179 protein-coding genes, 1 tRNA gene and 1 pseudogene (1 of these 181 running past the window's edge) are annotated in these 222,568 nt (G+C 62.8%); 86 read left to right on the top strand and 95 right to left on the bottom strand.

Features of this window, described 5'->3' with window-relative positions:
* Positions 1-258 (top strand): transposase (locus tag H145_RS19670; protein WP_019946602.1); only part of this gene is annotated, 258 nt, incomplete at its 5' end.
* 50 nt (positions 259-308) lie between these two features.
* Here the strand turns inward: H145_RS19670 and H145_RS0102710 are convergent.
* From H145_RS0102710 to H145_RS0102650, 14 genes are all read right to left on the bottom strand, one after another.
* Positions 309-1,172 (bottom strand): glycosyltransferase, encoded by an 864-nt coding sequence (locus tag H145_RS0102710; RefSeq protein ID WP_071595107.1) that lies wholly within the window; start codon positions 1,170-1,172, stop codon positions 309-311.
* Positions 1,173-1,266: 94 nt separating this feature from the next.
* Entirely contained in the window at positions 1,267-2,436 is a 1,170-nt protein-coding gene (locus tag H145_RS0102705; protein ID WP_019946600.1) for an AIR synthase-related protein, read from the bottom strand.
* 93 nt (positions 2,437-2,529) lie between these two features.
* Complete coding sequence (locus tag H145_RS23890; RefSeq protein WP_157541020.1) at positions 2,530-2,883, bottom strand: hypothetical protein; 354 nt, start codon at positions 2,881-2,883, stop codon at positions 2,530-2,532.
* 78 nt (positions 2,884-2,961) lie between these two features.
* A complete protein-coding gene (gene purF, locus H145_RS0102700) occupies positions 2,962-4,473 on the bottom strand; it encodes an amidophosphoribosyltransferase (RefSeq protein WP_019946599.1) in 1,512 nt (503 codons plus the stop codon).
* 163 nt (positions 4,474-4,636) lie between these two features.
* Positions 4,637-5,254, bottom strand: a complete 618-nt coding sequence (gene purN, locus H145_RS0102695) for a phosphoribosylglycinamide formyltransferase (protein WP_205619290.1) — start codon at positions 5,252-5,254, stop codon at positions 4,637-4,639.
* Positions 5,238-6,521: a phosphoribosylamine--glycine ligase gene (gene purD, locus H145_RS0102690; RefSeq protein WP_019946597.1), complete on the bottom strand. Its 1,284-nt coding sequence runs from the start codon at positions 6,519-6,521 to the stop codon at positions 5,238-5,240. The genes purN and purD overlap by 17 nt, the downstream gene beginning before the upstream one ends.
* A 12-nt stretch (positions 6,522-6,533) precedes the next feature.
* Positions 6,534-7,469 carry a phosphoribosylaminoimidazolesuccinocarboxamide synthase gene (locus H145_RS0102685; protein ID WP_019946596.1) on the bottom strand — a complete coding sequence of 312 codons (936 nt, stop codon included), beginning with the start codon at positions 7,467-7,469 and terminating at the stop codon, positions 6,534-6,536.
* An 84-nt stretch (positions 7,470-7,553) separates the two neighbouring features.
* Positions 7,554-9,044 carry a phosphoribosylformylglycinamidine synthase subunit PurQ gene (locus tag H145_RS24575; protein WP_019946595.1) on the bottom strand — a complete coding sequence of 497 codons (1,491 nt, stop codon included), beginning with the start codon at positions 9,042-9,044 and terminating at the stop codon, positions 7,554-7,556.
* A gap of 8 nt (positions 9,045-9,052) precedes the next feature.
* On the bottom strand, positions 9,053-12,079 hold the full coding sequence (locus H145_RS0102675; protein ID WP_019946594.1) for a phosphoribosylformylglycinamidine synthase subunit PurL: 3,027 nt from the start codon (positions 12,077-12,079) through the stop codon (positions 9,053-9,055).
* 127 nt (positions 12,080-12,206) lie between these two features.
* Positions 12,207-12,824 carry an orotate phosphoribosyltransferase gene (gene pyrE / locus H145_RS0102670; protein WP_019946593.1) on the bottom strand — a complete coding sequence of 206 codons (618 nt, stop codon included), beginning with the start codon at positions 12,822-12,824 and terminating at the stop codon, positions 12,207-12,209.
* A gap of 8 nt (positions 12,825-12,832) precedes the next feature.
* The gene (locus H145_RS0102665) at positions 12,833-13,153 is read right to left on the bottom strand and encodes a hypothetical protein (RefSeq protein WP_019946592.1); all 321 of its coding nucleotides are present in this window, start codon (positions 13,151-13,153) and stop codon (positions 12,833-12,835) included.
* Positions 13,154-13,172: 19 nt separating this feature from the next.
* A complete protein-coding gene (pyrF, locus tag H145_RS0102660) occupies positions 13,173-13,934 on the bottom strand; it encodes an orotidine-5'-phosphate decarboxylase (RefSeq protein ID WP_019946591.1) in 762 nt (253 codons plus the stop codon).
* Between the two features lie 87 nt (positions 13,935-14,021).
* The gene (locus H145_RS0102655) at positions 14,022-14,912 is read right to left on the bottom strand and encodes a dihydroorotate dehydrogenase (protein ID WP_019946590.1); all 891 of its coding nucleotides are present in this window, start codon (positions 14,910-14,912) and stop codon (positions 14,022-14,024) included.
* 97 nt (positions 14,913-15,009) lie between these two features.
* A complete protein-coding gene (locus tag H145_RS0102650) occupies positions 15,010-15,207 on the bottom strand; it encodes a hypothetical protein (protein ID WP_019946589.1) in 198 nt (65 codons plus the stop codon).
* Between the two features lie 816 nt (positions 15,208-16,023).
* On the opposite strand from H145_RS0102650, the gene H145_RS0102645 reads away from it, so the two are divergent.
* Positions 16,024-16,596, top strand: a complete 573-nt coding sequence (locus H145_RS0102645) for a DUF4468 domain-containing protein (RefSeq protein WP_083937645.1) — start codon at positions 16,024-16,026, stop codon at positions 16,594-16,596.
* A 112-nt stretch (positions 16,597-16,708) separates the two neighbouring features.
* On the opposite strand, the gene H145_RS0102640 is transcribed toward H145_RS0102645, so the two are convergent.
* Positions 16,709-17,596, bottom strand: a complete 888-nt coding sequence (locus tag H145_RS0102640; RefSeq protein ID WP_019946586.1) for a DNA/RNA non-specific endonuclease — start codon at positions 17,594-17,596, stop codon at positions 16,709-16,711.
* Between the two features lie 244 nt (positions 17,597-17,840).
* A complete protein-coding gene (locus H145_RS22435; protein WP_019946585.1) occupies positions 17,841-19,499 on the bottom strand; it encodes a fibronectin type III domain-containing protein in 1,659 nt (552 codons plus the stop codon).
* Between the two features lie 869 nt (positions 19,500-20,368).
* Between H145_RS22435 and H145_RS0102630 the strand changes: the two genes are divergently transcribed.
* The 3 genes from H145_RS0102630 to H145_RS24860 all read left to right on the top strand — a co-directional run bounded on the left by H145_RS0102630 (position 20,369) and on the right by H145_RS24860 (position 24,628).
* Positions 20,369-21,739 (top strand): sigma-54-dependent transcriptional regulator, encoded by a 1,371-nt coding sequence (locus H145_RS0102630; RefSeq protein ID WP_026351216.1) that lies wholly within the window; start codon positions 20,369-20,371, stop codon positions 21,737-21,739.
* Between the two features lie 110 nt (positions 21,740-21,849).
* Positions 21,850-24,342: a PAS domain-containing hybrid sensor histidine kinase/response regulator gene (locus H145_RS22430; protein ID WP_019946583.1), complete on the top strand. Its 2,493-nt coding sequence runs from the start codon at positions 21,850-21,852 to the stop codon at positions 24,340-24,342.
* Between the two features lie 163 nt (positions 24,343-24,505).
* Positions 24,506-24,628 carry a hypothetical protein gene (locus H145_RS24860; RefSeq protein WP_262489203.1) on the top strand — a complete coding sequence of 41 codons (123 nt, stop codon included), beginning with the start codon at positions 24,506-24,508 and terminating at the stop codon, positions 24,626-24,628.
* Between the two features lie 94 nt (positions 24,629-24,722).
* On the opposite strand, the gene H145_RS19645 is transcribed toward H145_RS24860, so the two are convergent.
* Complete coding sequence (locus H145_RS19645; protein ID WP_083937644.1) at positions 24,723-25,088, bottom strand: T9SS type A sorting domain-containing protein; 366 nt, start codon at positions 25,086-25,088, stop codon at positions 24,723-24,725.
* A 179-nt stretch (positions 25,089-25,267) separates the two neighbouring features.
* Between H145_RS19645 and H145_RS0102610 the strand changes: the two genes are divergently transcribed.
* The 3 genes from H145_RS0102610 (at position 25,268) to H145_RS0102600 (ending at position 28,401) form a co-directional block, all read left to right on the top strand.
* Positions 25,268-26,383, top strand: a complete 1,116-nt coding sequence (locus H145_RS0102610; protein WP_019946580.1) for an NAD(P)/FAD-dependent oxidoreductase — start codon at positions 25,268-25,270, stop codon at positions 26,381-26,383.
* 64 nt (positions 26,384-26,447) lie between these two features.
* On the top strand, positions 26,448-27,629 hold the full coding sequence (locus H145_RS0102605; RefSeq protein WP_033425768.1) for a type III polyketide synthase: 1,182 nt from the start codon (positions 26,448-26,450) through the stop codon (positions 27,627-27,629).
* Between the two features lie 67 nt (positions 27,630-27,696).
* Entirely contained in the window at positions 27,697-28,401 is a 705-nt protein-coding gene (locus H145_RS0102600; RefSeq protein WP_019946578.1) for a methyltransferase domain-containing protein, read from the top strand.
* A 188-nt stretch (positions 28,402-28,589) separates the two neighbouring features.
* On the opposite strand, the gene H145_RS0102595 is transcribed toward H145_RS0102600, so the two are convergent.
* Together H145_RS0102595 and H145_RS0102590 are read right to left on the bottom strand one after the other, a co-directional pair.
* Positions 28,590-29,501, bottom strand: coding sequence for a histone deacetylase family protein (locus H145_RS0102595; RefSeq protein WP_019946577.1), 912 nt, complete (start codon positions 29,499-29,501; stop codon positions 28,590-28,592).
* Positions 29,502-29,597: 96 nt separating this feature from the next.
* Positions 29,598-29,672: transfer RNA gene (locus H145_RS0102590), tRNA-Val, on the bottom strand.
* A gap of 203 nt (positions 29,673-29,875) precedes the next feature.
* On the opposite strand from H145_RS0102590, the gene H145_RS19640 reads away from it, so the two are divergent.
* Both H145_RS19640 and H145_RS19635 read left to right on the top strand, forming a co-directional pair.
* Positions 29,876-30,598 carry a porin family protein gene (locus H145_RS19640; protein ID WP_019946576.1) on the top strand — a complete coding sequence of 241 codons (723 nt, stop codon included), beginning with the start codon at positions 29,876-29,878 and terminating at the stop codon, positions 30,596-30,598.
* A gap of 71 nt (positions 30,599-30,669) precedes the next feature.
* A complete protein-coding gene (locus H145_RS19635) occupies positions 30,670-31,161 on the top strand; it encodes a DUF6992 family protein (protein WP_019946575.1) in 492 nt (163 codons plus the stop codon).
* 149 nt (positions 31,162-31,310) lie between these two features.
* On the opposite strand, the gene H145_RS0102575 is transcribed toward H145_RS19635, so the two are convergent.
* The 5 genes from H145_RS0102575 to H145_RS0102555 all read right to left on the bottom strand — a co-directional run bounded on the left by H145_RS0102575 (position 31,311) and on the right by H145_RS0102555 (position 36,760).
* Positions 31,311-31,868 carry a type 1 glutamine amidotransferase domain-containing protein gene (locus H145_RS0102575; protein ID WP_019946574.1) on the bottom strand — a complete coding sequence of 186 codons (558 nt, stop codon included), beginning with the start codon at positions 31,866-31,868 and terminating at the stop codon, positions 31,311-31,313.
* Positions 31,869-31,991: 123 nt separating this feature from the next.
* Positions 31,992-32,513, bottom strand: a complete 522-nt coding sequence (locus H145_RS19630; RefSeq protein WP_019946573.1) for an acyl-CoA thioesterase — start codon at positions 32,511-32,513, stop codon at positions 31,992-31,994.
* Positions 32,514-32,567: 54 nt separating this feature from the next.
* Positions 32,568-33,005, bottom strand: coding sequence for a hypothetical protein (locus H145_RS0102565; RefSeq protein ID WP_019946572.1), 438 nt, complete (start codon positions 33,003-33,005; stop codon positions 32,568-32,570).
* A gap of 60 nt (positions 33,006-33,065) precedes the next feature.
* A complete protein-coding gene (locus H145_RS0102560; RefSeq protein ID WP_019946571.1) occupies positions 33,066-35,090 on the bottom strand; it encodes an FAD-dependent oxidoreductase in 2,025 nt (674 codons plus the stop codon).
* A gap of 221 nt (positions 35,091-35,311) precedes the next feature.
* Positions 35,312-36,760, bottom strand: a complete 1,449-nt coding sequence (locus H145_RS0102555) for an aldehyde dehydrogenase family protein (RefSeq protein WP_019946570.1) — start codon at positions 36,758-36,760, stop codon at positions 35,312-35,314.
* A 236-nt stretch (positions 36,761-36,996) separates the two neighbouring features.
* On the opposite strand from H145_RS0102555, the gene H145_RS0102550 reads away from it, so the two are divergent.
* Positions 36,997-37,581 carry a phospholipid scramblase-related protein gene (locus H145_RS0102550; protein WP_019946569.1) on the top strand — a complete coding sequence of 195 codons (585 nt, stop codon included), beginning with the start codon at positions 36,997-36,999 and terminating at the stop codon, positions 37,579-37,581.
* Between the two features lie 187 nt (positions 37,582-37,768).
* Here the strand turns inward: H145_RS0102550 and H145_RS0102545 are convergent, their stop codons facing one another.
* Entirely contained in the window at positions 37,769-39,004 is a 1,236-nt protein-coding gene (locus H145_RS0102545; protein ID WP_019946568.1) for a tetratricopeptide repeat protein, read from the bottom strand.
* A 501-nt stretch (positions 39,005-39,505) separates the two neighbouring features.
* Here H145_RS0102545 and H145_RS0102540 point away from each other — a divergent pair.
* Together H145_RS0102540 and H145_RS0102535 are read left to right on the top strand one after the other, a co-directional pair.
* On the top strand, positions 39,506-40,378 hold the full coding sequence (locus H145_RS0102540; protein WP_019946567.1) for an AraC family transcriptional regulator: 873 nt from the start codon (positions 39,506-39,508) through the stop codon (positions 40,376-40,378).
* A 193-nt stretch (positions 40,379-40,571) separates the two neighbouring features.
* Positions 40,572-41,663, top strand: coding sequence for a hypothetical protein (locus H145_RS0102535; RefSeq protein WP_019946566.1), 1,092 nt, complete (start codon positions 40,572-40,574; stop codon positions 41,661-41,663).
* Between the two features lie 153 nt (positions 41,664-41,816).
* Here the strand turns inward: H145_RS0102535 and H145_RS0102530 are convergent, their stop codons facing one another.
* Positions 41,817-42,449, bottom strand: a complete 633-nt coding sequence (locus tag H145_RS0102530) for a T-complex 10 C-terminal domain-containing protein (protein ID WP_019946565.1) — start codon at positions 42,447-42,449, stop codon at positions 41,817-41,819.
* A gap of 221 nt (positions 42,450-42,670) precedes the next feature.
* On the opposite strand from H145_RS0102530, the gene H145_RS0102525 reads away from it, so the two are divergent.
* The 6 genes from H145_RS0102525 to H145_RS0102500 all read left to right on the top strand — a co-directional run bounded on the left by H145_RS0102525 (position 42,671) and on the right by H145_RS0102500 (position 49,523).
* Positions 42,671-43,321, top strand: coding sequence for a head GIN domain-containing protein (locus H145_RS0102525; protein WP_019946564.1), 651 nt, complete (start codon positions 42,671-42,673; stop codon positions 43,319-43,321).
* 94 nt (positions 43,322-43,415) lie between these two features.
* Complete coding sequence (locus H145_RS0102520; RefSeq protein WP_019946563.1) at positions 43,416-44,030, top strand: pseudouridine synthase; 615 nt, start codon at positions 43,416-43,418, stop codon at positions 44,028-44,030.
* A 335-nt stretch (positions 44,031-44,365) separates the two neighbouring features.
* On the top strand, positions 44,366-44,827 hold the full coding sequence (locus H145_RS0102515; RefSeq protein WP_019946562.1) for a cold shock domain-containing protein: 462 nt from the start codon (positions 44,366-44,368) through the stop codon (positions 44,825-44,827).
* A 398-nt stretch (positions 44,828-45,225) separates the two neighbouring features.
* Complete coding sequence (locus H145_RS22425; RefSeq protein WP_205619289.1) at positions 45,226-47,487, top strand: GEVED domain-containing protein; 2,262 nt, start codon at positions 45,226-45,228, stop codon at positions 47,485-47,487.
* Positions 47,488-47,740: 253 nt separating this feature from the next.
* Complete coding sequence (locus H145_RS0102505) at positions 47,741-48,052, top strand: DUF3817 domain-containing protein (RefSeq protein ID WP_019946560.1); 312 nt, start codon at positions 47,741-47,743, stop codon at positions 48,050-48,052.
* 109 nt (positions 48,053-48,161) lie between these two features.
* Entirely contained in the window at positions 48,162-49,523 is a 1,362-nt protein-coding gene (locus tag H145_RS0102500) for a DUF389 domain-containing protein (RefSeq protein WP_019946559.1), read from the top strand.
* Positions 49,524-49,662: 139 nt separating this feature from the next.
* Here the strand turns inward: H145_RS0102500 and H145_RS0102495 are convergent, their stop codons facing one another.
* Positions 49,663-50,193 (bottom strand): hypothetical protein, encoded by a 531-nt coding sequence (locus tag H145_RS0102495; RefSeq protein ID WP_019946558.1) that lies wholly within the window; start codon positions 50,191-50,193, stop codon positions 49,663-49,665.
* Between the two features lie 207 nt (positions 50,194-50,400).
* Here H145_RS0102495 and H145_RS0102490 point away from each other — a divergent pair, with 207 nt between their 5' ends.
* Positions 50,401-51,159 carry an SDR family NAD(P)-dependent oxidoreductase gene (locus H145_RS0102490; RefSeq protein WP_019946557.1) on the top strand — a complete coding sequence of 253 codons (759 nt, stop codon included), beginning with the start codon at positions 50,401-50,403 and terminating at the stop codon, positions 51,157-51,159.
* A 107-nt stretch (positions 51,160-51,266) separates the two neighbouring features.
* On the opposite strand, the gene H145_RS19620 is transcribed toward H145_RS0102490, so the two are convergent.
* Positions 51,267-51,629, bottom strand: coding sequence for a hypothetical protein (locus tag H145_RS19620; protein WP_019946556.1), 363 nt, complete (start codon positions 51,627-51,629; stop codon positions 51,267-51,269).
* Positions 51,630-52,041: 412 nt separating this feature from the next.
* Between H145_RS19620 and H145_RS0102480 the strand changes: the two genes are divergently transcribed.
* Entirely contained in the window at positions 52,042-52,560 is a 519-nt protein-coding gene (locus H145_RS0102480) for a C40 family peptidase (protein ID WP_240471645.1), read from the top strand.
* Positions 52,561-52,757: 197 nt separating this feature from the next.
* Positions 52,758-53,111 (top strand): annotated as a pseudogene (locus H145_RS25110) (YkvA family protein); the annotation flags it as partial.
* A 515-nt stretch (positions 53,112-53,626) separates the two neighbouring features.
* On the opposite strand, the gene H145_RS0102470 reads toward H145_RS25110, so the two are convergent.
* The 6 genes from H145_RS0102470 to H145_RS0102445 all read right to left on the bottom strand — a co-directional run bounded on the left by H145_RS0102470 (position 53,627) and on the right by H145_RS0102445 (position 61,611).
* Positions 53,627-53,902, bottom strand: coding sequence for an acyl carrier protein (locus H145_RS0102470; RefSeq protein WP_019946553.1), 276 nt, complete (start codon positions 53,900-53,902; stop codon positions 53,627-53,629).
* A 157-nt stretch (positions 53,903-54,059) separates the two neighbouring features.
* On the bottom strand, positions 54,060-57,473 hold the full coding sequence (locus tag H145_RS0102465) for an efflux RND transporter permease subunit (RefSeq protein WP_019946552.1): 3,414 nt from the start codon (positions 57,471-57,473) through the stop codon (positions 54,060-54,062).
* 24 nt (positions 57,474-57,497) lie between these two features.
* Complete coding sequence (locus tag H145_RS0102460; RefSeq protein ID WP_019946551.1) at positions 57,498-57,884, bottom strand: four helix bundle protein; 387 nt, start codon at positions 57,882-57,884, stop codon at positions 57,498-57,500.
* 52 nt (positions 57,885-57,936) lie between these two features.
* Positions 57,937-59,088: an efflux RND transporter periplasmic adaptor subunit gene (locus tag H145_RS0102455; RefSeq protein ID WP_071595105.1), complete on the bottom strand. Its 1,152-nt coding sequence runs from the start codon at positions 59,086-59,088 to the stop codon at positions 57,937-57,939.
* A gap of 80 nt (positions 59,089-59,168) precedes the next feature.
* Positions 59,169-60,857, bottom strand: coding sequence for a TolC family protein (locus H145_RS22415; protein WP_019946549.1), 1,689 nt, complete (start codon positions 60,855-60,857; stop codon positions 59,169-59,171).
* 139 nt (positions 60,858-60,996) lie between these two features.
* A complete protein-coding gene (locus tag H145_RS0102445; protein ID WP_019946548.1) occupies positions 60,997-61,611 on the bottom strand; it encodes a TetR/AcrR family transcriptional regulator in 615 nt (204 codons plus the stop codon).
* 241 nt (positions 61,612-61,852) lie between these two features.
* Between H145_RS0102445 and ispF the strand changes: the two genes are divergently transcribed.
* The 5 genes from ispF to H145_RS19600 all read left to right on the top strand — a co-directional run bounded on the left by ispF (position 61,853) and on the right by H145_RS19600 (position 68,653).
* The gene (gene ispF, locus H145_RS0102440) at positions 61,853-62,332 is read left to right on the top strand and encodes a 2-C-methyl-D-erythritol 2,4-cyclodiphosphate synthase (protein ID WP_019946547.1); all 480 of its coding nucleotides are present in this window, start codon (positions 61,853-61,855) and stop codon (positions 62,330-62,332) included.
* Between the two features lie 119 nt (positions 62,333-62,451).
* Positions 62,452-64,128, top strand: a complete 1,677-nt coding sequence (locus tag H145_RS0102435) for a M28 family peptidase (RefSeq protein WP_019946546.1) — start codon at positions 62,452-62,454, stop codon at positions 64,126-64,128.
* A 98-nt stretch (positions 64,129-64,226) separates the two neighbouring features.
* Positions 64,227-65,876 carry a M28 family peptidase gene (locus H145_RS0102430; protein ID WP_026351213.1) on the top strand — a complete coding sequence of 550 codons (1,650 nt, stop codon included), beginning with the start codon at positions 64,227-64,229 and terminating at the stop codon, positions 65,874-65,876.
* 171 nt (positions 65,877-66,047) lie between these two features.
* Positions 66,048-67,454 (top strand): LutB/LldF family L-lactate oxidation iron-sulfur protein, encoded by a 1,407-nt coding sequence (locus H145_RS0102425; protein ID WP_019946544.1) that lies wholly within the window; start codon positions 66,048-66,050, stop codon positions 67,452-67,454.
* Positions 67,455-67,582: 128 nt separating this feature from the next.
* A complete protein-coding gene (locus H145_RS19600) occupies positions 67,583-68,653 on the top strand; it encodes a hypothetical protein (protein WP_019946543.1) in 1,071 nt (356 codons plus the stop codon).
* Between the two features lie 21 nt (positions 68,654-68,674).
* Here the strand turns inward: H145_RS19600 and sdaAA are convergent, their stop codons facing one another.
* Together sdaAA and msrB are read right to left on the bottom strand one after the other, a co-directional pair.
* Positions 68,675-69,580: an L-serine ammonia-lyase, iron-sulfur-dependent, subunit alpha gene (gene sdaAA / locus H145_RS0102415; protein ID WP_019946542.1), complete on the bottom strand. Its 906-nt coding sequence runs from the start codon at positions 69,578-69,580 to the stop codon at positions 68,675-68,677.
* A 240-nt stretch (positions 69,581-69,820) separates the two neighbouring features.
* On the bottom strand, positions 69,821-70,279 hold the full coding sequence (msrB, locus tag H145_RS0102410) for a peptide-methionine (R)-S-oxide reductase MsrB (RefSeq protein ID WP_019946541.1): 459 nt from the start codon (positions 70,277-70,279) through the stop codon (positions 69,821-69,823).
* Between the two features lie 145 nt (positions 70,280-70,424).
* Here msrB and H145_RS0102405 point away from each other — a divergent pair, with 145 nt between their 5' ends.
* The gene (locus H145_RS0102405; RefSeq protein WP_019946540.1) at positions 70,425-71,933 is read left to right on the top strand and encodes a bifunctional ADP-dependent NAD(P)H-hydrate dehydratase/NAD(P)H-hydrate epimerase; all 1,509 of its coding nucleotides are present in this window, start codon (positions 70,425-70,427) and stop codon (positions 71,931-71,933) included.
* A 167-nt stretch (positions 71,934-72,100) separates the two neighbouring features.
* On the opposite strand, the gene H145_RS19595 is transcribed toward H145_RS0102405, so the two are convergent.
* From H145_RS19595 to pafA, 3 genes are all read right to left on the bottom strand, one after another.
* Positions 72,101-73,000 carry a UbiA family prenyltransferase gene (locus H145_RS19595; protein WP_019946539.1) on the bottom strand — a complete coding sequence of 300 codons (900 nt, stop codon included), beginning with the start codon at positions 72,998-73,000 and terminating at the stop codon, positions 72,101-72,103.
* Positions 73,001-73,162: 162 nt separating this feature from the next.
* Positions 73,163-73,747 (bottom strand): inorganic diphosphatase, encoded by a 585-nt coding sequence (locus tag H145_RS0102395; protein WP_019946538.1) that lies wholly within the window; start codon positions 73,745-73,747, stop codon positions 73,163-73,165.
* 366 nt (positions 73,748-74,113) lie between these two features.
* On the bottom strand, positions 74,114-75,829 hold the full coding sequence (gene pafA, locus H145_RS0102390) for an alkaline phosphatase PafA (protein WP_019946537.1): 1,716 nt from the start codon (positions 75,827-75,829) through the stop codon (positions 74,114-74,116).
* Positions 75,830-76,118: 289 nt separating this feature from the next.
* Here pafA and H145_RS19590 point away from each other — a divergent pair, with 289 nt between their 5' ends.
* The gene (locus tag H145_RS19590; RefSeq protein ID WP_019946536.1) at positions 76,119-76,817 is read left to right on the top strand and encodes an HAD family hydrolase; all 699 of its coding nucleotides are present in this window, start codon (positions 76,119-76,121) and stop codon (positions 76,815-76,817) included.
* Between the two features lie 275 nt (positions 76,818-77,092).
* Here H145_RS19590 and H145_RS23880 read toward each other — a convergent pair whose 3' ends face one another.
* The 11 genes from H145_RS23880 to H145_RS19580 form a co-directional block, all read right to left on the bottom strand.
* Complete coding sequence (locus tag H145_RS23880; protein WP_019946535.1) at positions 77,093-77,713, bottom strand: hypothetical protein; 621 nt, start codon at positions 77,711-77,713, stop codon at positions 77,093-77,095.
* Between the two features lie 717 nt (positions 77,714-78,430).
* The gene (locus H145_RS0102370; RefSeq protein WP_019946533.1) at positions 78,431-78,832 is read right to left on the bottom strand and encodes a hypothetical protein; all 402 of its coding nucleotides are present in this window, start codon (positions 78,830-78,832) and stop codon (positions 78,431-78,433) included.
* Positions 78,833-78,895: 63 nt separating this feature from the next.
* A complete protein-coding gene (locus H145_RS19585) occupies positions 78,896-82,774 on the bottom strand; it encodes a type IIG restriction enzyme/methyltransferase (protein WP_019946532.1) in 3,879 nt (1,292 codons plus the stop codon).
* Between the two features lie 924 nt (positions 82,775-83,698).
* Positions 83,699-84,589 carry an ATP synthase F1 subunit gamma gene (atpG, locus tag H145_RS0102360; protein WP_019946531.1) on the bottom strand — a complete coding sequence of 297 codons (891 nt, stop codon included), beginning with the start codon at positions 84,587-84,589 and terminating at the stop codon, positions 83,699-83,701.
* 189 nt (positions 84,590-84,778) lie between these two features.
* The gene (gene atpA, locus H145_RS0102355) at positions 84,779-86,359 is read right to left on the bottom strand and encodes a F0F1 ATP synthase subunit alpha (protein ID WP_019946530.1); all 1,581 of its coding nucleotides are present in this window, start codon (positions 86,357-86,359) and stop codon (positions 84,779-84,781) included.
* Positions 86,360-86,365: 6 nt separating this feature from the next.
* Complete coding sequence (atpH, locus tag H145_RS0102350) at positions 86,366-86,926, bottom strand: ATP synthase F1 subunit delta (RefSeq protein ID WP_026351211.1); 561 nt, start codon at positions 86,924-86,926, stop codon at positions 86,366-86,368.
* A gap of 105 nt (positions 86,927-87,031) precedes the next feature.
* Positions 87,032-87,526: a F0F1 ATP synthase subunit B gene (locus H145_RS0102345; RefSeq protein ID WP_019946528.1), complete on the bottom strand. Its 495-nt coding sequence runs from the start codon at positions 87,524-87,526 to the stop codon at positions 87,032-87,034.
* Between the two features lie 148 nt (positions 87,527-87,674).
* Positions 87,675-87,935, bottom strand: a complete 261-nt coding sequence (gene atpE / locus H145_RS0102340; RefSeq protein ID WP_019946527.1) for an ATP synthase F0 subunit C — start codon at positions 87,933-87,935, stop codon at positions 87,675-87,677.
* Between the two features lie 59 nt (positions 87,936-87,994).
* The gene (atpB, locus tag H145_RS0102335; protein WP_019946526.1) at positions 87,995-89,047 is read right to left on the bottom strand and encodes a F0F1 ATP synthase subunit A; all 1,053 of its coding nucleotides are present in this window, start codon (positions 89,045-89,047) and stop codon (positions 87,995-87,997) included.
* Positions 89,048-89,080: 33 nt separating this feature from the next.
* On the bottom strand, positions 89,081-89,488 hold the full coding sequence (locus H145_RS0102330) for a hypothetical protein (protein WP_019946525.1): 408 nt from the start codon (positions 89,486-89,488) through the stop codon (positions 89,081-89,083).
* A gap of 67 nt (positions 89,489-89,555) precedes the next feature.
* A complete protein-coding gene (locus tag H145_RS19580; protein WP_019946524.1) occupies positions 89,556-89,798 on the bottom strand; it encodes an AtpZ/AtpI family protein in 243 nt (80 codons plus the stop codon).
* Positions 89,799-89,999: 201 nt separating this feature from the next.
* On the opposite strand from H145_RS19580, the gene porW reads away from it, so the two are divergent.
* The 3 genes from porW to uvrC all read left to right on the top strand — a co-directional run bounded on the left by porW (position 90,000) and on the right by uvrC (position 97,764).
* Positions 90,000-93,218, top strand: coding sequence for a type IX secretion system periplasmic lipoprotein PorW/SprE (gene porW / locus H145_RS19575; protein WP_157541008.1), 3,219 nt, complete (start codon positions 90,000-90,002; stop codon positions 93,216-93,218).
* Positions 93,219-93,358: 140 nt separating this feature from the next.
* Entirely contained in the window at positions 93,359-95,710 is a 2,352-nt protein-coding gene (locus H145_RS0102315) for a transglycosylase domain-containing protein (RefSeq protein WP_071595104.1), read from the top strand.
* 242 nt (positions 95,711-95,952) lie between these two features.
* On the top strand, positions 95,953-97,764 hold the full coding sequence (gene uvrC / locus H145_RS0102310) for an excinuclease ABC subunit UvrC (protein WP_019946521.1): 1,812 nt from the start codon (positions 95,953-95,955) through the stop codon (positions 97,762-97,764).
* A 143-nt stretch (positions 97,765-97,907) separates the two neighbouring features.
* Here the strand turns inward: uvrC and porN are convergent, their stop codons facing one another.
* The 10 genes from porN to lipB all read right to left on the bottom strand — a co-directional run bounded on the left by porN (position 97,908) and on the right by lipB (position 108,223).
* Positions 97,908-98,774, bottom strand: a complete 867-nt coding sequence (porN, locus tag H145_RS0102305) for a type IX secretion system ring subunit PorN/GldN (RefSeq protein WP_019946520.1) — start codon at positions 98,772-98,774, stop codon at positions 97,908-97,910.
* A gap of 53 nt (positions 98,775-98,827) precedes the next feature.
* On the bottom strand, positions 98,828-100,408 hold the full coding sequence (gene porM, locus H145_RS0102300; protein ID WP_026351209.1) for a type IX secretion system motor protein PorM/GldM: 1,581 nt from the start codon (positions 100,406-100,408) through the stop codon (positions 98,828-98,830).
* A 54-nt stretch (positions 100,409-100,462) separates the two neighbouring features.
* Positions 100,463-101,233, bottom strand: coding sequence for a type IX secretion system motor protein PorL/GldL (porL, locus tag H145_RS0102295; protein WP_019946518.1), 771 nt, complete (start codon positions 101,231-101,233; stop codon positions 100,463-100,465).
* Between the two features lie 109 nt (positions 101,234-101,342).
* Positions 101,343-102,353 (bottom strand): T9SS ring complex lipoprotein PorK/GldK, encoded by a 1,011-nt coding sequence (gene porK / locus H145_RS0102290; protein ID WP_019946517.1) that lies wholly within the window; start codon positions 102,351-102,353, stop codon positions 101,343-101,345.
* A gap of 236 nt (positions 102,354-102,589) precedes the next feature.
* Positions 102,590-103,585, bottom strand: coding sequence for a PorP/SprF family type IX secretion system membrane protein (locus H145_RS0102285; RefSeq protein ID WP_026351207.1), 996 nt, complete (start codon positions 103,583-103,585; stop codon positions 102,590-102,592).
* A gap of 152 nt (positions 103,586-103,737) precedes the next feature.
* The gene (locus H145_RS0102280; protein WP_019946515.1) at positions 103,738-104,550 is read right to left on the bottom strand and encodes a uroporphyrinogen-III synthase; all 813 of its coding nucleotides are present in this window, start codon (positions 104,548-104,550) and stop codon (positions 103,738-103,740) included.
* Positions 104,551-104,627: 77 nt separating this feature from the next.
* Positions 104,628-105,851 (bottom strand): DUF4271 domain-containing protein, encoded by a 1,224-nt coding sequence (locus tag H145_RS0102275; RefSeq protein WP_019946514.1) that lies wholly within the window; start codon positions 105,849-105,851, stop codon positions 104,628-104,630.
* A gap of 6 nt (positions 105,852-105,857) precedes the next feature.
* The gene (locus H145_RS0102270; RefSeq protein WP_033425765.1) at positions 105,858-106,925 is read right to left on the bottom strand and encodes an undecaprenyl-phosphate alpha-N-acetylglucosaminyl 1-phosphate transferase; all 1,068 of its coding nucleotides are present in this window, start codon (positions 106,923-106,925) and stop codon (positions 105,858-105,860) included.
* Between the two features lie 72 nt (positions 106,926-106,997).
* Positions 106,998-107,417, bottom strand: a complete 420-nt coding sequence (locus H145_RS0102265) for a hypothetical protein (protein WP_019946512.1) — start codon at positions 107,415-107,417, stop codon at positions 106,998-107,000.
* A complete protein-coding gene (lipB, locus tag H145_RS0102260; protein ID WP_019946511.1) occupies positions 107,414-108,223 on the bottom strand; it encodes a lipoyl(octanoyl) transferase LipB in 810 nt (269 codons plus the stop codon). Before lipB ends, H145_RS0102265 begins: the two co-directional genes overlap by 4 nt.
* A 243-nt stretch (positions 108,224-108,466) precedes the next feature.
* Between lipB and H145_RS0102255 the strand changes: the two genes are divergently transcribed.
* Entirely contained in the window at positions 108,467-108,826 is a 360-nt protein-coding gene (locus tag H145_RS0102255; protein ID WP_019946510.1) for a YraN family protein, read from the top strand.
* Between the two features lie 187 nt (positions 108,827-109,013).
* Here the strand turns inward: H145_RS0102255 and H145_RS19570 are convergent, their stop codons facing one another.
* The 3 genes from H145_RS19570 to H145_RS0102240 form a co-directional block, all read right to left on the bottom strand.
* On the bottom strand, positions 109,014-109,976 hold the full coding sequence (locus H145_RS19570) for a toxin-antitoxin system YwqK family antitoxin (protein ID WP_157541005.1): 963 nt from the start codon (positions 109,974-109,976) through the stop codon (positions 109,014-109,016).
* Between the two features lie 227 nt (positions 109,977-110,203).
* Positions 110,204-112,045: a molecular chaperone HtpG gene (gene htpG / locus H145_RS0102245; RefSeq protein ID WP_019946508.1), complete on the bottom strand. Its 1,842-nt coding sequence runs from the start codon at positions 112,043-112,045 to the stop codon at positions 110,204-110,206.
* Between the two features lie 114 nt (positions 112,046-112,159).
* Positions 112,160-112,609 (bottom strand): hypothetical protein, encoded by a 450-nt coding sequence (locus tag H145_RS0102240; protein ID WP_019946507.1) that lies wholly within the window; start codon positions 112,607-112,609, stop codon positions 112,160-112,162.
* A gap of 284 nt (positions 112,610-112,893) precedes the next feature.
* On the opposite strand from H145_RS0102240, the gene H145_RS0102230 reads away from it, so the two are divergent.
* From H145_RS0102230 to H145_RS0102215, 4 genes are all read left to right on the top strand, one after another.
* Complete coding sequence (locus H145_RS0102230) at positions 112,894-113,250, top strand: hypothetical protein (protein WP_157541002.1); 357 nt, start codon at positions 112,894-112,896, stop codon at positions 113,248-113,250.
* A 260-nt stretch (positions 113,251-113,510) separates the two neighbouring features.
* Positions 113,511-115,961, top strand: coding sequence for a TonB-dependent receptor (locus H145_RS0102225; RefSeq protein ID WP_019946505.1), 2,451 nt, complete (start codon positions 113,511-113,513; stop codon positions 115,959-115,961).
* Between the two features lie 100 nt (positions 115,962-116,061).
* Positions 116,062-116,511, top strand: coding sequence for a DUF6526 family protein (locus tag H145_RS0102220; protein WP_019946504.1), 450 nt, complete (start codon positions 116,062-116,064; stop codon positions 116,509-116,511).
* Positions 116,512-116,668: 157 nt separating this feature from the next.
* On the top strand, positions 116,669-116,968 hold the full coding sequence (locus H145_RS0102215) for a DUF4286 family protein (RefSeq protein ID WP_026351204.1): 300 nt from the start codon (positions 116,669-116,671) through the stop codon (positions 116,966-116,968).
* A 128-nt stretch (positions 116,969-117,096) separates the two neighbouring features.
* Here H145_RS0102215 and H145_RS19565 read toward each other — a convergent pair whose 3' ends face one another.
* The 3 genes from H145_RS19565 to H145_RS0102200 all read right to left on the bottom strand — a co-directional run bounded on the left by H145_RS19565 (position 117,097) and on the right by H145_RS0102200 (position 120,451).
* Entirely contained in the window at positions 117,097-117,603 is a 507-nt protein-coding gene (locus tag H145_RS19565; protein WP_019946502.1) for a GNAT family N-acetyltransferase, read from the bottom strand.
* 214 nt (positions 117,604-117,817) lie between these two features.
* The gene (locus tag H145_RS0102205; RefSeq protein ID WP_019946501.1) at positions 117,818-118,039 is read right to left on the bottom strand and encodes a hypothetical protein; all 222 of its coding nucleotides are present in this window, start codon (positions 118,037-118,039) and stop codon (positions 117,818-117,820) included.
* Positions 118,040-118,258: 219 nt separating this feature from the next.
* Positions 118,259-120,451: a prolyl oligopeptidase family serine peptidase gene (locus H145_RS0102200; protein ID WP_019946500.1), complete on the bottom strand. Its 2,193-nt coding sequence runs from the start codon at positions 120,449-120,451 to the stop codon at positions 118,259-118,261.
* 222 nt (positions 120,452-120,673) lie between these two features.
* Between H145_RS0102200 and H145_RS0102195 the strand changes: the two genes are divergently transcribed.
* A complete protein-coding gene (locus tag H145_RS0102195) occupies positions 120,674-123,130 on the top strand; it encodes a TonB-dependent receptor (protein WP_019946499.1) in 2,457 nt (818 codons plus the stop codon).
* Positions 123,131-123,339: 209 nt separating this feature from the next.
* Entirely contained in the window at positions 123,340-124,485 is a 1,146-nt protein-coding gene (locus tag H145_RS0102190; protein WP_019946498.1) for a PepSY-associated TM helix domain-containing protein, read from the top strand.
* Between the two features lie 92 nt (positions 124,486-124,577).
* Here H145_RS0102190 and H145_RS0102185 read toward each other — a convergent pair whose 3' ends face one another.
* The 9 genes from H145_RS0102185 to H145_RS0102145 all read right to left on the bottom strand — a co-directional run bounded on the left by H145_RS0102185 (position 124,578) and on the right by H145_RS0102145 (position 137,647).
* A complete protein-coding gene (locus tag H145_RS0102185; protein ID WP_019946497.1) occupies positions 124,578-125,255 on the bottom strand; it encodes a hypothetical protein in 678 nt (225 codons plus the stop codon).
* A gap of 144 nt (positions 125,256-125,399) precedes the next feature.
* On the bottom strand, positions 125,400-126,860 hold the full coding sequence (locus tag H145_RS0102180) for a hypothetical protein (protein ID WP_019946496.1): 1,461 nt from the start codon (positions 126,858-126,860) through the stop codon (positions 125,400-125,402).
* A gap of 183 nt (positions 126,861-127,043) precedes the next feature.
* A complete protein-coding gene (locus H145_RS0102175; RefSeq protein ID WP_026351202.1) occupies positions 127,044-128,552 on the bottom strand; it encodes a hypothetical protein in 1,509 nt (502 codons plus the stop codon).
* A 184-nt stretch (positions 128,553-128,736) separates the two neighbouring features.
* On the bottom strand, positions 128,737-129,126 hold the full coding sequence (locus H145_RS0102170; RefSeq protein WP_019946495.1) for an endonuclease domain-containing protein: 390 nt from the start codon (positions 129,124-129,126) through the stop codon (positions 128,737-128,739).
* Between the two features lie 192 nt (positions 129,127-129,318).
* The gene (locus tag H145_RS0102165) at positions 129,319-132,783 is read right to left on the bottom strand and encodes a hypothetical protein (protein ID WP_026351201.1); all 3,465 of its coding nucleotides are present in this window, start codon (positions 132,781-132,783) and stop codon (positions 129,319-129,321) included.
* A 259-nt stretch (positions 132,784-133,042) separates the two neighbouring features.
* The gene (locus H145_RS0102160) at positions 133,043-134,491 is read right to left on the bottom strand and encodes a hypothetical protein (RefSeq protein ID WP_019946493.1); all 1,449 of its coding nucleotides are present in this window, start codon (positions 134,489-134,491) and stop codon (positions 133,043-133,045) included.
* Positions 134,492-134,700: 209 nt separating this feature from the next.
* Positions 134,701-135,093, bottom strand: a complete 393-nt coding sequence (locus H145_RS0102155) for a hypothetical protein (RefSeq protein ID WP_019946492.1) — start codon at positions 135,091-135,093, stop codon at positions 134,701-134,703.
* Between the two features lie 135 nt (positions 135,094-135,228).
* The gene (locus H145_RS0102150) at positions 135,229-136,575 is read right to left on the bottom strand and encodes a hypothetical protein (protein WP_019946491.1); all 1,347 of its coding nucleotides are present in this window, start codon (positions 136,573-136,575) and stop codon (positions 135,229-135,231) included.
* Between the two features lie 70 nt (positions 136,576-136,645).
* On the bottom strand, positions 136,646-137,647 hold the full coding sequence (locus H145_RS0102145; protein ID WP_019946490.1) for a sugar phosphate nucleotidyltransferase: 1,002 nt from the start codon (positions 137,645-137,647) through the stop codon (positions 136,646-136,648).
* 204 nt (positions 137,648-137,851) lie between these two features.
* Between H145_RS0102145 and H145_RS0102140 the strand changes: the two genes are divergently transcribed.
* The 3 genes from H145_RS0102140 to H145_RS0102130 all read left to right on the top strand — a co-directional run bounded on the left by H145_RS0102140 (position 137,852) and on the right by H145_RS0102130 (position 139,879).
* Positions 137,852-138,430, top strand: coding sequence for a LemA family protein (locus H145_RS0102140; protein ID WP_019946489.1), 579 nt, complete (start codon positions 137,852-137,854; stop codon positions 138,428-138,430).
* Positions 138,431-138,602: 172 nt separating this feature from the next.
* Positions 138,603-139,058, top strand: coding sequence for a TPM domain-containing protein (locus H145_RS0102135; RefSeq protein ID WP_019946488.1), 456 nt, complete (start codon positions 138,603-138,605; stop codon positions 139,056-139,058).
* Positions 139,055-139,879, top strand: a complete 825-nt coding sequence (locus tag H145_RS0102130) for a TPM domain-containing protein (protein WP_019946487.1) — start codon at positions 139,055-139,057, stop codon at positions 139,877-139,879. The genes H145_RS0102135 and H145_RS0102130 overlap by 4 nt, the downstream gene beginning before the upstream one ends.
* 102 nt (positions 139,880-139,981) lie before the next feature.
* On the opposite strand, the gene H145_RS0102125 is transcribed toward H145_RS0102130, so the two are convergent.
* Positions 139,982-140,578, bottom strand: a complete 597-nt coding sequence (locus H145_RS0102125; protein WP_019946485.1) for a 3'-5' exonuclease — start codon at positions 140,576-140,578, stop codon at positions 139,982-139,984.
* Between the two features lie 170 nt (positions 140,579-140,748).
* Between H145_RS0102125 and H145_RS0102120 the strand changes: the two genes are divergently transcribed.
* The 5 genes from H145_RS0102120 to H145_RS19560 all read left to right on the top strand — a co-directional run bounded on the left by H145_RS0102120 (position 140,749) and on the right by H145_RS19560 (position 149,340).
* The gene (locus tag H145_RS0102120; RefSeq protein WP_157540999.1) at positions 140,749-141,513 is read left to right on the top strand and encodes a hypothetical protein; all 765 of its coding nucleotides are present in this window, start codon (positions 140,749-140,751) and stop codon (positions 141,511-141,513) included.
* 91 nt (positions 141,514-141,604) lie between these two features.
* Positions 141,605-144,391, top strand: a complete 2,787-nt coding sequence (locus H145_RS0102115; RefSeq protein WP_019946483.1) for a TonB-dependent receptor — start codon at positions 141,605-141,607, stop codon at positions 144,389-144,391.
* Positions 144,392-145,588 (top strand): DUF4249 domain-containing protein, encoded by a 1,197-nt coding sequence (locus tag H145_RS0102110; protein ID WP_026351199.1) that lies wholly within the window; start codon positions 144,392-144,394, stop codon positions 145,586-145,588.
* Between the two features lie 52 nt (positions 145,589-145,640).
* Positions 145,641-146,870: a DUF4249 domain-containing protein gene (locus tag H145_RS0102105; protein WP_240471643.1), complete on the top strand. Its 1,230-nt coding sequence runs from the start codon at positions 145,641-145,643 to the stop codon at positions 146,868-146,870.
* 19 nt (positions 146,871-146,889) lie between these two features.
* The gene (locus tag H145_RS19560; RefSeq protein WP_033425764.1) at positions 146,890-149,340 is read left to right on the top strand and encodes a hypothetical protein; all 2,451 of its coding nucleotides are present in this window, start codon (positions 146,890-146,892) and stop codon (positions 149,338-149,340) included.
* Between the two features lie 95 nt (positions 149,341-149,435).
* Here the strand turns inward: H145_RS19560 and H145_RS0102095 are convergent, their stop codons facing one another.
* Both H145_RS0102095 and H145_RS19555 read right to left on the bottom strand, forming a co-directional pair.
* Complete coding sequence (locus H145_RS0102095) at positions 149,436-150,026, bottom strand: ferritin-like domain-containing protein (protein ID WP_019946479.1); 591 nt, start codon at positions 150,024-150,026, stop codon at positions 149,436-149,438.
* Between the two features lie 73 nt (positions 150,027-150,099).
* Positions 150,100-150,741: a DUF1684 domain-containing protein gene (locus H145_RS19555; protein WP_019946478.1), complete on the bottom strand. Its 642-nt coding sequence runs from the start codon at positions 150,739-150,741 to the stop codon at positions 150,100-150,102.
* A gap of 125 nt (positions 150,742-150,866) precedes the next feature.
* Here H145_RS19555 and polA point away from each other — a divergent pair, with 125 nt between their 5' ends.
* Both polA and H145_RS0102080 read left to right on the top strand, forming a co-directional pair.
* Positions 150,867-153,782: a DNA polymerase I gene (polA, locus tag H145_RS0102085; protein ID WP_019946477.1), complete on the top strand. Its 2,916-nt coding sequence runs from the start codon at positions 150,867-150,869 to the stop codon at positions 153,780-153,782.
* 66 nt (positions 153,783-153,848) lie between these two features.
* Positions 153,849-154,274, top strand: coding sequence for a DoxX family protein (locus H145_RS0102080; RefSeq protein ID WP_019946476.1), 426 nt, complete (start codon positions 153,849-153,851; stop codon positions 154,272-154,274).
* Positions 154,275-154,357: 83 nt separating this feature from the next.
* On the opposite strand, the gene H145_RS0102075 is transcribed toward H145_RS0102080, so the two are convergent.
* Both H145_RS0102075 and H145_RS0102070 read right to left on the bottom strand, forming a co-directional pair.
* Entirely contained in the window at positions 154,358-154,825 is a 468-nt protein-coding gene (locus H145_RS0102075) for a hypothetical protein (protein ID WP_019946475.1), read from the bottom strand.
* Positions 154,826-155,018: 193 nt separating this feature from the next.
* Positions 155,019-155,615 (bottom strand): lipocalin-like domain-containing protein, encoded by a 597-nt coding sequence (locus H145_RS0102070; protein ID WP_083937642.1) that lies wholly within the window; start codon positions 155,613-155,615, stop codon positions 155,019-155,021.
* Between the two features lie 200 nt (positions 155,616-155,815).
* On the opposite strand from H145_RS0102070, the gene H145_RS0102065 reads away from it, so the two are divergent.
* Positions 155,816-156,835, top strand: a complete 1,020-nt coding sequence (locus tag H145_RS0102065; protein ID WP_019946473.1) for a YpdA family putative bacillithiol disulfide reductase — start codon at positions 155,816-155,818, stop codon at positions 156,833-156,835.
* A gap of 80 nt (positions 156,836-156,915) precedes the next feature.
* Here H145_RS0102065 and H145_RS0102060 read toward each other — a convergent pair whose 3' ends face one another.
* The 3 genes from H145_RS0102060 to H145_RS0102050 all read right to left on the bottom strand — a co-directional run bounded on the left by H145_RS0102060 (position 156,916) and on the right by H145_RS0102050 (position 160,625).
* A complete protein-coding gene (locus H145_RS0102060) occupies positions 156,916-158,361 on the bottom strand; it encodes an SGNH/GDSL hydrolase family protein (protein WP_019946472.1) in 1,446 nt (481 codons plus the stop codon).
* A 27-nt stretch (positions 158,362-158,388) separates the two neighbouring features.
* On the bottom strand, positions 158,389-159,642 hold the full coding sequence (locus tag H145_RS0102055; protein ID WP_019946471.1) for an OmpP1/FadL family transporter: 1,254 nt from the start codon (positions 159,640-159,642) through the stop codon (positions 158,389-158,391).
* Between the two features lie 164 nt (positions 159,643-159,806).
* Positions 159,807-160,625, bottom strand: coding sequence for a cyanophycinase (locus tag H145_RS0102050; protein ID WP_019946470.1), 819 nt, complete (start codon positions 160,623-160,625; stop codon positions 159,807-159,809).
* Positions 160,626-160,942: 317 nt separating this feature from the next.
* Here H145_RS0102050 and mgtE point away from each other — a divergent pair, with 317 nt between their 5' ends.
* The gene (gene mgtE, locus H145_RS0102045; protein ID WP_019946469.1) at positions 160,943-162,328 is read left to right on the top strand and encodes a magnesium transporter; all 1,386 of its coding nucleotides are present in this window, start codon (positions 160,943-160,945) and stop codon (positions 162,326-162,328) included.
* A gap of 160 nt (positions 162,329-162,488) precedes the next feature.
* On the top strand, positions 162,489-162,851 hold the full coding sequence (locus H145_RS0102040) for a hypothetical protein (RefSeq protein WP_019946468.1): 363 nt from the start codon (positions 162,489-162,491) through the stop codon (positions 162,849-162,851).
* 75 nt (positions 162,852-162,926) lie between these two features.
* Here the strand turns inward: H145_RS0102040 and H145_RS0102035 are convergent, their stop codons facing one another.
* The 3 genes from H145_RS0102035 to H145_RS0102025 all read right to left on the bottom strand — a co-directional run bounded on the left by H145_RS0102035 (position 162,927) and on the right by H145_RS0102025 (position 164,666).
* Entirely contained in the window at positions 162,927-163,562 is a 636-nt protein-coding gene (locus H145_RS0102035) for a DUF4919 domain-containing protein (RefSeq protein ID WP_169513149.1), read from the bottom strand.
* Between the two features lie 94 nt (positions 163,563-163,656).
* Entirely contained in the window at positions 163,657-164,064 is a 408-nt protein-coding gene (gene arfB / locus H145_RS0102030; RefSeq protein ID WP_019946466.1) for an alternative ribosome rescue aminoacyl-tRNA hydrolase ArfB, read from the bottom strand.
* A 179-nt stretch (positions 164,065-164,243) separates the two neighbouring features.
* The gene (locus H145_RS0102025; RefSeq protein ID WP_019946465.1) at positions 164,244-164,666 is read right to left on the bottom strand and encodes a hypothetical protein; all 423 of its coding nucleotides are present in this window, start codon (positions 164,664-164,666) and stop codon (positions 164,244-164,246) included.
* A 144-nt stretch (positions 164,667-164,810) separates the two neighbouring features.
* On the opposite strand from H145_RS0102025, the gene H145_RS0102020 reads away from it, so the two are divergent.
* Positions 164,811-166,850, top strand: coding sequence for a M13 family metallopeptidase (locus H145_RS0102020; RefSeq protein ID WP_019946464.1), 2,040 nt, complete (start codon positions 164,811-164,813; stop codon positions 166,848-166,850).
* A gap of 128 nt (positions 166,851-166,978) precedes the next feature.
* The gene (locus tag H145_RS19550) at positions 166,979-167,695 is read left to right on the top strand and encodes a head GIN domain-containing protein (RefSeq protein WP_019946463.1); all 717 of its coding nucleotides are present in this window, start codon (positions 166,979-166,981) and stop codon (positions 167,693-167,695) included.
* 168 nt (positions 167,696-167,863) lie between these two features.
* Here the strand turns inward: H145_RS19550 and H145_RS19545 are convergent, their stop codons facing one another.
* Complete coding sequence (locus H145_RS19545; protein WP_019946462.1) at positions 167,864-168,454, bottom strand: hypothetical protein; 591 nt, start codon at positions 168,452-168,454, stop codon at positions 167,864-167,866.
* A gap of 159 nt (positions 168,455-168,613) precedes the next feature.
* Here H145_RS19545 and H145_RS0102005 point away from each other — a divergent pair, with 159 nt between their 5' ends.
* Positions 168,614-169,561: a 3-oxoacyl-ACP synthase III family protein gene (locus H145_RS0102005; protein WP_019946461.1), complete on the top strand. Its 948-nt coding sequence runs from the start codon at positions 168,614-168,616 to the stop codon at positions 169,559-169,561.
* A 173-nt stretch (positions 169,562-169,734) separates the two neighbouring features.
* On the opposite strand, the gene H145_RS0102000 is transcribed toward H145_RS0102005, so the two are convergent.
* Positions 169,735-171,840, bottom strand: coding sequence for an IPT/TIG domain-containing protein (locus tag H145_RS0102000; RefSeq protein ID WP_019946460.1), 2,106 nt, complete (start codon positions 171,838-171,840; stop codon positions 169,735-169,737).
* A 200-nt stretch (positions 171,841-172,040) separates the two neighbouring features.
* Here H145_RS0102000 and H145_RS0101995 point away from each other — a divergent pair, with 200 nt between their 5' ends.
* Complete coding sequence (locus tag H145_RS0101995) at positions 172,041-172,760, top strand: hypothetical protein (protein ID WP_019946459.1); 720 nt, start codon at positions 172,041-172,043, stop codon at positions 172,758-172,760.
* A gap of 26 nt (positions 172,761-172,786) precedes the next feature.
* Here H145_RS0101995 and H145_RS0101990 read toward each other — a convergent pair whose 3' ends face one another.
* Entirely contained in the window at positions 172,787-173,701 is a 915-nt protein-coding gene (locus H145_RS0101990; RefSeq protein ID WP_019946458.1) for a DUF72 domain-containing protein, read from the bottom strand.
* A 527-nt stretch (positions 173,702-174,228) separates the two neighbouring features.
* Between H145_RS0101990 and H145_RS22410 the strand changes: the two genes are divergently transcribed.
* From H145_RS22410 to H145_RS0101955, 7 genes are all read left to right on the top strand, one after another.
* Positions 174,229-175,020, top strand: coding sequence for a septal ring lytic transglycosylase RlpA family protein (locus tag H145_RS22410; protein WP_169513148.1), 792 nt, complete (start codon positions 174,229-174,231; stop codon positions 175,018-175,020).
* Positions 175,021-175,508: 488 nt separating this feature from the next.
* Positions 175,509-176,591: an efflux RND transporter periplasmic adaptor subunit gene (locus H145_RS0101980; protein ID WP_019946456.1), complete on the top strand. Its 1,083-nt coding sequence runs from the start codon at positions 175,509-175,511 to the stop codon at positions 176,589-176,591.
* Between the two features lie 189 nt (positions 176,592-176,780).
* Positions 176,781-179,981, top strand: coding sequence for an efflux RND transporter permease subunit (locus H145_RS0101975; protein WP_019946455.1), 3,201 nt, complete (start codon positions 176,781-176,783; stop codon positions 179,979-179,981).
* Positions 179,974-181,410, top strand: a complete 1,437-nt coding sequence (locus H145_RS0101970; protein ID WP_019946454.1) for a TolC family protein — start codon at positions 179,974-179,976, stop codon at positions 181,408-181,410. The genes H145_RS0101975 and H145_RS0101970 overlap by 8 nt, the downstream gene beginning before the upstream one ends.
* A 421-nt stretch (positions 181,411-181,831) precedes the next feature.
* Positions 181,832-182,170, top strand: a complete 339-nt coding sequence (locus tag H145_RS23875; protein WP_157540992.1) for a hypothetical protein — start codon at positions 181,832-181,834, stop codon at positions 182,168-182,170.
* Positions 182,171-182,791: 621 nt separating this feature from the next.
* Positions 182,792-185,287, top strand: coding sequence for a penicillin acylase family protein (locus tag H145_RS0101960; RefSeq protein ID WP_019946452.1), 2,496 nt, complete (start codon positions 182,792-182,794; stop codon positions 185,285-185,287).
* A 21-nt stretch (positions 185,288-185,308) separates the two neighbouring features.
* A complete protein-coding gene (locus H145_RS0101955) occupies positions 185,309-185,656 on the top strand; it encodes a hypothetical protein (protein WP_019946451.1) in 348 nt (115 codons plus the stop codon).
* A 281-nt stretch (positions 185,657-185,937) separates the two neighbouring features.
* Here H145_RS0101955 and H145_RS0101950 read toward each other — a convergent pair whose 3' ends face one another.
* The gene (locus H145_RS0101950; protein WP_019946450.1) at positions 185,938-187,188 is read right to left on the bottom strand and encodes an alpha/beta hydrolase family protein; all 1,251 of its coding nucleotides are present in this window, start codon (positions 187,186-187,188) and stop codon (positions 185,938-185,940) included.
* A 340-nt stretch (positions 187,189-187,528) separates the two neighbouring features.
* Here H145_RS0101950 and H145_RS0101945 point away from each other — a divergent pair, with 340 nt between their 5' ends.
* The 3 genes from H145_RS0101945 to H145_RS0101935 all read left to right on the top strand — a co-directional run bounded on the left by H145_RS0101945 (position 187,529) and on the right by H145_RS0101935 (position 190,497).
* Complete coding sequence (locus H145_RS0101945) at positions 187,529-187,960, top strand: BlaI/MecI/CopY family transcriptional regulator (protein ID WP_019946449.1); 432 nt, start codon at positions 187,529-187,531, stop codon at positions 187,958-187,960.
* Positions 187,923-189,305 carry a M56 family metallopeptidase gene (locus H145_RS19535; protein ID WP_019946448.1) on the top strand — a complete coding sequence of 461 codons (1,383 nt, stop codon included), beginning with the start codon at positions 187,923-187,925 and terminating at the stop codon, positions 189,303-189,305. Before H145_RS0101945 ends, H145_RS19535 begins: the two co-directional genes overlap by 38 nt.
* Positions 189,306-189,459: 154 nt before the next feature.
* On the top strand, positions 189,460-190,497 hold the full coding sequence (locus H145_RS0101935) for a hypothetical protein (RefSeq protein ID WP_019946447.1): 1,038 nt from the start codon (positions 189,460-189,462) through the stop codon (positions 190,495-190,497).
* A gap of 77 nt (positions 190,498-190,574) precedes the next feature.
* Here the strand turns inward: H145_RS0101935 and H145_RS19530 are convergent, their stop codons facing one another.
* Complete coding sequence (locus tag H145_RS19530; protein WP_019946446.1) at positions 190,575-191,012, bottom strand: BLUF domain-containing protein; 438 nt, start codon at positions 191,010-191,012, stop codon at positions 190,575-190,577.
* Between the two features lie 130 nt (positions 191,013-191,142).
* Positions 191,143-192,711 (bottom strand): DHA2 family efflux MFS transporter permease subunit, encoded by a 1,569-nt coding sequence (locus H145_RS0101925; protein WP_019946445.1) that lies wholly within the window; start codon positions 192,709-192,711, stop codon positions 191,143-191,145.
* Positions 192,712-192,798: 87 nt separating this feature from the next.
* On the opposite strand from H145_RS0101925, the gene H145_RS0101920 reads away from it, so the two are divergent.
* The gene (locus H145_RS0101920; protein WP_026351196.1) at positions 192,799-193,182 is read left to right on the top strand and encodes a four helix bundle protein; all 384 of its coding nucleotides are present in this window, start codon (positions 192,799-192,801) and stop codon (positions 193,180-193,182) included.
* 130 nt (positions 193,183-193,312) lie between these two features.
* On the opposite strand, the gene H145_RS0101915 is transcribed toward H145_RS0101920, so the two are convergent.
* The 3 genes from H145_RS0101915 to H145_RS0101905 all read right to left on the bottom strand — a co-directional run bounded on the left by H145_RS0101915 (position 193,313) and on the right by H145_RS0101905 (position 196,441).
* Positions 193,313-194,410 carry an HlyD family secretion protein gene (locus tag H145_RS0101915; protein ID WP_019946443.1) on the bottom strand — a complete coding sequence of 366 codons (1,098 nt, stop codon included), beginning with the start codon at positions 194,408-194,410 and terminating at the stop codon, positions 193,313-193,315.
* A 99-nt stretch (positions 194,411-194,509) separates the two neighbouring features.
* Complete coding sequence (locus tag H145_RS0101910) at positions 194,510-194,926, bottom strand: universal stress protein (protein WP_019946442.1); 417 nt, start codon at positions 194,924-194,926, stop codon at positions 194,510-194,512.
* A gap of 186 nt (positions 194,927-195,112) precedes the next feature.
* The gene (locus H145_RS0101905) at positions 195,113-196,441 is read right to left on the bottom strand and encodes a TolC family protein (protein ID WP_019946441.1); all 1,329 of its coding nucleotides are present in this window, start codon (positions 196,439-196,441) and stop codon (positions 195,113-195,115) included.
* A gap of 219 nt (positions 196,442-196,660) precedes the next feature.
* On the opposite strand from H145_RS0101905, the gene H145_RS0101900 reads away from it, so the two are divergent.
* The 19 genes from H145_RS0101900 to H145_RS0101810 all read left to right on the top strand — a co-directional run.
* The gene (locus tag H145_RS0101900) at positions 196,661-198,763 is read left to right on the top strand and encodes a sigma 54-interacting transcriptional regulator (protein ID WP_019946440.1); all 2,103 of its coding nucleotides are present in this window, start codon (positions 196,661-196,663) and stop codon (positions 198,761-198,763) included.
* Positions 198,764-198,930: 167 nt separating this feature from the next.
* On the top strand, positions 198,931-200,295 hold the full coding sequence (locus tag H145_RS22405; protein WP_019946439.1) for an AAA family ATPase: 1,365 nt from the start codon (positions 198,931-198,933) through the stop codon (positions 200,293-200,295).
* Between the two features lie 84 nt (positions 200,296-200,379).
* Positions 200,380-201,411: a 5-methylcytosine restriction system specificity protein McrC gene (locus H145_RS22400; protein WP_019946438.1), complete on the top strand. Its 1,032-nt coding sequence runs from the start codon at positions 200,380-200,382 to the stop codon at positions 201,409-201,411.
* Positions 201,412-201,682: 271 nt separating this feature from the next.
* Positions 201,683-203,332, top strand: a complete 1,650-nt coding sequence (locus H145_RS0101885) for a TldD/PmbA family protein (RefSeq protein WP_026351194.1) — start codon at positions 201,683-201,685, stop codon at positions 203,330-203,332.
* A 204-nt stretch (positions 203,333-203,536) separates the two neighbouring features.
* On the top strand, positions 203,537-204,871 hold the full coding sequence (locus tag H145_RS0101880) for a TldD/PmbA family protein (protein ID WP_019946436.1): 1,335 nt from the start codon (positions 203,537-203,539) through the stop codon (positions 204,869-204,871).
* Between the two features lie 174 nt (positions 204,872-205,045).
* Complete coding sequence (locus H145_RS0101875; protein WP_026351193.1) at positions 205,046-206,695, top strand: TldD/PmbA family protein; 1,650 nt, start codon at positions 205,046-205,048, stop codon at positions 206,693-206,695.
* Positions 206,696-206,799: 104 nt separating this feature from the next.
* On the top strand, positions 206,800-208,125 hold the full coding sequence (locus tag H145_RS0101870) for a TldD/PmbA family protein (protein WP_019946434.1): 1,326 nt from the start codon (positions 206,800-206,802) through the stop codon (positions 208,123-208,125).
* Positions 208,126-208,431: 306 nt separating this feature from the next.
* On the top strand, positions 208,432-209,028 hold the full coding sequence (locus H145_RS0101865; RefSeq protein WP_019946433.1) for a CDP-alcohol phosphatidyltransferase family protein: 597 nt from the start codon (positions 208,432-208,434) through the stop codon (positions 209,026-209,028).
* 159 nt (positions 209,029-209,187) lie between these two features.
* Complete coding sequence (locus H145_RS0101860; protein WP_019946432.1) at positions 209,188-210,120, top strand: phosphatidate cytidylyltransferase; 933 nt, start codon at positions 209,188-209,190, stop codon at positions 210,118-210,120.
* A 163-nt stretch (positions 210,121-210,283) separates the two neighbouring features.
* Positions 210,284-211,021: a lysophospholipid acyltransferase family protein gene (locus tag H145_RS19515; protein ID WP_019946431.1), complete on the top strand. Its 738-nt coding sequence runs from the start codon at positions 210,284-210,286 to the stop codon at positions 211,019-211,021.
* 143 nt (positions 211,022-211,164) lie between these two features.
* Positions 211,165-212,991, top strand: coding sequence for a bifunctional alpha/beta hydrolase/class I SAM-dependent methyltransferase (locus tag H145_RS0101850; protein WP_019946430.1), 1,827 nt, complete (start codon positions 211,165-211,167; stop codon positions 212,989-212,991).
* A gap of 115 nt (positions 212,992-213,106) precedes the next feature.
* Entirely contained in the window at positions 213,107-214,447 is a 1,341-nt protein-coding gene (locus H145_RS19510; protein ID WP_019946429.1) for a phosphatase PAP2/dual specificity phosphatase family protein, read from the top strand.
* Positions 214,447-214,863 carry a hypothetical protein gene (locus tag H145_RS19505; protein ID WP_019946428.1) on the top strand — a complete coding sequence of 139 codons (417 nt, stop codon included), beginning with the start codon at positions 214,447-214,449 and terminating at the stop codon, positions 214,861-214,863. The genes H145_RS19510 and H145_RS19505 overlap by 1 nt, the downstream gene beginning before the upstream one ends.
* A gap of 92 nt (positions 214,864-214,955) precedes the next feature.
* Complete coding sequence (locus H145_RS0101835) at positions 214,956-215,582, top strand: DUF4159 domain-containing protein (RefSeq protein WP_019946427.1); 627 nt, start codon at positions 214,956-214,958, stop codon at positions 215,580-215,582.
* Between the two features lie 64 nt (positions 215,583-215,646).
* Positions 215,647-216,624 carry an AAA family ATPase gene (locus H145_RS0101830; RefSeq protein ID WP_019946426.1) on the top strand — a complete coding sequence of 326 codons (978 nt, stop codon included), beginning with the start codon at positions 215,647-215,649 and terminating at the stop codon, positions 216,622-216,624.
* A gap of 168 nt (positions 216,625-216,792) precedes the next feature.
* Positions 216,793-217,668 carry a DUF58 domain-containing protein gene (locus H145_RS0101825; RefSeq protein ID WP_019946425.1) on the top strand — a complete coding sequence of 292 codons (876 nt, stop codon included), beginning with the start codon at positions 216,793-216,795 and terminating at the stop codon, positions 217,666-217,668.
* A 251-nt stretch (positions 217,669-217,919) separates the two neighbouring features.
* Positions 217,920-219,503 (top strand): BatA domain-containing protein, encoded by a 1,584-nt coding sequence (locus H145_RS0101820; RefSeq protein ID WP_019946424.1) that lies wholly within the window; start codon positions 217,920-217,922, stop codon positions 219,501-219,503.
* Positions 219,500-221,818, top strand: a complete 2,319-nt coding sequence (locus H145_RS0101815; protein WP_157540988.1) for a hypothetical protein — start codon at positions 219,500-219,502, stop codon at positions 221,816-221,818. The genes H145_RS0101820 and H145_RS0101815 overlap by 4 nt, the downstream gene beginning before the upstream one ends.
* 168 nt (positions 221,819-221,986) lie before the next feature.
* Positions 221,987-222,568 carry the beginning of a hypothetical protein gene (locus H145_RS0101810; RefSeq protein WP_019946422.1) on the top strand. Its footprint extends 1,245 nt past the window's final position, so 582 of the gene's 1,827 nt are visible here — the first part of the coding sequence; its start codon is at positions 221,987-221,989; the stop codon falls past the right edge of the window.

The raw sequence follows: 222,568 nt of genomic DNA, 5'->3' as shown, positions 1-222,568 counted from the left end.
GCATCGGCCCATAAACTTAGTGGGGTAAAACAGTGGCTAGCCGGGCGGGGCGTGGAACTGCTGTTTCTGCCGCCCTACTCGCCCGACTTCACCCCCGTCGAGCAGGCTTGGAGCAAGCTCAAAACCAAGCTACGGGCGGCACAGGCCCGCACCCGCGAGGCGTTAATCGACGCGCTGCAAGAGGCCGTCAACTGGATTACCAGCGCTGATGCGCTCGGGTGGTTCAACCACTGCGGCTATCACGTCGCACAAGCGTAAAGATGGGCTAGATGTTCACGAAACCGCTATATGCGGCCTACCGCGTAAGGCTAGTAGCCGTTAAGCTTCAGAAATTGCTTTACCAGCAGCAAGGTTTTTCTATTACCTGGTGCTAATTGGAGGCAATTATTCAGCAACTCGCCGCCGCGCACAACCGGCATACCTACTTTTATATATTCGGCAATAAAATCCTGAAATACCTGTAGCGTTATGGTAGTTGCTTCGAGCACACAAACTTCAGCGCTGCCGAAGGGTAAATACGTCTGCCGTTTAGTATAATATTGATATGCCCCTTCATACCAATCCGCATTGTGCGAACCGGCCGAGAAGTGCTCAATGGCAATAGCGAAGGTGACGTAATTTTTGTATTTATTGAACACCCGGGTGCAAAAATCCGCGTCGTAAAAATGAAAGGCGGGGAAAGTAACAGGATCAAAGTTAAACTCGGCCCACACCGCCTTGCGGCAGCACATCCACAGCCCATCTACGGTTGCCACGGGAAACACTGTAGCCTTGCTGGGGCGTATATCAAAGCGGTTTTTCTTGCCCTTGATGGTATGCACGACGCTCATTCGTCGGTATTTTATCTCAGCAGGGGCGTACCAGCCCCCCGGCGCTTTGGCCATATAAGTACCACCAGCCACGCCCAGCACCCCTACCGTAGCATCAGCCAGAATAGCTACTACTGTTGCGCCCCAGTCGGCCGTATGGAAAAGAATATCTTCGTGCATAAAGCACAGATATTCGTAGCGGCTTTGTGCGGCCCCAATATTGTAAGCTTCGCAAATACCATACAGACCACCGCTGTTATCTACACCAATAATTTCGTGCGGAATACCAATCGTTTCTTTAACGCTTTTTGCTACTAGTTCCAACGCTTGCGCATCACGAGAGCAGACAATAATGGATAGCATACTGGAGCTTATAGTTACAAGGCTTACTCTGGCTCAGGTTTTTATAGGAAGCTTCTGTTCCATGTGTTGCTTTATAAAAGTACTATAACAACAGTTAGTAAGTATAGCGCAGTTCGCCCGCGCCCACGCGCAACGTCACGCCCGGCTCGGCCGTGATGCGGCCCGCTACCTGGGCCCGGTAGCCGCTGCCGCGCAGGCTGGCCACCACGGCGCCGGCCTGGTCTTCGTCGGTTACCAGCAACATGCCGTTGCCCATGTTCCAGTAGAGGTATGCTTCTTGGGGCGTGATGCCGGCCAGGTCGGCGAGCTGCTGCATGGCGGGCAGCGGCTCGAACAGGTTGTCGAGTTCGGCGCCAACGCCGTTTTTGAGCACCCGCTTGAAGTTATCGGCCAGGCCGCCGCCGGTGATGTGGGCGGCGGCGTGCAGCGGCAGGCCCGCATCGAGCACTGCTGCCACGCCCGGCGAGTAGATGAGCGAAGGCGCCAGCATCACCTCGCCCCAGGTCTTAGCGGTTAGCTGAGAGCTATTAGCGGTTAGCTTTTCGTGCTGGGTGAATTGCTGCTCAGCTTTGACTTTTTCGCTTTGGCTTTCTACTTCGCCGTAAGGCGCCTCGTGCCACTTTTCGCCGAAGGCTTTGGTGAGGGCGCGGCGGGCCAGCGAGTAGCCGTTGGAGCGGAACGAGGGCGAGTGCAATGCCACCACGGCCTGCCCGGCGCGCACGTTGGCCCCGCTCAGGGGGCGCTCCAGGCTGGGGTGCAGCACGCCCACGGCCGTTGAGCACCAGTTGAAGTTCATGCGGGCGCCGGGGTAGCCGCCGATGCGGTTGCCGAGCTCGGCAATTTCGCCGCCCGTTACGGCTATCTGGCTGAACTGGGCCGCGTCGTGCAGGCCGCGCATGAGCTCATCGACCACCGCGTAATCGAGCGTGTTCACGTCGATGATGTTGGAGAGGTTGGTGGGCACGAAACCGGCCACGATGAGGTCGTCGGCTACCATCGCAATCAGGTCGTAGCCCAGCGTGTCGTAGCGGTCGAGGCGCTCGGCCACTTCTATTTTAGTGCCGATGCCGTCGGAGCCGATGCCCAGCCGCTCGTTGCCGAAACGGATTTCGTTGGAGAACCCCCCGGCCAGGTCGCGGGCCGGCTCGCCGGGCTTGCCGGCGCGGGTGGCGAAGGTTTTCTGGGCCCACTCGTAGGCGTTGCGCGAGGCATTGTTGCCTTCTTCGATGGAGTAGCCGGCGGTGGCTTTGATGGATTCGTTCATGCGGTGGACCCCACCCCCCGGCCCCCTCCCCTCCGGGAGAGGGGGAGCCTGACGAAGGTGTAAATGGGCTGTAATGTGTGCTTGGGTGATTTCTTAAATTTCAACGAATGTTTGCAGGCCTTTTGCTGACTTTGCCGGCAGATAATAACGTTCGTCACCGGCAAACCCCAAGTCTATCATAAAGCCACTTGGTAGGTACTTCCTGATGTAAATTTTTGTACCGGGGAATAGCCTAACAGCATGGCGACTATTAACAGTATCAGCAGGTTGATGGTAAACTGATGTGCGGCTTTTCAACACCATGTATTTGGCGTTAACCGAATTGCTCAGAACTTCCGCCACTGACATAAGCAGCTTTATCTCGACCGGCTTACCAGGCACAGCCACTTCTTGCGCTTTCGCAATACAGGGGCTTAATCCGATAAGTATAAATGGTAGCAGCTTCATGTAGCTTACGAGTGATTTAAGCAGCAGGACTGAGGGTTAATCATTATCACCTCCTACCTCTAATTTCTCACTTCTTAATCAATGTTCAGTCGGGGCCGGGGCCTTGGCGCTTACGGAGGGCACGAGGCCGCCAGCGTCCTTTCTTCGGTCAATGCGGTGGCTTTCGCGCTCCTCCTGGATGTGGCCCAGGTATTTGGTGATGTCGCCGGTGGGGTAGTTGCCGGTGAAGCAGGCAAAGCAGCCGCCGCCGTGGCCCTTGTCCTCGGCAAACAGCTCCTGCAGGTCTTCTACTGACTGGTAAATCACCTTGTCGGCCTCGATGTAGCGGCAGATTTCCTCCTCGGTGTAGTTGGCCGCAATCAGCTCGGTGCTCATGGCCATATCGATGCCGTAGATGCAGGGCGCAACAATGGGCGGGGCGCTGCTGATAAAGTACACCTTCGAAGCGCCCGCCTCGCGCAGGATGCGCACGATGCGCCGCGAGGTGGTGCCGCGCACAATGCTGTCATCGACGACGGCCACCTTTTTGCCCTCCACGAACTCACGGATGGGGTTGAGCTTTTTGCGCACGATGTCCTCGCGGCCGGCCTGGGAGCTGACGATGAACGAGCGGCCCATGTGGTTGTTTTTCACCAGCGCCCGGCGGTAGGGCACACCAATGGCCTCGGCCAGCCCCGACGCCGCGAAGTAGCCCGACGAGGGCACATCAATCACCATATCGGGCTGGATACCCGACTCGATGACCTTGCGGGCGAGTATTTTGCCCAGCCGCACCCGCTCGCGGGCTACCAGCCGGCCATTAATGGTGGAGTCTTCGCGGGCGAAATAGATGTACTCGAACACGCAGAACGCCTTCGGCAGGCTGTAGGGGTTCTTGCGGTGCACTTCAAAGTTCTGGTCGATGAAGATGGCCTGCCCCGGCCCCACATTCTCCACGAACTCGAAGCCCAGGTAGTCGAAACAAGTGCTTTCGGATACGAAGGCGTACACCGGGCCAGCCTCGGTCTGGCGGCGGCCCAGCACCAGCGGCCGGATGCCCAGCGGGTCGGTGAAGGCCAGCATGCCGTGGCCGGCAATGATGGTAACGGTGGCGTAGGCGCCCTTCACCAGCTCCTGGGTGGTTTCGACAGCATCAAAAATATCGACTACCGACAGCGCATCGAGGTTTTTGAGGCGCAGCTCGGAGGCGAAGGTGTACATGATCAGCTCCAGGTCGTTGCTGGTTTTGGGCAGCACGTGGTACTTTTCGTGCAGGCGCTTGGCCGCCGAGCGGAAGTTGATGACGTTGCCATTGTGCACCATGGCCAGCCCAAACGGGTAGCTGGTGGTAAACGGCTGGGCCAGCTCGGCATCACTGGAACCCTGGGTGGTGTAGCGGGCGTGGCCGATGCCGATGTTGCCCTTGAGTTTCTTGAGCTGCTTGGGCCGGAACACGTCGGAAATCAGCCCGTTGCCCTTGCACAGGTGGAAGTTACCGTCGAAGGTGGCCATGCCGGCCGCGTCCTGCCCCCGGTGCTGGAGCGCCGTCAGGCCAAACACGATGTCGTGGGCAACATCCTCGGGGCCGTAAAAACCTACAATTCCGCACATGGCGCTGGGATTAGTATTGAGTAGTGGGTATTGAGTAGTGAGATGAAGAAAAGAACGTCATGCTGAGCTTGTCGAAGCATCTCTACCGCAATGCTAATCCTATCGACTACAACGAAGCGGTAGAGATGCTTCGACAAGCTCAGCATGACGTTCATCTATCCTGTCACTGTTCAACTTTTAATTCCTCGCGCAGCAGGGCCGCCAGGGTTTGGGGGTACAGCTGGTGCTCGGCCAGCAAACCGCGGCGCTCGACTTCGGCCAGGGTTTCGGCTCCGCGTAGGTCCACGGTTTGCTGGGCCAGAATGGGGCCGGTGTCCAGCCCCTCATCAACCAGATGCACCGTTATTTTGGTTTCAACCAGCTGATTATCAAAGGCCCATTCGTAGGCGTGCAGGCCCTGATGCTGGTGGGTATCGGCGGGGTGAATGTTGAGGATGCGGCCCGCGAAGGCGCGCACAAACGTGGGCGAGAGGATGCGCATGTAGCCGGCCAGCACCACATAATCGGGCCGGTATTGGCGCAGAATTTCCACCACCTCGGCGTCGAACTCGGCCCGCTTCCGGCCCTGGCTGCTGAGGCTGGCCGTGGGGCAGGCCAGCGCGGCGGCCGTGGCCAGGCCGGGCGCCTCGGGGTGGTTGCTGAACACCACCGCCACCTCGGCCAAATCGCGCAGAATGCCGGTCTGGGCGGCCGTTACCAGCGCCACCATGTTCGAGCCCCGGCCCGAAAGCAGGATGGCCAGCCGGGCCTTAGGGGCGCTATGGTTACCAGTTGGTTGCAAGGACGGGTTCCGGCCGTTGGCCGATATCAGGGCGGAGGTACATATCCTGGAACGTGACCCGGGCCGCTTCGCGGTACACGTACTGCACGGCGTCTTCCAGCGTGGCACCGTGGCCCACCAGCACCAGCACCCGGCCGCCGTTGGTCGTCAGCTCGCCCGCCGAATTACGCTTGGTGGCCCCATGAAACGCGAGGATGCCAGGGTGCAGCTCGGCAAGGCCCATGATGGGAAAACCAGTCGGAAAGCCACTGGCCGGATAGCCGCCCGAGGCCAGCACCACGCCCACGTAATGGCCGGGGCGCTGGCGCACGGTGGTCTGGGCCAGCGTGCCATCAAGAGCAGCTTCGATGAGTTCCAGCAGGCTGCTTTGCAGGGCGGGCAGCAGCACTTCGGCCTCGGGGTCGCCGAGGCGGGCGTTGTATTCGAGCAGCTTGGGGCCCTGGGGCGTGAGCATGATGCCGAAGTACAGGAAGCCCTTGAAATCAAACTGTTCGGCCTGAATACCTTCCAGCGTGGGGTCGATAATCTGGGTGCGGATGGCGGCCAGGATATTGTCGTCGGCGAAGGGCACCGGGCAGTAGGCGCCCATGCCGCCGGTGTTGGGGCCCTGGTCGCCAGCCAGCAGCTGCTTGTGGTCCTGGGAGGGGCTGAGCAGGCGGATGCGGTTGCCGTCAGTGATGCCGATGATGCTGATTTCGGGGCCGCTGAGCTTTTCTTCGAGCAGGAAGCTGAACCAGCCGCTGTGCTGGGCCTCCAGGTCATCCAGCGCCGCATGGGCTTCTTCTACGGAAGAGCACACGTACACGCCTTTGCCGGCCGCCAGCCCGTCGAACTTTACCACTACCTGCCCATGCAGCTCGGCCGCTTTGGCGCGGGCTTCGGCCAGCTTATCACTCCGGAACTGCCACGACTGGGCCGTGGCCACGCCGTGGCGGCGCATGAAGTTCTTGCTCCACACCTTCGAGCTTTCCAGCGTAGCGCCCGCCCGGCCTGGCCCAAACACCCGAATATCGGAGCCGGCGAAGTAGTCGGTGACGCCGGCCGCCAGCGGGGCTTCGGGGCCCACCACCACCAGCTTGGCGTCGTGTTCTTCGCAAAACTGCTTGATGGCCGGGAAGTCGAGGGCACTGATATCGGGGTGACTGTTGGGGATGCCGGCGTTGCCGGGCAGCACGTGCACGGTGGCGCCGTCCTGGGTGAGTTTCCAGGCCAGGGCATGCTCGCGGGCCCCGCCGCCGAGCAGGACTATGGGTTTAGGAGCTGTCAAATTCGTTTTCGCTTAAGATTCACTTTCATGCTTCATAATACCGGCCCGCACGAGGTTGCCCACGAGGCGGGTGCGCACGTCGCCGGTAGTTTCGTCGGCTATGGACAGCGGCGCGCCGGTTATCCGCTCGTAGATGTCGAGGTAGCGGCGGGTGGCTTCGGCGGCCACTTCGGGCGTAAGGGCGCGCGGGTACTGGCCGTCCTGCTTGTTGGCAATGAGCCACTGGCGCACGTACTCCTTGTCCATCTGCTCCACGGCTTCGGGGTTGCGGGCGTAGTCGTCGGCGCTCCAGAACCGCGACGAGTCGGGCGTGTGGATTTCGTCAATCAGAATCAGCTGCCCATCGAGCAAGCCGAACTCATACTTGGTATCCACCAGGATGATGCCCCGCTCGGCCATCCACTCGGAGGCGAAATTGAACAGCTCCAGGGCCTTTACCCGCATCTGCTCGTACAAGTCGGCCGACACCCACCCTTCGCTCACCAGGCTCTCGGGCGTAATCTCGCGGTCCGATTCCTCTTTGGTAGTAGGCGTGACGATGGGCTCCGGGAACTGCTGGTGCTTGGTCAGGCCGTCGGGCACCGTTACGCCCGAAAAGGTGCGCTGGCCCTGCTGGTAGCCGCGCAGCATCGAGCCGGTAATGTAGTTGCGCACAATCATCTCCACCCGAATCGGCTCGGCCTCGTGGGCCAGCGTCACGTTGGGGTCGAGCAGCTTGATGACGTGGTTGGGCACGATGTGCTTCGTTTTATCGAACCAGAACGCGGCCAGCCCGTTCAGCACCGCCCCCTTGTAGGCCACGGGCGTATCGAGCACCGAGTCGAAGGCCGACAGCCGGTCGGTTACCACCAGCAGCCGCTCGCCCGAGGGTGCCCGGTACGAGTCGCGCACTTTGCCGCGGTGCAACAGTTCCAGCTGGGGAGTGGCGAAGTGGTCGAGCGTGTTCATGTAATGGAGCGTTGATGGATTCGTTCGGTTGGTTGACTCACCCCCCGGCCCCCTCTCCAGGGGGAGAGGGGGTGTCAGACGACATTAGTTCTTTAAAGAATGCTGGAGGAGAGCTTCGCTGATTTTTTGCAACACAGTAGGCAGCTGGTGAAGCACCTGACCATTGGTAAAGCGAAGTACATGGTAGCCAATGCCTTCCAGCTCGTAGGTGCGACCAGTATCGTATTCAGCTTGCCCGGTTTCGTCATGCACCTCACCATCCACCTCTACAATCAGGTTGTGTTGGGTGCAGATGAAGTCTACAATGAATTTCCCGATGGCATGTTGCCGCCGAAATTTGGCGTCATTTAGCTGCCGGTTTCGCAACGCCTGCCACAAGACATCTTCGGCTGGAGTGGGCTCGCGCCGCATTTCTCCACTAAAGGATTTCAGTCGCTCAAACCACTGCTTTTTATCCGCAGTCAATCGTGGCCGGTTGCCCAACTCTTCAGCGCCAGGCTCCCCCTCTCCCCCTGGAGAGGGGGTCGGGGGGTGAGGCAACGAGGCCACATGCTCCACGATATTCCGGAACAGCTTCAGTCCGTCACCTTCCTCGCTCAGGTCCGGGTTAGCGCGTTTGCGGCGGGCCCAGTCGGGGTGGTTATATAAGGAGAGGAACGCTTCGGGGTGGGGCATCAGGCCGAACACGCGGCCGGTGGTATCGGTCAGGCCGGCGCAGTGCAGGTCGGCGCCGTTGGGGTTGTGCGGGTAGTTGGCCGTGGGCGCGCCGGCCTCGTCGAGGTAGCTGAGGCAGTTGAGGCCCCGGGCTTCGATGGCGGCGGCGGTTTCGGGGCTGCCGATGAGCAGGCGGCCCTCACCGTGGCGCACGGGCACTTCCAGCGTGTCGAGGCCGCGCAGGAAGGGCGTATTGCTTGCGGGGTTGACTTTGAGCCGCACCCAGCGGTCTTCGTAGCGGCCCGAGGCGTTGTGGGTCAGCGTGACTTCGGGCGTTACGGTGCCGGCCAAGTCGGGCAGCAGGCCCAGTTTCACCAGCACTTGGAAGCCGTTGCAGATGCCGAGCACGTGCTTGCCGCCGGCCACAAACTCCCGGATATCGTCGAGCAGCGTGCGGCCCTGGTCGTTTTTGCGGTAGCGCAGCTTGTTGGCCAGCACCACGCCCGAGCCTAAATCGTCGCCGAACGAGAAGCCGCCGGGGAAGTTGAGGATATCGTAATCGTGGATGCTGATGTGGCCGTGCAGCACCTGATTGAGGTGCACCACGGTAGCCTCGGCGCCCGCCAGCCGGTAAGCCGCCGCAAATTCCTCCTCGCAGTTGATACCGAAGCCGGTCAGAATGAGCGCCTGAACCTTGGCGTTGTCGGTTGTCAGTTGCGAGTTGTCAGGCTGTGCTTCCGGGCTGCTTTTCAGCGGCTCGTTGGACTCGTGGCCGCCGTCGACGCTTTTATAGCCGGGCAGCAGAATGTTGCCGTCGCCGTCCACCATTTCGTAGCCGGGGTCCTCGGGCCGGGGGCGCGGGGGCAGGTTCAGGTCGGGCAGATTTGGGTGCTGATCTGGCTGTTGCTGGTCGTTTTCCATGAGTACTGCTACGCGGTTTCGTGCTGGCCGAAGCCGATAATCCGGTTTACCGGGCCGTTGGTCCACTCGTGGCGCAGGGCGGCGCAGTCGGCTTCAATAACCGGCTGGCCCTGGTGGCGTACCGTCAGCTGGCCGTCGGCCGTTACGCGGCCCAGGCGGGTGGCGCGGGGGCCAAAGTGCTGCTCGAAAGCCACCACATCGGCCGGAGCCACCGTGGCCACGAAGCGCGAGTGCGACTCCGAAAACAGCTGCACCGGCACCGGCAGGCCTTCCGGCAGCTCCACTTCGGCCCCGAAGCCGTAACCAAACGTGGCCTCGGCCAGCGCTACGGCCAGCCCGCCATCCGATAAATCGTGGCAGCTCTGAATCAGGTTCTGGTCGTTGGCCTCTCCTATTAATATGTAGAGTGCTTTGGCTTGCTCAAACCGCACCTGGGGCACGTTGGCGCCCAGCTCGCCGAAGAGCTGGTAGAACTCCGAGCCGCCCAGCTCGTCGTAGGTTTCGCCCAGCAGGCACACCACATCGCCTTCCTGTTTGAAGTCGGAGGTGATGGTGCGGCGCACGTCCTCGATTTTGGCGGTCATCGAGTACAGAACGGTCGGCGGCACCGAAATCTTCACGCCGTCGGCCTTGAAGTCGTTCTTCATCGAGTCCTTGCCGCTGGTGAGCGGGATGCAGTAGGCCGCCGTGGCGTCGCGCAGGGCCTGGGCCATGCGCACGAGCTTGGCCAGCTTGAACTTGCCGTCGGGGTTGCTTGCGGGGTCGTACACCGAATCGGGCACGCAGAAGTTGTCGTTGACGGACCAGAAGTTGCCGTCGCCGTAGCGCAGGTTGGGCAGCTTCCCTCCCACCGCCACAATCTGGCGCACGGCCTCATCAAACGAGCCCGCCGACATGGCGTAGGGGTCCAAATCACCGAAACGGGGCAGAATACCGTTGCTCACGGCCACGCCCTCCCAGCTCTCAAAGTTGAAACGCACCACGGCCGCATCCTGGGGGGCCTGCCCCGTGGCGCCCATCAGGGGCTTGATAATCGTGCGGCCCTTTACCTCGTGGTCGTACTGCCGGATAACGGATTCGCGCGAGCAGATATTGAGGCTGCCGAGCAGGCGGGTAAGGACGCTGGTGTACTCGGTGGTGGCGGGCAGCGCGGGCTCGTTCAGCGCCGGCTTGCTCCACTCGGCTTCCAGCACCTTGCGCGGCACCCCGTCGTGCAGGAAGTCCATGTTGATGTACGCCACCGCCTTGTCGGCGAAGCGTACATCGAGGTGGCCGTTGGCGGTGAAGTAGCCAATGTCGGTCAGCTCCACTTCCATCTCGCGGCCCAGGACCAGCAATTCCTCCTTTTTGGCTGGCTCCACGGCCAGCGTAAACCGCTCCTGCGACTCCGAAACAAAGATTTCCCAGGGACGCAGACCGGGGTACTTGAGCGGCACGTCGGCCAGCTCGACTACCGCGCCACCCGAAATCGTGGCCAGCTCGCCTATGCTCGATGAGAGGCCGCCCGCGCCGTTGTCGGTGCTGCAGCGGATGAGGCCGCGGCGGGTCGCCAGCAGCAGGAAATCCATGGCCAGCTTCTGGGTGATGGGCGAGCCAATCTGCACGGCCGTGGCGGGCGAAGTTTCGTCCAGCTCAATCGACGAAAACGTAGCGCCGTGGATGCCGTCTTTGCCCACCCGGCCGCCGGCCATGATGATGCGGTCCTGGGGCTCGATGTTTTTCTCCCACGAATCGAGGCCATCCAGCTGCATGGGCAGCACGGCCCCGGTGCCGCAGTACACCAGCGGCTTGCCGGCGTAGCGGTCATCGAACACGATGCTGCCGTTCACGGTGGGCACGCCCGACTTGTTGCCGCCGTCCTCGATGCCCTTGCGTACGCCCTCGAAAATGCGGCGCGGGTGCAGCTGGTTGCTCAGCAGCGTACCGTCAAACTCGGGGTCGCCGAAGCACAGCACGTTGGTGTTGAACAGCAGCCGCGCCCCGCCGATGCCAGTGGCCAGAGGGTCGCGGTTGTTGCCCAGAATGCCCGTAATGGCCCCGCCGTAGGGGTCGATGGCCGAGGGCGAGTTGTGGGTTTCCACTTTCCAGACAAACAGCGACTCGGGGTTGATGCGCACGGCCCCGGCGTTATCGGAGAACACCTTTATCAGCCAGTCGTTGCCGTTGGCCCGCAACTGCCGGTCTACTTCGGAAGTGGCATCCTTAATGTAGGTTTTGAACAGCGAATCCACCTCGAACGCCTCGCCGGTGTCCAGGTCGCGGTAGTTAATCAGGGCCGCGAATTCCTTGTGTTTGCAGTGCTCCGACCAGGTTTGGGCAATGATTTCCAACTCGCAGTCCGTGGGGTCGGTGGGCAGCCCGGCGGCCGTGCGCTGGGCCTGCATGCCGGCGTAATGGTCACGCACGGTCTGCATTTCCTCCAGGTTGAGGGCGTACAGGTTGTCTTTGGAGAGCTGCACCAGCTGCTCGTCGGAGAGGCCGACCAACGACACGGTTTCCGTAATGGGCTCGGCCCCGCCACCGGGCCGCGGCGTGTAGTCGCGGATGCCATCGGTGAGGGGGCCGGTTTCGAAGCGGTTGATTTGCTTGTTGCCCAGCAGCTCCTGGGCCAGTCGGCGCAGGTCGGCTTCGGGCAGGGCTTCTTCGAGGAAGTAAAGCCGCTTGCTGAAAATGTGCTGGGTATGCGTGTCGAGCGGCTCGTTGAGCAGGTCGCCGAGCGCGTTCTGGGCCGAAATACCCTCGTCGTCGGTTACGCCGGGCAGCTTGGCTACCAGAATGTAGCTGCGGTATTCGGGGCCGTGGCGAAACTCGTCGAAGGCTACCTCGTGCAGCACCGGGTCCTGGAGGCAGCGGGTGGCGAAGTCGCGCAGCTGCTGGTCGCTCAGGGGGTAGCGCACCGTGTAAAGGGCGGTACTTTGCACGCGGCCGGTGTGCAGGCCCAGGTGGCGGCGGGCGGCCTCGGCGATGCGCTGGCCCTCACCATCGTGTTGGTCGGGTCGGAGCAGCAGCTGAATGGTTCTCTGGGTAGCTTCCAAAAGAAGGGGTGTTATCTATTTTTCGGTGCCACGCCGAGGCTCCGCAAGGGCCACCGTGGGGAGCCTACCCCACGCGGGGGTACGCCGAAAATGCCTTGCCGCCGGGCCGGTTGCCGCCGCGGTAGGTTTAAGAAAACGCTTTTTCCGGCCGACTGCCAGGTTTCACCACCGGAACGCCTGCCCGGCAAAGCGGACAATCGTCGGGTGCGTAGGTGGCCGCCGTGACCGGCAGCAGGGCAAAGTTCGGAAAATTCAGCGCAGCATTGCCACCGGTGCGGTCAATTAAACTCACCACGGCCAAAACTTTCCCGCCCAGCTCGGTCAGCAGCCGGGCTACTTCGTTGGTGCTCTTGCCGGTAGTCACCACGTCTTCGGCAATGATAATCTGCTGACCCGGCTCAATGGTAAAGCCGCGGCGCAGACTCATCTGGCCGTTTTCGTCGCGCTCGGTGAAGATGCCGGGCACCCCCAGCTGCCGGGCCAGCTCGTAGCCCATCACCACGCCGCCCATGGCCGGGCCCACCACCAAATCGGGCGCGAAACCAGCGGCCCGTAGCTGGCGGGCCAGCTCGGCGGCGGCCGGCGCGGCCAGCTCGGGCCGCCGCAGAAACCGGGCACACTGCACGTAAGTGTCCGAATGCAGCCCCGACGACAGCCGGAAGTGCCCGCGCAGCAGCGCTTCTTCCTGCAGCAATTGCTGCTCCAGGGTTTTGGGGGTGAGGGTGGGTTGCGGGGTAGGTGTCATTAAGGTGTTTATTCTTCGCCTTCTGTTGAAATAATTACTGCTTCTAAACCGATGTTAAGACCCAGAAGAAGATTTACGACATCCTCCTCAGCGCTAACTACCAGCATAGAATATTCTTCCCGAGCCTTCATAAGAACCTGCTCTATCCGCTCAATTTTCAGGGTCAATGCGAATGAACCATTCAGGGTTATATGGGCATACCACCCTGCTTGCATTGCGCCTTCTACCAGTCTCCCGATTAGGTAGAATTCATTTCGGCGCAGAATGGCAAAGCTGTCGATAACGTCGAAGGTGCCCTTTACCGATTCGCGTTTGTCTGATATAGACATTTAATAATACAGGTATGGATTACACCCCCACGGCCCGCAGTTCGTTGATTTGCGCCACCAGCTCCCGCGCTGTGGCACCCGCGTCTTCGGCCTGCCAGAGGGCGCGGGAGGTGTTGATGAGCAGACCGGCGCCGTCGGGGCGCAGGCCGGCGCGGAGCGTGGCGGACAGGTCGCCGCCCTGGGCACCCACGCCGGGCACCAGAAACCACTGCTCGGGGCAGATAGCCCGCACATCGGCCAGCGCGCCGGGGTAAGTGGCGCCCACCACGAGGCCGATGCCGCCAATTTCGGCATCAAGTTGGCAGGCCACCGTGGCTACGCCGTGGGCCAGCGAGCCGCCGCGGGTCAGGGCCATGTTCTGCATCGAATATTGCGACTTATTGCTGGTTTTCGACAGCACAAACACCATTTTGCCTTCGCGCACGAAGGGCCGCACCGCGTCGTCACCCATGTAGGGGTTTACCGTCACGGCATCGGCCCCCACCACGTCGTAGGCGAAGCGGGCGTAGTGCTCGGCCGTGCTGGCAATGTCGCCGAACTTACCGTCCAGAATCACCGGAATATCCTTCGGAATCCGCTTTATGGTTTCCTTGAGCAGCTGCACACCGTTTTCGCGGCTCAGAAAGAAAGCCAGGTTGGGCTTGAAAGCAGCGGCAAAGGCGCTGGTCTGGTCCACAACCTCGGCCAGCCGCCGGGCTACCTGGGCGTCGTCGCCCACCGGGTCGAGGCCCACGCACAGCAGCGAGTTGGCCGTTTGAATACGCTGAAGAAGCTTTTGCATACAAGTGGGTTGAGAGTGGGAAATATGGGCGGAATGTGCTGGCGCGCACCCCACCCCCGGACCCTCCCCTCCGGGAGAGGGGTGCGTTCAACGAATCTTTAAACTCGCGTCTGGCACCCCTCTCCCGGAGGGGAGGGTCCGGGGGTGGGGTGGCCTGCCGCACTCTGCCGCCAGCCGGGCCGAGAGGCCGGGTTCCAGCCACTCGCCGCTGCCAATTTGTACGGCCGCCGCCCCGCAGCGCAGATAATCCGTCACGTGGCCGGCCGTGAAAATGCCGCCGGTACCGAACACGGGCAGCGTCAGCCGCTCGTCGTGGGCCAGCTCCCACACGCAGCGCAGGGCCACTGGCCGCAGCGCCTCGCCCGAAATACCACCGGCTACGGGGGCGGCACTAGCATCATCGGGCAGGTGCAGGGCTTTGAGCAGGTTGGTGGCGGCCACGGCATCGGCCCCGCCCTGCTGGGCGCCGAGGGCCAGCCCACGGATGTGCTCGGGCCAGGGTGGCAGCTTTACTATCACGGCGGCGCTGGGGCCCAGTTCGTCGCGCACGGCCTGGGTAGCCTCGCGCACAAAACCGGCCGTCAGCGCCTCGCCGCCCGAGGTGTCGGGCTGGGTCAGGTACACCTCCACGCCCGCAATCAGGCTGCCGACTTCGCGGGCCAGAAACCGGGCAATTTTGCGGAAGCCCGGCACGCCGGGGGCCGTGATGCTCACCAGCACCGGCACGCCGAAGCGGCGCAGACCGGGCAGGAATTCCTGCACCAGAATCTCGGCGCTTTCGGTGCGCATGTTGCTGGCATTGAGCAGCGTCTGGTCGGCTACCTGCCAGATGCCTTCCTCGTAATGGCCGGGCTGCGGTTCCATCGTCACGGTGCGGGTGAAGATGGCGCCCAGTCGTTCGTACCCTTCGCCCGCCAGCTGCCACGGAGCAGCCGCTAGGCACACGGGGTTCTGTAAAGTGAGCGTTCCGAGTTGCATAGCTGTAAGTTAGTTATCGGTTAGAAAAACGTCATGCTGAGCGCTGACACAAAGCAAAACGCCCGGCCAATGACCGGGCGCTTGCTGGAAAGGAAGGCTAGATGACGTTTTCGCGGTTGATGAGGAAGGGGACGCAGTCGAGCATGTCGGTCTGACCAAGGATGAACCGGGCCACCCGAGCCATACCCACGCCGGTACAGGAGTCACGTTTGGAGCCCATGCCTGAGTTCCATTCAGGGGTGGCAGCAGGAGCGGCAGCTACCATCTGCTGGGCGAGGGTAGTGTTGTCGTTCATGTAGGGTGGTGAAAGTAGAGGTTGAAAAACGAGGAAAAATCGACGTCAGATGCTTTCCGGTCCGCCGCCGCCCGAGTGGGCCGGGCATAAAAAAACCGCTTCAAAAACCGAAGCGGTGAAAGGCAGAAAAGCCGGAAAAACGAAAATATCAGTGGGGGAAACGAAGGAGAGAATGACCTTCTGGTCATCTCGCAGGACGGCGTTTCGCTCGGTCCCACGCTTCATCAAAGAATGTTGATTTAGCTGAAGCACGATACAAAAGTACCAATTCGTTCTACCTATACGACTTTTACAATGTTACCGTTATGTTACCAAATTGTTAACTCATCGTTTTTACTCCATTGCCACCCTCTAGGCAGTTAGCCCTTATTTAGCTGTTAATCAACGAAATTAAAACCTGCATTCTGTCTCCTATTATCGGCGGCAACATCTTACCTTTGCCCTTCATCCGCTGTCAAACACGAATAGCCCTATTCCCTCATACCGGAATAGTTCAATAATTCGGATTAGCCTTCCGCGATTCTGCACTATATAGGAGAGAAAACACCACTTGCTCCTTTACCCGCTTCCTGCTTTTGCCCCAATTCAGCTGCGCCCACCTTACCCCGGCCGGCACGCTCGGGCCCTAGTGTTGCAGCAGGACTTGGCGCAATTTTTCGTTTGGTTCAATAGGCTCACTTGGGCAACTGCTGGATAGCGCACCGGGAATCTTAACATAATCACAATCGGCCTGTTTGTTGCTGAATTGGATTTAGCGTTTACTTTTGCTAAAAGCCTGCTTTTAAAGCCCTTGTTCTTTCTTTCCTTCTGAATGCTATGAATAAAATACTACTTCCGCTTTTACTGGCGGGCACCCTGGCCATGCCGCTGGCAACCCGCGGTCAGGCCCCCGAGCGGGTCGATTATGCCGAGAAGGTGGTGCAGGAAGGCGCCGGCCGAAGCGCACTTTACACCCGCGCCCTCGACTGGGCCCGTAACAAGTTCACCTACGCCCCCACCAGCGGCCTAGTAGCCGAGCCAGCCAGCGGGGCTATTCGGGTAACGGGCACCGGCACGCTAAAGCCCGTGGACGACCGGGGCAAAGACCAGAACCTGACCGTGCTGTTCACGTTCCGTTTCCAGGCCACCGACAACGGCTACACCTACCACGTCAGTTCGTTTGAGGTGCTGCCCGACCCGGCCAACCCCACGCAGCGGGTGCCACTGGAGCAGTACCAGACCGAGCTGCGGGCCGCCCGCAGCAACGCCAAAACCCACAACGACCGCCGCCTGGGGGCCCAGGCCACTTCGCTGGCCAGCGAGGCGGCCATGTCGTTCCGCTCGTTCATGAACAGCCAGCCCGCCGACGACCACGTGGGCGTAGCCGACGAACAGGTAGGCGCGCAATAAGCGGCTCAGTTCGCGCAAGAACGAAAAAGTCGGCCGCGTTACAACGCGGCCGACTTTTTCGTTAGGCACTTGCCGAATACGATGGGTTGGTAAGCTCCCGGAAGCGGTTACATCAGCTGGTGGGGCCGTTGTCTACGCGGGCCTCAATGGTGGCCTGTACGCTGGCCGATACAGCCGATAGCAGGTCGTAGCCGGTGGCCTTCTCAATGGCATCGACGCTGGTGCGGTAGCTGCCCCAGGTGGTGCTGATGCCGTTGTCGTTGGGCGTGTCGATGGCAATAACGCGGGTGCTGCTCGTTACGCGGGCGGCATCGTTGGAGCCCACCGGCAGCACTACCACCACTTTCCAGCAGCGGGCGGGCACGGTTACGCGGCCCTGGTCGAGGGTGGTTTTGTAGCCGGCCGAGCCGGTGCCGCCTTTGCCGTAGCTGCCGGCAATGATGTAAAGCTCGTTGCCCGCATTAACGAGCGTGCGGCAGTAGTTTTCGAGCCCGGCCCAGGTGCGCTGGTTGTTGTTGGGGGCCTGAGGCATCATGTTATCCATCAGGAAGGTGGCCGAGTTATCGGCCTTCGAGCCGGTGCGGTCGGCCGAGGGGCAGTTATGGCCGCGGTCGAAGCCGGAGCCCGAATAGCTGCTGCTGCTGACGCGATACCAGCCGCTGGGCAGCGAGTTGTCGGGCCCGAAGTTGTCCTGGCGCGGGGTGCTGCCGAGCCAGGCGCTGCTCAGGTGCCAACTCACCCAGTTGGGCGTGCCCCGGTCGCGGTGGTACGACAGGCTGTACTGCGACTTTGTGACGAGGTAGTTCCAGTAGAACTTGGTGTCGGTTTTGGCGCCGCTGGGGTTGCCCAGGGCCAGGTTGTTGTCGCGGGTAGCGCTGGTGCTGTCGGCAACTTGTGAGCCAACGCCGGGGCCGGCGGGCTCAATGGCTTCTTTGGAGCAGGAAATGGCCAGGCTGCTGAGCAAAACCAGGCCCAGCATGCGGGAAATGGTACGCGACATAGAACAGTGGTAAGATGGTGGGAAATGCAAGACGCTTACAAAGTTGCCAAGCTGGTTGTACTCCAATGTTACCGGAATGTTACCATCACCTGCCCCCCCCACTGCCCGGCCAGCCCCTATAATGCGGAAAGTCCCACCGGCTTGCAGCCAGCGGGACTTTCCGGCTCCCATAGCCATCAGCCGAATAAATAGTACACCACTAATAATTTTGCTTTCGCCGTCCCTGCGCGTGGCACCACTAGCCTCAACGGCCCTGCGTCAGGGCCAGCCGCTGCCGACCTACCAGCCGGCCGGCTGCGTCGCGCACCACGGCCTGGTACACGCCCGGTCCCAGGTTGGGAACCGCTACTTCGGCCGCCGTACCACGCAGCGGCTGACGGCTTACCAGCGCCCCCTGCATGGAATACAGCAGCAGTTCATAGCCGCCCTCAATCGGCGCCGGCAGCCCCCCGATACGCAGCTGCTCGCCCGCCGCGGCAGGGTTGGGGTATAGGGCCAATGCTACAGCCGCCGCCTGGCGCGTTACCGCTGCCACCTGCGAGTAGGTTTCGGTGCCATCGAGGTCGACCTGGCGCAGGCGGTAATAGAGCACGCCGGCCGGCAATTGGGCCGCAGCGGCATCGGTGAGGCTATAGTACTGGTTGCCGTTGCTGGTGCCGGCGGCCTGCTGGCGGCCCACGGCCACAAAGCCCCGGCCCGCTTCGGCCGAGCGCTCCACCTCGAAATAGTGGCTATTGACTTCGGTAGCCGTTTCCCAGCTTACCTCCACAGCCAGGCCGCGGGCACGGGCGGCAAAGGCAGTCAGCTGCACGGGCAGCGGGCCGGTAGGCGTCACGAAAGTAGTCGGGAAGCCGGTAGGCCGGTCTTCGGCGAAGGCGTAGTACACGTTGGTATTGTTCAGCAGTTCTACGCCCGTCAAGAATTCCACTTCCACCCAGTCAAAATCCTGGGTGGTCAGGAATGACACCTCGCTGCGGCCGCCGGCCAGCAGTTCCACATTCAGCAGGCTGGCGCCCGTAGCCGTTTCTACCAAAGTACCGCCATTAGCGCCGCTGTAAGTTCTGATGCGTACGCTTTTCAGCACCTCGGCATCCAGTAGCCCAGTACCCCGGCCCAGCACCACGCCGGCCGTGTTGCCAGCCTTGCCGGGCCCGTCGAGGCGCAGCTTCAGACGCGGCGCAGTCAGCAGACCCACTAAGCTGCCCACGCTGGCGGCATTGCCGCTCAGGTCATTGTCGGCGGCCAGCTGCGGGTTGCTGATGAGGCCGGGCGTGCCACTCACTTGATAGTCATTGTTCAGACTCGGGGTAGCAAAAGCCGATAGCTGGGGGTTCTGGTCGCGGAAGGTGCTGGGCGTTACGCCGAAGCCGTAGTACACTTTCAGGTTGTCGAGGGCGCCCATCAGGCTCGTGCGCTGCAGCTCTACCCGGTCGAAGGGCTTGGTGGTGGTGAAGCGCACCACGGTCTGGCCGTTGGGCAGCACCTCCAAGCGCAGCAGGTTGCGGCCGATGGCCTGTTCCTGCTTCACGCCGCCCTGGTAGGTGGTGATGCGCAGGTTGTCTAGCACGCTCAAGTCGAGCAGGCCACCCGAACCCAGCACAAAACCCGCTTCGTAGCCCGCCGGGGCCGGGCCTTCGAGTTGCACCTGCAGGGTAGAGGGACAATCTACTCCTAGCAACGAAACCAGCGTGGCGTAGTTGGTCAGATCATTATCGACGGCATTCTGCGGGCTGGCTACGCCACTGTTCACACATAGCGACAGAGGCAGGCCGTTATCATCGGTTGACTGGGTGCTGTAGTTGCTGGTCGCGGGGCTGTCGAAGCGCGTAACCAGTCCCTCGGTTTTCTCGATGACGTTGGCATCGATGGCGTAGGCGTACAGCACGTCGAGGTCGAAGCCCACCGAAAGTAAAGAACCAGCCTCTAGTTCAATCTGGTCAAAAGGCTTGGTTGCTATAAATTCGAGCCGTACCGCATCGCCTGCCTGTCCTAGCGCAGCTTTCACTAGGCCTGCACTAACCGGCACCGACTCCTGTAAGGCTGCCTTCCGGAATGTGCGTAGCCGGAGGCCGCCCGCTATATCTGTCCCCAGCAAGCCTAACAACGCACCATTACGCCTTACTACTACGCCAGCGCGGTAATTGTTGGGGGCTTCCTCCGCCAAATCCATCCGCAATCTTACCGTTCCTCCTAATAGTGAAACCGGTATCTGGATAGTAGCTGCTGTATTGAAATCACCATCAGCAGCCAGCGCCTTATTGATGACACCTCCAGTGCACAGCACACAAAACCCGGAAGTGCTTGTGCTCGTGCCTTTAGCCCCGCCCGACGAGTAGATAGGTTCACCGGCCCCCAGGGCCGTTTGGGCCGCAAACAGCAGCGCGGCTAATAGCATCAGCGGGCTCCTGCCGCGCCGAATGCCAGATGTATAGAAAGCAGCCATAATCAAGTAGTAATAGGTTGACAGCCATACGTATGCAGGCCTACCCCTCCCTGCCAACTACCCGGCCAGCTCTTGCGGCAAGCTCTTCAGGGCTGGTTATCAATATATTGAGAATATTGTACGCTTTACTTATTGGTTCATTGTGGGAAATATTTTCCGCTTTAGAGAATTTTTGGTAAGCCCGGGTTTCCCGCTTATACTCGCAGTTATAACTGCTCTGCTTGCATCACCCGCTGAAAACAACTTTCTCAGGAATAGAACTTTTCTAATGACTGCTTTGTCTTTCCAGACCGCTCTGTCTATAGAAGTGCTATCCTTTATCCCTCCGCATGAACTCCACTGCTACTTCAATCTTCATTGTTGAAGACAACGCTTGGTACGCCGAATTATTGGAGTACAAGCTGACCCAAAACCCCGATTACATTGTCCGCCGCTTTGCCACTGCCCAATCCTGCCTCGATAGCCTGAGTGAACCGCCCGACATTATTACGCTCGATTACACGCTGCCCGATGGCCGGGGCGACGAGGTGCTGCGGCGGATAAAAGAGCGGCTGCCGGAGGTAGCCGTCATCGTTATTTCGGCCCAGGAGGACATCCGTACTGCCGTAGGGCTGCTGCAACAGGGCGCCTACGACTACCTGGTAAAGGACGAGGAAACCGCCGACCGGCTGTGGCATACGGTCGGCAATATTGTGCAGCAGCTGGCCTTGCGCCGCGAAAATACCCAGCTGCGCAAGCAAATCGGGCACAAGTACGACGCCCGCCGCGCCATCCGGGGCCATAGCCCGGCCATGCGCCAGCTGTTCACGCTCATCGATAAGGCCGCCCGCACCAATATCACGGTGTCGATTGTGGGCGAAACAGGCACCGGCAAAGAGCTGGTAGCTAAGGCCATCCACTACGGATCCGACCGGCGCGAGGCGGCTTTCGTGGCCGTGAACGTGGCCGCCATTCCGCGCGAGCTGCTGGAAAGCGAGTTGTTTGGCCACGAGAAGGGCGCCTTCACCGGGGCCGTGGCCCGGCGCATCGGCCGGTTCGAGGAGGCCCACCGCGGCACCCTGTTTCTGGATGAGGTGGCCGAGCTCGATTTGAGTTTGCAGGCCAAGCTGCTGCGGGTGCTGCAGGAGCGCGAGGTGTGCCGGGTGGGCGGCAGCGGCACCATCCCCTTCGATGCCCGCCTAATGGTGGCCACCCACCGCGACCTGGCCCGCGAAGTGCGCGAGGGTCGGTTTCGCGAAGATTTGTACTATCGCCTGTTGGGCCTGCCCATTGAGCTGCCCCCGCTGCGCGAGCGGGGCGACGACGTGCTGCTGCTGGCCGAAGGTTTTCTGCACGAGTTCTGCCAGCAAAACAGCCTGGCGGCCTGCACGCTCTCGGACGAGGCTCAGCAGAAGCTGCTGCGCTACTCGTTTCCGGGCAACGTGCGCGAGCTGAAGGCGCTGGTGGAGCTGGCCGCCGTGCTGGCCGAGAACGGCTCTATCACCGCCGCCGACCTGCCCCTGCGCAGCCCCCACCCCGCCGCCGACAGTTCGGGCGGCGTTTCGCCCACCGACGAGTCGCTGCGGGCCCAGACTACGGCCATCGTGCAGCACTACCTCGACCGCTACGAGGGAAATATTCTGCAGGTCGCGGCCAAGCTGCAAATCGGCAAGTCCACCATTTATCGTATGCTTCAGAACCACGAGGTGCAGGTCCGCTAAACGGGCCGGCCCCACTACTTTCCGGTTCTAGCGGCCCCTCGGCGGGGCAGGTTGGTGGCTCTGAAAAGCAGCCGGCCAGCCCCGCCGACAGGGTCTAAATTTCGCTTTTCATGGACTCCATCCGGTTCCGGCAGCAGGCTCGGCAGCTGCGGCAGGCCCGCCAGCAGCTGGCCCGGCAGCAGCAGCAGCTGACGGCGGCCAACGAGCAGGCCGCGGCCGCCACCCGCCTCTACGACGCGCTGCCCAGCTTTATATTCGTCTTCGACCTGCCCTCGGCCAGCCTGCACTACTGCAACCGCTTTGTCGAAACCCGGCTGGGCTACCCGGCGACCGAGCTGCGGGCGATGGGGCCGTGCGTGCTCGAAGTGCTGATGCCCGCCGCCGAGGCCGATGGGCTGCGCCTGCACTACGCCGAGGTAGCCGCCCAGCCCGACGGCAAACAGCTCTCCTTTGAGTACACCATGCAGCACCGCACCGGGGCCACGCGCTGGCTTCGGCTGACGAGCACACCCTTCGCCCGCGATGCGCAGGGCCGCGTTACGCAGCTGCTGAGCAACGCCGAGGACGTTACCCGCTGGAAAATAACCGACGAGCAGCGCCGCTCGGCCAACCGCCGCCTGGCTGAGCAGAACCGCCTGTTCCGGCAGGTGATTGACACGGTGCCCAACCTGATTTACCTTAAAGACGACGCGGGCAACTACGTGCTGGCCAACGAGGCCACGGCCCGCTTTTACCACCTCTCGCACGAGGAGCTGCTGCGGGCCGACTTGCCCGAACTGGAAGCGCGCTTCCCGAGCATGGCCCAGTATCGGCGGCAAGATGAGCAGGTGCTGAGTTCGGGCCAGGAAATCGATGAGGAAGCCTCACTGACCGATGGTGAGGGCGGCCAGCGCTGGTTCCGCACCATCAAGCGGCCGTTTGTGCTCACCGATGGCACGGTGCAGGTGCTGGGGGTCGATAACGACATCACCGAGCTCAAGCAAACCCAGCAGGCGCTGGAGAAGGCCAAGGAAGTTGCCGAGCAGAACGCGCAGGCCCGCCAGAACTTCCTCACCAACATGAGCCACGAAATCCGGACCCCGCTCAACGGCATCGTGGGGCTAACCGGACTGCTGGCCAAAACCCCGCTCGCCGCCGAGCAGCGCCAGCTGCTGGGCCACGTGCAGGATTCGGCCGACAACCTGCTGGTACTCATCAACGACGTGCTGGACATGGCCCAGCTGGGCGCCGGCCGGATGCGGCTCGACTGCGTGCCCTTCGAGCTTGATCAGGTGCTGCGCGCCAGCTGCCAGGCGCTGCTGGCCACGGCCACGGCCAAGGGCATCGGGCTGCGCCTGCAGCTACCACCGCCCGATTTGGCCGGGCCGACCCGCGTGTTCGGCGACCCGCACCGGCTCCGGCAGGTGCTGCTGAACCTGCTGGGCAACGCCGTCAAGTTCACGCCCAAGGGCCAGGTGCTGCTGACCTACGAGTGCCTTAACCCCGAAGCCGCCGCGCCGCAGTACCGCTTTTCGGTGCTCGATACGGGCATTGGCATTGCGCCGGCGCAACTGCGCGAGCTGTTCGAGCCCTTCACCCAGGCCTCGGCCAGCACGGCCCGCGAGTTTGGCGGCTCGGGCCTGGGGCTGAGCATTTCGCGGGGCCTGGTGGAGCTGCTGGGCGGCCAGCTGACGGCCGACAGCGCGCCGGGCCGCGGCAGCACGTTCCGCTTTACGCTCGCGCTGGCCCCGGCCCCGGCTGCTCCGGCCGCTGCTCCGGCGCCGGCCCCCGATTTCCAGCGGCTGCGCGGCTACCGGGTGCTGATGGCCGAAGACAACGCCGTAAACCAGCTGCTGGTCCAGACGATGCTGCGCAACTGGGGCGTGGTGGTGGACACAGCCTCGTCGGGCGCCGAGGCGCTGGCGCTTTTCCGCCGGCACGCCTACGCGGTGGTGCTCATGGATATTCAGATGCCGGGGCTTGATGGGGTGGCCACTACCCAGTTGCTGCGCCAGCACCCCGACCCGACCCGGGCCGCCACGCCCGTCGTGGCCCTCACGGCCCACGCCATGCCCGGCGACGCCGAGCAGTACCGCGCCGCCGGCCTCGATGCGTATTTGGCCAAGCCTTTCCGCGAGGAAGCGCTGTTTGAATTGCTGACTAAGATTCTCCCCCCCTCCCCGTCCGCAACCCGCCCCGCGCCACCTACCCCGGCGCTACCGGCTCCGCCTCCGCCACCGGCCCCGGCAAAGCCCGCCGTGGCACCGGCCGCGCACCCTCCGCTCTACGACCTGGCCATGCTGCGCCGCCTGTCGGGCAACGATGAGGTGTTTGTGCGGCGGCTGGTGCAGGTGTTCATCGAAACCACGCCGCCGGCCGTGGCCCGGCTGGAGCGGCACCTGCGGCAGCGGCAACTGACCGAGCTGGCGGCGGCGGCCCACTTCCTCAAAAGCTCGACCGACGGCCTGCAGCTAACCAGCCTGCGCCCGGTGCTGCTGGCGCTGGAAGCCGCGGGCAGCGCCGCTACTCCGCCCGACTGGCCGCAGCTGCTACGGCTCGTCGAGCAGGTGAGCGTCACGGTGGCCGAAGTGGTGGAGCAGCTGCAGCAGGCGTTTGCTGATTAACGCCGGGCTGTGCTACTGCCTCCGAATAAGCTCAAGCACATAATTATACTGCAACCTCGGCGGCCTGTTTGGGGTTAGGTAGGTGTGCGGCAACGCCACCGGGTACGGCTTCGGCCGCCAGCCGGGGCAGCAAGCCGGATTTATTCCTTCATTTCCCTTTTTTATGACTGCCTTCCTGATTTTCCTGGGCATTGCCCTTGCCACCGCGCTGTTGGCCTTCGATACCATCGACAACCTCAAAGCCATGTTCCAGCCGCAAACCGTACCCGTACGCACCGGCGAATAGCCGGTAGGCTGACCGAACGAAAAAAGGCCTCTGCTGTAGCAGAGGCCTTTTTTCTATCCGTTGGAATCCGATAAACTTCGATATAGATGCTTGATTAGCGAATTACGAGCTTGCGCATTTCGCTGGCGTTGTCGGCTTCCAGCTTCACGTAGTAGAGGCCGTTGGCAAACTTGCTCAGGTCGAGGGTGCGGGTGTACCGGTCGCGCAGCTCGGTGAGCGACTCGCGGTACATGACAGTGCCGATGACGTTGAGCACGCGCAGTTCGAGCTTGCGGCCTTCAAAACCGTTAATATTGATGTGCACGATGCCGGTGCTGGGGTTCGGGAAAACGGTCAGGGCCTTTTCGTCGGCGGCGGCAGCGGTTTTGGTGGGTGGCTGGGCCTGGGCCGATAGGCAGCCGCCCGGCAGCGTTACCGTGGTAAACAGGGTCAGCAAGAAAATACGTAGGAGTGTAAGCATATAAGGCGGTGTTGGGGTGAGCCCGAAACTGTTTCGGACAGCCTAAGACTAAACGACTGGCAGGAAATTTAGGTTGACAAAAATATTGGCTCATTCCCGTAATGCCATAAAATAGTACCCAGCATCGATGAATATCGGCCGTACTCCTTTTCCTTCACGCCTTTAGCTCAATAAATAAGTTGGACGTTATCATTATCGGCGGCGGATTAGGCGGCCTGTGCGCGGCCCTCGACCTCGGGCGGCGCGGCCACGCCGTGACGCTGGTGGAGCGGCGGCAGTACCCCTTTCATCGGGTGTGCGGCGAGTACGTGTCGAACGAGGTGCTGCCCTACCTGCGCCGGCTCGGGGCCGATCCGGCCGAGCTGGGCCCGGCCGCAATCAGTCGGTTTCAGGTCAGTTCGCCGGCCGGCCAGTTGCTGGATGCCCCGCTTGATCTGGGCGGTTTCGGCATCAGCCGCTACCAGCTCGATGACTTTCTGTACCACCGCGTGCTGGCCACCGGCGCCACGGTGCTGCACGCCACCGTGACCGATGTGGCGTTTGATGCGGCCACCGACGCGCACGAGGTGGTGCTGGCCGATGGGCGCCGCCTGCCGGCCCGCGTGGTTATCGGCACCTACGGCAAGCGTAGCGCCCTCGACCGGCAGCTGGAGCGCCCCTTTTTCACGCAACGCTCGCCCTACCTCGGCGTGAAATACCACCTGCGCTACCCCGCCATGCCGCGCGACCTGATTGCGCTGCACAACTTCGCCGACGGCTACGCGGGCATTTCGGCCATCGAAGACGACAAGTTCTGCTTCTGCTACCTCACCACCCGCCGCAACCTTAAGGCCCACGGCACCATTCCGCAGCTCGAAGCCAACGTGCTGGCCCGCAACCCGCGTCTGCGCCACATTCTGGAAACGGCCGAGGTGCTGTACCCGCAGCCCGAAGTCATCAACGAAATTTCCTTCGCCCCCAAAACCTGCCTGGAGCGCCACGCCCTGCTGGCCGGCGACGCGGCCGGCCTGATTACGCCCCTGTGCGGCAACGGCATGGCCATGGCCATCCACGGGGCCCAGCTGGCTGCCACCCACTCCGACGCCTTTCTGCGCGGCCGCCTGAGCCGCCCGCAGCTCGAAGCTGCCTACTCGGCCGACTGGCACGCGCACTTTGGCCAACGCCTGCGGGTGGGGCGCGCCGTGCAACGCCTGTTCGGCCAGCCGCTGCTTAGCGAGCTGACAGTGCGCGGGTTGCGCCGCTGGCCAAGCGCCGTGCGGGCCCTGATGCAGCGCACACATGGCACGGAATTTTAGGGGTTGAAACCAACGACCATAAATGTGTAACCCAACCGGCCCGATTTTTACGTAAACTGCCCCAATGAGTAGTTATTTGTGTGCTATTGGCACGGCCAACCCGCCCCACCGTATTCCGCAAGCGCAGATTGCCGATTTCATGGCCGCCGCCCTGCAGCTCGACGAGCGCGACACCCGCAAGCTGCGGGCCCTGTACCGCGTGTCGGGCATAGCCCACCGCTACTCGGTACTGCCCGATTATGCGCGGGTGAACGGTGAGTTCGAGTTCTTTCCCAACACGCCCGGCCTGAACCCGTTTCCGACCGTGGGCCGGCGCATGGCCGAGTACCGCCGTTTTGCGCTGCCGCTGGCCGTGGAAGCCGTGCAGAACTGCCTGGAGCAGCTGCCGGAAGTGGAGCTGGCATCCATCACCCACCTGATTACGGTGAGCTGCACCGGCATGTACGCGCCGGGCCTCGATATTGAGCTGGTGGGCGCGCTGGGCCTGCCGGGCCACGTGCAGCGCACCTGCGTGAATTTTATGGGCTGCTACGCGGCTGTAAATGGCCTGAAGCTGGCCGACGCTTTCTGCAAGGCCAGCCCCCAGGCGCGGGTGCTGGTAGTGTGCGTGGAGCTGTGCACGCTGCACTTCCAGAAAAGTCCCGAAGACGACCATCTGGTATCGAATGCGCTATTTAGTGACGGGGCGGCGGCCGTGCTGGTGCAAAGCCAGCCGGCCGCGCAGGGGCCCAGCCTGGCCCTCACGGCCTTCCACTGCGGCCTCGCGCCCGACGGCCACGCCGACATGGCCTGGCACATCAACGACTTTGGCTTCGAGATGACGCTGTCTTCGTATGTGCCGCGCATGATTCAGGACGGCATCGGGCAGCTCACGCAGCAGTTGCTGGCCGATTTGCCGGTCGAGCTGGAGGATATCCGGGCCTTTGCCATTCATCCGGGGGGGCGCAAAATTCTGGAGTCGATTGAGCAGGCGCTGGGGTTAAGTGCCCACGACAACCGCTATGCCTACGGGGTGCTGCGCGAATACGGCAATATGTCGTCGGCCACGGTGCTGTTTGTGCTGGCCCGGCTGATGCGCGAGCAGACGGCCGCCGACAACGGCGCACCTGTGCTCAGCTTCGCCTTCGGCCCCGGCCTCACGCTGGAAGCCATGTTGCTGACGGTGGCCTCTGAGCATGTAGGAAATGTGGATATGCAGAATGTAGAAAATGAGGTGAAAGTGGGTAGTCTGTTGAGTGAAATATAGCAGTGGCTATTGGCCGGCATTCCGCACATTTTTCTCATCCCCTCCACATTCCGCACATATTAAACGCATGGCCGACTTGCGCGCCCGCTCGGAGCAGCCGGAGCTGATGGACGACCTGACGCTGGCCTCCGATGAGCTGCGGCAGAACCTCGACGAGCTCGAAACCGTCAATACCTGGCTCGGTGGCTACGCCCCGGTGCTGGATGCGCTGGCGCGCCTGCGGCCCCGTTTTCCGGCCGGCCGCCCCCTGCGCATCGCCGATTTGGGCAGCGGCGGCGGCGACACGCTCCGCCAGCTGGCCCGCTGGGCCCGCCGCTGCCAGGTACCCGTCGAGCTGGTCGGCATCGATGCCAACGCCTTCATGCTCGATTATGCGGCCGCCAAGGCGCAGGCGTATCCCGAAATCAGCTTTCAGCAGGCCGACATCTTCTCCCCCGAGTTTGCCCGCCAGCCCTTCGATATCCTCACGGCCAGCCTGTTTTGCCACCACTTTTCGGATACGGAGCTGGTGCAGATGCTGGCCCAGTGGCGCCAGCAGGCGGGCGTGGCCGTCATCATCAACGATTTGCACCGCCACCCGCTGGCCTACCACAGCATCCGCTGGCTCACGCGGCTGCTGGGCGGCTCACGCCTCGTGCGCCACGACGCGCCGCTGTCGGTGGCCCGCGCCTTCACCCGCCCCGAGCTGGAAGCGCTGCTGGCGGCGGCCGGTATTACCAACTACACGCTGCGCTGGCGCTGGGCCTTTCGGTGGCAGGTGGTGATTTGGTGAGGTGGTGATTTGGCGGTTTGGCGGTTTGGTGAATGGGCATGTCATTCAGAGCGTAGCGAAGAATCTCGCGTACCATAGTAACTCCTGATGATAGGTGTACTACTGCACGCGAGATTCTTCGCTGCGCTCTGAATGACCCGTCCTGTTTCGCGCCAAATCACCAAACCGCTAAATCACCAAATCACCACTTAGCTCCACAGGTCGGCGGCGACCCTAAAAGTGTTGGCGTGCGCTTCCACGATGTCGATGATGTTGGGTGAGTAGCCGCCGCCCATGCACACTACCACTGGCAGGTTGTGCTGGTGGCAGAGGCCGAGCACGTAGGCGTCGCGCTGGCGGCAACCTTCGCGGCTCAGGCTCAGGTGGCCCAGCTTGTCGGTGGCCAGCACATCGACGCCGGCCAGGTAGAACACGAAATCGGGCTGCTGTTCGGCCAGCAGGCGGGGCAACGTGTCGCGTAGCAGCGCCAGGTAGGTGGCGTCGTCGGTGCCGTCGGGCAGGGGCAGGTCGAGGTCCGACTGCTCTTTGCGGTGGGGGTAGTTGCGGGCGCCGTGCACGCTGAGCGTGAACACGCGCGGCTCCTGCGCAAAAATGGCGGCCGTGCCGTTGCCCTGGTGCACGTCGAGGTCGATGATGAGCACGCGGCGCACCCCCAGCTCGGGCCGGGCCAGCAGGTAGGCGGCGGCCGCAGCCTGGTCGTTGAGCAGGCAAAACCCTTCGCCCCGGTCGCGGAAGGCGTGGTGGGTGCCGCCGGCAATGTTGAGGGCTACCCCGCCGCTGGTCAGCGCCCGGCGGGCGCATTCCAGCGTGCCGCCCAGAATGGTGGTTTCGCGGGCAATCAGCTCGGGGCTCCACGGAAAGCCGGTGGCGCGCTCCTCCTGCCGGGTTAGCTCGCCGGCCCGCAGCCGCTGGAAATAGTCGGCTGCGTGCACCCGCCGCACGTCGGCTTCCGGGGGCGGCTGGGGCGCGAAAAAGGCCGATTCGGGCACCGTGCCTTCGCGCAGCAGCTGCTCGGGCAGCAGCTCGTACTTGAGCATCGGGAAGCGGTGATTGGCCGGCAGCGGATGGGCGTACACGGGGTCCCAGGCAATGGAAAGCATGCGCAGAAAGCAAAAAGGGCCGGGCGCGGCGGCAGCTGGCCCGACACAAAAATAACCGCCGGCAGGGGCGGTTATCCAGGGCTAAATAACTGATTGTGGGAAGTATCGGGCTCGAACCGATGACCCCTACCTTGTCGAGGTAGTGCTCTGAACCAACTGAGCTAACCTCCCAATCCGGGCCGGCCGGGCAGTGGCCGTGAGGACCAAAGATAGAGCAAGTGCCTGGAAAACCCAGCCGGCCGGATGATAAAATTCCGGTTCAGCCGGCCTGCGCAGTGTAACCTTCGCCGCATCAGGCAGTATAGGGCTACTACTATGGTGGCCCGGCGCCAAACTGCCCGCTACCGCTTCCTCAACCTTTGCCACTTCTTCCCATGAAAAACCTTGCCTTTCCCCTGCTGCTGGCCACCGGCCTGCTGAGCGTACCGGCCCTGGCCCAGACTACCGGCCCGGTCGGCCTGCCTTCTTCCACCGATTACCCGTCGGCCTCCCGTGGCGGCGACTCACGCAACACCGGCTTCGGCATTAAAGGTGGCTTCACGGCCTCCAACTTCCGCGGCGACGACAAGAAGAACTACGCCGAAGAGGGCATCTACAACACCTTCCACGCCGGTGTTTACACGCAGTACGGTTTCAACGACAAGTTCTCCATTCAGCCCGAGCTGCTTTACAGCCGCCAGGGCTTTGCCGGCAACAATGGCCTGCCCAACCTGCAGGGCCAGACAATCAACGGGGCCTACGACACCCGCCTCGACTACATTCAGGTGCCCGTGCTGCTGGTGTACAACTTCCTCGACAACGTGAGCGTGCACGTGGGCCCGCAGGTTTCGCTGCTGACGAAAGTGCGCGAAAACGGCGTGGAGCGCAAAATTGCCAACGACGACAACAAGTACAGCTACGCCTACAACAGCCTCGACTACGGCCTGGCTGCCGGCCTGGAGGCCCGCATCGGTCCGGCCCGCGTTGGCGGCCGCTACGTAGCCGGCTTCAACGAAATCATCAAGGACCAGGACCTGAGCAAAACGGGCAGTAAGGCCATTTCCGACATCAAAAACGGCGCCTTTCAGGTGTATGTCGGCATCGGTTTCAACCGGTAGGCGGCTGGTACATTCATAAACAAAAAGGAAGCCTGCGGGCTTCCTTTTTTGCGTTTATCTATCCTGCTTATATGCCGCTTTCCGCCGCCGATTTACCCGCCCTCAACCACGCCCGCGAGCTGATGGCCGAGCACGGCATGGGCCTGCTGGGGGCCTGGGCGCTGCTCAACCTGCTCATCAGCGGCTACTACGTGTCGCGCACCGACGCTCGCACCGTAGCGCACCATTTCCACTTCATGAATGTGGCCTGGAACGTGGTGAACACGCTGCTGGCCGTGTGGGGCATTCTGCGGGCCCAGCCCAATAGCGTAGCCGGCCTCTCGCTCGCCGACAGCCTGGCCGCCCAACGCAGCTTCGAGAACCTGCTGCTACTCAACGCCACGCTCGATGTGGGCTACCTGCTCATCGGCCTCTGGCTGCACCGCCGCGCCGGCAGCGCTGAGCGGCCCGAGCGTTTGGAGGGCTACGCCCGCTCGCTGTGGCTGCAGGGCGGATTTCTGTTCGTTTTCGACTTGATTTTCTACTTCGTTTACCATCAGTTCGCCGCGCAGTTGGGTGGGTAGAAATCCAAACGAAACCGCCTGTCCCGCCCTGTCATCCTGAGCTTGCGAAGGACCTATACAGAGAGTAATATCATTCATTACCTTCTGTATAGGTCCTTCGCAAGCTCAGGATGACAGGGCGGGACAGGCGGTTTTACCTGTTTACCGACTTACTTTTTGCCTACCAAGGCTTCCTTGATCTTCTCGTTGAAGTTGGGAATGTCCTGGGGGTTGCGGCTGGTAATGAGGTTTCCATCGACTACCACCGTTTCATCGGTCCAGTTGCCGCCGGCGTTTTTGATGTCGGTCTGGAGGCTGGGCCAGCTGGTCAGGTTCTTGCCGCGCACTACGTCGGCCTCAATCAGCGTCCAGGGGCCGTGGCAGATGGCGGCCACGGGCTTGCCCGAGCGCACGAACTCGCCTATAAAGCTGACCACCTCGGGCTTGGTGCGCAGCACGTCGGGGTTCATCTGGCCGCCGGGCAGCACCAGGGCATCGTAGTCGGCCACTTTCACGTCGCCGATTACTTTGTCCACGTCCACTTTGTCGCCCCAGTCTTTCTCGTCCCAGCCCTTAATCGACCCGCTTTTCAACGAGATAACGTCGGTGGAGGCGCCTTCGCCTTCCAGGTACTTTTTGGGCTTTTCCAGCTCCGACTGCTCAAAGCCGTCGGTGGCAATAATGGCTATTTTTTTGCCCTTCAGGGCGTCGCTTCCAAGAATGCTCATCGTAAATCGGGGGTAAGGTAAATGAATAAAAAAACCGAAAGCGCCGGGCGCTTTCGGTTCTTCTTTAACGGCGGAAACGGCCGGGGGTTGGGCAGGATTTTGGCATCGGCCCGGCCGGGGCGCCTAGTCGTCTTCGCCTTTGCGGGCCTTTTTGAAGTGTTTGCGCAGCTCGCGCACCCGTTCATCAAATCCATCGGGGTCGTAATCGACTTCCTCCACATCGAGCCCTTCGAGCAGGTCCATCAGGGCATCGGAGTGCTCAGTGCGGGTGCCGCCGGGCAGGCGTACAAACGCCATTTCCGACCACAGTAGGGCCTTGAGTTGCAGGCCGTCCTCGCGTAGCATCTGCATTTCCACTACCAGGCTGGAGTTGTCGAAATGAATGAGCTGGGTGCGGATGCGCACGGTTTCGGCGTGGCGGGCGGGCCGCAGGTAGGCCAGGTGGTGCTTGGTAATCACCCAGCCCGCGCTCAGCTCCTGCGCCAGTTGGCCCAGATTCAGGGCGTAGTGCTGCAGGGCGTGCTCCTCGCGGGCATTGAGAAAGTAGTCGAGGTAGCGGGCGTTGTTGAGGTGGCCCAGCATGTCGCAGTCCTGGAACCGGATGCGGTGGATGGTTTCGGGCGTTCGGACGAAGGGGGCAGGCATAGGAAGCGGAGGGTAAAAGCGAGGCGGCAAAGGTGCACAATCGGGCCGGGTTGGCTACTGCGCCTTGCGGGCCCGCATCTGCTCCTGCACCTGCTTCTGCTTGGCCTTCAGCTGCTGGTACTGCTCGGGGCTGAGCACCTGCTGCAGTTCCCGGTCGGAGGAGGCGTTGATGGTTTTGAGCTCGGCCACCAGCGCCGGCCGGTTGCCTTTAAGGCGTTCCTGGGCCTCCCGGGCCTGTTTAACGGTGCTGGTAAAAATCTGCCGGACGTTGCTGCGCTGCTCGTCGGTCAGGGCCAGCTGCTCGGTCAGCACGTCGGTCAGGTCGCGGGCGGCGGGCGGGGCGGCGGCTACGGCCCGGGCTTCGGCCCGCACCTCGCGGCCCGTTTTGGCCGGGGCCGCGCTGCTGGTAGCGGGGGCCACCGACCGGCGGGCACAGGCGCCGCTTAGCAGCCCGGCGGCCAGCATCAGCGCCAAAGGAGTACGGAAGGTCATAAGAGCGGGGTTCAGGTGGCAAAAAACCTACCTACGCGAAAAGCCCCGGCAAGGCTGATTTCAGGGGTTAGTGGCTTTGAGCTGCTGGGCCGTGTAGTGGGCCAGGGCCATAATCGTGAGCATGGGATTCACGCCGCTGCAGGCCGGAAAAGCCGAGCCATCGGCCACAAACAGGTTCTTCACTTCGTATAGCTCGCCGGCGGGGCTGGCCGGGTGCGTGGCCCGGTCGCCGCCCATGCGGCAGGTACTCATCTGGTGGGCGCTGTAGAGGCCGAACTGGTTGGCTTTCCAGCTCAGGCCGGGCAGCCCGTCGAGCACCTCGGGGTTGAGCAGGCGGCCGTTTTCGGCGTGCAGCAGCGGCAGCGTGCCGTGGGGCAGCAGCACCGTGCGGGCCCCGGCGGCCACCTGTATTTCGGCCGCCGCCCGCACCCCGCGCAGCATGTTGTGGCGGTCGAAGTCGCTGAGGGCGTAGTCGATGAGGGGCTGGCCGTTTTTATCGACGGAAACCCGGCCGCCGTCCCGGTCGCGGGTGAGCACGATGAACGAGCCCATGTGCGCCGCCTCGTGCATCAGCGCCTTGTGCTGGCCGCCCGACAGCCAGGGCATCACCATGCTCATCAGGCCGGGGTGGGCAGGTGGCGTTTCAATTTTGGCGCCGAAGTTGGTGCCGTCGAGCATCGTAAAGCCGTCGTTCACTACCGACATCATGGGCCCGTGCCAGGAGTTCATCCGCTGCGGATAGATGCCCGAAACCACCACCGTAGGGTGCAGATGCAGGTGCTGGCCCAGGTGCGGGTGGCGCAGGCCGCTGCGCAGCAGCAGCGCCGGCGTCTGGATGGCCCCGCCCGCCACCACCACCCGCCTGGCCCGCACCGTCACGCGCACCGGCCGGCCATCGGGGCCGGTGTAGGTGGCCTCAGCGCCGGTGGCCTGGCCCCGGGCCACGGTTACGCGCGCTACTTCGGTGTCGCACAGCAGCCGGGCTCCGTGCTCGAAGGCGGTTTGCAGGTAGGTGTTGAGCGTACCCTGCTTCACGCCGTGCCGGTCGCCGAAACAGCTGTAGCCCATACCGGCAAAATGCGCCTCGTCGCAGTCGGCGGGGTGTTTTTCGTTGCGCGGAATCAGTTTCACCTCCTGCCCCAGCTGGCGCGAGCCGTCGAGCAGGGCCTGGTTCTGGCCGTTGTGGCGGGCGTAGTCGATGTTTACGCCCAGCGTGCGGCTCACCGCGTCGAGGCTCTGCTTGAACTCCATCGACGTGAAATGCGGCACCTGATGCTCGCGGGCCCACTCCTGCAGCACGTAATCGGGCGTGCGGAAGGCGCCGGCCCAGTTGACGGTGGTGCCGCCGCCCAGGCAGGAGCCGGCCAGCAGGGCCACGCCGCCATCCTGGGTGCCCAGCGTGCCGCGGGCGTCGTAGAGCTGGCCCAGCATGTCTACTTCGCGCTGCGAAAAATCGGTGCCGTGGAAGTAGGGGCCCTTTTCGAGCACCAGTACATCGTGGCCGGCGGCGGCCAGCTCGCCGGCTACCACCCCGCCGCCGGCCCCCGAGCCAATCACCAGCACGTCGCAGTCGTAGGTGGTATCGTGGGTGGGTTGCAGCGTCTGGAGCGGGCGGGCGGCGGGGTCGGGCGCCACGGTTTCGGCCGGCACCTGGGGGCCGGCGTAGCCGATGGCCTCCCACACCAGATGGGCCGTTTCGGGTTGCGAGCCGCCGTAGTACAGAAACACGCACAGCTTGCGCAGCGCCTGAAACCCCTTGCGCAGCTGCGGCAGCTGCGAGGTGGCCCAGCTCTGCAGCAGCTTCTCACGCTGCCCGGCATCGAGTCGCACAAACGGTTTCAGCGCCCCAAACCACGTCAGGCCCAGCGCGGGCGAATCGAGCAGCCGCAGCAGCTGCCCGAACTCCTGCTGCGCCCCGGCCGGCTGCGCCGAAATAGCCTCGGCCAGCTTGTCTAAATCGATTCCCTCGGAGCCGCGGCGGGCCCAGTATCCGGCATCAGCGGCGCCGGCAGGCGGGGCCATGGCCGGAATGAACGTATCAGCAAGGGCGCGCAGGGTGGCGCGCTGGGCTTCGGTGAACTGCATGGCAGGGCGAGAATTCAGTCGGCAAAACCCACCGGAAAGCAGGCCCTAAAAGGTCGGTATTTTTTCCGGAAACTGCTCGGCTTGCATACTATAAGGTGAGCTAGTGAAATGGTGAGATGGTGAGTTTGATGTTCAAGGAGCCTTATTGCGCGACCTACGCTGCCAGGCTTCTTGAACGTCAAACTCACCACCTCACCATTTCACTAGCTCACCTCCAGCCGCTACAGCCAGCGTAGCAACAGGTTCACCATCTTCTTGACTGAGGCGGTGTAGGGAGGGTAGAGAGGCTTGAGGGCAGTGAGGCCTACGCGCTGCTTGAGCACCGATTTTTCGTTGCTGAACGCCAGGAAGCCCGCGTGGCCGTGGCAGCGGCCGAGGCCGCTGTTGCCGAAGCCGCCGAACGGCAGCTCGGGGTGGGCCAGGTGCAGAATGGTTTCGTTGACGCAGGCGCCGCCGGCCGGGATGTTCTGGAGCAGGTAGCGCTGGTTTTCCTGGTCCTGGGTGAACACGTACAGCGCCAGCGGCTTGGGGTGGGCATTCACGGCATCTACGGCCGCCGAAAGACTATTGAAGCTGCTCACCGGTAATAGCGGCCCGAAAATTTCCTCCTGCATCACGCGGCTGTCGGCGGGCGGGTCGAGCAATACGGTGGGCTCGATGAAGCGCTGGGCGGCGTCGGTGGTGCCGCCGAAAGCGACTTCGGTGCCGTGGGCGCGGGCGTCTTCGAGCAGGCCGGCCACGCGCCCGAAATGGTGGTCGTTTACGAGGCGGGCATACGAGTCGGACTCGCTGATGAGCTGGCCTTCGGGCGAGTAGAAGCGCTGGGTGGCGGCGCGCATTTCGGCCACCAGCTCGTCGCGCACGGCCTCGTGCACCAGCACGTAATCGGGCGCCACGCAGGTCTGGCCGGCGTTTACACCCTTGCCCCAGATGATTTTCTCGGCCGCGTCGCGCAGGTTGGCGGTCTGGTCGACGACGGCCGGGCTTTTGCCGCCCAGCTCCAGCGTTACGCTGGTGAGGTGCTCGGCGGCGGCGCGCATCACAATTTTGCCCACCTGCGGGCTGCCCGTAAAGAAAATGTGGTCGAAGGGCAGTTTCAGCAGCTCGGTGGCCACCTCCTTGTCGCCTTCCACCACGGCCACCTCGGCCTCATCGAAAAGCTCGCGGCACATGCGGGCCAGCAGCGCGGCCACGGCGGGCGTCATCTCCGAGGGCTTGATGATGGCGGTGTTGCCGGCGGCCAGCGCCGAAATCAGCGGGTCGATGGCCAGATAAAACGGGTAGTTCCAGGGCGCAATAATCAGCGTAACGCCCTTGGGCTCGTTCTGCACCCAGCCGTGGGTGCCCACCAGGGCCAGCGGCGTGCCCACCCGGCGCGGCGCGGCCCACTTTTCGAGGTGGCGCAGCGTGTGGCGCAGCTCCGTCTGCGACGACCAGATTTCGGTGACGTCGGTTTCGACGGCGGGCTTGCGGAAATCGGTGTACAGGGCCTGCTGGATGGCCTCGCGGTAGTCGGTCAGCCAGGTATCGAGGCGGCGCAGGCGGGCGGCGCGGCTGCTCACGGCCTCGCGGCGCAGGGCCTCGGCGCGGCCCTGCTGGCGGGCGAACAGCTCGGGGATGGCGAGTGGAGAGGCAGCAGTGGCGGTGGAAGCAGTGGGGGCAGAAACCATACGAATTGCGGTAGAAACAGTGGAAAAGCATGCGGCCCGGTGCCGGCCCGCTGGCTGTTCATACCCAAAACGTTAGCCGATTGTTCGACAGCGGCGCGGCGGCGGGGCCCGGCAGTAGCGCCAAAAAGCTAGCTTGCACCCGCAGGGCGCCAACCCAGCATTACGCCGGGACCGGCGCAAGCTTCCGGCGTGTCGTTCTGCCATTCACCCCCTTCCTTCTTTTCCCCATCCATTTTATGCTTTCCAAACGAAGCTACTTTATCCGCGAACATGCGGGCGTGTTCAAGCTCAAGGACACCTACGACATCCTCGACCCCGAAACCCAGCAGCAGCTGGGCTACGCCACCGAGGCCACGCCGGGCTGGCTGCTGGCTCTGCGACTGGTGGTCAGCAAGCGCATGCTGCCCGTTTCGATTGCCGTGCGCGAGCAGCCCGAGGCCATGCCCCTGTTCCGCATCGAGCGCGGCTGGACGTTTCTGCGCTCGAAAGTGTTCGTGTACGACGCGCAGAACCAAGCCGTGGGCTACTTCAAAAGCAAGCTGTTCACGCTGGGCGGCGGCTTCGATGTGTATTCGCCGCAGGATGCGCTGGTAGCCGAGGTGAAGGGCAACTGGAAAGGCTGGGACTTCAAATTCCTCAGCGCTTCGGGTCAGGAAATCGGCCTCGTTACGAAGAAGTGGGCCGGCCTGGGCCGCGAACTGTTCACCACCGCCGACAACTACCTGATTTCCATCCACGATATGGGCGAGCAGCAGGCTGCCTCCAACGTGCTACTACTGGCCGCCGGCCTCGCCATCGATACGGTGTACAAGGAGCAGTAAGTGTGCGTGGTTAGAAATAAAGAACGTGGCATTCAGAGCGAAGGCGGAGCCGCAGTCGAAGAATCTCGCGTGCCAAAGTAGCTCCTGATAATAGGATTACTATTACACGCGAGATTCTTCGACTGCGCTCCGCTCCACTCAGAATGACCCGTTCTTTTTCTCGCTTCTACCCCCCCCCACTTCTCCCCTACTTCTTCTTGTTCTTCTGCAGGTAAGCTTTGGCTTCTTTGTAGGCGTCTGATTTGCGCTCCGATTTCTTGAGCACCTCCTGGTAGTAGCGGGTGGCGGCGGCCGGGTCGGGTTCCTTGACGGCAATGCGGGCCAGGTTGAGCACGGCGTAGATGTAGAAGCCCTGCTCGGTGTCGCCGGTGCTTTCGGAGAACACCACGCAGCGCTGGTAGTAGTCGCGGGCCTTTTCGAGGTCCTTGTACTGATTCTGCATCAGACTACCCAGGAAAAACGTGGCGTAGCGCCCGCTGATGCCCTCGTAGCCCGGCATGCCGCGGTTGATTTTTTCCAGAATGTCGCGGCTCACCCGCTCGCACTCGCGCAGGTCGCCCACCTGGTAGCTCATCAGGGCATAGAAGCGCTGGAAATAGCCGTTGTCGGGGTAGGTCGTGGCCATCTGCTGGGCGATGGGCAGGGCTTCGGCGGGCTTGTTTTCCTGGTTCTGCAGAATTTTCATCAGAAACACCTTGGCCTCGGGCCCGGTGTAGAAGCCGTTGACGGCCACGTTGCGCAGCTGTTGCAGGCCCAGCTGCTTGTTGCCCTTCGGGAAAAACAGCATGATGGGCCGCAGCAACGGGTAATTGTCGGCAATCCAGGGGGCGTAGTAGTTGATGAGGGCCTGGCCGAACAGGAATTCGGGGCTGAGGCCGTTGGCTACGCGGCTCTTTTCGAGGTAGCTGAGGGCGCGCTTGCTTTCCACGGTCGCCTTGCGCCAGTTGCTGCGCTCGGCGTTCAGGCGGGCCGAAAATCCGTAGGCCGCCGACAGAAAAAAGCTGGCTTCGTAGTTCTTGTTATCAGCCTTGTAAAGCCTTTCGGCCTTGGTAATGGCCGTGTCCATGTAGGCCAGAAAAACCTTGTCGTACTGCTTGTTGGTGATGTTGCTGGGCATGATTTTCCACCAGGTGCTGAGGCCCATCAGAAAATAGGGCATCGGGTGCTGGGGGTAGCGGCGGCGCAGGCTCCGGAACTGCCGCTCGGCTTTATCATACTTAAAGTTGTAGAGGTTGTACACGGCCCCTTCCAACTCCGTCTGAATGTCCTTGTCGAGCAGCAGCCACCCCGAAATGTCGGCCGCATTGGGCGCAACATCCACGTTTTCGAGACGGATTCGGGTGGTGTCGGGCTGCTGGGCCCAGGCGGTACCCGGCAGGCCGAATACCAGCCCCAGAGCCAGGCATAACAGAAATAAGCGCATACGGTACAGCTAGGATCGGCCCAAATTACGAGCAAAAAGACGGGGGAAGCTCCACCTCATACGGCACCTAACAAAAAAAAGAGGCTGAAGCTCCCACAGCCTCAACCTCTTTTGCGTTTTCCAGCCCTCAGAAAGGCCTGGGAAACGGCCAGCGACTAAAATTCCCACCCAAAGTCGCTGGATGCCGGATGCGGAATCCGCCTCCGCTCTTCTATCTGACACGGTAGCCGGCCTTTTCCCTTAAGCCCGCCCCGATGGCCAAGAAGTTGCAGATTCTTGGTCGGGGCGCGGCGCCGGGCCGGCACCGGGGTATTGCTGTTGTAAAAACCGGCTGTGGAGGGCCTGGGCGGCTACCGCCCGGCCCGAAAGCCGATTCTACTCTGCAAAGGTCGTTAAGCCTCAGCCAGATAACTACTGCTTTATTCGCCATTCTTAGTGCCTGATTGACCAAAGGTGTTAACTTCACGCTCCCACTCTGCCATTGAGGCACCATTTCGCGCCGTGAAGTTACAATTTGAGCCCATCCACCCCACCGCCGACAGCTCGTTTACGCTGCTCCATTACACCCAGGTCAGCAAGGCCGAGCTAATCTGGCACTACCACCCCGAGTACGAGCTGGTGTACATTCCGAAGGGCCACGGCCGGCGCCACATCGGCCAGCACATTTCGCGCTTCGAGGATGGCGAGCTGGTGCTCATCGGGCCCGATTTGCCGCACCTCACCTTCAGCTACGGCCAGCCCGTAGGCACGCCCTTCGAGGAAATTGTGGTGCAGCTGCGCGGCGATTTTCTGGGCCCCGATTTCTGGGAGCGGTCGGAGATGGTGGCCATCCGGCAGCTGCTGGCCCGCTCGCACGAGGGGCTTTCGTTTGGGGCGGCCACCCGCCAGGCGGTGGGCCCGCTGCTGCGCCAGCTGCTCACGGCCCCGCCCTTTGCCCGGCTGCTGCTGCTGCTGCAGGCCTTGCAGCAGCTGGCCCAGGCGGCGCCCACCCCCGACTGCCAGCCGCTGCACGCCGGCACTGGCGGCCAGGGCCTGAGCGGCAAGGAGCAGCAGCGCCTGAGCCGGGTGTACCAGTTTGTGGAGCAGAACTACCAGCGCGCCACGCTCTCGGTGCAGGAGGTGGCCGATGTGGCCTACCTGTCGGTGCCGGCCTTCTGCCGCTACTTCAAGAAGATGACCCGCCACACGCTCACCGATTTCGTGCAGGAGTACCGCGTGGGCCAGGCCTGCCGCCTGTTGCTCGACGACGACCTGGCCGTGACGCAGGTCTGCTACGCCTGCGGGTTCAACAACCTGTCGCACTTCAACAAAACCTTCCGCAAGTTCACCGGCCAAAGCCCCACCGAGTACCGCCGCCAGCGCTTGGGCGGGTGATTCTGGGTGATGAGGTGATGAACCCGTTTGTCATCCTGAGCACAGCGAAGGACCTATACAGAAGCTAACGTCAAATAGTACCTTCTGTACAGGTCCTTCGCTGCGCTCAGGATGACACCCTTTTTCCCTACCACGCCATTACTCGTCACCCCATCCCAGGAACAAGCAGCGGGCCGCGGGTGTCTGCTGACTGATGCCGACGCTGAACCTGTTTTTATTGCTGCTGCTGAGTTTGCTGCGGCCCGCCCCCGAGGCCCCGCTGGCACTGCGGCCCGTGCCGGCCAAATTCGGGCCGGTGCTGTTTCGGGTAGCCGCCGTGCGCGACGAGCGACCGGGCCGTCCGCCGGTGGCGGCGTTGCTGCCGGCGGCCGGCCCGGCCGCCAACGCCACGCCCCGGCCGGTAGAGCTGCGCAATGGCACGGTAGCGGCGCTGCAGCAATTTGCCGCCGCCTCGCTGCCTGCTCCCTCAACGGCCCGCTACCCCATCACGCTCCGGGTGCTGGCGCTGCAGGTGCGCGAAACGCTTGGTCCTAACGCGGCCACTGCCACCGGCACCATTACGCTGCATCTGGCTTTCGAGTGGCAGAACGCCGCCGGCCAAACGCTTACGCTCACCGAGTACCGCGGCGCGGCCCGCTACGGCCGCGCCCGTCCCGACCGGGCCGTGGTGGAAACTGCGCTGGCCCAGGCGCTGTCGGGCAGCCTGCGCTACTTCAATGGCTGGCTGGGCGCGGCTGCCGCGCACGATGTACGACTGGCTACGGCCGTGCAGCCCACCTTTCGCTACGACACCCGCCTGACCGAGCCCGATACGCTGTTCTACGACCCGGCCCAGCCCCTGGTCTGGGCCGATTTCATGGGCACCGCCCGTCCCCGGGGCCAGTACGCGGCGGCCATCTTCCCGAGCTTCGGCTATCAGGCCCGCCCGCGGATGCAGGGCGGCGTGCTGGCGCTCGATATCAGGTTGCAGGTGTTTGTAGTGCGCAGCTCGTCGTGGGTGGCCGAGGGGCAGCGCACGCCCTCCAACCTGCTGCACGAGCAGCGCCACTTCGATCTGGTGCGGCTGGTGGCCGAGCGGTTTCGGCGCAAGCTTACCCCCGACAGCCTCACGGCAGCCGACTATCAGAGCCAGCTGGGCTGGCACTACCTGGATTCGTTTCGCGAGATGAACCGCCTGCAGGACCAGTACGACCGCGAAACTCACAACGGCACCGATGCCGCCGCCCAGGCCCGTTGGAACCGGCAAATAGAGGCCGAGTTGCGCACGTTTGGGGTGATGAAATAAGGTGCGGAATGACGCCCTACGGCACGCATTCACGCGGCGGTAGCTACCTGTTTAAGCGCCAATAACCGCCTAATTCAGCCTGTTATCAACGCAACGCCCCCGCCCGGAATGTCCGGACGGGGGCGTTGCGTTGATAGTCTATGAGTCAGAGAACTAGTCTTTGATCTTCACGTTGCCGTCGTCGGCGTCGGTTTTCACCTTGGTGCCGTCGGAGTACTTCACTTTGGTGTCGCCATCCTTGTCAATCTTGATGACTTTGCCGTTCGAGTAGGTGATTTTGGTGTCGCCGCCGAGGCGCTTTTCACGCTTTACAATCGTTGGGCCGGCGGGCTTGGCGGGAGCGGCCTTTGCTACGGGAGCCGGAGCGGGCGTGTAGGGCGTGCCGGCGTAGTAGGTGCCGCGGTTGCTGGTGTAGGTGTTGTACTGATCTTCGGTTACCACACCTTTCACCGTATTATCGGTTTCGTCGTTCACGCTGCGCTGGGCAGCGTAAAAGCCCGTCGTGTCGGTTTTGTACTGGTTGTTTACCTCGGCAAAGCGGCGGCCCCGGTCGTAGTAGCCGCGGCCGATGGTGGACACGGTGCTGGTATCGTCGAGGTCGAGGTCGTCGGCAATCTGGGTCACCGTGCGGTCGGCATCGGCGCGGTAGTCCATGTTGTCGTTCATCACCACGGCCGTATCGGCCGAGGGCGTAACGGCGGCATCAACGGCGGCCTGTTTGTCCTGGTTGCAGGAAACCACGGCCAGGCTGGCCGCAGCGGAGAGGAAAAGCAGTGACTTATTCATAAGAAAGAGTTCAGGTTAAAGAAACCGCGCGGCCGGATATAGGCTGGCGGCTATACTGGGGCCTGATACGGCAGCCGCCGGATTGAGGTTATAATCTGCCCCATTTAGAAGGGCTTTTCGGGGGACTGGCTGAAGTTGTTGGCGGGCCGGGCAACCGTTGGGCCACTGGCCGCATCTACCGGGTCAGCTCACCTTTCTCCAACCTCCTAATCCCCCTTGCCATGCGTACGCATCTTCTGCTGAAAAACATTGCTGGTGCCGCTTTTCTGGGCCTTCTTGCCACCGGTAGCAGCCTGGCGCAGCAGCTTCGCCAGGTGGGCAATTTTGAGCAACTCTCGGCCAGCGGCGCCTGCGACGTGGTGCTGACGCAGGGCCCCACTACCAGCGTAAAAGTGGTGACGGAGCCAGAACTGGAACGCTACATCAAAACGGAAGTCCGGGATGGCGTACTCACTATTTACCGCGACAAAGACGCGCCCCGCAACCTCTTCAACAACCGCAAGGTAACGGTGCACGTGAGCTGCCCGCGCCTGAGCGGCCTGCGCAGCAGCGGCGCCTCCGACATTACCAGCACCTCCACCTTCGAGGCTGATAGTTTCACCATCGTAGCCAGCGGCGCTTCCGACATCACCCTGGGCCTGAACGCCAGGCAGCTCACCGTTACGGCCAGCGGCGCCTCCGACATCAAGCTCAAGGGCCGGGCCGAACGCCAGCAGGTCCGTCTCAGCGGCAGCAGCGACTATAGCGCCACCGGCCTGCAGAGCCGCTACGCCGAGGTGCAGGCCAGCGGCTCGTCCGATGCCTACGTGTCGGCCGAGCAGCTCAAAGCCAGCGCCTCCGGGGCAAGCGACATCCAGAACCGCCGCAAGTAGGCCGGCAGGGCGGGTTTTATGCGCTTTCTTTGCACCACGCCCCACCCGTAGTGCGGCCGCCACAGCCCGCGGCCACTAGTTATCAGCGCACCCTATGCACCGTCACTTCCTGCTGAACAAGCCGTTTGGCTACCTGAGCCAGTTCCGTAGCGAAGATGCCCGCGAGGCCCGTAAAAAGCGGTTTCTGGGCGAGCTGCACGATTTTCCGGCCGGCACCATGGCCGTGGGCCGTCTCGACGAGCACAGCGAGGGCCTGCTGCTGCTCACCACCGATGGGCTGGCCAGCGAGCGAATCCGCCGCAAGGATGTGGAGAAGGAATATTACGCCCAGGTTGATGGCCTGATTACCGACGAAGCCGTGGCCCTGCTGCAGTCGGGCGTTGATATCGGCGTGGAAGGCGGCCTGTACCGCACGCTGCCGTGCACTGCCTTCCGCCTGCCCGCCCCGCCCGATTTCCCGGCCCGCCCGCGCAAAATCCGCGACGACCGCCACGGCCCCACCAGCTGGGTGAGCATCAGCGTGGCGGAGGGCAAAAACCGCCAGGTGCGCAAAATGACGGCCGCCGTGGGCTTCCCGACGCTGCGGCTGGTGCGCGTGCGCATTGGGGGCGTAACGCTGGCGAACCTGGCCCCCGGGCAGGTGCGCGAAGTGCCCGATGTGGTGGCGCTGGTGCTGGGCCCGGCACCGGCCGGCAGCCAGCTGGCCTGAGCGCGGCGGCCGGGCACCACCACTGTACCGGCCGGAACGCCGGCCGCCGCCGGCCCGTAATATAGCCGTAGGGTATTCCTTTTGCCGGATTTATGCCGTAACTTTACACCTGCCGCTGTTGCTTAGCCCCGGCCACGCTGGCTCAGCCAGCGGCCCTCAGCCTTTTTGCAAGGCGGCGCCCCTGCCTTCCGGCCCCGCGACGCCCGCCCCATTCCGGCACAGTTCAATATAGGAACTTTGCTAGATTTTGGGCTGTTTGAGACAGGTAAGCAGCTTTTTTATCATCACAGCTTCTGCCCCGCAGAGGCGCCTCCGACATCAATCAAACACGCTATATGGGTAGATCACAGGCCACCTTCGGCAAAAGAGAGAACGAGAAGAAACGACTGAAGAAGCGCCAGGAAAAGGCGGAGAAGAAAGAGGAGCGGTTGGCAAATTCCAGCAAGGGCCAGGGCCTGGAGGAAATGTTGGCCTACGTCGACGAGAACGGTAACATCGTGGACACTCCCCCGGATCCGACCAAGAAAAAGAAGGAGATTCCGCTCGAAAGCATCCGCATTGGCGCTATCCGGCAGGAGGATATGGAGGAGGAAGACCCGATCCGCACCGGCTCGGTGACCTTCTTCAACGATTCGAAAGGCTACGGCTTCATCAAGGACTCGGCTACGCAGCAGAGCGTGTTCGTGCACGCCAACAACCTGGGCAGCCTCACCATCAAGGAAAACGACAAAGTGACCTTCGAGGTGGAGATGGGCCAGAAAGGCCCGAGCGCCTTCAACGTGAAGATGGCCGGCTAAGGCCCTTCAGTTACAGCACCAGTGGCGGCGACTGTTCCGAAAGGGGCAGTCGCCGCTGTCGTTTAAGGCGAGTAGCCAGGGCGCCGGGCGGGCTGGGAATAACATAATTTGGGGGTGCGCGGGGGCGGGCGGCTGAGGCGGCCGAGCAGGGCAAACCCACATAGAAGCCAGAATTGCGCTTTTTGTGGTTCCGGTGTTCTATTCAGGCTTTATATATTTACATAAATCATTAATCATCAATTATCTATATAGAACGCAGCGGAGTTGCGTATTTGGCGTTTACCAATATATTTACCGGAAGTTGCGGCGGCCCGTCCAGCCACCGCGCTCATCTGCCCTTTCTTTTCCACAACCATTCTTCCTTTCCAATGAACAAGCTTTATGCTTACGGGCTCGGTGTGGCCCTACTCGCCGGATCCGCGGCCCAGGCCCAAAACCGCCCCGCCGGCCCGGCCTACCCGCTGGGCAGCCCTCAGAAGCTGGTGCGCCAGCTCGAAACGCAGGTAGCCGCCGACCTGGCCCAGCGCCAGCCCCAGCCCCGGGTAACGCTGCGGGTGGCCGCCGACCGCACCTTCACCGGCCAGGTGAACTACCGCGAAGACCTGGCCTCGACCGGCGAGTATCTGATTGGCGAGCTGGCCGGCGTGCCTAACTCGTCGTTTTTTGTGCGCGTGGATGGCGAGCAGGTAGAGGGCAACATTGTGCTGCGCGACAGCCAGCAGGCCTACCGCTACTCGACCGACGCCCAGGGCAACGCGCAGGTGCAGAAGGTGGACATCAACGAGGTAATCTGCATCAACTACAACCAGCCGCTGGGCTACCAGGCCCCCGCGCCCGCCCCGGCCAACCGCGGCACGGCCACGGCGGCGGCCGTTGCCTCGCTGCAGAGTCTGCCCGGGGCCCGCGGCTGCATCTACCTCGACCTCGACGGTGAGTACGTGTCGGGTACGCCCTGGAACAACGGCAACCCGATTGATGCCGCGCCCTCGGGCATTCAGAACGACGCGGCCAAGGTACAGGCGTTCTGGGAGCTGGTGAGCGAGGATTTCCGGCCCTTCGACCTGAATGTGACCACCGATTTGGCCGTATTCAACGCCTACCCCAAAAACATGCGCATGCGCGTGATTGTGACGCCCACTAACACGGCCGCCCCCGGCGCCGGCGGGGTGGCCTACGTCACGTCGTTCCGCTACAACAACGACACGCCCTGCTGGGTGTTTATGAGCGACCCTAAATCGGGCGGCGAGGCGGCCTCGCACGAGGTGGGCCACACGCTGGGCCTGAGCCACGACGGCCGCACCAGCCCGAGCGAAGGCTACTACCAGGGCCAGGGCTCGTGGGCCCCGATTATGGGCGTGGGCTACTACAAGCCCATCACGCAGTGGAGCAAGGGCGAATATAACAGCGCCAACAACCGTGAAGACGACCTGGCCATCATCACCAGCTCGACCTACAACGTGGGCTACCGCGCCGACGACCACGGCAACTCGACGGGCGCGGCCACGGCGCTGACTCGCAACGGCAACGCCTTGTCGGGCAACGGCATCATCGAGCAGGGCACCGACCAGGACCACTTCAGCTTTACCACCAGCGGCGGCGCGGTGAGCTTCAACGTGAACACGGTGGCCCGCTACGGCAACCTCGATGTGGTGGTGCGGCTGCTCGACAGCAACGGCGCCACGGTGGGCACCTATGATACCAGCGGCAACCTCAACGCCACCCTCAGCACCAACCTGGCCGCCGGCACTTACTATGTGCAGGTGAGCGGCACCGGCGCGGGCAACCCCGCCACCGATGGCTACTCGGCTTACGGCTCGCTGGGCTCCTTCACCGTTTCGGGTACGGCCCCGGCCGGCGGCACGCCGCCTACCAACCCGCCCACGCCACCTACCAACCCGCCTACGCCGCCTACCCCACCCACGCCGGTGGTGTACTGCGCCAGCAAAGGCAATAACGTGGGCTACGAGTGGATCGATTTGGTGAAGCTGGGCTCCATTAACCGCAGTTCGGGCAAAGATGGCGGCTACTACGACGGCACGGCCCTGAGCACGAACGTTGCTGCCGGCTCGTCGCAGACCATCAATATCTCGGCCGGCTTCGCGTCGCGGGCTTACACCGAGAACTGGCGCATCTACATCGACTACAACCAGGACGGCGACTTTACCGATGTCGGCGAAACGGTGGTGTCGGGCTCCTCATCGAGCAGCGGCACGCTCTCGGCCACCTTCACAGTGCCCTCATCGGCCAAAACCGGCAAAACCCGCATGCGCGTGACGATGAGCGACAACGCGGCCACCACCAGCTGCGGCAATTTCAGCTACGGCGAAACCGAGGACTACACCCTCAACATCACCGAGGGAGCCGGCTTAGCGGCGGGCGCCGAGGTGTACGTTGCGGCGCAAAGCGCCTCCTTGGGCAACAGCCAGTCTGCCCGGGCCCTGACGCTGTACCCCAACCCGGCCACCAATGTGCTTCGCGTTGAGCTGGCCGGCAAGGCGCCGGTAGTAGCGGTTACGGTTACCGATTTGCGGGGTGCCCGGGTGTCGCAGGTCCGCTTCGAAAACGGCCAGCTCGACGTGGCCAACCTGGCCAGCGGCATGTACCTGCTCACCGTCAGCGACGGGCAGAAAACCTTCCACGAGCGGTTTGTAAAGCAGTAGCCGAATCATCAACCCGCGGCTTGCCGGCCACTGTTCCGGCTGGCAAGCCGCGCCGGAAAGGCCCGCCGATTGGCGGGCCTTTCCTTTTTCAGTGCTGGATTCGACGCAGGAAGCGGCGTGAAGGCCGGGCGGGCTTTTCGCTGCTCCGGTTTGCCCTACCGCCGATGGCAGCCGGCCGGGGCGGTAAGGTTGGGGGCGCGGGCCTACCTTTGTGGTCCGGCGGCGCATTTGCGGTGGCCGTTGCTTGGTGTCTATGAAACAGCTTTTTGCTTCCCCGTTGGGCCGTTTGCGGCTGATTGGCTTTCTGGAGGGCCTCTCCTTTCTGGTACTGCTGGGCATTGCCATGCCGCTGAAGTACTTTTTCGGCCAGCCGTCGGCGGTGCGGGCGGTGGGTATGGCCCACGGCGCCTTGTTCGTGCTCTATTGTCTGCTCGTTATCGGGGCGGCGGTACAGTTCAGCTGGTCGTGGCGCAAAACGGCGCTGGCTTTCCTGGCTTCCATTGTGCCGTTTGGCACTTTCTGGGCCGATATGAAACTGTTTCGCGACGACGAGCCGGTGGGCTGAGGCGGCCGGGCGCCCGGCCGGGCCAGTGGTTGCTGCGCGGCGCCGGTGCATCTTTACGGCCGCGCTTGGCTAGCCGCCGCGCCGCCGTTTCATCTTCCTGCCTCGCGCTATGAATTTTGTGCTGCTCCGCTGGCTGCGCCGCCGCTTCGACCTGACCCAGGACATGGGCACGCCCGCCGACATTGTGCAGGACGTGGAAGAGGCACTCCTGTTCAAAGGCACCAACCTGTGGGTGCTCATGTTCGCCATTCTGGTGGCTTCGGTGGGCCTGAATGTGAATTCGACGGCCGTGGTCATCGGGGCCATGCTGATTTCGCCGCTCATGGGCCCCATTGTGGGCATCGGGTTTGGGGCGGCCACAGTGCGGGTCGAAATCATAAAGCGCGGCCTTTCCAACCTGCTGCTGGCCAGCGTTATCAGCCTGCTGGTGTCGGCGGCCTACTTCCGGCTGACGCCTCTCACCGAGGCCGGCACCGAGCTGCTGGGCCGCACCGTGCCCACCACCTGGGACGTGCTAATTGCCCTGTTCGGCGGCGCCGCCGGGGCCGTGGCCCTCACCCGGCGCGAAAAAAGCAACGTGCTGCCCGGCGTAGCCATTGCCACTGCCCTGATGCCGCCGCTGTGCACGGCCGGCTACGGGCTGGCGCTGGGCGAGTGGGGCTATATGTTCGGGGCGCTGTATCTGTACTCCATCAACTGCGTGTTCATTGTGCTTTCCACGCTGCTGGTGGTGCGGGTGCTGCCCATTCCGCGGGCCACGTTCACCGACAGCGCCCGCGCCCGCCGCGTGCAGCTGGCGGTGTGGGGCGTGGCCCTGCTGACGGCCGTACCGAGCGTGTATCTGGCGGCCGGTATTGTGCAGCGCACGGTGTTCAGCCACAATGCCCGGCGCTTTGTCGAGGAGCAGTTCAACCTGGCCAACTCCTACGTGGTCACGCGGCGGCTCGACCCCGAAACCCGCACCATTAACGTGCTGCTGGCCGGCCAGCAACTCTCGCCGCAGCAGTTGCGCGCGTTGCACGACCGCCTGCCCACCTACAGCCTGCCCAAAGCCCGCCTGATTGTGCGCCAGGGCCTGGGCTCGCTCGACTCGACCGACGCCCACTCGCTGCGCACCAGCCTGCTCGAAGATGTACGCGACCTGGGCGAGCGGGCCTTTGCCAGCTACGACGACCGGCTTACCCGGCGGCTGCAGCAGATTGTGGCCGCCACCACCGTGGCCACGGGCCTGCCCACCGACTCGCTGCTGCTGCGCGAAGTGCGCATCGAGCACCCGCTGGTGCGGCAGCTGGGCGTGAACACCGTAGTGCAGCCTGCCACCGATTCGCTGCGCGCCGATACGCTGCTGGTAGTGGCCGTGCGCAGCCGCCAGCCGCTGCCCGCGCCCGAGGCCCAGCGGCTGCGCCAGTGGCTGGAGCTGCGCAGCGGCGGCCGCCACCGCGTGCGCCTGCTGGAGCAGCCCGAGCCGTAACCACCCCTATCGGCCGCCCGGGCTCCGGAAACAAGATGCCCGGCTCCGTTAAAGCCAACCGCGGTACGGGTGCTTCAACGGAGCCGGGCTTGGGTCTTTTGGGGCTGGCCGCGCAGCTTAGCCGGCGGCGGCCCGCAAACTAGTCCTTGGTGGTGCGGCCGCGGTACACCGACTCTTCACTGCGGTTCCAGGTGTCCTCATCGTTGCCGTCGTATGCGCTGCTGCCGCGGTAGGTTTCACCCTTGCTGCTCTTGGAGCGTAGCGCCAGCCAGCTCAGGCCGCTTACCAGCAGTGCGCCGCCCACTACTTTTTGGGTGGGTGTGAGGCGGTTCACTTGCTCCACGGCTTTCGAGCCCAGGTCTTTGGCCTGCTTGGAGAGCTGGTTTACATCCACGTTCTGCAGCCACTGCTGCTGGCTGAACCAGGCTTTGGCTTTGGCTTCGAGGCCCTCTTCGCTGCCGCTTTGCTGGCCGGATTGGTTTTGCTGCTGTCGGCCCGAGGAGTTCGAGCTGCCCTGGGCGCCCTGGGGCTGCTGGCTGCGGTCGGTGTTGTCGCCGGCGGCCTGGCCGGTGGGCAGCGAGGCGCTGCCGCCGTCCTCGTGCTGGGCGGGCGTAAACGAAACGTGCTTAGCGGCGCTGTCGCCGGGCTGGTTGGTTTTTTGCGTGCTCATAGGAATACGAATTAATGTTGAAAAGGAAACCGGCGGGTGCTTCCGGGCCGGTCTGCTTTTATTCGTGAAACAGACCCGCAAAGTTGCCTTGGGCCCCGGCGCCGGCCCGCCGATAAGTTGGCCGGCCCCAAACATCCGGGCGGTGGCGCCGTTGGGCTACTACGGTTGCCTTTCCTTTCTGCCCTCTACTTTCTGCCTCCGCTGTTTATGCCCGCCACCCCCGCTGCCGAATCGGCCCGCCGCTTTCAGGATAAAGTATGCTTCGTTACCGGTTCCACCTCGGGCATCGGCCGGGCCACGGCCGTGCGCCTGGGCCGCGAGGGGGGCCGCTTGGTCATCATCGGCCGCACCGCCGACGAGGGCAAGGAGTCGGTGGAGCTGGTGGAGAAGGCCGGGGGCGAGGCGCTGTTTATCCGCTGCGACGTGGGCAAAGACGCCGACCTGAAGCGGGCCGTAGACCGCACGCTCAAGCAGTGGGGCCGCATTGATGTGCTCATCAACAACGCCGCCATGATGACTTTCGACCCCATTCTCGAACTCGCCCCCAACGACTGGGACCAGCTGATGAACGTCAACCTGCGGGCGCTGTTCCGGCTCACCCAGCTTTGCCTGCCACACATGAAAGGCGGCGCCATCGTGGCCGTCAGCTCGGTGCACGCCTTCCAGACTACGCCCAACGTGGTTCCCTACGCCGCCAGCAAGGGCGCCCTCGATGCCTTCGTGCGCGGCGTAAGTCAGGAAATTCCGCACACCCACGCCCGCATCAACGCCGTGGCGCCCGGCGCCGTGGACACGCCCATGCTCTGGAGCAACCCCAATGTGAAAAGCGGCAAGGAGAAAATTACGGGTCAGGTGGGCACCCCCGAGGAGCTGGCCGCCGCCATCTGCTTTCTGGCCTCCCCCGAAGCCAGCTTCATCAACGGCACCACCCTGGTCGTCGACGGCGGCCGCCTCGCAGCACTTTAAGGTGAAATAGTGAGATGGTGAAATGGTGAGTTTGATGTTTTAGCGGCCTGATTGCGCCACTTGCGCCGGTAGGGCCCCAAAACATCACTCACCATTTCACCACCTCACTATTTCACCTTCGGGCTGGGGTGGCGCTCGGCGGCGGTGGGCAGCGGGCGGCCCTGGGCGTAGTGGTGGGCGTCGCGCTCGGCGGCGGCGCGGGCTTCCACCTCAAACGGAATCTGGTAGTAGCCGTGGCGGGCCCAGCCCCAGAGGTAGCGCACCAGAAACCCCAGCCGGCCGTGCTGCTCAAACTGCCGGATGTGCTCCATCTCGTGCGCCACCCAGAACGGGTCGCGCAGAAACTGCTCGCGCGTGACGCCGCTCAGATGAATGCTGCGGCCCAGCACCATGGCCACGCTGGGGGCCGCCAGCTTGAGGCGGGCCAGCCGGGCGAAAGGTGAGTTTTCCACAATGCGGGCCACTTCCATAAATCAGCAGTTAGGGCGAGAGTAAAGGGCGGGATGTACGTAATATTATTCGGGCAAGTTGGGGCAGTTGCAAGACTATTTGCAAAATTCATTGACCTATTCCATGAATATTCGGTTTTAGCCGCATTTTTTCTTGGTGATTCCGGTTACTTCGGCCTAGCTTTACCCCACGCCTTCGTCTGCTCCTTTCGGAAAAGCCGCGGGCGAGTTTCTTTTTTTCCGCTTTTGCCATCCGGATTTCCGGTTGCCTATCGAGTAACGAACACCTTTCCACGCACGCCGGCCTTCGGGGCCGGTACTGCCAGCACCCTTCCGACGGACAATGAAAAACAGCCTCCTGTATTGCCTCGCCGCGGCCTCGATGGTCCTCTCTTTCTTCTTTGAGCAAGCCCCCGCCGCGTCTGGCAACCTTGTGGTTGCTTCTTCCCAACAAGCCTCCCTGCTGAGCGGATTTATGCCGGCCGCCTTCGAAGGTGACGGCGCCCGCACCCTCTCCAGCGCCGACTCGGTGGCCTACGACAAAGTAGCCGAGCGCCTGGGCATCCAAACTGATTACAACGAGAACGAGTCGCTGCTGTCCACGGTGGCCTCGTGGCTGGGCACGCCCTACCGCTACGGCAGCAACAGCAAAAGCGGCACCGACTGCTCGGGCTTCGTTACCCGCGTGTTCAAGGAGGTGTACGGCCTGACGCTGCAGCGCAGCTCGCGCTCCATGTTCGGCACCGTAAAGCGCATCGATAAGGACGAGATGCAGACCGGCGACCTGGTATTTTTCCGCCGCGGCCCCGGCCAGCCCATCTACCACGTAGGTATTTACCTGAAAGACAATAAGTTTGCCCACGCCGCCACCAGCGGAGGCGTAATGGTCAGCTCGCTGAAGCAGGCCTACTACAGCCGCAACTTCTACGCCGCCGGCCGCGTCGACCGCTAGGCGCCTTCGGGCCTCATTTCCTGCTTACCGCTCCGCCCCGTCCTGACCGACGGGGCGTTGTTGTTTGGGGCTCGTGGCGCTGGTTTTGGGTGGCGGCGCGGAACCGGGAAAGCGGGAAAACAATTTTGGGCCGATAGAGTATAGCACAACATCAGTGCCTTCGGGCCCCTACTCTCCCTCTCTATTTTCAACTCCGTATGGATAAGCAAGACCCTAAAGGACAGGATATAGCCTCTTCGGCCCTGTTCAAGAAATTCCTCGGCAAAGCCGAAGAATACGTGAAAAAGCCTACGCGCATGAAGCAGCTGCTGACGGACGCGTACGAGAAAGCCAGCTCCAAGAAAGACATGGGCTCCATTGCCCACGAGGCCTGGGAAACCATGCAGACGATGTTTCGCCTCATCAAGCTTTCGGCTTCGGGCGAGTACACCGGCCTGCCTACCACAACGGTAGTGGCCGCCGTGGCCGTAACCATCTATTTCCTGAGCCCCATCGACCTGATTCCGGACTTCATTCCGGTGCTGGGCCTGCTGGATGACGTGGCGTTGGTGGCCTGGTTCAGCACCACCATTCAGGAGGAGCTGCAGAAGTTTGCCGAGTGGGAGCAAACCCGCCCTACGCTGGTAGAAGACACCAAACCCAAAGCGCGGACCTCGGCCAGCGCCGATGCCGGCACCAGCGCCACCGAAAGCACCAGTTCTGATTCGGCCAAGCCCGGCAACATGGGTTCGGAGGCCAACAAGCCCCCCATGACGCCCCACGCCGCCGGTACCGCCTCGGCCACGACCACCCAGGCCGACGTAGCCGCCCACACCACCGACAGCAGCCGCGAGCCCAACCTCTCCACTCAGGGCCGCCCCGCCGGCGGCAACCTCGGCGGCAACGTGCGCTAGCGCTGTTAGCTGTTAGCTGTTAGCTGTTAGCTGTTAGCTGTTAGCTGTTAGCTGTTAGCTGGATAACGAAGAAGGCCCCGTACTCAGTTGAGTGCGGGGCCTTCTTTAGTTGAGGCTTTTCTATAATTCCGAACGAAAGCTAATAGCTATAAGCTCTTAGCTAACAGCTAACATTAAGCCGCCTGTGCTTCGGTATTGGTGTGGGTGGCCACGTAGTTCACGAAGTCGCCGATGGTGGTTAGGGGCACTTCGTCGGGGATGGTGATGTGGAAGTTGCGCTCCAGCTCCAGGATGATGTCGACCACATCCACGGTGTCGAAGCCCAGCTCGCGGCTCAGGTCGCTGCCGATGCGCAGGCGCCGGGCCTTGATGGCCTTACGCTTGCTGATGATGCGCAGCACCTGCTGCTGGATGGATTTGGGGGCGGTTGTGGAGGTGGAGGCGTACATAAGACGAGCCAACTGGGAGAGAAAAATAAGCGGACCGGGGCCGGCGGCGGCGTCTGGTGCGCCCGTTCGGGCGGAAGAGTGCCGAGTTGCGCCGAATGGTTGCAAGGGGTCAAAAAAAGCTCCGGGAAAATAAAATCTTCCCGGAGCTTCACTCAAATTATACGTTGGCCAGGATAGGCGGCGTGGCAGCGTCCACTTCCTCCTTATCGGCTGGCACCTCGGGCTCGCCCTTGATGCGCAGCTTCAGGCTTTCGGTCATCAGGTACATCACCGGCACCACAATCAGCGTAATGAGCGTGGCGAATACCAGACCGAAAATGATGGTCCAGGCCAGCGGGCCCCAGAATGTAACCGACTCGCCACCAATGAAGAAGTTGGGGCTGCCCGAGTTGAAGAGCTCGTAGAAGTCGATGTTCAGGCCGATGGCCAGCGGAATCAGGCCCAGCGTGGCGGCCGTGGCCGTCAGGATAACCGGGTTGAGACGGGTGCGGCCGGCCAGCACGATGGCTTCGCGCAGGGGCATGCCCTGGCTGCGCAGCATGTCGGTGAATTCGACCAGCAGAATACCGTTTTTCACCACGATACCGGCCAGCGCGATAATGCCCACGCCCGTCATCACGATGCTGATGTTCATGCCCGTAATTGCCAGGCCCAGCAGCACGCCGATAATCGAGAACACAATTTCGGTGAGGATGATGATGGGCTTGCTGATGGAGTTGAACTGCATCACCAGAATGAGGAAGATGAGGCCGATAGCGCCCGCGGCGGCAATGCCGAGGAAGTCGGAGGTTTCCTTCTGGTCTTCCTGGGCGCCGCCCATTTTCACGGTGTAGCCCGAGGGCACGGGGAACGAGCGGAGCGACGTTTCAATCTGGCGCACCACGTCGGGGCCGGTGAAGCCGCCGAGTACGTTCGAGGAAATCGTAATCACGCGCTTCACGTCTTTGCGCTTGATGCCGCCGTAGGTGGTGCCGTAGTTCACGTCGGCTACCGAGGCCAGGGGCACCTGGCGCACCTGGCCGGTGGCGTCGCGGAAGGTGAGCGGCGAGTTCAGGATGGCGTCGATGTCGGAGCGGTAGGGCTCGGCGTAACGCACCTGAATCGGGTACTCGTCGTCGGGCGTTTTGAATTTGCTGGCCTCGGTGCCGTAGATGGCCGTGCGCACCTCCATGCCAATCTGGGCCGTGCTGATGCCCTCGCGGTTGGCGCGGGTCCGGTTGATGTCGACGGCAATTTCGGGGTTACGGTCCTCCAGGTTCGAGCGCAGCTGCTCGATGCCGCCGATGTTCTTCGACTCGATAAAGCGCGTTACGTCCTTGGAAAGCTTGATGAGCGTGGGGTAGTCGTCGCCGGCTACCTCGATGGCAATGGGCTTGCCGGTGGGCGGGCCGCTGCTTTCCTGGTCCACCGAAATTTCGGTGCCCGGAATGCCTTTCACCACCTCCCGGATTTCATCCATGTACTTGGAAGTGGAAGGGCCGGTCCGCTCGCTCATCTCCTTGAAGGCCACGGCCACTTTGGCCAGGTTGGACTGCGAGGTACCGGCGGCCGAGGCTTCGCCGGGGTCGGCGGCGCCGATGGCCACGTTGGTAATCACCGATTCCACGTCGTGGTTATCCTTGCCGATAACGCTGTAGATGCGTTTTTCGAGGATGCGGGCCACCGAGTCGGTTACCGTTACGCGGGTGCCCACGGGCATCTTCAGGTAGGTGTAGATGAACTTGGGGTCGCCTTTGGGGAAGAAGTCGACCTTGGGCGAGCGGGCGCCCACGGCGAAAATCGACACCACAAACAGCACCACCATGCTCAGCATAATCGACTTGGGCCACGAAATGGCCCAGCCCACGAGGCGGGCGTAGCCGTGCTGGAAGCGCGGCAGCACCTTGGTCTGGAAACCGGCAATCAGGTGCACGAACACGAAGCGGTTCAGAATCACGAGCACGGCCAGCGTCAGCATCAGGCTGCCCAGGAAAGTCGAGCCCAGCAGGAAGCCCAGGATGGCAATGCCGACCATAACGCCGATACCGATGGAGAGCGGCCGGTCCCACTGCGGCTTCTCGCCCAGGTGGTGGTCTTCGCGCTCCATGAAGCTCACGGCAAACACCGGGTTCATGATGAAGGCCACGATGAGCGACGACATGAGCGTGAGAATGAGCGTAACGGGCAGGTAGAACATGAACGAGCCTACAATGCCGGGCCAGAACATGAGCGGCACGAACGGCGCCACGGTGGTAAGCGTACCGGCCAATACCGGAATAAATACCTCGCCGGCGGCGTACTTGGCGGCCTGAGGCGTCGTCAGCTCGGGGTGCTCGTGCAGCAGGCGGTGGGTGTTTTCAATCACCACAATGGCGTCATCCACCACGATGCCCAGCGCCAGCAGGAAGGCGAAGAGCACAATCATGTTGAGCGAGAAATCGAACGTGGGCAGCAGCACGAAGGCCAGGAACATGCTCAGCGGCACCGAAAGGCCCACAAACAGGGCGTTGGTGGTGCCCATGAAGAACATCAGAATCAGCGTTACCAGAATAAAGCCGATGATGATGGTGTTGATCAGGTCGTGCAGCGTTACGCGGGTGTCGTTGGACGTGTCGCCGGTAACCGTAATGGTCAGCTCGCCGGGCAGCGTCTTCTCCGACTCGTCGATAATCTGCTTGATTTTGTCGGAGGCGTCGATCAGGTTTTCGCCCTGACGCTTCACCACGTTCAGCGTCACGGCCGGCTTGCCATCGAGACGGGCGAAGGATTCGCGGTCCTTGAAGCCGTCGGTTACGGTGGCAATGTCGCCGAGGCGCACGGCCGAGCCATTCAGGTTTTTCATCTGAATGTTGGCAATGTCGGCGGCCCGCACGTACTGGCCGGCCACGCGCACGGCGCGCTTCTGGTTGCCCACATCCACGGTACCGCCCGAAATGGTCACGTTTTCGCGGCCGATGGCGGCGCTGATGTCCGAGAAGCTCAGGCGCGAGGCCCGTAGCCGGTTCAGGTCCACATCCACGTTCACCTGCTGATCGAGGGCGCCGATGATGTCCACGCGGGTAATTTCGGGCAGGGCCTCAATCTTGTCCTGGAAGTCGTCGGCGTACTTTTTCAGCTGGCTGATGGGCAGGTTGCCGGCCAGGTTGATGTTCATGATGGGCAGCTCCGACAGGTTTACTTCCTGCACGGTGGGCGGCGAGGGCAGGTCGTTGGGCAGCTCGGAGCTGGCCTTGTCCACGGCGTCCTTGATGAGCTGCTTGGCGTACTGCACGTCCACGCCGGAGGTAAACTCCACGTCCACGATGCAGTAGTCCTGGTTGGAGGTCGAAGAAATCTTCTTCACCCCGTTCACGCTCTTGATTTCCTTCTCGATCTGGCGCGTCACCAGGTTTTCGATGTCGGTGGGCGAGGTACCCGGGTAAATCGTGGCCACGATAATGCGCGGAATCACGATGTCGGGAAACTTCTCTTTGCCCAGCTTCACGTAGGCAAAAATGCCCATGATGGTGAGAATAAGCGCGATGATGTAAATCGTGGTCTTATTGTCAATGGACCAACTGGTGGGCCCGAATTCTTTTTCGATGTCCTGCATAGTGAAGAAGCTAGGAGTTGGAAGCTAGGAGTTAGAAGACTGGATAGTGGCCCGGATGGATTTTCCGTACGCTTCAAGCAGTCGGCCTACTTCGTTCGCTTGTTCAATGAGTGATGCTGTATCGGCGTAGCCTAAGTCGCGGCTTAGCAGAAAGTAATAGTGGGTTTCTTCGAGCGAGCCTTCGGCCGTATTGAAAAACCGGAGTTTGTCGCGGGCGCCGCGCTTGCGAAACCCCTCGGCAATGTTGGCCGGAACCGACACCGCTGCCCGACGAAGCTGGGAGGTAAGTGCGAACAACTCATGCTTAGGAAATGATTCGGTTACCCGATAGACCATCAGCACCAGTTGGTGGGCCTTTTGCCACACCACGAGCTGCTGAAAGTTCTTCGCGGGCTCCCGTTTCGCTTCCATTGTTCAAGGCTCAGGCACAAATTCTAGCTCCCAGCTTCTAACTCCTAGCTCCTTAGAGACTAATAGCTTGTCCTTCGTTCAGGTTCTGGTAGCCGGCCGAAATCACCTGGTCGCCGGTTTGCAGGCCCTCGGTTACTTCGACTTTGCCGTTGTAGGTGTTGCCGACTTTGATGATGCGCTTGGTGGCCACCTTCTTGCCGCCTTTGTCGTCCACGACCAGCACGTAGCTGTTCTGCTCGTCGCGCTGCACTAGGTCAACGGGCAGCACGGTGGCATTCTGGCGGTTGTAGTTGAGGATGCGCACGTTGGTCACCATGTTGGGGCGCAGGCGGCCGGCCTTGCCGGGGTCGGCCAGGCGCAGCTCCACGGTGAAGGTGCGGCTGGTGGGGTTGATGGTGCTCGTCACCACGCGCACGGTGGCGGGCAGGTCCGATTCGCCGAGGTCGGGAATGGTTACCAGCGCTTTGTCGCCCACCTTGATGCTGTTGGCGTAGGCTTCCGACACATCGACCACGATTTTGCCGCTGCCGCTGTTGCTGAGCAGCTTCACGACGGGGGCGCCGGGGGCCACGGTTTCGCCCAGCTTGGGCAGCACGTCATCCACGGTGCCGCTGAAGGGCGCTACCACGCGGTACAGGTCGCGCTGGCGGTTGAGAGTGGCCAGGTTGCTTTGCAGGGCCCGGTAGTTGTTGCGGGCCTGCAGGAACTGGATTTCGGTGCCAATCTGCTGGTCCCAGAGGCGCTTCTGCTTTTCGTACACCACCTTGGCCAGGTCCATGCGCACCTTCAGCTCGGCCACGCTGGCGTCGAGCACCGCGGCATCCACGGTAGCCAGGGTCTGGCCCTTGCGCACCTTGTCGCCGCGCTTCACGCTAAGGCTGGTAAGCGTGCCGGCCGCGCGGGCCGAAACGGTGGCGTTCTGGTCGAAATCAACCCGGCCCTGCACTTCGAGGTAGCTCTTGAAGTCTTCGCCGGCCACTTTAATCACCGATACCGGCGTGGCCTGCAAAGCGGCGGCAGCTTCCGAAGCGCCGGTTTTGGCCTCCAGCTCCGAAATTTTCGCCTGGTTGGTAGCCTGCTCCTGCTTGAGCTTGGCCAGTTCCGCCGCCGGGTCTTTGGAGCCGCAGGAGCTAAGGGAGCTGCAAGCCGCCAGCCACAAGCTGCAAGCCGCAATGCGCGAGGGAGTAATTGAAAGGAGAGACATATGCTTACTGAGGAGTGAGTTTGAGATTAGCGAGCAGTCGAGCGCAAAAGACTTGCAGCTTGCAGCTGGCGGCTTGTAGCTTACTTATTGGCTTTGCGGAACAGCTCGCCGGTGGCTTTGTCGCGGTCGACTTTGGCTACCAGCACGTCGTAGAGGGCGGCGTAGTAGTTAGTCTGGGCTTCGCGCAGGCCGGTTTCGGCCGAAATTACCTCCAGGTTGGCTCCTACGCCCTCCTGAAACTTAATGCGCGACACGCGGGCCACTTCTTCGGCCAGGGTCAGGTTGGCCTTCTGGTTTTCGAGCACATCGAGGGCGTTGATAAGGCTGGTGCGGCTCTGCGCGTCCTGCAGGTCAATGCTCTGGCGCAGCGTCTCGAAGCCCCGCTCGATGGTTTGCTGCTGAATGCGCGACTGTTGCACGAGGTACTTGCGGCGGAAGCCATCGAACACCGGAATCTGCAGGCTCAGGCCCACGTTGCCGAAACCAAACCAGTTCTGGTTGGGGTAGCCGGCGCCGTTGCGCGAGTCGGGCCCGCGGAAGGCGAACAGGTCGTTGGCTTTCTGGCCCGAGCCCGAAAAACCGTAGGCGGCCGTAGCCAGCAGGCGCGGGTAGGCGCCGGCCCGGCGGTTGGCCAAGTCGAGGCCGGCCAGGGCCTGCTGGGTTTCGAGGGTGCTGAACTCGATGCGGTTGTTGTAGTTGATGGCGCCGGCCAGCTGCCCGGTGCGGGCGCCGCTGAGGGCCGTCTGCTGGTCCTGGGCGCGCTGGTCGGCGTTGTCGGGCGTAGTGGGGGCCGGGGCGGTGGGCACGTCGCCGAGGCCGCTCACGCCGCCACCAGTGCGGAAATCGGCCGCGCCCAGCGTGCGGCGCAACGAGCCGGCGTCTACCAGCGCGGTGCTCAGCGAGTCGCTCAGCTGCACGGCCTGCTGCTGGGGCAGGCCCATCTGAAACTTGAGCAGGGCCACGCTCAGCTCGGTGAGGCGGCTGGCTTTCTGCTGCTCCACCACCAGGTTGTTGCGCTGCACCTGCAGGCGCTGCACGTCGAGCTTTTCGGCGAAGCCCGCCTTGTACGTTTCGCTGGTCTGGTAGAGCAGCGTATCGAGGCGCTGCACGTTGCGCGAGAGCAGCTGCAGCCGCTCGCGGGCCACCAGGGTGCTGTAGTAGGCCTTGCTGACCTGCTCCACCACGTCAATTTCGGCCTGCTGGGTTTGCTTCTGGGCCAGCTCCTCGTACACCTTGGCCGCTTTCAGGCCGATGAGGTAAGCGCCATCAAACAGCAGCTGCGACACCGAGGCGCTGGTGTTGCCGGCCCACCGCAACCCGAAGGCAAACGCCTGGGGCGGCACCGGGTCGGAGGGCAGCGTCACGGTGCCCAGGTTTACCGTCTGCCCGCTCTGGGCGGCGGCAATGTCCTGGGGCGTGAGCGTAGTGGCCGAGGCCCCGCCGCCCAAAGCACCGAAGTTCACCAGGCTTTTCTGCAGCTTGAAGTTGTCGGCCACGTTGGCCGTCACGTTCACCTGGGGCAGGCCCGCCGACCGGATTTCGCCCACTTTGGCTTTGGCCGTCTGCTCGGCCAGCCGGGTGGCCTGCAGCGTCGACTTGTTTTGCACGGCGTAGTCGATGGCCTGCCTGAGGCTGAGCGGCAGCGTACCGGTGGTGGCATCGAGCGTGGTGCCCAGCGCCGGCTGGGCCGTTTGGGCCAGGGCGGCCCCGGCCGGGGCCAGCAGGCCCGGCCCGGAAGCCAGCAGCAAGAGGCGAAGGTTCTTTTTCATATATAGGAACTTGGGGACTTAGGTGTTAGGGCTTAGGTGTTAGGGTTTAGTCGACAATGCTTGGGCGCTTTTGAGCCCAAGCTGGGCGAACTCGCTGCCAGGTTCTAAGCCCTAATACCTAAGCCCTGCTAGCAACAACTCATTCTTCCTCGGTTATCTGGCGGTACTCGTTGATGAGCTTGTGGCCTTTGAGCGTGACCATGCCCAGCAGAAAGTGCTCGTTGCAGGCCAGCTGCACCCGCGGCTGCCCGAACTGCACGTGCGGGAAAATATCGGCGTCGAACAGGATGTCGATCTGGGCCAGGCGCAGGCGCGAGAGCACTTCCACGTCGAGGTCGGTGCGGTAGAGGCCCTCGGCAATGCCGCGGCGCAGGTTGTCCTGAATCTGGGTGAGGATGTATTTGTTTTTGTGGTCGTGGAACAGCTGCCAGGCGGCCGGGTAATACTTGCGCAGATCGTGAATGGTGTTCGGGTTCACCTCCGAAAATTGCCGCTGGGCCCATTCCATCATGCGCACCATCTCATCGACGGCGTTTTCCGCCTCGCCGGCAATGCCTTCGCTCTCGCCCTGCACGCAGTGCAGGTGGCCGCCAATCACGCCCGAAACCAGGTCGTCCTTGTTGTCGAACCACTTGTAGAGCGTTTTTTTGGAGATGCCCAGGTCGGAAGCAATGTCGTCCATCGACACGCTTTTTATCCCGTTGCGGGTAAAAAGGGTCAGGGCGGATTGCAGAATTCGGTCTTTGATTTCCATATCGGAGTGCAAAGGTACGCAGGAAACTTTTAATGAGTTGTCAGTTTCCATATTTATTTCCGAATCTTCGGCCCCGACGCCGTGCCGGCTGGCTACTGCCTGATACTGAAACGATTCTCAGCTTTTACCGCCGCGCCGCCAATTGGTTGCAGACGAGCTACGGGTTTCGGTGGTGCGGTTTGGCTCGCGGGCGGCTGTTGGCCGAAACCGTAACTTGCCTGCTTTCCAACGCTTCTCTCCCATGAAAATCCGCACCGGCTTCGGCTACGACGTTCATCAGCTCCAGGAAGGGCTGCCTTTCTGGCTTGGCGGCATCCTGGTGCCCCACACCCACGGCGGCCTCGGCCACTCCGACGCCGACGTGCTCATTCACGTCATTTGCGACGCGCTGCTGGGCGCGGCCAACCTGCGCGACATCGGCTTCCACTTCCCCGACACCGACCCGCAGTATAAAGGTGTCGACTCGAAGCGTCTGTTGGCCGAAGTTGCGCGTCTGTTGCGCGAGCAAGGTTACACCATCGGCAACATCGACTCCACCATCTGCCTCGAAGCGCCCAAAGTCAACCCCCACATTCCCGAAATGCAGCGCGTGCTGGCCGAGGTGCTGGGCATCGAACCCGATGACATCAGCATCAAAGCCACCACCACCGAAAAGCTCGGTTTTGTGGGCCGCCGCGAAGGCGTGGCGGCGTATGCTTCGGTACTGATTGTGAAGCAGTAAAGTACCCACCTGTCATCCTGAGCATGTTGCGCTTAGAGCAAGGACGAAGGATAACAAAAGCATACGAATCAAAAGCCTCAATCCCCAAGTCCCTCATTTCCAATCCCCAGTTCCCCACCATGCGCAAACCCTCCCTCCTCGCCTGCCTGCTGGCGGCGGGCGTTTCGGCCGCCTCCTGCGTAGCGCAGGCGCCCACGGCCTCCACCAAAGCCCCGGCCACCACCACGGCCCCGGCCGTCGCCACCGGCACGGCCGCTGCCACCACCGCTGCCGACCCGGCCCGCACCTACGCCGAAACCATCACCCAGGCCGATTTGCGCCAGCACCTCACCATTCTGGCTTCGGATGCGTACGAGGGCCGCGAAACCGGCGAGAAGGGCCAGAAAATGGCCATGGAGTACCTGGCCAAGCAGTTTGCCGACCTCGGCCTGCAGGGCCCGGTGAAAGGCTCCGACAACCCCTACATCCAGCACTTCACGATGGTGCGCAGCAGCTGGGCCGACGGCGCCACGCTCAAAATCGGCTCCGACACCTACAAGTGGCTCACTGATTTCTACGCCTTCGGCGGCCGAGGTTTTGTGGCTCCCACGGCCGTGCAGCCCGTTTTTGCCGGCTACGGCATCGAGCAGGACGGCTACTCCGACTATGCCAGCCTGGGCGACGTGAAGGGCAAGGACCTGCTGATTCTGCTGGGCGAGCCTCAGACGGCCAAAGGCACCGCGCTGCTGGGCAAAGACGGCCAGAACAGCAAGTGGGGCCAGGATTTCCGGGCCAAGCTGACGGTGGCCGCCCAGAAGGGCGCCCGCTCGGTGTTCTTCGTTGACTTCGACCCCAACAGCAACTTCGAGAAGCTCTCGGCCCGCATGGCACCCTACATCAGCCGGCCCAGCATTGCCTTCAAGGATGCCAAGGAAGGCGCCATCCGCCCAACGGCCTACTTCGTGTCGCCGGCCGTGGGCTACAAGCTGCTCGGCACCAATGCCCAGACGGTGCCCAAGTATGCGGCGGCCGTAACCAAAGCCGCTAAGCCGGTGGTCAGCCCGTTCCGGCCCGCCAAGGCCACGGTATTCGCCCCGCGCAAAAACGAGGATTTCGTGACCGAGAACGTGATGGGCTACCTCGAAGGCACCGACCGCAAGGAGGAGCTGGTGATTCTGTCGGCCCACTACGACCACATCGGCATCATCAACGGCGAAGTGCACAACGGCGCCGACGACGACGGCTCGGGCACGGTTACGGTGCTGGAAATGGCCCAGGCCTTCCAGAAAGCCAAAGCCGAGGGCCACGGCCCCCGCCGCAGCATCCTGTTCCTGGCCGTAACGGGCGAGGAAAAAGGCCTGCTGGGCTCCGAATACTACACCGACCACCCCGTTTTCCCGCTCGAAAACACGGTAGTCGACCTGAACACCGACATGGTGGGCCGCACCGATAAGGAGCACGAGGGCAAGGGCGATTACGTGTACGTTATCGGCTCCGACAAGCTGAGCTCGGAACTGCACACCATTCTGCAGGCCCAGAACGAGAAGTACACCAACATCGACCTCGACTTCCGTTTCAACGACCCCGAGGACCCCAACCGCTTCTACTACCGCTCCGACCACTACAACTTCGCCAAGCACGGCATACCGGTGGCGTTCTTCTTCAACGGCGTGCACGACGACTACCACGGGCCGGGCGACGAAGTAGAGAAAATCGAGTTCCCGAAGATGGAGAAGCGCGCCCGCCTCGTGTTCTACACCGCCTGGGACCTGGCCAACCGCGACAAGCGCATCGTGGTAGACTCGAACAAGAAGTAAGGCTGTAAGTAGTTTGAGCAGCGTGTTTCAGCTGGTTTCTCATCCGGAGAGCTGGCTGAAACACGCTGCTCCCGTTTGTTCTCCATTTGTTGCTCTCTATGAAAACCCTTATCCTGACTCTAGGCGCGATGCTGGCAATGATGGCCCCGGCACGGGCACAGACTACCAGTACTACCACTGCTGAAGCCGGGGCGGCCACTCGTTTTGCCGAGGCCAGCATCACGCCCACTGCGTTGCGCCGCCACCTTACGGAGTTGGCTTCGGATGCGTACCAAGGGCGCGGCACCGGGCAGGCAGGTCAAAAAAAGGCGGCGGCTTACCTGGCCGAGCAGTTCCGGCAGCTAGGGCTACAAGCTCCAGACCTGACAAGTGCCACGCGGTATCTGCAGCCGTTCAGTATCGTGGAAACGGTGCCTACGGCGCCAGGCACAATAGAAGTAGGCAACCAAAAATTTCAAGGACTCCAGGATTTCGTACGCTTCGGCTCGTCTATGTTTCCGGCAGGTGTTACGCCCGCCGACCCGGTATTCCGGGGTTTTGGCATTGAAACCAGCAATTATCACGACTACAGCGGCCAGCCAGACGTGCGCGGCAAAGATGTAGTGGTGTTGCAGGGAGAACCCAACAATGGCCTGGGGCGCTACCTGTTTTCAGGTTCCAAGCAGGAAAGTGAGTGGTCGTCGGTGATGCGCAAGGCGTACATGGCCCGCGAACAAGGCGCCCGTAGCCTAACGGTGGTCAGCTACGCCACAGCCAACTCATTCCAGAAGCTGGCCCGGCCTATGCTGGGCTACCTGGCGGCCCCTAGCTATTCGCTGACCACGCCGGTTTTGTCGCCTACCGCGCCGGGCCTGATGCTGGAGTTTCAGCCCGCCTATATTAGTACGTTTATTACTAATGGGCCACTAGGCATGGCATTATTTGGCACCACCGAGGCCGTTTTGCGACGCTATGAAACCGAATGCTACAAGCAAAGCAAACCCGTAGCTGCCGAGTTTAAGTTGCTGCCATTTCAGGTGGAGCTGCCGGAAGCCCGACTGGAATTAGCCACTGAAAACGTGTTAGCTATGGTGGAAGGAACTGATAAGAAAGACGAAGTGCTGGTAATTTCAGCGCATTACGACCATATCGGTATGCGCCACGATACCATATTTAATGGAGCCGATGAAGACGCCTCCGGGGTTAGTGCTGTGCTGACCATGGCCAAAGCCTTCCAGGATGCCCGGGCGGCAGGCCTGGGCCCGCGCCGCAGTGTGCTGTTTCTGCTGACGGCGGCCGAAGAAAAGGGCATGCTCGGGTCGGAGTACTATGCGGTAAATCCGGCAGTGCCTTTAGCCCAAACCATTGCCAACCTTAACCTGGCCATGCTGGGCCGCACCGACAAGCGCCACACGGGCAAGGCGCCTTACGTGTACATCGTTGGCTCCGACCGGCTTAGCACTGAGTTGCATCAAATTAGCGAAGCTACCAATGCTCGTAGTAGCCGCCTTGCCCTCGACTACACCTACAACGCAGCCACCTCCCCTGACCAGCTCTATTACCGCTCCGACCAGTACAACTTTGCCCGTTACGGGGTGCCCGCCATGGCCTATACCAGCGGCCTGCACGCTGACTACCATAAGCCAACGGATGATGCAGAGAAAATAGAGTTTGAGAAGCTGATGGCCCGCGCCCGCCTCGTGTTCTACACCGCCTGGGACCTGGCCAACCGCGACAAGCGCATTGTAGTCGACTCAAACAAGAAGTAGCCTAGCTGTTAACTGTTAGCTGTTATAAAGGGACGTCGTTCTGGGCTAAGCAAAAGGCCTTGTCACGCTAAAACGAGTCGTTATTCCGATATTCGTTGAGGCGCAACAAGGCTCTTGCTTCAGCAGGATGACGTTCTTTTTGTTTAGCCTATTCAACGACACCCCATTGCTATGAAGCCGACTGCCGCCCCTGCCCCCACCAAAGCCGCCAAAGCGGCCCAGTTCCTGGTCGACACCGACCGTAAGGCCTTCGACCTGGAGCACCGGCGCAAAATCCGCTTCAACATCGGCAAGTACAACGCGGCCGTTAGCACCGGCATGGGCTTCTACGCCGACCACGAGCTGGCCCGCAGCCGGGCGTCGTACCTGAAAACGGAAGTCATCAACCACCTCGATGAGTACCTGCTGCAGTTCGAGGAGAACTTCACCAGGCGCGGCGGCAAGGTAATCTGGGCCCGCGATGCGGAAGAGGCTTTGACCGAAGTGGGCCGGATTATGGAGCGCCGCAAGGCCCGCACCGTGGTAAAGGCCAAGAGCATGACCACCGAGGAAATCCACCTCAACAAATACCTGGAGAAGCGCGGTATCGAGTCGGTGGAGACGGATTTGGGCGAGTTCATCGTGCAGCTCAACGGCGAGCGGCCCTACCACATCGTCACGCCCGCCATGCACCTGAGCAAGGCCGATATTGCCGATATCTTCGTCAAGCACCTCGGTATCGAGCACACCGATGATGCCCAGCAGCTCGTGCTCACGGCCCGCCACCTGCTGCGCGATAAGTACACCGCCGCCGAAGTGGGCATTACGGGCGGCAACTTTCTGGTGGCTGATACGGGGGCGGTCTGCGTGACCGAAAACGAGGGAAACGCCCGCCTGTCGGCCACGTTTCCACACACCCACATTGCCATCGTGGGCATCGAAAAGGTGATTCCGCGGCTGCGCGACCTGGATTTGTTCTGGCCGCTGCTCAGTACCAGCGGCACCGGCCAGCAGCTCACGGTGTACAACACCATTTACACCGGCCCGCGCCAGCCGCTGGAAAAGGACGGCCCAGAGGAAATGTTCGTGATTCTGCTCGACAACGGCCGCACCAACCTGCTGGCCCAGCCCGAGCAGCGCGAGGCCCTGAACTGCATCCGTTGCGGCGCCTGCCTGAACGTGTGCCCGGTGTACAAGAATATAGGAGGCCACAGCTACGAGGCCACCTACTCGGGCCCCATCGGCTCGGTAATTACGCCGCACCTCGCGGGGATGGAGGAAAACAAGCACCTGAGTTTCGCCAGCAGCCTGTGCGGGGCCTGCACGTCGGTGTGCCCGGTGAAAATTCCCATCCATAACCTGCTGCTCAAAAACCGCCAGCAAAGCGTGCAGCAGGGCTATACCGACCCCGAGGAACGCCGCGCCATTAGCCTCTGGCTGCACGGTATGAAGCGCCGCTGGGTCTGGGACCTGGCCCCCGCTTCGGCCAAGAACTGGGTGCTGAGCCGCCTGCTGGGTCAGGTCGGCTGGAGCAAGCGCCGCGACGCCGTACAAGTAGCCCCCAAAACGTTCCGGCAGCTGTGGAAGACGCGGAAGTGAAGCTTCAATATTTATAAAGCCTTATTTTATACTACCCTTGTTCTTGCCCTACGGGGCTCCGGCTTAGCCAACCCCGGCGGCCCATCGGCAGTACAAGGCGGGCGGCCTGTTACGGCGCCGCCGAGCTTATGCCGGATAGTATACTGCGCGCGCTGGCACTGGGGGTCGGCATTTTTCTGGTGATAAGCACCCTGTTCGGGGCCGTACGCTCGTTCGTGCTGCCGCGCAACGAAAGCGTGCTGCTTAGCAACCTGGTCTTTCGGAGCATCCGGGTGCTGTTCTGGGCCGTGGCCCGGCTGGGTCGCACCTATGCTCAGCGCGACCGGGTAATGGCCCTCTACGCCCCCATTGGCCTGATTATGCTGCCAATCGTGTGGCTGGCGCTGCTGAGCGTGAGCTACACGCTTATCTTCTGGGCGCTGGGCGAAGGCCACCTGGAGCGCTGCTTCCGCATCAGCAACAGCTCGCTGCTCACGCTGGGCTCGGAGGAACCCAGCCATAACATGTGGGCCAATATCATCTCCTACTCCGAGGCCACGCTGGGGCTGCTGCTGCTCACGCTGCTCATCTCCTACCTGCCCACCATGTACCAGGCGTTTTCGCGGCGCGAGCTGACGGTGGCCCGCTTGGAGCTGCGGGCCGGCGGCAAGGCCTCGGCCCCCGAGCTGATTCGCTGGCTCGACCGCACCAACGCCCTGCGCGACGAGCAGCAGCAGTGGCAGGACTGGGAGCAGTGGTTTATCGAAATCGAGGAAACCCACACCTCGCTGCCCATCCTGTCGTTCTTCCGCTCGCCCCAGCCCGGCCGCTCCTGGGTGACCACGGCCGGCCTCATCCTCGATACGGCCGCGCTGGTGACCAGCAGCCTCAACCAGCCGCTCAATCCGCACCTGGAAGTGTGCTTCAAGGCCGGCTGCGTGGCGCTGAACCGGGTGGGGCGGTTTTTTCACTTCGACGAGGACGCCGACCACTCGCCCGACGACCCCACCACCCGCGCCAGCTTCGACCAGGCTTATGAGCAGCTGCGCGAGGCCGGCTTCGAGCTGCACGCCGAGCAGGAGGCCTGGACCAAGTACGCCGAGCTGCGCGCCCGCTATGCCCGTGCCGTAGCCCACCTGGCCCGCCTCACCACCGACCCCAGCGGCGACCTGGACAACAAATGGCTGGTAACGAAGGGGGCTGAAGACCCGGCCAGGTAAACCGGTCGGTTCCCGCCGCCCCTACTCCCCGTCCTCGTCGGGCAGAATCTGGACGTCCTGCACGAGCACCATTTTCTCGATTTCGCGGCCGCGGGGGGTGTTGGCGAGGCCCCCGAGGGCGGTTTCCTTGTAGCGGGTTTCCATGCTTTCGCCCACTTCGCCCAGCGCCGCCACGCACTGGTCGACGGGGATGACGGGGTTGACGCCGGCAATGGCAATCTGGGCCGAGCTGAAGGCAATGGCGGCGGCCGAGGCATTGCGCACCACGCAGGGCACCTCCACGAGGCCCGCCACCGGGTCGCAAACGAGGCCCAGCATGCACTGGATGGTGATGGCCACGGCCGCGAAAACCTCCGAAACAGAGCCGCCCAGGCAGTACACAATGGCGCCGGCGCCCATAGCCGCGGCCGAGCCGGTTTCGGCCTGGCAGCCGCCCACGGCGCCGGCCAGCGAGGCGTTCTGCTCGATGATGAGCGCAATGCCGGCCGCCACCAGCAGCCCTTCCAGAATGGCGCGGTCTTCGAGCTTATGAATATCCTGGAGCGTGACGAGCACGCCGGGCAGGATGCCCGAGGCGCCGGCCGTGGGCGCGGCCACCACCCGGCCCATGCACGAGTTGACCTCCTTGGCCCCCAGCGCCCGCGTCACGAGGTTCTTGAACTCGGGCGACAGCACGGTGATGGGCGAGGCGGCAATTTTCTTGGCCCCGTTGTTCACCATGCCCGAGCGCGAAGTCATGTCGGCGGTCAGGCCGGTGTGCACGGCGTCGCGCATCACGTCGTAGGCGCGCTGCAGGCCGTCCCAGATTTGCGCCTCGGTGCGGCCTTTCTGCTCGATTTCGTACATGAGCACGGGCTGGTAAAGCGGTTCGTTGGTCGACGAGCAGTGGGCCTGCCAGCTGTTGAAATCGGTGAAGAGCAGAGACATGGGCGGGGTGGGAAATGGGAGCGGGCGAGGCCTCGCCCCCGGTGGCAGGGAAGACGGTACGCGCATAACCGGCGCCGCGCGGTGGGAGTGCAAAAATCGGCAGAAATTCCTCGGCCCCGGCTACGGGGCCGCCACCTTTTAGGCGGGCCTGATTTGGTGCCGGGCCGGGCGGCCACAACAAAGCCCTTCCGCACGGGGCGAAAGGGCTTTTAGCAGAAACAGCGAAGCCGATAAAAGAACCTACGCCTCCTGCTTTTCGCTCACCAGCTGCACGCTGGCCGAGTTGATGCAGAGCCGCACGCCGGAGGGCGCCGGGCCGTCGGGGAAGGCGTGGCCCTGGTGGGCGTCGCAGGTGTTGCAGAGCACCTCGATGCGCGTCATGCCGTAGCTGGTGTCCTTTTTGTACTTGAGGGCGTTTTCGGTGACGGGCTGGGTGAAGCTGGGCCAGCCGGTGCCCGAGTCGAACTTGGTGCGCGAGTCGTAGAGCGGGGTAGCGCAGCAGACGCAGGCGTAGAGGCCCGCTTCGTGGCTTTCGCAATGCTCGCCGCTGAAGGCGCGCTCGGTGCCGTGCTCGCGCGTGACGTGGTACTGCTCGGGGGTGAGCTGCTTTTTCCACTCGGCGTCGGTTTTCTCCACGCGCTTATCGGGGGCCGGGCTGCCGTGGTTGGCCAGCCGGATGATATCGTTCCAGGTTTGCATAAGATGATCGGGTTAGAGGATGGCGGGCCGCCGGGCGGCCCAGGTTACAAACGCGCCGACCGGCTTGGAAGTTTTAGGCGGGCGGTTTCCCGCGCCGCCGGGTCCTTTGGTGTATCTCTCGAAGCCCGCCCACGGTATAGAGAAGATGAAACTCCTCTCCCCCGCCCAGACCCGCGCCCTCGACCAGGCTACCATTAAAGCCCAGCACATCACCTCGACCGCCCTGATGGAGCGGGCCGCCGACGCCGTGACCAACTGGCTCCTGGCTGAGCTGCTCCTCAGTTACAACACCGCCATCCACGTGTTTTGCGGGCCGGGCAACAACGGCGGCGACGGGCTGGCCGTGGCCCGCAGCCTACACCGCGCCGGCTACTCCGTGCGCCTCTGGCTGCTGCCCGCCGCCCGCCACTCGACTGACTTCACCCACCAGCAAAAGCAGCTGCCCGCCGAGCTGCCGGCCCGGGAAATCGACCCGGACAAGCTGCCCGCTATGGCAGCCGGGGCGGTAGTCGTGGATGCGTTGTTCGGCACGGGCCTGAGCCGGCCGCTGGCGGGCGATGCGGCGGCGCTGGTGCGGCATATCAACGATTCGGGCGCAACGGTAGTGGCGGTGGATATGCCCTCGGGCCTTTTCGCCGATGCGCCCCAGCCGGCCGACAGCGCCACTGTGCGGGCCAACTATACGCTTAGCTTCGAGCTGCCCAAGCTGGCTTTCCTGCTGCCCCAGAACGCCGATTTCGTGGGCGACTGGCGGCTGCTGCCGATTGGGCTCGACGCGGAAGTTATCCACAATACGGCGGTGGATAAGCATTTCGTGACGGCCGACGAGCTGCGGGGGCGGCTGCCCAGGCGGCCGAAGTTCAGCCACAAGGGCACCTTTGGGCACGCGCTGCTGCTGGCCGGCAGCAAGGGCAAGATCGGGGCGGCCGTGCTAGCGACCCGGGCCTGCCTGCGGGCGGGCGTGGGGCTGATGACGACCCGGGTGCCGGCCGTGGGCTACGACATCATCCAGATTTCGGACCCCGAAGCCATGTGCCTGGCCGACCCGGCCTCCGACCACATCACCGAGCTGCCCGAGCTGGATTCCTACGACGCCGTGGGCATCGGGCCGGGGCTGGGGCAGCACGACGACACCCGCGCGGTACTCCGGCAGCTGCTCGAAGAGGCCAAAGTCCCGCTCGTCATCGACGCCGACGCGCTGAACCTGCTGGGCGCCAACCCCGAGCTGCAGAAGCTGCTGCCGCCCGATTCGCTGCTCACGCCTCACCCCAAGGAGTTCGAGCGCCTCGTGGGCGCGCCCGCCCGCGACGACTACCACCGCTTGGAGCAGCTGCGCGACTTCGTGGGCCGCACCGGCTGCTACTGTATCATCAAAGGGGCCTACACCGTGCTGGCGGCGCCCGATGGCACCCTGTACTTCAACAGCACCGGCAACGCGGGCATGGCTACCGGCGGCAGCGGCGACGTGCTGACGGGCCTGCTGCTGGCCCTGCGCGCCCACCAGCGCCTCGCCCCGCTCGACGCCGCCCTGCTGGGCCTGCACGCCCACGGCCGCGCCGGCGACCTGGCCCTGCCCCACACCGGCCACGCCGGCCTGCTCGCCTCGGATATCGTGCGCTTCCTGGGGCCGGCGCTGGAGGAGCTGGTGAGATAGTGAGATGGTGAAATGGTGAGTTTGATGTTCTAAGGGCCTAGGGTAGCGAAAGGCACGGCCCCGGCCCCAAAATAGCAGCCGCAACCACTACCCAACGGCCCCAAACGAGCAGTCCGCGCCCCCAGGCCTCCGGTACGTCAAACTCACCATTTCACCAACTCACCATTTCACCTCCCCACCGCCAGCCACACCGCCACGAACTGCACGACCATGACGCCATCGGTCAGCAGGGCGAAGTAGTAGTCGGGGCGGCCTTCCTCGGCGTACCAGATGACGGCGGCGGCCAGGCCCAGCGGCAAAACCAGTGCCGCGGCGTGGGCCACCGACACGCCCGGCGGCACGAGCACGGCCGCGGCCAGCAGCGCCGCCAGCCCCAGCCACTTGGTGGCCTGCACGCCCAGCACGCCCGGAAACGTGCGCGTGCCGGTCTGCAAATCCTTGGTGTAGTCGCGGATGTCGAAGACGAAGGCCAGGGCCAGAATCAGCAGGAAGCGGCGGGCGAACAGCACCAGCACCACCGGCGACGCCCAGTCGCGGCCCAGGTACAGGGCGGGTATCCAGACGGTGACGGCCGCCCAGACGTAGGCGATGAGGAACACCTTGAGCAGCGGCAAATCGCGCAGGGCCCACCAGCGGCCCCGGCGGCGCCACAGCGGCATCGAGTAGAGCACCGAGATAAGCGCCAAGTGGCCGCCGAACAGCGTGAGCGGCAGCAGGCGGGCATCGGTGAGGTAGAGCGCGCCCGCCACCGCGCCGGCCGCTACCGTGAGGGCCAGCAGCTGGGGCCGGTGGGCCCGGATCCACTGCTTGCGGCGGGTGGCGCCGGGCAGCTGGCCGTGCTTGTAGGGCAGCACGCTATCCAGGTTGTACAGGAAGAGGGTGGCGGCGAAGATCAGCCCGCCCAGCCGCACCGAGATGTGGACGCCCCAGAACAAAAACGTGGCCCACATCAGCCCCAACGCCGCCACCGACAGCCACACGCTGCTATACAGCACCGCATCGAGGGCGCGGCGCCACGCGGCGGCGGGCCGGCCGGGAGGTTGCGCAGACGGAGGGGCGGCTTCCATGCGGGCAAGTTAGGCAGCGGCTGGCAACAAAAACCCCGCCTGTCATCCTGAGCGCAGCGAAGGACCTATACAGAGGCTATTGTCAGATGATAGCTTCTGTATAGGTCCTTCGCTGCGCTCAGGATGACAGGCGGGGTTCGGGTAACCGGTTCGGCCGGACGCTTAGCCGTTGAGGGCCGCCGTGGCGGGAGCCTCTACGTGGTCGTTGCCGTTGGGGAAGGTCTGGTTGTAGAGCACGATGCTCTCCTCGATGATGCGGTAGGCCTCCTCGCGGGGCAGGAAGCGCTGCACCGTTACCGACTTATGCTCCAGGGCCTTGTAGTCTTCAAAGAAGCGCTGCATCTCGCGCAGCGTGTGGGGCGGCAGGTCGTCCAGCTCGTTGTAGTGGTTCACCGAGATGTCGTGGGCGGCCACGGCAATGATTTTGTCGTCCTCCTCGTCGCCGTCCACCATCTGCATCACGCCAATCACCTTAGCCTCCACGAGGCACATGGGCACGATTTCGACCGAGCACAGCACCAGGATGTCCAGCGGGTCCTTGTCGTCGCAGTAGGTTTTGGGGATGAAGCCGTAGGCGGCCGGGTAGTGCACGGCCGAGAACAGCACGCGGTCCAGCTTGAGCATGCCGCTGTCCTTGTCCAGCTCGTACTTGGCTTTGGAGCCCTTCGGGATTTCGATGATGCCGGTTACGGTAGTGGGCGTGTTGTCGCCGCGCGACACGTCGTGCCAGGGGTTGAATTTGGCCATGTTGGGGTAAGCTGTTTGCTAATAGCTGTTAGCTATTAGCTTGAAGGTGAGAAAACACAAGAAAGGGGCCGGCAGCGCCGGCCGGTCCGCAAATGCGGGCTGCAAAGGTAAGCAGACAAACCCAGCCAACGAACGAAAGCGAACAGCTAGTAGCTACCCTAAGTTGCGAGCTAGAGCTAACAACTAGTTCCCCTCCTTGGAAAGGAGGGGCTAGGGGTGGTTGAGGGCGTTGAACAACTAGTAGAACCGAATGCTGGCAACCGTTCTGGCAGCCTCTACCACCCCTAGCCCCTCCTTTCCAAGGAGGGGAACTAGTCCTAGCTCTAGCTCGCAACTTGGGGTAGCTAACCGCTCAACCCCAAAAACCTACCAGCCCAGCACCTCGCGCAGCGGCTCGCCCGTGCTGGCGCTCGGCTCCTGAATGTGGAGCCAGCGGGCAATGGTGGGGGCAATGTCGGTAATCCGGGCCGGGGCCGACGACTTGCCCGCCTTCACGCCCCAGCCCCAGAACAGCATCGGTACGTGCGTGTCGTAGGAGCTGGCCGAGCCGTGGGTGGTGCCGCGGTTCACGGGGTAGGAGTACGATTCGAGCCAGCCGGGCGAAAGCACCACCAGCACGTCGCCGCTGCGCTTGGGGAAGTAGCCGTTCTCCAGGTACATGAGCAGGCCGCTCTCCCAGTGCGAGCGTTGCACGTCGTCGGCGGCCAGCGCGCGGGTTACGCCGGCAAAGTCGAGCATCATCTCGGCCGTCAGGCGCTGTATCTGGTAGAGATTGAGCTTCTTCTGGACGATGAGCGGGCGGTTGAGGTACACCTGCTGGTTCTCGTAGCTGAGCACCCACTTGCCGGGACCCAGCGCGCGCACCAGCCGCTGCTGCAGCGAGTCGCGCATGAGGCGCGGGCCCACCGAACCGGCCGGCAGCTTGTGGGCGAGCAGGAAGTTGGGCGAGTGGGCGGCGGCGTGGTCGGCGCTCAGGAACACCAGCGCCTGCTTCTTGCCCACGGCTTTGTCGAGGTAGCTGAACAGGCGGGCCAGCTCCTGGTCGAGGCGCAGGTAGGTGTCCTCGGCCTCAATCGAGTTGGGCCCGAACTGGTGCCCGACGTAATCGGTGGAGCTAAAGGAGAGAGCCAGAAAGTCGGTGGTGCCGCGCTGGCCCATTTGCTCGGCCTGCAGCGCCGCCAGGGCAAAGTCCAGGGTCAGCGAGTTGCCGAACGGGGTCGAGCGGATGAGGCCCAGGTCGCGCACGGCGTCGGCCTTCTCGCCCTCGGCCTTGAGGGCGCCCTGCACGGCGGCCGGCAGCTGGGCGCTCAGGCGGGGCAGGTCGTGCGGGAACACCGGGCGCTCCTCGCCCTTGAACGGCGCTTCCCAGTCCACGTCGTCGGCGGTGCTTTCGGTGTACCGGGCAATGGGCAGCAGGGTGGTCCAGGGCTGGTCGAGGTACTTGTGGGCCCGGTTTTCGGCGTTGAACTGCGCGGCCCAGGCCGGCAGCTGCTGCATGTAGTGGGTGCTGCTGATGAAGGCCCCGTTGGCGCCATCGTACCAGTAGGCGGCGTTGGCGGCGTGGCCGGCCGGCAGAATCGAGCCCCGGTCCTTGATGCACACGCCAATCACCTTGCTCTCGAAGTTGGTGGCCAGCCGCAGCTCATCGGTGATGGTGGTGGCCAGCAGGTGGGCCGGCGACTGTTGGCCGGCCTCGCCGGTGCCGCCCACCGACTGCACGCGCTTGTCCTCGGTTACGTAGGTGCGCTGGCCGGTTTCGCGCACCAGCCAGTTGTTGCCCACAATGCCGTGGCCCGAGGGCGTGGTACCCGTGTAGATGCTCGCGTGCCCCGGCCCGGTGTAGGTGGGCACGTAGTTGTAGTGGGCATTCTCGTAGCTGAACCCCTCGCCCAGCAGCCGCCGGAAGCCCCCCTGCCCGTACTTGTTCCAGTAGCGGTAGAGGTAGTCGTAGCGCATCTGGTCCACCACGATGCCCACCACCAGCTTGGGGCGCTCCAGGGTTTGGGCAGGGTTCTTCTTCTTCTGGGCGAGGGCCGGCAGCGTCAGGGTGGCGGCCAGCAGCAGGGCAACGGGTGTTTTCAAGGCAACTATTGATAAGGCCGCGGCCCGAAAGCCGCGGGTGGTTCAGCGGGCAAAGGTAACCTACGGGCCCAAGACTGGCGTAGGAAGGGGGAACTCCAGTGTCGTCGTCCTCCGCGTGGCGCCTCACCCCCCGGCCCCCTCTCCGAAAAAGGAGAGGGGGTGCGTTCAATGACCAATTACGTCACTACACGAACGAGCCGCCGTGGCTCCCCCTCTCCTTTTTCGGAGAGGGGGCCGGGGGGTGAGGCGCCACGAGGAGGGCGACGAAATCAGCCTATCTACCACCCCCATGCCCTCCCCTTCCAATCCCTACGCCCTCATCTTCGACATGGATGGCGTCATCATCGACAATACCGCCGCCCAGGCCCGCGCGTTTCAGCTGCTGTTCCGCGACCTGGGCCTGACCACCAACGCCCGCCGGCTGCTGCGCCGCCTGAACGGGATGCCGGCCGGCCAGATTCTCAAAACGGTGTTCACCAACCCCGTCCCGGACAAGAAAATCGAGGAGTACGCCGCCCAGCGCGAGCTGCTGTACCGGGTGCTCTACTGGAACAAGCGCCAGGAAGTGGCCGGCCTGCGCGGCTTCCTGCAGGCGGCCCGCACAGCCGGCTTCCGCATCGCGCTGGGCACCGGCTCGGGCGACGATACCATCGCCTACATCCTCGACTACCTCGACCTGCGCCGCTACTTCGATGTGGTGGTGGGCAAAGACGACGTGACGAAGGGCAAGCCCCACCCCGACACCTACGCCACCACCGCCCGCAAGCTGGGCCTGCCCCCGCAGCAGTGCGTGGTGTTCGAGGATGCGCTGCTGGGCGAGCAGGCGGCCTACCGCGCCGGCATGCGCTGCATCGCCCTCAGCACTACCCTCAAGCCCTCCGACTTCCAGGCCCCGCTCCTCGTCATCCCCGACTTCACCCACCTCACGCCCGAGCGCGTGCTGGCGCTACTGGAGCAGCACCCCGAAGCCCCCAAGCCGAAGAAGTAGGCGCTTACGGCCACCCCACCCCCTAGCCCCCTCCCCTCCGGGAGAGGGGGAACTAGTTTCTAAAAACCCAAAGGCTAAAAGCTAGCTCCCCTCCTTGGAAAGGAGGGGCTGGGGATGGTTGACGACGCCGGAACGACACGGATAGCCCCAACCAATGTTCTGCTAGCCTCAACCACCCCCAGCCCCTCCTTTCCAAGGAGGGGAGCTAACTGCTAGAAGGCTAGAAACTAGTCCCCCCTCTCCCTGAGGAGAGGGGGCTAGGGGGTGAGGTACGCCTACTGCACCAGGCGGCTCAGCACTTCGGTGTAGGGCTGCTGGTCGTGGTCGCCGCCCACGGCGGCTACTTTGCAGTACACGCGGTCGGCCGATTTGCAGGCCGTGAGCAGCGCGTCGCCGTCGCGCACGACCACCGTCAGCCACTGGTTGTCGGGCTTGGTGGCGTCGAGGGTGTAGAGGTACTTGAGGGCCACGGCGTGGGGCGGGCGCTTGGCCTTGGCGCAGAGCGTGCCGGGCTGGGGGCCATCGACCAGCTGGAACTTGCCGGGCGCTTCGAGGGTGGTGTGCCGCTCGCGCTCCTTGCTCAGCGTGAGGCCCGAGCTGAGCAGGGCCGCCTCGTCGGTGGGGTACAGGCCGTTGGCCATCTGGGCCACCGCGTTCAGGGCCAGGTTGAGGGCCTGGCGGCGCTGGGCCAGCTCGGCGGTTTGGGTGGGCGTAGGGTGCAGCACGCTGGCCCCCGTCTGGTAGGGGGCCAGGGCGGCCTGCAGTACGGTGGTAAAGGCCTGGGCCTCGGGGTAGCGGGGGTTGTTGGCCAGACTGGTCAGGCAGTTCTGGGCCAGCGGACCGATGTCCATCTTGGATACTTCGGCATAATTGGTAATCAGCTTACGGGTTGCCATAAAAAACGCGACGGTAAAAGAGTTGACAGGAGAGAACGGCCCGCGGGCCCCGGCGCACCTGCGTTCTTTGCCACCATACTGCCCCGCGGCGGCCCCGGTGCCGCTTTTCGCTAAGCCGGCAGCGGCTTCCGACGCACCGAAGACCCTTTCCGGTGCGTCGGACAGCGTCTTCGGTGCGTGGGTTGGCGTTTCCGACGCACCGGAAGGCGTCTTCGGTGCGTTGGTTGGCGTCTTCGGTGCGTCGGACAGCGTTTTCGGTGCGTTGGTTGGCGTCTTCGGTGCGTCGGAAAGCGTCTTCGGTGCGACGAAGACGCCAACCAACGCACCGGACGGCGCGTTCGGTGCGACGAAAATGGCGGGGGTTGCGGGAGAAGCGGCGGGCAACGCTGCTGGCGGGCCGGGGGGCGCGGGGGGTGCGGGCGGGGGCACCGGGGGCGCAGAGACCGGGGCGGGGCCGGGCGGCAAACCAAGAGCTACACACGCGCACGAAGGGCTAGGAGTGGCACCCGCCGCGGCCGTAGCGGGCGCCGCACCGGCCCCGGCTCCGTCGGCTCCGACGTGGCTTCCAAGATAGCAGAACGCCCCGCTTCTGTGCAAGGGGGCGGGCACATTTATTTTCGCGTAAGCGCCTGAGGGCTTGTGGGCTACCGGCGGCGGGGCGCGGCCGGGGGCAGCCGGGGCCTGGGGCCGGAGCCGGGCGCGGGCCGGCGGCCCCCGCTAGGCCTGGTTGGCCATGATGAAGGTGTGGGCCGCGGCCTCGTCGGCGAAGTGGTAGTAGTGGGTTTTGCCCTTGGCCTGGGCCTGTATCTCGAAGGTAGCCAGCCGGGCCAGCACGGCGGTGGGCTGCACCACGGCTACGTGCACCACCGCGGGGCGCTCGATGCGGCCCTCCACCCAGTTCTCCACCATCCAGGCTTTGCAGGCGGGCGGCAAGGGGGGCAGGTTGCGGGCATCGGAGAGCAGGTAGTGCCAGCGGTTGCGCACCAGCAGCCGGGCCATGCGCGTGAGCAGCTCGGCCAGGGGCGCCACTTCGGCCGCACCGGCGCGGTAGCGCACCAGGGCGTAGCCGGCAGGGTGGGCCAGCAGCTCGCCGGCGGCGTTGCTATAGAGCGGAACCATAACGGAAAAGGATAGAAGTAACGTCGGGCAGACCATCAAATATACGACGGCCAACGGCGGGTATCAAGCGGGCAGGGCCATGCCGTAGCGGGCGGCCACCAGCGCGTCGATTTGCGCCTCCAGCGGGGTGGTATCGGCGGCGGCAGCGGCGGCTTTGGCGGCCAGCACCTGCTGCACCAGCCCGGCAATTTCGGCCTGCTGCGCGGGCGTGGCGGCGGGGATGGGGATTTGCGAGACGTAGGGCGTCTGCATTGCCAGGGCACCACCGGCCAGCTTTGAGGCTACACTATTCAAGAAGAACCAGACAAGTTTTGAGTTTAGCACCCCCAACAAATACTTATCATCTATAGGGATAATGAAGGTCTTGTTGTTGGAATACATGGCTTCTACTTCCAAAGTGAAAGCCTGGTACGTGGCAATTTCCTGCCACATAATCTTCGGCTTCTCGAACTCCTTATAGTAGGCAATGTTGTCTTGCACCTCAAACCATTTATAGCTTCCTGGCTTGCGGCCGGGCCATTCCTTTGCAGCCTGCCCAGTCAGACCTTTGGGGCGTGGTTCCAGCTGCTTGCGGAACTGTTCGAGGTAGGTCAATACTGCCGGGTACTCCTCTATATTGATGCCGTGCCGGGTAAAGAGCAGATAGTTTGTCGCAACCGGCTGACGGTACCGCTTTACATCCCGCCCAGCTAAGAAGGGCTTGATGATTTCCGCCGAACGGGGGTCTTTGTTAATCAGCTCGTCCCGCGTAGCGGCATCAATTACGAAAGCGACATTAGCGCCGGTTTTGATGCCATAGAAGATTTTTCCTTCCACATACTCGCCCAACGGCGTGCCGGCTGCTTTGAGTTGGGCCAGCAGGGCCTGGCTGGCGTCGTCGGCCAGGTTCCAGCCGGTGGGCTGCAAGCCGGCCTGCGTAACGGGGCGGGCGTGGGTGAGTGCCAGCGTATCGAGGTCGGGCGGGGGCAGCCGGGGCAGCAGCGCGGCCCGGAAGGAGCTGGCGGGCGCGGGCGCGGTGCGCTGCACCGATACGATGGCCGGGTAGGTGGTGGCCTCGGTGAACACGGGCAGGTCGCCGAAGTCGAGGAACTCGACGAGGGTGTGGTGTTCGGGCAGCCACTGGCGCAGCGCCCCGCCGTAGCCGGCGCGCAGCCACTTGTTGGGCGCGATGTACGACAGCTCGCCGCCGGGTTTCAGCAGGCCCAGCCCCAGCTCGATGAAGTACACGTAGAGGTCGGCCTTGCCGTCGAAGGTGGCAAAGCGCTGCTTGAAGATGGGCTTGAGGGCGGCGAAGGCTTCCTGCCGGATGTAGGGCGGGTTGCCGATGACGACATCGAAGCCCCGGAAGGCGCCCGTTTCGTCGAGCACCTCCGGAAACTCGAACCGCCACTCGAAGGCGTCGCGGTAGAGGGCTCCCTGCTCGTGGGCGTCTACGTCGGCCTGCAGCTTGTCGGCCAGCAGCTCCAGCCGCCGCAGCTCGAAGTGGCGCGCTTCGGCTTCCTTTCTGGTCTCGGGCAGGAGCGACACCTGCGTGTCGAGGACGATGCGCTGGTTGCGGTAGAGGCGCAGCTTCTCGCGCTTGGGGTCGCGCTTGTGCAGCACGGCCGTGAACTGCTGTTTGAGCTGCTGGAAGAAGTCGAGCAGGGCCGCCTTCTGCTCGCGCCCGCGGCTGCCGAAGTAGTCGTGGGCGGCGGCGCGGTACTGGGGCAGCGAGAACTTCTTCTGCCGGAACACGTCCGACAGGTCGGCATCGAGCGGGAAGCGGGCCAGCAGCGAGTTGCCGGTCTGCACGTTCAGGTCGAGGTTGGGCAGGGTTTCGAGCTCCCGGAAGTCGGTTTCGGGCTTGTAGTAAGCGTGCTTGAGCAGCTCAATCCAGAGGCGCAGCCTACAGATGCGCACCGAGTTGGGGTTGAGGTCGACGCCGAACAAAGCGTGCTCCATCAGGGCGCGCTTCTCGCTGAACAGGGCGCGCTGCAGGCGGGTACGCTCGGGGCCCACGGTGCGCCGCCCGGTATCGGCCGCGAAGGTGGCCACCCGGTAGGGGGCGGGCAGCCCGTCGAGGTCGGTTACCAGCAGCTCGTCGTGCTCCACTTCCAGCTGGTAGGGCAGGCGGGCGCCCTCCTCGTCGAGCAGCAGCCCCAGCCGGCATTTCAGGGCCAGCAGCTCGTTGAGGGCACTGACCAGGAAGTGGCCCGAGCCCACGGCGGGGTCGAGCACGGTGAGGGTGTTGAAGTAGGCGGCGGCCTGCTGGCGGCGGGCGCGGGGCAGCGGCAGCAGCTGGTCCTGCAGGTCGTCGAGGGTTTCGCAGGAAGCCAGCCCCGGCCAGTCGGGCGCGGTGCGGAAGTGGCGCAGCACGGTGCGGCCCAGCGTCTGGCGGGCCATGTACATGGTGATGAAGCCGGGGGTGTAGAACGAGCCGTCCTGGTAGCCGTTTATCTTCTCGAACACGAGCCCCAGCACGGCCGCCGACAGCAGCGGCCGCGCCCCCGCCCCGCCCCCGCCGCCCTCGGGCGCGGGCGTGGCGGCGGCCGTGGGGTCGGTGGCGAAGTCGTAGGCATCCAGAAAGTGCAGCAGGTAGGGCAACGCAGCCCACTGCGGGGCGGCGGCGGTGTGGCCCTTGCCCGTGGGCACGGCCGGGGCGCCCTTGCGGGCCAGCACCGAACCCGGAAACGGGGCCAGCCCCAGCCCGTCGCGCAGCCCGCTAATCTCCACGGTGAGGCCCTCCAGCTCGCTGGGCTCGAACAAGGACGAGTTGAGGTAGGGCACCTGCGGGAACTCCTGGGCCACGTCGGCCGAGCGCAACGCCTCGGGCCGGTTGAGTACCTCGAAGAACAGGGCCTGCACCTCGTCGTACTCGGGCAGGCGGGCGGGGGTGAGGAAGCGGAAGGCGTCGGCGGCGTCGGCGGGGTGGTAGCGCACGAGCTGGCCCTCCAGCAGCTTGAGGAACAACAGGCGGTTCACCCACATCAGGCACAACGCCAGGGCCACGCCCTCGCGCTGGGCTTCGAGGGTGGGGCCGTAGGCGAGGCGCTGGGCCAGGGGCAGGCGGTTGAGGTCGTGGCCGGTTTCGAGCTTGCGCAGGCAGTTTTCGAGCAGCGCGCCGGGCTGCCGCTCGCCCACCGGGCAGCGCCCGATGCGGCGCAGGCCCGCCTGCTTGTCTTCCTTGAGCCCCAGCAGGTACAGCAGCTCGTGGTAGAACTCCTGGTTGAGCGTGTTGGGGTCGCGCCGGCCCACGAGGGGCTCCTTGAGCAGGTAGGCGGGGTGGAACAGGCGGTAGAGGGCTTCCAGCTCGCGGGCCGCGGTGGGCAGGCCGGGACGCAAATCCACGTACACCACCGGCAGCTCGCCCGTCAGCTCCGTCAGCTTGGGGCCAGCAATGCGCTTGTAGAAGAACTCGACGTCGGTGCTGGCCTTGGCGCCGGCTTTCCACTCGGTAAAGGCCCGCACGAAGGCCTTGTCTTTCCAGAACCGGCGGTGGAAGTCGAGCGCATCGAACACGTACCACTCGTAGCCCGTCGTGATGATGAGGCGGCGGAAGTCGTCGGCCCGGTCGTCGGTGCGGTCTTCCAGGTAGTAGAGCAGCAGCTGGCGGAAGGCCTTGCGGTTGAGGTCGTCGGGGGCCAGCATCTCCTGGGCGTTCCTGGGGCCCTTCACCTCCAGCACCACGCCCACCGGCGAGTCGGCCGTGTCGCCGAGGTGCACCACCAGGTCGCGCCGGCCGCGCACGTTCACGTAGCGCGCCCCGCCCGCCTCGGGCCGGCTCACGGCCCTGAGGAAGTCCACGATGTGGGTTTCGCCGTGGCGCTCGATCTTGGTGGGGTCGAGGTGGCGCAGCAGCTCCGCCAGGTGGCCGCGGAAGTCGGCGAGCTGGGTTTCGGTGGGCCGCAGGCGGCGCAGCCCGGCCGTGGCAGCGGCCGGCGTGAGGATAGCGGGGTGTAGCATAGCCCCGGTAAGGTACGGCGCGGCGGCTGATTGGTCCGGCGGGTGGGCGTCGTCGGGCGGGCGTGGCGCCTCACCCCCCGGCCCCCTCTCCGGAAAAGGAGAGGGGGTGCGTTCAACGACTCTGGTGGGCGCCTCACCCGCCGGCCCCCTCTCCGGAAAAGGAGAGGGGGTGCGTTCAACGGCTCTGGCGGGCGCCTCACCCCCCGGCCCCCTCTCCGGAAAAGGAGAGGGGGTGCGTTCAACGACTCTGGTGGGCGCCTCACCCGCCGGCCCCCTCTCCGGAAAAGGAGAGGGGGTGCGTTCAACGGCTCTGGTGGGCGCCTCACCCCCCGGCCCCCTCTCCGGAAAAGGAGAGGGGGTGCGTTCAACGACTGCTCCTACTGCCATCCACAAGGGAAGTTCAGGCTCCCCCTCTCCTGTTGAGGAGAGGGGGCCGGGGGGTGAGGCGCCCGCGGCGGGCGGCCCCGCTACGGCAGGCCCCTCCCCCGTCCGTCGGGTAGCCCCGGAGGGGCGGCATATCGGTAGCAGCAAAGCAGCCGGCAGTTCGAGCCCCAGCGGGGCGACACCAGCAAGCCAACGGAAGGTGTCGCCCCGCTGGGGCTCTACCGTTCAGCAGGCCGCCTGGCTACCGATATGCCGCCCCTCCGGGGCTATCGGGCCGCTGCACAGCGCCCCCGCTACGGCTGGCCCCCTGTTCGGTGGCCGGGTGGCGGGCCTGTAAGCGGCCGGTGCAACGCCCGCGCCGCACCCTGCGCCGGCAGCCGGCGGGCACCCGCTCCCCTCTCCCGGAGGGGGCCGGGGGGTGGGGTGGGCCGGCGGGGAAGGTGGGCCGCCCACGTACGCAAAAGGCCCGCTTCCTCTCGGAAACGGGCCTTAAAACGAAAGCTATCAGCTAACCGCTGTCAGCTAAGAGCTGAGGAAACGCTACCGGCTCGCGGCCAGGGCTTCGGCGCCACCCACGATTTCGAGAATCTCGGTGGTGATGGCGGCCTGGCGGGTGCGGTTGTAAGTCAGCTTGAGCTCCTTGAGCAACTCGCCGGCGTTGTCGGTGGCCTTGTCCATGGCCGTCATGCGCGCGCCGTGCTCCGAGGCATTGCTTTCGAGCACCGCCTTGTAGAGCTGAATCTTGAGCGACTGCGGAATCAGGGTCTGCACAATCTCCTCCTGCGAAGGCGCGAAGATGTAGTCCACGTTGCTGGTAGCGGCGTCGGAAACGGGCTGCGCGGCGGGCAGCAGCGGCAGCAGCTGCTCCACCTGAATGACCTGGGTGGCCACGTTGCGGAACTCGTTGTACACCATCACCACCTCGTCGAACTCACCGCTGCGGAAGCCATCCATGGCCTGCTCGGCCGCCACGCGCACGGTGTCAAACGAGAGCTTGCCGAACACGTGCTGGTAGTCGCCCAGCAGCGGCCCGCGCTTGCCGAAGTAGTCGTGCGCCTTCTTGCCGATGGCCATCACCACCACGTTGCCCGAGGCGTTCTGCTCGGCGTACCGGGCCTGAATCATGGCGTTGGTGGCCTTGAACACGTTGGAGTTGAAGGCGCCCGCCAGGCCGCGGTCGGAGGTGATGGCGATGATGAGCACGCGGCGCACGAGGCGGGCCACGCCGTACTCGCTCTGCACCTCCTCGCCGGCCAGGGCCGTGAGGTTGCCCAGGATACCGTTGAGGCGCTGGGCGTAGGGCCGCATGCGCAGAATGTTGTCCTGGGCGCGCCGCAGCTTGGCCGCCGCCACCATCTTCATGGCTTTGGTAATCTGCTGCGTGCTCTGCACCGACACAATGCGGTTGCGGACTTCTTTTAAGCTAGCCATGTGGGTTGAGCTGCAAGCTACAAGCTGCAAGCTGCAAGCTTTTACCTGACAAACGAATGTCAGCGTAAAGCTTACGGCCTGGGGCTTATAGATTAATTAACATGTGTGCTGAGCTGGGTGCGGCAAGCTACAAGCCTTCAACCTGATAACTGAACATCAGCTTGCGACTTGCAGCTTACAGCTTGTAGCTTACGAAGAATATACCGCCGACAGGTCGTTGGCGACCTGGCGGATGGCGCCGATGACGGTGTCATCGAGCTTGCCGGCCTTGAGGGCCGCCAGCTCGTTGGGGTGGCGGGTCTGCATGGTCTGGGTGAACTCCTTCTCGAACTCGCGCACCTTGTTGACGGGCACGCGGTCGAGCAGGCCGTTGGTGGCGGCGTAGATGATGGCCACCTGGTCCTCCACGCGCTGGGGCGAGAACTGGGGCTGCTTCAGGATTTCGAGGTTGCGACGGCCGCGCTCAATGGTGAGGCGGGTCGAGGCGTCGAGGTCGGAGCCGAACTTGGCAAAGGCCTCCAGCTCGCGGAACTGGGCCTGGTCCAGCTTCAGCGTGCCGGCCACCTTCTTCATCGACTTGATCTGGGCGTTACCCCCTACCCGGCTCACGGAGATACCCACGTTGATAGCGGGGCGCACACCGGAGTTGAACAGGTTGGTTTCGAGGAAGATCTGGCCGTCGGTAATCGAAATCACGTTGGTCGGGATGTACGCCGATACGTCGCCGGCCTGGGTCTCGATGATGGGCAATGCCGTCAGCGAGCCGCCGCCCTTCACGAGGTGCTTGATGCTCTCGGGCAGGTCGTTCATGTCCCGGGCAATGGTGTCGGAGGCGTTGATCTTGGCCGCACGCTCCAGCAAACGGCTGTGCAGGTAGAATACGTCGCCGGGGTAAGCCTCGCGGCCCGGCGGGCGACGCAGCAACAGTGACACCTCGCGGTACGCCACGGCCTGCTTCGACAGGTCATCATAAACCACCAAAGCCGGACGGCCCGTGTCGCGGAAGTACTCGCCGATGGCGGCACCCGTGAAGGGCGCGAAGAACTGCATGGGGGCCGGATCGGAAGCCGAAGCGGAAACGACAACCGTGTAGTCCATGGCGCCGCCCTTGGTCAGGGCGTTTACCACCTGGGCCACGGTCGAGGCCTTCTGGCCCACGGCCACGTAGATGCAGAACACGGGCTCGCCGCGCTCGAAGAACTCGCGCTGGTTGAGGATGGTGTCAATAGCTACGGCCGACTTACCCGTCTGCCGGTCGCCGATGATGAGCTCGCGCTGGCCGCGGCCAATCGGAATCATCGCGTCAATCGACTTGATGCCCGTCTGCATGGGCTCGGTTACGGGCTGACGGAAGATTACGCCGGGCGCCTTGCGCTCAAGCGGCATCTCGTAGGTTTCGCCCTGGATGGGGCCGCGGCCGTCGATGGGCTGGCCCAGCGTGTTGACCACGCGGCCCACAATGCCCTCGCCCACCTTGATGGAGGCAATTTTGTTGGTGCGGCGCACGGTGGCGCCCTCCCGAATGTCGGAGTAGTCGCCGAGCATTACGGCCCCGACGTTGTCTTCTTCGAGGTTGAGCACCAGGGCCTGAAGGCCGTTTTCAAATTCGAGCAATTCCCCCGACTGGGCGTTGCCCAGGCCGTAGATGCGGGCTACACCGTCGCCAACCTGCAGTACCGTGCCCACCTCTTCGAGTTCGGCTTCGGTTTTGAAGTTGGAGAGTTGCTCCCGCAGAATGGCGGATACTTCATCCGGACGTACGTCTGCCATGGTGGGTTATAGTTGGGGTTGGTAGGGATTCTTCGAGAATTCGGTGCGCAGCTTGCGCAGCCGGAAGCTCACCGAGTCGTCGATGAGCTGGTCGCCGATACGGAGCACGAAGCCGCCAATCAGCGAGGGGTCTACTTTTTCCTGGAGCGTTACGTCGGGCAGGCCGGCCTGCTCGCGCACGAGCTGGCGCAACGACTCGCGCAACTGGGGGTCGAGGGTGGTGGCGGTGGTCACCTGGGCCACCTGCATCCCCTTTTTCAGGTTGTACTGCTTGAGAAACTCGTCGCCGATGAAAACGAGCGAGTTTTCGCGGTTGTGCTGGGTTACGAGCGTGAAGAACTTCTCCGTCAGCGCCGTGACCTTGCCGCCGAAAATAGCCTGCAGAATGGCCAGCTTCTTATCGTGCTTGACAATGGGGTTGCGCAGCAGCAGCCGCAGGTCGCGGTTCTCGCCCAGCGTCTTGCTGAACAGGTCCATGTCCTGCTTCACCTGCTCCAGCTCACCCCGCTCCAGGGCCAAATCAATCAGCGACTTGGCGTAACGGGAAGCAACTCGTAGTTCAGACATATTTTTTTAGCTGCAAGCTACAAGCCGCAAGCTGCAAGTTTACTGTCCGGCTTCTGCTCTAAATTCAGAACAGAAGCTTGCAGCTTGCAGCTTACAGCTTGCCGCTTAGTTAAGCTTTACTTCTTTCAGGTACGAATCGACGAGTTGCTGCTGGGCGGGCTGATCGGTCAGCTCGCGACGCAGGATGCGCTCGGCAATGTCGATGGAGAGCTGGGCGGCGGTGTTTTTCACCTCGGCCAGGGCGGCGTTCTTCTCGTTCTGGATGGCTTCGCGGGCCTGGGCAATCATGCGGCTGCCTTCCTCGGTGGCTCTGGTTTTGGCCAATTCCACGAGTTGGGTCGACATGGCGGTGGCTTCCTTCAGAATCCGGTCGCGCTCCATGCGGGCTTCCGCCAGCAGCTTTTCGTTGCCGGCCTGCAGCTGCTGCATCTCCAGCTTGGCCTGGTCGGCCATGCGCAGGGCACCTTCGATGGAGCTTTCACGCTCCTTGAGGGAGCTGAGAATAGGCTTCCAGGCGAAGGAACGCAGCAACAGCAGGACGATGAGGAAAATCACCACCTGCCAGAAAATCAGGCCAAAATCGGGCGTTACAATATTCATGGAAAGTAATCAGTAAGGAGTACTGGGGACGCTGAAATCCGGCGGGCGGACCCTGACGGGGCCCCGGCTCCGGAGAAGCCAAACAGCCCGCTACGCCGTGCGCTAAAGCGACCTAGCGCAGCGGGCTGCTCTGGTACTACCTCTATCCCTAGAGATTGAAGGAAATCAGCAGGCAGACTACTACGGCGAACAGGGCCAGACCTTCAATCAGAGCGGCAACAATCAGCATAGCCGTCTGGATTTTGCCCGACGCTTCTGGCTGACGGCCAATGGCTTCCATAGCCTGACCACCGATACGACCAATGCCCAGACCGGCACCCAGAGCAACCAGACCAGCACCGATAGCGGCACCGAATACGGCCAGACCAGCAGAATTAGTAATGGCCTGCAACAACAGAGAAAGAAGCATAAAAAAGAATTTGGGGAAGTGAAAAACGAAAAAAAGTTAGGGGCAGGAAATGGGAGGCCTTAGTGAACCTGGGCCGGCGTAGCGCCGTCGCCGCCGCCCATCTGGTAGTCGGCATCATGGTGCTCCTCCACTGCGCCGCCGATGTACATGGCGGTGAGCAGCGTGAAGATGTAGGCCTGCAGAATGGCCACCAGCAGTTCCAGGAAGAAGATGAACAAGCCGAAGGCCAGCGTTACGGGGGCTACGCCAATGTTGCGGAAGATGAAGATGAGCGCAATAAAGCTCAGCGTTACAATGTGACCGGCCGTGATGTTGGCGAACAGTCGCACCATCAGCGAGAAGGGCTTTACGAAAACGCCAATCAGCTCGACCGGAATCATGATGGGCAACAGGGCCTTGGGCACGCCGGGGGTGGCGAAAATGTGGGCCCAGTAATTTTTGTTGGAGCTGAACAGGGTGATGAGCAGCGTGATGATGGCCAGCGTCATGGTCACGGCAATGTTGCCGGTGAGGTTGGCGCCGCCGGGCATCAGGCCCATCAGGTTGTTGAACCAGATAAAGAAGAACACCGTGAGCAAATACGGCATGTAGCGCTCATACTTGGGGCCGATGGACTTCTTGGCCACTTCGTCGCGCACGAACACAATGATGGGCTCGAAGAACGACTGAATGCCGCGCGGAGCCTCGGTGCCGCGCTTGGCGTAGCCGCGAGCCACGGCCGTAAACACCAGCAGCAGCACGGCCGCGCTCAGAATCAGCGAAGCCACGTTCTTGGTGATGGAGAAGTCGTAGACCTTAGCGCCGTCCTCCGAAACCAGGTGCTCATGCTCCAGCTTCAGGCCGTCGTAGGTTTTGCCCTCGGCCAGCTCGCGCGACGAGAAAGCCGATACGCCGTGGCCGGCCCGGTAGGCCAGAACGGGCAGGTAGGTGGTGTAATGATCTTCGCCGAGAGAGAACCAGTGCCACTCGTGCGAATCGCCGATGTGGTGCAAAATCATTTCGCCGGGCTGGAATCCTTCGGCCTCCGTGGCGTCGGCCGTGGTAGCCACGGGCTCACTGGCACGGGCGGTCAGCGAGAAGAGGCAAAGGAGGGCAAAAAGTAAGCGCTTCATTCAGAGTAGCTTAGGGATTCGCTCACAAAATCTTCATTTTGTGATTTCGCCCCGTTTTGAAAACGGGCGCAAGTTACTCAGAACGGCCCATACTTCAAACCCGGCGAAGAGAAAATAGAGCGCGAAGAAGCTGCCGAGGAAGGCCCAGCGGGCCGCCCCCTCCTGCCCGCCGCCCCGCAAAAGGTACACCAGCACCAGCGTAAGCGACAAAAGCAGCCGGGCCACCATCGCCCCGAAGTAGGCTACCAGAAAGTTATCGGCATCGGCCCGCAGCAGCCGCTCCATCATCCGGTAGAGCACGAGCGTGAGCACAAAGAAGAAGGCAAACGTGTAGACCGTGAACGGATGGATGACGCGCGGGCCGAACTGGCTGTGGAGCGCATACAGCACGAAGCCCACCAGCAGGCTGAACAGTAAATACGGCTTGAGAAAGGATTTCATGCAGGGACTTTATGTGAATTGTTCTGCTGGTGCACCCCACCCCCGGAGGTGCCGGGGGTGGGGTGCGCTATTCGCCCTTGCTCACGGCCCGAATCACGTTATAAAGCGCCGCGAAGGTGCCCAGCAGCATCAGGCCCAGCGTAAACCAGGGCGTTTGGGTGGCGTAGTGCTTGTCGAGCCAATAGCCGGCCCAGGTGCTCAGGCCGATGGTGGCGGCCATCTGGGCCCCGATGCCGGAGTAGCGGGCCACGGTGCGGAGGCGGTCGGAGTTGTTGTCGTGGGGGTCGGTGGGCTTGAGGGGGCTGGCCATAGGGGCAGAACGGAAGGGGGCCACGAAATTACGGCTTGGCGCGTTAGCAGCGTGCCGGAGCGGGGGCCGAAAGCGTCCGGGCAGAAAGGCGTACTTTTACCAGGATTGCGACGTTGCTGAAAACACCAGCCCCCGAACGAATCGGTGGGTGGCGGGCGTTTCCGGTCCGTCCTTCTTTTCTGCCCGAGCTTCCCTGCCGCTTTGACGACGACCCCGACGACTTTTCGTGCTGCTCTTTTCCGGCCCCTCGTGGCGCTGGCGGCCACCGGGCTGCTGGCTACCGCCCTGGGCGGCTGTGCCGGCTCCGACCGCCGCTCGCTGGTGGGCCGCACCTACGACAACGTGGTGGCCCGCGACAACGCCTACTTTCTGGCCCGCGAGAAGATGCGCGAGGTGGAGGCCAAGCTCAACAAGGAGCGCGTGAACGACTACAACCGCGTGCTGCCCCTGTTTCCGTTGATTGACCAGCCCACGGCCACCCGCCTGACGGCCGACATGGACGACATCATCAAGAAGGCCTCCATCCCGGTGCAGTACCGCCCCGGCTCCGACTGGACCGACGACTCCTACCTGCTCATCGGCCAGGCCCGCTATTATAAGGGTGAGTTCGAGGACGCAGCCAAGACGTTCAAGTACGTCAACAGCACGGGCCGCGACCTGAACGCCCGCCACGAGGCGCTGGTGTGGCTCATGCGCACGTTTCTGGCCCTGAATGAGCTGGACAACGCGGCGGCCGTCTCGAACATCCTCGACAAGGAAACCGGCACCGAGCGCAACGCCCAGGCCTTGTTCCTGACCCGCGCCGAGTACTATCAGCGCATCAACGAGCCCAAGCTGGCCATTGAAAACCTCGAAAAGGCCATTCCTTATATTGAGGAGAAGAACGAGCAGTCGCGCACCCGCTACGTGCTGGCCCAGCTGTACCAGCAGCAGGGCGAGGATAAGAAAGCCTACGCCCAGCTGAATCAGATCCTGAAGAAAAACCCGCCCTACGAGCTGGATTTCTACAGCAAGCTGATGCTCGGGCAGGTGTCGGACCTGAACCTGAACGACCGGGCGCGGCTGGATAAGTACTTCGCCAAGCTGCTCAAGGACCCCAACAACCAGGAGTACACCGACAAGATTTACTACGAAATGGGCCGGCTCGAATACCGGCAGCAGCGCTACCCGGCGGCGCTGGCCCTGCTCGAAAAATCGGTGCGCGTGCCCAAGGGCAACCCCGCACAGAAGGCCTACACCCACCTGCTGCAGGGCCGCATCTACTACGAAAACCTGCAGCGCTACCGGCTGGCCGCGGCCTACTACGACAGCACGGTGCAGGTGATGCCCAAAACCAACCCCGCCTACGAGGCCGTGGCCGAGCGGGCCGGCATTCTGCAGGATTTCGCCAGGCAGCTGACCATAGTAGAAACCCAGGATAGCCTCCAGGCCCTGGCCCGCCTCTCCCCTGACGACCTAACGGCCCGCCTGACCACATATGCCGAAGCTGAGCTGGCCGAACGGGAGCGGCAGGCCGAGCTGCTGGCGGCCCGCCAGGCCAAGGAGCAGCAGCGCCAGCAGGCTCTGCAGCAAACCGCCGTGGGCCTGGCTCCCGGCCGCGACCTGCAGCCGGGCATCAGCTCCGAAGACTTTGTGGCGGCCAACACCGGCGGCAAGTGGTATTTCGACAACCCCACGGCCCTGAGTACGGCCCGCAACGACTTTATCCGGCGCTGGGGCGACCGGCCGCTGCAGGACAACTGGCGCACCGTGACGCAGGCCAGCAACTCGCCCGTTACGCCGCAGGGCGGCAACGTGCCGGTTAGCATTGCCGGCAACAGCAGCACGGCCGTCAATGGCACGGGCCTGAACCCCGGCGCGCCGGCCACGCCCCCGGCCGATCCGCAGGCCCAGCTGCGCGAACTGGTGAGCCAGTACCGCCAGAACGTGCCGCTGACGCCCGAGTTGCTGGCGGCCTCCGACGCTCAGACCCAGGAGGCGCTCTACCAGCTCGGCGGCATTTACAACCAGGAGCTGCGCGAGCCCGACAAGGCCGTGGAGACGTACGAAACCCAGCTGCGGCGCTATCCGCAGGGCCCGCACACGCCCGAAACGCTGTATATTCTGTACTTGATTCAGAAGGAGCGCGACCCGGCGGCGGCCGAGCAGTACGCTGCCCGGCTGCGGCAGGCGTACCCCAACACCTCGTATGCCCGCCTGGTAGCCGACCCCGACTACCTGCGCCGCACATCGGTAGCCAACGCCAAGGTGGCCGTACTGGTCGATTCGGCGTTTGCGGCCTACAAGCGGCAGGATTTCAAGAAAGCCAGCGCCACCCTCGACCAGGCCAAAGCGCAGTACCCCGAAACCGACCTCAACGACCAGGTGGCCTACCTGGGGGCGCTGCTGAGTGTGCGCACCCAGCCGCCGCCCACGGCCCGGGCGGCCGTCGAGAAATTCTACAAGGATTACCCGGCCAGCCCGCTGGCGCCCAAGGCCGCCACGCTGCTCGAAACCTACCAGAAATACGACCAGGGCCAGATCAGCGGAGCCATGGCCAGCACCACCGAACCCGGCAAGTCGGAGTTCCGGCCCGGCGAGATTGAGCCGCGCACGGTTCGCCGCTACCAGCCCGCCCCAACGCCCGACGCTGGCCTGCCCGCGCCCCTGACCCCGAAACCTGCCCCGGCCGATGGCCGCCAGACCGAGCCGACCAGCACGGCCACGCCAACCCCAGCCACCCAACCGGAACCATCGACCCCGACCACGCCGGCCGAGGCGCCGGTACCGGCCGAGCCGGTAGCTTCTACCCCACTCACGCCCGCCGAGCAGGCCAAGGCCGACCGCCGCGCCGCCGCTCAGGCCCGCGCCCGCGGCCGGAAAACGCCCGCCGCGCCGAAGAAAACTGCCGAGCCCAAGCCTTCCACCGATTCGACCCCGACGGAGCCAACTCCGGCTGCGCCGACAACCTCAACCGGCGCTCCGGCAACCAGCCCCGCTCCTGCCCCAGCCACACCGCCACCAGCTGCGCCCGTTGCGGCTCCTACCCCTGAGGCCACCCCGGCTGCCGTTTCGCCGTACAAGACCGATTTAGCGGCCGCGCACTCGGTGGTTATCGTGCTGGCCAAGGATGCGGCCCTGCTCACCGAACTGCCGGCCCAGCTGACGGCCTACAACGGCCGCTACTACAAGTCGAGCAGCCTGCGGGTGCGCCGCCAGGCCCTGAACGCGACGGAAGAGGCCATTATCATTGAGGGGCTGAGCAACGCCCGGCTGGCCCAGAGCTACGCCCTGAAGCTACGCGGACCTCAGTCGCCGCTGAGCAAACTGCGCGGGGCGGGTTACCAAACCCTAGTCGTGGGTATTGATAACCTGCCGGTGCTGCTGCAACTGGGCAACCCCGCCGACTACCAGCGCTTCTACGACCAGAACTACCGCTGATTTCAATTAAGAATTAAGAATTATGAATTAAGAATTGTCGGCCTCACACGCGCCCGAAACACTGTAAACAGGCGTCTGCTCTTGGAATTGACTTCTCTCTCTAATTCATAATTCTTAATTCATAATTCTTAATTCAAGACATGGCTTCTTCTGCCACCAAAAAACCTGCTGCTTCCCGTCCGAAACCCAACCGCCCCGGGCGTTATACCGGCTGGGCCCGCTCGTTGTGGGTGCTGTTCGGGCTGGGGCTGCTGGGGCTGGTGTTCTACGTGTGGGCGGTCAGCGCCAACTTCCTGAACCTGTTTGGGCGCATGCCCAACCTGAAGTCGCTCGAAAACCCGCGCAGCGAGCTGGCCTCGGAAATCTACTCGTCGGACAATGTGCTGATGGGCAAGTTTTTCCGCGAGAACCGCACGCCCGCCGAGTACGAAGACCTGCCCGCCCACCTCGTAGACGCCCTGATTGCCACCGAGGACGCCCGCTTCGAGGAGCACTCGGGCATTGATGCCAAGGCCACCGGCCGGGTGGCGGCGGGGTTGCTGAAGGGCGGCAGCGGCGGTGGCGGCTCCACACTCACGCAGCAACTAGCCAAGGTGCTGTTCCGCACCCGCGACGACCTCAACGACGGCCTGCTCAACGACGTGCCGGGCGTGCGCATGCTCATCACCAAAACCAAGGAGTGGATCCTGGCTGTGCGGCTGGAGCGCAGCTACACCAAGCGCGAAATCCTGCGCATGTATCTGAATACCAACGACTACGGCTCCAACGCCTTCGGCATCAACACGGCGGCCAAAACCTTCTTCGGCAAGAAGCCCAAAGACCTGACCCACGCCGAGGCGGCCACGCTGGTGGGCGTGCTCAACGCGCCCTCGCGCTTCAGCCCCAAGTTCAACCCGGCCCGCTCGCGGCTGCGCCGCAACTGGGTGCTGCGCCAGATGAACAAGTACGGCTACATTACGGCCCAGCAGCTGCAGGCCGACACGCTGCAGCCCATGAAGCTCGACTACCAGGTGGAAAACCAGAACGAGGGCATTGCGCCTTATTTCCGGGTGGAAGTAAGCAAGGAGCTGCGCCAGTGGGCCAAGGAAACCGACCACGACCTGTACTCCGACGGCCTGAAAATCTACACCACCATCGACTCGCGGATGCAGAAGTACGCCGAATCGGCGGTGGCCGAGCACATGAAACTGCAGCAGAAGTGGTTCGACCAGCAGTGGAAGGGCCAGCAGCCCTGGCGCGACGAAAGCGGCCGGGTGATTCCGGGCTTCCTGGCCACCTCCATCAAGCGCACCGGCCGCTACCGCTCGTTGCAGGGCCGCTTCCCCGACCAGCCCGACTCGGTGAAGTACTACCTCAACAAGAAGTACCCGATGAAGGTCTTCAGCTGGAACAGCCCCAACAACGAGAAGGAAGTGACGATGTCGCCGATGGACTCGCTGGCGTACTACAAGCGCATTCTGCGGGCGGGCTTCGTGGCCATCAACCCGCTCAACGGCCGCATCAAGGCCTGGGTGGGCGGTATCAACTACAAGTACATCAAGTACGACCACGTGCGCCAGGGCAAGCGCCAGCCGGGCTCCACGTTCAAGCCCTTCGTGTACGTGGCCGCCATCGACCAGGGCTACTCGCCCTGCTACCAGCGGCCCGACGTGGCCGTGACCTTCCCGGCCGTGGCCGGCCGGCCGGCCTACACGCCCCGCAACTTCGAGGGCTCGTACTCAGGCCGCACCTTCACGCTGCGGCAGGCGCTGGCCCGCTCCATGAACTCGATTACGGCCTGGGTGGTGCAGAAGCTGGGCCCCGAAACGGTGGTCAGCTACGCCAAGCGGCTGGGTATTACCTCGCCCATCGAGGCGGTGCCGGCCGTGGGCTTCGGCTCGTCGGATGTGAGTTTGTACGAGATGGTGGGTGCCTACAGCACGTTCGTCAATAAGGGCATCTGGACGTCGCCGGTGATGGTGACGCGCATCGAGGACAAGAACGGCAACGTGCTGCGCGAGTTCATTCCGCAGACCCGCGAGGCGCTGAGCGAGGAAACGGCCTACCTGATGACCTACATGCTGCGCGGCGCCACCGAAGAGCGCGGCGGCACCAGCATCATCCTCAAAACCGGCTTCAAGTTTCCGGGCGAGATGGGCGGCAAAACCGGCACCACCAACAACTACTCCGACGGCTGGTTTATGGGCCTCACGCCCGACCTGGTGTGCGGCATGTGGGTGGGCGGCGAAGACCGCAGCGTGCACTTCCGCAACGGCTACTACGGCCAGGGCTCGCGCATGGCCCTGCCCATCTACGGCCTGTTCATGAAGAAAGTGTACGCCGACAAGAGCCTCGACGTCAACACCGGCGCCTTCCCCAAGCCGGCCTCGCTCACCATCGAAACCGACTGTTCGCGCTACTACGGCGGCCCCGGCGGCCAGCGCGACACCATCCCGAGCGACGAAAAGCTCAACCAAGTAAAGCTGTCGGACCTAAGCGGCGAGGACATCTAGAATCACAGATTTTCGCTGATTTTTGCGCTGATTAAACTGATTTTTACGAAATGTGGCCGGGACCATCCGGCCACTTTTTTTGTTGACTGCTTGGTTGAAGTCAATCGCAGCTAACCCCGGCTTTCTTTCCCATCGTATCCTCCGGCGGACAGTAGGCGTAGCGTAGTAGCGTACATTCCGCTCCGTATTACTAAACTGAATCTGCGTAATCAGCTGAAAAATCAGCGAAAATCTGTGATGTTATGGCCGCCTCTCCCGAGCTGCAAGACCAAATCCGCCAGCTCCCGCACCGCCCGGGGGTGTACAAGTATTTTGGCGACGAAGACACGATTATCTACGTGGGCAAGGCCATCGACCTGCGCAAGCGGGTCAGCAGCTACTTCACCAAGCAGGACCACAACAAGAAAACCCAGCAGCTGGTCAAGAACATCCGGCGCATCGAGTTCACGATTGTGGATTCGGAGTCGGATGCGTTTCTGCTCGAAAACAACCTTATCAAGCAGCACCAGCCCAAGTACAACATCCTGCTGAAAGACGGCAAGACCTACCCCTATCTGCTGCTGACCAACGAGCGGTTTCCGCGCCTGATACCCACCCGCACCAAGCGCCCCGGCGACGGCCGCTACTACGGCCCCTACGCCAACATCACGGGTATGAACCTGCTGCTGGAGCTGATTCGGGCGCTGTACCCGTTGCGCACCTGCACTTATAAGCTGTCGGAGGAAAACATTGCGGCCGGCAAGTTCAAGGTGTGCCTGGAGTACCACATCGGTAACTGCAAAGGCCCCTGCGAGGGCCGCCAGGATGAGGAAACCTACAACCAGTACATCCAGCAAATCCGGCAGATTCTCAACGGCGACCTGCGCCTGCCCAAGCAGTACTTCCGCGAGCGGATGAGCCAAGCGGCTCAGGACCAGCAGTACGAGCTGGCCCACCAGTTCAAGGTGAAGCTCGACAAGCTCGACGAGTTCCAGAGCAAGAGCACCATCGTCAATGCCAACCTGACGAACATCGACGTTTTCGCCATTGCCTCCAACGAGAAATCGGCCTTTATCAGCTACCTCAAGGTGATGAACGGCAGCATCGTGCTCACCCAGTCGGTGGAGGTGCAGAAGAAGCTCGATGAGCCCGACGACGAGATTCTAGCCCCGCTGGTGATGCAGATGCGCGAGGAGTTCGAGAGCGAGTCGAAGGAAATCCTGACCAACGTGGCCCTCCCCCCGCTGCCGCTGCCCGGCGTAACCGTAGCTCAGCCCCAGATTGGCGACAAGCGCAAGCTGCTGGAGTTGAGCCTCAAGAACGTGCTTTACCTGCGTAAGGAGAAGGAGAGCATGAACGACCGGAGCAAGGACCTCAACGAGGTGCGCATAATGGAAACCATCAAGAAGGATTTGCGCCTGACGGAGCTGCCCAAGCACATCGAATGCTTCGACAACTCCAACTTCCAGGGCGACAATCCGGTGGCCGCCATGGTGTGTTTCCGCAACGCGCGGCCCAGCAAAAAGGACTACCGGCACTACCACATCAAAACCGTTATCGGCCCCAACGACTTCGACTCGATGTACGAAGTCGTCACCCGCCGCTACCGCCGCCTCACCGATGAGGGCGCCAGCCTGCCCCAGCTCGTCATTGTCGACGGTGGCAAGGGCCAGCTCGGCATGGCTGTGAAGGCCATCAAGGACCTAGGCTTATGGGGCCAGATGGCCGTTATCGGCATTGCCAAGCGCCTCGAAGAAATCTACGTGCCCAACGACCCGCTGCCGCTTTACATCGACAAGAAGAGTGAAAGCCTGCGCCTGTTCCAGCGCATGCGCGACGAGGCCCACCGCTTCGGTATCACCTTCCACCGCGACCGGCGCGACGCGGGCACGCTCAAAACCGAGCTGACAGACGTCAAGGGCCTCGGCCCCGTCACGGCCGACAAGCTGCTACTCAAGTTCAAGTCGGTGAAGAAAATCCGGGAGTTGACCGAGGCCGAGCTGGTAGCTGAAGTCGGCAAAGCCAAGGCCCGCATCTTGGTCAACTACTTCTCTGAAACCGATGCGAAGGTCTGATTGAACCAAGCAACCAAGCTCGACTTGAATGTAAAACCAAAAGGCCCCTGACCAGAAACAGTCAGGGGCCTTTTGCGAATCTATTGTCGCACTTTGAAGGACATCAGCATCTGCGTCATCCTATCATCTGCAACATCTGTGATTTAGAATGACCACAGGTTGTACTCATACTCGATGAGGTCGGCGGCAGCTTGCTGCGAGGCCAGGATGCCCTGCTGCTGGCTGCCGTAGATTTCGTCGAGGCGCGAATCGGTCGGGTTCGACACCTTCACGATGTAGGAGTTGAACAGCCACAGTTCGAACGCGTCGGCCAGGTTCTTGTGCTGGGCGTCGTTCTGGGGGTTGAACCAGATAGCCTTATCGGGGTTGGCCCGGAACACGCGCACCAGGTCGCTGTACTTGAAGGAGCCGATGGGCTTTTCGATGCCCGCCGTGTTGCCACTGAGGGTAGAAGGCACGAGCAGCGTAATCGACTTGATGTCGTGGTACATGCGCGAGCGTTTCTTATCGAAAATCATGTCCTCCTTCAGTTCCATCTGGTAGATGTCCTTCGGGCGGTAGGCGTAGCTGGAAGGAGCGGCCGGGGCAGCATTGGCCGCCCCCTTTTTAGCCGGAGCACCCCAGTCGTCGGTGGCTTCGGCCGAGAAGCCTGCCGCCTTTTCCTCGTCGCTGAGGCCAACGGCAGCTTCCTGGTACGACATGTTACCTAGGACTTCCGCCGCCGAGAAGGTGGTCGTGAGCGAGTCGTTGCGGTAAGCCTGCAACTCGCCGCGCTTCACGGCATCGAGAATGATGCCGCTGATTTCCCGGCCTTCGGAGAACATGGGCTTGTTCTGCTTCTCGCGCAAGTCGATGGCCCGCCAAATCGTTTTGCGGAACATGATGTCCGACGTCGGGATTGGGCGGTACGAGCCGTTGCTGCTCGCGGTGGTCGCTTGTTCCTGCGCCGAAGCTGCCACCGACAGCGTGAGGCCGGCCGCCAGAGCGGCGAGAGAAAATACCTTGTTCATACCAGAGAAATCAAAAAAGCGTCAGGAATGGTTCAGTTCAACCCGAACAACGCTTAGAGCAGCGGAATATTGAACGACTTGGAAACTTGCACGTCTTCCACGTTGCCCTGGAAGTTCTGGCGCTGAACACCTTTCACTTCAATGTAGAGACGGTCGCCTTCGCGGGCCGTGTTTACTACGGAGCTCAGGTCGGCGTTGGGGCCGCTAACCGAAATGGCGGCCATAGCGGGGCGCTTGCCGCGCACCAGCGTCACCTCGTAGCGCGATACGCGGAACTTAGCGTCGTCGGGCAGGAAGGTAGCGAAGCTGGCATCCGGCACGGCCTTCAGGTTCATGTTGCGAACAGCCGTGATGGGCGTACCCTGCTTTTCGTTGGCCGGACGGCCACCCACCCAGCACTGAATGTCGGGCTTGGGAATGCGGCGTACCTCGAATTTCTGCGAGCCGATGGGGTTGCCACCGCTGCTCACGTTCAGCGTTACCTGGCTGGCGTTGGGCACCAGCGTTACCTCGCCCTTGGTAGCCCCCTTGATGGTGGCAGCACCCGTGGCCGAGAAGCTTGGGTCGTACTGCGCGCCCAGAGCGGGCACGTTTACGCTCAGCTTGTTGCCGCAGCGGAAATACAGCGCCTGCACCGAAGCCGACTGAATCTGCATTACCGGCTTGGTCACGGTGTACGGCATCGTCACCTTGAAGGTGGTGTCGCGGCCGTTCTGCTTGAAGCGGATGGTACCGGTCCAGCTGGCTTTGGCGTTGCCGTCCTTGTCGAAGTTGCCCGGACGGGCCGTGAACTCCACTTTAGCGCGGCCATCGGGGCCTACCGAAATCGGCGAGCCGTTGAGGGTCATGCTCGGGTTGAGGCCCGAAGCCGAAGCCGTCAGGAACAGCTCGGCCTTGTACTTGGTGCCGGCGGCTACCGTGTTCGACTCGGCACTGGCGAAGGCGCCAATCTTATCGAATACGATAACCGTACCGCCTACCTGCTGCGAGAGCTTGCTGAGGGCGTCCGACTCGTACTTCAGCACCTCGGCTTCCTTCTGCGACAGTACGGCCAAAGCGGCTACTACCGGCGTGTTCTCGAAGTTGAGTTGGGCGAAGTTCTTGTTCTTCTGCTCCTTGTCCACCACCATTGGATCCTGGCTGGCGTCGAGGGCCAGCGGCGAAGCCTCGGGGATGATGCGCTTGATGTAGTCGGAGTACTTGTTCAGCTCCCCTTTCATCTTGTAGCCCACGCCGTCCTTGTTGGCGCCCAGCATCAGCTCGGCCACCTTGTCTTCGGCGCTCATGTTCTTGAACTCGTTCTTGCCCTTGTTCTCGGTTTTGGTGAGCAGCTGCTCCCGTACCCCGGCCAGATAGGCAATAACCTTCTTGGTTTCTTCCCGCACTTCCTGGCTCTGCTTGAGCACGGCCATATCCTTGGCCTGGTTGCGGTTTTTCTCAACGGCGGCCTGAATGCCCTTTACGGTGCCATCATTTGCCTTCGACACCTTTCCGTTGATAGAAGAAAGGCTGTCGTCGAGAAATTTGAATTTTAGTAGAATTGCTGAGTTTACCTGCAAGGCCAGAAGCGCGGTGAGTACCAGGTACATCATCCCGATCATCTTCTGCCGTGGAGTTTCCTTTGCTCCCGCCATCGTGTATGCCTGTTGCTATACTATATGAGTGTTGATTGCTATGCTGCGGGCAGCTTAGCTGCCGGCGCGCATGGCGTTCAGCATGTTGCCGTACACGCGGTTGAGCGAACCCAGGTTAGCAGTCAGGTTGGTTACCTCCGTCTTGAACTGGTCGGTTTCTTTGCCGGCTTCGGTCAGGTTCTGCATGGCCTGGGCCAGCGTACCGTAGAACTGGTTCATGGACTTGAGGTGCGAGTTGGCATCCTGCAGTTCCATTTCGTACACGGCGTTGAGCGCACCCAGATTCTTGGTTACGTTCTGCACCTGCAACTGGTAAGCACCTGCGTCGGCAGTGGCGTCGGCCATCGTGCTCATGGCATCAGCCGTCTTCGAGTACGACTCGTTGATGCGCTCCAGCGACTGGGCCGCCGAGCGAACTTTGGTCGTGTACTCGTCGGTGGCGTTGGTGGCGTCGCCGAGGCCGGCGAGCTGCTGGGTGGTGGTGCTCAGGCGGTTCAGGCCCTGGCCCAGCGAGTTGATGGCTTCGGGCGTTACGTTGGCATCCTTCAGCATGTCGTCGAGCTTGCGGGTCAGGCCCGTGCCGCCGTTGTCCTGCTGCAGGAAGCTGGAGTTACCGGTCGAGGGGTCGTAGCCTTCGCTCAGCTCGGGGTACACCATCGACCAGTCAACCTCCTTGGTGGTAGGCTGGAATGCGCTCAGGAAGAAAATAAGTGCCTCGGTACCCAGACCAACAATAAGCATTTCACTGGCATACTCCCAGTGCTGGATTTTGAATAGAGCACCGATGATTACGATAGCCGCGCCGATGCCATAGATTTTGGGCATCAATACATCGTAGAGAAAATTACCGCCTTTAGCTGCCATTTGATTGTGTTGTTGAAGAAGTAGTGGTGAAGTGTGAAGAGTCTGTCTGCTGGAAGAATACCGGGCTGGTTTAGCGGCCGCTGCCCGAGCCAATCTGAATCATGGCCGTGCGGAAACCGATGTAAGAGCGGGCCGAATCCTGGTATTCGAAATTGCGGGTACCCGTTTCGAGGAAGTAGGCAATGTCTTTCCACGAACCGCCACGCACTACTTTGCGGGGCTCGTTGTCGTCGGGGTTGGTCGGGTTCATGTCCCAAACCACGGGCACCGAGGCTTCCATGTAGGCATCATCGCACCACTCGCTCACGTTGCCAGCCATGTCGTAGAGGCCGAAGTCGTTGGGGAAGAACGAGGCCACCGGGCCGGTGTAAGCGTAGCCGTCGGAGGCGTAGTCGCCGCGGCCGGGCTTGAAGTTGGCCAGCATGCAGCCATTGGAGTTACGCATGTAAGGGCCGCCCCAGGGGTACGTAGCCAGGTCGCGGCCACCGCGGGCAGCGTACTCCCACTCGGCCTCCGAGGGCAGGCGGAAGTTGGGATAAGGCGCCAGACCGGCTTCCTCGTTGGCCTGAGCCTTCAGCTTGGTGCGCCAGTTGCAGAAATACTTGGCGGCAAACCAATCGACGCCCACTACCGGGTAGTCGTCGAAGGCGGGGTGGGTGTAGTAGTACTCCATGAGCGGGTCGCCCATGTGGTAGGTGAAGTCGCGCACCCACACCGTGGTATCGGGGTAGAGCTCGGTCATCACGTACTCTTCGCCCAGCACGTCAATCGAGTCCTGCCGGATGGCATTCATGAACTGGCGGTAGTGGTTGTTGGTGATTTCCGTCTCGTCCATGTAAAAGCCGGCAATAGTTACCTGCTTGTTCATGTTAACCATCGAGGCCGAAATGTCCTGGTCGGTCTGGCCCATGTGGAACGTGCCGCCGGGGCAGGGCACCATGCCGTAAGGCACTTCCTGAGGGTTGAATTCCGGCCGGTCTTCCGCGCCAACCAAGTCGCCGGTAGGACGGTTGCCGAAGCTGCACCCACCCAGCAGCAGAGCCGAGAAAGCAACCAGGGGCAGGAGGAAAAACTTATTCATTGTGGAGTGTAATAAAGACGACCGAGGGGTGATATCCAAAGATTACAATTTTTCGGGCTGGCAAATCTAATGAATCATCCGTTGGTACGCAAGCAATCCGCCCAACACCGCACATTTGTCTACCAACTAAAGTATCAGCCGGTTAAAAGAGGAATTGCCTCGTTTAGCCTGCCAATGAAGCGAACATTCTGTTTTTAGCTCCTACAACACATTTTCCTCTTCTTCAAACCCGGTTATCAGAAGCTGTACCGGGGTGTGCGGATGGCGGGGCGCACCGTCAGGCTTGGTTTGGGCAGTCGGTAACTCAGCATAACCTCAAATGAGCTGGTTGCTTTTGCTTCTTGGCCAAATGCAATTAGGTCATAAGCCAATCCCAATCGTAGGGCGTTGTCCTGGGCGAAGGAAATTCCGCCCAGCGCCGTGAAGGCATCTCCCGAGCGGTACCCCAACCCACCCCAGAACCGGTCGTTGAACGTGGCCCGGGCACCTACCTCATACGAGGCATTGCGCAGGGTCAGTTTGTCGCTGTCGCCGAATTCTCCCGGCAACACCAGTTTCACCAGCGCAGTGGGGGTAATTACAACGTCCGATGTCAGGTCGATATTGTAACCGCCCGTCAGATAGGCATGATTCTCAGTCAAATATTGGGCCGATTTTCCGCTCGCGGGCACCTGGCTATTGAAGCGGTAGCCCGAACGCAGCAGATTATTCAGGCTCAGGCCCACGTAAAGTTTCGGCGCCTCGTACCATACGCCCACCCCGGCGTCCCACTTCGAGTCCGAACCTTCGCGCGGCACCACAATATCATCGTCGTCAACGGCCCGGTAAGTTCCCTGATAAATATTGTTGAAGATGCCCTGCACCCCCAGCCCCAGCGTGCCCTCGCCAATTTTCAGGTGGCGCGAGTACGAAAGCTGCACGTTAGTAGTATAGAGCTCAGCAATCCGGTCGCGGTACACGCCTATGCCCAGGCCGCCGGCCAGCACCGGAACGGGCAGCGAGGCCGTGAGGGAAGCGGTAGTTGGCGAGCCGCCCGAATCGAAGGTGGGACTATAGCCGAAATACTGAATGCGGCCGATGCCGGTGATTTCGCCGTAGCCTTTCACCCCCGCGTAGGCCGGGTTGAGGTTGAGGCCGTTGAACCCATACTGGCTGAACTGCGGCTGTTGCTGGGCGGCCGCAGAACCGGCCAGCAAGAGCAGCGCTCCGGCGCATAGTATATATTTCTTCATATAAATGCCGTGAGTCAGCCCCGGAAGAGCAGCGGGCCTACGTTCTCAAATGTAACGAAAAACCACGCTAATCTATTCCCTGAACTCACGAAAGAAATAGGCCAAACAAACACATTGCGGCCCGGCTACTCGCTATAGCTGTTCGGGTTAACTTACTTATCGGCCATTTTAGCCGCGCCGTTGTTCTGGTGCAGCCGGATGTAGGCCTCAATGGCGCCCGTCATGGAAGGGGCATTGGGCTGCGGCGCCTCAATATCAAGAATCAACCCCGCATCGGTTACCGCTTTGGCCGTAGTGGGCCCGAAGGCGGCGATGCGCGTGTTGTTCTGCACAAAATCGGGGAAGTTGACGAACAGCGAGCTGATGCCCGAGGGGCTGAAAAACGCAATGCAGTCGTACTTCACGTCGGTCAGGTCCGACAGGTCGGCGGCCACGGTATTATAGATAACGGCCTCGCTGAACTTGAACTTGTTTTCGCGCATAAACTCCGGAATGTCATCCTTGCGGATATCGGAGCAGGGGTACAGGAACGTCTCGCCCTTGTGCTTGCGGATGACGTCGAACATATCGGCGGCCGTGCGCTGGCCCACGAACAGCTTGCGCTTGCGGAGCACAATGTATTTCTGCAGGTAATTGGCCGTCTGCTCCGAGATGCAGAAGTACTTCATCTCGGCGGGCATCTCAATTTTGGCTTCCTGGCAGATGCGGAAGAAGTGGTCGACGGCGTTGCGGCTGGTGAAGATGATGGCCGTATGGTCGGCAATGTTCACCTTCTCCTTACGGAAATCCTTGTAGGAAACCGGCTGAACTTCAATAAACTCGCGAAAATCTACTTTGATACCATACTTTTCGGCAATCGAGAAATACGGCGAAACGTCGCTGGTCGGCTTGGGTTGGCTGACCAGAATAGTGGCGATGGGCTTGGCGTGGCGGCCCGTTCCCGGCTGGTCTTTGATGTCGGCCATTAGGTAAAAAAATGAGGGGTAAAATCTGGAGCGATAGGGAGCAGTTAGAAGCGGACGTGAGCTGGCGGAGCCCCTGATTAGTAGGTAAAAACGATTAATTTGAGCAAAACGACCAAAGGAATCACTTCGGTGGCGCAAAGGTACGAAAACAAATGTAGATTGAGGAGCGACTTTTTGCGGTGCAGGGTGCGGGCCACGCGCCAAACGGTGCCAATCAACAGCAAGGAAACCACCCCGTTGGACACCCACAGCACCGTTTCGGGCAGCTGCCGGTTCAGGCCCAGATAGAGCAGCATCACGCCGGGCAGAAACAGGCCCATAAACAGCACCGTGCGGATGAATTCGCGATACTGGATCGTGACCAGCTCGGCCACGTCGAAGATGTAGCCCATCAGCTCCAGAAACAGGTATTTGCCCAGCACGAAGGCCGCAACCAGCCCCGTGTAAAGCAGCACCTTCACCACAATTGTCGATTCGGCCACGTCGAACAGGCGGCGCAGAATCACGATGTTCTCGATGTTGGTATGGATGGCCACCAGCAGCAGCGCAAACGACAGCGCAAACAGCAGCACCAGCACCAGGTTCAGCCACGTGAGCGTGGGCTTTATCAGGAAATCCTGCTCGGCCGTGCCCTGGCCCCACATGCCTTCGAGCTGATAGATGCGGGCAAAACCCGGCTGGTACGTGGCCCGCAGGCCGCCGTAGCCCAGGCCGATCAGCAGCAGAAAGCCCAGAAATACGTTCTGGCCCTGGTGGCCCCGGGGCCGGGGCTGCGCGCCGGCGGCCAGCGTTTCGGGCACGCCGGCGGGCAGGTCGGCCGGGGCCAGCGCGTTCTGGAACGAACCCAGGTTGGGAATAGCGTCGGGGTGCCAGACGCACAGCAGATGCGGCCCGCCGGGCTCGTGGTCGGGTGGCAGCAGCGCGGCCAGGTCGAGGGTATAAGTGTCGGGAGCGGGCGCCGTGAAGACGAGCCGGTTATCCAGAAACAAGCTCAGGTTTTCGCGGGCCGTGAAGGTGATGGGCAGCGGCCGGCCGGGCAACACGCTCAGCCACTGATAGTAGGCGTGGGCGGGCGCGTGGTAGTTGGGCAGATACAGCACCAGCCGGTTGCGGGCCGGATCCTTTATCAGCCAGTCGGCGGTGAGGCCGGTGCGGGGGGGCGGTGGCAGGCGGCGGTACTCGGTTGCCCCGGCCGCCAGCGGCAGCACTGCCAGCCACAGCAGGAGCCATAGGTTGCGGATGAAAGGCAGGCAGCGCACGAGCTTAGCGGTTGAGGTGGAGTGGCCGGTGGCGCACAGCATCTCCCATCAGGAGGCGATGCGCTGCCGCTCGGCCCGGCTGTGGTATACGCCCAGCAGCACGCTCAGCAGCAGCGAGAAGCCAATCAGCATCCCAATCAGCACCATGCTGCCGAGGTAGGCGAAGTTGATAACGAGCAGAATCACGACCACGTTGAGCAAGCCCAGCAGCATCACGGTGCTGATTTGCTGGAAGCCCATGGCCAGAATGCGGTGGTGCACGTGGTTTTTGTCGGGCGAGAAGGGCGAGCGTCCGGCCATCATGCGCACAATAAACACGCGCAGCGTATCGAACAGCGGCACAAACAGGATGCCCAGCGCCACGGCCGGCGAGGCGCTGCCGAACGGCTGGCCCACCTCCAGTCCCATCTCAATAAACTGGATGGTGAGGATGGACACAATAAAACCGCAGACCAGCGAGCCGGTATCACCCATGAAAATACTGGCCCGGTGGAAGTTATAGCGCAGGAAGCCCAGAATACCGCCCACCACGCACACCGATACGAAGGCGTAGTTCTGGAAAGCCGGACCGCCGTACTGGTAGAAATAGTAACCAAAGGTGCTCACGATAATGAGCACGATGGAGCCGGCCAGCCCGTCGAGGCCATCAATCAGGTTGATGGCGTTGGTGATGCCCACAATGGCGAAAAACGTAAAGGCGTAGCTGATACCAATCGGTAGCTCGCCAATGCCCAGAATGCCCTGGAAGCTGGTAATGCGCACGTCGGCCATAATCATGACGATGCCGGTAGCCAGCAGCTGGCCCACGAACTTTTTGGCCACCGAAATGCTCACCAAATCGTCCTTCAGGCCCACGAAAAACAGCACGATGCAGCCGGCCAGCAGCTGCTGCACGCCGTTGTCGAGGGGGGCAAAAATGGTAAGAGCCGACATGAAGCCCGCAAACACGGCCACCCCGCCCAGGCGCGGCGTCAGCGACTCATGCACGGTGCGCACGTTGGGCGTATCGAGCATGTTTTTGAGGTGGGCAATGTAGATAATGGACGGCACGGCGAACATCGCTACCAGAAAGGCCCACAGGGAGGACAGGCTCAGCTGAATTCCAAGTGCGTTCATAGGGGTGGTTGACGCTTATGGTAAGGGGCTGCTGGGTCCGGGGAACGGAGAAAACAGCCCAAGGCGACTGATTTAGGTGGCGAGAATGCCCTGCGGAATGAGCAAACTGATGGGTTGCAGCTGCTCGAAGCCAATCGAGTCGGGCAGGAAAACGAATTTCTTGTCAAACACCTGGCCATCTATATAATAGCTGACCCAGTATTGATTGTGCAGATGGAAAAGCGCCGAGTCGAGGGCCTCGATGGGGGCCGCGGCGTGCGGTGGCACCTCGGGCAGCGCGTGGCGCAGCGTGGAGGTGCGGATGGCCTCGCCCTGCGCGTTGGTGCCGTAGCCGCTGGCGCTGACGATGACGTTCTGCAGGGGCTGGTCGTTGTCGTTGATGAGGAAAACCTGCCAGCCGGGGGCGTCGGCCGTAGCCGTGGCCGCCTGCTCGTCGGGCGTTACGGCCACGCTCACGCCCACCACGGGCCGGATGAGGATATCTTTTTTCATGAACTCACGGAAATCAGGTCGGCGGCGAACAGGTTGGCCAGGTGGGGCAGCAGGCGCTCCTGCACCTCGGCCAGCGGCACGGCGCGGCCCAGCTCCTGCTGCAGCGAGGTTACGGCTTTGTCGGTAATGCCGCAGGGAACGATGTGGCCGAAGTAAGTCAGGTCGGTATTTACGTTGAGGGCGAAGCCGTGCATGGTTACCCAGCGGCTGCACTTTACACCCAGCGCGCAGATTTTGCGCGGGTTGGGGGCGCCCTCTTCAAAATCGAGCCAAACTCCGGTAAGCCCGGCAATACGGCCGGCGCGCAGCCCGTAATCGGCCAGCGTCAGCATCACGGCTTCTTCGAGCAGCCGCAGGTAGCGGTGGATGTCGGTGAAGAAGTTGTCGAGGTCGAAGATGGGGTAGCCCACCAGCTGGCCGGGGCCGTGGAAAGTGATGTCGCCGCCGCGGTTGATGCGGTGGAAGGTGGCGCCGTGCTGGGCCAGGCCGGCTTCATCGAGCAGCAGGTGCTCGGGCTTGCCACTTTTGCCCAGCGTGTACACGGGCGGGTGCTCGCAAAGCAACAAGTGGTTGGGCGTAACGGCCAGCGGCTGCCCGGTTTCGGCGGCCAGGCGGTTCTGGGTTTTCAGGGCCAGCGTTTCGGCCAGCAGCCGCTCTTGCAGCTCCCAGGTGGGCAGGTACTCGGCCCGGCCCAGCCGCTGCACCAGTATCCGGCGGTTCTGGCCCAGGGCGGCCGGCGCGGCCCCGGTGGTTGGCTGGGCCTGGGGAACGGCCGGAATTGCGCAGGCGGAGAAGATGGTGGTCATGGCGGGGTGGGCAGGCAAAGCGCAGGGGCAAAATCACGACAGTGGCCCTTGCAGTGGCGGCCAGCAGCTTACCGGCCACCGGTGGACTGGCTGCCGGGGCTGTTCGTTGCCGAAAGCAGCCAGCCGCGTAGCGCAGGCCCGGCCTGTTTCAAATGGCAGACAAAGGTACTAGATTTCGACCCAAACCGGTACCGTAATTACCCGGGCGCTTTCGTTTTGACTTCCATACTGCCCAGCTCCACTATGCTCACTCCCGCTCACCAGCTCGGCCACGATGGCGAGGACGCCGCCCTGCGCTACCTGCTGGCCCAGGGCTACGAGCTGCTGCACCGCAACTACCGCTTCCGCCGCGCCGAAGTGGATTTGGTGATGCGCTATCCGCCCGCGCTGTTGGTGCTGGTAGAGGTGAAAGCCCGCTCGTCGGAGCGCTACGGCTACCCCGAAGAATTCGTGACGGAGCGCAAGCGGCAGCTGCTGCGCCTGGCCGCCGAGCACCTGCAGGAAACGCTGGTCTGGCCCCAGGATATCCGCTTCGACATTCTGGCCCTCACCCCCGCCGCCAACGGCCTGCGCATCGAGCACTTCGAGGATGCGTTTTATTGAGCGAAGCAGGGCGTAAGCTGGTGAGAGAGGAGAAGCAGGAAAAAGAACGGTCATTCAGAGCGCAGCGAAGAATCTCGCCTGCAGTGGTAGCCCTATCGTCAGGAATTACTGTGGCACGCGAGATTCTTCGCTGCGCTCTGAATGACCGTTCTTCTTTCCTGCTCCCTACTGCCTCTCTTCCCCTACCCTATTTCTTCCCGTCTTTCTCCCGATTGTCGAGCTTGTCCTTCTCGTAGATGAGCACGCCGTTGCGGTTGTACTCGCGCAGCAGCACGGGCTCCTTTACCTCCGGCTCGTAGCCCGACTCGCCGTAGCTGTACACGTAGTGGCGGCGGTCTTTCAGGTTGCGGAAGCCCCAGTAGTTTATCCACTCGCCCACGCGCTTGCCGTTCTCGAACTGGCCTTCCCACTCGCGCTTGCCGGTGGCCAGAAAGCGCACATAGTCGCCCTCCAGTTGGCCGTTGTAGTAGGGCACCACTTCCTTGAGCTGCTTGCGGTCGGCGTCGTAGTAGGTTACGTTGGCGTCGCGCGGGAAGCCGCGCTCGTAGTGGATTTTGGAGAGCAGCGTGCCATCGGGCGCGAACTTCTCCCAGCGCAGGTGCCGGGTGCCGTTGGCGAAATAGCCGGTTTCAATCACCTTGCCGCCGCGCAGCTTCTTGTACGGGCCGTGCATTACCTTATCGGTTGCCGGGTCCAGCTCGGCAGTTGCCTTGAATATCCGGCGCTTGCGCGGGTTGTAGTAGTATACGGCCAGCGCCATGGGGTCGGGCTGCCGGAAGGTGCGCAGGTAGTAGAAAATTTCCACCTCTTGCTGCTTGCCCTTGGGGCCCTTCTTGGTGTAGCCCTTCTTGATGGGCTCATTCAGGAAGATGTTCTTTTTCTTTTTGGGCTTGCGCTGCCCGGCTCGCTCCTTGGCGCGGGCGGCCCGCTCCTGTTCCTTGCTCAGGGCCACGCGCTTGTCGCCCGTTTGCGGCGCGGCGGTTGTATCGGCCGTGGTAGTAAGGGTATCGGGGCCGGTGGCCAGCAGGCCGGCAGCATCGGGGCGGCTATTGAAGGAAACGGTTTTGCGGGCGCAGGAGGCCGAGGCGCCGGCCAGCAGCAGCAGCCCCGGCAGCAGCAAAGCCGGCAAAGAAGTCAGTCGGAAGCGCATGTAGGAAATCGGGCAGGATTCGTTCGGAGCCAGAAACGTAAAGATAAACGGATTTGGTACCGGCTCTTTCAGGTATTGGCTTTTAGCGGATAGCTGCTAGCTTGCCGCCGGTTTTGCCAGGAGCCGGCAACCGTTTAACCCCGGTTCACTGTCTCCGAAACACAAAACCCCAGCGACCAAGGCCGCCAGGGTTTTGTACTGCTTAGAACTTTATATACCCTCTACAACTACTCGGCGGCCAGCAAATCGGCGCTGCGCTTCACAAAGGCCGTTAGCGCCTCGCCTTTCAGCAGGCCCTGGGCCAGCAGCGCCAGGTCGAAGGCCTGACGGGCCAACTGGCTGCCGGCGTCGCCCTCGGCGCTCAGCACCCGCTGCGTAACCGGGTGGTTGGCATTCACGCTCACGGTGTAGGAGTCGGGCAGCGAGCCGAACATCTGCATGCCGCCCCCGCCGCCGGTGCGCTGCATATCCTTCATGCGGCGCATGAATTCGGGGAGCGTGATGATGACGGGCGCATCCTGGGGCGAAAGGGCCTCCACCTGCACCTGCATGTGCTCGTTGTTGATGGCCTGTTTGAACACGTCGGTCAGGCGGGTTTTCTCGTCGTCGCTGAGCACGCTCTCGGCCGCCTCCTCCTTTTCGATAAGCTTGCCGGTAGTTTCGGCGTCCACGCGCTTGAAGGTCGTTTTCTCCAGCTTCTGCTCCAGCTGACCGATGAAGTGCGAATCCAGCGGGCCGTCGAGCACGAGTACGTCGTAGCCGCGCTCCTGAGCCGCCTGCACGAAGCCGTGCTGGGCCTCCGGGTCGGTGGTGTAGAGGACAACCGTCTGCTCGTTCTTGTCTTTCTGGTTCGCCTGCACGAACTCCTGGTACTCGGGCAGCGTGAAGAACTTGCCGGCTACGTTCTGTACCAGCACGAAATCTTTGGCCTTCTCGTAGAACTTCTCGTCGGAAAGCATGCCGTACTTCACGAACAGGCCAATGTCCGACCACTTCTGCTCGTAGCCTTCGCGGTCTTTGCGAAACAGTTCGGCCAACTTGTCGGCCACCTTTTTGGTGATGTACTGGTTGATTTTGCGCACCGCGCCATCGGCCTGCAGGAAGCTGCGGCTCACGTTGAGCGGAATATCGGGCGAGTCGAGCACGCCGTGCAGCAGCATCAGGAACTCGGGCACCACGTCCTTCACCTCATCAGTAATGAAGACCTGACGCGAGTAAAGCTGGATTTTGTTGCGCTGGAACTGCAGCTCGTCCTTCACCTTGGGGAAGTACAGGATGCCCGTCAGGTTGAACGGGTAATCAACGTTGAGGTGAATCCAGAACAGGGGCGGCTCCGAAAACGGGTACAGCTCCTGGTAGAACTTAAGGTAATCCTCGTCGGTGAGGTCGGCGGGCTGCTTGGTCCAGATGGGCTGGGTCTGGTTGATCACCTCGCCCTCGAACTCAATCGGGATGGGCAGGAACTTGCAGTATTTGGTGAGGATGCCCTTCAGGCGGGCCGGCTCCAGAAACTCGTCCGAGTCGTCGGCCACGTGCAGCACCACATCGGTGCCGCGCTCGGCCTTGGCGTGCTCGCCCTCGGTTTCTTCGAGCGTAAACTCGGTGCTGCCGTCGCAGGTCCAGTGGGCCGTGGGGTCGCCCTTGTACGATTTAGACCAGATTTCCACTTCCTTGGCCACCATGAAGGCCGAGTAGAAACCCAGGCCGAACTGGCCGATAATCTGGTCTTTGGCCTGCGCGTCGGTTTCCTTGTACTTCTCCACAAACTCGGTGGCGCCGGAGAAGGCAATCTGGTTGATGTACTTCTTGATTTCCTCGGCGCTCATGCCCAGGCCGTGGTCGGAAACCGTGATTTTGCGCGCTTCCTTGTCAACCGTAACGCGCACTTTCAGCTCGCCCAGCTCGTCCTTGAACTCGCCCTGGCGGGCCAGGCTCTGCAGCTTCTGGGTGGCATCGACGGCGTTGCTGACCAGCTCGCGCAGGAATATCTCGTGGTCAGAATACAGGAATTTCTTGATGATGGGAAAGATGTTCTCGGTGTGAATCGAGATGCTGCCTTTCTCTTGCATAACAGAATCAGAAAAGGTGAATGAAAACGGAAACCGGCCAATTTGCCAGCCCCACAGGGCGGCCAACGGCGCGGAAAGCTGATTTCAAACCCTGTTCCAGTCTGGCGGCGGCTGTCAGTTTGACAGCGACCGGTGCATAGCGGAGCCACTTCTGGACCGCCCCCGGAAACCCTCGCCGGTATGCCGGAGCCAGTCGAGGGCCGTGGCCGCATCATCGAACACCTGCACTTCGTAGGCGGGCGCTTGGTCGTGCATGGCGGCCAGCAGGGCCTCATGCTGCCAATCAGCCTTAAATACCAATGCCAGGTGCTGCAGCGGCAAGGAGGCAAGCTGAACCAGCAAATGGTACTCCGTCTGCGGCTGGCCCATGGAGCCTAAATCAGGCATATGCCGTAAGTCCAAGAGGCAGTCGCGCACCCGGGGGCCGGCCGCCGCGGCCAGCAGGCCCTGCAGGGCCAGCGGCGCACGGTGCGGGGCAGCCAGAAACCGCCATTGCGCATGCAGCAACGCCGCATTTCGCTCGTATTTAACCTCTAGCGGACAATCCGCCGTTTCAACTTCCATTACCACTGCACCAGTAAACTTCTCTCCAACACGCACATATAAAATTCGGGATACAATAGTACAGTAAGTGCCGCACACTACAAATACAAATTTTCAAGAAGCCCTCTACTTCAGCGGAATACGACTTTTTTCTTTTGCACTTCCATCTTCGCCGATAATACCCCTAAAAATTGATTCTTGATAAAGCACAAATCAATAAATATCATATACAGACGACAGAAACGCCGCTTACTGAGTTGAGGGCTTTTTCGCCGTACATTTAGCTCCGCTTTCGTTCTGTTCAGATGCGTACTCTTCGGTCCCGGCTGGCTTTGGTGCTGCTCCTGTGCTTTGCACGGGTGCAGGTGCCCGATGCCTGGATTCTGGCGCTGCACGAACACCAGCACACCGTCGATGCCCCGCTCGAAGCCGGGCCGGCGGGCAGCCGCAAGGCTGTCGTCAGCAGCCAGCACCAGCACTGCGCAGTCGACCATTTTTTCAACCTGGCCTTCCAGCCCCCGGCCCCGCTCGTGCTGCCGGTTCCGCTGGTGGGCTACCAGCCGGCCCGCTCGCTGCCGGCCGGCTCGGTGTGGCACTCGGCCACCCGCGCCACCGCCGACCTGCGTGGCCCGCCCGCCCGCGGCTTAGTGCTTAGTGCTTAGTGCTTAGTGCTTAGTAAGGCTACGCCAATTCAACTCCTTGGTGGGCCGAAAATTTCATTTCTGAGACTGGCGCCGCCCGGCGGGTGTGCGTTGGGGCCTTTCCCGTAGCATTACGTCTGCGCGAGGCTCTGTCCTTTTCTACTTCTTTGAGGCGACTGGCCCTTTGCGGCGGACGCTGCTTCTGTTGGCGCTTGACCATTACTAGGTCGCGCTGCAGAGACGTTGCCGTATGGCGGCCGGGCCTCCCCTTTCTTCATTTTATGGTTCGCTTCTTTATCACGACCAGCCTAGTGCTCGGTTCGGGCTTCGCTGTGGCACAAAGCCCCGCGCCGGCCACTGCCCGCACTACCGCCGAGGCCCCCGTAACCGGGCGCATCACCGATGCCGCCACCGGCGAGGCGCTGCCCGGCGCCACCGTTTATTTCCCCGACCTCAGGCAGGCCACCGCCACCGATGGAAACGGACGGTTCAGCTTTGCCGACCTGCCGCGGGGGCGCTTTCTGATGCAGGTACGCTTTGTGGGCTACTCGACGGTGGCCCGCACCGTGGACACGGGTGCCGGCGCGGTGCTCGATGTGACGCTGGAGCCCACGGCCACCGAAATCGGGCAGGTGGTGGTAACGGGCGTGTCGGCCAGCACCGAAATGCGCCGTTCGCCCGTGCCCACCACCGTAGTCGACCAGGCCCGGCTGCAGCAGACTTCGGCCACCAACGCCGTGGATGCGCTGGCCCACGTGCCCGGCCTCAACCAGCTGACGACCGGCGCGGCCATCAGCAAGCCCGTTATCCGGGGACTGGGGGCCAACCGCGTCATCACCCTCAACAACGGCGCCAAGCAGGAAGGCCAGCAGTGGGGCGACGAGCACGGCATCGAAATCGACGAATTCAGCATCGATAGGGCCGAGATTATCAAGGGGCCCGGCTCGCTGCTGTATGGCTCGGATGGCCTGGCGGGCGTCATCAACTTTCTGCCGCCCGAGCCGGTGGCCGAGGGCCGGGTGCTGGGCGCGGCGGCCGCCACCTACCAGACCAACAACCACCAACAGGGCTACTCGCTCTGGAACGCGGGCAACCTGAACGGCCTGAACTGGCAACTGCGCGGCTCGGGCAAGCTGGCCGGCAACTACCGCAACCGCTACGACGGCCGGGTATACAACTCGGGTTTCCGGGAGCTTGATGGCAGCGGCTACGTAGGCCTGAACAAAAGCTGGGGCTACTCGCACCTCACCTTCAACTCCTTCAACCAGCAGCTGGGCCTGATTGAAGGCGCCCGCGACTCGCTGACGGGCCGGTTTCTGAAGGAAGTACCCACCGCTGCTGGCGACGAGCTGGCCGACGTGCTGGTTTCTGATGCCGATTTGCGCGGCTACGGCCTGGCCGTGCCGCGCCAGCAGGTCAACCACCTGCGCCTGGGCCTCGACAACAGCTTTATTCTGGGGCGGCACCGGCTCACGGCCAACCTGGGCTGGCAGCAGAACCTGCGCCGCGAGTTCGGCAACGCCCTCGACCAGGCCGAAACGTCGCTGTTTTTCCAGCTGCGCACCGTGGATTACGCCCTGCGCTGGTTTCTGCCCGAAATGAACGGCTGGAACACCACGTTTGGGGTGAGCGGCATGCAGCAGGAAAACCAGAACAAAGGCATGGAATTCCTGATTCCGGCCTACCGGCTGCTCGATGGCGGCGTGTTCGGGGTGACTAAAAAGAGCTTCGGCCGGCTCGATGTAAGCGGGGGCCTCCGCTACGATTTGCGCCGCATCAAGGCCGATGCGCTGTACCTTGGCGAGGACGAGCAGCCGGTACCGGCGGGCCAGGGCGAGGCGAAATTCGGGGGCTTCACGAGCACCTTCCGCAACGTGAGCGGCAGCGTGGGCGGGGCTTACTCGCTGGGCGAAAACCTGGTGCTCAAGGCCAACGCGGCCCGCGGTTTCCGGGCGCCCAACATTGCCGAGCTGGGCTCGAACGGCAAGCACGAAGGCACCGTGCGCTACGAAATCGGCGAGCCGAATCTGAAAGCGGAAACCAGTTTCCAGCTCGATGGAGGTCTGGCGTTTACCTCCGAGCACGTCGATTTGTCGGTTGATGCGTTCCGCAACCGCATCAGCAACTACATCTTCCCGAGCGTGCTGGGCGCGGCCGGCGGCGGCGACTCGCTCTCGGTGGAGGGCGACCGGGTGTTCCGCTACGGGCAGGGAGATGCGCGGCTGGCGGGCGGCGAAATCAGCCTCGATTTGCACCCCCACCCGCTCGACTGGCTGCACTTCGAAAACTCGTTTTCGATGGTGCGGGCCGTGCAGCTGGGCCAGCCCGCGGGCCAGCGCCACCTGCCCTTCATTCCGGCCGACCGGTTTCAGTCGGAGCTGCGGGTGAACTTTGCGAAGGTGGGCGGCTCGCGGCTGCGCAACCTGTATGCCCGCACGGCGCTGGAGCACAACTTCGCCCAGAACCGCATCTACTCGGCCTTCGACACCGAAACCCGCACGCCGGGCTACACGCTGGTGAATCTGGGGCTGGGCTCCGACGTGGTATCGGCCAAGGACCGCACGCTGTTCTCGCTTTACCTGACCTTGAACAACGTGTTCGACGTGGCCTACCAGAACCACCTGAGCCGCCTCAAGTACACCGACGTAAACTACGCCACCGGCCGGCAGGGCGTGTTCAATATGGGGCGCAACCTGAGTGCGAAACTCATTGTGCCGCTTTCGTTCAAGTAGCGCTGTAGGGCCCCGGCCTCAGCCAACGACTTAAACTCCGGCCGCGGGCCGGAGTTTTTGCGTATCAGCAGTTCACTCTTCTTCACTTAGACCACCTCCTATGGCCGCTAAACCGACCAAAAATACGCTCATGTTCTACCCCTGGCACCACTTTGTGTTGCTGCCGGCGGCCCTCATTCTGGCCATCTACGGCGTGCGGCGTTACCTCGATGTGGCCGGCGACGACTCCGAAATTTCGCGCCTCTGGTTTACGGTGGCCGCGCTGGCCGTCGTCGGCTTCGGCGTGCTGCTGATGCTGCGCCAGCACTACGCCCTCACGCTCCAGGACCGGCTGCTGCGGCTGGAGGTGCGCCAGCGCTATTTTGAGGTAACCGGCCAGAGCCTGCGCCCCTTGGAAGAGCAGCTCAAGCTCAGCCAGATTCTGGCCCTGCGCTTTGCCGGCGACGCCGAGCTGGCCGACCTCACCCAGGCCGCCATCCGCGAAAATCTGTCGTCGAAAGACATTCAGGCCCGTATCCGGGACTTCCATTTTGACGATATGCGGGTGTGATGGAGGCAAGGGTAGCCATCTGTCATCCTGAGCTTGCGAAGGACCTATTCAGAAGCTGCCATGGAAGATTAGCATGCCTGGATAGGTCCTTCGCAAGCTCAGGATGACCGTATCTTTGTCCTTTGTCCCAAAGTCCTGAATGCTCAACTACCCATCCATGATTCTATACAACGTAACCACCAGCCTCGACCCGGAAATTGCCGAGCAGTGGCTGGCGTACATGCAGGACACGCACATGCCGGAGGTGATGGCCACCGGATTTTTCCTCAAAAGCCAGCTCTGCCGAATGCTCGACGAGGAAGAAGGCGGCATCACCTACGCGGCCCAGTACTACGCCGTGAGCCTGGAGCAGCTCGAAACCTACCAGGAGCTGGCCGCCCCCACCCTGCGCGCCGACATGGACAAGCACTTCGGCGGCCGCTACGCCTCTTTCCGCACCATGCTGGAAGTGATGTAGGGCGAGTTGAGCTGGAGCTAACTCCCTGTCATCCTGAACAAAGTGAAGGACCTGTACAGAGACTAACGGTTGATGTTAGCTTCTGTATAGGTCCTTCACTGCGTTCAGGATGACAGGGGTTTTTTACTCTACTCCTCGCGCACGACGGCTTCTACGGCGGGGTCACAGGGAAAATCCTGGATTTGCGCGGCGGTGAGGTTGCCGTTGTACCATTCGGGGTCGAGGTTGGCGCCGAGTTTCTTGTAGAAGCCGATGGCCGGCTCGTTCCAGTCCAGCACTTGCCACTTGAGGCGGTGGGCCCCGGTATGGCGCGCTTCGGCCACCACGGCTTCAAAAAGCCGCCGGCCCAGGCCGGTGCCGCGCATGGCTTCGGTTACCACTAAGTCTTCCAGAAACAGCATCCGGCCCTTCCAGGTCGAGTAGGCGGTGTAGTACAGCGCCAGGCCCACAATCGGGCCTTCGGGCACCTCCAGGGCCACGAAGAAGCCGAATATGGGCTCGGGACCGAAACCGTCGCGCTGCATATCGGCCAGCGTGTTCGTGACTTCCTGCGGTGCCTTTTCGTATTCGGCCAGCTCCTGAATCAGGGCCAGCACCTGCGGCAAATCGGCCTCCCGGCCCCGGCGAATGAACATGGCGGTGTGGTGAGTGGTGAGTGGTGAGTGGTGAGTGGTGAGTGGTGAGTGGTGAGTGGTGAGTGGTGAGTGGTGAGTAAAAATACGAGCCTTATGGTCTGTTGGGCGCGTTGTGGCTGACTTTCCGCGGAATTCTTTTGCAGTGTCCCGAACGCAAGAAGAGCAACGCCCCGGTCGGGGCGTTGCTCTTCTGGTTTTGGTGGGCGGACCGCAGTTACATCACCGGCTGCATCTTCTTGATGGACTCGGTGGCGTTAACGGCGTTGATTTCGCGGTTGTTGGGGTCTTCTTTGCCGCCGGTGGTATCGGCCGGGGCCGGGTAGGTCAGGGGCTCAACCGCCGTATCTACTTCCCGCTCATGTTCGGGGTTGCTACAGGAGGTAGCGGAGAGCAGCAGCGAACCGGCCAGCAGGCCGAGCAAGGACATTTTTTTCATATCAGAAAGCAAAAAAGCTAAGGCAATTACGCGGTTTGCAGCCGCAAAGATACGGCAAATGAGTTGTCAGTTGTCAGTTGATAGTTGCCAGGAACTATGTCATTCTGAGCAGAGCGAAGAATCTTGCTTGCAATGGTAACGCCTTTATAGCTAGAGTTACTTTGGCACGCGAGATTCTTCGCTCTGCTCAGAATGACATAATTCCTGGCAATACACTCCTTATTTACCAAACGGCTGAACGCCCATGTTGTAGAAGGCGAACGACCAGACGTCGGCCCACTCCTGAATCTGGAGCTTGGTGCTTTTGCCGGCGCCGTGGCCCGCATTTACATCTACGCGGATGAGCTGGGGGTTGGGGCCGGTGTTGGCGGCCTGCAGGGCGGCGGCGTATTTAAACGAGTGGGCCGGCACCACGCGGTCGTCGTGGTCGGCGGTGGTAATCATGGTGGCGGGGTAGGCGGCCGGCTTCAGGTTGTGCAGCGGCGAGAACTTGTAAAGGTTCTGGAACTGCTCGTAGTTGTCGGAGGTGCCGTACTCGGGGGCCCAGTTCCAGCCGATGGTGAACTTCTGGTAGCGCAGCATATCCATCACGCCCACGGCCGGAAAGGCCACTTTGCACAAATCCGGGCGCTGGGTCATGGTGGCGCCCACCAGCAGGCCGCCGTTCGAGCCGCCGGCAATGGCGAGGCGGTCGGCGCTGGTGTAGCCCTGCACCTTCAGGTACTCGGCGGCGGCAATGAAGTCGTCGAACACGTTTTGCTTTCGGGGCGTCATGCCGGCCTGGTGCCAGGCCTCGCCGTATTCGCCGCCGCCCCGCAGGTTGGGGATGGCCAGCACGCCGCCGTTTTCCAGCCACAGCATGCGGGCCACCGAGAAGCTCGGCGTAAGCGAAATGTTGAAGCCGCCGTAGGCGTACAGGTAAGTCGGGTTCTTACCGTCGAGCTTCACGCCTTTCTTGTGGGTGATGAACATGGGCACCTTGGTGCCGTCTTTGCTGGCGTAGAACACCTGGGTCGTCACGTAATCCTGGGGGTTCACATCCACCTTCGGGGCCCGGAATACGGTGCTGGTGTTGGAAGCTAGGTCGTACTTATAGATGGTGGTCGGGTAGGTGAACGAGGTGAAAGCGTAGTACACCTGCTTGGCGTCGCGCTTGCCGCCGAAGCCGCTGGCCGTGCCAATGGCCGGCAACGCCACATCGTGCTTGAACTCGCCTTTTTCGGTGTACACCTTAATCAGGCTGCTGGCGTCCTTCAGGTACGAGGCCACCAGGTAACCGCCCACATGGTCGACACCCTCCAGCTTCTGCTGGGTTTCGGGCAGCACGGTTTTCCAGTTTTTCTCCTGGGGCTTTTTGGGGTCGATGAGCACGACGCGGTAGTTGGGCGCGCCGTTGTTGGTGAGCACCAGCAGCTTATCGCCCACGTTGCCGACCACCGAGTTGTTGTGCTCGTAGCTGGTGATGAGCGACGTGAAAGTGCCCTCCTGGCGCCGGTCGGTCAGGTCGCGCACCGAGAGGCGGTTGCCGTCGGCTTTGCCATCGGTGAGGTAAAGCACCAGGAACCGCTCGTCGTCGGTGGTGCCCACGGTGCGGAAGCCCAGCGGGCTTTTGGGGTCCTCGTACACCAGCCGGTCGGTGCTCTGGGGCTTGCCCAGCTGATGGTAGTACACCTTGTGGTACTCGTTTTTGCCGGCCAGCTTGTTTTCGCCGGCCTTGGGCGCATCGTAGCGGCTATAAAAGAAACCGTTCTTGTACCAGGCCGCGCCCGACACCTTCACCCAGTCGAGCTGGTCGGTGGTGGGCTGGCGGGTTTTCAGGTCGAGCACCTTCATCGTCTGCCAGTCGGAGCCGCCGCCGCTGGTGGCGTAGGCCATATAGCGCTGGTCGTTGGAGTAGTAGGTGCCGGCCAGGGCCGTGGTGCCGTCGGCCGAGAACTTGTTGGGGTCGAGCAGCACGTCGGGCTGGCCCTCGGCACCGTCGCCCTGCTGCACGTACAGCACGGCCTGGTTCTGCAGGCCATCGTTCTTGCTGAAATACAGCTGGTTGCCTTCCTGGTGCGGAATACCGAACTTCTCGTAGTTCCAAAGAGTCGTCAGTCGCTCGCGGATTTTGTCGCGGAACGGAATCTGCTCCAGGTAGCCAAAGGTCACCTTGTTTTCGGCCGTTACCCAGCTTTTGGTTTCGGGCGCATCGGGGTCTTCCAGCCAGCGGTAGGGGTCGGCTACCGGGGTACCGAAGTAATCGTCCTTCTGGTCGGATTTGCGGGTTTCGGGGTAGGTAAGCACGAATTTAGTGGCGGAAGAGGCGGCAGTTTTAGCGGCGGGCGTAGTGGCCGTGGGCATGGTGGGCTGTGACGACCGGCAGGCGGCCAGCCCCGCCAGCGCCAGCAGCGGAACAGTAAGGTTGCGCATAGAAAAGCAGGATGGGTGAGTGGCCGAAGATAACCCACAAGTTCGGCAGATGCCCTTTCGGCCCCAATTATTTACCCGGTCTGCCACCCGCACGGTGGCGCCAAAGCAGGGTAGTATAGAGTCGTTATTTTTATCAAGAACTTTTCTAAATAGATTTTCGGTTGTTCCTTTGCCCCTCTTCGGAATAAGTCTAAATATTCTCCACTACGTTTCTACATGTCGATGCTTCGCTCTCTGGGCCTGACTTCCACGCTTTTGGCTAGCGCTCTGGCGGTGCAGGCCCAGCAAACGGCCACTATCCGGGGCCGCGTTACTACGTCCGATGGCCGGCCGGCCGAGTCGGTAACGGTGGGGCTGAAAGGCCGCAACCAGGGGGCCATTACCAACGGCCGGGGCGAGTACGCCATTGAGCGCGTGGCCGATGGGCAGTACACGGTGGTGGTGTCGGCCGTGGGGCTGAAAACCACCGAGCGGCTGGTGGCAGTAAGCGGCGGCCAGACGATTACAGTAGATTTTTCGCTGGCCGAAAACGCCGAGCAGCTGCGGGAGGTCGTTATCAGCGGCAACCGCACCAACAAGTTCGCCCGCAAAACGTCGGAGTACGTGGGCAAGATGCCGCTGAGCAACCTGGAAAATCCGCAGGTGTACGCCACCGTGGGCAAGGAGCTGCTGACTGAGCAGTTGGTATTCACGGTCGATGATGCCACGCGCAACGTGCCGGGCCTGCAGAAAATGTGGGACGCCACCGGCCGCGGCGGCGACGGCGGCGCGTTCTATGCCTCGCGGGGCTTTGTGGTGTCGAGCCAGCTGCGCAACGGCGTGGCCGGCAACGTCACCAGCGACATTGATGCGGTAAATCTGGAGAAGCTCGAAGTCATTAAGGGCCCCTCGGCCACGCTGTTCGGCTCGTCGCTGACTTCCTATGGCGGGCTGCTGAACCGCATCACCAAAAAGCCGACGGATGCCTTCGGGGGCGAACTGAACGTGGCGGCTGGCTCCTACGGCTTCCACCGCGTGAGTGCCGATGTGAACCTGGTGGACGCCAACACGCCCGCCGGCCAGCCCAACACGCTGGCCTTCCGCCTGAACACAGCCTACACCTACGAAGACAACTTCCAGAACGTCGGCTACACGGGTTTCAACAAGAGCCTGGCCGTGGCGCCGAGCCTGCAGTTCCGGCCCAACGAGCGGCTGACGGTGAACGTGGACGCCGAAATCTACAAGAGCTCGGGTGTGGGCAAGCAGCTCATTTTCTTCTACTTCCCTTCGTCGGCGCTGGGCTTCGACCGGGCCGATGAGTCGCCGCTGGATTACCGGCAGTCGTACCTGGGGCCGGGCCTGGTGCAGGATTCGCGCAGCACCAACCTGTTCGGGCAGGTGCAGTACCGGATTTCGCCCAACTTCACCGCCACCACCTTCCTGACGAGCAGCCACAGCTTCTCCAACGGCGCGGGCCCCTACTTCTACCTCAACCCGGCCGATACGCTTACCAACGCGGTAACGCTGGCGCGCGCCGACCAATCGACCCAGAACAGCCAGCGGCAGATTTGGGAGGTGCAGCAGCTGTTCAACGGCGACTTCAACCTGGGCAACCTGCGCAACCGCGTGGTGCTGGGCCTGGATTTCCTGCGCGTGGATGCGGACGTGAACTACCTGGGCGGCGGCTTCGATGTGGTGCCCGTCGTGGGCGTGCCGGGCTACGACTACCGCACCTTCAACGGCACCAGCCTCGCGGCGCTCTATACCGCCACCCCGCCGCCGCACTACCTGGTCACCACCAAGTCGAACACCTACAGCGCCTTCGTGTCGGATGTGCTGAACCTGACCGATAAGCTGAGTGTGCTGGCCGCCCTGCGCCTCGACCACTTCGACAACAAAGGCGGCATTTCGTACGGGCCCAACGCGGCGTACTCGCAGACTTCGTTGTCGCCCAAGTTCGGTTTGGTGTATCAGCCGGTGAAGGACCGGGTGGCGCTGTTTGCCAACTACCAGAACAGCTTCCGCAACCCCACCGATGGCAGCTACCTCAACACCAGCGGCCAGCTCCAGACCGCCAAAGTTGAGCGAGCCAACCAGTGGGAAGGCGGCGTGAAGCTGGATGCGGCCGACGGCCGGGTAAGCGCCACGGTGAGCTACTACGATATTCAGGTGCAGGACCTGCTGCGCGCCACGCCCGTGGCCGCCAGCGCGCCGGGCGCCAACGACGGGATTCCGAACGCCCAAACCCAGAACGGTACGCAGCTCAGCCGGGGCGCCGAGCTGAACCTGACGGCCAACCCGGTGGCGGGCCTGAATGTGGTGGCCGGCTTTGCGTACAACTTCTCAGAGTGGAAAAATGCCAGCGAAATTGAAAACGGTCGCCGGCCCAACACCGCTTCCTCGCCCTACCTGGCCAACGCCTGGGTGAGCTACCGCCAGCCCGCGGGCCCGCTGCAGGGCCTGGGCGCGGGCTTCGGCGGCAACTATGCCAGCGACAACCGCATCCAGAACACCAGCCTCAACGTGTTTACGCTGCCCAGCTACACCGTGCTCAACGCCAGCCTGTTCTACGACCAGCCCAAGTACCGCCTCTCGGCCAAGGTGGATAACCTGACCGATAAGCACTACTGGGTGGGCTACACCACCATGAACCCGCAGAAGCTGCGCAGCATTGTGGGCAGCATCGCCTATAAATTTTAACCCGCTATGCCGGCCCCGCGCAAACCTGCTGAACCCACTGCCGCCGACGGCCCGGTTTGGAACTGTGCCGGCTGCCAACTGTGTAAACTAACGCCGGGACACGAGCTGTGCCGGCTGCGCCACCTGCTGTGCTGGCTCGAAACCCATCCTACCGCTGCCCTACCGCCGCCGCCGCCCGACCCGGCGGAGGCCCCTAAACCGCCCGAAGTATGACGTTCAAGAAAGCCGTTGGCAAGCTGCATCTGTGGCTGGGGCTGGCCTCGGGGCTGGTGGTATTCGTGGTGAGCCTGACGGGGGCCATTTTCGTGTTTCAGGATGAAATCCGGGACCTGACGGAGCCCTGGCGAAAGGTGGAGGTGCAGGCCACGGCGCCCCTGCTGCCCTCGCGCCTGCAGGCCGCCGCCCTGGCCACGCACCCCGGCATTGCCGCCCAGGATACCTGGTTTACTTCCTTCGGACCCGAGCGCTCGGCCACCGTATTCTTCACCGACAAGGCCGGCGCGCCTATTCAGGTGTACCTGAACCCCTACACCGGCCAGGTACTGCACGAGCAGGATTTGCGCACCCATTTCTTCACCATCGTCCAGGAAATCCACATGCACCTGCTGCTGCCCGAGGCGGTGGCCAAATGGGTGGTGGGCGTTTCTATCAGCATTTTTGTGGTGATGCTGGGCACCGGCATTGTGCTGTGGTGGCCCAAGCGCCGGCAGGAGCGCAAGCAGCGCTTCACCATCAAATGGGGCGCGCGCTGGCGGCGCATCAACTATGATTTGCACAACGTGCTGGGCTTCTACGTGGCCGGTATTGCACTGGTGCTGGCGCTGTCGGGCCTGTTCATGATGTACCCCTGGATGCTCAACGTCACGGTGTTTGCCATCGACGGCAAGTGGCCGCCTTCTCCCGAGCAGCTCACGCCCAAAATCGACACGCTGCGGGCTGTGCCCACCGCCGCGCAGCCCCTGGCCGACGTTGCCTACCGCACCATCCGCCGCCGCACGCCCGGCGCCAACATGATGATTATTGCCCCGGTCGGGACCGGCAAAGCGCCCCTGCAGTGCTGGGCCTACCAACGGGCCCTGCACTACTACGAGCGCGACGAATACTTTTTCCACCCCGCCTCGGGCCAGCTGCTGCACACCACGCCGCACAGCGGCAAAAGCAACGGCACCCGGTTTTCCGACATGAACTACGACCTGCACACGGGCCAACTGCTGGGCCTGGGCGGTAAAATCGTAGCCTTTTTGGCCAGCCTGCTATCCACCAGCCTGCCCATTACGGGCACCCTCGTGTGGTGGGGTCGCCGCAATAAGAAGAAAAAGAAGCAGTTGCCGCCAACTCTCGTCTCCCAGAGCTGAAACCCTGGGCTAGTCAGCAGGAAAAACTTAGGTTGCGGATTAGAGCTAGTTTGCTAGCTTTTAATTCTAGCTTGTCTGTAGCCGCCTACCCCCTACTGCATCCGGCCCACCTTCGGAATCACCTGAATCAGAAAGCGCTTGTTGTCGCCTTCGCGGCGGCCCTGGTAGCGGCCGGTACCGAAGAAGCCGCTGCCCCCGATGATGAGCTCGATGTTGCGGTCCTGGCCGAAATCGAGGCCGTTTTGCTTCCAGAAGTTGAGCAGGTTGAGGGCCCGGCGGTAGCTGAGCTGGTAGGTGGTTTGCTCCTCGCGGGCGTTGCGCGGGTCGCCGGCCGGGTAGCGGGCGGCCATGCCCTCCACAATCACGAGGTAGCGCACGGGCTGGTCGGTTTTGATGCTTTTGAGCACCGTGCGCAAGGTGCGACCGGCCTGCAACAGGGCGGGCTTGTAAGCGTCCTGGATTTCGTCGCGGCCGGCTTTGAACTGCACCGGCACCAGCAGCTCGTGCCGCTCGTTGGCGGGGTCGTACTTGAAGTACTTGCCCTCCAGCCGCTCCAATGAACGGCGGATTTTGGTTATCTGCTCCAGCTCCTCAGCCTTGGCTTTCAGTTCGCCGTTGGCCTGCTTCAGCTCCCCCTCCCGGTCCTTGAACAGCTTGAAGCTGTACACGAACAGCACCAGCATCACCACGAACAGCGACGTCATCAGGTCCACGTAGCTGGGCCAGAAGAAGTCGTTGTTTTGGCGGTTGTTGGAAGTAGGGTTGTTCATACGGAGCACCCCACCCCCCGGCCCCCTCCCCTCCGGGAGAGGGGGAGCCTGACGGTTTTTGGGGTTGATTGATAATCGAAATACATTTTCACTGGGTAACACCAGAACGCACCCCTCTCTTGAGGAGAGGGGTCGGGGGTGAGGTTACACCGGCTTCACGCCCCCAAATAGTTTGTCCATGAACCGCTGGAAACGGTTCTTGGAGGTAGCTTTCACCAACACCGTGTTCAGGTTTGAAAGCTCACTGAGCAGCTTGGCCTGAATCTGGGAGTCCAGCTCCACTTTGCGCAGCAGCTCGCGCTGGGTAGCGGTTACGTCGCGGCTGAGGTCGGTTTGCTGAGCGTTGAGGTTTTGCAGGGGCTCCAACTGCTTTAGGAGCTTTTCGAAGATGTTGTCGGCGTTGAGCTGCTCGTAGTACTGCTGCCACTTTTCGTAGGCCAGCTGGGCCTGCCGCTCGTTCTGGTTCTGGCGCTGGGTGAGGATGTCGGCCAGGCTGATGCCCGCCTGGTCGATGTGCTGCTCGGCCCGGTCGCGCAGGTTGCGCAGCTCCACCTGGTGCTTCTGGAAGAAGTCGAGCATGAGCTGCACCGAGTTGTTGTTGCTGCCCACGTAGTGGCCCAGGTCGTTGATGCCTTTCTCGAAGCCCCGCAGCCGGTCCAGAATCCCGTTCACGCTCTGGGCCGACTGATAGCCGTTTTCGAGCATCTGGTTGAGCTGCTGCTGGTAGCCGGTAAAGGCTGCGAATAGCTCGGCCGATTCGCGCACCTTCTCGAAGACGGCAATATTGGCGGCGGCCATCTTGTCGTAGCCAATCGTGTCGAGGCGCTGCAGGAAGTCGCTCTGCACCTTGATGTTGGCCGTCACCTTGTCCATGAGCGGATTGAACAGCTCGACCTGGCCCACGAACTGCTGGTTGAAGGCATCGAGCACCGATTTGAGGTTGCTCAAGCTGCCGGCCATATCGGAGTGCAGAATGGGCAGCAGCCGCACCTGCAGCACGGTGTAGTATTGGTTCTGGCGGCCGTCGAGCTGGCGGCGGGCCTCCCGCAGCAGCCCGTTGCCGAGCAGCGTGAGCAGCAGCCCCACAAACGAGCCGGTCATGGCAATCAGCACCCCGGTCAGGAAGGGCGTCAGTGCGTTGTCGTCCGACACGCCGTTGCGGGCAATGCCCACGAGGCCCAGAATCACGCCCAGAAACGTGCCCAGCAGACCCAAATACAAAGGCGTCGAAACGTTGGCCTGCACCTCGTTGTCGAGCACCTGGCTGCGGCGCTCCGAAATATCTTTCAGAATCCCAAAATCGGCCGCCGCGCCCTTGTTGTGGCGCAGGTAGTCGTTGGTGTCGAGCAGGATTTCCTGAAACTCGGCCGAGGGGTTGTCGGCCTTGAGGATGGTGGCCGGGTAGGCGTCGGCGGGGGCGTCGGCGGCGTATTCAGGCAGGTCGCGGCCGTCGGGCAGTACGAGGCGCTGCTCCACCCGCAACGTTTCGCGGGGCGGATATAGCTGGCCAAGCTGGCGGGTTTTGGCGCGGGTTTGCAGGAACGTGCGAATCTGCAGGCCCACCACGACCACCACCACCAGAACTTCAAGGGCAATTTCAAGCATAGAACTACGAAGCTACGGCTAAAAGCTAGTTCCCCTCCTTGGAAAGGAGGGGTTAGGGGTGGTTGATTGATGGTAGAACGATAACTAAAAACTAGCTTCTAACCCTTGTTCAAGCGTCATCAACCACCCCCAGCCCCTCCTTTCCAAGGAGGGGAGCTAGGTTCTAGTTTTCTAACTTCCCTTTTACTCGAACCGGATAGCCGCCTTCTGCCCAATCTGCCAGTTGCCGGCCACTTTGCGCAGCACGCCTTCCTCCTCTGTTACGATGCGGGTAACCGGCCCGGTGGGCTGCTGGTAGCGGCAGGCCTCACGCAACGAGTACTGGGCGCTCTGGATGGCGTAGGCGTGCGTGGCGGGGTTGGGCGTGACGTTGAACGTAGCCAGTTCGGGCCACTGCGGGTCGAAATGCAGCTCGTAGATGCTGTCGTGCTGGGGCTCGTCGGAGAGGTCGTACTCGCTGAACGCCCCGTTCACCGGCACCTTCACGTACTTCGTGAACTGGGCCCGGGCGGCTGGCTCAACCGGTTCAGCCAGTGCCGGCGCATCGGTCGGCCCAACCTCCACTGTGGCAGGCCCGGATGGCGGCAACTGCACGGGCGGCACCAGACTCTCGAACTCGTCGCGCGGGGCGGCCGTGGGCGCGCCCGCCGGAATAGCAGCCGGCGGGGCCGGCACCTCCGAAAGACTGACCGGGGCCTCCGCCACCCGCACTTCGGGCGCAGCCGCGGGCTCAGGTGCCGGGGCCGACACAACGGGCGGAGCTACGGTAGCCGGAGCAACCGGAACAGCTGGGGTAGGCGATGGGGTCGGCGCAGGCCGAGAAGTAGCCTTAGCGGCGGGTTGGGCCGGACGTTGCTCCAGTTCCTCGGCTACGCGCTGGGCCACTATCTTTTCCACTTCCCGGCGCTGGGCCAGGGTAAGCTGGCCGGCCACGGTGCCGGGGGCAGCTACCGATTTCACGGCATCGATATCGGTGCGGTGCCGGCCTACGCGGTTGGCTAGTTCGGCCATTTTGCGGCTTTGCAGCCAGAACAGCACCAAACTCAACAGGGCCAGAATCAGCGCCAGCGGTGCAAATAGCTTGTCCATCAGGCTTTCCCCCACCCCGCTGGCAGCAGCCGGCCGGCTGGCCAGGCCCGCGTCGGCCGGACCGGCATCGGCAGATGCGGAAGCTGTGGCCTCGTCGAGGTCGGCGGTGGTATCGGCCGCGTTGGCAGCCGGCTCGGTGCCGCCCAGGTCGCCGATGGGCGTGCCGCTGTTCACGTAGCTATTCAGGGCCGTTTCAAGCGTAGCCAGCCGCTCCATCCGGGCCGGATTGGCCCGCCGCGCCGCCGACGACTTCAGCCTGTTCACGATTTCCGAGGTCAGTTTCTGCAACCGCTTGTCGTTGCTGGCGAGGCCCGCGTACATGGTGCCGCGGCCTTCCAGGGGCTGGTAAAGCAGGCTGTACACCTTCTGGCTATCGGCCTTGATGCTGTTCTCGAACGCCTTAAGCGAGCTGCCGCAGTTGAGCTTGTCCTTGAGGTTGGGCCGCCCGTTGTCGTCGTATACGTAGCGGGCGGCAGCGCACCAGATTTGCACCTTCTGCTCGTCGAGCGTGGGCTGGCCGGGAGCAGTCTGGGCTGAAGTGGCGCCGGCCGCCAGTAGCAGCAGGCCGGTGAGCAGGGAAGCAGCGCGGCGGGAAAGGGTCATGGGCGTGGGGGATTGGAAGTTCGGCTAAGCTAAAGCTAAAAGCTAGTTCCCCTCCTTGGAAAGGAGGGGCTAGGGGTGGTTGACGATGTTCGAACGGTTGTTAGAGCTAGAAATCAACGGGTCGTTCAATGAGTTTCAACCACCCCTAGCCCCTCTTCAAGGAGGGGAACTAGCTTTCTAACTACTAGTTTTTAGATTCATTTTCGTTGAAAAAAGCAGCTTTAATAGCAGTCAATATGCTTTCCGGGTGGCTCCAGAAATCCTTGTTCTCAAACCGCACTACCCGCAAACCCTGAGCTTCCAGGTACCGCGTGCGCTCTACGTCCCGGGCATTACCTACCACATCGTAATGCCCGGCTCCGTCCAATTCTACCACCAACTTTTCGGCCGGACAATAGAAGTCCACGATATAAGGCCCAATGCTATGCTGCCGCCGAAATTTGCGTCCGTTCAGCTGGCTACGCTGCAAATACGTCCACAACGAAGCTTCTGCCGGGGTGAGGTTGTTGCGCAGTTCCCGGCGTTGGTCCTTCTTATGAGCAAGGTTGTGTTTGCGCTCCTCGTGTTCAGCCATGCCAGTTAGACTAAAATTACACCTAGAAAGCTAGCTCCCCTCCTTGGAAAGGAGGGGCTGGGGGTGGTTGAAACTCATTGAACGGTAACTTGAAGCCAAGCGGGTCGTTCTGGCTAGTCAACCACCCCCAGCCCCTCCTTTCCAAGGAGGGGAGCTAGCTTTCTATCTTCTAATTCTAGCATCCATCTTTTTTTACGCCTGCAACTCCCGGCTCAGGTTATATAAGGCCTGCTTCAGCGGCAGGAAGAACAGGGTTTCGGGCAGGGTTTCGTCGGCGGAGAGCTGGCGCTGGAACTGGTGCAGGCCCAGGCTCAGGCTGTCCTCGATTTCGCGAAGCAGGATGTCCTTTACGCGCTGCCGGTCCACGTCTACGCCTACTTCGCGCAGGTAGGGCGCCACTTCGTCGCCTTCGAGCACTAGGGTGAGGTAGTTGCGCACGTTGACCAGCACCTCGTCTTTGAGGGCGGCATCCACCTGGTTCAGCTTGAGGCGCTGCTGGTTCAGCTCGCCGCCTTCCACGGTGCCGCTGAGCTTCACTGCCTGGATGTTGTCGTAGTCGGTGGTGGTTTTCTCCTCGAAAAGCACGCCGCCGTTGGTGGTGGCTTCCTTGGGATTATCGGCCAGGATAACGCGGAAGTTGTGGGGCGGCTCGGTGCCGGTTACGGCCTGGAAAATGGCTTTCGTAATCTTCTCGATGGCCACCAGCGAGCTGCCGCCGGCCAGCAGGCGCAGGTACAGGCTGCCCTTGCCCGAGAAGCAAAGGTAGCGCGGCGTTTTCAGCCCGAAATGCTTGGTAAGCTGGGCCGTGTGGTAGATGATGGCCGTGTAGTGCAGGTAGAACAGCACCCGCAGCTGCCGGCCGCGGCCCAGCCCCAGGGCCTGGGTGAAGCGCAGTGCATCGTCGTACTTGAAGAGCAGGCTAGTGACGTCGGCCGAGCCGAAATCGTTGTTTTTGAGCGCCGCCTGCAGGTAGCCCTTGTACTCCTGGTTCTGCTCCGAGTCGGGCAGACTTTCCACGTGGCTGACGCCGAGGCGGAGCAGGCCGTTTTGCTTGGGCGCCCCCTGCACGCGGGCGTAACCGTCGCCCCACAGGTCGTCGCCGGCAAAGCGGAACGAGGTGCTGTAGGCCGGTTTCTGGTCGGCGAAGAGCAGCAAGTCGGTGGTGCCACCGCCAATGTCGATGTTCACCACGTTCTCGTCGCGGTTGGGCACCACCTGGTTGGTGGCGGTGAGGTAGTAGTAGGGCGCCACCGATTCGGTGAGGCAGATGGTAGGGCGCCGGGCCTTAAACACCTGCTGGAACGCCTCGTCCCACACCTGCTGAAACTGGTTGCGCAAAAAGCCGTCGAAGCTCAGCGGCGCGAACCATACCACTCGGGTGTCTTCCAGAATGCCGCCGTGCAAGGCCGCCTTGTGGCGCAGCAGCAGCAGGATTTCCTTGAAGAACGCCTCGATGCGCGACACGCCCTGGGGGTCGAGCTCGGCGCTCCATTTCAGGTTGGTGATGAAGCGGTTCTGGGGCAGCTCGGCGGTAGTTTCGGTGTTGATGCTGAAGCCGATGTTGATGTTGCTGAGCACTTTGGCCGGCTCGTTGGCAAACGAGGTGGTTTCGCACACGGCGGTCCGAATCGGGAACTCGTACACCGAGCCGCCCTCGCCAATGAAGCTGGGCACGAACTCGCGGTTTTGCAGCGTGGCCACGTCGGAGTTCAACTGCCCGGCCCCAAACCGGTAGCGCTGGGCGGCCGACTGGCCGGCATCAGCCAGCGGGGCGCTCAGCCACTCCACCTGCACGTCGGCCTCGCCGATGGTGAGCGGGCGCGGGTGGGCCGAGGGCGAATCGGCGTAGGCCACGTGGGTGTTGGTGGTGCCGAAGTCGATGGCGAACGTGAAGCGGCGGGTGCCACGGTCCAGCTCGCGCCAGCGGGGCACGAACAGGCCCCGGGCCGGCTCGGCGCCCAGCGTGGCAGGCGGGCAGGTCAGTTCGGCCAGGTCGAAGTGGATGCCGGTGATTTCGTAATAGGTGCTGCCGGCGGTGGCTACACTTTTCTGGGTGCGCTCGTAGCGGGTGGCGCGGCGGGCAGCGCCCTGCTCGGTAATCCGCTCGCCATTCACGAAGAACGTAAGGTCGTAGCGGCGGCTGAGCATGGTGGGCGCGTTGTCGGCATCCACCAGCATCACCTTGTACAGGTCGTTGAACTCAGGCTGGTAGCGCACTTTGTAGAATGGGAACACGCCCACGCCCACGTTGGCCTTCACAATGCGGCCTTTCTCCAGAATTTCGCGGCCCTGGGCGTCCTTGGGGTTCTGGGGGTTGGTATAGTAGCTCCGCTCGAAGGTGATGAAGCGCCCGCCCTGCACCGGCACCCGCAGCTGCACGCGCACGTGGCTGAGGTCGATGGTGAAGGTGAGCAGCTCGGCCAGCTCGGCTTCGGTGAAGTACTCGAAAAACGCCTGTTTCAGGGGCAGCAGGTACGGAAACCGCGCCCGCCCCTGCCCGTCGGCGCCGTACTGGAACGTGACTTTGCCGGTGTGGAAGCGCTGGGTGTTCAGCTCGTAAGGCAGCTCCACCAGCGAGTCTTCGAGCAGGTCGCCCACCGTGAGGTAGGGGTACTTGAAGCCCTTGCCGGGCAGCACCCGGTTTTCCAGCGCCAGCTCGTCGTGGTAGGGCACGGGCGTGCGGTCGTCCCAGGGCTGGCCGTTCAGGTAGTTGGCCCCCGGCATGGTCAGGTTGGGGCGCAGCACCAGCGGGCGCGGGCGGCCGGAGCCGGCCTCGCGGGTGGGCTGAATAAACAGGTCGGAGCTGGTGACGGCCGACTGGTCGGCGCGGCCGGGCAGGGGCACGCCCTTCACGCTCACCAGGTTGCCCTGGGCATCGGCCAGGGCCGGGTAGCGGGCCGCGAACTGCTGGGCCGTCCGGTCGCCCTGCATCTGGAGCTGGTTGATTTTCGTGCGGTCGAGGCCGGCGTACACGCTGCCGGCAAACTCGCGGCGCTGCAAGGCCGGGTAGGCCAGGAACAGCTCGTACACGAACTCCCGGAACTGCGGGTCGCGGTCGTCGAGCAGCACCGTCTGGTGGTCGAAGTAGTGGCCGCGCGCCTGGGGCCGCTCCAGGTCGAGGGCGCCCACGCCGGGACCAGTGAATAGCAGCGTCAGCGGCGAGGTACCGCCCAGCAGGCGCGGACCGCCCGTCAGCTCCGGCGACTCGTAGTACACCAGATACATGTCGGTGAAGCCCTGGAACCGCTCGTCCTGCATGTACAGTTGCAGCGTTTCGCCCAACAGGCGCGTACGCTCACTCTGCCGCATCCGCTGGATTTCGGCCTCCGCATTCCAGCGGCGCAACGTGATTTTGCGGCCGGCCTGGGTGTAGAGGTGGTAGTTGTAGAGCAGCTCCAGCAGGTCCCAGAAGTGGGTCGTCAGCTCGTGGTACACCGAGCCAGGGTTGTTCTTGCCCTCCCGGGCCAGAAAGTCGAAGGCCGTCTCAAACAGGTGCATACGCGCAAACGGCGTCGGGATGCTCACCGCCAGATTGCGCGACTTGCCGCCCGCCGGGTCGGTTACGGTGTTGATTTCGGTGCTGGTAACGGGGGCGGTTTTCTGCCAGCCCTGCACCTGCTGGGAACCGTTGTTGTGTAAGCGAAGGACTTTGGGCATATCGGGACCCCACCCCCCGGCCTCCTCCCCTGTGAGGAGGGGAGCCAGACGAGAGCTTATAGGGAGTTTTTTAGCTAGAGACTACAACTAGAAAGCTAGTTCCCCTCCTTGGAAAGGAGGGGCTAGGGGTGGTTGATTCGTTGCCCGACGCCGTTGCTGGTCGTTCACCTAAGCAACATCAGCAACGAATCAACCACCCCAGCGTCGGCTACGCCGCCGCGTCCCCTCCTTTCCAAGGAGAGGAGTTTTCGTTCTTTTACTACACCACCTTCACCTTCTCCTCAAAGGCCTTGTCGGTCACTTGGTAGAACAAATCCAGCAGCTTGCGGAAGCTGTCGGGCTCACCAATAGACTTTTCGGTTTTGTTGAGGCTGTCGAGCAGGTAGTTGTGGCTGAGGCCTTTGTTGAAGAAGTCGTTCCACTTCTTTTCCACCGGCTTGCCCAGAATCATGGCGTTGAAGTCGTCGGTTTGCAGGTCGAAGGGGCGGAAGGCGCGGCGGTTCTGGGCCAGTTCCTGCAGCCACTGGTCGACGCCCGAATCGGCGCTGTGCAGGAAGGTGTTGAGCTCCTTGAAAATAGGCTCGTTGCGCATGGCGTAATCGAGCTTGAGATTGTCGTGGTAAGGCGCCTTATCGGTGGGCAGGTGCAGCTTGTGGTAGCGCGTGAAGTACAGGAACTGGGTCAGGTGTCGGGCTACCAGCTCGCGGGTTTCGTCGGGCAGGTGGCTGAACTGGATTTCGGGCGCGTCGGCGCCCAGGCCGTACTCGTGGAAGTGCGGGCCGCCAGTACGCAGTTCGGCGGCCGAGTAGTTCATGAAATCCACGATGCTCAGGGCCGCCAGCAACTCAATGATGTGGGCCTTGTTCTTCTGCTGCACACCGCCGGGCTGGTTTTCGTAGGGCGTGTCGGGCGTGTCGGCCAGGTAGTAGAGCGCGTCGAGGCCCTGCAGGTTGTGCTCGTAGTAGCTGAGCGCGGCCTTGGTTTTGGTCAGGAAGTTATTGGAGTCGATAACGGCCGCGTCCTCGCTCTGGAGCGCGAAATAGGGCATGACCGTTACGGCGCCGGTGGGCGCGTCGCGCAGGTAGCGGGCATTGCTGAGGCGGGTGTTGGGGTCTTTCAGGTTCTTGAGCATCAGCGGAAAACCCGCCGCGCCCGTGCCACCAAAAATGCTCGACACGAAGAACACCCGGTCGCCATCCTGGAAATTATCGGCGAAAAACCGCATTTCGGCGCTGTCCACCAGCTTGTTCAGCACGATGCTGCCCACGTTAGGCGAGCCCCGGAAACCAATAGTCAGCGGGCTTTCCAGGTTGTCGGGCGTGAACAGTAAGTCTACCAGCCCTTTCGAATCCACGCTCAGCCCGTCGTAGTCGAGGTACTGCCGGAAGCTCTGGTTGATGCCGCCGAAGTCGAAAATGAAAGTGTCCTTCACCGAGCCGTTGGCATCCTGCGAAATCCCGCTCAGCGTGCTGATATCGGTCTGGAAGAAGCCTTCGTCGCGGGGACCGAGGTGCTGGTAAATCTGCTGGTAGTTCTGCAGCAGCTCCACCGTGCGGTTCATGTCGCCGTTGTGGGCATCGGGGTCGATGATGATGGGCACCACCCGGTCGCAGTTGGGCAGCTTGACGCCGGCCGCCAGCAGCATCGTGAGCGAGCGAATCACCCGCGAGCCCGTGCCGCCAATACCGAATAAGAAGAGTTTAGCCATGATATTGCTGATGTTGAACGAAACTCCCCTCCTCAGCTGAGGAGGGGACGTTCAGCCGCAAGGCTGAACTGGGGTGGTTGACTCGTTGCTGATGTTGTTTGGTTGAACGACTCATAATGGCGTCGTTCAATTGGTAGCGTCGTGCAACGAATCAACCACCCCCAGCCCCTCCTTTCCAAGGAGGGGAGCTAGTTTTCTAGTTTCTAGCTTTAAAACGGCGTAGTGCTGGCGTTGGTGGAGGCTTTGCGCAGCAGCAGCGAGAAAATGAAGAACCAGGCCAGGCTCAGGATGGCGTTCCAGGTGGCCAGCCAGTAGATGTAGCTGTGGTCGGCAACCTGCTGGGCGTGGGCCTGCCAGATGGTAATGCCGAAGGCCAGCAGCGCGTTCAGGCCCAGAAACAAACCCCAGTGCCGGCCCTTGTTGAAGGTAGCCACGCCCATGGCCCGGTTGATGAGCAGGTAGAAAATTACTGCTAGTCCCAGCGACAAACCAATGTTCAGCAGGCCGATATTGGGAAACACCACGTCACGGTACACCGGCGTGTCGGCCGGGGGCTGGGGGTTGCCGATGATTTCGTAGAGGAAGCGGAAGAATGCTTTCATGCGGAAAAATAACGCCCGGCACCCGCCCGGCAACTCGTGAAACGATACAACAGAAATGAAATTGCGGCCCCGGCCAAAACACCCGGCGCCGGGCCCTGGCAGCCGCCTGAACGACTATCGTGCCAACCCCGGCCGCTACTTAGCCGGCTGCAGCGTCAGAGGCAGCTCGAAGATGGTAGGCTGAGCCTGCACCGAGGCCTGGATTCCGTCGAGCAAGCTGCTCAGGGCGAAGGTTTTGGCGGCCGGCGTGGCGTCGTTTTTCGTAGTCCACTGGCTTACCCAGGCGGGGCGCTGGTTTTGCAGCTTGAGCACCAGCGGGCGCGAGGCGGGTGGCACTTTGGTCAGACGGATTTTGGCGAAGTGCGTGAACCGGCTCTGCGGGCCGCTGCTGCCTTTAGTCTGGGCAGTGGCGGCCGTAACGCCTGCCAGTTTAGCGTCGGTGTCCACGGTTTGTACCTGCAGGTTCTGCTGCAGATAGGCCAGCTCGCGGTACTGGGCGGGCAGGTTCTGCAAATTGAGGCCTACCACAAACTCTACCGGCTGCTGGGCCGAGGCCTCGCTGACGGCCACCACGCGGTACGCATCGGCGTTGCGTTTGCTCGCCCCGTCGTCGCCGTAGTACCAGCTGCCCTTGTTCTCAAACTTATCGAGCACCGAGTAGGCCGGGCGCGGGTAGGTTACGCCGAAGTGCGCCTGGCGGGCCGTTTCGTCGGTCAGCAAAGCCGCATCAAACTGCCGCACGGCATCCGAGGGGCCAATCACCCAGTAGTAATAGGGTATTTCGGTGTCGCAGCAGTTGGTTTTCTTGCCCGCCGCCACCAAGGCCGGGTAGTAGGTGCCCCGGAAATCTGACGTGAAGCCGTACACCGACACGGCCAGGTCCGACTGGGCGCCGTTGCGCTGCAGGGCATCCGTGATGTCGGTTTTGATGTAGGGAATGGCGCCCGCGTTTTTGGGCGAGTAGATGAAGTCGGAAATCAGCACGTTCACGGTGCCGGGCTGGTAATAGCGCGTCATCAGCGTATCGAGCACGGCGGGCACCTCGGTGCTCTTGGCCGGCTGCCGGATGCCCCCGCGCACCGTGCCCGAAAGCGTGCCGTACGACTCGGTGTAGGGCTTCTCCTTCAGCAGGAAAAACGACTTCTGCCTGACCATCGGCGTGCGGTTCACCTCCGACAGAAACTGCGCCACCCGCTGCTGAAACTGCGTATTCTGGCCATCGGCGGCCGTTTTGGGCATGAAGCCTTCCATCGAGCCCGACACTTCCAGCAGCACATTCACGCGCTGCAGCGGCTGGGCCGTGGCAGCAGCTTCGGGCGCAACAGTCGGCGTTTCCGGGTTGTCGCTGATGACTGCGTCAGTCATTGTGCCCGCTTTACCTCCCTCTTCCTTGATATCGGAGCGGGAGTAGCAGCCGGGCAACAGGAGCAGCGACAGGCCCAGGGCGGGCAGCAGGCGGGAAATAAGAGTGGAGTTGCGCATCGGGTTAAAGTAACGACAATCTTTTCGGGATGGTTGGGCCGTAGTTTGCGCGCTGCGGGCTGCCTTGCTCCTAGCTGTAATCGATTTCGGTGTTGTCGCCGATGTTGAGGCTGTGCTTGGTGCCTTTGAACAGGGCATCGGAACCGACGATGCAGTCGTGCATGACGGCCGAGCGCAGCTCGGAGTAGGAGCCGATGATGGACTCGCTCAGGATGACGTTCTGCACGATGGTATGGTCGCCGATGGCCACGTTGGGGCCGATGATGGAGCCCGCAATCTGGCAGTCGCGGCCGATGCTGACGGGCGGGATGATGATGGTGTCGGGAAAGTCGGAGTAGTCGCGGCGGCGCAGGAACTCGGGACGGTTGAGCAGGCGGGCGTTGGCTTCGAGCAGCGAGCTTTTGCGGCCGCAGTCGAACCAGTTGTCTACCGGCGCGGCCACCATTTCGGCGCCGTCCTCAATCATCAGCATCAGCGCGTCGGTGAGCTGAAACTCGCCGTGGGTGCGCTTGCCCTGCTCCACAATGCGCTCCAGCGCCGAGGCCAGCCAGTCGGCGTTGGCAATCTTGTAGAGGCCCACCAGCGCGAAGTTCGACTTTGGAATGCGCGGCTTCTCGACCACTTTCGTCACCAGCCCGCGGGGCCCGTTTTCCACGATGCCGAACAGGGCGGGCGTCTTCACTTCCTTTACGGCCAGCACGTTGCCGGGCGTGGCAATCAGGGCGCGCAGGTCCACGTCCACGATGGTGTCGCCGAGCAGAATCAGCACGCCGTCGGGCTCGTGGCGGAACTGGTCGCGGGCCAGCCACAGGGCGTGGGCGATGCCCTCGCGGGGCTCCTGCACCACAAACGTGGCCTGCAGGTCGGGGTACTGGCGGCGCACGTAGTTCTCCACTTTCTCGCCGAGGTAGCCAATGATAAAGACGAACTCGTGGACGCCGGCTTCGACCAGCCTATCAATGATGTGGCCCAGGATGGTGTTGCCGGCCACCGGCACCAGCGTTTTGGGCTGGGTGTGGGTGTGAGGCCGGAGGCGGGAGCCGATGCCGGCTACGGGAATAACTACTTTCATAAACTGAATCGGGAAGCGCCGAAGCGCAAAATACACAATAGCCGCGGAGCTTGGCGCCGTTTTCCTTGCAGCCAGCCCCCGCACAACCGCCGGGCCGCGAATTCGTACTTTGCAGCGCAGCCGGCCCCGTGGGGCGCACTGCTACCAGAACCGGTTCCGGTCGATTTTTCTCTCTCCCTTTCCCAATTTCCCAATTTTTCCGCCATGAAACGTTTTCTGCTCTACTTTGCCGGCATCGTGCTGATGCTTTCCCAGTCGTCGTGCGGCTATAACTCGATGGTAACCAAGGACCAGGCCGTGAAGGGCCAGTGGGCCAACGTGCAGAGTGCTTACCAGCGCCGCTCCGACCTGATTCCGAACCTGGTAAACACGGTGAAAGGTGCCGCCAACTTCGAGAAATCAACCCTGACCGAAGTGATTGAGGCCCGCGCCAAGGCCACCAGCGTGCAGCTGAACGCCGACCAGCTGACGCCCGAGAACCTGCAGAAATTCCAGGCCGCCCAAAGCCAGGTGGGCTCGGGCCTGGGCCGGCTGCTGGCCGTGTCGGAAAACTACCCCGAGCTGAAAGCCAACGCCAACTTCCAGGAGCTGCAGGCCCAGATCGAGGGCACCGAAAACCGCATCAACGTGGAGCGCAACAAGTTCAACGGCCTCGTCAACGACTACAACGCCTACGTCAAGAGCTTCCCCAACAACCTGTTTGCCGGCCTGTTCGGCTTCGCTGAGAAGCCTTACTTCGAGGCCGACGCCGCCTCGCAGAAGGCTCCGACGGTGCAGTTTTAATTCGGTTGTCAGCGAAAGAGCGGTGTCATGCTGAGCGAAGCGGAGCGTAGTCGAAGCATCTCTACTGCTTCGTTGCAATCATCGGGATTACCAATGTGGTAGAGATGCTTCGACTACGCTCCGCTTCGCTCAGCATGACACCGCTCTGGTTTAACCCTAACCGGCAATTGACATGACCAATCCTCTCACTCCCGAACAGGAAGCGGCGCTGGTGGAAGCCATCCGGCAGGCTGAGCTGCGCACGTCGGGCGAAATCCGGGTGCACCTGGAAGACAGCTGCCCCTCGCCCGACCCGCTCGACCGCGCCGCCCAGGTGTTTGCCGAGCTGGGCATGCACCACACGGCCCAGCGCAACGGTGTGTTGTTTTACCTGGCCTGGCAGAGCCGGCAGTTTGCCGTTATCGGCGACGCGGGCATCAACTCGGCCGTGCCTGACGACTTCTGGGAAACGGCCAAGGAGAACGTGCTGCAGCATTTCCGCACCGAGAAATACGTGCTGGGTCTGGAGGCCGGCATCCGGCTGGCGGGCGAGCAGCTGCGGCGCTACTTCCCCTACGACGCCGCCACCGACCAGAACGAGCTGGACGACTCGATTTCGTTCGGCGACTCACCTGCAAAGCGCCCATGAAGAACCTGCTAGTAACGATGCGACGACCGGCTGGCTGGCTGCTGACCTTTGGCCTGCTGCTGTGGGCGCTGGTAGCGGCCGCCCAGAACGTACCGCCCCGCCCCAATCCGCCCCGCCTCGTCAACGACCTGGCGGGCATGCTACGGCCCGACGAGGTGGCGCAGCTGGAGCGCAAGCTGGTGGCCTACAACGACTCGACCTCATCGCAGATTGCTGTGGTAACCGTGCCCAGCCTCGGCGACTACGACATTTTCGACTACGCCCAGAAGCTCTACCAGGCCTGGGGCATCGGTCAGAAAAGCAACAACAACGGCGTGCTGCTGCTGGTGGCCAAGCAGGAGCGCAAGGCGCGCATCCACACCGGCTACGGCCTCGAAGGCGCCATTCCGGACGCCATTTCCAAGCGCATCATTTCCAACACCATCGTTCCGGCTTTCAAGCAGGAGCGCTACTACAACGGCCTCGACCGCGCCACCGACCAGCTGATTTCGCTGGCTCAGGGCGAGTACAAGGCCGACCAGACCACCCGGCAGCGCGCCCCGGCCGACGACAGCGGCTCGGGCATCTCGTTCTGGCTTATCATCGGGGTGCTGATTCTGTTCATTATGCTGCGTAACCGCGGCGGCGGCAACAACGGCGGCCGGCGCAACCGCGGCTTCGGCGGCTCCATGATTCCGCCCCTCATCTTCGGCGACTTCAGCGGCGGCCGCGGCACCTTTGGGGGCGGTTTCGGCGGTGGAGGCGGCGGCTTTGGCGGCGGCGGTTTCGGGGGCTTCGGCGGCGGCAGCAGCGGCGGCGGCGGCGCCTCGGGCAGCTGGTAAAGGCGAGATGGTGAGATGGTGAGTTTGATGTTTTGGGGGCCTCACGGCACAACTCGTGTAGTTAGGCCCCCAAAACATCAAACTCACCATCTCACCATCTCACTATCTCACCGCTAAGTAGGCCGGCCGCTCGTAGAAAGGTCGCAGCAGCTCGATAACGTCGAGGGCATCGGCCAAGGCCTGGTGGGCCACGGTGTCGTCGGCGAAGTGGGCGCGGGCCTTGCAGGTTTGCATGGTGGGCAGGCGGGTGTCTTTGCGCCAGTTGAGGTAGAAAGCGGCCGGGTCGAGCATGGCGGGCTCGGCCCGCACCAGCGTGCCGTAGCCGGGCAGCTCGCGCAGAAAGCCCAGGTCGAAGGAGGCAATGTTCTTGCCGGCCATCGTTACGGCCACGCAGTCGTTTTTATCGGTTTTGAAGCCCTGGGCCAGCAGAAACTCCCGTAGTTGGGGCAGCAGCTCGGTTGGTTCGCACAGCTCGGGGTTGGGTTCCTTCCGGGCCAGCTCGCGTAGCAGGCCCGCGTTGAGGGCCAGGGCGCCGGCCGTGCCCACGTACTCGGGGTGGCGCACCACCCGCCGGAAGTACGGCAGTTCGGCCAGCGGCCGCAGGTTTTTGGTGTCTTCCACTACGGCCGCCAGCTCCAGAATCTGGTGACGGGCGGGCCGGCCGCCGGTGGTTTCGAGGTCGAGCGAGATATAGCGCATAGTGCCGGATTGTACGAGCGGGGCTGCTGCTGGTTCCCGAACTGCTTTGCCGTGGAGCAGCAATTTATTTTGCGGAGGGCCACCTTGCCTGGTTGTTATTCGGCTGATTATTCCGTTTTTTGCCCGGACGCCCTATTTGCAGCCTTACCAGCTTATTACTCTGTTAGTTTATGTCATTACCCCTACTACTTGCCCGGTTGCTGGCCATCGGTCTGGTACTACCCGCCGCAACTGCCCAGGCCCAGAGCCAGCCGCCGCCAATGGCCGCCTACGCGGCCCCGATTCCCGAATCCGTCCGGCAGGTATATACCGCCGCCGACCCGGTTTCGTCGCTGCTCTACAATGGCCCCGAGTACGTGAACTACGCCATGCGCTACGCCGTGCAGACGGGCCACCAGTTTTTTCTGGCACCCGAGCCCCAGCCCGGCAGCGTATTCTACCACCACCAGCCATTCGACAACCTGCAACTGCGCTATGATGTGGTGCTTGATCAGGTAGTGCTCACGCAGCCCACCAGCCCGCTGACGTTGCGGCTCGTAAACGAGAAACTGGACCGATTTACCATTGCCGGCCACCGTTTCGAGCGGCTGCGGGCCGCCGATAGCACCGCCAGCGGCTTGCCCGCTACCGGCTACTACGAAGTGCTGGCCGAAGGCCCGGTACGGCTGCTGGCCCGCCGCACCAAGCGCAAACAAGAGCGCATTGAGGGGCGCGTGGTACGAGCCGAATTTATTGGTAATGACCGGCTCTATATCCACAAGGCGGGCCGCTATTACGCGGTCAACTCCAAATCGGCGGCGCAGAAGCTGCTGGCCGACCGCGAGTCGGAGGTGCGCGCCTATATGCGCCAGAACAAGCTGAAGCTTAAAAGAAAGCAGTTTGAGCGCGACTTAACGCAACTCACTGCTTTCTACAATCAGCTGCCCCCCCGTTAATTTCGGTCTGTTTGTTCCTTGCTGTAAGTTATCCGACAGCCGGTTGCCTGTGGCCGGCAACGTCCTTTTCGCCTCGCGCTTTTATTCTGGTATGAAGCACTTATACTCGTTCCTTCTCTTACTATCGGTTCTACTACTCATCGGGCCGCGCGGCTACGGCCAGCAGCAGCCCGGCGCGAAAACTGTTACTGGTAATTTCACGCGGGTACCGTTCGGGCAGTTTGTGCGCGAACTGGAAACCCAAACCGACTACCGCTTTTATTATGACAACACGGCCCCGCCCGACAGCTTTCGGGTGAGTCTGGAGGCGCGCGAACTGCCCTTGGCCACGGTGTTGCGGCGCGTGTTCGAGGGCACAGCCTACCGCTTCGCCCTCACGCCTGATGGCCGGGCCTTCATTACGAGCGAGGTCAGCATCGAGCCCGAGTTATCCCGGTTATTTTTCCGGCCCGCCGGCACGCTCAGCGAGGGGCCGGTAGCCGCGGCCCCCGAAGACCTGACGCCCACAGCCGCCCCCACCCGCTCGCGCTATGTAACGGTGGCCGAGTACAAGGTGTACGAAATCGGGACGGGCGGCGGCAGCGGGCCCGTTACGCTGGCGGGCCACATCCGCGACGTGAAATCGGGCGAGCCGGTAATCGGGGCCACTATCTACTCCGAGAATCCCAGCGTGGGCACCAGCACCGACCAGTTCGGCTTCTACTCACTTACGCTGCCGGCCGGCCGCTACACGCTGCAAATCCGGAGTGTGGGCAGCAAAAACACCCGCCGCCAGGTGATTCTGCGCGGTAGCGGCCGCCTCGAAATTGAGGTGGAGGAAGACGTGACCACCCTGAAGGAAGTAGTGATTGAGGGCGAGAAGGATAAGAACATATCCAGCACCCAGATGGGCCTCGAAAAGCTGGACATCAAGACCATCAAGCAGGTGCCCACCGCCTTCGGCGAGGCCGATATTCTGCGGGTGGTACTCACGTTGCCGGGCGTGAAATCGGTGGGCGAAGGCAGCACCGGCCTGAACGTGCGCGGCGGGGCCACCGACCAGAACCTGATTCTGTTCAACGACATGACCGTGTATAACCCCTCGCACCTGTTCGGGTTCTTTTCGGCCTTCAACCCCGACATGTTGCAGGGCGTGGAGCTGTACAAGAGCGCTATGCCGGCCAAATACGGCGGGCGGCTCTCGTCGGTGCTTGATATTACGACCCGCGAGGGCAACAAGAAGAAGTTCAGCGGCGCCGGTGGCATCGGGCCACTCACCAGCCGCCTGACGCTGGAGGGGCCGATTATCAAGGAGAAAAGCTCATTTCTAGTAGGCGCCCGGGCCAGCTATTCCGACTGGCTTCTAAAGCGGCTTTCCGACAGCAAATTCCGGCAAAGCTCGGCCGGCTTCTCCGATTTCAGCGCCCACCTGAGCCACCAGTTCAGCGACCGGGATGCCGTGTACGCCACCGGCTACTACAGCACCGACCGGTTCCGGCTGGCTTCGGATACCACTTACCGCTACGCCAACAAGTCGGCCAGCCTTAAGTGGCGGCACAATTTCAGCAACCAGCTCTACGGCGTACTCACGGGCGCCTTCAGCCACTACGATTACGACATCACCAGCGAAGACAACGAGGTAAATTCGTCGCGCCTGCAGTACTCCATCAACCAAACCAGCCTGCGGGCCGACTTCAGCTACTACCCCAACCCCAAGCACAGCCTCGATTTCGGCGTTAGCTCGCTGCTTTATAACGTGAGCCCCGGCAGCCTGAAGCCGCTCAAGGATGGCTCGCTCGTGGTGCCCAACATTCTGGACCGCGAGCAGGCCGTGGAAAGCGCCGTGTACGTGTCGGACAAGATTGATGTGAACCAGCGGCTGTCGGTATCGGTGGGGCTGCGCTACTCGCTCTACAACGCGCTGGGCGCCCGCACCGTGAACGAGTACGCACCCGGCGAATCACGCTCCGAAAACACGCTTATCGGCACCCAATACTACGGTCCGGGCAAGGTACTGGCTACCTACCACGGCCCCGAGTACCGCGCTTCGGCCCGCTACTCGCTCTCCGACAACTCGTCGGTGAAGCTCAGCTACAACCGCACCCGCCAGTACATCAGCCAGCTCACCAATACGGCCTCCGTGTCGCCGGCCGACACGTGGAAGCTGGCCGACAACAACATCCGGCCCCAGGTGGGCGACCAGGTGTCGGTGGGTTACTACCGCAACTTCAAGTCGAATACCATCGAGACATCGGTGGAAACCTACTACAAATCGTTGCGTGACTTTGTGGACTATAAGGGCGGCGCCGTGCTGCTGCTCAACCGCACCATCGAAACCGACATCATAAACGCCGAGGGCAAGGCCTACGGGGTAGAGGTGCTGGTGCGCAAGCTAACGGGCAAAGTGAACGGCTGGGTGAGCTACACCTACTCCCGCTCGCTGGTACGGGCCAACGCCGGCACGCCCGCCGACCAGATAAACAACGGCCGCTACTACGCCAGCAACTTCGACAAGCCCCACGACGCGACGCTGGTGGGCAACTACCGTTTCAGCCGCCGCTTCAGCACCTCGCTCAATTTCAACTATAGCACCGGCCGGCCCATCACGCTGCCCATTGCCAAGTACTACGCCGGCAACTCGCTGCGTGTGTTCTACTCCGACCGCAACGCCTACCGGGTGCCCGATTATATGCGGATGGACCTGGCCTTCAATATCGAAGGCAACCACAAAGTGCAGAAGCTGGCCCACAGCTCGGTGACGCTGGGCATCTATAACCTCACGGGCCGCCAGAACCCCTACTCGATTTATTTCAAGTCGGAAAACGGGCAGATTAAGGGCTACAAGCTGTCGATTTTCGGCCGGCCCATCCCCACGGCAACCTACAACTTCAAGTTCTAGATGAAAAAGCTAACTGTTTTTCGGCACGGCCTATGGTTGCTATTGCTGCTGGCAGGACTGGCGGGTTGCGTGGAGCCGTATGCGCCCGAGGTCATCAACGCGCCGCCCAACCTGCTCGTGGTCGAGGGCTTCATCAACGCCGATGGGCCCACCTCCATCCGCCTCTCGCGCACAATCACTCTGGCCCAGACCACGCTGCCACCGCCCGAAACCAACGCCCAATTGGCAGTCGAAGTGCAGAACGGGCCCAGCTACCCGCTCCGCGAAACCGCGCCCGGCACCTACACCGGCGCCCCGCTCAGCCTGCCCGCCGGCAGCCTATGCCGCCTGCGCATCAGCACGGCCAAGGGCCAGCAGTACGCCTCCGACTTTGTGCCCGTCAAGCGCACGCCCCCCATCGACGAGCTACAGTGGAAAGCCCAGGAGTCGGGCTTCAACTTCTACCTCAGCACCCAGGACCCCACCGGCAACAGCCAGTTCTACCGCTGGGAATACGACGAAACCTGGGAAATTATCCCTACCTATCAGCCTAATATTGGCTACTACGACACCGGAGTCGGAACCGGAAAAATTGATACTATTCGCTCCCGCCCCTATCCTTATCCGTTCAGGTGTTGGGTGAGCGAGCAATCCAATAAGGTGGTGGTGAGCCGGACCAGCGGTTTGAGCCAAGACCAGGTGCGCGACTTCCGCCTGCGCGTGCTGCCGCTCAACTCCGAGCGCTTGTTCAGCCGCTACAGCCTGCGCGTGCGCCAGCAGGTGCTCACGCGCGAAGAATACGACTACTGGCAACTGCTGGCCAAGAACACGGAAAACATCGGCTCGCTCTTCGATGCCCAGCCCAGCCAGCTCACGGGCAACGTGCGCAGCCTCGATGAGGCCGGCGGTCAGCAGGCCCTCGGCTTCGTGGGTGCCCACTCGGTGAGCGAAAAACGCATTTTCGTAGACCGCACCGACCTGCCTGCCGGCAGCAACCCGCTCACCGGCTACGAGAGTTGTAGTCCACTTACCTTACTCAACCTTGTTGAGCCATTTCCACCACCTCCCCCCGAGGAAAAGGCACAAACCCTATACGGAGCTTTCCATGATGGTAGTTTCGTTCCGATTTTCGAGGTTGCCAAAGGGGTCGAATTTGCCTCCCGCGACTGTGTCGACTGCCGTACCCGTGGCACTACGGTGCGGCCTGACTTCTGGTAGTAGCCAATATACCTCCCAGCTCGTTTTCGATATTTCAATCTTTGGTGACTTTATGCTTTCCCTGACCGTTTCTAGTAAAGCGCCCTCACGGTATCGGATGCAGCAGTTGCTGGCGCTGATTCTGCTGCTGCTGGCAGGGCTGGCGGGCTGTGTAGAGCCGTATGCGCCGGAGGTTATCAACGCGCCGCCCAACCTGCTCGTGGTCGAAGGCTTTATCAACGCCGACGGGCCCACCTCCATCCGTCTCTCGCGCACGGCCGCTTTAGCTGCTAAAGTCACGCCGGCCCTCGAAACCAAGGCCCGGCTGCTGATTGAGCTGCAAAACGGGCCCAGCTACGCGCTCAGCGAAACCGCGCCCGGCACCTACACCGGCGCCCCGCTCAACCTGCCCGCCGGCAGCCTATGCCGCCTGCGCATCAGCACGGCCAAGGGCCAGCAGTACGCCTCCGACTTTGTGCCCGTTTCTTGTGCGCCCCCCATCGACGAGCTGCAGTGGAAAGCCCAGGAGTCGGGCTTCAACTTCTACCTCAGCACCCAGGACCCCACCGGCAGCAGCCAGTTCTACCGCTGGGAATACGACGAAACCTGGGAAATTATCCCGGTTTATCGGCCTGACATCCAGTATTATACCATCGGCCCTGGAAAGGGACGCCTCGGTGAAATCAGTTCGCCTTACCCCTACCCGGCCAAGTGTTGGGGCAATGAACAGTCGCCGAAGATTGTGCTGAACCAGACGGCGGGCCTAAGCCAGGATCAGGTGCGCGACTTCCGCCTGCGCGTGCTGCCGCTCAACTCCAACCGCCTGTTCAGCCGCTATAGCCTGCACGTGCGCCAGCAGGCGCTCACGCGTGAGGAGTACGACTACTGGCAGCTGCTGGCCAAGAACACGGAAAACATCGGCACCCTCTTCGATGCCCAGCCCAGCCAGCTCACGGGCAATGTGCGCAACCTCGACGAGGCCGGCGGCGGCCAGCCCGCGCTGGGCTTTGTGGGCGCGCACTCGGTGAGCGAAAAACGCATCTTCGTCGACCGCACCGAACTGCCCGCCGGCACCGTTCCGCTTACTGGCTACGAGGACTGTATGCCTCCCGACCTCACCAACCCCTACGCGGGCGACCCACCACCAACGCCCGATGAAATAGCCGCCATCCTGTTCGGTGCCTTCGATGACCCATCCTACGTGCCGATTACGCGCGTACCGGGGCAGGGCCTGTGGTCCACATCGGTTGATTGCGTTGACTGTCGGGCCCGCGGCACGGCCATCCGGCCCTCGTTCTGGTAGATTCTTATTCGGCCTTACTATGCTTCGTCTTCCTGATTCTTCTTTTTCTACTTGTCGCACCATCCTGTTGCTGGCCGGGCTGTCAGGGCTGATCAACGTGGCTGCTGCCCAGGCTCCGCTCGATTCGCTCGGCGGCCTCACTGGCCAGTTCAATCGCCAGGGCCGGCAGATGCCCCGTGAGGAGCTGTTTCTGCACCTCGACCGGCCACTGTACCTGAGCGGCGAAACGATGTGGTTCAAGCTGTACGCTACCGGTGGGGCCGAAGCCAAACCGCAGGCTCTGAGTAGCGTGGCCTACGTAGAGGTACTCGATGCCAGCCGCCAGCCAGTGCTGCGGGGCAAGGTGCCACTACGCGAGGCTACCGGCCAGGGCACATTCCTGCTGCCCTCGTCGCTGCCCTCCGGCCGCTACACGGTGCGGGCCTACACCCGCTGGATGCAGAACTTCGGACCCGAGGCCTACTTCCATTCAACCGTTACGGTGCTGAATACCTTTGCGGCTTCGGGCGCAGTACCGGCCCCCGACTCGGCGGCGCTGGCGGCGCAGTTTTTCCCGGAAGGCGGCGAGCTGGTACGCGGGCTGCGCAGCAAAGTAGCGTTCAAAATCACCGATAAGCGCGGCCGTGGGGTGGCCGCTACCGGCACCGTGCTCGATGCGCAGGGGGCAGCCGTGGCCACCTTCAGCACCCGGCGCGGCGGCATGGGCAGCTTCGAGCTTACCCCGGCGGCAAGCGGGTCCGGCGCCTACTCGGCGGTTATCAACCGGGCGGCCGGGCCCGGCCAGGCCCGGCCGCTGGCCTTTACCAGCCGGTTGCCGACGGTGCGCGAGCAGGGCTACGTGCTGAGTATATCCCCGGCCGCCAGCCCCGGCCAGCTTACGCTCAGGGTACAAGGCACCACCGGCCAGCCTGCAACCGTACTACTACTGGGCCACGCCCGCCAGCACGCTTCCCTGGCCCGGCCAGTGCAATTGCAGAACGGTCAGGCGCAGATTACCATAAACCAAAGCGAGCTGCCCGAGGGGGTGTCGCGCTTTACGCTGTTCAGTGAAACCCGCCAGCCGCTGGCCGAGCGGCTGTATTTTCGGCGCCCAAGCCACAACCTGAACCTAGCGGCCCGGCCCGACCAAGCCAATTACGCACCCCGCTCGAAAGTGAACCTGGCGGTGGCGGCTGCCAACGCGGCCGCCACCGCCAGCCTTTCGGTGGCCGTGTACCGCCTCGATTCGCTCAGTGCTACTACCGTACCCACCATCGACCAATACCTGGGCCTGACTTCGGAGCTGCGCGGCGGGGTGGAAAACCCGGGCTACTACTTCACGGCTACCGGGCCGGAGGCCGAAGCCGCCACCGACGACCTGCTGCTGGTGCAGGGCTGGAGCCGGTTTAAGTGGGCCGATGTGTTGCGGCCCGTAACTGGTCCGCCGGCTTTTCAGCCCGAGCTGTACGGCCCGGTAGTGCAGGCCCGCCTCACCCGCGCCGGCACCAACGCTCCGCAACCCAACATCACAGCCTACCTATCGTCGCCAAGCCGCGTTGTGCGCCTGTATTCTGACTACAGCGACGCCAGCGGGCTGCTGCGCTTCGAGCCCGGCAACCTGTACGGACCCCAGTCGCTGATGCTGCAAACCGACCCGCGCCAGGACAGCACCAGCCGCATTACGCTGCTCGACCCCTACTCGGAACAGTTCGCTGCCCGCCCCGCGCTGCCCGCTTTCGATGTGGCCGCCCGCTTCCGCGCCGACTACGCCCGCCGCCACCTCCAGGCCCAGGTGCAGACCGTGTTTGCGGGCAAGAAGTTCGACCGCTACCAGGTGATGCCCACCGACAGCGTACCGTTTTACGGCCGGCCCGACGCCACTTACCGGCTCGATGACTACACGCGCTTCAAGGTGATGGAAGAAGTGCTGCGTGAATACGTGCCGAGCGTAGTAGTGCGCATCCGCAACGACGGCTTCCACCTGATGGCTACCGACATGCTTAACCGCAGCCTTTTCCAGGAAAATCCGATGGTGCTGCTCGACGGGGTGCCGGTGTTCAATATCAATAAGATGATGGCCATGGACCCGCTCAAGATTCAGCGGCTCGATGTAATAAACAGCCGGTATTTCCAGGGCGAAACAGCCTACAACGGCCTCCTTAGCCTGCGCACTTACCAGGGCAACCTCGAAGGCTTCCAGCTCGACCCGCGGGTGCTGATTCAGGAGTACGAGGGCCTGCAGGAGCAGCGCGAGTTCTACGCCCCGCGCTACGACACGCCCGAGCAGCAGCGCAGCCGCCGGCCCGATATGCGCGAGTTACTCTACTGGAACCCGGCCGTAACCGTGGCCGGCCCCGGCGCGGCCCCGCAGACGCTGGAGTTTTTCACCGGCGACCAGCCCGGCCGCTACCTGGTAGAAGTCCAGGGCCTCGACGCCAGCGGCGCGGCGGGCAGCAGCCGCACTACGTTCGAAGTGCAGCCGGCGTTGTAGGCCATATTGTATCTTGTATTATACAAAAACGCGGCCCGCACAACTCCTTTGGGAGCTACGCGGGCCGCGTTTTGGGCTTTTAGCTTTGCAGATGCTTACGCTGACTGCTTGCTTTGGAGCTTCTGGAGTTTGTCGTAGGTCTGCTGCGACTTTTCGTACTGGCGCTCTACTTCCTGGCGCAGCTGGCCGGTGAGGCTCTGGCTGTCGAGGGCATCCTGGTAGGCTTTCAGAGCCCACTCCTCGCCGTACACGTTGGCGCCCAGAATTGCTTTTTCGTCGGAGCCGGTAACGGCCGCTTTGGCATCCATCCAGCGGCGGTAGAGCTTGCCCTTGAGGGTGGTGCTGGTCTGGCGCCCACCACCAAGCTGGCGCAGGTGCTGGTTGAGTTGATTGGCAAACTGCTGGCTCTGGCTCACCAGTTGCTTGTAGTAGCCGGTCAGTTCGGCATCCTTGCTCTCATCAACGGCCCGCTGGTAGCCGGCAATGCGGTCATTCACGAACAGCAGCAGCTCCTGCAGCGTGTCGGTTTCGTCGTCGGATACGGCCGTTTTCTTACCCTGGGTTTTGTTGACGAGGTAGCTTACGCCCAGCGCCAGCAGGGCGCCGCCCACGAGCTTGCCCAACATCCCCGAGGGCTTGGCTTTGGAGTTGGTGTCGTTGTTGGAATCAGTTTGAGCAGATTTCATAAGGAAGTGGAATTGGGTTCAATCGGCTTACGCCAAACCCTGCCAGATGGTTAGCAGACCACCCGCCATCAGCCTAGTGCGCGTGCCGGACGCCCGCCTCCACGGCGGTGGCCAGCCGGTTTTCGGGCGGGGGCACCGGGCAGGCGTAGCCCGGCGCGTAGGCGCACGAGGGGTTGTAGGCCTTATTGAAATCGAGCACCACCTGCCCGTCCCGGATCTGGCCGCGGCGCAGGTCGAGGTAGCGGCCGCCGCCATAGGAGCCGCGGCCGTTGGTGCGGTCGGTGAAGGGCACGAACAGGTAGTCGCGGTAGGCGGGCTTGTTCAGCAAGGCCAGGTTCTGGTACACCGACAGCTGACGGGGCTGACCATCCAACTCGAAATGCAGCTCGCCAAACTTGCGGTACAGCGGCCGGCTGGCCGTGCTGGTGGGCATGGCGAAAACCGGCCCCAGCGAATCGGCCACGAAACGGGCCGGTACACAGGCGGCATCCGAAAGCGGGTAAAAGGGTAACCCCGTAAAGGTCTGGCGCTCTTTGGCCGACAGCGGACTGCGGGCCGGATCAGTAAACTCGGCGTTCAGGTCACGCTGGAAATCGGCTACCTGCCGGGCGTGCTCGGCGGGGGCGGGTATTTGGGTGGCGGCGGGCTGAGCCCGTAGCGGTGTGGCGAGCAGCAGTGGCAGCCCCGCCAGTAAAACAGATAGTCGGCAAACCATTGGCAGCGAAAATAGTAGAGAGAAAGCCCCGGAACCGGCCTCAAGATACGGCTCCGGTTTCTGCCGCCGGCTGCCGGCCCGGCCGTTTTCCCTTCTCGCCCCGCCCTGCGTACCTTCGCTATCCTATGACCGACTCTGCCGAAACTCCCGCCGTTGTTCCCGCCGCCCCCGTTCGCAAGCTGTTCCTGCTCGACGCTTTTGCCCTCATTTACCGCGCCCACTTCGCCTTCAGCAAGAACCCGCGCGTGAACTCCAAGGGCCTCAACACCGGGGCCATCCTGGGCTTTACCAATACGCTGGTCGAGGTGCTGCAGAAGGAAAAGCCCACCCACATCGGCGTGGCCTTCGATGCGGCCAAGAAAACCTTCCGCCACGAGCAGTACGCCGATTACAAGGCCCAGCGCCAGGCCATGCCCGAGGATATCGGCCTGGCTATTCCGTATATCAAGCAGATTATCAAGGCCTTTCACATTCCCATTCTGATGGTGGAGGGCTTCGAGGCTGACGACGTGATTGGCACGCTGGCCGGCCGAGCCGAGGAGCAGGGCTTCGGCGAGGTGTACATGATGACGCCCGACAAGGACTATTGCCAGCTGGTAACCGAGTGCGTGAAAATCTACCGGCCGGCCTTTATGGGCAACGCCGCCGAAATCCTTGATGTGGCCCACGTGCTCCAGCGCTTCGAGATTGAGCGCGTGGAGCAGGTAATTGACATTCTGGGCTTGCAGGGCGACGCCTCCGACAACATTCCGGGCATTCCGGGCATCGGCGAGAAAACGGCCAAGAAGCTGATTCAGGAGTACGGCTCGGTGGAAGGGCTGATTGCCAACGTCGATAAGCTCAAGGGCAAGCAGCAGCAGAACGTGCGCGAGTTTGCCGAGCAGGGCCTGATGAGCAAGGAGCTGGCCACCATTCACCGCAACGTACCCATTGAGTTTGAGGCCGACAAACTCATCATCGACCAGCCCGACATGGACGAGCTGCGCCGCCTGTTTGATGAGTTGGAGTTCCGGCAGCTGGCCGCCCGCGTGCTCGGCGACGGGGCCGCGGCGCCCGGCGTGACCCTCGGCGGCACCCCCACCCCGCGCGGCGCCCGGCGGCCCAAGGTAGCCACCGCCGGTCAAGGTAGCCTGTTCGGGGCCTCTTCCGATGCGGCCGTGGCTATTGGCGCCGAGGAAGGTGGCACCGGCCACGCGGGCGCGCCCGCCGGCCCCCGCCGCACCCTCGAAAACGTGGCCCATCAGTACCATTTGATGGATACGCCCGCGCTGCGGGCCGAGCTGCTGGAGTTTCTGCTGCTGCAAACCGAAGTCAGCTTCGACACCGAAACCACCGGCCTCGACACCATGACCTCGCGGCTCGTGGGCCTCTCGTTCTGCTGGCTGCCCGGCGAGGCCTACTACGTGCCCGTGCCCCAGGACAACGAGGAAGCCGCCCAGGCGCTGGTAGACGAGTTCCGGCCGTTTTTCGACGCCGAGCAGATTGTGAAGGTGGGCCAGAACATCAAGTACGACCTCACCATCCTTAAGCACTACGGCGTCGAAATCCGGGGGCCGCTGTTTGACACCATGCTGGCCCACTACCTGCTGGAGCCCGACATGCGCCACGGCATGGACGTGCTGGCCGAAACCTACCTGCACTACACGCCGGTGCCCATTACGGCCCTCATCGGCCCCAAGGGCAAGAACCAGAAAACCATGGCCGACCTGCCGCCCGCCGAGGTATCGGATTACGCCTGCGAGGATGCCGACGTAACGCTACAGCTCAAGCACGTCTTCGAGCCGCTGCTGAAGGAAGTGGGTTTGCTGGACTTGCTGAACGAGGTGGAAAACCCGCTGGTGCCGGTGCTGGCGGCCATCGAGTACGAAGGCGTGAAGATTGACTCAGCAGCCATGGGCGAGTATTCGGCCGAGCTGCAGGGCTACATCACGGAGCTGGAAAGCCAGATTTACCAGGAGGCCGGCGAGGAGTTCAACATCGGCTCGCCCAAGCAGCTCGGCGAAATCCTGTTTGATAAAATGGACCTGGGCGGCAAGAAAATCAAGAAAACCAAAACCGGTCAGTACGCCACCGGCGAGGAAATTCTGAGCCAGCTGGCCGCCGATGCCCCCATTGCGGGCCTGATTCTGGAATACCGCCAGCTCAGCAAGCTGCGCTCTACCTACGTCGAGGCCCTGCCCCAGCTGGTGTGCGAGCTGGATGGGCGCGTACACACCAGCTTCAACCAGGCCGTAACGGCCACCGGCCGGCTCAGCAGCACCAACCCCAACCTCCAAAACATCCCCATCCGCACCGAGAAGGGCCGCGAAATCCGCAAGGCCTTTGTGCCCCGCGACGCCGACCATCTGTTATTGGCGGCTGACTACTCGCAGGTGGAGCTGCGCATCATGGCTGACTTCGCGGGCGACCAGACGATGATTGAGGCCTTCCGCCTTGGCCAGGACATTCACACCAGCACGGCCAGCAAGGTGTTCAAAGTGCCGCTGAGCGAGGTCGATGGGGAGATGCGGCGCAAGGCCAAAACCGTCAACTTCGGCATCATCTACGGCATTTCGGCCTTCGGCCTGGCCCAGCGCATCGGCATCGGCCGCAAGGAAGCCACCGACATCATCGAGACCTATTTCGAGGAGTTTCCGTCCATCAAGCAGTTCATGGATGAGAGCATCAACCGGGCCCGCGAGCTGGAGTACGCCGAAACCCTGCTCGGCCGCCGCCGCTACCTGCGCGACATCAACTCGCGCAACGCCACGCTGCGCGGCTACACCGAGCGCAATGCCATCAACGCCCCCATCCAGGGCACCGCGGCCGACATTATCAAGAAGGCCATGATCAACATCCACGAGTGGCTGGTGCAGGAAAAGCTCGGCACCCGCATGATTCTGCAGGTGCACGACGAACTCGTATTCGACGCCGTGCGCGAGGAGGTTGACTACATCACGCCCAAAATAAAGGAGTTGATGGCCACGGCCCTGCTGCTGCCCCACGGCGTGCCGCTGGAGGTAGAAGTAGGTACCGGCGAGAACTGGCTGCAGGCGCACTAGCTTAGAGTATCTGGGCTAGGTGATAGGCCGTATAGCAGGGAGCCGGGCCTCTCCTGGCTTCCTGCTATGCCCCAACAACTCCATACTACCACGCTCCAAAACGTAGCCCGCGGGCTGCTGGGCACCTTTATGGTCGTGGCCGGCACCGGCCACCTCACCTTTCAGCGCCGAGCGTTTCAGGCGCAGGTACCCGACTTTATCCCGCTCGATAAAGACACTACCGTGCTGGCTTCGGGCGTAGTGGAAATCGGGCTGGGCCTGGGGCTGCTGTTACTCAAGGGCCGTAACCGGGTACGCATGGGCCTGGGGCTCGGGCTGTTCTACGCGGCCGTGTTTCCGGGCAATATTCACCAGTACACCCACCACCTGTCCGCCTTCGGCCTCGATACCGATGCCAAGCGCCTGGGTCGCCTGTACTTCCAGCCCGTGCTGATTGGCTGGGCGCTGTGGAGCACCGGGGCACTAAAGGCCCTGCTGGCCCGTCGGACCTGAGCCTGGCTTCTGGGCTGTTATTCAATGAGAACGTCTCGCCGGCCGGAGCCAGCGAGACGTTTGTCTAATCGTAATAATGATGTTTAGAGGCCGGTAAACGTAATTTCGGCCATCAGGCTTTCACCGTCTTCCGTCAGCGTCTGGCCAATGCGTAACTTGTCTTTCGTGAGTTCCTTGATTTCGTAGAGTTCCGCGCTGGTGGTGCCTTTCATTTCCAGTAGCAGTAGAATCGTGCCATCAGCATTGATATCCCAGCCGCTAACTGTGGTTTGCGGTTCGGTTGGGTCGCACCGTTCCTTGCCTTGGTCAAAAACGAATGTTTTATCGGTCTTGAACTGGTAAAAATCGTCCTGTTGGCACTTCGGCGAATCCTTGTAAATATCCTCTATTGGTGCGCTGCCCAGCTTGACAGTAAAAGAGGAAATGCGCCAGTTGTGGGCCGTGAGCAGTTCGGTTTTGGTAACCGGGTTCGGATCATCGTCTTTGCTGCACGAGGTGAACGACCCAACAGTGAGCATAGCAACAGCTGCCAGCAACGAGTACTTTTTCATTAGCGAAGGGAATAATTGAACGTGAATAATGCGGTGCAAATAAGCAACAATCTGGCTCCAGCTTTCTGGCAGGAAATTGCAGGAACTCCGTAGGCCAAAATGCTAAATGATTGAGTTGCGCCAGTTCTGGCAACCAAGCCGGGCAGAAAACCAACCTTCGTCCGAAGGTCAGATTAGGCTCATTTCCGTTGTTTTACTTCACTTTATAACTCAGCTTAAAGGTAACGGCGTTGCCAAAGATGTCTCCCGTTGCGCTGAGTTTCAGCGATGAATCTGTTAGCTCAGTCACCGTCAGCTCCTCGGCATCATCACCCTGCGGGGTAAGCGTAAGCTTCGATTGGTCCGCATTCAGCGACCAAGCTCCTGTTTCGGCGTTCGGCGGGCTACACACGTTGGTATTATCGTTGAGCGTATAGGTGCCGCCGTTGTTGGTGTTGGTAAAACGGTAGTAGTCATCTCTATCGCACTCTTCATACAGCCCCGCATCGAAAGCATCTCCGGTTTGGCCCCCGACTGTAACAGTCGCTTCGCTCAGGATCCAGTCGTGAGCCGCCAACAGTTCCGCCTTCGTTTTAGGCTTGGGCGCTTCCGATTTTTTATCGTCGCCGCAACCAGTCAGGGTACCAGCGGCCGCCAAAGCCAGCAGCAGAAAGGAGTTCTTCTTCATAATAGGTGGAAAGAGGTGATAAAAGGAAACGGATAGCCGGTCACCAACGCCTTTAAAATTGTCGATTACCGATTTCTCAAATATAGCTTCCTTTTTAGGGCCTCCGGAAAAAACAATCTGCATATTTCAGACGCTACATTTTAGCCGGGCGTCCTATTAATACTTTCATTACCAACAGGGTACACTAACTATTCCGGGACTTTTGAATTTCCGGTTATCCAGTCCAGTTGCATCAAAAATAGCTACTTGAAGCCGAGCAGTAGTGTCAACCACTCCCGCCGCCGCACAACCTCAGGTTGCCAGCGGCTGTTACTACGGGTACTATGCAAGATTCTCTTTCCTTCGATGTGGCCGTAATCGGGGCCGGGCCGGTGGGGCTGGCCTGCGCCCTGGAGGTGCAGCGGCGCGGCCTGCGCGTGGTGGTGCTCGACAAGGGCGCGCTGGTGAACTCACTGGTCGGCTACCCCACCAACATGGAGTTCTTCTCGACGCCCGAGCTGCTCGAAATCGGGGGCTACCCCATGAGTACGCTGCACTACAAACCCCTGCGCGAAGATGCCCTCGACTACTACCGCCGCGTGGCCCAGGCCGAAAACCTCACGCTGCGTCTCTACGAGCGCGTAATCGGGCTGGAAGGCGAACAGGATAATTTCACCGTCGTCACCGATAAGGGCCGGCTGCACACGCGCTACGTAGTGGTAGCCACCGGCTTCTACGACCTGCCCAACTACCTGAACGTACCGGGCGAAGACCTGTCCCACGTGTCGCACTACTACAAGGAGCCCTACGCCCATGTGGGGCAGGATGTGGTGATTATCGGGGCCAAGAACTCGGCGGCTAAAGCGGCGCTGCAGTTGCTGCGCGCCGGTGCCCGCCCCACCCTGCTCGTGCGCGGCCCCGAAATTCCCGAGTCCGTCAAGTACTGGATCCGGCCCGACCTCGTCAACCGGATCAAAGAAGGGCGCATCGGTGCCCTGTTCAACAGTACCGCCACGCGTATAACGCCCGGTGCCGTGGAGGTGGCCACGCCCAACGGCCCGCAAACGCTGCCGGCGCAGTTCGTGTATGCCCTCACCGGCTACCACCCCGATTTCTCGTTTCTGAGCGCACTGGGCGTAGCCTGTGGCACCGATGCGGCCCAGACACCCGCCCACAACGCCGAAACACTCGAAACCAACCGGCCCGGCCTGTACCTGGCCGGCACCGTATGCGGCGGCCGCAACACCAGCCGCTGGTTTATTGAAAACGGCCGTTACCACGCCCAACTCATTGCTGCCCGTCTGGCCGGCGAGCCGGCCCCGGCCCTGCCCAGCGTGGTGCAGCCGGTGCAGCTAGCAAGCTGAAACCTCAGCAAGCCCGAACGCAAAAAAAGCGCCCACCTCAGCTGAGGCGGGCGCTTTTCAGTAAGTAGGAACGCTGCTGGTTATGGGAACTTCACGCCCCGGTAGTCGTTGGGGTTTACCGTGGGCACCTTGGCACCGTAGGTCGAGTTGATAACCTTGATCATCTCGTTGGCTATAATGGCGTAGCCGCGGGGCGTGGGGTGCACCCCGTCGAGCGAGAACAGGTTGCCGCTTACGAAGCCAGCCGTGTTGTTCACACCATTTGCTACAATGCCATTGGAGGCCACTGTAGCGAAGAACGCGTTGGCATCGAACACGGCCAAACCGCGGGCACTGGCACTGGCCTTGATGGCCGCGTTTAGCTCTCCCGTGCGGGTGGCTACATTCTTTGCTTCAGCTTCATCGAGCACCAAGTTGTTAGGCAGTGCATTGGAAATAGCGGCCAGTGCGCCGGCTACTTCAGCAGATGCACCCGGAATTACCAGGCCGATTCCACCTGGGAACAGATTGGGTGATACCGGTGCCGAGTTGATGAAGCTACTAGCTGGAAGCAGGATCAGGTCTTTGGCCGTAGCTTCCCGGATTGGCTTCTTCGCATCGCTGGTTTTTATGTACAGGCCAAAACGAGTGCCTTCTGGCAATGGAGCTCCGGCAGGCAAACCCAAACTGGCCCCAATAACAGGCACCAACTCTGGGGGGATTGGCGTACCCTGCACCTGAGCTATTACCCCTGCAGTAGGCACAGTAGTGAAGAGCGGTACATTGCTAACATTCGGAATAGTAACTACCAAACCTTTAGCGCCACTCGTCGTCAGTGCGTCAAGCACCTGGTCGTATTTGGTAGTGAACTCGCCCACCTCCGTGAGTGGCGCAGCAGTGCCGCCCGAACTGGCGTAGCCCAATACATCGTTGTTGCCCAGCCAGTTGGTGAAGAAGGTAGGCTTCAACGTAGCCACCCGCTCCTGCACGTACTGCAAGTAGGTTGAAGGACTGCTGGCCGGGAGCAGGCGCTCGAAGTACTGGTTGAAGCCCAAAGGGTTGTTCAGCCCATAGCCCGGCGTCAGCACATCGGCCACCCGAATGCCGGGTACGCCGAGGTTCTGGTTGCCAGTACCATCGTAGCGGGACAACAATGGCGTTTTACCATCAGCGCCCAAACCTACAATGGCGAGGTTGGCGGTTTCCGGACCGATGGTTGGTGAGCCGTTGTTGAAGCCCGTAATCTTCAAATATCCCCCGCCATTGAATCCGTTATCCGGAAACAGGGGCTGCTGAAATTCGCCGCCACCGGCTTTGGCGAACTGCTGCGCCAGAATGGAAGGAAACGAGTTCTGCTGGCCTTCCAGATACAGGCCGCCATCGGAGAAGCCGGACGTCAGGGAGTTACCTACGGCAACGTAAGTGGTGAAATCGGCCGTGCCACTGCTGGGCTCGAAATCCTTTTCCAGGTCGGGCTGGCAGGCGCTCAGACCTAGGCCCAGCAGGGCCAGCATCGGCGCGGTTTTGCGGAACAAAGTAGTAGTCATGAAATCGGAGATGAAGCGCGGTGAGAATTAGAACGTGTAATTCAGGCCGATGCCGGGAATCACGATGTTGGTCTTGTAGGTGCCGGCGATGCGGTCAGTCGTACCATTGGTCAGCAAATCCTGCTGGGTCTGGGTGCGCTTCTTGATGCCGACATACTGGGCCGACAGATCAACCCCGAACTTGCCGAAGTTGTAGGAGGCGCCGATGGTACCGCCTAGACGGTCGTTGTCGGGCGTTTCGGGCGTTACGAAGCCATCCTTCACGGGGCTCTCGTCATACGAGCCGCCGGCGCGCAACGTCAGGCCGCTGGTCAGCTTGTACTGGCCGCCCACGCGGAAGGTCAGGGCATCCTGGTACTCGCGCTTCGACTCGCTCACCTTCGAACCGTTGATGTCCTGGGTGAAATCGAAGCGCAGGGTGCGGTAGGCGCTCCAGTTGGCCAGGCTGGCATCAATGCCGATGGTCAGGTTTTCGGTGGGCATAATGCCGAAACCGATGCTGGTAGTGGCAATCAGCGGCAGCGTAGCCGAGAACTTGGTGCCACTCGGGAAGCGTGGGGCAAACACCGGCGAATCGATGCCGCTGAACGTAACGTCGCCGTCCTTTACATGAGCGTCAATCTTCGAGCGGTAGTTGATACCGACGCTCAGCTTTTCGGAAGGCTTGAAGAAGATACCGGCATTGAAACCCAGCTTGGTTTCGGCCTTGCCGTCGAGCTCAATGTGGCCGTAGGAGTCGGGCAGCGGAATGTCGCGCTGCAGGTTTACCGAGCCATGGGCCAATACCACCAGGCCGGCACCGATGCTCAGCTGGTCGGTGATGGCGTAGCTCACGGTGGGCTGCACGAACACCGATTTCAGGTCGATATCGGTCAGGGCCGTGCGGCCTTCCCAGCCATCGGCGTACTGTAGCTTGCTGCCGAAGGGCGTGTACACGGCAATACCCGCCCGGAATTTCCCTTCCTGAGGACCGAAACCGGCAAACAAACTCACTGGCGTCACTACGCTGTTGCGTAGCTCGCGCTGCTGGTTGCTGCCTTCGGCTACAAACGAGTTGCGGGCAAACGTGAAGTTGGCGCCCACCTGCACCCCCCGCTCGCGCACCATGGCCAGGGCGCCGGGGTTGTAGAACATCGCAGCCTGGTCGAGGGATAATCCCACGCCAACGCCGCCCATGCCGTTGTTTTTGATGCCGGCCAGGGTTACCTGGTAGCCACCCGCCGAGGCCGCGGTAGCCGAAAGCAGCGCACTTCCTGCCAGAAGTAGAGACTTAAATTTCATACAAAGGGTGAAAGAGTGAGAATTTGGGGGCTTAACGCCCCTAAATGTAAGCAAAAAGACAAGCTGTAGTAGGCAAGCCGAACAAATTTGCAGCACCACCCAAACGGGCATGCAATAGCCCACTTGATTTACCGGGCAACCGTCGGAAGATTAGGTGCTGATACTTAGGCCGAAGGAAGGATTTCGCGGGAAACTAAATCGAGCTGCTGGCCGGCCACGAGCAGGTGCAGGCGCAGGTCCTGGCCGCTCACGGGCTCGCCCCGCCCGATGCGGCCCACGTTGGTGTCGTGCGCCTCGCGCGCATCCATCACGGTGGCCACGCCGTCGCCGAACACGGTGGCGTGGCGGCCGCCGCGGATGATAATGCCGGTTTCTTCGGCCAAACCCAGGCCCAGGCAGGCGGGGTGCGCCAGCAGCGCGTGGGCCAGCCGCCCAAAACGACCGCGCTCGGCAAAGTGCTGGTCAATAAACAGGCGCGGCAGCAGGTTCAGGCCCGGCCCCGTCTGGATGCCGCCCTTGCGCAAGGACCGCCAGCCGTAACCATCCACAATCATCTGCTCGGCCAGGGCCGCGGCCCCGGCGCTGGTGCCGGCCACAATAAAGTTTTCGTCCTCGTAGAAGCGCTGGCGCAGCTGGCGGGCGAATTCGGTATCGGCCAGCAGCTGCATCAGCCGCTCCTGGTCGCCGCCCGAGAAGAACACGAGGCCCGCTTTGGCCAGGCGGCGCAGGTTGGCCGGCGCATCGGCCGGCTGCCGCTCACTGACGGGCATATGCCGGGCGGCCGGGCAACCCAGCTCGCGAAACGACCGCTCGTAGGCCGTGCCGGTTCGGGCCGCATTGCGCCACGAAGCCGCCGTCACGATTTCGACCGGCGTTTCGGGGGTGGGCAGCAGCTCGCCGAGCAGAGCCAGCATGGCGTCATCGTCGCCGCCGCCAAGGGCGACGAGCGTGCCGAGGGGAAGGGCGGCGGGCGGTTGGGGCATGGCGAAGCGGCGGAGGCGAAGGCCAAAAGTACACCCCCCATCGGATTCGGCAAGCCCGCTGCCGGTGGCCGGCAGTGGCCAGCGAACCGCAGAACCCGGCCGAGCTGGGCTGTAGCGGCTGCCCCCAGGTTGGCTGGCGCCCGTAGAACAGGCTGCCTATTCGACATGGCATGCGGGCCAAACCGGCGGGCTGGTGGCAGAAAGTCGGGCTTTGCCGAACCGATTCGGGGCGGAAAGCCGTACTTTTGCGCGCCGGTTCGGTTCGGCCATCACCAATAGCTTCTGCCTAGCGAAAAACTGCTTCTTCCCTTCAGTCCATGAATCAGCACCCGACCCTCGAACACATTACGTCCCTGATTCAGGAAGGCGAGTTTTTCAAACTCAAGGAAGCCCTCAAGCGCTTTGAGCCCGCCGAGGTGGTGGAGCTGCTGGAAGAGGAGGAAGAACGCGAGCAGCTCATCATTTTCCGGCTGCTGCCGCTGCAGCTGGCCACCGAGGTGTTCGAGTTTCTGAGCCTCGATATTCAGAAGCACTTTCTGGCCAACCTCAGCCAGGACAAGATGTCGGACATTCTCAACGAGATGTCGCCCGACGACCGCACGACGCTGCTGGAGTTTCTGCCCGACGACCTGGTGCGCGAGCTGATTCAGCGCCTCTCGGAGCCCGAGCGCAAGATTACGCTCGAGCTGCTGGGCTACCCCGAGTCGTCGGTGGGCCGGCTGATGACGCCCAACTACATTGCCATTCGCGAGCACTGGACGGTGCAGCAGGTGTTCGACTACATCCGCCGCCACGGCGGGCAGTCGGAAACGCTGAGCGTGCTGTACGTGACCGACGAGCGGGGCAAACTCATCGACGACGTGAGCATCCGGGATTTGCTGCTGGCCGCCCCCGACACGGCCGTGAGCGCGCTGCTCAACCGTCGTTTTGTGGCCCTCAACACCATGCAGGACCAGGAAGACGCCATCGACGACTTCCGGCGCAACGACCGGGTGGCCCTGCCGGTTATCAACAGCGAAGGCGTGCTGTTCGGCATCGTCACGATTGACGACATCCTCAACATTCGGGAAGAAGAGGACACCGAGGACATTCAGAAGCTAGGCGGATCGGAGGCCCTGGACGAGCCCTACCTCGATATATCCATCTTCCGGATGGTGAAGAAGCGCGGCGGCTGGCTCGTGATTCTGCTGCTGGGCGAGATGCTGACCACCTCGGCCATGCACCATTTCGAGGATGACCTGCAGAAGGCCGCGGTCCTGGCGTTGTTCATTCCGCTCATCATTTCGGCGGGCGGCAACGCCGGCTCGCAGGCCACCACGCTCATCATCCGGGCCCTGAGCCTGGGCGAGTTCCGGCTCGGCGACTGGTGGCTGATTCTGCGGCGCGAGCTGCTGGCGGGCCTGATGCTGGGCGCCGTGCTGGGCGTGGTCGGCTCGTTGCGTATCATCCTGTGGGCCAAGTACATCAACCCCGGGTACTTCGGCCCCTACTGGGCCCTTATTGCCATAACCGTGGGCGTGTCGTTGCTGGGCATTGTGCTGTGGGGGGCGCTGTCGGGGGCCATGCTGCCGCTGCTGCTCAAGCGCGTGGGCCTCGACCCCGCCACTTCCTCGGCGCCCTTCGTGGCCACGCTGGTCGACGTAACGGGCCTCATAATCTACTTCACCGTAGCCACCATGGTACTGCGGGGCACGTTGCTGTAGGTTTTTTAAGCTGCTGGCTTTTAGCTGATGGCCGACAGCTTTTCGTTTCAACGGAATTTCAAGACCAGCAGCTTAAAGACCTGATCTTGCTATAAAAATTAGCCAACTTTCCTGTGCCTATTTTCGTTAGCAATGCAGAACCTCACTTAGCATTGAACTCATGAAAATTCCAGTTAAAAAAGGCCAGGAGAAAGGATTCCTGTCCGACGGCCGCCACACGGTCGAAATCACCGATATCGAAGAAGGCAAGAGCGAAAACCAGGGCATTCCCTACTTCGCCGCCCGCATGGAAAACGACGAAGGCTTCGTGCTCCAGCGCTTTTACCTCTCCGACGCCGGCCGACCCGTGATTATGGGCCTCTACGAAACGGTCGGCATCGAGCCCAAGGCCGGCCAGGACCTCGATACCAAGCAGCTCATCGGCAAGAAGCTGTCGGTAGAAGTGGGCGACTACACCTACAACGACCCCAACTCGGGCTCCGAGCGGACGCTGCGCCAGGCCTCGCACTTCCAGCGGGTATAGTCTGGCATTCCGTTGCAAAGCAAAGCCCCCGGTTGTGCCATATGTGGCAGCGGCCGGGGGCTCTTGTTTGCAACTTTACTTCAGCATTGTAACCCGGGCATGCTGAATATTAAACAGGTAAACTTTCGTTTTTTCCTTCGATTTACTCTTCATCTCCAGCATATCCAGCATGTTACCTTTTTTATCAAAACTGGAGCCCATCACCCCGAGTTCACCCTGCCAGAACCGAGTAATTAGTATCTGCCCATCAATCGGACTTAGCACGAAATAAGGTTTTTTATCCCCATCCCCACTAGCCAACAGTGTTTCCATTAAGCGCTTGTAGTTATTGAGGTAAATAGCAGCGCTATCAGCTTGTCCGGCTTTGCTCAATGCGTAGGCTTTTTCCAGATTAAGCATGAGGCTCAACGGGTTTCTGCGCTGGTACGAAGCCGCCAGTTCTAAGGCCGCCGTAAAATGCCCGCCAGCGTTCAGGTCATACAATCCCCGTTCCACATCTATGTCGGCATAAGGGTGGTATGCAGGCTGGCGGGTATGTCCAATCTGCAACGCCAGTAGCTCATTACTCGTCAGCTTTGGGTCGTTGGCCACGAAGCGCTTACGTAGCGCAGGATAGTAATTCGTGCTTTTAGGGTCAGAGGATTGCGCAACGATTCTAGGATAATCAACAGCGTAATCGAAAGCTGATTGTGCATTCGTACCAGCAGCCATGAGAAGCAGATACAAGAGCAAGAATATTCTGTTCATTATTTTATGCTTAGCACTTTAGGTTCGATTATTTATGCAGAAACCATCCAATATCTAGTTAAAAATCCACCCGGCCACGGTTAACCTTTTTGTCGCCGTGCTTTTTCTTGGATTCCAGGCGTTTGCGCACGGCGCCTTTGCCGGGCTTGGTGGGCCGGCGGGTTTTGGGGCGGTGCAGAGTTTTGACGAGCAGCTGATGAAACTTGAGTAGCGCCGTTTCGCGGTTGCGCAGCTGGCTGCGGTCTTCCTGGGCCGTTACCAGCAGCTCGCCTTCCTGCGTGAGGCGTGAGGCCAGCTTTTCGAGCAGCGTCTGTTTCTGCTCGTCGCTGAGCAGCTGCGAGTCGGCAATGCGGAAGCGCAACTCGACGCGGCTTTCCACCTTGTTCACGTTCTGGCCGCCCGGGCCGCTGCTGCGGCTGGTCTGGAACTGGAGTTCGGGCAGGAAGTCGGCGGCGGCAGGAAGCATGCGGGGAGGGCTGGAATGAGTAGGTAAAGATACTGTCATCCTGAGCATGTTGCGCTTAGAGCAAGGACGAAGGACCTATCCAGAAGCTATTACTTGATACTACCTTCTGGATAGGTCCTTCGTCCTTGCTCTAAGCGCAACATGCTCAGGATGACAGTATGTTAGGATGACAGACAATTTCACCACAACAGCCACCCCAGCAGCCCTAGGCGGGTGGTCCAGGCGAGGGTGCGGGGCCAGTTGGTGCGCACGAGGCCGTCGATGGCAATGTAGCTGTAGCCGTCGCGGGCGAGGCGGTTGTGAAACGGAACGCTGAGCAGAAAGGTGCTGGCCCAGGCCAGCAGCACCAGCGCCAACTGGCCCCAGCGGGCCGCCGGGCTCAGGGCCGCGCCCTGCCAAGCCAGCCAGCCGGCCGCGCCCAGCTCCAGCAGCATCGGGGCCATTACTACCCAACTGATGCGGGTGGAATGCTCGCGATGAAACTGCGCAAATTGTTCGGGCGCCACGCGGGCAAAGCCGGGGTAGTGCACGAGCTGCACCGTCCAGATAAGGCCGGTGAGGTAAGCGGCCAGGCCGAAGTTGAGTAGCAGCAGATGGGGCATTGGTTTTTGGTGAGTGGTTTATGGTTGATGGCCGCACCTGGTGAGGACGTGCTATTTGTCAATCTACTGCGTAGCTTCCCGAATCGAAAGGGTTTCAGGAACCGGCGGCTACCACCCACCAAAAACCAATAACCATAAACCAGCATGAAATACCTGTTTTGGGCGGCCCCGCTGCTGGGGCTGGCCGTAGTGGCCTGCGGACCCAACAGCAAAACCGGCGCTGCCAAGCCCGATTTGCTTAGCGCCAACCTCGACACCACCGTGCGGCCCGGCGACGACTTCTACAACTACGCCAACGGCGCCTGGTTCAAGCAGCACCCGATTCCGGCCTCCGAAAGCAACTGGGGCATCGGCAAGGAAGTGCAGAACGAAATCTACGCCCGCCTGCGCAAGCTCAACGAAGATGCGGCCCAAGCCAATGCCGCCCCCGGCAGCACGGAGCAGAAGCTCGGCGACTTCTGGGCCACCGGCATGGACAGCGCCACGGTGAACAAGCAGGGCGTCGCGCCGCTGCAAACCGAGCTGACGAGCATCCAAAACATCACGACCGTGACGGGCGTGCAGGCCGCCATTGCGCGGCTGCAGCAGTTGGGCGTGAACGCGCTGATTGGCCCCTACGTGGGCCAGGACGCCAAGAACAGCGAGAAGATGGCCCTGCAGCTCTGGCAGGCGGGCCTGGGGCTGCCCAACCGCGACTATTACTTCAACAAGGATGCGCGCACGGCCAACATCCGGCAGGAATATGAGAAGCACCTGACCAAAATGTTCGGGCTGCTGGGCCAGGATGCGGCTACGGCCCAGGCCAGCACCAGGCGGGTTATGGCGCTGGAAACCAAGCTGGCCGGCGCCTCGCGCAAGCTCGAAGCCCTGCGCGACCCTTACGCCAACTACCACAAGATGTCGTTGGCCCAGCTCGACAACCTCACGCCCGGCCTCAACTGGAAGCCCTGGCTGGCCGAAATGGCCTTCGCCAAGGCCGACACCGTGATTGTGGGCCAGCCCGAGTTCTACCAGGAGGCCGCCCGCCTGCTGCGCACCGCCCCGCTCGCCGACTGGCAGGCCTACCTGCAGTGGCAGCTGGTGCACGCCTACGCCCCCACCCTGAGCCACGATTTCGACCAGGAAAACTTCCGCTTCTACGGCACCGTGCTGCAGGGCGCCACCGAGCAGCGCCCCCGCTGGAAACGGGTGCTCGACACCGAGGAAGAAGCCCTGGGCGAGGTGCTGGGCCAGCAGTTCGTGAAGGAGTACTTCACGCCCGAGACCAAGCAGCGCTACGAGAAGCTCACCGAAAACATCATGGCCTCGTTCCGCGAGCATATCGGGGCGCTGGATTGGATGAGCGACTCGACCAAGCAGAAGGCGCTGGTGAAGCTGGGCAAAATTACGCGCAAGGTGGGCTACCCCGACAAGTGGAAGGACTACTCGTCGCTCGAAATCAAGCGCGACTCGTACGCGGCCAACGTGATGCGGGCCAACCAGTGGCGCTACCGCTACGAGGCCCGCAAGCTCGGCCAGCCCGTCGACCGCACCGAATGGGGCATGACGCCGCAGACTTACAACGCCTACTACAACCCCAGCAACAACGAAATCGTGTTGCCGGCCGCCATCTTCTCCATTCCCGGCCTGCTCGATGCCGACGCCGACGACGCCATCATCTACGGCTACGCGGGGGCCAGCACCATCGGCCACGAGCTCACCCACGGCTTCGACGACGAGGGCAGCCAGTTTGATGAGAAAGGCAACCTGCGCAGCTGGTGGACCAAGGCCGACCGCCAGGCCTTCGACCAGCGCGTGCGCGGCATCGTGCGCCAGTTCAACGGCTACCAGGCCCTCGATTCACTGCACATCAACGGGAAGGCCACGGCCGGCGAGAACATTGCCGATTTGGGTGGCATCGTGATTGGGCTCGATGCCTTCAAGAAAACCGAGCAGTACAAGAAAGGCGAGAAAATTGGCGGCCTGACGCCGGTGCAGCGCTACTTTTTGGGCTACGCGCTGGGCTGGCAGGTGCACCAGCGCCAGGAACGGCTGGCCCAGGCCCTGCTCACCGATGTGCACTCGCCGGCCCAGTACCGCATCAACGGCCCCTTCGCCGACGTGCCCGCCTTCTATGAGGCCTTCGACGTGAAACCCGGCGACAAGTTCTACCGCCCCGATTCGGCGCGGGTGAAAATCTGGTAATTCAAGCCGAATAGCCCGAAAAACAGACCGGCCCCGTTGCCCGGCCCGCTTATTTTCCGGGGTCGGGCAACGGCCGGTTGCTTCGCCGCATCTACCCCGCCAGTCCTCCACCTTTCAACCCCTCTGCCATGAAAAGCCCCCGTTTTCTGCTGCCCGGTTTGCTGCTCGCTTTGCTGCTGACCGCCTTCCAGACCTTCGCCGCCGACACCCGCGAAACGCGCACCGTGGCGCCCTTTACGGCCGTTAGTCTGGGCGGTTCGATGCAGGTGATTTTCCGCCAGGGCAGCCCCCAGAAAGTAGAAGTGCAGGGCGACGCCGAAGATTTAACCCACCTCGAAACCATGGTTGAAAACGGCAAGCTGCGCATCAACGCGGTGCGCGAAAGCCGCGCGTTCAGCGGCTATAACTTCAAAAGCAAGGTGGTGATTTACGTAACCGCGCCCACCGTTACGGCCCTGAGCGTGGGCGGCTCGGGTAGCCTACGGGCCGCCGAGCCCATCCGGGCCGACAAGCTGCGGCTATCCGTGGGCGGCTCGGGCAGCCTGGTGCTGGCCGGCGTCACGGCCGAAACCATCGACTCGTCGGTGGCCGGTTCGGGCAGTCTTAAAATCGGCGGTGGCTCGGCCACCAGTCAGGAAATCAGCATCAGCGGCTCGGGCGGCGTGCAGGCCGAGGCGCTGGCCTCCAAAACCTGCGACGTGCGCGTGGCCGGCTCGGGTAGCTGCCGGGTGCAGGCTACCGAAAGCCTCAACGCCCGCCTCGCCGGTTCGGGCGGCGTGTTTGTGCGCGGCAACCCGCGCATCAGCAGCTCCACCGCCGGCAGCGGCCGGGTGCATAAGATTTGAGAAGCCAGGAGTCAGGAGTTAGGAGCCAGCATAGACCCTGTCATCCTGAGCGCAGCGAAGGATCTTATCTCGCAAGAGTGGCCGTAACAACGGCTCGTTTTCGTGGGATAAGGTCCTTCGCTGCGCTCAGGATGACAGGGTTTATACTGGCTCCTAGCTTCTAGTTTCTCAAAAGTCGAACAGTCCGCCACCTTTGTTCTTGTCCTTCTTTTTGGGCTTGGACTTCTTCTTGTCCTTGCCATCGAAGATGCCGCCCAGGAAACTGGTTTTCTCCTTGATGATAATATAGCGCACCGAAAAGGCGGTGGGGAAGCGGGCCCAGTCGGCGCTGTTGATTTCGACGGTGGGCTTGAAATCGACGCTGAGCACGAGCGGCACGAAGGCCACTTTGTATTCGGCCCCGATGATGGCGTCGAAGCCGCCGAAGGTGCCGTCGTCTTTGTGGTGGCCGAGGTGGCCGCCCGCGCCGAGGTAGTAATTGAGGCTGGGGCCCAGGATACCGAAGTGGCGCTCGGCCAGCACCGTGGCGCTCAGTTCGCGCGAGCTGGCCAGCGCCAGCCCTTCGAGCGTGGCCTTGGGCAGGATTTTCTGCTGCACCGAGAGGCCGTACTGGCCGCCGCCTATCCGCAGGCCGGCAGCGGTAATGTATTTCTGGGCGAAGGCGCCCGAGGGGGCCAGTGCGGCCGTGGCCGCCGTCAGGAGTCCGGCCAGCAGACCGGCGTGGCGCCCGCGGGGGGGCAAAAAAGGCAAAAAGGTCATAATCTTATGAAGGGGCGTTTGAACCCGGCGCGGGGCTGCGCGTTGAGGCAACCAGCGAGGTACAAAGTACGTCGGTTGGGCGCAATAACGTCGCGCTCTGCCTAAACCGCGTACCTTGCGGCCTTATTTTTCGCCCGCCCCCTACCGCTCCACCCACCCGTGTATATTCATCAGGTCGCGGCCTATCTGCCCGCCGACGTCATCGACAACGCCCATTTCACCCGCCTCAACGGACTCTCGAACGAGTGGATAACTGAGCGCACTGGCATCCGGGCGCGCCGCAAGGCTTCTGCCGGCGAAAACACCAATACCATGGCCATTGAGGCCACCCGCCGGGTGCTGGCCCAGACCACTGATTTCGCGGCCGCCGCCGTGGACCTGATTGTGGCCGGCACCTACACGCCCCACGACACGATTTACACCGTGGCCCACGCCGTGCAGCGCGAAATCAACGTGTCGGATATTCCGGTGGTGAGCATTTCCTCGGCCTGCTCGTCGCTGCTGAACGCCATCGAAATCGTAGAGGGCTACTTCGCGATGGGCAAGGCGCAGCGGGCGCTGGTAATCGTGAGCGAGCACAACACAGCCTACAATAACGAGGACGACACGGTGGCCGGCCACCTCTGGGGCGACGGCGCGGCGGCCCTGCTCATCTCCAAAGAGCGCCTCGCCCCCACCGACCTGCGGGTGCGCGACATCCGCACCGGCGGGGCCGGCAACATCGGCAAGGCCGACGAATCGGTGACGCTCAAGCCCGTAGAAAAGGGCATTGTGATGCCCTACGGCAAGGACGTGTTCATTCACGCCTGCACCTACATGACGCGGGTAACCCAGGAAATCCTGGCCCGCAACGAGGTGCCGGTGGAGGAGCTGACCTACCTGATTCCGCACCAGGCCAACCTGCGCATCACCAAAAACGTGCTTCAGCAACTGGGCCTGCCCGACGAGCGGGCCGTATCCAACATCGAGGATTTAGGCAACACCGGCTGCGCGGGCGCGGCCATTGCCCTGGCCAGCACCTGGCCCGACCTGCAGCCCGGCAATCAGGTGGTCGTAACCGTATTCGGCGGCGGCTACTCCTACGGCGCCATGCTGCTGGAGCGGTGAGATGGTGAGAAAAGAACGTGTCATTCTGAGCGAAGGCGTAGCCGGAGTCGAAGAATCTCGCGTGCCAAAGTAAATCCTGACGATAGGGTTGCCATTGCACGCGAGATTCTTCGACTCCGGCTGCGCCTTCGCTCAGAATGACACGTTCTTTTCTCACCAAACCGCCGAATCACCTATTCTACTGCCAGCCGCGTGGTGCCCTGGGGGCCGTTTGAGTCGGTCCAGCGGAGCAGGTAGAGGCCGGCGCGGAGGCTGGGGGGCGTGAGGTTGAGCAGATTCAGGCCGGGCGTGTAATCGAGGCGGCGGCCGTAGATGTAGCGGCCCACGGCATCGTAGAACAGCACCGTAAGCGAGCCGGCGGCTGTTCCGGCGCCGTATTGCAGGCGCAGCGCGGGCTCGGTATTGCTGAACGGGTTGGGAAACACCGTCAGGCCGGTTTGCGCTGCGGCGTCGCGGCTCACCAGCAGGGGCCGGGCCGCGTCAAACGAGCCGTCGGGCCGTTCTGCGCGCAGCCGGTAGTAGCTCAGGCCGGGCAACGGGTCGGGGTCGAGGGCGCGGTACTGGCCGGCCGGCGCGCCGGCCGCTACCTTCGTCACCAGCTGCCAGCCGGCCGTGCTATCGAGGCGGGCGCGTTCCAGCAGAAAGCTCTTCAAATAGCACTCGTCGCGGGTAGTCCAGCTCACTTCGATGCCCGCGGAGCCAGCCGTGGCCTGCTGGCTGGTTAGCGGGGCGGGCAGCATGGCCGGCAGGCCGCACACATCGGGCCGGAAGCTACGGGCGCGCAGCACGTAGCGGCCACCGGCCACGTCGCTCAAGGGGCTCAGCTCGCGGCTGCGCTGGCCGCGGGCAATGGCGTAGTGCATGATGGCGGTGGGCCGAATCAGGTGCGACAGCTGCTGGGCGTGTCCCAGCTCGTGCACCGCCACCGACTCAAAATCCAGCTGCGGACTCACCGGCGCGGCCGGCCCGAACTGGAAGCTGGCCGCCTCGCTGAACTGCGTATCGATTTCGTGCACGAAGAATGCCACCGTGCCATCGGGGCGGTAGCAGCCCTCGTAGTAGCTGGTGGTGCGGCCCAGCACGCCGGCCGGCAGCGCGCCGCCCGCATCAAAGCCCACCGAGTTTTCGCCGTCGTCGGCCACGCCGGTTTTGGTGCGCGGCGGCCCCAACTCCCAGTTGATGCCCGTCTGGCAGCGCCAGGTGTTCAGGGCCCGGCCCCAGGCCGCGGCCGCCGCGCTGTTGGTCGCAAAGCCTGGCTCGAAACGGAACGTGAGGCCGCCGGTGCCGTTCTGGTCGCGGTGGGCGGGCACGGCGCGCTGGCCGGTTTTCGTGTCGCGCACGTTGGTAGCCGCAAACACCACGGTAACCGTCTGAGGGCTCTGCACCGGCGGCTGGCCCGCGCCATCGGGCGTTACGCGCACCGGCCCGCTGCCGGCGGGGCTGCCGCTGGCGCTCAGGGCCGGCACCCGCACCTGAATCTGGGTGTCGGTCCAGCTCAGGTAATCGTCGTCGTTGGCTTTGGTGAAGGTGCTGCCCCCGTCGTCGGCGTTGCGAAATTCCACGCTGCCGCCCGTGCCCCGGCGGCTGCCGAAGCCGCTGCCCGTAATAGTGAGTACGGCGCCGGTGCCGGCCGTCAGGCTACTCGGGCTCAGCCCACTGATAACCACGGCCTGGGGCCGGGCAGCCAGCGGCCGGCTGAGCTGCTGCCGGGCCGCCGCCAGGGCCGGGTTGGCCTGCACCACGCGGGGCGCGGCGGTTGCGGTGGCCAGCACTTCTACCGCTTCATCGAGCGTAGGGTAGCGCCGAAACGGCTCGGCAGCCGACAGGTCGGCTAAGTCGTATCGAATAAAGCCCTGTTGGCTGCCGTACACCTGCCAGCCGGTTGTGGCCGCCGCGGGTTCCAGAAAGAACAGGCCCTGCTCGCCCACGGCCAGCTGCAGCGTGTTGGTGAGCTGCTCGCGGCGCAGGCCCAGCGTGCCGCCTTCGGTAAACACGGTCAGCACCGAGTCGGCCGGCCCTTTCAGCTGGCGGAACACCCGCAGCCGGTGGCGCGTGTAGAGCCGGCCGTTGGGCGCGCGCTCCCCCTGGCTGCTGACGACGGCGGCCTCCACGATGCGGCTGGCGCGGGCGGCTCGCAGGGCGGGGTCGAGGGGCACCAGCAGGCAGTGGGTAGCCGGGGCGGCTACCAGGGAAGCGGCAGGTTGGGCCACCGTTTGCGCCGCCAGGGGCAGCGCCGGCAGCAGCGAAAACGAGAGCAGCGAAAGAGCGGAGAATTTCATACCGGGATACATACGCCAGCCGGCTGGCTGCGCGGTTGTCAAAGTACGGTATTTCGGCGCCCCGATTGCCCGGCGCGCCAACAGTTTTATGCTGCTTTCGGCGCCGGTATGCAACCTGCCGGCGCCGGCCCGGGCTCCTGCTGGCAACTCCTTGCTGCTGCTATAGCGCTCCGGCCACTTTTAGCCACTTTCCGTTACGTATGCGTTTCTTCCCGCTCGCTCCCATTGGTTTATTTACGGCCGCCCTGTTGCTGGCCGGCCCGGCCGTTTTCGCCCAGCAGGCCCCCACCGCCCCAGCCACTGCAACGCCCGGAAACCCCACCGCTGCGGCCGCCGAAGCTCCCACCCGGCCCGGACCACTGTTCAAGCTGGGAACGGGCCTGTCGGATGGCTCGGGCTACGGTAGCTTTCTGGGTTTGTCGCTGCCGTTGGTGCTGGGCGTTGAGCAGCAGTTGGCGCCCGGGTGGACGGCCACGCTCAACGGCTCCAGCCTCTGGAATATCGGCGAGCGGCGCAACAGCTCCTCGACGGACCGGGAGGGACTTAAGCTGGAGCAGTTGGGCCTCGATGCGGGCATCCGCCGTTATTACAACCAGGAAAAGCGCCGCACCAAAGGCCGCCGGACGGGCCCCTACGAGGGGCCCTACGTGGCCCTGCAGCTCAACAACTACTTCCGCCGCGACCTACCCTATAATTTCAGCCAACGCGCTTTCGAGTACGACTACAGCAGCCTGACTGCGCGTTGGGGCGTGCAGCGCCGCCTGGGCGGTCGGGGCCTCCTGGATGCCTACCTCGGCGCCGGGGTGGCCAACTCGCGCATCTACCGCTTCAACCCCGCCGCCTCCAGGTACGACCAGAGCCGGGTGCTGGACCTGGGCCTGGAGCTGGGCGTTAAAATCAGCCTGACCAACAAGCGGTAGTCGCCCCAGAGTGCCAGGCCGGCCTGCTAAAATAGGCTGCCCTGCACCGGCTGCGGAATCACGCGGGGCGGGTGTACGGTCAGGCCGGTCAGCTCGTGCAGGCGGCGCAGGAAGTGCTCGGCCCAGAGCGGTGAGTGCATGATGTCTTTCTGATGGATGAAGACATAGGCCGTGTGCAGACCCGCTTCGAGCCAGCTGGCAATGCGGGCGGCCCAGTCGTCGGCGCGGCGGAAGTCAGAGTCGATGAGGCCGTGGCCGTTGAGGCGCACGAAGGCCACGGGCGCGGTCAGGCGCTGGTGCAGCGCGTCGCGGCGGCCGGCCACGTCGCTTATCACCAGCGGCTTGTTCAGGGCTTCGAGCATGGCCGTGACGGTGGCCAGCAGGCCGGCATCGGAAAACCAGCCGGGGTGCCGCAACTCCACGGCCAGCGGCACGAAGGCCGGGAAATCGAGCAGGTAGCGCTCCAGCCGCCGCAGGTGCTCGGGGCCGAAAGTAGGTGGCAGTTGTAAAAAAGTGTGGCCCAGCGTGGGTCCCAGGCCCTCCAGGGCCCGGCAGAAGCTCACGGTCAGGTCGTCGGCGTTGTACAGGGCCCGGTCGTGGCTGATAATTTGCGGGATTTTGGGGCAGAATTTGAACGAGGCCGGCACCGCCTCGCGCCACTTGCGCACGGTAGGCGCGTCGGGGATGCGGTAGTGGGTGGTGTTGAGCTCGATGCTGTTGAACTGCCGGGCGTAGTGGTGCAGATACTCGCTGTCCTTGATGCCCTGCGGGAAGTAGGAGCCCAGCCAGGCCTTGTTGGTCCAGATGGGACAGCCCACGTACACGGCCGGCGGGGCGGGCTGCGTGGCCAGGGCACGGGCCAGCACGGCGGCCGTTTCGGGGTGGTCGGCGGGCAGCCGGAAATCAACGTAGCGCAGGTCGGAAAGGCGGCCAAAATCCATCCCCGAAGATACTCGGTTGAGAGTTGCCAGTCGCCATTCGCCAGTTGCCAGCATGAACGTCATTCAGAGCGAAGCGAAGAATCTCGCGTGCTGACGTTGTGAGAAGTCAGTTCAAAAATTGGAAGCGAGATTCTTCGCTTCGCTCTGAATGACGTTCCTGCTGACAGCTGGCAACTGGCGACTGGCAACTCATTACTCATTAGCACATTTCCCGGACTTTTGCAACCACCCGGCCGGCTACTTAGGCGGGACCAGGCCCGAATTTTTTCACCGGCGGATAGTCGTATTCCGGCGCGCATCCTTCCAGCTTCTGAAAAGAATGCAAAAAGCGTCTCAACTAAACACAAACGGTTATTTGAGCATAGCCGGGCTGAATTATTTAAATACAAGGATTATTGGAAAAGGTCAATTCATCAACAGTCGGGACACAGGCCTGATTTGGCTTGTAAGCTCTGCTTTGGTTGGTGCTTCTAGATTTGTCGCACTCACCAACCGACTCCCGGATGAAAGTGCTCTACCGACGGTATGTGTCAAGCCTGCTGCTAGTTGGCCTGACGGCCCTGCTGACACTGCAAACGGCCACGGCCAGTTCGGCCCGATTGACGGACGACGAAAAAGCGGCCACTACCGCCAAAAAGAGCACTATTCTGCGGGGCCGCGCCTCCTGGTACGGCCGTGAATTCCAGGGTCGCCGCACCAGCAGCGGCGAGCGGTTCGACCGCCACCAGTACACCTGCGCCCACAAAACCCTGCCCTTCGGCACCCGCCTGCGCGTATCGAACCCCAAAACCGGCGAGGCCGTGGTGGTGCGCGTATCCGACCGCGGCCCGTTCCGCCACCAGCGCATCCTCGATCTGGCCGAAGTAGCGGCCCGCCCGCTGGGCATCGTTACGCACGGCGCCGTATCGGTGGTGGCTGAAATAGTGCCCGACACCACGCCCCTGGGCCCCACCAACGCCCCCGACGACCTGCAGGCCCTGGCCGTTGACCCCGCCGAGCTGGCCGCGTTGCACACCAACATCGTGGCCGGCAGCACCGAGGACGCCGACGTAGCCGTGACGGCCGAACCCACCGCCTCCTACACCGTGCAGGCCGGCACCTTCGGCGACGTGCGCAACGCCCGCGCCACCATCGAGAAGATTCAGGGCCTGGAGCCGGGGCTGTTCGTTACCACGCTCACCAGCGCTTCGGCCCAGGGCAAAACCCTCAACCGGGTGGTAGTGGGCCGCTTTGCCACCGCCGCCGAGGCCAACGCCGTGCGCCTGCGCCTGGCCCGCGCCGGGGTGGCCGGCCTGGTGCGCCAGAGCGAAAACCTCTAGCGCCCACGCTTTTGGCGCGCCACCGCGCTGCTTACAGCGGTTTTCAAATTAGTGTACAGCATATGGGGCCGGTGGGCAGTAGCGCGAACTTTGTAGTTCGCGTCCCCGCGCCAGTGGAGCCGCCCACACGGCGCGGGGACGCGAACTACAAAGTTCGCGCTACATGCGCTACCTGTACAACGACCTGAAAACTGCTCTAGTTTCTGCTTAACCAAGCCCGTCGCGCCGCTTCCCTTGGGGGAGGCGGCGCGACGGGCTTTGGGGCTTTGTGGTACCCGTGTTTTTCGGGACGGTGCGGGCGCGGAGGCGCGGGCTGCTTGGGGCAGAAACTTTTCTGCGGGGCCCGCGCCGGCTTCATACCGGCTTCATGTAGTGGGCGCGTGCTTTGTGCCGTTTGCTGGCCGGCATCCGCCGTGCATCGGCCCTCAGGGCCTTCCTGGCGCCTGGTTGCCAAGCTCTCACCACCACTTACCGGAGTTTACGCATTCATGAAAAAATCCCTCGTTTTGCTTGGTTTCGGCGCGCTGTGCTTCAGCACGGCCTGCACCAAGCACGAAGAAGTAAAGGAAGAAACGGCCAAATACCTGGTGACCAGCCCGCTGCTGCAGGACACGACCATCACCAAGGAGTATGTGGCCCAGGTGCACGCCATTCAGCACATCGAGCTACGGGCGCTGGAGAAGGGCTACCTCGAAAAGATTTACGTGGACGAGGGCCAGATGGTGCACAAGGGCCAGCCCATGTTCCAGATTATGCCCCTCATGTACCAGGCCGAGCTGAAGAAATCGGAGGCCGAGGCCAAGTACGTGGGCATCGAGTACCAGAACACCAAGCGCCTGGCCGAGAGCAACGTGGTGTCGAAGAGCGAGCTGGACCTGGCCGCCGCCAAGGTGGGCAAGGCCGAAGCCGAAGTGTCGCTGGCCAAAACGCACCTCTCGTTTACCACCATCAAGGCGCCCTTCAACGGCATCATGGACCACTTTGAGGTGCGGCTGGGCAGCCTGGTGGACGAGGGCGATTTGCTGACGACACTTTCCGACAACAGCCAGATGTGGGTGTACTTCAACGTGCCCGAGGCCGAATACCTGTCGTTCAAGACCAACGCCAAGGCCAACAACCAGCCCAACGTGAAGCTGCTGATGGCCAACAACGAGCAGTTCAAGTACCCCGGCGTGGTGCAGACCATCGAGGCCGACTTCAACAACGAAACCGGCAACATCGCCTTCCGCGCTACCTTCCCTAACCCCGACGGCCTGCTGCGCAGCGGCGAAACGGGCAACGTGCTGATGACCGTGCCGCTTAAAAACGCCCTCATCATCCCGCAGAAAGCCACCTTCGAAATCCTGGAGAAAAAGTACGTGTACGTGGTGGACGCCAAGAACAAGGTGCACCAGCGCGAGGTGGCCATCGGCTCCGAAATGCCCGACCTGTACGTGGTGAAAAGCGGCCTGAAAGCGGGCGACAAAATCATGCTCGAAGGCATCCGCAAGGTGAAGGACGGCGACAAGATTGCCTTCACTTTTGAGGCCCCCAAAAAGGTGCTGGCCGGCCTGCACACCTACGCCGAGTAGCATGGTTTGAGGCCTCCCGAAAAGTGTCATGCTGAGCGAAGCGGAGCGCAGCCGAAGCATCTCTACCGCAGTGGTAATCCTAACGTCAGGTTAGTTTGACAACGAAGCGGTAGAGATGCTTCGACAAGCTCAGCATGACAGGGCCCTCGCCCAGCCCAACCAAGTCTCTCAGCTAACAGCTCAAAACCTATGTTCAGTAAATTCATTCGACGGCCGGTTTTTGCCATCGTCATTTCCATCGTCATCCTGTTTCTGGGGACGCTGGCTATTTACACGCTGCCTACCTCGCAGTTTCCGGAGATTTCGCCGCCCATGGTAATGGTGAGCGCCGCCTATCCGGGCGCCAGCGCCAAGGTGCTCACCGAGTCGGTGCTGATACCCTTGGAGCAGGCCGTGAACGGCGTGCCGGGCATGAAGTACATGACCTCCGACGCCGTGAGTGCGGGCGAGGCCAACATCCAGATTGTGTTCAACCTGGGCACCGACCCCGACCAGGCCGTGGTGAACGTGAACACCCGCATTGCCCAGGTGCTCAACCGCCTGCCCATTCTGGTGCAGCGCGAGGGCGTGATTGTGAACCGCGTGGTGCCCAACATGCTCATGTATGTGAACCTATACAGCAAGGACAAGAACACGGACATGAAGTACCTGTTCAACTTTGCCGGGGTGAACATGATACCCGAAATCCAGCGCATCAACGGCATCGGGCGGGCCTCCATTCTGGGCAGCCGGCAGTACGCCATGCGCATCTGGCTCAAGCCCGACCGCATGCGGGCCTACAACATTTCGGCCGACGACGTGATGAAGGCCCTCGATGAGCAGAGCGTGATTGGCTCGCCCGGCCGCATCGGCCGCGCCGACGGCAAAAGCTCGCAGGCGCTCGAATATGTGCTGACGTATCAGGGCCGCTTCAACGACGTAGACCAGTACAAGAACGTGATTCTCAAGTCGAATGCCGACGGCGAGATGCTGCACCTCAAGGATGTGGCCAACGTGGAGCTGGGCTCCGAGTTCTACGACATCTACTCCAACCTCGACGGCTACCCCTCGGCGGCCATCGTGCTCAAGCAAACCTACGGCTCGAACGCCAGCGACGTAATCCGCGACGTGAAGGCCAAGCTGGAGGAGCTGAAGAAGACCATGCCGCCCGGCATGGACTACAAAATCAGCTACGACGTGTCGAACTTCCTCAACGCCTCGACCGAAAACGTGCTCCACACCCTGCGCGACGCCTTTATTCTGGTGGCCATTGTGGTGTTCCTGTTTCTGGGCGACTGGCGCTCGACGCTGATTCCGATTCTGGCTGTGCCCGTGTCGCTGATTGGCGCGTTTTCGGCCATGCAGGCGTTCGGCCTCACCATTAATATGATTACCCTGTTTGCGCTGGTGCTGGCCATTGGTATCGTGGTGGATAACGCCATTGTGGTGGTGGAAGCCGTGCACGTGAAGATGGCCGAGCGGCACCTCTCGCCCTACGGGGCCGTGCGCGAGGTGGTGGGCGAAATCGGGGGCGCCATCATCGCCATTACCATTCTGATGACGGCCGTGTTCGTGCCAGTGGCCTTTATGAGCGGGCCGGTGGGCATTTTCTACCGGCAGTTCTCCATCACGATGGCCGCCAGTATCATCATCTCGGGCGTGGTGGCCCTCACGCTCACGCCGGTGCTCTGCGCCATGATTCTGAAGAATACCCACGGCCAGCCCCGCTCCCGCTCGCTGATGAACCGCTTCCTCGACTGGTTCAACCGCGGCTTCGAGCGCCTCACCGACAGGTACGTGGGTTTGCTCGGCGCCATCGTGAGCCGGCGCGTGGTGACGGTGCTACTGACGCTGGGCTTTGTGGCCGGCATCTACGGGCTGGCGCTGGTGCTGCCCTCGGGCTTTATTCCGAGCGAAGACCAGGGCATGCTCTACGCCATTGTGCAGACGCCCCCCGGCTCGACGCTGGAGCGCACCAACGCCATTGCCCAGGAGCTGCAGAAGCTCGCCGAGGACGTGCCGGGCATTGCCAGCATTTCCACGCTGGCCGGCTACGAGGTGCTCACCGAGGGCCGCGGCTCCAACGCCGGCACCTGCCTGATCAACCTCAAGCCCTGGTCGGAGCGCAAGGAAACCGTCCACGACGTAATTGAGGAGCTGGAAAAGCGGGCCAAGAAGATTCCGGGCGCCAACATCGAGTTCTTCGAGCCGCCGGCGGTGCCGGGCTACGGCGCGGCGGGCGGCTTCCAGCTGCAGCTGCTCGACAAAACCAACACTGGCGACTACAAGGCCCTCGAAAAGGTAAACGACGAGTTTCTGGCCGCCCTCAAAAAGCGCAAAGAGCTGGCCGGCCTGTTCACGTTCTACTCGGCCAAATACCCCCAGTACGAGCTGCAGATTGACAACCAGCTGGCCATGCAGAAGGGCGTGAGCATCGGCAACGCCATGAATACGCTGTCGATTATGATTGGCTCGACCTACGAGCTGGGCTTCATCAAATACCAGCGCTTTTTCAAGGTGTACGTGCAGGCTTCGCCCGAGTACCGCAAGCTGCCCAAGGACGTGCTGGACATGTGGGTGAAGAACGACCACGGCGAAATGGTGCCGTTTTCGGCCTTCATGAAGGTGGTGAAAACCCAGGGCGCCAACGAAATCAACCGCTACAACATGTACACCACGGCCTCCATCCGGGGCGACGCCGCCGCCGGCTACAGCTCGGGCGAGGCCCTGAAAGTGGTGCAGGACGTGGCCAAGCAAACCCTGCCCCGCGGCTACGACATCGACTGGGGCGGGCTGAGCAAGGACGAAGTGGGCCGCGGCAACGAGGCCGTCGTCATCTTCCTTATCGTGCTGGGCTTCGTGTACCTGGTGCTGGCCGCCCAGTACGAAAGCTTCCTGTTGCCGCTGGTGGTTATTCTGAGTTTGCCGGCCGGTATTTTCGGCTCGTTCCTGCTGATTAAGGTGCTGGGCCTGGCCAACAACATCTACGCCCAGGTGGGCCTGGTGATGCTGGTAGGTTTGCTGGGCAAGAACGCGGTGCTGATTGTGGAGTTTGCCGTGCAGAAGCACGAGGAGGGCCTGAGCGTGCGCGAGGCCGCCATTGAGGGCGCGAAGGTTCGTTTCCGGCCCATCCTGATGACCTCCTTCGCCTTCATTGCCGGCCTGATTCCGCTGATTGTGGCCACCGGCGCGGGCGCGGCGGGCAACCGCACTATCGGGGCCGCGGCCCTGGGCGGCATGCTGTTCGGCACCGTGTTCGGCGTGGTGCTCATCCCCGGCCTCTACTACATCTTCGGCAGCATAGCAGCCGGCCGCAAGCTCATCAACGACGAAAACGAGAACCCTTTGTCGGAATTCGAACCCCGCGTAACTGTAACCGAGCTAGAAGACCAAGTTGCCACTCATGCGTAAGAAGAGCCTGATTACCTTTTTCGGGGCCGCCGCCTTCGCGGTGGCCCTCACGGGCTGCGTTACGCCGGGCATCGTGCCCCGCACGGCCAGCCACGCGGTGCCGGCCAGCTACGGCAGCGCCCTCACCGATACCACCAACACGGCCCAGCTGCGCTGGCAGGAGTTTTTCACCGACCCCAACCTTACCACCCTCATCGACACGGCCCTGCGCAACAGCCAGGAGCTGAACATCGCGCTGCAGGAAATCCAGCTTTCGAAAAACGAAGTGCAGGTGCGCAAGGGCGAGTACCTGCCGTTTCTGGGCGTGGGCGTGCGCTCCGACGTGGATAAACCCGGCCGCTACACCCTGCGCGGCGCCACCGAGGAGCAGGTGCGCATCGAGGAAGACCACAAAAACCCCGAGCCGCTGGCCAACCACCAGGTGGGCGCGTTTGCCAGCTGGGAAGTGGACATCTGGCACCGGCTGCGCAACGCCCGCAAGGCCGCCGCGCTGCGCTACCTGGCCAGCGTGGAGGGCCGGAACTTCGCCGTTACCAACCTGATTGCCGAAGTTGCTACCTCCTACTACGAGCTACTGGCCCTGGATAACCAGCTGGCCATTACGCGCCAGAACATCGACATTCAGCGCAACGCCCTGCAGCTGGTGAAGCTGCAGAAGGAGTCGGCCCGCACCACCGAGCTGGCCGTGCAGCGCTTCGAGGCCCAGCTGCACAACACGCTCAGCAACCAGTTCACCATCCAGCAGCAAATCACGGAAACCGAGAACCGCATCAACTTCCTGGTGGGCCGCTACCCCCAGCCCGTAGCCCGCAACGACTCCTCGTTCAATGCCCTGGTGCCCCAGCTGGTGCGTGCGGGCGTGCCGGCCCAGCTGCTGCAAAACCGCCCCGACATCCGGCAGGCCGAGCAGCGCCTGCTGGCCTCCAACCTCGATGTGCAGGTGGCCCGCGCCGCCTTCTACCCGGCGCTGCGCATTACCGGCTCGGCCGGCTTCGAGGCCTTCCGGCCCGGTTTGCTGTTCACTTCGCCCCAGTCTATGCTGTTTTCGGCGGCCGGCGACCTGATGGCCCCGCTCATCAACCGCAACGGCATCAAATCGGTCTACAGCAGCGCCAACGCCAGCCAGATTCAGACCGCCTACAACTACGAGCGCACCGTGCTGAACGCCTACGTGGAAGTGAGCAACCAGCTGGCCAGCCTGCGCAACCTGGGCCAGAGCTACGACGAGAAGGCCCGCGCCGTAGCCGCCCTCAATCAGTCGGTCACCATCTCCAACTCCCTCTTCCGCTCGGCCCGCGCCGAGTACACCGAAGTGCTGTTCACCCAGCGCGACGCCCTCGAAGCCAAGTACGACCTCATCGAGCTGAAAATGAAGCAGCTCAACGCCCAGGTCAACGTCTACCGCGCCCTCGGCGGCGGCTGGAACTAGGGTATTGGAATAAGGTCGCGATAGGCAGCCTCATTCCAAAACCTCTTTCTTGCCTAGTAAGCCCCATTGAAAATTGCCCCGCTAGCCCGTTAGAATCGGTGCTGGCGGGGCAATTTTCGTTTTTAAAGGCCGTTATTTGCGCATCTTTGCATCTCTTACTTTCTATATAGTGCTAACACCTCGATTTCTTCCCTTGTCACTGCTGGCGGCCGCATTGCTAGCCGGCGGTAGTGCAGCCCAGGCCCAAACCACTCAGGGCACCCACGTACTGGGCTTGAGCGGCGGTAGTTTCACGTATCAGAAATCCGACCTGACCAAGCGCTTTTCTGGTACCCTAATCCCAACCGCCGGCGTATTCCTGGCTGATAATGTGGCCTTGGGGGTTGCCGTGCCAATCAGTTACAACCGCCTAAAGGTTGATGTGGCCGACGGCATAACCAATCGCGCCTTGAGCGTGGGAGTGCTACCCTGGCTGCGGTATTACCTGCCTTCGGAAAGCAAGCACCGGCTGTTTGGCGAATTGAGCGCGGGCGGCGTACTGACCAGTTCACACGCCGACGGAGGTATTAGCGGCATCAACTACTCCAGCACCGACGTAAGTTTTGCCGGCAGTGCCGGGCTGGGCTATTCCTACTTCATCACGCCGGCCGTGGGCCTGGAGGGCCTGCTGGCCTACCAGCGCATCAGCGGCAACCACGACTCCGGTAGCGGTGCCCTGAGCCTCAACCTGGGCTTCCGCATCTACCTGCCCCGCAACTAGCGCCCAAGCGGCTTGCTGCCCCGGCAGGGCTCTTAATCAGACCAGTTTCCGAATCTGTGGACGGGTGTAGCGACGCGACCCCTCGCGTCGCGTCGTTGAACAGCTACCGTGCAACGCCGAGACACGATGGGTCGCGCCGCTACACTCGTTCTGTAATCCGGTAGTTGCCCTGGATAGAAGATACAGAAGGCCGGTCGAAAGCCCCAGCGGGGCGGCATGTCGGTAGAAAAGCAGTTTATTGAACGGTAAAGCCCCAGTGGGGCGACACAATCTGTCGAACGATTGGTGTCGCCCCGCTGGGGCTTTAGCTGTATGTGCGCCCGGTTGCTACCGACATGTCGCCCCGCTGGGGCTAAAATGCGGCAGATAGCCCCCACGACCTGCCAGATAGCCCAAATCGGTTGTCAGACATCTCCCACGACCTGCCAGATGTCTCCCACCGCTTGCCAGATAGCCCAAATCAGTTGTCAGACAACTCCTACTGCTTGCCAGATGGCTCCCACGACCTGCCAGACATCTCCCACGACCTGCCAGATGTCTCCCACGGCTTGCCAGATGATTCCAACTGCAACAACGCCCGGCATTTACTACCTTCCGGCTCCCTAAAAACTCCGGTTGCGTATGCTGCGTTGGCTGAAACCTGCCCTGGCCCTGTTCGCGGCCCTTGTGCTGGCCGGGGTGCTGAACACCCAACAGGGCCAGGTGCCGCCGCTGGGCCGGCTGCTGAGCCCCTACCAGGGCTTCTGGCTCAACGGCGAAACGGCCGCCGACTTCCCCGCCCAACAGACCCTGCGCCTGCCCGGCCTGCACCAAACCGTGCGCGTGCGCTTCGACGACCGGCGCGTGCCCCACATCTTCGCCGAAAACGACCACGACCTCTACTACGCCCAGGGTTACCTCACGGCCCGCGACCGGCTCTGGCAGATGGAGTTCATGACCCGCGTAGCCGCCGGCCGCATTTCGGAAGTGGTGGGCGAGCGGGCCCTGGAGTACGACCGGTTTCAGCGCCGCATGGGCCTGCCCTTCGGGGCCGAAAACTCGCTGCGCGAGATGCTCAAAAACGACACTACGCGGCTGGTGCTGGAGTCATATTCGGCGGGCGTGAACGCCTACATCAGTCAGCTGAGCCCCCGCACGTATCCGTTTGAATACAAGCTGCTCGACTACGCCCCCGAGCCCTGGGCGCCGCTCAAATCGGCCCTGCTGCTCAAGCTGATGGCCTGGGACCTGAGCGGCCGCTCCGACGATTTGCGCCTGAGCAACATCCTCAGCAAATACGGCCCCGCCGTCACCCGCGACCTGTTTCCCGACTTCCCCTTCCGCGCCGACCCGGTGGTGCCCGAAGGCACGCCGCTCGATTTCCAGCCCCTGCCCGTGCCGCCCGCCCCGCCCGCGCCGTTTGCCGCCGCCGTGTCGGGCCTGGTGCCGAGCCGCGAGCCCGATGCCGAGCTGGGCTCCAACAACTTTGCCCTGGCCGGCAGCCGCACCGCCTCGGGCAAGCCGCTGCTGGCCAACGACCCGCACCTGCAACTCAACCTGCCCAGCATCTGGTATCAGGTGCAGCTGAATTCGCCCGGCCAGAACGTGTACGGCGTCACGATTCCGGGCGCCCCGGCCGTCATCATCGGCTTCAACTCTGATGTGGCCTGGGGCGTCACCAACGTGGGCGGCGACGTGCTCGATTGGTACCAGCTCAAGTTCCGCGACGCGAGCCGCCGCGAGTACTGGCACGCCGGCCGCTGGAAACCGGTGCGCCGCGTAGTGGAGCGCATTGCCGTGCGCGGCCACCCCGACCGCCTCGATACCGTCCTCTACACCCACCACGGCCCGGTGGTGTACGACCAGAACGAGAAAGTCTTCAACGCCCAAACACCCGTGCGCCACGCCCTGCGCTGGACCGCCCACGACGCCGCCGGGGCCAACGAGGTGCTGGCCTTCGTGAAGCTAAACCACGCCCGCAACTACCAGGACTACGACCGGGCCCTGCGCACCTACGCCTCGCCGGCCCAGAACTTCATCTTTGCCAGCCGCCAGGGCGACGTAGCCATCCGGCCCAACGGCCGCTTCCCGCTCAAATACGCCGAGCAGGGCAAGTTTATTCTCGACGGCTCCGACCCGCGCCAGGACTGGCCGGGCTGGATTCCGATGAGCCAGACCCCACGCGTCCTCAACCCGGCCCGCGGCTACGTATCGTCGGCCAACCAGCACTCGGCCGGCCCCGGCTACCCGTATTACCTCGGCTGGGATTACGCCCCCTGGGACCGGGCCCACCGCATCAACCAGCAGCTAAGCCAGATGCACCGCGCCACCGCCGACACTTTGCGGGTGCTGCAGAACGACGATTTGGGCCTGAACGCGCAACTGATGCTGCCCTGGATGCTGGCAAATCTGCCCGCCGCTACGGCCGCTGGAGCCCCTGGCACAGCACCGGCTACGGCCGCCACTACTGCGCCGACGGCCTCCGTGGCTGCCGCCCGCCGCCTGCTGGCCCGCTGGAACTACCATTACGGGGCCGATGCGGTGGCCGCCACCGTCTTCGAACTATGGTACCAGGAACTGGTGCATAAACTCTGGAAAGATGACTTCGGCAAGCAGGCTACAGGTTTGGAGATGCGCTACCCCTCCCGCGACCGGACCAACCAGCTACTATTGGCCGAGCCCCGCAGCCCCTGGCTGGACGACTGTCGCACGGCGCAACGCGAAACCGCCCCCGACCTGCTCACCACTTCGTTGCAATTTGCCATGGATTCGCTGACCCGCAAGTTTGGGCCGCTGGGCCCCAAGTGGGCCTGGGCCCACCAGAAAAGCACCGACATCAACCATTTGGCCCAGCTACCCGGCTTCGGCCACCAGGACGTGTGGTGCGGCGGCAGCCCCAGCAGCGTAAATGCCACCGGCCCGCGCAACGGCCCCTCCTGGCGCATGGTCGTGGATTTGGCCCCGCCGGTGCGGGCTTACGGCATCTTCCCCGGCGGCCAGAGCGGCAACCCCGCCTCCGCCTACTACGACGACATGCTGGAAAGCTGGCGCACCGGCCGCCTTGACGAACTGGTGTTTCTGCAGGCCGCCGACGAAAACCACCCCCGCCTGCAAGCCGCGTGGCGGCTGGAGAAATAGGCCCGCTTATTCCCAACTACAATGAAATCCTTCCTCAGCCTTTTCCTGCTGGTTTTCGTGCTTTCCAGTCTGGCCCAGTTTTTTCTACCGTGGTGGGTGGTACTGCCGCTGTGTCTGGGGCTGGCCACGTGGCGTGGCGGTTCGGCCGGGGCCGCCTTTGGGGCCGGGCTGCTGGGCGTGGCTTGCAGCTGGTGGCTGCCCGCCGCCTGGCTTAACCTCAACGGCGCGGGTTTGCTGGCCGGCCGGGTGGCCACGCTGCTGCCGCTGGGTGGCAACTCCTGGCTATTGGTACTGCTGTCGGGCCTGCTGGCCGGGCTGGTGGGCGGCCTGGCGGCGCTGGCCGGCGCGTGGCTCAAAGTGAGATGGTGAGGTGGTGAAATGGTGAGTTGATGTTCTGGTTTCCTGGCACAGGGGCCAGCCCCGGCGGGGCGGCATATCGGTAGCGGCCACGCATCGATAAATAGAAAAAGCCCCAGCGGGGCGACACCAATCGTTGAGCCGGTGGTGTCGCCCCGCTGGGGCTTTGCTTATCTGCTTGGTTGATTTGCTACCAATATGCCGCCCCGCTGGGGCTGCCCTCTGTGCCAGGGACCCAAAACATCAACTCACCATTTCACCACCTCACTATCTCACCTTAGGTCATGTCACCGTTAAAACTGCGAGATGAAGGCGTAGGCCTGCAGCGTGTACACTGGGGCGGCGGTGAAGTGGGTGCCGCCCTGGATGGGGCGCAGCTCTACGTTGGTGGCGCCGCGGGCGCGCATGGCGTTGTAGGCGTCCTGCGAGTTGAAGAAGGGCACATAGTCGTCGGCGGTGCCGTGGAACAGGGCCAGCGGGGCGCGCGGCTGCCAGTCGTACACGTCGTTGGCGGTGAGCGTGGCCGTCAGGGCCGGGTCGGAGCCGGTGAGCACGGCCTGGCGGAACGTGGGCGCGAACAGCTCGGCCGCCTGCTGGGGCACGGCGCTGAACGGGTCGGCCTGCAGGCGGGTGGCGTAGGGCTCCTGGTAGTAGTAGCTGAGCGGACGGTTGAGCTGGTACACCCGGTCGTAGGTGCGCAGCACCCACACGTAGGTGCTCAGGAAATTCAGCGGCTCGGTCGAGTTAAGAATGTACCGGGCGAAGGCCGATTTGTGGTAGGCCCCGGCGCCGGGCGCGCTGGCCGTAACGGGCAGCGTGGTGGTGTACTTTTCCTCCAGTAGCTTGTGCAGCGCCATCGTGGCGTAGCCGCCCTCCGAGTAGCCCAGCAGGAAGTTCTTCTGGTTGACGCTGATTTTCTGCTGCGCGCAGAACTCGCGGGTGGCCCGCAGCATATCGGCCGAGGCCGAAGCCAGCGAGGCGCCGTGCTCGTAAGGGTGCGGCAGCGCTTTGGAAGCGCCGTAGCCAATGTAATCGGGCGCCGACACCACGTAGCCGGTAGCGGCCAGCACCGATACGGCCGACCAGATTTCACTGCGCGAACTGTAATACGAAGGGGCCCGGGTTTCCTCATCGGGCTGCAGCGTGCCGTGCTGGTAGCTGATGACCGGCACCGCCGCCGGGGCCACCGGCACCAGCACGGCGCCCGAGGCCGTTACCGGTTGGCCGTCGGTGTTGGGGGTGGTGTAGGTGAGCCGATACACACGCACCGGGTAGCGGGCCAGCGTGCCCACCAGCGGAATATCCGACACTCGGGCCGCCAGCTGAGCGGTAGTGAACTCGCCAATCAGGGTGCTACCCAACAGCACCGGCGCAGACGGGGAGACCGGCGGCGGGGTCGTGGGCGGCTGGGTCGTGGGTGGACTCCCGACGACGGCCGGCTCGGGCGAGTTGCTCTTGCAGCCGGCGGCCCCGAGCGTCGACAGGCACAGCAGCGCCACGGCCCAGCCGGCAGCGAAAAAACGAGGAAGCAGAGTATTCAGCACAGAAAAATACGAGTTAGTGAAAGCAGCAAACCACCCAACGCGGTGCGGCGGCTATGTGTTCCGGCGAACTGATTCCGCACCTTTTCATATTTCAGCCAAAAAATTAGTTGTATAACTAAAAAATTAGTTACATATTTGATCTACCGACCCAGCGCCGCCGGGAATCAGCATTCGATGCTGTTCCTGCCCGCTGGCTGCAGAGACGCGGCCCATCGCGTCTGGGCGTTGAACGGCCCGTTTGAATGATGTGAACACCGGCGCGTTCCACTCAACCTCCGCAACGATGAGACGCGATGGGTCGCGCCTTTACAGCTTAACTCCCAAACCAATCAGCCACCCCATGCCCGGCCCCGCTTTCCCCGAACTAACCCGCGCCGAAGAACAGGTAATGCAGGTGCTCTGGCAGCACGGCCCCGCCTTTGTGAAGGATGTGGTGCCACAGCTGCCCGAGCCCCGCCCAGCCGTCACCACGGTGTCCACCATCATCCGCATTCTGGCGCAGAAAGGCTTTGTGGGCCACGAGGCCTTCGGGCGCACCCACCGCTACCACGCCCTGGTGGCCCGCGACGAATACCGGCGCTTCTCGTTGGGCAAGCTGCTGGGCGGCTACTTCGGCGGCTCGTTCAGCCGGCTGGTGTCGTTTTTCGCCCAGGAAGAAAACCTCGACGCGGCCCAGCTGGAAGAACTGCTGCGCCACGCTCAAACATCCACCCCTAACAACCCGTCCGATGCCGATGCTCCAGCTGCTTCCGACCACGACCAGCCTGCTTAGCTGGGCCCTGCAAAGTACGCTGCTGCTGGGCGCGGGCTGGCTGCTCTACCGCTACGTGCTGCGCCAGGAGCGGTTTTTCGATTTCAACCGGCGCTTTTTGCTGGGCCTGCCCTGGGTGGCGCTGCTGGTGCCGCCGCTGCTCGCGGCCACCGAGCCGGGCCAGTGGCTGAGCGCCTGGCTACCGACGCCGGCGCCCGGCAGCGTGGGGCTGTTGAGCGGGGGCGTGTTGCCGGTCATTACGGTGCGCGAGCTGAGCAACGGCCCGCTGACCGGACCGCTGCCCTGGCTGCTGGGGCTGTACGGGGCCGGCGTGGTGCTGCTGCTGTTGCGGCTGGCGGCGCAGCTGCTGCACCTGCACTTCAGCACCCGCCATTTTACCCGCAAAATTCACCCCGATTATGTGCTGGTGCACACGGGCGGGCAGCGGCCCATTAGCTCGTTTGGCCGGCGGGTGTTCTGGGATGAAACCGCGCCCCTGACGCCCGCCGAGGCCCGGGCGGTGCTGGCCCACGAGCTGGCCCACGTGCGCGGCCACCACACCCGCGAGCGGCTGCTGCTGGAAATGGCGCGGGCGCTGCTCTGGCCGGTGCCGTTTGTGCACCTGCTGCCCCCGGCGCTGGCCCAGCTCCACGAATTTCTGGCCGATGCCGCCGCCGTACAGGCCACCGTTGAGGCGCCGGCCCCCGGCCGCGCCACCGCCGCGCCGGCCGCCTACCCGGCCCTGCTGGCGAGGCTGGCGCTGGCCCAGTTCCGACCCGATTTACCCCTGACTCATTCGTTCACCCAATCCTTCACCCTAACCCGTATCCGTATGCTGACTACCGCCGCCCCCCTCCGCCGCTGGAAACGCTGGCTGCCGCTGCCTTTGAGTGCTGTTTTGTTGCTGGGCCTGGTTGCCTGCGAAACAGAGTTGGACAATGCCATTCCTCCCCCACCGCCGCCTGCTTTGGTTTCTGCCGCCTCTACCGTCGAGGCCGCACGCCACAAGCCTGGCGACCCCTACACATATGTGGAGCAAATGCCGATGTACGAGGGTGGCCAGGAGCAATTATTAGATGACGTCAGTAAGCTGGTTAAATACCCGCCTGGCGCACTAGCAGCTAAGGTAGAGGGCCGGGCCTTTGTGAAATTCGTGGTGAGTGCCGATGGTAAAATTCAGGCCGCCGAGGTGCAGAAGGGCGCGGGAAAAGACAACCCTAAAGTTTCTCCTGAACTGGCCCAACAGCTCGACGACGCGGCCCTGTACGCCGTGCGCAACCTGCCGGGCAAATGGACGCCGGGCCGCCAGGGCGGTAAAGCAGTGCCGGTATATTTCACTATACCTATTACGTTTTTAGTTAAATAGCAATTACTCATTCAAATCCTTGAAACGCCGCCCGTGCTACTGCGGGCGGCGTTTTCTGTATAGGTATGCCTGGGTGAAGTTGCAATGAAGTTGAAAGTCAGCCGCAAAAGCCGCACCTTCGTGGTTCCATTCGCCTTCAATCCCCGTTGTTTTAGTGGCTTACCTCTCGACGCTTACCCGCCTGACGGCCCCCGCGCTGGCCTCTCTGGGCCTCGCCTTCACCCTCACCACGCTGCCCGGCTGCGGCTCGCGCTCGGCCACCGATTCCGAAAAAGCCACCGTGGCCGCCGATACCGTGCAGCAGCCCGCCCCGCTTGATTCGGCCGCGCTGCAGCGCCTGGCCATGCGCCGCGACTCGCTCGTGGCCGACTCGATTGCCAAGGTGAGCGGCGTGCTACCGGGCGCCATTCTGCCCGGCCACCGCATCGTAGCTTTCTATGGCAACATCCGGGCGAAGGGCATGGGCATTCTGGGCCGCGAGCCCAAGGACCAGATGTTCCGCAAGCTGAAAAAGGTGCTGGGCGAGTGGCAGGCCGCCGACCCCAGCCGTCCCGTGCAGGGCGCCATCCACAACGTCACCATTACGGCCCAGGGCACGGCCGGCAAAGACGGCAAGTGGCGCCTGATGAACTCCAAGGCCACTATTGAGGAGGTAATCAACTGGGGCAAGGAGAATAACTACATCGTATTCCTCGATGTGCAGCCGGGCCACAGCACTCTGCAGGTCGAGCTGCCCAAGCTGGAGCAGTACCTCAAAGACCCCATCGTACACCTGGGCATCGACCCCGAGTTCTCGCTGGCTACCATGCCCGGCGTGCGCCCCAACCAGAAAATCGGCACCCTCGATGCCAAGGATATCAACTTCACCATCAACTACCTGGCGCGCATCGTGAGCGAAAACAAGCTGCCGCCCAAGGTGCTGACGGTGCACCGCTTCACCCGGAAAATGGTGACCAACTACAAAAACATCAAGCTCGACCCGCGCGTGCAGGTAGTCATGCACATGGACGGCCACGGCGACCCCACGCTCAAGAAGGACTCTTACCAGCACTACATCGTGAACGAGCCCGTGCAGTACACCGGCTTCAAGCTGTTCTACGAGTACGACGCCCGCCCCAAGCCCCACCACATCATGACGCCGGAAGAGGTGATTGCCCTCAAGCCCTCGCCGCTCTACGTGCAGTATCAGTAGGCTACCGATTCCTGACCAGGCAAAAGCCCCCGACGTTGCAACGTCGGGGGCTTTGTGTTTAAGGTGGCGGTGCTTTTTCAGCTCGGCAGCTCGTCGGGGCGCACGTTGGCAAATTCGCGCAGCAGATGCAGCAGGTCGGTGTCGGTATCGGGGCCGATGGCGGGCAGGAAGGTGGCCTCGTCGGGGTCGGCGTAGCCGGCCAGCGCGTGAAACGCGGCCGAATCGAGGCGCCGGAAGCCCATGGCCCACTCGCCGAACAGCCGCTGCCCGATGGGGCCGGCAGCCAGCTTGATGATGTTGCGGTGGCGCGAATCCAGCTCGATGCCGGCAAACAGGGCGTCCACCTGCGCCTGCTCGCCCTCCAGCACCTGCATAAAGTCGCCTTCGTTGCTATACAGCAGGATTCCGGTTATGCCCAGCCGGCTGTTATTGGTCCGCCACCAGCCCAGAAACTGCAGCAGCTCGGCGGTGCTAAACTGAACGGTTGCGGTGCTCGTGTAAACCAAGTGATACATGCGGGAGGTGCCAACGGCCAGTTTGGGGGGAAGCTAGGCAAACCGGCGGCCATTAGCAACAGCACGGGCTGCCTAGCCGCAAAAACCAACGCCGGTCTGGCTTATCAGGCCCCGAAACAGCAACCCGCCGCTAGTGGGCGGCCAAGTCGATAGGGCCGGCGTCGCGGACGCGCTTGACGAAGATGATGAGCGGAATGCAGGCCAGGAAAAACAGGCCCAGCATGGTAAACGTCTGGGCGTAGGTAATGAGCGAGGCTTCCTTCATGAGGGTAAAATCGAGCACCTGGTAGGCCTGCTGCTTGGCCTGTTCGAGGCTGAAGCCCTTGCTGAGGAAGTTCTGGGTGAAAGCCTGCACGCGCTGCTGCGTTTCGGGGTCGTAGAGCGAGATATTGGGCAGCAGCGCCACCCGGTTGTAGGCAATGTTGCGCTCCAGGTAGGTGCCCACGATGGCCACCCCAAACGAGCCGCCGAGCTGGCGCAGCATGCCCGTCAGGCCCGCCGCCTGGGCGCCGTCTTTGCCGCGCAGGCCCTGCAGCGACATGGTCGTAACGGGCAGAAACAGCAAACTCAGGCCCAGGCCGCGCAGCATCAGGGGCCAGTAGAAGTCGTCTTCGCCGGCCGAACCGGTAATCTTCTGGCTCATCCAGAAGGTGAAAATGAAGAAGATGCCGAAGCCAAAGGGCAGCATGTACTTCTGCGGGATGCCCGCCTGCAGCGCCTTGCCGATAACCGGCATCATAAAGCCCGACAGCAGCGCGCCCGGCAGCAGCAGATAACCCGTTTGGGCGGCCGTGAAGCCCAGAATCCGCTGGGTGAAGATGGGGAAGATGAACACCGACGCAAACAGCCCGAAGCCCAGAATAAACGACAGGATGGCTCCCAGCGCCAGGTTGCGGCTCCGGGTAAGCACCCGCAAATCGACGATGGGATTTTTGGCCGTCAGCTCGCGCCAGATGAAACCGATGACACCGATAACGGCCAGTACGCTGAACGTAACAATCAGGCCCGACTCAAACCAGTCCTCGGTTTCACCTTTTTCGAGCACGAACTGCAACGAGCCCACGCCCAGAATCAGCAGGAAAATGCCGGCCCAGTCGAGCTGCCGCAACGGCCGCGGAATGGCGTTGGCAATGGATTCGGGGTCTTTGATGAACAGGAAGGTGAAGATGGTGGCCAGAATGCCCACCGGCACGTTCACGTAGAAAATCCAGGGCCAGTCGTAGTTATCGACGATAAAGCCGCCGAGCGTGGGGCCGATGGTGGGGCCGATAATCACGCCCATGCCGAACAGGGCCTGCCCCAGCGCCAGCTGCTTGGGCGGGAAGGTGTCAATCAAAATCGACTGCGACGTGGCCATGAGGGCGCCGCCGCCCACGCCCTGAATAAAGCGGAAGGCCACCAACTCCCAGATGTTGGTGCTCTGCCCGCAGGCAATGGAGGCCAGCGTGAACAGAATCACCGAGAAGCCGAAGTAGTTGCGGCGCCCGAACTGCTCCGACAAAAAGCCGGTCATGGGCACCACAATCACGTTGGCAATGGCGTAGGAGGCAATAACCCAGCTCACTTCCGAGAGCGTGGCCGACAGGTTGCCCATCATCTGCGTGAGGGCCACGTTTACGATGCTGGTATCAATGAGCTCCAGCAGCGCGCACAGCACCACAGTAATGACAATAATCCACTTTCTAGCGCCGGTTTCCATGAGGTGAAATAGTGAAATGGTGAGATGGTGAGTTTTATGTTCTTATTTGCCTGATAGGCAGATAAGGCTCAGCCAGTCACTTGTTTTATGAATGAGGAAACGTTAGCATCCAGTTCTTTTAATGAAACTTACCGGGTCCGAACCAAGGAAGCTTCGTTGCGTGTGATTCGGCTGTTTCAGCAGCTGCCGCGCTCCGGCGAAGCGGCCGTGCTGGGGAAGCAATTGCTACGGGCAGCCACCTCAGTGGCGGCTAACTTTCGGGCCGCTTGCCGGGGCCGTTCGCCGGCCGAATGGTACGCCAAGCTGTGTATCTGCGTCGAGGAAGCCGACGAAACATTGTTCTGGCTGGAATTGCTCGGCGACGCCGGCATTATGCCCAAATCCCGCCTGCAAAGCCTTGAAACCGAGTACACCGAAATTCTGGCTGTACTGGCCACCGCCCGCAAAAAAGCGAAGCCTAGGGAGAGGTGAAATGGTGAGTTGGTGAAATGGTGAGTTGATGTTCTTGGGGCCTAACGGCGTGGCTTTATCACTTTGAACCGTCAGGGCAAGCCGCACATTTCGCGCCGCTAAAACATCAACTCACCATTTCACCATCTCACTATTTCACCTTGACGATGGCGCGTACGCTCATGCCGGCGCGCAGGGGGTGCTCGGCGTCTTTCTTGGTGAGCGTGATTTTGACGGGGACGCGCTGCACCACTTTCACGAAGTTGCCCGAGGCGTTGTCGGGGGGCAGCAGGGCGAAGCGGGCGCCGGTAGCGGCCGAGAGCGACTGGACTTCGCCGGCAAACTCTTCGTTGGGGTAAGCATCCACCTCAATCGTCACGGGCTGGCCCACGCGCATGTTTTCGAGCTGGGTTTCCTTGAAGTTGGCAATCACCCAGGTGTCGCCCGAGGCCACGAGGCCCATGAGCTGCTGGCCGGGGCCGATGTTCTGGCCGGGCTGCACGTTTTTGCGGCTCACCACGCCGTTTACGGGCGCCGTGATGGTGGCGTAGCTCAGCTGGAGCTGGGCGTTTTCGAGGTCGGCCTGGCGCTGCTTTACCACGGCTTCGGCCACGGCAATCTGCTGCTGGGCGGCCGCCACCTGCTGCTGGGCCACCAGCACCTGCTGCTCGGCGGTGGCGCGCTGGGCGCTGGTCGAGTTCAGACTGGCCTGCACGGCGTCGTACTCGCTCTGCGGAATAATATCCTGCTGCCGCAGAAACTTGCTGCGCTTGAGGTCTTTTTCGAGGCGGGCGCGGGTGGCGGCACTCACGCCGATGGCGGCGCGGGCGGTGCTCACGTTGGCCTGGGCCGTACCCACGCCGGCGCGGGCGGCCACCACATTGGCGCGGGCGGCGGCCAGGGCGGCCTCGGCGGCATTCACGCGCTGCTGATAGTCGGCGGGGTCAACGGTTACCAGCACGTCGCCCTTCTTCACGGCCTGGTTGTCGGCCACTTTCACTTCGAGCACGGGGCCGCTTACGCTCGGAATGATCGGGTACACGTCGCCCTCAACCTGGGCGTCGTCGGTTTCTTCGTGGGCCAGGCCAAACTGGAAGCGCTGCCAGCCGAAGTAGCCGCCCACCAGCAGCGCCAGGGCCAGAATAACGAGGATAATGGGGCGTTTAGAACCTTTCTGTTCTTCCACCACCGGCTCGGGGGCAGTAGGAATGGGCGTTACGGCCGGGTCGTTCGAGAAAGAAGTTGCCATGTAAGGTGAGATGGTGAGTAGTGAGATGGTGAGTTGCCGTTCAGGTAGCCCGAACGAAGAGCTGATAGCTACTAGCTGTCAGCTAACAGCTTATTAAAATCAGCCCGTGGGGCGCAGGGCCTGCTCGGGGCAGCCGGGTTTCACGAGCAGCGTCACGCAGGGAGCAGTGCGCACCACGGTTTCGGCGGTGCTGCCCATCAGAAACCGCGTGAGGCCCGTCTGGCCGTGCGCCCCGATAATCAGCATGTCGGCCGGATGCAGGCGGGCGTCGGCCACTATTTCGGCGGCCGCCTCGCCCTGCGCCACGGCCGTGGTTACGCGGGCGCCGGCCTGCCGGGCCGCTTCGCGGTGACGGGCCAGCGCGTGGGCCACCTGCAAATCGGGCAGCGGCTCGCCGGCGGCTTCCAGCACGTGCAGCAGCCGCAGCTCGGCCCCCGTGCCGGCCGCCAACGCCGCCGCGTAGGTTACCAGCTTCTCCGTAACGGCCGAAAAATCAATCGGGCACAGGATGGTCATGGCGGTGAGATGGTGAAATAGTGACGTGGTGAGTTGATGTTCGGGCGGCGTGAAATGCGCGATAGTGCGGATGGTTGAAGTGGGTTCTGTTTTGGGCTGACTTCCGATGTAGTTTCTAACAGGAGATTTGCGCTGCCAGGCTTCCGAAACATCAACTCGCCATTTCACTATCTCACCATCTCACCGCTACCAAATCACCGCACCGGTGGCGCGCTTGAGCTGGTACTGGCCGAGGGTGTAGTTGTAGATGGCCTGCAGGCGGGCCAGGCGGGCCTGCAGCAGCTGGGTTTCGGCGTCGAGCACGTCGAGGTTGCTGCCTACGCCGTAGCGGTAGCGGCCCTGGGCGCGGTTGAGCGCGTCGGTGGCCTGGGCAATCTGCTGGAGCGAGTTGTCGTAGCGCTCGGCGTTGGAGTTGAGGTTGTTGGCCGCCTGCCGCACATCGGCCCGAATCTGCTCCTCGGTGTCCTGAATGCGGGCCTGGGCGCCGCGGATATTGGCGGCGGCTTCGAGGCGCTGGTTTTTGTTCTTGTTGCCGTCGTAAATCGGCACCGAAAGCTGCACCACGCCCACCGTGTTGGGCCGGAACTTGTCGAGGTTGGGCTGGTAGCCGTTCTTGCCGCCCACCTGCGCGCCCACGCCCAGCAGCGGCATATTGCTACGCTCGATAAGCTTGAGGTTGAGGTTAGCGGTCTGCTCGGCGTCGCGGGCCAGCTTCACTTCGGGCCGATTGGCCAGGGCCTCGGCCAGCGCGCCGGTTACATCAACGGGCTGGGGCTGATACTCGAAAACGCCCCGCACGGGCACGTTAGCGTAGTCGGGTTTGTGCAGCAGGCGGGCCAGCTGCACCTGCTGGTTCTGCAGCTGGTTCACCAAATCGATGCGCGTGTTGCGGGCCTGCGTAATGCGCACCTGCGTGGTCGTTACATCGAAATTGGTGCTCACGCCCGCTTCCACCCGCTTCTGCATGTCGTTCTGGTGGCGCTGCAGCGAGGCAATCTGGGCATCCTGCACCCGGATGCTTTCGCGCACAAACAGGATGTTGTAGTAGCTCTGGGCCGCCGAGTAGGCCAGGTCGCGGCGCGTTACGGCAATCTGGTCGGAAGCCGTCACGCGGCGGCTTTCGGCCAGGTTGGAAGTGGCAACGCGCTTGCCGAAATCGAGCAGCCCGTACTGGGCCGTGATATGCACGTCGTAGTTGTTGTTGGGGGCAAACTGGAAGGCCGGCGACTCGGGGGCCAGCTGCAGCTTTACTACCGGGTCGATGCGGGTGTAGGTAGCCGTGCCCGTTACCTGGGGCAGAAATCCGCCGCGCGTCTGTGTTACGCGGCTGGTGGCGGCGTTCAACTCTTCTTCGAGCGTAGTAATGGCCGGGTTGGCATCGAGCACCGAGCGGATGGTGCCGTCGAGGCTGAGCGAGTCGGAAATAACCGGCCCCTGCTGGGCGTGGGCCGCGCCGGCCGTCAGCAGCAGGCCCAGGGCCAGAGAAGAAGCGGCAAAAGTTGGTCGGAAAAGCATAGGATACGGCGGCTTGGTCGTGCGGGCTGCTATCCGAAAGTTGTGCCAGCCCCAATCCGCCCTTGCGCAAAGCCGCAAAAACAGCTTCCATTGGCTGCAAAAGGCGAATATTTTTTCTACTTGGTCCGCATAGCTATCCTGAGCACCAATTTATCCTCCTGCTATTTCAGGATTTCCTTATTTTTGTTCCTGTTATTTCAGGAAAAACCAAGCTGATTAATGCCTGACCAGGACGACTCGCTGCTGCTGCGGCTCAACGAAGCCATTGCCACCACCCGCAACAAGGAAGACCTGTTTCGCAGCGTTACGGAGAAGCTGCGGCTCATCTTTCCCTTTGATGCCATCACCATTATTACCCTCGATGCCGAGCTGCAGTACCGCCGCGTATTTCTGCGCGACTACTTAGGCGAAGTGCTGTTGCCGGCCAGTATCGCCGCCCGGCCGGCCCGCACGAGCATCGAGAACACGCCCATCGAGCAGTTCATCCGCTCGCCCCATCTGCAGCAGTTCGAGCTCACCGAGCTGCTGCGCGACTACCCCGATTTTCAGCCCTTCCAGGGGTTGTTCGAGGCCAATATGCGCTACCTGACGGCCGTGCCGCTGCGCACCGGCGGGCGGCTTATCGGGCTGCTGTCGATGGTGGCGCGGCGGCGGCCCGATTTCTCGCCCCAGGATGTGCGGCTGCTCGAAAAAATCGGGAGCTTAGTGGCCGTGGCCGTCACCAACACGCTGGCCTTCGAGGAAGTGGCCCACCGCGAGCAGGAAAAAACCATGCAGCTGGCCCTGAGCAATGCGCTGCTGCGCATCAAGGAGCGGCACGAGCTGTTTCGGACCATTGCCGTTGAAATCAACCGGGTGGTGCCCTGCGACTATTTCGGGCTGCGCGTGCGCGAGCCCGATTCGCCGGTGCGCACCCTGGCCGAGTTCCGCAAGCAGCCCGACGGCACCTTCGCCCCGCCCGACGAAAACCGCTACGACGCCCTGCCCGACGCCGAGCAGGCCCAGCAGGCCGTGGCCGAGATATTCGTGCGACCCGGCGTGTACGGCGGCGTAGTTTTCCAGCAGATGGCCCGCCACTACACGCTGCTGGCCTACATCGAAGCCAGCTACGGCACCCGCTCGCTGCTGTGCACCCCGCTCGACGCGCCCAACGAGCCGCCCACGGCCCTGATTCTGGCCAGCAGTGAGCCCCAGGCTTTTACCGAGGAGCATCTGGAGCTGATGCAGACGCTGATGCCCCAGATTCGGCTGGCGCTCCAGAACGTGTGGGCCTTCGAGCAGATTGACGCCCTGCGCGCCCAGCTGGAGCGCGAAAGAACCTACCTCATCGACGAAATCAACACCGCCGCCGCCGCCCGCCTCGACGATTTTGTGGGCGGCAGCGCCGTGATGCAACAGGTATACACCCGCCTGGCCCAGGTGGCCCCCACCGACACCACGGTGCTGATAACCGGCGAAACCGGCACCGGCAAAGAGCTGGTGGCCCGCGCCCTGCACCAGCTTTCGCCCCGCCACGAGCGCGCCCTTGTCAAGCTCAACTGCGCCGCTTTGCCCGCCCAGCTCATCGAAAGCGAGCTGTTCGGCCATGAGAAGGGCGCCTTTACCGGGGCCGTGGAGCGCCGCATCGGCAAGTTTGAGCTGGCCGATAAGGGCACGATTTTCCTGGATGAAGTGGGCGAGCTGCCGCTTGATTTGCAGGCCAAGCTGCTGCGGGTGCTGCAGGAAAAGGAGTTCGAGCGCCTGGGCGGCCGCCGCGTCATCAGCACCGACGTGCGCGTAATTGCCGCCACCAACCGGGTGCTGGAGCAGGAGGTAGCCGCTGGCCGTTTCCGGGCCGACCTGTACTACCGCCTCAACGTGTTTGAGGTGCGCCTGCCGGCCCTGCGCGAGCGGCCCGAGGATGTGGAGCCGCTGGTGCGCCACTTTCTGGAGCGCTTCACCAAGCAGATGGGCAAGCCCGTGCGCCGCCTGCGCGAGCCCGATTTGCGGGCCCTGCGCCAGTACAGCTGGCCGGGCAATGTGCGCGAGCTGGAGCACGTAATGGAGCAGGCCGTAATTGTCAGCCAGGGCCGGTTTCTGGAGTTCCAGAGCTTTGCGGCCGGCGCCACCGGCACGGCGGCCACCGCCCCCGCCGAGTCGGATGGCACGCTGAAAACGTTGAAGGAGCAGGAGCGCGACCATATTCTGGCGGCCCTACACCGCACCGGCGGCCGCGTGAGCGGCCCCCAGGGCGCCGCCGTTCTGCTCGATATCAACCCCAAAACTCTCGAAGCCCGCATGAAAAAGCTGGGCATCCAGCGCACGGTTATGGTGAGTGAGTGACTTGGTGAATGAGTGAAGGTAAAAGCCCTGTCATTCTGAGCGAAGCGAAGAATCTCGCGTGCTGTAGTAATTTCAACCGTTACGTATCCCTACAACGTCAGCCCGCGAGATTCTTCGCGCTGCTCAGAATGACGTTCTTTATAGTCACTAAATCACCAAGTCACTAAATGCCTGCTCCCGTCACCCCCCTCATCACCCGCGAACAGGTGCTACAGGCCCTGCGCGAGCTGGATGCCGAGGGGCCGCGGATGCCGTTGAGCACGGTGTACGACCTGGTGTACCGGGGCCGGCGCTACGCCCCGCGCCGGGTGGCCCAGCGCGCCTACGAGTTGGCCACCGGAACCGGGGCTAAGTGGCCGCTGCGGGCCGGCGAGCCCACCAACCAGGCCCTGGAGGCGTTGGATTTCACGATTGCCACCAAGCGCCCCACGCTCGAAAACTCGCCCCTGCTCAACGGCGACGTAGCGGCTCAGCAGGATTTGGAGGCCCTCTACACTGGCTCGGCCCGCGAAACCACGCTGCCTAAAAAAGCCCGCGCGAAGTCTGCTTCCACAGAGGCCTCACCCGCTGCGGGAGCTGACGAAGCCCTGACCACCGAGCCGACTGAAGCGCACGAGCCAGCAGCCGGTTACGAGCGGCCGGCCCCGCAGCCCTATACGCCGGAGATGGCGCGGGCCGAGCTGTTTTTATCGGATGAAGAGCTGGCAGCGGCGCGGGCGGCTTTGGCGCGGCGGCGCAATTTGCTGCTGCAGGGCCCGCCGGGCACGGGCAAAACGTTTCTGGCGCGGCGGCTGGCCTGGCTGGCGCTGGGCGCCACCGACGCGGCCCGCATCGAGCTGGTGCAGTTCCACCCCAGCTACAGCTACGAGGATTTCGTGCAGGGTTTCCGGCCCGACAACCAGGGCGGCTTTCGGCTGCGCGACGGCCTGCTGGTGGAGTTCTGCCGCCGCGCCGCTCTGGACCCCGGGCAGCCGTACTTTCTGCTGATTGACGAGCTAAACCGCGGCAACGTGGCCCGCATTTTCGGCGAGTTGCTGCTGTTGCTGGAGGCCGACAAGCGCGGGCCCGCCCACGCCGTGCGCCTGCCCTACGCCGAGGCCGGCAGCCCACCCTTCTTCGTGCCCGAAAACGTGTTCGTCATCGGCACCATGAACCTGGCCGACCGCAGCCTGGCCCCGCTCGATTACGCCCTGCGCCGCCGATTCGCCTTCGTGAGCCTACGACCCGAATTCGGCGAGCCGCTGCGGGCGCTGCTGGCAGCCCAAAACGTACCGGCCGGCCTCATAACCCAACTCACCAGCCGCCTCACCGACCTCAACCAGACCATTGCCGACGACCCCGAGCTGGGCCCCGATTTCTGCGTGGGCCACAGCTACTTCTGCCAGCCTCCCACCCACCCCGCCGAAGCCCCCGAGTGGCTGCGCCTGATTATGGAGCAGGAAATCGGCCCGCTGCTGGACGACTACTGGCTCGATGAGCCGGCCAAATCCGCCGCACAGAAAAAGAAGCTGCTGATAGGTTTTAGGTCTTAGGGACTTAGGGCTTAGAGACACCTCCTCTTTCATTTTATCCATTGAAAATCTAAGCCCTAAGTCCCTAAGCCCTAAAACCTAAGAATGATACCCATCCAGAACCTGTATTATCTGCTGTGCTACGCCTGGAACCGGCTGCCCGAGGAGGCAGAGGTGCGGGCGGTGAGCGGGCAGGCGTTCAAGCGGTCGGTGCCACTGCTGGCCCAGGTGCTGCTGAGCGGCACGCGCCGGCTGCTGGCCCGGGGCCTGCCGGTGGCCTACGCCGAGCGGGTGCAGGAGCTGCCCGAACTGCGCGGCCGGGTGCTGCTCACGCCCACGCTCAGCCAGGATTTGCCGCGCCGGGGCCGGGCCGTGTGCGCTTTTGATGAGCTGAGCCCCGACGCGCCGCTGGCCGGGCTGCTACTGGGAACCTTGCAGCAGCTGAGCCGCAGCCGGGCCCTACCGGCTGAGCAGCGCCAGCAAATCCGGCTGACGCTACGGCGGTTTCCGGCGGCCGTGGTGGCGCGGCCGTTGGGAGCGGCCAGCCTACGGGCGGTGCGGCGGTTGCGGCCGGGCGGGCTGGGCGGGTTTCTGCTGAACGTGTGCGAGCTGCTGCATCTGAGCGCCCTGCCCGCGCCCGACGCCGAAGGCCCGGCCCGCTTCCGCGACTTCCGGCGCGACGAGGCGCTAATGGCCCGGCTGTTCGAGCAGTTCGTGCGCAACTTTTACCGGCTGGAGCAACGGCAGTTTCGGGCGAGCTCGGAAACCATTGCCTGGCAGGCGGCGGCCGAAACGCCCGAGGCCCTGGCGCTGCTGCCGGCCATGATTACCGATACCAGCCTGGAAAGTCCGACGCGCAAAATCATCCTCGACACCAAGTACTACGCCGCCGCCCTGCGGCGCCACCACGACCAGGCCCGGCTGATTTCGCCCCACCTCTACCAACTCTACGCCTACCTGCAAAACCAGCCCGCCCAATCCGGTCAGCAGCTCGAAGGCATCCTGCTCTATCCCGCCGCGGCCCAGGCCGTGGATTTGCGCTACACCCTCGGCGGCCACCCCGTGCGCGTGGTCACCATCGACCTGAACCAGCCCTGGGAAGCCATTGCGGCCGATTTGCTGGCGCTGGTGGCGTAGCATTGCTGAAGTCAAAGAAACTGTTTAGAAATTCTGTCATCCTGAGCGCAGCGAAGGACCTATACAGAGGCTAACATCAAATAGCACCTTCTGTATAGGTCCTTCGCTGCGCTCAGGATGACAAGCCCGTAGGTATTTTTTACTTTTTCTTCTTGACTCCAACCTAAATGCAGCCCCGCTACGGGTTTTTTGTCTGTGGGTTGCGACAAATGCAACGAAGGCCGTACCTTCTTGCCGAATTCCTTCCTCCCTTCACCCAAAATCCATCAATTTGAAACGACGTGACTTTGTGGGCCTGACGGGCCTGGCTGCCGGGGCCCTGTGGCTGCCGGCCGTGCCGGGCCTGGGCGGCTCGCTCGTAGACCCCGCGCGCCTGCTGGAGCCCGGCCTCGACGTAGCCGCCAAAAAACGCCTGGCCGATGTGGCCCTGAACACCGCTAAATCGGCCGGGGCCTCCTACGCCGATGTGCGCATCGGGCGCTACCTCAACCAGAGCGTGTTCACCCGCGAAAAGCAGGTGCAGAACATTGCCAGCGGCGAGAGTTTTGGCGCCGGCGTGCGCGTTATTGCCAACGGCACCTGGGGTTTCGCCTCCACCAACACCGTAACCGAAGCCGGCCTGGCCAAAGCGGCCCAGCTGGCCGTGCAGATTGCCAAGGCTAACAGCAAAGTGCAGAAAGAGCCCGTGCAGCTTGCCGCCCAGAAAGGCCAGGGCGTGGTGAGCTGGAAAACCCCGATTCAGGTGAACGCCTTCGAGGTGCCGGTGAAGGACAAGGTGGACTTGCTGCTGGCCACCAATGCCGCGGCTCTGGATAACGGCGCTTCGTTCGTGAATTCGGTGCTATTTCAGGTGAACGAGCAGAAGTACTTCGCCAGCACCGACGGCTCCTACATCGACCAGGACATTCATCGCATCTGGCCCAACTTCTCGGTAACGGCTATTGATAGGAGCACCGGCAAGTTCCGCTCGCGCGATGCGTTGAGTGCCCCAATGGGCATGGGCTACGAGTACCTGCAGCCCAAAGCCGCCGACCGCATTGCGGGCCCGGCCGGCACCGGCCTCACCGGCTACCGCAACAGCTTCGATATGCTGGCCGATGCCGCCCTGGCCGCCAAGCAGGCCAAGGAAAAGCTCACCTGCAAATCGGTAACGGCCGGCAAGTACGACCTCGTGCTCGACCCCAACCACCTGGGCCTGACCATCCACGAATCGGTGGGCCACCCCACGGAGCTCGACCGGGTGCTGGGCTACGAGGCCAACTACGCCGGCACCTCGTTCGCCACGCTCGACTGGCGCGCCAAGGGCCAGCCTTATGGTTCGAAGCTCGTCAATATTGTGGCCGACAAGCTGCAGCCCAACTCGCTGGGCGCCGTGGGCTGGGACGATGAGGGCGTGCCGACCAAGGAGTGGAACATCATCGACCAGGGCAAGCTGGTGGATTACCAGAAAATCCGCGACCAGGCGCACATCGTCGACCAGAAGCAGTCGGACGGCTGCTGCTACGCCGACTCGTGGAGCACGGTGCAGTTCCAGCGCATGCCCAACATCAGCCTCAAGCCCGGCACCAGCAAGCTGAGCGTGGATGAGATGATTAGCAAGGTGGACAAGGGCATTTACATTGCCGGCCGCGGCTCGTTTTCGATTGACCAGCAGCGCTACAACTCCCAGTTCGGCGGCCAAGTGTTCTATGCCATCGACAAGGGCAAGATTTCCGGCATGCTCGAAGACGTGGCTTACCAGACCAACACGCTGGAGTTCTGGAACTCCTGCGCGGCCATCTGCGACGCCTCGGACTACCGGCTGTTCGGCTCCTTCTTCGACGGCAAGGGCCAGCCCAGCCAGGTGTCGGCCGTGAGCCACGGCTCGGCCACCACGCGCTTCAACAACGTGAACGTCATCAACACCGCCCGTAAAATTTAAGCTGTTCTGGCGTTACGCCTCACCCCCTAGCCCCCTCTCCGAAAAAGGAGAGGGGGGAACTAGAATCTAATTTTCTAGTCTAGTCACGGCTGCTTTAATTTTAGAAAGCTAGCATCTAGTTCCCCCCTCTCCTTTTTCGGAGAGGGGGCTAGGGGGTGAGGCGCACGCCAGAACAAAGTATCCACGCATCAACACATTAACCATATGGCCATCCTTTCCCAGACCGAAGCCCAGGAAATTCTTAAGAAAGTGCTCGGCTTCAGCAAAGCCGACGAGTGCGAAGCCACGCTCAGCGGGCAGTCGGGCGGCAACGTGCGCTCGGCGCGCAACGCCATCAGCACCAGCGGCGGCATCGACAACGTGAGTTTGGCGGTGGAAGCCCGCTTTGGTAAACGCTCGGGCGTGGCTACCTGCAACCAGTTCGACGACGCCACGCTGCGCACCTGCGTAACGCGGGCCGAAGAAATTGCCCGCCTCGCCCCCGAGAGCCCCGAGTACATGCCCCTGCTCGGGCCCCAGAAATACCTGCCCACCACGGCCAGCTTCGCCAAGGCCACAGCCGACATCACGCCCGACTACCGCGCCGCGCAGGTGGGCAGCAGCATGATTATCTGCGATGAGCGCAAGCTCAGCTCGGCGGCCTTCCTCAACGACTCGGTGGGCTTTGTGGCCAAGCGCAACAGCAAGGGCCTGGAGGCCTACCAGCAGCAGTCGGGCCTGGAGTTCAGCGTGACGGTGCGCACGCCCGACGGCACCGGCTCGGGCTACGCTACGGCCGACTACAACGACGCCAGCAAGTTCGACGCCAAGACCCTGACCCGCATTGCGGCCGACAAAGCGGCCGGCTCGCGCAATGCCAAGGCCCTGGAGCCCGGCAAGTACACCGTTATCCTGGAGCCTGCCGCGCTGGTGGCCAACACCGACGCCTCGCTGATGCAGGCGCTGATGAGCGCCCTCGACGCCCGCAACGCCGACGAAGGCCGCTCGTTTCTCAGCAAAAAAGGCGGCGGCAACCGCAAGGGCGAAAAGCTCTTCGATGAGCGCGTGACTATCTACTCCGACCCCGCCAACGCTGAGGTGCCCGACCTCGTGTTTTCGGGCGACGGCCGGCCCCAGCAGAAGATGACCTGGATTGAGAAGGGCGTGGTGAAGAACCTCTACACCTCGCGCTTCTGGGCCCAGAAGGCCGGTATCCCCGACATTCCGCGCCCGGGAGGCTGGATTATGGAAGGCGGCACCCAGAGCGTAAACGACCTTATCAAGAGCACGGCCAAGGGCATTCTGGTAACCCGCCTGTGGTACATCCGCCCCGTCGACCCCCAGACGCTGCTGTATACCGGCCTGACGCGCGACGGTACGTTCTACATCGAAAACGGCCAAATCAAGTTTCCGGTGAAGAACTTCCGCTTCAACGAGAGCCCGATTATCATGCTCAACAACCTCGAAGCCATCGGCAAGCCCGTGCGCGTGGGCGGCAACCTCGTGCCCCCGCTCAAAATCCGCGACTTCACCTTCACCAGCTTGTCGGACGCCGTCTAAAATCACAGATGTTGCAGATGATGGGATAACGCAGATTCGTTCTGCCGGACGCACCTTGTACTTTCGGTAAAACGGCTATGCGCCAGCCCGTTATCTGCAACATCTATAATTCGGCTTTATCCCTGTACTTGAACGAATCTGTGTCATCTGCACCATCTGCAACATCTGTGATTTATGAAACGACGTGATTTTGTGGGCCTGACGGGCCTGGCCGCCAGCGCCCTGTGGCTGCCCGCTATTCCGGGTTTTGCCGGCGACCTGGTTGACCCCATGCGCCTGCTGGAGCCCGGCCTCGACGTGGCCGCCAAAAAGCGCCTGGCCGATGTGGCGCTGAACGCCGCTAAATCGGCGGGCGCATCGTACGCCGACGTGCGCATCGGGCGCTACCTCAACCAGGGCGTGTTCACCCGCGAAAAGCAGGTGCAGAACATCGTCAGCTCCGAGAGTTTCGGGGTGGGCGTGCGCGTCATTGCCAACGGCACCTGGGGCTTCGCGGCCACCAACACCGTGACGGACACGGGCATTGCCAAAGCGGCCCAGCTGGCCGTGCAGATTGCCAAGGCCAACAGCAAGGTGCAGAAAGAACAGGTGCAGCTGGCCCCGCAAAAGGGTTTCGGGGAGGTTTCGTGGAAGGCGCCCATCAAAATCAACACCTTCGAGGTGCCGATTAAAGACAAGGTGGATTTGCTGCTGGCCACCAACGCCGCCGCCCTGAGTAACGGCGCTTCGTTCGTGAACTCGGTGCTGTTTGCCGTGAACGAGCAGAAGTATTTCGCCAGCACCGACGGCTCCTATATCGACCAGGATATTCACCGCATCTTCCCCACATTCGGCGTCACGGTGGTGGACCGCGGCACGGGCAAGTTCCGCTCGCGCTCGGCCCTGAGCGCGCCGATGGGCATGGGCTACGAGTACTTGCAGCCCAAGGCCGCCGACAAGGTAGCCGGCCCTCAGGGCTCCGACGTAATCGGCTACAAGAACAGCTACGATATGCTGGAAGACGCCGCCCGCGCCGCCAAGCAGGCCAAGCAGAAGCTCACCTGCAAGTCGGTAGTGCCCGGCAAGTACGACCTCGTGCTCGACCCGCACCACCTGGGCCTGACCATCCACGAATCGGTCGGCCACCCCACGGAGCTGGACCGGGTGCTGGGCTACGAGGCCAACTACGCCGGCACTTCGTTTGCCACGCTGGAGTGGAAGGCCAAGGGCCAGCCCTACGGCTCGAAGCAGGTGAACATTGTGGCCGACAAGCTCCAGCCCAACTCGCTGGGCGCCGTGGGCTGGGACGACGAAGGCGTGAAAACCAAGGAGTGGAACATCATCGACCAGGGCAAGCTGGTGGACTACCAGAAAATCCGCGACCAGGCCATGATTGTGGGCCAGAAGGAGTCAGACGGCTGCTGCTACTCGCAGTCGTGGCAGGATGTGCAGTTCCAGCGCATGCCCAACATCAGCCTCAAGCCTGGCACCGCCAAAATGAGCGTCGATGAGCTGGTGAAGGGTGTCGACAAGGGCATCTACATTGCCGGCAACGGCTCGTTCTCCATCGACCAGCAGCGCTACAACTCGCAGTTCGGCGGCCAGGTATTCTACGCCATTGAGAAGGGCAAAATCACGGAAATGCTCGAAGATGTGGCTTACCAGACCAACACGCTGGAATTCTGGGGTTCCTGCGCCGGCTCCTGCGACGCATCGGACTACCGGCTGGCGGGCTTCTTCAACGATGGCAAGGGCCAGCCCAGCCAGAGCTCGGCCGTGAGCCACGGCTCGGCCACCACGCGCTTCAACAACGTGAACGTCATCAACACCGCCCGTAAAATTTAAGCTGTTAGCTATTAGCTGTTGGCTGTTAGATTCTTGTTCTGTCAGGAAGCTCTGCCGATAAGCTAACGGCTAATAGCTCTCAGCTAACAGCTTAAATAAAAACCATGGCTATCCTTTCCAAAGACGAAGCCCAGGCCATCCTGAAAAAGGTGCTGGGATTCAGTAAAGCTGATGAGTGCCAAGCCAACCTGAGCGGGCGCACCACCGGCAACGTGCGCTACGCCCGCAACTCGGTGAGCACGGCCGGCGCCACCGACAACGTGAGTCTGGCCGTGGAAGCGCGGTTTGGCAAACGCTCGGGCATTGCCACCTGCAACGAGTTCGACGATGCCACGCTGCGCCGCTGCGTGCAGCGGGCCGAGGAAATTGCCCGCCTCGCCCCCGAAGACGCCGAGTACATGCCCCTGCTCGGGCCCCAGCAGTACCTCACGCCCACGGCCTACGCCGCCAGCACCGCCGCCATCACGCCCGATTTCCGGGCCCAGGCGGCCGGCGACAGTATTGCGCTGTGCGCGGCCAAGAACCTGACGGCCGCCGGCTACCTCGAAGACGGCGCCTACTTTCAGGCCCTGCGCAACAACAAGGGCCTGGAGGCCTACCAGCAGAGCACCAACGTCGATTTCAGCATCACGGTGCGCACGCCCGACGGCACGGGCTCGGGCTACGCCACGGCCGACTACACCGACGCCAGTAAGTTCAGCGCCAAAAACCTGACCCAGCTGGCGGCCGACAAAGCGGCCGGTTCGCGCAACGCCAAGGCCCTGGAGCCCGGCAAGTACACCGTCATTCTGGAGCCTGCCGCGCTGGCTTCGGATGAAGGGCTGCTCAACAACCTCATGTACAGCCTCGGGGCCCGCGAAGCCGACGAGGGCCGCTCGTTTCTGAGCAAGAAGGGCGGAGGAAACCGCCTCGGCGACAAGCTCTTCGATGAGCGCATCACCATCTACTCCGACCCCTTGAATGCCGAGGTGCCCAGCGGCGTGTTCGATGGCGAGGGCCTGCCCGTGAAGCGCATGACCTGGGTGGACAAGGGGAAAGTTTCCAACCTCTACTACTCGCGCTACTGGGGCCAGAAAAGCGGCAAGCCCGCCACGGCTTTCCCCGGCAACTGGATTATGGAAGGTGGCACCCAAAGCGTGCAGGACCTGATCAAAGGCACCGCCAAAGGCATCCTGGTCACGCGCCTGTGGTACATCCGCGACGTGGACCCGCAGACGCTGCTCTACACCGGCCTGACGCGCGACGGTACGTTCTACATCGAAAACGGTCAGATCAAGTTTCCCATCAAAAACTTCCGCTTCAACGAGTCGCCGGTCATCATGCTCAACAACGTGGAGGCCATCGGCCGCCCGGTGCGCATCGGTGGCAACCTCGTGCCCCCGTTGAAGATTCGCGACTTCACGTTTACCAGCCTCTCGGACGCGGTATAAGCGCTGAGGTTGAATTGATTTCGCTATTCAAAAGCCCGTCTGGCAGGTTGCCGGATGGGCTTTCGAGCTTTCGGTGGGTGAGGGGGACTTTCTACTCTCTCTGAAAGCATCTATGTAAAGTCTGATAGAGTTGTCGATTTTTACAGCCTGAGTAATATATAGGGCGTTTTCACCGGATTGAATCCACGTTTCAGAAGTCTGCGCAACAGCCTTTCTACTTTGTATGCAGACTGGCGTTGCAGCACTTTTGCACAGCCTTCCTACCTGGTAGCCGTGCAAGCGGCGCTGGGTTCCCTATCTTCCGCCATGCCTTCTATCTACCAACTCAAGCCCCTTTTCCAGCAGTTGCTGCGGCCGGTATTGGCGGGCCTGCACCGCGCCGGCATTACGGCTAACGCCGTAACGGTGGCCGCCGCGGCAGCTTCGGTGGCTTACGGCGGCTGGCTATGGCTGGCTCCCGGCAGCCGCTGGGCCTGGGGGTTGCTGCCCGTGTTTCTGCTGCTGCGCATGGCCCTCAACGCCATCGACGGCCTACTGGCCCGCGAGTTCAACCAGCAAAGCCGCATCGGCGCCATCCTCAACGAAACCGGCGACGTGGTGTCCGATGCGGCCCTGTACGCGCCCTTTGCCCTGCTGCCGGGCTCGTCGGCGGCCCTGGTGGGCCTGGTGGTGGTGCTGGCGGTGCTCACCGAATTTGTGGGGGTGCTGGGCCAGGTGGTGGGCACGGAACGCCGCTACGAGGGCCCCGCCGGCAAAAGCGACCGGGCCGTAGTATTCGGCGCCCTGGCGCTGGCCGTGGGCCTGGGGCTGCCGGTCGGGCCCTTCCTCAACTACCTCTTCGGGGCCCTAGCGCTACTGTTGCTGCTCACCTGCTTCAACCGCGCCCGCAAGGCGTTGGGGTAAGGTGTCAGTTGTCAGTGGAGGGACGTCATTCAGAGCGAAGCGAAGAATCTCGCGGGCTGACATCGAAACGACACCCTGTCGGCCCCTGGCGAGATTCTTCGCTTCGCTCTGAATGACGTTCCTCTCACTTCTCACCCCTCACCTCATCACCGCTAAAATATGCACGGCATTCTGGCGTATGCTTTCGGGGGAATTCTGGCGCTGCTGGTAGTGGCCTCGGCCGTTACGGCGCTGCTGATTCGGCGGCAGCCGGAGCGCAGCTACACGTCGGTGAAGCTGCGGATTCAGACGTGGTGGTGGCTGGCGGGGCTGCTGTTTCTGGCCCTGAGCTTCGACCCGCTGGTGGCGCTGGGCCTGACGGCTTTCGTGAGTTATCTGGGCTTCAAGGAATTCGTGTCGCTGGTGCCGACGCGGCCCGCCGACAACCCTACGCTGCTGCTGGCCTATCTGGCCATTCCGGTGCAGTACCTGTGGGTGCACATGGCCTGGTACGGCATGTTCATCATCTTTATTCCGGTGTATGTATTCCTGCTGCTACCCCTGCGCATGGTGGTGGCCGGCGAAACCCGGGGCTTTTTGCGGGCCGCCGGCACCCTGCACTGGGGCCTGATGACGACCGTTTTCAGCATCAGTCATCTAGCTTATTTGCTGGCCTTACCCGAACACGCCGGCGCCCACGGGCCGGTGCGCGGCGAGCTACTGGTGTTCTACCTGCTCGTGCTCACCCAACTAAACGACGTGGCGCAATTCCTGTGGGGCAAGCTGCTGGGCCGCCGCGCCATTGCGCCCCGCGTGAGCCCCAACAAAACCCTCGAAGGCCTGCTCGGCGGCATCCTCACTACCACGCTGCTGGCCTGGCTGCTGGCGCCCTGGCTTACGCCGTTCAGCGCGCGCGACGCGGTGCTGGCGGGCCTGCTCATCAGCCTCTGCGGCTTCACCGGCGACGTGGTGATATCGGCCATCAAGCGCGACATCGGCGTGAAGGACTCCGGCCGCCTGCTGCCCGGCCACGGCGGCGCCCTCGACCGGCTCGACTCCCTTACTTACACTGCCCCGCTGTTCTTCCACTTCATCTATTACTTCTATTATTGAAGGACTCAGGCCACCATTTGTCATTCTGAGCGCAGCGAAGAATCTCGCGTGCTGAAGTATATCCTCACAGTAAGGTTACCATTGCACGCGAGATTCTTCGCTGCGCTCAGAATGACAGACTGTACTTGGCTTCTCATTCCCAGTCCCCTAGCTCCTCAACCAAATGCCCACCACTCCCCTCCTGAAAGCTGGTCAAGCGGTGTTGCGGTGGCTGTTTATGCTGTTCGTGGCCTACCCGCTGGTGCTGCTGGGGCTGGGGTTACGGGTGCGGCACCGCGAGCGACTGCCCGCCCAGGGCCCGGCCATTGTGGTAGCCAACCACAACAGCCACCTCGATTTCATGGTCCTGCTCTCCTTGTTTCCCTTCCTGAGCGTACCGCGGGTGCGGCCGGCCGCCGCCGCCGACTACTTCTGCAAAGTGAAGTGGTTTGAGTGGCTGGCCCGCAACTTCGTGGGCATCCTACCAATTGTGCGCGGCGGGGCCCAGAAGGGCGAAGCCGACCCGCTCTCAGCGTGCTACCGGGCCCTGGAAGCCGGCCAAATTCTGCTCATCTTCCCCGAAGGCACGCGCGGGCAGCCCGAGCAGCTGGCCGAACTCAAGCCCGGCATCTGGCACCTGGCCCGGCGCTTTCCCGAGGTGCCCATCGTGCCGGTATTCATGCACGGATTGGGCCGCGCGCTGCCCCGCGGCAGTTTCGTGCCGGTGCCTTTCCAGGTGAAAGTAGCCGTGGGCCAGCCCGTGCCGCTACTCCCCGATAAGGCCGATTTCCTGGTTTCGCTGCGCAACGCCTTCGAGTATCTGCGCGGCAAAGTAGCGCCACCGGCACCCGCGGAGGAAGATGAAGACCAGTCTGGAGCAGAAGAAAAATCAGAAGAATTCACAAAAAACGTGTCATGCTGAGCTTGTCGAAGCATCTCCACCGCTTCGTTGCAGTCGACAGGATAAGCATAGCGGTAGAGATGCTTCGACTGCGCTCCGCTTCACTCAGCATGACTACCTCTTTCCCTAATCCCTAAGTTCCTAACTCCTAAGCCCTGATAGCCATGCAGCCCACCTACGCCACCGCCCGCCCCTGCGAGGAGCGCCGTTTTTCGTCGTTTGATAACGCTGACCTGTTCTACCGGCACTGGCCGGCCACCGAGCCGGCTGATGGTCCGCGCCGGGCCGTGGTGCTGTTCCATCGAGGGCACGAGCACGGCGGGCGCATGGCCCATCTGGCCGACGAGTTTGGCCTGCCGGGCTTCGATTTTTTTGCCTGGGATGCGCGCGGCCTGGGCCTGTCGGATGGCGAGCGGGGGGCGGCCGAAAACTACGGCGTGCTGGTGAAAGACGTGGACGAGTTCATGCGCCACATCGGCCAGACCCACGGCATTGCGCTGGAGAATATCGTAGCCGTGGGGCAGAGCTTCGGGGCCGTGACGCTGGCCACCTGGGTGCACGACTACGCGCCCCGGCTGCGCGGCATGGTGCTGGCGGCCCCGGCCTTTAGCATCAACCTCATTGTGCCGGGGGCGCTGGCGGGGCTGCGGCTGCTGTACGCGGTGCGCGGTAACTACTTCGTGAAGTCGTACGTGAAGCCCACCCAGCTCACCCAGGACCCCGCCCGCCTGGCCACCTACGAAGCTGATTCGCTGATTACCCGGCCCATTGCGGCCAACATCCTGCTCGATGTGGCCGACGCCGGCCAGCGCGTGGTGGCCGATGCCGCCGCCATCCACGTGCCCGCCCAAATCCTGATTTCGGGCGACGACCAGGTGGTGTACGAGGAACCCCAGGACCGCTTTTTTGGCAACCTGAGCAGCCCCATCAAGGAAATCCACCGCTTCCCCGGCTTTCGCCACGACACGCTGGGCGAGCTGGGCCGCGCCAAGCCTATTGCGCTGGCTCGCAAGTTCATCGAGCGGGTTTTCGCCGAGGCCCCGGCCCGGCCCCTGACCCTGCTCGATGCTCACCGGCAGGGCTTCACCAAAGCCGAATTCGACCAGCTGAGCCAGCCCGCCGGCTCGGCCCTGGCCCGGCTGTACTGGGCCCTGGGACGGTTCTGGATTAAGGTGGGCGGCCGGTTTTCCAAAGGCATCAAAAACGGGCTGGCCACCGGCTTCGACTCGGGCAGCACCCTCGATTACGTGTACCAGAACCGCCGCCAGGGCCTCACACCCATCGGCCGGATCGTGGACGGCGTGTTTCTCGACAGCATCGGCTGGCGCGGCATCCGCATCCGCCGCATTCATCTGGAGCAGCTCATCGGCCGGGCCATAGCCCTGCTGCGCGACTCGGGCCAGCCGGTGCGCCTGCTCGATATTGCCGCCGGCCACGGCCGCTACGCGCTGGCCGCCGCCGCCCGGCACCCCGGCCAGGTTGAGCAAATCCTGCTGCGCGACTACAGCCCCGCCAACGTAGCCGACGGCCGCCGCCTGATTGCCGAGCAGGGCCTGGCCAGCGTTGCCCGGTTTGAGGAGGGCGACGCCTTCGACGCGGCTGATTTGGCCGCTTTGCAGCCCCGCCCAACCCTGGCTATCGTGTCGGGCCTCTACGAGCTGTTCGCCGATAACGACTTGGTGCGCCGGTCGCTGGCCGGGCTGGCCGGGGCCGTGGCACCGGGCGGTTACCTGCTCTACACCAATCAGCCCTGGCACCCCCAGCTCGAAATGATTGCCCGCTCGCTTACCAGCCACCGCGACAACGGCGCCTGGGTGATGCGCCGCCGCGTGCAGGCCGAAATGGACGAGTTGGTAGCCCAGGCCGGCTTCGAGAAGCTCGACCAACTGACCGACCAGTGGGGCATCTTCACGGTGTCCATCGCCCGGCGGGTAGGTGAAGCAGCAGCAGTGCCTGCTGAAGCTGCGGAAGCAGCGGTTTCGGCAGAGTAACAGGACCCAATATCTTTTCCGCAGAGGAGCGCAGAGGGTTTCGCAGAGGTACGCGGAGAAAGTTCACTGCGTACCTCTGCGAAACCCTCTGCGCAAAACCGTTCAGACACCCTTTATGCACTTCTTCCGAAACCGCCCCTGGCCGCGGGCGCTGGGGTGGCTGTTGCTGCTGGGGCCGTTCTTCTTCCTCTCCTACGGCCTGGCCAACTGGTGGACGGGTCAGCTGGGCCACGTTGGTTCACTGGTGTTCGGCTGGGAGCACCGCATTCCGTTCTGGGCCTGGACTATCGTGCCGTATATGTCGCTCGATGCATTGTATGCCGGCTCGCTTTTCCTGTGTGCCAGCCGGGCCGAATTGGACGCCCACGCCCGGCGCCTGCTGAGTGCCAGCGCGCTGTCGGTGCTGGGGTTTCTGCTGTTTCCGCTGCAGTTCAGCTTCGTACGGCCGGCCGTGGCAGGGCTCAATGGCTGGCTGTTTGAGGTGCTGGCGGGGTTCGATAAGCCTTACAACCAGGCGCCCTCATTGCACGTGAGTCTGGCGCTGCTGGTGGGGCTGGTGTACTGGCGCCACTCGCGGGGCCTGTTGCGGGGGCTGCTGGCGGTGTGGTTCGGGTTGATTGCGTTGTCAGTTTACACCACCTTCCAGCATCATTTTATTGATGGCGTAGCCGGCGCAGCGGTGGGCGTTTGCTGCCTGTATCTTTTTCCGGATGCCCCGCGGGCCTGGCAGCCGGTACGCGCGCCTGCCGACCGGCCCTGGCGCCGCCGGCTGGCCGCTGGCTACGGGCTGGGCGCGGCGGTGCTGCTGGCCGCGGCTACGGCCCTGGGCGGCTGGGGCTGGCTGCTGCTGTGGCCGGCCGGGGCGCTGCTGCTTGTGGGGTTGGCCTACGCTGGGCTGGGCGCCTCGGTGTTTCAGAAGCTCGATGGCCGTCAGAGCTTCGCGGCCCGGCTGTTGCTGGCCCCTTACCGGCTGAGCGCCTGGATTTCCTCGCGCCTGTTCACGCGCCGGCAGGCGCCCGCGGCCGAGGTGCTGCCCGGCCTCTGGCTGGGCCGCGCCCCCGGCCGCGCCGACTGGCCCACACCCACCTACGGTTCAGTTCTCGACCTCACAGCCGAGTTCAATCTCAGCAAAACGGCCCGCGCCCGGCCCCACCAGAGCGTGCCGCTGCTGGATTTGGTGCTGCCTTCTTTAGAGGAGCTGCAGGCTGCCGTAGCGGCGCTGCACCGGCTGTGGCCGCACCGGCCGGTACTGGTGCATTGCGCCCTGGGCTACTCGCGGAGCGCGCTGGTAGTGGCTGCCTGGCTGCTGGCTACCGGCCGCGCCGCTACGCCCGCCGAGGCCGTAGCGCAGCTGCGGGCCGCCCGGCCCCAGGTGCATCTTACTGAGCGGCATCTGGCAGTACTGGCCGCGTATCAGGCCACTTTGGCTGTCGAATCTCAACCCACCCTAAGCTGATGCCTGAGACCCAAAACGCCATGATCTACCGCGTAACCCAGGGGTTTTTGCGGGCCGGCCGGGTGTTCGATGGGGCCTCGTCGGTGTTGCTGCTGGCCACTTTGGGGCGAACATTGCTGCCGCTGGAATCAGGCGTGGTGGTCGGGCTGGTCGGCGCCTTGCTGCTGGCCGCGCTGGCCAAGTACTACGCGTGGCGCGTGGCCCTCGATGCCGAGTTCTTCGCCCTGTTGCACGAGCAGCCCGAAGCTACGGCCGAATTTGACGCGGCGCTGGCTGAGTTTCGGGGTCGCCCTACGCCACCATCGCGCCCACCGGAAAGCCGCTGGTACGGGGCCCGGCAGCTGGTGCGGCGGCAGGCGGTGGTTGTAGGGGCGCAGTTGCTGGCCGTAGGGGCACTGCTGATTTTCGGCAGATAAACCAGCCGGAAAGCCGGATATGGATGCAACTTCGGCGGTGGGGGCGTTTCCTTGCTTCACGGCCCGTATTATTGCCTTCCCAACCTGCCCTCATGCCCGCTGCCGCCTTCACCTTCGTGCGCCTCAAGTACCAGTCGGGCGACTGGGATGCGGTGGATGAGCGCATGCCGGCCAACCTGCTCCACTCACTGGTGCAGTACACCAAGGTGCCGGTGGCGCCCAAGGAGAAAGTGGTGGCTTTGGATTCGGAAGAGCTGTTTCGCTACCCGTTCTGCTACCTCTCGGGCCACCGGCTGGTGCAGTTTTCGGCCGCCGAGAAGAAGAACTTCGAGCAGTACGTGCGCGGCGGCGGATTCGTGTTCGTCGATGACTGCAACCACGACATCGACGGGCTGTTTGCGCGCTCCTTTGAGGAGCAGATGCGGGTGTGCTTCGGAGCCGGGGCGCTGAAGAAGCTCCCCCAGTCGCACCCTGTGTACTCGCAGTTTTTCCAGTTTCCGGAGGGCCCGCCCAATACCGGCTTCGAGCTCAACGGCTGGGGCGACGACCTGGTGCACGACTACCTCAAAGGCATCGAAATTGGTGGCCGTTTGCGGGTGCTCTACTCCAACAAAGACTACGGCTGCGAGTGGGACTACGACTTCCGCAACAAGCGCTTCCTGGCCGAAGACAACACCAAGTTCGGCGTCAACATCATCCTTTACGCTCTTACGGCCTGACGACGGAGCCAACCCGATGCCTGCGCCTATGCCACTTCAGACTTTACGCTTCCCTCCTTTCTCCATGACCGAACAAGACGTAACGCGCCTGCTGGCCAAAATCCCGCTGCTGAAACAGGAAATTGGGAAGGTGATTGTGGGCCAGCAGCAGGTGCTGGAAGAAGTGCTGGTGGCCCTGCTGGCCGGCGGCCACGCGCTGCTCGAAGGCGTGCCGGGGCTGGCCAAAACCCTGCTCGTGCGCACGCTGGCCCAGGCCACCGACCTGCCCTTCCGCCGCATCCAGTTCACGCCCGACCTGATGCCGACCGACATTCTGGGCACCGAGATTTTGGAAGAGGACCACGGCACCGGGCACCGCTCGTTCAAGTTCAACCCCGGCCCCATTTTCGCCAGTCTGGTTTTGGCCGACGAAATCAACCGCACGCCGCCCAAAACCCAGGCCGCGCTGCTGGAGGCCATGCAGGAGGGCCACGTCACGTACGCCGGCCAGGAGCACGCGCTGCCCAAGCCGTTCTTTCTGCTGGCCACCCAGAACCCGATTGAGCAAAGCGGCACCTACCCGCTGCCCGAGGCCCAGCTCGACCGGTTCCTGCTCTACGTGCGCATCGGCTACCCCACCGAACAGGAGGAGTTGGCCGTGCTGACCGGCACCACCGGCACCGCCCGCCCCGAAGTGCAGCCCATCCTCAGCGGCGACGATGTGCGCCAGCTGCAACTGCTGACCCGGCAGGTGAGCATCAGTGAGGAACTGGTACAGCAGGTGAACCGGCTGGTGCGGGCCACCCGGCCGGCCACCTCGCAGGTGAAGTTTATTCAGGATTACGGCCGCTGGGGCGCCGGCCCGCGCGCCGGCCAGGCCCTGATTCTGTGCGCCAAGGCGCGGGCGCTGCTGCAAGGTCGTTTCGCGGCTACTTCGGAAGATGTGCGGGCCCTGGCCCCGGCCGTGCTGCGCCACCGGGTGCTGCTCAATTTCAACGCTGAAGCTGAAGGCTTGACCACGGATGATGCGGTAGCGGCGCTGTTACAGGTAGTAACTCAATAATTTTTGTTTTTAGCGAGTTGATTTTCGGCCGAACGTCATTCAGAGCGCAGCGAAGAATCTCGCGTGCCAGAGTATTCCTAATAGCAGGATTGCCATTGCAACCTCAGCATGCGAGATTCTTCGCTGCGCTTTGAATGACGTTCGGCCGAAAACCAAAAACCAAGCGAAATGCTGACGCCCGAACACCTGCACGCCCTGCACAATCTGCCGCTGGCCGCCCGCCAGGCGGCCGAAGGGCTGCTGCACGGCGCCCACCTGAGCCGGCGCAAGGGCGCGGGCATGGAGTTCAGCCAGTACCGTCCCTACCAGCCCGGCGACGACCTGCGCCGCCTCGACTGGCGCCTCGCCGCCCGCTCCGACCGCTACTATTTGCGCGAATCGGAGGTGGACACCAGCCTGACGGTGCACCTAGTGCTCGACGCTACGGCCAGCATGAACCACCGCGACGATAATGGCCTGAGCAAGCTCGAATACGGCCGCCTGCTGTGCGCCGCGCTGGCCTACGTGGCCACCCAGCAGGGCGACGCCGTGGCCCTTACGGTGCTGCACCCCGGCGGCCTGCGCCACCTGCCGCCCCGCGCCGACGCCCGCCAGCTGCCCCGCCTCTACCACGCCCTCGAAACGGCCGACGCCGCCGGCCAATTTCCTGACACCGCCACCCTCGCGCCCCTCACCGCCCGCCGCCAGCCCGCCCTCACTATTTGCGTAACCGATTGGTACGAGGAAAACGGCGAAGTCGAGCAGCTACTGACGCGGCTGCGGGCCGCCGCGGGCGAGGTGCTGGTGCTGCACCTGATGGCCCGCAACGAGCTGGAATTCACGTTTCGCGGGGCCGTGACGTTTGAGGACCTCGAAACCGGCCAGCAGCTGCAGCTCGATGCCGGCCAGCAGCGCCAGGTCTGGCAGCAGCAACTGCAACCCTGGCTGCAGGCCACTGCCCGCCGCGCCCGCACCCTCGGCTTCGACTACCAGCTGCTGAGCACCGCCGACCCGTTTACCGATGCGCTGCGCGAGTTTCTGCGTCGCCGCGCCCGGGGGCTGTAGAGATGCATAGTTGCGTCTCGGCGTTGAACGGGGCCGTTGAACAGTCGGTGAGTAGCTATTGAACGGCTGCAGCGGTGGCGCAAAAGCATCGTTCAACGACGAGACGCAACTAGGCGTCTCTACACCGTTCGGGCTGCCGCAACTACCTCCTCCGATTCGTGTCTGTATTCCCGCATTTTCAGCATATTGATAATCCGTAAATCAACAGCCCAAAGCTTGTAGCTTGCCGCTGACTGCTTGTAGCTCCCTCCGTGCCGCCAATTTTTTTCACCCACGCCGCCGCTGGTTGGCTGGCCCTGCTGGGGCTGGTTGTGCCGCTGGCCATTTACCTCTGGAACCGCCGGCCGGGCCGGGTGGTGCGGGTGGGCAGCGTGCGGTGGCTGCAAGCGGCCGCCAACCAGCGCCTGCGCAGCCTCAAGCCCGAACAACTGCTGTTGTTTCTGCTACGCGCGGCTGTGCTGGGGCTGCTGGCGCTGGCCGTGGCCGAGCCGCTGCAGCTGCTGCCCGTGCCGCCCGCCCGCGGGCAGGTGCTATTGGCTCCCGGCGTGACGGCCGAAGCCATAACCCCGGTGCGCCCCCTGCTCGATTCGCTGCGGCGGCGCGGCTACGAGCTGCGCCAGCTCGCCGATTTTCGGCCCGTTAGTCCAGTCCGGCCCTGGTCGGCGCTGGGCCTCGGCGACACCACCGGGCAGGCCTCGTCCCGCCTCGTAATCGATACCGTTTTGGCGGCCGCGCCCAACCTCTGGAACACGGTACAGCTGGCCACCGACTCGCTGCCCGGCCGGCCTTTGGTAGTAGTCGCGCCCCTGAGCGTGGCCAGTTTCCGGGGCACCCGCCCGGCGCTGCCGGCCACTGTGCGCTGGCTGCCGCTGCCTCCGCCCGATTCGAGCCGCTGGCTCGTGGCCGCCTGGCAGCCCCACCCCGACAGCCTGGTGGTGCTGCTGGCCAACGGCTCAGAGTCGGCCGTGGCTTACCAGCAAGTGCGCGTGCGGCGGCCGGCAGGCGGCCAACCGGTTGAGGGTAATTGGGGCGGGGCTGAAATCAGGCTGATAAACCAAAATGAGCTGCTGGTAGCCGAAAACGGCCGCCGCCGCACCGTGCCGCTGCTGCGCCGGGCGCCGCGCTGGCACCTGAGCCACGATGCCGCCCACGCCGCCTCGGCCCGGGTGCTGGCGGCCGCGCTGCGGGCCGTGGCGCCGGCCCTGCCGCTACGGCCCCGGCTGGCCGTTTCTACCACCGAGCCAGCACCGGCCGACTCGCTCGACTGGCTGTTCTGGCTGCGCGACGCCCCGCTGCCCGCCCGCTGGGCCGATGACGCATCGGTGCGCATCTGGCAGGAAGCCGACGCGGGCGCCAAGCCTTTCGCCACCGAATTCCAACCCGTCGCCAGCACCGAAACCAGCGCCATTGTCCGCCTCGACACAGTCCGCCAATTGGCCGCCGTACCCGTGTGGGCTACCGCCGCGGGCCGGCCGCTGCTGAGCTGGCAGCCCCCCGGCCGTTACCGCCTGCACACCCGCCTCGATGCCGCCTGGAGCACCCTGGCCGACAACCCGGAGCTGCCCGCGCTGCTGTTGCCGCTGCTGCTGCCCCCGGCCCCGCTCGCCTTCCAGCCCGATTCGCGCCAGCTGGCTTTGAGCCAACTGCGCGGGCCAATTGCGGCACCAGTGGAGGGCATTGAACCAATGACCCCGCGACGGGAGCTGGCTCCCTGGCTGGTGCTGGCGGCCGGCCTGCTGTTTCTGTTGGAGCGGCTGCTGGCGGCCCGCCGCAACCGTGCGGTGCGCGCTACGGCCGCTGTCGAATCTTTCACCGCCCAACGCCAGCCCGTATGAGCCCCGCCGTTGCCTCTACTCCTGCTGCTATTGCAGCGGCTGCCCCGGCTGGGCTGGTGCTGGCCGCCGGCCGCAGTCGGGCCCGCCGCCGCACCCTGGCCCTGCTGCTGCCGGCGCTGGCCGCTGGCGCGCTGTTGCTGACGGTGGCCACCGCTTGGCCAGGTGCGTGCTACCTTGTGGCGGGCGCAATGTTGGCACTGCTGATGCTGGTGAGTTGGGCGCTCTGGAGCATCTGGCACGAGCCGCTGGCGGCCACCGCTCGCCACCTCAACCAGCAGCACCCCAGCCTCGAAGACAGCACTGCCCTGCTGCTACGCCCTGCCGATGAGCTCAACCTGCTAGAGCACCTGCAACAGCAACGGCTGCAGCAGCGGCTGCCGGAACTGGCCGTGGCCGGGCCGCTGCTTCCCGTAGGCTTTCGGCCGGCTTTAGGCGGTGCGGGGGCGCTGTTGCTGCTGGTGGCGCTGGCGTGGTGGCAGCGGCCCGGCGCCGCTATTGCGCCGGCTGCGGCTGGTGCGCCCGTGGCGCTGCACTTCCAGCAGGAAACGCCGGTTCAGCCGGCCACCGCCCCGCGCATCGTGGAAACCCGGCTGCGGGTGCAGCCGCCGGCCTACACCCGCCAGGCCGCATTTGTGCCCGAAGCCGCCTCGTTCCGTTGCCCGGCCGGCAGCCGGGTGCGCTGGCAGGTGCAACTGAGCCGGCCCTCGAAAACGGCGCCAGTGCTGGAGCTGGGTGCCCGCAAGCTGCCGCTGCGGCCGGTGCCGGGCGATTCGCTGGCTTTTGAACGCGACGAAGTGCTGTTGGCCTCAACTCTGTACCGGCTGCGGCTGGGCGGGCAGGTTTCCGATGATTATTCGATTGAAGTAGTGCCCGACCAGGCACCGGTTATTCGCCTCATTCACCCCAAAGCCTACACGCTGGTGGAGTTCGGACAGCCGCCGCGGGTAGCCATCGAGGCTCGGCTAACGGACGACTACGGCCTGAGTCGGGCCCGGCTGGTGGCCACCGTGGCCCAGGGTCAGGGCGAGGCCGTGAAGTTCCGGGAAGTGGTAACCGAGCTGAGCACCGGCCTGGGCAACCAGCCCGCCACCGCCACGCTGCGCCCGGTGCTCAACCTGCGGGCCCTGGGACTGAGCTACGGCGACGAAGTGTACTTCTACCTGCAGGCCTGGGACAACCGCCGGCAGCTCACCCGCTCCGACACATACCTGGTGCAGTGGGAAGACACCACGGTGCAGACCAGCGCCCTCGATGCCTCGCTGGGCGTGAGCACGGCGCCCGCCTACTTCCGCAGCCAGCGCCAGATTATCATCGACACCGAAAAGCTGCTGGCCGAGCAAAGCCGCCTGCCCGCCGCCACGGTGCAGGAGCGCGCTAACGCCATCGGTGTTGATCAGAAGCTGCTGCGCATGCGCTACGGCAAGTTTCTGGGCGAGGAAACCGACGAGAGCATCGGCGGCGCCACCCGCCCCGATGAGCACGACGAGGCGACCAGGCCCGCCGACCCGCCCGGCATGGGCTCGGTGGTAGCCGAGGACCACACCACCCCCGAACCGGCGGCCGCTGCTGCCGAGGAGCACCACGAAAACGACGGCCACGACCACAGCCACGGCCTGCCCGCGCCCAAGGGCCAGTCGGCCGCCGAGGCGCGCACGGCCGAGCTGATGGAACCCTACATGCACCGCCACGACGACTCGGAAACGGCCGATTTTCTGGAGCCCGCCGTGAAGGCCAAGCTGCAGGCCGTGCTGGCTCAGATGTGGGAATCGGAGCTGCGGCTACGCACCGGACGGCTGCGCGAGGCGCTACCGTTCGAGTACCGCGCTTTGCGGCTGCTGAAGGAGGTACAGCAACAAACCCGGGCCTACGTGAAAAAGGCCGGTTTCACGCCGCCGCCCATGCCCGAGGCCACCACCCGCCTCACCGGCGACCTGGCCGGGGCCGCCGCCCCGCGCCGCCAGCGCCAGCTCGATGCGCCCCCGCACCAGCCCACCCTGCGGGCCGCTTTGGCCACCGTACGGCAGCTGCGAAGCTCAGCCAGGCCCCCCGCCGGGGCCGCAGCCGCGCTGGAACAGGCGGGCCCCGAACTTTCGCGGGCCGCCCTGCAGAAGCCCGGACGCTACCTGGCAGCGCTCCGCAACCTGCGCGAAGCAACGGCCGCTTTGCGGGCCGGCCGGCCGGTGGATAAGGCCGGTTTACTACCGCTGGAGCGCGCCCTCTCCGACCTGCTACCCGTGCCGGCGCCCGCCCCCACCGCCAGGCCCGCCCCCAGCAGCCAGCTCACCCGCCGCTATTTCAACCTGCTGAATAACTAAGAAGTGAGATTCAAGCGATGAGCAATAAGACGAGCAACTGACGCTATTGAAGGCACGCCTGGCGCTGACTTTCCAGGCAAACTCCGGCGTCGCCGTTAGCCCATCCCACAACCCAGGCACACGCTGCAAATTTTCCACATTCCGCGCATTACCCACATTCCTCCCATCGTGCTTTACCTGCTCCCCCTGCTGCTGGCCGCGCTGCTTACGGTGCTGGCCCTGCGCCGGCCCGACCCGCGACGGCGGGGGCTGCGCGTAGCGGCGGGCCTATTGGCCGTAGCCGGCCTGACGCTGGCCGCCCTGCCGCCCACGCGGCCGGGGCCGGCTGCGGCGCCGGGCGCTACGACGGCCGTACTGCTCACGCCCGGCTACTCCCCCGACACGCTGGCGGCGCTGCTGGCCCGCCTGGAACCGGGCACGCCCCTGTGGCGCTTTGCCCCCACCAAAACCACCAAAACCACCGCCACTTCCGACACGCCCACTTTCCGCAACACTAGCGCCATTCGGGCCCGGCTGCCGGGGTTGCGCCGCCTGCACGTGCTGGGCCAGGGCCTGCCGCCCGCCGATGTACCCGCGCTGGCGGGCATCGCGCTGGAAGTTCACGCCGACGCAGCGTTGGCCGGTTTCCGGGAGGCTGCCTGGGAGGCCCAGCCGGTGTTGGGTGAAGTCTGGACCGTAAGCGGCGCGTTTACGGGACCCGAAACCGGGCCGGTGTGGCTGCGGCTGCACGCGGCCGGCGCCGTACGCGAC

Source organism: Hymenobacter aerophilus DSM 13606 (genome assembly GCF_000382225.1).
Taxonomy (GTDB): Bacteria; Bacteroidota; Bacteroidia; order Cytophagales; family Hymenobacteraceae; genus Hymenobacter; species Hymenobacter aerophilus.
The sequence above is the reverse complement of the archived record's forward strand: the minus strand, read 5'-3'. Positions and strand labels throughout refer to the sequence as shown.

Excerpts from the sequence above, each read along its gene's own strand:
- H145_RS0102600 (WP_019946578.1), top strand. The coding sequence starts at position 27,697 with ATGGCCGACTTGCGCGCCCGCTCGGAGCAGCCGGAGCTGATGGACGAC.
- H145_RS0102190 (WP_019946498.1), top strand. The coding sequence starts at position 123,340 with ATGACGTTCAAGAAAGCCGTTGGCAAGCTGCATCTGTGGCTGGGGCTG.
- H145_RS0102240 (WP_019946507.1), bottom strand. The coding sequence starts at position 112,609 with ATGGAAGTTGAAACGGCGGATTGTCCGCTAGAGGTTAAATACGAGCGA.
- atpA (WP_019946530.1), bottom strand. The coding sequence starts at position 86,359 with ATGGCAGACGTACGTCCGGATGAAGTATCCGCCATTCTGCGGGAGCAA.
- H145_RS22400 (WP_019946438.1), top strand. The coding sequence starts at position 200,380 with ATGATACCCATCCAGAACCTGTATTATCTGCTGTGCTACGCCTGGAAC.
- H145_RS0102040 (WP_019946468.1), top strand. The coding sequence starts at position 162,489 with ATGAAAATTCCAGTTAAAAAAGGCCAGGAGAAAGGATTCCTGTCCGAC.
- purF (WP_019946599.1), bottom strand. The coding sequence starts at position 4,473 with ATGTGCGGAATTGTAGGTTTTTACGGCCCCGAGGATGTTGCCCACGAC.
- pyrF (WP_019946591.1), bottom strand. The coding sequence starts at position 13,934 with ATGCAAAAGCTTCTTCAGCGTATTCAAACGGCCAACTCGCTGCTGTGC.
- H145_RS24575 (WP_019946595.1), bottom strand. The coding sequence starts at position 9,044 with ATGGAAAACGACCAGCAACAGCCAGATCAGCACCCAAATCTGCCCGAC.
- H145_RS0102050 (WP_019946470.1), bottom strand. The coding sequence starts at position 160,625 with ATGCCCCAACCGCCCGCCGCCCTTCCCCTCGGCACGCTCGTCGCCCTT.
- H145_RS0102285 (WP_026351207.1), bottom strand. The coding sequence starts at position 103,585 with ATGAAGAAATATATACTATGCGCCGGAGCGCTGCTCTTGCTGGCCGGT.
- H145_RS0102490 (WP_019946557.1), top strand. The coding sequence starts at position 50,401 with ATGCCCGCCACCCCCGCTGCCGAATCGGCCCGCCGCTTTCAGGATAAA.
- H145_RS19535 (WP_019946448.1), top strand. The coding sequence starts at position 187,923 with ATGCTCCAGCTGCTTCCGACCACGACCAGCCTGCTTAGCTGGGCCCTG.
- H145_RS0102150 (WP_019946491.1), bottom strand. The coding sequence starts at position 136,575 with ATGCGCAACTCCACTCTTATTTCCCGCCTGCTGCCCGCCCTGGGCCTG.
- H145_RS0101980 (WP_019946456.1), top strand. The coding sequence starts at position 175,509 with ATGAAAAAATCCCTCGTTTTGCTTGGTTTCGGCGCGCTGTGCTTCAGC.
- porN (WP_019946520.1), bottom strand. The coding sequence starts at position 98,774 with ATGAACAAGGTATTTTCTCTCGCCGCTCTGGCGGCCGGCCTCACGCTG.
- H145_RS19590 (WP_019946536.1), top strand. The coding sequence starts at position 76,119 with ATGCCCTCCCCTTCCAATCCCTACGCCCTCATCTTCGACATGGATGGC.
- H145_RS0102185 (WP_019946497.1), bottom strand. The coding sequence starts at position 125,255 with ATGAACAACCCTACTTCCAACAACCGCCAAAACAACGACTTCTTCTGG.
- H145_RS0102645 (WP_083937645.1), top strand. The coding sequence starts at position 16,024 with ATGAATAAAATACTACTTCCGCTTTTACTGGCGGGCACCCTGGCCATG.
- atpG (WP_019946531.1), bottom strand. The coding sequence starts at position 84,589 with ATGGCTAGCTTAAAAGAAGTCCGCAACCGCATTGTGTCGGTGCAGAGC.
- pyrE (WP_019946593.1), bottom strand. The coding sequence starts at position 12,824 with ATGACACCTACCCCGCAACCCACCCTCACCCCCAAAACCCTGGAGCAG.
- H145_RS0102330 (WP_019946525.1), bottom strand. The coding sequence starts at position 89,488 with ATGAAATCCTTTCTCAAGCCGTATTTACTGTTCAGCCTGCTGGTGGGC.
- H145_RS0101870 (WP_019946434.1), top strand. The coding sequence starts at position 206,800 with ATGGCTATCCTTTCCAAAGACGAAGCCCAGGCCATCCTGAAAAAGGTG.
- H145_RS0102545 (WP_019946568.1), bottom strand. The coding sequence starts at position 39,004 with ATGCGCTTATTTCTGTTATGCCTGGCTCTGGGGCTGGTATTCGGCCTG.
- H145_RS0101830 (WP_019946426.1), top strand. The coding sequence starts at position 215,647 with ATGACCGAACAAGACGTAACGCGCCTGCTGGCCAAAATCCCGCTGCTG.
- H145_RS0102525 (WP_019946564.1), top strand. The coding sequence starts at position 42,671 with ATGCGTACGCATCTTCTGCTGAAAAACATTGCTGGTGCCGCTTTTCTG.
- H145_RS19515 (WP_019946431.1), top strand. The coding sequence starts at position 210,284 with ATGCCCACCACTCCCCTCCTGAAAGCTGGTCAAGCGGTGTTGCGGTGG.
- H145_RS19580 (WP_019946524.1), bottom strand. The coding sequence starts at position 89,798 with ATGGCCAGCCCCCTCAAGCCCACCGACCCCCACGACAACAACTCCGAC.
- H145_RS0102435 (WP_019946546.1), top strand. The coding sequence starts at position 62,452 with ATGCGCAAACCCTCCCTCCTCGCCTGCCTGCTGGCGGCGGGCGTTTCG.
- atpE (WP_019946527.1), bottom strand. The coding sequence starts at position 87,935 with ATGCTTCTTTCTCTGTTGTTGCAGGCCATTACTAATTCTGCTGGTCTG.
- H145_RS0102195 (WP_019946499.1), top strand. The coding sequence starts at position 120,674 with ATGCTTCGCTCTCTGGGCCTGACTTCCACGCTTTTGGCTAGCGCTCTG.
- H145_RS0102665 (WP_019946592.1), bottom strand. The coding sequence starts at position 13,153 with ATGTCTATATCAGACAAACGCGAATCGGTAAAGGGCACCTTCGACGTT.
- H145_RS0102465 (WP_019946552.1), bottom strand. The coding sequence starts at position 57,473 with ATGCAGGACATCGAAAAAGAATTCGGGCCCACCAGTTGGTCCATTGAC.
- uvrC (WP_019946521.1), top strand. The coding sequence starts at position 95,953 with ATGGCCGCCTCTCCCGAGCTGCAAGACCAAATCCGCCAGCTCCCGCAC.
- H145_RS0102215 (WP_026351204.1), top strand. The coding sequence starts at position 116,669 with ATGATTCTATACAACGTAACCACCAGCCTCGACCCGGAAATTGCCGAG.
- H145_RS0102575 (WP_019946574.1), bottom strand. The coding sequence starts at position 31,868 with ATGAGCATTCTTGGAAGCGACGCCCTGAAGGGCAAAAAAATAGCCATT.
- H145_RS0102520 (WP_019946563.1), top strand. The coding sequence starts at position 43,416 with ATGCACCGTCACTTCCTGCTGAACAAGCCGTTTGGCTACCTGAGCCAG.
- H145_RS0102370 (WP_019946533.1), bottom strand. The coding sequence starts at position 78,832 with ATGGTTCCGCTCTATAGCAACGCCGCCGGCGAGCTGCTGGCCCACCCT.
- H145_RS0101875 (WP_026351193.1), top strand. The coding sequence starts at position 205,046 with ATGAAACGACGTGATTTTGTGGGCCTGACGGGCCTGGCCGCCAGCGCC.
- H145_RS0102035 (WP_169513149.1), bottom strand. The coding sequence starts at position 163,562 with ATGGCTGCTGGTACGAATGCACAATCAGCTTTCGATTACGCTGTTGAT.
- H145_RS19620 (WP_019946556.1), bottom strand. The coding sequence starts at position 51,629 with ATGGAAGTGGCCCGCATTGTGGAAAACTCACCTTTCGCCCGGCTGGCC.
- H145_RS0102705 (WP_019946600.1), bottom strand. The coding sequence starts at position 2,436 with ATGAACGAATCCATCAAAGCCACCGCCGGCTACTCCATCGAAGAAGGC.
- sdaAA (WP_019946542.1), bottom strand. The coding sequence starts at position 69,580 with ATGTCTCTGCTCTTCACCGATTTCAACAGCTGGCAGGCCCACTGCTCG.
- H145_RS0102650 (WP_019946589.1), bottom strand. The coding sequence starts at position 15,207 with ATGAACGACAACACTACCCTCGCCCAGCAGATGGTAGCTGCCGCTCCT.
- H145_RS0101915 (WP_019946443.1), bottom strand. The coding sequence starts at position 194,410 with ATGGCAACTTCTTTCTCGAACGACCCGGCCGTAACGCCCATTCCTACT.
- H145_RS0102605 (WP_033425768.1), top strand. The coding sequence starts at position 26,448 with ATGAGTAGTTATTTGTGTGCTATTGGCACGGCCAACCCGCCCCACCGT.
- H145_RS0102315 (WP_071595104.1), top strand. The coding sequence starts at position 93,359 with ATGGCTTCTTCTGCCACCAAAAAACCTGCTGCTTCCCGTCCGAAACCC.
- H145_RS0102055 (WP_019946471.1), bottom strand. The coding sequence starts at position 159,642 with ATGAAATTTAAGTCTCTACTTCTGGCAGGAAGTGCGCTGCTTTCGGCT.
- H145_RS19585 (WP_019946532.1), bottom strand. The coding sequence starts at position 82,774 with ATGCTACACCCCGCTATCCTCACGCCGGCCGCTGCCACGGCCGGGCTG.
- H145_RS0102515 (WP_019946562.1), top strand. The coding sequence starts at position 44,366 with ATGGGTAGATCACAGGCCACCTTCGGCAAAAGAGAGAACGAGAAGAAA.
- H145_RS0102500 (WP_019946559.1), top strand. The coding sequence starts at position 48,162 with ATGAATTTTGTGCTGCTCCGCTGGCTGCGCCGCCGCTTCGACCTGACC.
- H145_RS0102445 (WP_019946548.1), bottom strand. The coding sequence starts at position 61,611 with ATGGAAATCAAAGACCGAATTCTGCAATCCGCCCTGACCCTTTTTACC.
- H145_RS19560 (WP_033425764.1), top strand. The coding sequence starts at position 146,890 with ATGCTTCGTCTTCCTGATTCTTCTTTTTCTACTTGTCGCACCATCCTG.
- H145_RS19595 (WP_019946539.1), bottom strand. The coding sequence starts at position 73,000 with ATGGAAGCCGCCCCTCCGTCTGCGCAACCTCCCGGCCGGCCCGCCGCC.
- H145_RS0102530 (WP_019946565.1), bottom strand. The coding sequence starts at position 42,449 with ATGAATAAGTCACTGCTTTTCCTCTCCGCTGCGGCCAGCCTGGCCGTG.
- H145_RS0102505 (WP_019946560.1), top strand. The coding sequence starts at position 47,741 with ATGAAACAGCTTTTTGCTTCCCCGTTGGGCCGTTTGCGGCTGATTGGC.
- H145_RS0102655 (WP_019946590.1), bottom strand. The coding sequence starts at position 14,912 with ATGCAACTCGGAACGCTCACTTTACAGAACCCCGTGTGCCTAGCGGCT.
- H145_RS0102595 (WP_019946577.1), bottom strand. The coding sequence starts at position 29,501 with ATGCTTTCCATTGCCTGGGACCCCGTGTACGCCCATCCGCTGCCGGCC.
- H145_RS0102275 (WP_019946514.1), bottom strand. The coding sequence starts at position 105,851 with ATGCTGTGCGCCACCGGCCACTCCACCTCAACCGCTAAGCTCGTGCGC.
- H145_RS0102070 (WP_083937642.1), bottom strand. The coding sequence starts at position 155,615 with ATGCAGATTGTTTTTTCCGGAGGCCCTAAAAAGGAAGCTATATTTGAG.
- H145_RS22415 (WP_019946549.1), bottom strand. The coding sequence starts at position 60,857 with ATGAAAAAGAACCTTCGCCTCTTGCTGCTGGCTTCCGGGCCGGGCCTG.
- H145_RS0102065 (WP_019946473.1), top strand. The coding sequence starts at position 155,816 with ATGCAAGATTCTCTTTCCTTCGATGTGGCCGTAATCGGGGCCGGGCCG.
- msrB (WP_019946541.1), bottom strand. The coding sequence starts at position 70,279 with ATGCAAACCTGGAACGATATCATCCGGCTGGCCAACCACGGCAGCCCG.
- H145_RS0102145 (WP_019946490.1), bottom strand. The coding sequence starts at position 137,647 with ATGAAAGTAGTTATTCCCGTAGCCGGCATCGGCTCCCGCCTCCGGCCT.
- H145_RS0102170 (WP_019946495.1), bottom strand. The coding sequence starts at position 129,126 with ATGGCTGAACACGAGGAGCGCAAACACAACCTTGCTCATAAGAAGGAC.
- mgtE (WP_019946469.1), top strand. The coding sequence starts at position 160,943 with ATGAATCAGCACCCGACCCTCGAACACATTACGTCCCTGATTCAGGAA.
- H145_RS0102220 (WP_019946504.1), top strand. The coding sequence starts at position 116,062 with ATGGCCGCTAAACCGACCAAAAATACGCTCATGTTCTACCCCTGGCAC.
- H145_RS0102345 (WP_019946528.1), bottom strand. The coding sequence starts at position 87,526 with ATGAATATTGTAACGCCCGATTTTGGCCTGATTTTCTGGCAGGTGGTG.
- H145_RS0102000 (WP_019946460.1), bottom strand. The coding sequence starts at position 171,840 with ATGAAATTCTCCGCTCTTTCGCTGCTCTCGTTTTCGCTGCTGCCGGCG.
- atpH (WP_026351211.1), bottom strand. The coding sequence starts at position 86,926 with ATGTCTGAACTACGAGTTGCTTCCCGTTACGCCAAGTCGCTGATTGAT.
- H145_RS0101995 (WP_019946459.1), top strand. The coding sequence starts at position 172,041 with ATGCGTTTCTTCCCGCTCGCTCCCATTGGTTTATTTACGGCCGCCCTG.
- H145_RS0102125 (WP_019946485.1), bottom strand. The coding sequence starts at position 140,578 with ATGCGCTATATCTCGCTCGACCTCGAAACCACCGGCGGCCGGCCCGCC.
- H145_RS0101860 (WP_019946432.1), top strand. The coding sequence starts at position 209,188 with ATGCACGGCATTCTGGCGTATGCTTTCGGGGGAATTCTGGCGCTGCTG.
- H145_RS19630 (WP_019946573.1), bottom strand. The coding sequence starts at position 32,513 with ATGCCTGCCCCCTTCGTCCGAACGCCCGAAACCATCCACCGCATCCGG.
- H145_RS19635 (WP_019946575.1), top strand. The coding sequence starts at position 30,670 with ATGCCGCTTTCCGCCGCCGATTTACCCGCCCTCAACCACGCCCGCGAG.
- H145_RS0102710 (WP_071595107.1), bottom strand. The coding sequence starts at position 1,172 with ATGCTATCCATTATTGTCTGCTCTCGTGATGCGCAAGCGTTGGAACTA.
- H145_RS23880 (WP_019946535.1), bottom strand. The coding sequence starts at position 77,713 with ATGGCAACCCGTAAGCTGATTACCAATTATGCCGAAGTATCCAAGATG.
- H145_RS0102020 (WP_019946464.1), top strand. The coding sequence starts at position 164,811 with ATGAAATACCTGTTTTGGGCGGCCCCGCTGCTGGGGCTGGCCGTAGTG.
- H145_RS19570 (WP_157541005.1), bottom strand. The coding sequence starts at position 109,976 with ATGCGCTTCCGACTGACTTCTTTGCCGGCTTTGCTGCTGCCGGGGCTG.
- atpB (WP_019946526.1), bottom strand. The coding sequence starts at position 89,047 with ATGAAGCGCTTACTTTTTGCCCTCCTTTGCCTCTTCTCGCTGACCGCC.
- porM (WP_026351209.1), bottom strand. The coding sequence starts at position 100,408 with ATGGCGGGAGCAAAGGAAACTCCACGGCAGAAGATGATCGGGATGATG.
- H145_RS0102255 (WP_019946510.1), top strand. The coding sequence starts at position 108,467 with ATGCTCACTCCCGCTCACCAGCTCGGCCACGATGGCGAGGACGCCGCC.
- H145_RS0102110 (WP_026351199.1), top strand. The coding sequence starts at position 144,392 with ATGAAAAAGCTAACTGTTTTTCGGCACGGCCTATGGTTGCTATTGCTG.
- H145_RS0102630 (WP_026351216.1), top strand. The coding sequence starts at position 20,369 with ATGAACTCCACTGCTACTTCAATCTTCATTGTTGAAGACAACGCTTGG.
- H145_RS0101970 (WP_019946454.1), top strand. The coding sequence starts at position 179,974 with ATGCGTAAGAAGAGCCTGATTACCTTTTTCGGGGCCGCCGCCTTCGCG.
- H145_RS0101990 (WP_019946458.1), bottom strand. The coding sequence starts at position 173,701 with ATGGATTTTGGCCGCCTTTCCGACCTGCGCTACGTTGATTTCCGGCTG.
- H145_RS0101865 (WP_019946433.1), top strand. The coding sequence starts at position 208,432 with ATGCCTTCTATCTACCAACTCAAGCCCCTTTTCCAGCAGTTGCTGCGG.
- H145_RS0102180 (WP_019946496.1), bottom strand. The coding sequence starts at position 126,860 with ATGCTTGAAATTGCCCTTGAAGTTCTGGTGGTGGTGGTCGTGGTGGGC.
- H145_RS0102080 (WP_019946476.1), top strand. The coding sequence starts at position 153,849 with ATGCCCCAACAACTCCATACTACCACGCTCCAAAACGTAGCCCGCGGG.
- H145_RS0101900 (WP_019946440.1), top strand. The coding sequence starts at position 196,661 with ATGCCTGACCAGGACGACTCGCTGCTGCTGCGGCTCAACGAAGCCATT.
- H145_RS0102470 (WP_019946553.1), bottom strand. The coding sequence starts at position 53,902 with ATGTACGCCTCCACCTCCACAACCGCCCCCAAATCCATCCAGCAGCAG.
- H145_RS19640 (WP_019946576.1), top strand. The coding sequence starts at position 29,876 with ATGAAAAACCTTGCCTTTCCCCTGCTGCTGGCCACCGGCCTGCTGAGC.
- H145_RS0102270 (WP_033425765.1), bottom strand. The coding sequence starts at position 106,925 with ATGAACGCACTTGGAATTCAGCTGAGCCTGTCCTCCCTGTGGGCCTTT.
- H145_RS0101925 (WP_019946445.1), bottom strand. The coding sequence starts at position 192,711 with ATGGAAACCGGCGCTAGAAAGTGGATTATTGTCATTACTGTGGTGCTG.
- H145_RS0101835 (WP_019946427.1), top strand. The coding sequence starts at position 214,956 with ATGCCCGCTGCCGCCTTCACCTTCGTGCGCCTCAAGTACCAGTCGGGC.
- H145_RS0102025 (WP_019946465.1), bottom strand. The coding sequence starts at position 164,666 with ATGCCCCATCTGCTGCTACTCAACTTCGGCCTGGCCGCTTACCTCACC.
- H145_RS0102560 (WP_019946571.1), bottom strand. The coding sequence starts at position 35,090 with ATGCAGTTCACCGAAGCCCAGCGCGCCACCCTGCGCGCCCTTGCTGAT.
- H145_RS0102280 (WP_019946515.1), bottom strand. The coding sequence starts at position 104,550 with ATGGCCGACATCAAAGACCAGCCGGGAACGGGCCGCCACGCCAAGCCC.
- H145_RS0102230 (WP_157541002.1), top strand. The coding sequence starts at position 112,894 with ATGCGTACTCTTCGGTCCCGGCTGGCTTTGGTGCTGCTCCTGTGCTTT.
- H145_RS0102060 (WP_019946472.1), bottom strand. The coding sequence starts at position 158,361 with ATGACTACTACTTTGTTCCGCAAAACCGCGCCGATGCTGGCCCTGCTG.
- H145_RS0102205 (WP_019946501.1), bottom strand. The coding sequence starts at position 118,039 with ATGAAAAAAATGTCCTTGCTCGGCCTGCTGGCCGGTTCGCTGCTGCTC.
- H145_RS0102175 (WP_026351202.1), bottom strand. The coding sequence starts at position 128,552 with ATGACCCTTTCCCGCCGCGCTGCTTCCCTGCTCACCGGCCTGCTGCTA.
- arfB (WP_019946466.1), bottom strand. The coding sequence starts at position 164,064 with ATGCTTCCTGCCGCCGCCGACTTCCTGCCCGAACTCCAGTTCCAGACC.
- H145_RS0102200 (WP_019946500.1), bottom strand. The coding sequence starts at position 120,451 with ATGCGCAACCTTACTGTTCCGCTGCTGGCGCTGGCGGGGCTGGCCGCC.
- H145_RS0102535 (WP_019946566.1), top strand. The coding sequence starts at position 40,572 with ATGCCGACGCTGAACCTGTTTTTATTGCTGCTGCTGAGTTTGCTGCGG.
- H145_RS22430 (WP_019946583.1), top strand. The coding sequence starts at position 21,850 with ATGGACTCCATCCGGTTCCGGCAGCAGGCTCGGCAGCTGCGGCAGGCC.
- H145_RS0101850 (WP_019946430.1), top strand. The coding sequence starts at position 211,165 with ATGCAGCCCACCTACGCCACCGCCCGCCCCTGCGAGGAGCGCCGTTTT.
- H145_RS0102155 (WP_019946492.1), bottom strand. The coding sequence starts at position 135,093 with ATGAAAGCATTCTTCCGCTTCCTCTACGAAATCATCGGCAACCCCCAG.
- H145_RS19555 (WP_019946478.1), bottom strand. The coding sequence starts at position 150,741 with ATGGTTTGCCGACTATCTGTTTTACTGGCGGGGCTGCCACTGCTGCTC.
- H145_RS19565 (WP_019946502.1), bottom strand. The coding sequence starts at position 117,603 with ATGTTCATTCGCCGGGGCCGGGAGGCCGATTTGCCGCAGGTGCTGGCC.
- H145_RS0102130 (WP_019946487.1), top strand. The coding sequence starts at position 139,055 with ATGAAGAACCTGCTAGTAACGATGCGACGACCGGCTGGCTGGCTGCTG.
- H145_RS0102225 (WP_019946505.1), top strand. The coding sequence starts at position 113,511 with ATGGTTCGCTTCTTTATCACGACCAGCCTAGTGCTCGGTTCGGGCTTC.
- H145_RS19510 (WP_019946429.1), top strand. The coding sequence starts at position 213,107 with ATGCACTTCTTCCGAAACCGCCCCTGGCCGCGGGCGCTGGGGTGGCTG.
- H145_RS0101920 (WP_026351196.1), top strand. The coding sequence starts at position 192,799 with ATGAATGAGGAAACGTTAGCATCCAGTTCTTTTAATGAAACTTACCGG.
- H145_RS0102265 (WP_019946512.1), bottom strand. The coding sequence starts at position 107,417 with ATGAAAAAAGATATCCTCATCCGGCCCGTGGTGGGCGTGAGCGTGGCC.
- H145_RS0102495 (WP_019946558.1), bottom strand. The coding sequence starts at position 50,193 with ATGAGCACGCAAAAAACCAACCAGCCCGGCGACAGCGCCGCTAAGCAC.
- lipB (WP_019946511.1), bottom strand. The coding sequence starts at position 108,223 with ATGACCACCATCTTCTCCGCCTGCGCAATTCCGGCCGTTCCCCAGGCC.
- H145_RS0102165 (WP_026351201.1), bottom strand. The coding sequence starts at position 132,783 with ATGCCCAAAGTCCTTCGCTTACACAACAACGGTTCCCAGCAGGTGCAG.
- H145_RS0101960 (WP_019946452.1), top strand. The coding sequence starts at position 182,792 with ATGCTGCGTTGGCTGAAACCTGCCCTGGCCCTGTTCGCGGCCCTTGTG.
- H145_RS19530 (WP_019946446.1), bottom strand. The coding sequence starts at position 191,012 with ATGTATCACTTGGTTTACACGAGCACCGCAACCGTTCAGTTTAGCACC.
- H145_RS0102140 (WP_019946489.1), top strand. The coding sequence starts at position 137,852 with ATGAAACGTTTTCTGCTCTACTTTGCCGGCATCGTGCTGATGCTTTCC.
- H145_RS0102120 (WP_157540999.1), top strand. The coding sequence starts at position 140,749 with ATGTCATTACCCCTACTACTTGCCCGGTTGCTGGCCATCGGTCTGGTA.
- porL (WP_019946518.1), bottom strand. The coding sequence starts at position 101,233 with ATGCCCAAAATCTATGGCATCGGCGCGGCTATCGTAATCATCGGTGCT.
- H145_RS0102555 (WP_019946570.1), bottom strand. The coding sequence starts at position 36,760 with ATGGTTTCTGCCCCCACTGCTTCCACCGCCACTGCTGCCTCTCCACTC.
- H145_RS19550 (WP_019946463.1), top strand. The coding sequence starts at position 166,979 with ATGAAAAGCCCCCGTTTTCTGCTGCCCGGTTTGCTGCTCGCTTTGCTG.
- H145_RS0101905 (WP_019946441.1), bottom strand. The coding sequence starts at position 196,441 with ATGCTTTTCCGACCAACTTTTGCCGCTTCTTCTCTGGCCCTGGGCCTG.
- H145_RS0102075 (WP_019946475.1), bottom strand. The coding sequence starts at position 154,825 with ATGAAAAAGTACTCGTTGCTGGCAGCTGTTGCTATGCTCACTGTTGGG.
- H145_RS19645 (WP_083937644.1), bottom strand. The coding sequence starts at position 25,088 with ATGCTTACACTCCTACGTATTTTCTTGCTGACCCTGTTTACCACGGTA.
- H145_RS19545 (WP_019946462.1), bottom strand. The coding sequence starts at position 168,454 with ATGACCTTTTTGCCTTTTTTGCCCCCCCGCGGGCGCCACGCCGGTCTG.
- H145_RS0102565 (WP_019946572.1), bottom strand. The coding sequence starts at position 33,005 with ATGACCTTCCGTACTCCTTTGGCGCTGATGCTGGCCGCCGGGCTGCTA.
- porK (WP_019946517.1), bottom strand. The coding sequence starts at position 102,353 with ATGAATAAGTTTTTCCTCCTGCCCCTGGTTGCTTTCTCGGCTCTGCTG.
- H145_RS0102395 (WP_019946538.1), bottom strand. The coding sequence starts at position 73,747 with ATGGCCAAATTCAACCCCTGGCACGACGTGTCGCGCGGCGACAACACG.
- H145_RS23890 (WP_157541020.1), bottom strand. The coding sequence starts at position 2,883 with ATGAAGCTGCTACCATTTATACTTATCGGATTAAGCCCCTGTATTGCG.
- H145_RS0102685 (WP_019946596.1), bottom strand. The coding sequence starts at position 7,469 with ATGAACACGCTCGACCACTTCGCCACTCCCCAGCTGGAACTGTTGCAC.
- H145_RS0102115 (WP_019946483.1), top strand. The coding sequence starts at position 141,605 with ATGAAGCACTTATACTCGTTCCTTCTCTTACTATCGGTTCTACTACTC.
- H145_RS0102405 (WP_019946540.1), top strand. The coding sequence starts at position 70,425 with ATGAAACTCCTCTCCCCCGCCCAGACCCGCGCCCTCGACCAGGCTACC.
- H145_RS0102460 (WP_019946551.1), bottom strand. The coding sequence starts at position 57,884 with ATGGAAGCGAAACGGGAGCCCGCGAAGAACTTTCAGCAGCTCGTGGTG.
- H145_RS0101815 (WP_157540988.1), top strand. The coding sequence starts at position 219,500 with ATGAGCCCCGCCGTTGCCTCTACTCCTGCTGCTATTGCAGCGGCTGCC.
- H145_RS0102160 (WP_019946493.1), bottom strand. The coding sequence starts at position 134,491 with ATGGCTAAACTCTTCTTATTCGGTATTGGCGGCACGGGCTCGCGGGTG.
- ispF (WP_019946547.1), top strand. The coding sequence starts at position 61,853 with ATGAAAATCCGCACCGGCTTCGGCTACGACGTTCATCAGCTCCAGGAA.
- H145_RS24860 (WP_262489203.1), top strand. The coding sequence starts at position 24,506 with ATGACTGCCTTCCTGATTTTCCTGGGCATTGCCCTTGCCACCGCGCTG.
- H145_RS0101880 (WP_019946436.1), top strand. The coding sequence starts at position 203,537 with ATGGCCATCCTTTCCCAGACCGAAGCCCAGGAAATTCTTAAGAAAGTG.
- H145_RS0102640 (WP_019946586.1), bottom strand. The coding sequence starts at position 17,596 with ATGTCGCGTACCATTTCCCGCATGCTGGGCCTGGTTTTGCTCAGCAGC.
- H145_RS0102455 (WP_071595105.1), bottom strand. The coding sequence starts at position 59,088 with ATGTCTCTCCTTTCAATTACTCCCTCGCGCATTGCGGCTTGCAGCTTG.
- H145_RS22405 (WP_019946439.1), top strand. The coding sequence starts at position 198,931 with ATGCCTGCTCCCGTCACCCCCCTCATCACCCGCGAACAGGTGCTACAG.
- H145_RS0102135 (WP_019946488.1), top strand. The coding sequence starts at position 138,603 with ATGACCAATCCTCTCACTCCCGAACAGGAAGCGGCGCTGGTGGAAGCC.
- H145_RS0101945 (WP_019946449.1), top strand. The coding sequence starts at position 187,529 with ATGCCCGGCCCCGCTTTCCCCGAACTAACCCGCGCCGAAGAACAGGTA.
- H145_RS0101910 (WP_019946442.1), bottom strand. The coding sequence starts at position 194,926 with ATGACCATCCTGTGCCCGATTGATTTTTCGGCCGTTACGGAGAAGCTG.
- H145_RS19505 (WP_019946428.1), top strand. The coding sequence starts at position 214,447 with ATGCCTGAGACCCAAAACGCCATGATCTACCGCGTAACCCAGGGGTTT.
- htpG (WP_019946508.1), bottom strand. The coding sequence starts at position 112,045 with ATGCAAGAGAAAGGCAGCATCTCGATTCACACCGAGAACATCTTTCCC.
- H145_RS0102425 (WP_019946544.1), top strand. The coding sequence starts at position 66,048 with ATGAAGCCGACTGCCGCCCCTGCCCCCACCAAAGCCGCCAAAGCGGCC.
- H145_RS0101825 (WP_019946425.1), top strand. The coding sequence starts at position 216,793 with ATGCTGACGCCCGAACACCTGCACGCCCTGCACAATCTGCCGCTGGCC.
- H145_RS0102105 (WP_240471643.1), top strand. The coding sequence starts at position 145,641 with ATGCTTTCCCTGACCGTTTCTAGTAAAGCGCCCTCACGGTATCGGATG.
- H145_RS0101975 (WP_019946455.1), top strand. The coding sequence starts at position 176,781 with ATGTTCAGTAAATTCATTCGACGGCCGGTTTTTGCCATCGTCATTTCC.
- H145_RS19600 (WP_019946543.1), top strand. The coding sequence starts at position 67,583 with ATGCCGGATAGTATACTGCGCGCGCTGGCACTGGGGGTCGGCATTTTT.
- H145_RS0102550 (WP_019946569.1), top strand. The coding sequence starts at position 36,997 with ATGCTTTCCAAACGAAGCTACTTTATCCGCGAACATGCGGGCGTGTTC.
- polA (WP_019946477.1), top strand. The coding sequence starts at position 150,867 with ATGACCGACTCTGCCGAAACTCCCGCCGTTGTTCCCGCCGCCCCCGTT.
- H145_RS0101955 (WP_019946451.1), top strand. The coding sequence starts at position 185,309 with ATGAAATCCTTCCTCAGCCTTTTCCTGCTGGTTTTCGTGCTTTCCAGT.
- H145_RS0102430 (WP_026351213.1), top strand. The coding sequence starts at position 64,227 with ATGAAAACCCTTATCCTGACTCTAGGCGCGATGCTGGCAATGATGGCC.
- H145_RS0102095 (WP_019946479.1), bottom strand. The coding sequence starts at position 150,026 with ATGAAATCTGCTCAAACTGATTCCAACAACGACACCAACTCCAAAGCC.